Consider the following 230686-nt stretch of genomic DNA (forward strand, 5'->3'; position numbering starts at 1 on the left):
CCGAGCCCTGGAACCCCGTGGTGATCGCGTGCTTGGCACTGCCGCCGTGCACGTAGTCCTCGCGCATGCGGGACACGAGGAACACCTCGTAGTCCATGGCGAGGCCGAACAGGATCCCCATGAGCACGATCGGCATGAAGCTGATGACCGGCCCGGTGCGGGTCACGTTGAGGGCCTCGGCGAGGACTCCGTGCTCGAACACGAGCGAGACCACGCCGAACGCCGCGCCCACCGAGAACAGGTAGCCGATCGTCGCCTTGATCGGCACGGCGATCGACCGGAAGACCATCGTGAGCAGGATCAGCGACAGCCCCACGACGACGAGGGCGAAGGGCAGCAGCGCGTCGCCGAGCTTGTCCGACACGTCGATGCCGACCGCGGTGAAGCCCGTGACCGACAGGTCCACGCCGTACTCGTCGAGGAAGTGGTCGTGCAGCGAGCGGATCTCGCGCACCAGGTCCTCGGTCTCGGCGGACGTCGGGCCGCCCTCGGGGACCACCTGGATGATGCCGGTGTCCGCCGTCTCGTTGGGCGTCGACAGCGGCACGTCGGCCACGCCGGGCAGGTCCGCGATCTCGTCGCCGATCTGGTCCATGAGCGCCACCGGGTCGGTGCTGGTCACGATGGACCCGGTCACGATCAGCGGGCCGTTGAACCCGTCGCCGAAGTGCTCGGAGACCAGGTCGTACGTGACGCGCGCCGGGTCCTCCTTGGCCATGACGCCCGCGTCCGGGAGCGCGAGGCGCAGGTCCAGTGCGGGGTAGCTCAGCGCACCCATCGCGGCGATCACCAGCACCACGGTGAGCGCCGGGATCTTGGTCACCGCGCGCACCCAGCCGGTGAAGAACCGGTTCGGCTTCTGCTCGGGCAGCGTCACGACGGCCACGCGGGAGCGGGTCGCCTCGGGGTCGTCGTTCGCGGCCGCGGCCGCAGCCGCCTCGGCACGAGCCGCCGCACGCCGCTCCTTGCGCGACGGCCGGGGCCGCAGCCGCTCCCCGGCGAAGCCGAGCAGCGCGGGCAGCAGGGTGAGCGAGACCAGCACGGTGACACCCACGGTGACCGCGGCGGCGATGCCCATGATGGTGAGGAACGGGATGCCCGCGACGCCCAGGCCGACCAGCGCGATCATCACGGTGAGACCCGCGAACACGACGGCGGAGCCGGCCGTGGCGGTCGCCCGCGCGATCGACTCGTGCACGTCGAGGCCCTTGCCGAGCTGTTCCCGGTGCCGCGAGACGATGAACAGGGCGTAGTCGATACCGACCGCCAGACCCAGCATGACCGCCAGCATCGGGGTGGTCGAGTTGATCGGGCCGAGCACGGTGGCGGCGAACAGCAGGCCCATCGAGGCGCCCACGCCGAGCAGGGCGTTGAGCAGCGGGAGTCCTGCGGCCACGAGCGAGCCGAGGGTCAGCACGAGCACCACGAGCGCGACCAGCAGGCCGATGCCCTCGGTGAGCGTCATCTCGGGGAACTTGGACGAGAAGAGCTGCCCGCCGAGGTGCGCCTCGGCACCGGAGGGCAGGGCCTGCGCCAGCGCGTCGGCCTCGACGCCCAGCGCGTCCTTGGTCTCGTCGGTGATCGAGCCCTGGTCGCCGTCGAGCTGGATCGTCAGGAGGGTGGCGCGCTCGTCGTCGGACACCGAGGCGGGCATCAGGTCGTCGTACGGCGACGTGACCACCTCGACCTGCGAGACGTCCTCGAGGTCCGCGACGCCGTCCTCGATGGCCGTGCGCATCGCGTCGTCGTTGATGGTCCCGCCCTCGGGCGCGACCACGATCACCTGCGCGGAAGCGCCGCTGACCTGCGGAAAGGTTGCAGCGAGGCGGTCGAGCGCCTCCTGTGACTCGGTGCCGGGGATGGACACCTGGTTGTCGAGGCCCTGTTGCAGCAGGCCGGCCGCACCGCCCACGAGGACGAGTGCCACGACCCAGCCGGCTACGACGAGCCGACGGGCGCGGACGGCCCAGCGGCCGAGCGAGTAGAGAACGGAGGACACGCACACTCCTGGACGAGGCGGGGACCGATGTGGGGACGTTCGATGCACCACTGTATCCGATACACGAGTGCATCGGATACACGGATGTATTGATAGACTGGCCACTCGATACCCCGAGGAGCTGCTGTGACCACCGAGCCCGCCAGCGACGTCGGCTCAGGGTCGTCCGTCGAGCGCGCGTTCGCCACGGCCCTGACCCCCCGACGTGAACGAACCCGCGAGCGCCTGCTCGACGCCGCCTTCGTGGTCTTCGCCCAGCACGGCATCCGTGGCGCGTCGATCGAGGCCGTCTGCGAGGCGGCGGGTTTCAGCCGTGGTGCCTTCTACTCGAACTTCTCCAGCAAGGAGGAGCTGTTCCTCGCGCTCGCCGAACGGGCGATGCGCCGACAGCTCGTCTCGCTGGAGTCCATCGGCAAGGAGCTGGAGCCGAACCTGGTCCGCTGCGGCGCCGTGGACCACGACGCGATCGGCACCATCCTCTCGGTGGTGGTCACGAACGTCGGGGACGCGCAGCAGTGGGCGCTGATGCGCGCCGAGCTGGAGCTCCTCGCCATGCGCGACCCGGCGGTCGGCCGGCCGTTCCTCGCGCAGGAGGAGACCCTCCGCACCGAGCTGGGCGCCGCGATCGAGCGGATCCTCCAGGACTTCGGCCTGCGGTTCACGGTCGACCGGCGCACGGCGGTCGACCTGCTGCTCAGCGTGTACGAGTCGTCCGCGCGGGCCGCCGTCGTCGCCAACCCCACGCAGGAGGACGGCGATGCCGCACCCGGCACCGCCGTCCTGAGCCAGCTCGTCAACCTCCTGGTCACGGCCGCCGACTGAGCTGAGGAGCTACCAGCTCGCGTTGGCCGCCAGCTCCAGCGCGATCTCCTGCCACCACGCGCCGGCCGCCGGGCCGCCGTTGCACGCGCCGTCCGACTCGCCGGGGAGCTTGACCCACAGCAGCGCGTCGAGCGCCGTCGCGTCGTCCACGAACCGGGGCTGCTCACCCAGCGCCCGGCCGCGCGGGTTGCACCACTCGCCGTTGGACCCGTTGCCGTTGCGCGACGTGTCGATCACGTAGGGACGGCCGCCCACCTGGGACGACACCTGCTCCGCGTAGGCCTGGGTGGCCGCGGTGGTCTGGTAGTTCGACGTGTTGAGCGCGAACCCGACGGCGTCCGAGAAGCCGATCAGCTGGAGCCGTCGCGCGGCCTCCGCCGGGCTCAGCCAGCCCGATTGCCCGGCGTCGACGTAGACCCGTGCGCCGGCGTCGGCCAGCGAGGCCGCCGCGTACCGGAGGTATCCGACGCGGTCGCCCTGGCCGTCGCAGTCGCCGAGCTGGGCCAGGGCGTCCGGTTCGAGGACCACCACCGGGTTGCCCTCGATGCCGCTCGCCACCGTGTCGACCCAGCGCGCGTACTCGCTCTCGGGCACCCCGCCGCCGGAGTGGTTGCCGCAGTCGCGGCCCGGGATCGCGTACACGGTCAGCACGCCGGTCGCGCCGGCGGCCGCGGCCCGGCCCGTGTAGTCCACGACCTCGTCGCGGGAGTGGTCGGCGTCCGCCCAGCTGCCCACCCAGTACGACTGCGGGGTCAGGGCGATCTTCGCCAGCAGGTCCTTGTCGGTCCCGCTCGCCGCCTCCCACGCCGCGTACGCCTGGGTGTTCGTGTCGACATAGAGGTCGGACGCCGCGGGCGCCGCCTCAAGGCTCGTCACCCCGAGGCTCGTCACCCCAAGGCTCGTCACCCCGAGGCTCGTCACCCCGGCAGTGGCGCTCTGCGCCGTCAGGGTCGCGGAGGTCACGAGGGCGAGTGCTGCGGCCAGGGCCGCCGTTCGGGTACGGCGTCGTGCACGGGACATGGCGCTCTCCGTTCGTCCGGGTCCGCGCCCGGCCGACCGGCCGGGCGTGCCCGCGTGACGCTAGGAAATCGCCGCCCCCGGCAGAACCACCCATATCGTTTAAGTTCCGCTTCTGCCCGGAGCTGTCAGACGTACAGGTCACCGGGGTGACCTGCACGTCTGACCCGTCGGAGAAGGTCAGGCCAGCGCCTCGTCGACCAGCTTCCGGGCGGCGTCCTGCACCTGGGTGAGGTGCTCCGCGGACACGAACGACTCCGCGTAGATCTTGTACACGTCCTCGGTACCGCTGGGCCGCGCCGCGAACCACGCGTCCCGCGTCGTGACCTTGAGCCCACCGACCTTCGCGCCGTTGCCGGGCGCCTCGGTGAGCTTGGCCGTGATGGCCTGCCCCGCGAGCGTCGTCGACGAGACGTCGGACGGCGACAGCGCGCCGAGCCGGGCCTTCTGCTCCCGGGTGGCGGCGGCGTCGACGCGGGCGTACCAGCTCTCGCCGTACCGCCCGACGAGGTCGGCGTGGTGCTCCGAGGGCGACCTGCCGGTGGTCGCCAGGATCTCCGAGGCGAGCAGCGCGAGCAGCAGGCCGTCCTTGTCGGTGGACCAGACACGGCCGTCCTTGCGCAGGAACGACGCGCCCGCCGACTCCTCGCCGCCGAAGCCGACCTCACCCGACAGCAGCCCCGGGACGAACCACTTGAAGCCGACCGGCACCTCCACGAGGCGGCGGTCCAGCCCACCGGCCACCTTGTCGATGAGCGCCGACGACACGAGCGTCTTGCCGACCGCCGCGCCGGCGGGCCAGCCCGGGCGCGCGCCGCCGTACAGGTACTCGATCGCGACGGCGAGGAAGTGGTTGGGGTTCATGAGGCCGTCGGCCGTGACGATGCCGTGCCGGTCGGAGTCCGCGTCGTTGCCGGTGGCGACGTCGAAGGGCGCCGGGCCGCCGCCGCTGGTCATCCGCTGCACCAGCGACGCCATCGCGTACGGGGAGCTGCAGTCCATGCGGATCTTGCCGTCCCAGTCCAGCGTCATGAACGACCAGCGCGGGTCGACCTGCGGGTTGACGACGGTGAGGTCGAGGTCGTACCGCTCGGCGATCGCACCCCAGTACTCGACCGACGCCCCGCCCAGCGGGTCGGCCCCGATCCGCACCCCAGAGGTGCGGATGGCCTCCAGGTCGAGCACGTTGGCGAGGTCGTCCACGTACGTCGACAGGAAGTCGTGCCGGTGCGTGGTCTCGGCGGCGAGCGCCTGGTCGAGCTGCACCCGCTTCACCTGCCCGACGCCGGTGCGCAGGAGCTCGTTGGCCCGGTCGGCGATCCACCCGGTCGCGTCGGAGTCGGCGGGCCCGCCGTGCGGCGGGTTGTACTTGAAGCCGCCGTCGCGCGGCGGGTTGTGCGACGGCGTCACCACGATGCCGTCCGCGAGACCCAGGCCCGGCGCGGCCTGGCCCGGGGTCCCCTCGGCGAACCGCGTCTGGTTGTGCAGCAGGATCGACTGGCTGACGGCGGGCGTCGGGGTCCACGAGTCGCGCGCGTCGACCATGACGTCGACGTCGGCCGCGGCGAGCACCTCCAGCGCCGTCCGCCATGCCGGGTAGGACAGCGCGTGCGTGTCCCGCCCGATGAACAGGGGCCCGTCCGTGCCCTGACCACGCCGGTACTCGACGATCGCGGCGGTGATCGCCACGATGTGATCCTCGTTGAAGGCATGGTCGAGGCTCGACCCGCGGTGCCCGGAGGTGCCGAAGGCGACCTGCTGGCCAGGGTCGCCCGGGTCCGGGGAGAGGTCGTAGTAGGCCCCGACCACCCGGTCGACGTCGATCAGGTCGCTGGGCTGGGCGGGAGTTCCGGCACGCGCATCCATACGCCCGATACTGCCAGGTCCGGGCGGGTCCGTCGTCGCCCACGCCCGCGTTCGCCCCCTCGCCCCGCGTCTGTCCCGCGTCCGCCCCGCGTCCGTCCTCGGGGTGACGCCGGCCCGATGCCGCCCTGCCACCGTCGTAGGCTGGCGACATGTTCCCGTCGATGCAGCCCGAGATCCCCTCGCTCCACCCCAGCGAGCTCGACCCGTCCACCCCCGTCCCCGCCGGCACCGTCCTGCTGGACGTGCGCGAGCAGGACGAGTGGGACGTCGGGCACGCACCGGGCGCCGTGCACATCCCGCTGGGCGACCTGCCCGTGCGGTACGGCGAGCTCGACGCCGACGCGGCGATCCTGGTCATCTGTCACTCCGGCGGCCGCTCCGCGCGCGCCACCCAGTGGCTCAACGAGGCGGCCGGCCTCGAGGCGACCAACCTCGACGGCGGCATCGTCGCCTGGGCCGGCGCAGGCCTGCCGGTCGAGCGCTGACGACCGGACCGCGGGCTACTCGCCGACGCGCGGCTGGCTCGGGTCGGTCTCGTTCCAGACCCGGTCCAGCGCGGTGACGACGTAGGTGTACGTCCTGCCGCGCTCCACCGAGGTGTCGAGCCACGACTGGACGCGCCCGCTCACCGCGCGGAACGTGCCCACGAGGTTCGCCGGATCGTCGGTGTCGACCGACTCGGCGGCACCGTCCACCCGGTAGACGGCGAACGACGTCGCGCGGGCGTCCTTGTTACCGATGTCGGCCAGGTGGAGCCGGACGCCGTCGCGCACGCGGCGCGCCTTGGTGAGCACCGGGGTGACCACCGGGTCGGCGGGCAGGTGCGGCATCGGCGGCACGAGGGCCGGGTGCTGGTAGTGGTCGGCGACGACCTTGGTCATCGCGCCCTGCGGGTCGGCCGGCACGTGCACGGCCGAGTAGTAGACGTTGCCGTGGATCGGCCCGACGTCGCGGCTGACCTCCCGGCAGAGGTCGAGGTGGTTGGTGAGCTCGTCGGGGTCGGTGAAGACCCCGCTCGTCACCTTGTAGAGCGCCTCGCCCACGTAGAGCTGCGTGCCCGACTGCGCGGCGACCTCGGCCCACCACGGCACGAGCTTCGCGTAGTCGGCCACCGCGAGCCCGATCTGCCAGTAGATCTGCGGGTTGACGTAGTCCAGCCAGCCCTCGAGCACCCACTTGCGGGTGTCGGCGTAGAGGTCGTCGTACGACTCCTGCCCGCCGGTGTCCGAACCCAGCGGGTCGGTCGTGGAGTTGCGCCAGATCCCGAACGGGCTGATCCCGAACTTGACCCAGGGCTTGGTCTCCTTGATGCGGACGCTCATCGTCTCGACGAAGTGGTCGACGTTGTTCCGCCGCCAGTCCTCGATCGTGTCGAAGCCGGCGCCGTACTGCTCGTAGGTGCCGATGTCGGGCAGCACGTGGCCGTCCAGCGGGTACGGGTAGAAGTAGTCGTCGAAGTGCACGCCGTCGACGTCGTAGTGCTCCACCGCGTGCAGGATCGACTGCTGGATGTGCTCCTGCGCCGCGGGGATGCCCGGGTCGAAGTAGAGCCGGCCGTTGTACTCCCACACCCAGTCCGCGTGCTGCCGTGCCGGGTGCTCGGGCACGAGCTGCGACAGGTCGGCCTCGATCGAGACGCGGTACGGGTTGAACCAGGCGTGCAGCTCGATGTTGCGCCGGTGCGCCTCCTCGACCATGAACGCGAGCGGGTCGTAGCCCGGGTCCTGGCCCTGCGTGCCCGTCAGGTACTTGGACCAGGGCTCGTACGGGCTGTCGTAAAACGCGTCGGCCGTGGGGCGCACCTGTACGAACACGGCGTTCAGCCGGTGCTCCTCGGCCACGTCGAGCCAGTGCAGGAACTCCGCCTTCTGGGCGTCCGCGTCGAGGCCGCTCGTCGACGGCCAGTCGATGTTGGCCACGGTGGCGATCCACATGGCGCGCAGCTCGCGCTTGAGGCCGAGGGCGGACGACGGCTCCGGCGTCGCGTTGCCCGTCATAGCCGTCGCACCGAGTGCCGTGGCCGGGTCGAGCGCCGCGATCGAGACGCCGATCGCGGCGGCCGCCGTGCCCGTCGCCGCCATGGTGAGGAACTCCCGGCGTCCGATCCCCGACATCACCCCCGCCTGCCGTTCCTTCAGGAGCGACGTGGTGCGCGCATAGGCTGGCAGATCGGTCGCCTCACGGCGGGCGGGGTGCCTCACGTGCTTGACCTCCGGTGCTGGCTGCTGGGGGTTGGTGCCGTGGTGCTCGGTGATGTGATTTTGCTAAGTTGGCCGGCGTCGATCGGCCACACTGAGGTGACAAACAATGCCACCGGGCGACGCCGTGGGGAAACTCTCGCACATGTCGCGTCGGATGTGAAGTTTGCACAGTGAACGACATTGTGAAACTTACTTTCACACCTCCGGGACCGGCGCTCCCAGCAGGTCGTCGTACTCGGGCGCGTGCTTGCGCACGTAAGCCTTGATGTACGGGCACAGCGGGACGATCTTGTCGCCCGCCTCGCGCACCATGCCGAGCGCCGCCTGCGCGAGCCGGCCCGCCAGGCCCTGGCCCGCAAACTCCTCGAAGACCTCGGTGTGCACGAAGTACACGACGCCCGGATCCGTCTCGTAGGCCGCGAAGCCGGCCAGGGTGCCGTCGACGCGCACCTCGAACCGGGACTCGTCGGAGTTGTCGACCACTGTCACCTGGGGCTCGTCCGTCATGGGGCCCATCGTGCGGCACCGGCCCGCCGGTCGCCAGCCCCGGCCGGTCGCTCGTGCCGTGAGCCGGGTCACCAGGAATCACGGGGTCGGTGTCAGTGGCGGGTGCGAGACTCGACCCGTGCCCCAGACCGCCGCCTCACCCCGCTCCAACCCCTACGCGGCGGTGCTCCGCACCCCGGGTGCGCTCAAGTTCTCCGCGGCCGGCGCGCTGGCCCGGCTCCCGATGTCGATGGTCGGCATCGGCGCCGTGCTCATGGTCCAGGGCCTGTACGGCAGCTACGCCATGGCGGGCCGCGTCGCGGCGGTGCTCGGCCTGGCCCAGGCGTTCCTCGCGCCGCAGATCGCCCGCTGGGTGGACCGGCGCGGTCAGCGGAGGGTGCTGCTGCCCGCGCTGCTGATGTCGGTCACCGGGCTGGGCGGGCTCGTCACGGCCGCCGTGCTCGGCGCCCCGGAATGGGTGTTGTGGCCGCTCGCCGCGATCGCCGGCGGCAGCCAGGGCTCGTACGGGTCCATGGTCCGCGCCCGCTGGAACGCGGTGCTGGACGACCCGCGCGGCCTGCACACCGCCTACTCGCTGGAGTCGTCGATCGACGAGCTGGTCTACATCGTGGGTCCGGTGCTGGCGACGACTCTCGCGACGGCCGTGGCCGCGCCGTCCGCCCTGGTGGTCGCCGGGGTCGCGGCGCTCGTCGGCGGCCTGCTGTTCCTGGTGCAGCGGTCCACGGAACCGGCCGTCGTGGCCACCGACGCCGAGGTGCGGCACCGGCCGGTGGTGCTCGTGCCCGGCATGCCCGTGCTGGTGCTCGTCTTCGTGGCCATGGGCATGATCTTCGGCTCCATGGAGGTCGTCACCGTCGCGTTCGCCGAGGAGCAGGGCAGCAAGGGCGCCTCCGGGCTCGTCCTTGCCGTCTTCGCGCTGGGCTCCATGGTCGCGGGGCTCGTCTACGGCGCCCGGCACTTCACGAGCCCGGCGGTCCGCCGCTTCGTGATCGGCATGGCCACGCTCGGACCGGGTGTGTCCCTCTTTCTCCTCGCGCACACGCTCTGGGCGCTGGCGGCCGCGATGTTCGTGGCCGGCCTGGCCATCGCACCCACCGTCATCACCGGCAACGGCCTGGTGCAGGACATGGTCGGCAAGCACCAGCTCACCGAGGCCCTGACGTGGGTGGGCACGTCGATCGGCATCGGCGCCTCGCTGGGCGCGTCCGTCGCCGGGCTCCGGGTGGACGACGCCGGGGCGACCGCTGGCCTTCTCGTGCCCGTCGCGGCGGCCTGGTTCGCCACCCTGCTGACGCTGGCCGCGGCCCGCACGCTGTGGCGCCAGTCCGCGGCGCGAGAGTAGCGGCCGCGCCCCGCTGACGGCGCAAAAGTTCACCCCTTTTATCAGGAGATGACATTCCATTTCCTGATAACTTGCAGGCGACTCCCAGAATCTTCACGAACGGACGCGCATGCTCGTCTTCATCGTCATCGGTCTCCTCGGACTCGCCCTCGCGCTCGCCTCACTGCTGCTCGGCGACTTCTTCGACCTGGCCGACGGCGCCATCTCGGGCACGTCGCTCGGCGCGGGCGCCCTGCTCTTCGGCGCGACCGGCACGGTGATCCTCTCCAACGGCCTGCCCGTGTGGGTGGCCTACCCGGCGGGCCTCGTGGTCGCCGTGCTGGTGATCGTGCTGGTCAACGTGCTGATCAAGCGTCTCAAGGCCGGCGAGGACGGCGGCCCGGTCTCCCTGGTCGGCGCGCAGGGCAGCGTGACCTCCGACGTCGACCGCGGGCACGGGGAGGTCTCCCTGGACGCCGCCACGGAGCTCGAGACCCGGCTCGCGTTCTCGGACGAGCCGATCGAGCAGGGCACGCGCGTCGTCGTCGTCGAGCAGCACGGTGCCCGCGTCAAGGTCGAGCCCGTGCGCTGAGGCTCGGCCCGGCGTCATCTGTCCCCGCCCCTCCCCCCGAACGCACCCTCGGCCGGGACCGCTCGACGGCTCGGCCGGCACACCCCACCCCAGGAGCCGAAATGACCGGTCAACTCATCGGTGTCATCGCCGTCGCCGCGGGCGTCCTCGCGATCTTCCTCGTCCTCGCGTTCGTCGCGAGCCGGATCCGGCGGGTGCCGCCGAACGAGGCGCTGATCGTCGTGGGCCGCGGTGCGGGGAAGTCCGAGGCCCAGACGGCGAGCCAGCGGGTGGTCGTCGGGGGCCGGGCCTTCGTGTGGCCGGTGCTGCAGCAGGGCTTCTCGATCTCCCTGGAGCAGCGGCAGATCGGCATCACCGTCGAGGGCGTCGACAAGAACCGCATCAAGATCGCGATCAAGGCGTCGATCAACTTCAAGGTGCGGGGTGACGAGGAGGGGGTGCGGCGCGCCGCGCAGCGCTTCCTGTCCCAGCAGCACCTGCTCACCGAGATCATCAAGGAGTCCCTGGAGGGCTCGCTGCGGTCGATCGTCGGCGACATGACGATCGAGCAGATCATCTCGGACCGCAAGGGCCTGTCCGACCGCGTGGTGCAGTCGACCAAGACGGACCTCTCGGAGCAGGGCCTCCAGGTCGACCTGCTGAACATCTCCGACATCTCGACGCCGGGCTCGGACTACCTCGCGAACCTCGGCCGCGCCGAGGCCGCCAACGCCCGTCAGCTCGCCGAGGTGTCCGAGGCCGAGGCGAACCGCGCGTCCGAGTTCGCCGTGATCGAGGCCGCCGAGCAGATCGCCGAGCGGCAGAAGGCGCTCGACCTCAAGAAGGCCGCGATCAAGGCGGAGACCGACAGGGCGAACGCCGAGGCGGAGGCCGCCGGCCAGCTCGCCCGGGCCGAGCAGGACCGGCTCGTGGCCCAGCAGGAGCGCGAGGCCATGGCCGAGAAGGCGCGCGTGGAGCAGGAGCGGCTCGACATCGAGGTGCGCAAGCCCGCGGAGGCCAAGGCGTACGCCGAGGTCCAGGGCGCCAACGCCCGCCGCGACGCCAACAACGCGGCCACCGAGGCCGAGGCGTTCAAGCGCACCACGATCGCGCAGGCGAACAAGACGGCGGCGCTGCAGGACGCCGAGGCGTCCGCCGAGTCGGTCCGCCGTGCCGGCGAGGCCGAGCGCGACCGCCAGGTCGCCCTCGCCGCGGGTATCGAGGCCGAGGGCCGGGCGCGCGCCGCCGCCGTCGAGGCCGAGGGTCTCGCGGAGGCGACCGCGACCGACGCCAAGGCCGAGGCCCTGCGCAAGTACGGCGAGGCCGCGCTGGTGCAGGAGCTCATCGAGCGCCTGCCGGACATCGTCCGGGCCGCCGCCGAGCCCATCGCCTCGATCCAGGGCATGACCGTGGTCTCGACCGACGGGGCCTCCGCGCTCACCAAGAGCGTGGCCGCCGTGCTCGGCGAGGGCCAGGGCGTCATCAAGCAGCTCACCGGCGTGGACATCAACACGCTGATCTCGGGCCTGGCCGGCCCCACCCACGGCAACGGCGCGGGCACCGCGGGCGGGAACGTCGCCGACAAGAACTGACCCGCGCCGCACGAGCTGTCAGACCCCCAGGTCCCTCGAGTGACCTGGGGGTCTGACACGTCCGGGGTGCTGTGGCGTCAGGGCTCCGGGTACCGCGCGTCGTAGCGCCAGAACCGCGGCGTCAGGCGGACGATCAACCAGAGCAGCACCACGCAGGTGAGCCCGCCGGCCACGGCCGCCCAGCCCTCGCCGAACCAGGTCGCCTCGGCGCCGAGCACCATCTCCCCGAGACGCGGGCCGCCGGCCACCACCACGATGAACACGCCCTGGAGCCGCCCGCGCATGTGGTCCGGGGTGGCGGTCTGCAGGATGCTCTGGCGGAACACGGACGAGATGCTGTCCGAGCCCCCGGCGAACGCGAGCGCGATCCCCGCCGCCACGACGGCCCAGACGATCGTCCCGTCGGGTGATCCGCGGCCCACCAGTACCAGCACCAGCCCGAACGCGGCGATCGACAGGCCCCACGCCGTGATGGCCCAGACGATGATCTGCCCCTGCCTGCGCAGGCGCGTCAGCCCGCCGGAGAACACGCTCGCCAGGATGCCGCCGACGGCGAAGGCCGCGGCGAGCACACCCGTCGTCGTCTCGCCGCCGCCCAGGTAGATGACGCCGGCGGCGGGCCACAGCACGCGCGGGAACGACAGCACCATGGCGCAGATGTCGACGAGGAACGTGGTGCGCACGTTGGGCTGGGTGGCGAGGTAGCGCAGACCGTCCAGGACCGAGCGCAGCCCGACGGCGCCCACCCGGCTGCGTCCGTTCCCGCTCCCGCCCTCGCCCACGCCCTCCGGCAGCACCGGCGGCAGGCGGAACACGGCCCAGAGCGCGGCCAGGAACAGCACCATGTCCAGCGTGTACGCCCAGGCGTAGCCGAGCTGTGCCACGAGGAGCGCGCCGATGAGCGGCCCGCCGGTCAGCGCGACGTTCATCGAGAGCGACGACAGCGCGTTGGCCGCGGGCATGAGCTCCTTGGGCAGCAGCCGCGGGATGATCGCCGAGCGGGCGGGGTTGTTGATCGCGAACGCCGCGCTCTGCACCGCGACCAGGCCGTACAGCAGCTCCACGGACTCCAGGTCGAGCCAGGCCTGCGCGGCGATGCCGGCCACGACCAGCCACAGCACCGCCGAGGAGATGAGCGAGACCTTGCGCCGGTCGTAGTGGTCCACGAGCGCCCCGCCGTACAGGCCCAGCGCCACCAGCGGCACCAGCGAGAACAGCCCCAGGACACCCACGGCGAGGGTGGACCCGGTCAGGGCGTAGACCTGCAGGCCCACCGCGACGATGGTCACCTGCGTGCCGATGTTCGAGATCGACAGGCCGAACCACAGGCGCCGGTAGTCCGGCGACACCTTGAGGGGCGTGGTGTCGGCGAGCAGATGGCGCATGGTGGTCCGATCGTATGCCCGGGCAACGCCGGCGGGCGGCGGCGTCCGTATGACGTTCGCCGCACCCGCGCCCGGACGCCGGACATGACAGAGCGGGCGCCCAGGTCACCCCCCGATGCCCTGAGCTCCCGCTCTGTTCACCCTCGTCCGTGGGCCGGGCCGCCCCCCAGCGGCGCCCCGACCCCCGACTCGGGTCCGAGAGCCGGGACACCCCCCAGCGGTGTCCCGACCCCAGACTCCGGTCCGTGGGCCGGGACACCCCCCAGCGGCGTCCCGACCTCACGAACCTCCCCGACCCGGGCTGGGCCGGTCCCGCCTCACGAGCCCCTTGACAGGCTCATCGGCAGGACCGCGCCCGGGCCGTTGTCGCCCGTCGCTCCGTGGTTCAGACCACGTAACGACGGCGACGCATACGGAGCACCACGATGCCCAGCCCCAGAAGGAGCGAGACCAGCGCGAGCTGCCCCGTGATCATGGGGCCCGTCTGGGCAAGGGTTTCGCCGGGAACGTCCACCGGCACCACCTGCCCCCCGGGCCTGTTCGTCGTGCCGATGAGGTAGCCCTCGTGCGGTCCGCCCGCCAGGAGCGCCCCGTCGTAGGCCGTCGGCACGACGACCGCCTTGTCACCCCAGCTGAGGTCGACGCCGGCGTTCTCGGCGCCGGTATCCGGAACCGGGTCGGCGGACGACGGGTCGGCGTCGGCCGCGGTGTCTGCGGCGGTGTCTGCGGCGGTGTCTGCGGCGGTGTCGGCCACGGCCGTGCCGGGTGCAGGCACGGCGCCAGCGGCCGCGGTGCCGGACCAGTCCTCGGCGGGGTGGGCGCTCCCGGGGGCGTCCGCCCCGGGAAGTTCTGTCTCGTGCCCGGACCGTGAACCACCGGTCCCGAGCGCGTCGCGGCCGGGCCGGCCCTGTCCGGGCGCGCCCGGCTCGTGGGTGCCGGGACCACCGGTCGCGGGCTCGCCCGGTCCGGGCTCACCGATACCAGGCTCGACGACGTCGGGGTCACCCGCGTCGGGGTCGAGGACGCCGGGATCCAGGATGCCGGGGCCGTCGGTGCCGGGCTCGGTGCCCGGGCCGTCGGTGCCCGGCCCGCCAGCACCAGGCTCCTCCGTGTCAGGCTCCTCGCCAGGCTCTTCCGCGCCGGGCTCCTCCACGCCGGGCTCGCTGGCACCCGGCTCGACGCCGGGCACCTCGGACTCGACGGGCAGGAGACCCTCCAGGATCCCGTCGACCAGGCCGTCCTCGCCGAGCGTCCCGTCGAGGACCTCCTCGACGATGCCGGAGATGTCGGCGTGCGCGCCGGACTCGGCGCCGTCGTCCGCCGGCGAAACCTCCGCGGCGTCGCCGGCCGGAGCGGGCACCGCCGCGCCGTCGTCGGCCGCGACCTCCACGGCGATCTCAGCGGCGACCTCAGCGGGCTCCTCGGGCGCAGCAGCAGGCGAGGCAGCACCCTCGATCGTCTCGGGGGCTCCCTGAGCAGCGTCCGGCAGGGCGTCGCCCGCGGCGTAGGCCGAGGCGGCGCCGACGACCACGAGGCCGCCCGTCACGAGCGCCGTGTACAGCGCCCGTCGGAAGTTCTTGTGCATGGGTCTCTCCTTGCCTGGCGTGGAGCCGACGGCACATGCGCCGTCGGGTGGTGCCGCACACGTGTGCGCGGACCAGCCAGGTCAGGCAGGAGAGACGGGGATGTCCGTGTAGCTGCTCGCCAGCTTGGCGCGCGACTCGTCCGTCGACACGCGCCAGGAGCGCGCCCGGAAGACCAGCAGGGCGGAGAGGACCGCCAGGGCGTCGCCGCCCGGCACCTTGAGCTGCGGGGCGCCACCACCCAGGGCGCCGGCGCTCCCGGCGGACGCCGCGGTACCCACGCCGCCGGCGGCGAGCGGGAGGCCCGCGCCCAGCAGGCCGGGGCCGCCCGTCTCCACGACGCCCGCCATCACGACGTCCAGCCCGTCGACGGTGTCGACGGCGGCCGCCGGGGCGGGCGCACGCATCAGGTCGAGCATCGCGTGCTGGACCCCGGCTGAGGTCCAGACCACGACACCCGCGGCGTCACCGGGGGTCTGCAGCGCCCCCGGGTACGCCGGCTCTGTGGGGTCCTCGGCCCGCTGGGTCGGAACCACGGTCGTCGGGCCGTCCGCCACCGACCCGTCCGTGGCCGGCTCGGCCGGCAGCACGCCGGGCGCCGGGACGAGCGGCTCCACGATCGGGTTCACCGGCTCGACGACCGGGGCGAGCACCCCGCCGACGGGGGCGACCGCCTCGCCGACCGGCGTCAGCACGGGCGCCAGGGCGTCCGTGACCGGAGCGGTCACCGGCTCGAGCACCTGCGTGATCGGGGCGGTCACGCCGCCCACCACGCCGGTCACCGGGGCGAGCACGTCGGCCACGGGGCTCAGGAGGCCGCCCGTCACGGGCGCCAGCGGCTCGGTCACGGCGCCGAGCACCGGAGCGAGCGGCGAGACGACCTGCCCGACGACGCCCGTCACCGGGGCGAGCACCTCGCCGACCGGCTCGGTCACGGGGGTCAGGACGTTGCCGACCTGCTCCGTGACGGGCTTGAGGACCGGGTCGGAGACCTGCTCGACGACCTCGGCGACCTGCTCCACGGGCTTCTCGGTCACACCGGTGACGATCTGGCCCACGGGCTCCGTGACCGCGGTGCGGACCGGCGTCGTCACCGGCTCCAGCACGCTCTCGGAGACCGCCGCGACGACGTCGTCGACGGCCTGGGTGACAGACCCTGCCGGTTTCGGCGCCGACGACGGCGCGGCCGGCGTCGGCCTCCCCGCCGACGACGGCGCCGGCTCGGCGGGCGCCGGCTCGGGAGCGGCGGCCGGAGCAGGAGGGGCAGCAGGCGCAGCCGGCTTCGGCGCGGGCGCAGCGGCGGGACCGGACGTCTCCGGCGCGGGAGTCGCGGACCCCGGCACGGCCGGCTCCGGCGCCGGCGCGGTGCCGTCCGTCGTGGCCTGGTCGATCTTCGTGACCGACCCGAGCGCCTCCGTGGTCTGCACGACGGTCCGGACCGTCGCCTCCACGGTGTCACCGAGCACCGAGCCGAGCGACGGGCGCTCGGCGGCGCCGGCGGGGCCCGCGAGGCCGACACCGAGCGCGACGCCCGCGGCGCCGAGGGCGAGGCTGCCGACGGCGCGCACGACGACGCGACGGAGGTGGTCCCCCGTGCTCGTCAGCGCGTCCTTCGCCATCGGTCTCCCGCTCTCCGGCCCGGGATGGGCCGCTCAGCAGCCATGCATACACATTAAATCTGCGATGCGCCCCGAGGTTCGGCAACTACATACCTGCGGTTTGCGGATCGAGAATATTGTGCATGGGTACCGGCGTATGTCGGAAGAGGCGCGATATCCCGGTCATTCCAGGGCATCACGGGCGATGTGCGGGGTTCCCCAGCAGGGTGGGTGAACTCTCCGGGTTCACCCGACGGTGGCCCCGAACACCAGCCCGAGGAGGTACGTGGCGGCGGCCGCGCCGAGGCCGATCGCGATCTGCCGCAGCGCCCGCGTGAGCGGGGACGTGCCCGACAGCAGACCCACGACGGCGCCCGTCACCAGCAGCGCGATCCCGACCAGCGCCGTCGCGACGACCACCGCGGCGAGCCCCTCGAGCCCGAAGAGGTACGGCAGCACCGGGACGACGGCACCCGACGCGAAGAACAGGAAGGACGACACCGCCGCACCCCACGCCGTCCCGTGCGTCTCCAGGTCGTCGACGTCGGCGTCGGGGCCGCCCTCCGCGGCGGGCTCCAGGAGCAGCCCGCCCGTCGAGGGCGCCACGGCGAGCCGCGCGAGCACGGCGTCGGCACGCGCCGTCGCCTCCTCGCCGGCCATGCCCCGCGCCCGGTACACGAGCGCGAGCTCGTTCGCGTCGACGTCGAGGTGCGGCAGCGCGTCGTCGGCCGTGGGCGACGGCGACGACGCCTCGAGCAGCTCCCGCTGCGAGCGCACCGACACGAACTCGCCGGCGCCCATCGACAGCGCGCCCGCAAGGAGGCCCGCGAGGCCGGTGAGCAGCACGGTGCTCGTCGCGACTCCGGAGGCGCCGATGCCGAGCACGAGCGCGAGGTTCGACACGAGCCCGTCGTTCGCGCCGAAGACCGCGGCGCGGAACGTGCCCGACAGGCGGTTGCGGCCCCGGGTGGCCAGCGCCCGCACCACCTCCTCGTGGATCTGCTCGTCGGCCGCCATGGTCTCGGTGGCGTCGGCGTCGTGCGCGTACGAGGACCGGGCCTCGGCCCGCTGGGCGAGCGCCAGCACGAAGACGCCGCCGAACCGGCGGGCCAGGAAGCCGAGGCCCCGGGTCCGCAGGTCGCCACGCACGGGCGCGCCGACGTCGGGACCCAGGAGGTCGAGCCAGTGCGACTCGTGCCGCTTCTCCGCCCGCGCGAGCGCGAGCAGGATCTCCCGCTCCTCACCCGTGCGCCGGCCCGCCAGGTCGCGGTAGACGGCGGCCTCGGCCCGCTCGTCGGCGAGCAGCCGGCGCCACCGCCGGATGTCGGCGCGGGTCCGGGGGCGCGAGGGGTGCAGCCCCTGCGCACGCTGTACGGGCGTGGGTGTGCCGCCGGACGGGCGGCGGGCGGGGCCGGAAGGTACGTGAGGCACACAGCCATCATGCCCGTGGATCACCGGTCATGGGTTTCGTAGGCCCTTGGCCTCGGTTTCGCCGCGCCGAACTCTCGGACGGCGTCCACCCCCGGCCAGGCGTCCGGATTCTCGGGCAGAAGGATGCACAATGGACGCCGTGATCATCGTCAGCACGCACGGGTCGGCCGCGCCGGGCGGCGCGATCGGATGGGCGTGGATCAACCACGCGGGCGGGCAGTTCGATTCGGGCGGCGCGGCCCAGGGGAACGATCAGGTCGCCGCACTCTCAGCTCTGCTCCGCGCCATCGACGCGCACCCCGGCAGCGAGCCGCTGCTCGTGGAGTCCGGCTCGCAGTACGCCGTGCGGTCCGTGTCCGAGTGGTCCGAGGGATGGAAGCGCAACGGCTGGCGCTCTCCCGCCGGTGAGCCCGTGCCGAACGTCGGCCTGGTGCAGGAGATCGACCGCGCCGTCACCGAGCGCACCGGACCCGTGCGGTTCCACTGGGTGCGGGGTCACGTGGGCAACCCGTACAACGAGCGGGTCGACCAGCTCGCGGGGTTCGCCGCGGAGGAGTGGGCCGCGGGACGCGGAGGCGTCGGCGAGATGCTGGTGCCGGACGCCGGGATGATCCCCGACGCCGAGCTGCGGGACGGGGGCCTCACCGTCGAGGCCCGCGAGAGCGCGCCGCCGGTGACGCGGCCGACGCCGGTCGTGACCGGCGCCGGCCGTACCTGGGAGTCAGGCACCCTCTTCTAGGAGGGGGAGCAGGGGCCTACAGGCCGACGAGCAGGAGCTCCTCCGGGGTCCGCGCCGCCGCGGCGACCCGGGTGTCGTCGACCGGGCGGGCGACGTCGTCCCCGGCGCCCGCCTCGTCGGCGGGCTCGTCGGCCGCCGCACGGACGAACAGCGGGACCGGCTTGGCCGTCCGGGCGCTGAACTCGAGCCGGTCGGCCACCGCGCGGGCGTGCTGCGCCATGTCGTGCGCGATGGCGACGCTCTGGCCGAGGTACGCGCTCGGGTCGATCAGGCGGCAGATCTCGTCCCGGTCGAAGTAGGCGCTGACGGTCGCGTTCCGCACCAGCAGGTCGAGGAACTGCACGTCGCCCACGGCCGACTCCTGCGCCACCTCGTACACGACCTCGTGCGCCTTCTGCCGGCCGATGCGCTCGCCGAGCTCCATCATGAGCGACTCCGAGCCGATGAGGCCCTCGCTCAGCGCCAGGTTGGCGCGCATCCGCTGCTCGTCCAGCTCCAGGCCGTCGAGGATCACGTCCAGGCGGGTCAGGATGTCGCCGGCCAGGACCGCGGCGCGGGAGACCGTCGACTCCAGGAGGTCGGTCATGCCGCCGTTCGCCTCGTGGTCGTGCTGCATCGACTCGAGCGCGGGCGCCGCGAGAGCGCGGAGCTGGGCGCTCATCGACAGCAGGTCGAGGGCGAGCTGCGGGTTGCGCTTGTGGGGCATCGTCGAGCTGCCGACCGTGCCCTCCGGGATGGGCTCGAACGCCTCGCCGAACTCCGGCTGCATCATCGAGTAGATGTCCTTGCCGATCTTGCCGGCGGTGCCGGCGACCTGGCCGAGGACGAGCACCAGCTCGACGATGCCGTCGTTGATCGCGCGCGACGGTACGGGCATGGTGCCGAGCCCGAGGTGGTTGGCGACCCGGCGCTCGACCTCGCGCCCCGCAGGACCGAACGACGCGAACGTGCCGACGGCGCCGCCCATGAGCACCCGGAAGAGCCGGTCCTCCAGGCGCTCGAGCCGGTCGGTGTGCGCCGTGAGCTCGTCGATCCAGACGGCCACCTTGAAGCCGAACGTGACCGGCACCGCGTGCTGGCTGTGCGTGCGGCCGGCCATCGGCACCGCGGCTGAGGCGTCCGCCTGCTTGGACATGCCGCGCAGCACCTTGGCGAGCAGGTCCTTGACCGCGCGGTGCGCGTCGCGCAGCACGAGCACGTCCGCCGTCTGCGTGATGTTCTGCGTCGTGGCGCCCCAGTGCACCCAGCCGCCGTACTGGCGCCCGACCACGCGGGCGAACTCCTCGATGAGCGGCATCAGGGGGTGGCTGGCGGACGCCGTCTCCGCCGCCACGCGGTCGAGGTCCAGCTTCTCGATCTGCGCGGCCCGGGCGATCGTCTCACCGGCCGGCTCCGGGATCAGACCGATCTCGGCCTCCGCGAGCGCGAGTGCGGCCTCGACGTCGAGGCGCGCCTGGAATCGGTTCTCGACGCTGAAGAGGTGCGCGATCCCGGCATCGGGAACGCGTCCGTCCGTGAAGTGTCGAATCGATTCGCCATTCATCCCTGGTAACCCCACTCGGTTCTTGTGTCGTACGTGACTGGACGTGCTCTGCTGGGCCCGTACCCCGTCTCGGGGTCAGGCCGCCGGCGAGTTCCCTGTTCCACGTCGTACCGGTCGCCGCGGGACCTAGCCCGCCTGCTCACCGTGCCGAACTCGCTGTGCTTCATGCGCCTGCATCGACTCGCCGTACCGCCTTGCTCTACCGAATTGTGGGAGAGGATGCGCGCCCCAGGCTAGCGGAAGTGTTTCCAGAATGTAACGGGAGTGAGGTCCGTCACATGAATTTCCGGTGACATCCGGCCCCCGACCAGGCCTTCTGGCGGGTGTGGGTGAACTTTGGCGCGTCTCGCATCGCGGAACGACGCCGACCGGACCGCGGCCGCCCGGACGACGCAGAGGGCCCGGCCGCGTGCCACGTCGTGGCGTGCGGCCGGGCCCTCCGTCATGGGCACAGCTGTCGGCGCGAGCCGCTGCGCGGTCAGCCCGCGGCGGCGTCGTCGGCCGGCGTCTCGCGTTCCTCGTGTCGGGAGCCGTACGTGTCGGTCACGCTCCGGTGCATGAGCGTGGTCCGGCGAGGGTTGGCGATGGAGTGGTACTGGGCGTCGTCGGCGTCCGTCATGGGTCCTCCTCCGGTGCAGGCTTACGGCTACGCTGCACGTGGTTCACCCGCTGGTCTGCGGATCATCCATCCTCGTTGATACCGAGTCGCGCGTCGACTGAAGACGCTGTGATCTCGGACTCACCGGACCGTCAGATCGGCCGCGCAGCCAGGCACGTCACGCCGTCAGGCGGCACGCCGTCAGGCACGGACCCGGTACGTCGTGGGGAAGAGCTGGAACCGCCCCGCCACCAGGCCCCACAGCCCGCGCGGCGCGAGGAGCACCACGGCCACCGCCACCACGCCGAGCACCACGAGGTACCAGGTGCCAAGCGGCGCGAGGGCCTGCTGCAGCGCCCAGTAGAGGACGGCCCCCACGATCGGTCCCTCGATGGTGCCGATGCCACCGACCACGACGATGAAGATCATCGCCGCCGTCCAGCTCACGGAGTAGATCGACCCCGGGGTGACACCGAGCGTGCTCAGCGCGATCAGCGCGCCCGCGAGCGCGGCGCCCGCCGATCCCGCGACGTAGACGATGCGGCGGCCCCGGTCCACGGCCACCCCCAGGCTGCTCGCCGCGACGCGGTCGTCGCGGATCGCCGTGAGCCCGAGTCCCACGCGAGACCGCATGAGCACGTAGGTCCCGAGCACGACGGCGACCACGAGCGCCAGCGCGAACCAGTAGACGAAGGCCACGCGGTCCACCCGGTCGGTGCCCCGGAAGGCGCTCAGGGACAGTCCGCTGCCGCCGCCGAAGCCGTCGACCTGCATCGTGACCAGGCGGAACACCTCGGCCACCACCCACGTGCCGATCGCGAAGTACCCCCCGGCGAGGCGGAACACCAGGTAGCTCGTCGGCAGGGCGATCGCGGCGCCCACGAGGCCGGCCGCCAGGACGGCGGCCCACGGCGGGGCGCCGACGGCGTCGGCGAGCTGGATCAGGGCGTACCCGCCCACGCCGACGTACGCCTGTTGGCCCACGCTCACCATGCCGCCGTACCCGGCGAGCAGGTTCCAGGTGGTACCGAGTATCACGAGGGCGAAGAGCATGACCAGGCTGGACAGCGCGCCGAGGGTCACGACGTAGGGGACGACGGCGGCGAGGAGGACGACGACGAGCGCGAGCACCCCGCCCCCGACCAGGGAGCCGCGGCCGCCGCGCGTGATCGTCGGGGCGGTCGGAGACGCCGCCGGGGCGGCCGCGTCCGCGGCGGTGTTCGGCGCGCTCATGCCGGCACGCTCCTCGGCAGCAGGCCGCCGGGCCGCACCACCAGCACGGCGAGGAAGACCAGGTGCCCGGCGAGCACCCCGGACTGCGGGTCGATCTGGGCGCCGACGGTCTGTGCGACACCCAGCACGATGCCGCCCAGGAGCGTGCCCCACAGCGACCCGAGCCCGCCGATGATCACGGCCTCGAACGCGAACAGCAGCACGAGGTCGCCGTAGCCCGGCGAGAACTGCGTGCTCATGCCGAGGAACACGCCCGCGAGCGCCAGCGTGGCGAACGCGAGGGCCGTCGCCACGGCGTAGGTGTGCCGCGGGTCGACGCCGTACATCGCGGCGGCCCCGGCGTCGTCGGCCACGGCGCGCATGGCGCGGCCCGTGGCCGTGCGCGCCAGGAAGACCTGGACCCCCGCGATCACCGCGGCTGCCACGACCAGCGTGATGAGCGGCAGCAGGCCCACCGAGAGCGGGCCGAGCGGCACGCCTGCCGAGGCGAGGTCGCCCGTGGGGATCCTGCGGGTGTCCGCGCTGAACACCTCCTGGAGCAGGCTGGTCAGGGCCACGGCGACGCCGAACGACACCAGCAGCGGCGCGAGGTCGCCCGCGCCGCCCGCGCCCCGCGCGCGGCCGCCGTCCCCGCCCCGCACCTGGGCGAGGGCCGGGTTGAACAGGCCGCGCTGCACCGCGTACCCGAGGGCCGCGAACACCGGCACCACCACGACCACCGCGAGCCACAGGGGCAGGCCCTGCTGCACCAGCACCAGCGACAGGTAGGCGGCGAGCACCGCGAGCACGCCGTGCGCCAGGTTGACGACGCGCATCACGCCGAAGATCAGCGACAGGCCGCAGGCCAGCAGGGCGTACTGCCCGCCGAGCAGCACGCCCTGCACGGCGGCGTTGAGCCAGTCCATCAGGCCTCCGTGGGTCTCGGGGTGGGGGCGGGGGCGGGCGCGAGGGTCGGGGCGATGCCGAAGTAGGCGTCGGCCACGGCCTCGCGGTCCAGGCCCACGGCGGGGGCCTCCAGCACGGTGCGCCCGCCCAGGAGGCACTGGACGCGGTCGGCCACACGCAGCGCCTGGTCCAGGTCCTGCTCGACGACGAGTGCCGTGGTGCCCTCCGCCGTGATGCGGCGGACGGCGTCGTAGATCCGGGTGACGACGGACGGCGCGAGCCCGAGCGACACCTCGTCGAGCAGCAGCACGCGCGGGTTGGTCAGGAGGGCCCGGCCGATCGCGACGGCCTGCTGCTGCCCGCCGGAGAGCACGCCGGCGCGCCGGTCGCGCAGCTCGGCGACGTGCGGGAACACGTCGTACACGGCGCGCAGGTCCCACGGCCCCGGCCGCCCCGGGTAGCGGCCCATGAGCAGGTTCTCCTCGACGGTGAGCGACGGGAACAGGCGTCGTCCCTCCGGCACGAGCGCGATGCCGCGCCGCACCCGCCGGTGCGCGGGCACCCGGGTGACCGGGGCGCCGTCGAGCAGCACGGTGCCCGCCGCGGGCAGGTGGGTGCCCGCGAGCGCCGCGAGCAGCGTGGACTTGCCGGCGCCGTTGGCGCCGAGCACGGCGAGCGTCTCCCCCTCGGCGAGCCTCAGCCCGACGCCGTCGACCGCGAGCAGGTCGCCGTACCGGACCTCCAGGCCCGTGACCTCCAGGACGCTCATGCCGGCTCCCCCGGCAGCGGGTCGGGCGACGCGTCGGGCACCGAGTCGACGGTGGAGCCCAGGTACACCTCGACCACCTGCGGGCTGCGGATCACCTCGTGCGGGTCGCCCTGCGCGATCACCTCGCCGGCGGCGAGGCAGAGCAGGCGGTCCACGACGTCGAGCAGCGCGTGCAGCACGTGCTCGATCCAGACCACGGCGACGCCGTCGTCCCGCAGGCGGCGGACCAGGTCCACGACCTGCGGGAGCTCGCGGTCGGTGAGGCCGCCCGCGATCTCGTCGAGCAGGAGCAGGCGCGGCCCGGTCGCGAGCGCCCGCGCGACCTCCAGCCGCTTGCGGTCCAGCAGGCGCAGGCTGCCCGACGGCGTGTTCGCCGCCCCGGTCAGGTCCGTGACCTCGAGCGCGTGCCAGGCCCGGTCCCGGGCGTCCCGGGCCGCGCTGCGCGCGCCGGCGCCGCCGTGCCGCCGTCCGGCGAAGGACGCCCCGACCAGCACGTTCTCGTACACGGTGAGGCCGCTGAAAGGGCGCGGCACCTGGTACGAGCGCGCGACGCCCCGGTCGGCGCGGGCCGCGGCGCCGAGCCGGGTGACGTCCTGGCCGTCCAGCGTCACGGTCCCGGCGTCGGCCCGCAGGGTGCCCGCGACGACGTCGAGCAGGGTGGTCTTGCCCGCGCCGTTCGGGCCGACGAGGCCCAGGGCCTCGCCGGCGGACACCTCGAACGACACGTCGCGGGCCGTGACCACCCGGCCGAAGCGCTTGGCGACGCCGGTCAACCGCAGCAGGGGTTGGGTCACCGGAGCGGCTCGACCTCGCCGCCCGTCGGGATCTCCGGGGCCAGCGTGTTGGAGACCACCACGAGCTCGTAGGGGTTCTTGCCCTCGTCCGCGCCGTCGGCCAGGCGCCACTGGCCGCCGACCAGCGGGGTCTTGGCCACGTACGGCGGCACGCTGTCGTCGACACCCCAGGCGATGTCGCCCACCACGGTCGAGACCTCCAGCGTGGAGAGGGCCTCGGTGATCGCCTCCGGCTCGGTGGAGCCGGCCTCCTGGACGGCGGCGACCGTGATCTCGAACAGGGCCTCGGCGAAGCCGAGAGGCTGCGTCCACTGCTTGCCCGTGTCCGTCTCGTACTGGTCGGCCAGCTCCTGCGCGGTCTGCCCGGTCAGCGACGAGGTGAACGGCGCCGTCGGGTGCCACCAGACCTCGGAGGTGAGGCCGTCGCCCGCGTTGCCCAGCGCCTCGACCGACGACGGGAACAGCAGGGCCTTGCCGATCGTCGCGACCTTGGGCCGGTAGCCCTGCTGGCCGGCCTGCTGCCAGAACGTCGTGAAGTCCGGCGGGATCGGCACGCCGACCAGGATGTCGTGGCCCTCGAACGCGGAGAGCTGCGCCGAGAAGTCCTGGGTGCCGTTCGGGTAGAGGCCCGGGTCGTCGATCGTGACGCCGGTGTCCTGCGTGAGCGCCGGGAAGTTGGCGCTCCATGCCTGCCCGTCGGGGTCGTTGGGGAACAGTCCGGCCGCCTTCTGGTTGGTGTCGACCTGGCTCCAGATGTCCGCGTACACCGCGGACACGTCCTCCAGGCCCCAGAACGCGTGGTAGCTGTACTTCAGGTCGGCGGGCTCGTCACCCTCCCGGATCGCGAAGGGCTGCCAGGGCGCGACCGTCGAGATGCACGGGACGGAGTTGGCCTCGCACTGCTCCGAGACGGGGTTGGTGATGTCCGGGGTGGACGACGTCAGCACCAGGTCGACGCCGTCGGTGTTGATCAGCTCGGCCGCCACCTCGCCCGCGCGGGCGGAGTCCGACTGCGAGTCCTTCACGATGATCTCGACGGTCTGCTCGGTGCCGTCGACGGTGACCGGGTGGTCGGCGAACCACTTCTCCATGGACTCGATCACGTAGGTGTTGGCCTCGCCGAACGGCGCCGACGAGCCCGTCTCGGTCGAGACGAAGCCGATCTTCAGGACGTCGTCGTCCCCACCTCCGCCCACCGAGCCGCCGCCGACGTCGCCGCAGCCCGTCAGGGCGCCCGCCAGCGCTGCCGTCGACGCGCACACCACCAGCGCCCGCGTGTTCAGGGACCGTCCGTTGCCAACCATCGTCGTCACTCCAAGTCTGTCGTCGAGCCTCTGGTCGTCAGACCCACGGGTCACCGGGGTGACCTGTGGGTCTGACACGGGATTGCGGCTTGCCGGTGGTGCTTGGTGCTGGTGGTGCGGTGGTTCCGGTGGTGCGGGTGGGTCGGTCGGCCGGGGTCAGTCCGCCGGGGCGAGGACGACGTCGAAGCGCGTCCGGGCCCACGTGCCCTCGACCGCACGGCCGTCGGGCGTCGGCGTGCCCGCGGGCTGCTCCTCGAAGTCCATGACGAGCGAGTCCTTGACGCCGAACACCGAGTCCGAGGAGAGCAGCTCGTCGCCGCGCACGAAGATGTGCGTCACGAGCGTGCGCAGTCCGGGCGCCGTCACCATGAAGTGCAGGTGCGCGGCACGCAGGGGCGAGCGGCCCGACGCCGCCAGGAGCGCGCCGACCGGCCCGTCGTGCGGGATCGGGTACGGCGTGGGCGTGATGCCCCAGAAGCGGTACCCGCCGTCGTCGGCCGAGTAGAGGTGCGCGCGGCCCGCGGTGCGCTCGTCGCCGTACTGGACGTCGTAGAAGCCGTCCTCGTCCGCCTCCCACACCTCGATGCGCGCGCCGGGCACGGGGTTGCCGGCGGTATCCGTGACCGTGCCCTCGACCCAGCAGGGCTGCCCGGTCGCGGCGCCCGCGATGTCCCCGCCGTTCTCGATGCGCGGCGCGTCGTCCACGAAGAACGGGCCGAAGACCGTGGCCTCGGTCGCGTTCTCGTACGCCGCGTTGTTGATGGCGATGGTCTGCATGGAGGCGCCCAGCACGTCGGACAGCAGGATGAACTCCTGCCGCTTGTCGTCGGTGATGTGCCCCGCGGCGGTCAGGAACTCGATGCCGCGGTTCCACTCGTCCTCGGTGAGCCGCACCTCGCGCAGGAACGCGTGCAGGTGCCGGGTCAGGGACTGCATGACCGTCGCCAGCCGCGCGTCGTCGGCGCCCGCGAAGGACGCCGCCACGCGGTCGGTGAGCTCCTGCTCGCGGGCGGACTGCTCGGCGTCCGGCTCAGCCATCCTGACCGCTCCGTCCGAGGACCGACCGCAGGGCGTCGCCCAGCGCTCCCGCCGGGTCGTCGGCCAGGGTCTGGGCGCGCCAGGCCACGTGTGCGTCCGGGCGGACCAGGATCGCGCCCGACTCCTCGACGCCGCGCATCTTCGCCCAGTCGTAGTAGGTGTCGATGACCTCGCGGCCCGGCCCGATGACGACGGCCTCCAGCGGCACCCCGAGCTGGTCGGCGACCTTCGCGGCGGCGTCTGCCCAGGCCTCGCCCGCGATGCCGGTCACCAGCGTGAACTGCCCGTACGGGACGAGGTCGTGCGTCGAGCGCTTGTGCCCGTCGGCGTCGGCCACCCAGACGTGCGGGAACCGCGCGCCGGGCACCGTGGACTGCTTGTAGTAGAGCTCGGGGTCGCGCTCGTCCACAGGCTGGGGAGAACCGTCGGGGACGATCGCCGCCGACGTGTAGAACTGGCCCATGTCCACGCCGTGCGCGTTGAACTCGTAGTGCTTGAGGTCCATCGCCTCCACGAGCGCCGCACGCTTGGCCGCGCCGGCCGGGGTGTTCGCCTTGCGCTCGTCGATCGCGGCCTGCATCGCCTCCGGCGTCTCGGCGTCCAGGACCCCGAGCACCTCCATGAACCGGAACTCACCGCCCGACTTGTTGGCGCGCAGCACGATCTGCTCGGCGACCGGCGCGCGCTCGGCCGAGTAGGTCTCCAGCAGCGACGGCGCCGCCTGCCCGTTGAGCACGGCCGCGATCTTCCAGGCCAGGTTGTACGAGTCCTGGACCGACGTGTTGGAGCCGAGGCCGTTGCTCGGCGGGTGGCGGTGGATGGCGTCGCCCGCACAGAAGACGCGGCCCTGCTGGAGGTGCGTCGCGTACATCTGGTTGTTGCCCCACAGCGAGTAGCCCGTGATCTCGACGTCCAGGTCCTCGACACCCACGAGCTGGCGCACGATCTCGGTCGCCGCGGCGTCGTCGAGCTGCGGCGGCTCGCCGGCGATGTCGTAGCCCCACACGATGAGCCACTCGTTCCACGGCCGGACCATGCGGACCAGGCCCGCGCCGATGCCGCCGACGTCGGAGCCGGGCTGCAGCACCCAGTACAGGACGGACGGGCGGTGGCCCACGAGGTGCGTGAGATCGGCCTTGAACGTGATGTTCATGGAACCGGCGATGTCCATCGCGCCCTCCATCGGCAGGCCGATGTCGGCCGCCACCTGGGAGCGGGCCCCGTCGCCGCCGATCAGGTACTTGGACCGGATCGTGTACTCGGTGCCGGTGACGCGGTCGAGCACGCGGGTGCTCACACCGTCGGCGTCCTGCGTGTGGCCCAGGTACTCCGTGGAGAATCGCGACTGGGTGCCGCGCTGGGTCGCGTTCTTCACGAGGATCGGCTCGAGGTACGTCTGCGGGATGTCGACCGTGAGCGACGGCGAGGCCAGCCGCGCGTCCGCCTCGCGGGCGGGGTGGGTCTCCCAGGTGAGGATGCGGCCGATCTCCTCGCCGGCGATCGTCGTGCAGAACACGGTGTCGCCCACCAGCTCGTGCGGCGTCGCGTCCGCGAGCACCTGGTCCTCGATGCCCAGGTCGCGGAAGATCTCCATGGTCCGCTGGTTGGTGATGTGCGCGCGGGGCGTGTTCGCGGTCCAGCGGTACTTGGTGATCATGATGTTGTCGATCCCCAGGCTGGACAGGAAGAGCGCCGCGGACGCGCCGGCCGGGCCGGAGCCCACGACCAGCACGTCGGTCTCGACCACCGTGCCGTGTCCCTCCGAGGTCGTGCCGGCGGCGGTGCTGGGCAGTGCGGTCTCGGTCTGACCGTCGTCGAACTCAGGCATGCGCACAGGGTGCCGCGCGCCCCGGCCTGGGAAAAGGGCCGACCACGAAAGTCGGCGGAAATCATCAAGGTGGGGTGTGTGCTCAGCGGCGCGCGGCGAGCGCGTACCTCCGGGCCTCGGACGGCGACATGCCCGCCTGCTCGCGGAAGACGCGCGAGAACTGCGCGGCCGACGAGAACCCGCAGCGCCGGCCGATCGCCTCGACGGTCTGCTCCGCGTACGACGGCATGCGCAGCATCCGGCTCGCCATCTCCACGCGCCGCCGCGCGACCAGGCGCGGCACGCTCGTGCCGTGCTCGGCGAGCACGCGCGAGAGCTGCCGCTCGCTCAGGCCGATCGCGTCGGCGATGCGGCGGGCCGACATGGTCGGGTCGCGCAGCCACTGCCGCACGTACCGCTCGGCCGCGGCGAAGTGCGCGCCCGCGGCCTGCGCCCCGGCCACCTCCGGCCGGACCAGCACGGCCGTGACGAGGTCGAGCACGGCGGCCTCGTCGGCTGCGCCGTCGCCGTCGGGGCCCACGGCACGCGCGACCAGCTCGGCGAGGGCCGCGGCATGGGCGTTGACGCCCGCCGCCGGGGAAGGCGTGCCGAACTCGATCACCTGGGCGGTGCGCGGCATCGTGCCGCCCGCGGAACGGAACACGTCGTACGGCACCTTGACCGCCAGCTCCTCCAGCCCCTGGGAGAAGCCGCGCAGGAACGGCCGGTCGGCGTCGCACACCAGGAGCTGGCCGGGCCGCAGCCGGCGGACGCCGTCGTCGTGGAAGAAGAACGCCTCGCCCCGGAGCGTGAAGTAGAGGGCCACGGACTCGGTGGGGCGGGTGCGGACCGTGCGCGCGGTGCGCTCCACGGCGTGCGGGTTGGCCTCGACGTGCGCCAGGTGCAGCCGGTCGAGCTGGAGGTTCGCCTCGGAGGCCTCCAGCGCCGAGTCGTCCTCGAGCATGCGGCACTGCAACGCGACGAGGGCGTCGGCGTTGTGCTCCTCCCACAGCTCGATCCGCCGCGCCGCGGGCAGGCCTCGCGTGGAGAAGCGGTCGACGGCGCCGCGCGACGCCGGTGTGGCACGACTCACGAGCCCCACAGTAGGTGCAGCGCCCGGCGCGCACCAGGATTCCGCGGCCGCGGTCGGCGTGTTGTCCGTGGCGTGTTCGCCCTGGTCAGAGCCGCCGGCGGTGACCAGGGGTGCGCTCGGCCGCCGGAGGCAGGATGCTCGTTCCATGTCCGACGAGACGTTGCCGACCCAGCCCGCCGCGGCGCGGCCCCCCGCCCTGCGGCCCACACGCGACCCGCAGCTCGTGCTGCTCCGGCACGGCGAGACCGAGTGGAGCGCGAGCGGGCAGCACACCGGGCGCACCGACCTGCCGCTCACGGCGGCGGGCGAGGCGCAGGCCCGGTCCGCGGGAGCGACCCTGGCCGCCTACGACTTCGCGGCCGTCTTCACGTCGCCGCGGACCCGGGCGCGGCGGACGGCGGAGCTCGCGGGACACCCCGGCGCCGTCGTCGACGAGGATCTCGCCGAGTGGGACTACGGGCCGGTCGACGGCCGCACCTCGCGCGACGTCTCGGAGATCCTGGGGCGCGACTTCCAGATCTTCGACGACGGCGTGCGGGTGCTGCCGCCGTCCGCCGAGCACGGCGACGGTCGGCCGGGCGAGACGCTGGACCAGGTCGCCGTGCGCGCCGCCCGGGTCATCGCCCGGGCCGAGCTGGTGCTGGGTGGGTCGGGGCCCGGGTCGGGGGCGGAGGGCGGAGGTGACGTGCTGCTCGTGGCGCACGGGCACCTGCTGCGGGTGCTGGCCACGGTGTGGCTCGGCGTCGACCCGCGGCTCGGGGCCCGGTTCGAGCTCGGCACCGCCGCCGTCTGCCTGCTGGGGTACGGGCACAGCCTGCGCACCATCGAGGGATGGAACCTGGCGGCGCAGTAGATCCGACCGGCCGATCCAACCAGTAGATCCAAAAGGCGCAGTAAGGCAGTATTCGCGACATGAGGGAAGAGCACCTCGCCGAGGGCGAGACCATCGTGTTGCAGCTCCGCACTCACCCGAAGAAGGTCGTCAAGCCGATCCTGCTGCTCCTGCTGCTGATCGTCGTCGTGATCGCCGTCTGGGTGCTGCCGCTGCCGGTCGACCCGATCGTGCTGTGGTTCGCGACGGCGATCCTCGTGGTGCTCGGCCTGGTCGCCTCCGCGGGTCCGTTCCTGCGCTGGCGCACCACCCGCTACATCATCACCAACCAGCGGGTCGCGCTGCGCACCGGCATCCTGACGCAGACCGGCCGGGACATCCCGCTCTACCGGATCAACAACGTCACGTTCGAGAAGCAGCTCAGCGACCGGATCTTCGGCTGCGGCACCCTCGTGATCTCCGACGGCACGGACCAGCCGGGCATGGTGCTCGACGACGTGCCCGACGTCGAGCAGGTGCAGCGCACCCTCCAGGACCTGGTCCGCCAGGGCAAGCTCCTCAGCGACGACTGACGGCGCACCCCGCCCGCGCCGCCCCGCCCCCGCCCGCCCGTACCCGCCGGTTGAGTGCTGGCTATTTGTCGATCTCTGTGTGTCAGGAGCGCAAAAAGCCAGCACTCACGTGGTTGGGCTCACGGGGTCGGGGGGTCGAGGACGTCGGCCAGGTCCGCGCCCGCGCGGAGCAGCGCGACCGTCCGGGTCGCGATCTGGTCCAGACGGCGGTCCAGGATCCGCCGGACCTCGGCCGTGCCCCCGCCGGCGCCCGGGAGACGGCGCAGGCTCACGACGACGTCGCGCACGGCCGGGATCCCGTACCCGCTCGACCGCAGCGCGGCCACGATGCGCGCCTCCCGCACGGCGCCCGGCCCGTACTGCCGGGCGCGCAGCGACGTCACACGTTCCGGGACGAGCAGCCCCTCCTGCTCCCAGAACCGGAGCGTGGAGGTGCGTACCCCGAGCGCGACGGCGAGCTGGGTGATGGTCAGTACGTCGGAGTCGACATAACCGGCGTCGACATACCCGGCGTCGTCGTACCCGGCGTCCGGCTCTCGTTCCTCGCCCTCGATGGCCGCGAGCGCCGCGTGCGCCCGGAGGGCCTCGTCGCGGTCGGCGGCCAGCCGGACGTGCACCGCGCCGATCGCGGCGGCAGCGTCGGCGAGGCTGCCGGTCAGCGCCTGCGCGAGCAGGCTCCGCGCGACCACCGGCCCGGCGGCGCTCGCGAGCCCCCGGTACGCCCGCAGTGCCCGGACGTGTGCCGGCCCGTACGACCGGTAGCCGTTCGCCCCGCGTGTGGCCGGCGGGATGACGCCGAGCCGCTCCAGGTCGCGGACCTGCTGCACGGACCAGCCCGACTTCCGCGCGACGTCGGCGGTGCGGAGCGGCCGTGAGGCCTGAGGTGTCATGCGCTCAACCCCACAGAGGCACTTGAAGGTGATGCTTGAACCATGGACCTTCAGCACAGTACCGGCCCGACCGTCGAGCAGATCATCGCCGCCGTCCGTGAGCTCGACGGCGCCCTGGTCGTCACGCCCACCGTCGGCGACCCCGACGTTCCCGAGCTGGCCTGGGGCGACGCGTTCTTCTACTACGCCCCGGACGGCCAGATGCCCCGGAACGTCCAGCCGTACGGGACGATCGTCACCAAGAACTATCCGGACGACACCACCTCGGACCTCGACCCCGCCGGACGGTGGCGAGTCAACGTCCATGTCGGGCGGGCGCGCCTTGCACAGCTCACCGGGGCCGTCGAGCCCGAGGTGACGGAGCCTGGTCTCGCGGAGCCTGGGCACGCAGACCCTGGGCCGGGCAAGCACGGGGAGGCCGCGCCCGGACCCGCGACCGTCGACGTCGTGCGGCCGCACCCGGTGTACGGGTCGGCCGGTTGGATCGCCGTCGTGAACCCCGGGCCCGCGACCGGCCAGACCGTGCTCGCCCTGCTGCGCGACGCGCACGAGGCCGCGCGCGCCCGGTTCGAGCGCCGCCGCTGACGCCCGGGTCCAGAGGCCCCGAGGTCTCCGGGGGAACGCTTGCGCAGCCGGGTGCGTAACGGAGAGGTAGCACTGCTCCGTCTCCGTTACCCACTTGGCTGAGTACGTCTTTCCCCGGAGACCGTGGGCCGCGTGGGCCGCGTGGGTCTCGTGGGTCCCGAGATCTCCGGGGAAACGCTTGCGCAGCCGGAGATCGCCCGTCAGTCGACGACGGCGCGGGCCGCGGCCTGCTCGCTGCGGCGGTGCATGTCGACGCTGAGCCGGATCTCGCCCGCGGCGTGCGCGTTCAGCAGCCGCTGCGCCAGCTCCTCCAGCGTGTCGACTTCGGGCGCGTCCGCGCCGGCGGGACCACCGGCAACGGCAACGGGACCACCGGCGGCGGGACCGCTGGCCGCAGCAGCCCCCACCGACGCGCGGGCCAGGCCGTACTGGGCGCCGAACCAGTCCGCGACGGTCACCCCGTGCAAGGGGTGGTGCACGACATCGACGGTGTCGCCCGCGCCGAGATCGCCGTTCTCGATCACGCGCAGATAGGCACCCGTGCGGTTGGCCTGGGTGAACCGGCGCACCCAGCGCTGCTCGCCAAGCCGCCGCCCGAAGGTCTGGCAGGGCGTGCGCGGCTGCGTGACCTCCAGCAGCGCCGACCCGATCTGCCACCGCTCGCCGATCACCGCGCCGTTCACGTCGAGGCCGCTGACCCGCAGGTTCTCGCCGAACAGCCCGGGCGTGACCTCCCGGCCGAGCTCGGCGGACCAGTGGTCGGCGTCCTCCTGGGCGTAGGCGTACACCGCCTGGTCGAGGCCGCCGTGGTTGGCGCGGTCGGCCTGCACGTCCGCGTAGAGGCCGTAGGGCCGCACCTTGACACGGCCCTCCACGGGTCGCTTGTCGATCGCGGTGACCCCCACCGGGCCGGCGTCGGGATGCAGGACGTACACGCGACAGACCGCGAGGAGCTCAGCCATGCGCACATTTTCTCATCCGCGCGCCGCCCCCTCCGACGTGTCCGGCCGACGGTCAGGGCAGCGGGAGCGGCTCCATCCACTGGTCGTCGGCCGTCAGGTCGATGCCGTACTCACCGGCGAACCGCATGCGGGTCCCGGCCAGCACGCCGTCGACCGACTCGTCGAGGTCGTAGACCCGGGCGCCGCGCAGGCGGTTGCGCTCGGCGCCGCCCAGCCCATACGTGCCGAACCCGGTGTTCCCCGCGTACCCGAGCAGCACGCCGTAGTAGTCGCCCGAGTAGGTGTTCACGTGGTCGTGGCCGCAGAACACGCCGCGGACGTCGCCACGGTGCTGGATCGCCGAGAACATGCCCGAGTTGAAGGGGCCCGGGCACTCGTCCTCGTTGCGCTCCCCCTCGATCCGGTGCCGGGCCTTGCCGCGCTCGTGGTCGGCGTCGGTGCGTCCGTCCACCGAGCCGAACCACATGAACCGGTACTCCCACAGGGGGATGTGGATGAACATGAGGGCCGGCACCACGTGCCCCGCGCGACGCTCCACCTCCACCGACGTGTCGTGGTACCACTTCACCTGGTCCATGCGCAGCCAGTCCCAGTGGGGGTAGCCGTCGAAGTCCTGGCCCGCGAGGGTGTCGGGCGCGTACCGCCCGGAGTCGAGCAGCCAGACGTTGAACGCGGGACGCCCGCCCCGGCCCTCGATCAGCAGGTTCGAGTTGCCCTGCCCGGTGACGCCGCGCGCCGTCGGGCCGTTCACGTTGTGGCGGTAGGACCGGTAGAAGGCCAGCATGTCGGCCTCGTCCAGGCCGCTGTTCGGCGTCGAGTCCTCGTCGTGGTTGCCGAAGGTGATGGCCCACGGGACGGCGCGCTCCTCCATGGGCTGCACCACGTTGTTCATCGCCTGGTGCATCTCCAGCGGGGTGTCGCAGCCGCCGGCGATGTTGTCGCCGTTGAGGATCACGAGGTCCGGCCGCTCGTCGTCGAGCACCGCGCGCATGAGCTCCAGCGTGCGGCGGTCGATCTTCTCGTCGTCCTGCGTGTCGTTGAACTGGACGATCTTGAACTTCCCGTCCCGGCCGAACCGCAGCGACCGCTGCGGGTGCCGGCTCAGCTTCACGGCCTCCGCCGGGGCGGCGGCGCCCGCAGCCGCCGCGGTCGCGACGCCCGCCGCGCCGAGGCTGCTCAGGGACAGGAAGGTCCGGCGGTCGACGCCGTCGGCAGTGTGCTCAGTCATGCCGACGACGATCGAGGTCCCCGCTGGCGGGCGTCCGACCGCCGGGTGGACCCCCGATGACGGTCTGCTGAACGCCTACCGCACGCGGCGCAGCGCCCGCGCGACCACGTAGACCACCAGGATCAGCACGACCAGGCCGGCCGTCGCGGCGATCTGGGGTCGGGCGGCGGCGTCGGACAGCATGAGGCCCACCACCGCGACCAGCGCGACGAGCGTGACCCACGACAGCCACGGGTAGCCCCAGGCGCGCAGGCGCAGGGTCTCGCCGCGCTCGGCCGCCGCGGCCTCCAGCCGCGGGCGCAGCCGGAGCTGCGAGACGACGACCAGCAGCCACACCACGAGCAGCGCCGAGCCGACGGCGTTGAGCAGCACCCCGAGCAGCGACTCCGGCAGCAGGTAGTTGAGGAGCACCGCGACGACGCCGAAGAACACCGAGACCAGCACCGCGACCCACGGCACGTCACGCCGGGAGACCCGGGTCGCGGCCGCCGGGGCGTCGCCGCGCCCGCCGAGCGAGAAGAGCATGCGGGACGTCGCGTACACGTTGGCGTTGAACGCGCTCAGCAGCGCGAGCACGACGACGACCTCCATGAGCCGCGCGGCGCCGTCGAACCCGGCCATCTCCAGCACGGACACGAAGGGCGACTCCAGCCGGGCGGCGTCGGTCCACGGGATCAGGGCGACCATGATCGCCACCGAGCCCACGTAGAAGAACAGGATGCGCCACAGGATGGTGCGGGTGGCGCTCGCCACCGCCGACTGCGGGTCGCGGGCCTCGGCGGCCGCGATCGTGACGATCTCGATCCCCCCGAACGCGAAGACGACGGTGAGCAGGCCGGCCGCGATGCCGGGCAGCCCGGCCGGGGCGAACCCGCCGTAGGACGCCCACTCCCCCAGCACGCTGCCGCTCACGGGCACCACGCCGACCACGATCAGCACGCCGAGCACGAGGAAGCCGACGATCGCCAGGACCTTGACTGTGGCGAACCAGAACTCGGCCTCGCCGAACTGCCGCACGCCCACCAGGTTGATCGCCCCGAACACGGCGACGACAGCGGCCGCGACCGCCCACTGCGGCACCGCCGGCCACCAGCCGTGCACGATCCCGGCAACGCCCGTCACCTCGACGCCGAGCACCATGACGATCGTGAACCAGTACAGCCAGCCCAGCAGGAACCCGGCCCAGCGGCCGAGGGCGGCCTCCGCGTAGACGGAGAACGAGCCGCTCGACGGGAGCGCCGACGCCATCTCGGCGAGCATCCGCATGACGAGCACGACGATCGCGCCCGCTATGGCGTAGCTCACGAGCACCGCCGGGCCCGCGGCGGCGATGCCGAGGCCGGAACCGAGGAACAGCCCCGCGCCGATCGCGGAGCCCAGACCCATCATGGTCAGGTGGCGTGTGCGCAGGCCATGGGCCAGCTGCTCGGGGCGCGCGGCGGTTCCCGCGGGGTCGCTCTGGTGGTCGGTGGTGCTCACGACCGACCACGGTAACCCGGGCGGTGAGAGACTCGTGCCTGTGACCGAATCTGCACACACCCCCGTGCACACCCCCGAGGACGACGAGGACTACGGCCTCGAGAAGACGCTGAGCGAGGACCCCGAGCCGCTGCCGCACGTGGTCGTGGTGGGCGGCGGGTTCGCCGGCATGGCGGCGGTCCGGGCGCTGAAGGACGCGCCCGTACGGATCACGCTGATCGACCGCCGCGTCTACAACACCTTTCAGCCGCTGCTCTACCAGGTCGCGACCGGCGGCCTGAACCCGGGCGACGTCACCTACTTCCTCCGCGGCCTGCGCCTCAAGCAGAAGAACGTGCACGTGGTCCACGAGCACCTGGTGGAGGCCGACCACGCCGCGAAGAAGATCCGCCTGCTCAACGACCACTGGATCAGCTACGACTACCTCGTGGTCACGGCGGGCGTCACCACCAACTTCTTCGGCACGCCGGGCGCCAAGGAGTTCGCGTTCCCGATGTACTCGCGCTCGCAGGCGATGCGGATCCGCGACAACCTCTTCATCCGCCTGGAGAAGGCCGCGAAGTCGAAGCGCGCCGACGACGGGCTGCGCGTCGTGGTCGTGGGCGGCGGCGCCACCGGCGTCGAGGTGGCGGGCGCGCTCGCCGAGCTGCGCACCGCGGGCCTCGCACCCGCCTACCCGGAGATCCACGGCGACGCGTTCGAGGTCAAGGTGGTGCAGCGCGGCGGCGAGATCCTCAAGTCGTTCGCGCCCAAGCTGCGCACCTACGCGACCCAGGAGCTGCGACACCGCGGGGTCTCGCTGCACCTGGGCGCCGGGGTGGCGGCCGTGGAGCGCGAGGCCGTGGTGCTCACCGACGGCACCCGGATCCACGCCGACCTCACCGTCTGGTCCGCCGGCGTGCGCGTGCACGACGAGGTGGCCGACTGGGGCCTGCCGCAGGACGAGGGCGGCCGCATCCGGATCGGCGACGACATGCAGGTCGAGGGCCTGCCGGGCGTCTTCGCCGCGGGCGACATCGCGATCTCGCCGTCGGACCTGCCGCAGCTCGCCCAGCCCGCGATCCAGGGCGGCCTCATGGCGGGCCGGAACATCCGCGCCCTGCTCGACGGCGAGCCCCTGCAGGAGCTGCGCTACGTCGACAAGGGCACGATGGCGGTGATCGGCCGCCGCGCCGCGATCGCCGAGATCAACCTGCCCGGGGGCCGGTCGCTGCGCATCACCAAGGGTCTCGCGTGGATCGTGTGGCTGTTCGTGCACATCATGTCCCTCGTCGGGCCGCGCAACCGCGTCACGGTGCTCGCGGGCCTGGTCACGCGGTACGGGTTCCCGTTCCACCGGCGTCCCGTCCCGATCGTGGGCGACGTGCCGACCGTGCGCCCGCCCCGGTCCGGGAGCCGGCGGCCCTAGGCCCGGTCCCGAGCTGACGGCGCAGCCACGCCATCCGGGCGGCGACGGCGTCCTGCGAGATCACCGCATCAGGGACCACGACGTCGAACCCGTGGAACCCGCCCGGCCAGACGTGCAGCTCCGCGCGGCCGCCCGCCTGCCAGATGCTGCTCGCGTAGGCGACGTCCTCGTCCCGGAACGTCTCGGCCGACCCGACGTCGATGAACGTGGACGGCAGGCCGGAGAGGTCTGCCGCACGCGAAGGCGCAGCGTACGGGGACACCTCCGGGCCTCCGCGGACGCCGTCGCCGAGGAGCGCGTTCCACCCGGTCTCGTTCGAGGAGCTGTCCCAGATACCGACGCCGCGCATCTGCCGAGCGGAGGGCGAGTCGTTGCGGTCGTCGAGCATCGGTGACAGGAGCAGCTGGGCCAGGATCGCCGGGCCGTTGCGGTCGCGTGCCATCAGGGTGACACCCGCCGCGAGGCCGCCGCCGGCGCTCGCACCGCCGACGACGATGCGTTCGGGATCGATGTCGAGCTCGTGGGCGTGGTCCGACACCCACACCAGGCCCGCGTAGCAGTCCTCGACCGGACCTGGGTGGGGTGTCTCGGGCGCGAGCCGGTACTCGACCGACACCACGGCCATGCCCAGGGGCTCGGCCAGGTTCAGCATCTCGACGAGCCCGAACCGGTTGTCCCCGACGATCATGCCGCCGCCGTGGATGTGGAAGATGGTCGGGGTCGGCGTCGTCGCGTGCTTCGGGAGACAGATCAGCAGCGAGATGTCCGGTCCACCGTCCGGCCCGGGCACCGTCCGCTCCTCCACGGTGTAGGTGCCACCGCGCGCGAGGACTTCGTCGGTCGGGGCCTCCACCCCGGGGACGGGCGCGCGCATCTCGACGATGTTGTCCGGACGGTACGCGTCAGGAGAGCGCAGGCTGGTCAGGATCTCGATGACGGGTGCGAGCTCCGGGTCGAAGGGCGGGGGCGGTCCGACCGGTGGGGCGGACGACCGGTCGGTGAACTGCGTGGTCACGTGTGCTCCTGGAGGTGGTGGGCCGGGTGTCTGGCTCAGACGGTGGGGACGGTGCCGCCGTCGATCACGTACTCGGCGCCCACGATCGCCGACGCGCGGTCCGAGACCAGGAACCCCACCAGGTCCGCGATCTCCTCGGTGTTCGCGAACCGTCCCAGGGGTACTCCGCCCAGGGAGTCGAAGATCGTCTGCTTGGCTGCTTCACGGGTGAGCCCGTTGCCCTCGGCGATCCGGTCCACGAACTGTTCGTAGGCCTCGGTCTCGATGCCGCCGGGGCTGATCGCGTTGACCCGGACGCCGCGCGGCGCGAGCTCGTTGGCGAGCCCCTTGCTGTACGTGCGCAGCGCGGCCTTCGCCGCCGCGTACGGCAGGGACGCGTCGTGCAGGGGCAGCTCACGCTGGATCGAGGTGAAGTGCAGCACCACGCCCGACCCGGCCTGGATCATCGCCGGGAGGAGGGCCCGGTCCAGCCGTACCGCCCCCAGCAGGTTGAGGTTCAGCTCGGTGAGCCACTGGTCGTTGGTGATGACGGCGAATCCACCGGGCGGTGTCGACGACCCTCCGACGACGTGCACCAGGATGTCGAGCGTGCCGACGTCCTCGGCGATACGAGCGGCGACCGTGTCGGTGCCTTCTGCCGTCAGGATGTCCGCCTCGATGAACCGGTCAGGGTGCTCGTACCCGTCGGGCATGGTGCGCGCCGTCACGTACACGTCGGCGCCCAGCTCTCGCAGCCTCTCGACGACTGCCTTGCCCGAGCCCTTCGAGCCGCCCGTGACCAGTGCCCAGCGACCGTCGAGACGGTCGCGATCTGCGATAGACATTTTTCTCCTGTGAAGATCGAAGTGGTGTGGTGTGGTGTGGTGTGGTGTGGTCAGGCCGGGTGGTTGGCGATGACGAGCTCGGTGACGAGGCCGTCCCGCAGCGCGAACCGGTAGTCGAGCTCGGCGACACCGCCCGGGAAGGTGCCCTCGAGCCGCAGGGTGACCACCCAGTGCGTGTCGTCGACGCGGTGGGCGCCGATCTGCTCGGTCGTGTACTCGAACTCGGACCCGGCGTCCCGCAGGAACGGGTGGGTCTCCTCTCGGCCGCGGAAGGTCTGGTCCTGGTCGACGATCACGGCGTCCTCGGTGAGGAACGACGAGGCGGTGTCGGCGTCGTAGGCGATGTGCGCGGTGAGGAAGTCGCGCACGGTGGTCGGGAGCAGGTCGGACGGGATCTCGGTGTGGTGTGTCATGAGCCCACCGTGTGGCCTCCGGCCGCGGGAGGGTCAAGCAGTGGACTCTCCCCCCGGGGGAGGGTTCAGAATGAGGGCGTGCTGACCATCGGGGAGTTCTCGCGGCTGACCCACCTGAGCGTGCGGACCCTGCGGCGGTATCACGAGGCGGCCCTGCTGGAACCCGCCGTGGTGGACGAGACGACCGGTTACCGCTACTACGGCGTGGACCAGATCCCGACCGCGCAGGTCATCCACCGGCTCCGCGAGCTCGACGTCCCGCTGAGCGACGTGCAGCGGATCCTGCGGACCCCCGATCCCGGTGTCCGGGCGGCCCTGGTCGCGGACCACCTGCAACGTCTCGAGGACGTCCTTGACCGCACGCGGGCCGCGGTCGTGTCGCTGCGGCGCCTGCTCCGGCCCGACCCCGCGCCGATCGACGTCCAGCTGCGTGCCGAGCCCGCCCGGACGGTCGCCGCGGTGGAGGCCGTCGTCGGGCATCACGACGTCGAGTCCTGGTACGCGGGCGCGATGGCCGAGCTGGAGGCGGCCGTCGGCACCGCCGTGACCGGGCCGCCGGGCGGCACCTACGACAACGCCCTGTTCGAGCAGGAACGGGGTCACTCGATCGTCTACCTGCCGACCGCTGCGCCACCGCGCTCAGGGCGCGTGCACCCCGTGGTCCTGCCGGCCGCGGAGCTGGCCGTCACCACGCACGTCGGCGAGCACGACGGCATCGAGGTCACGTACGGGGAGCTCGGGACCTGGGTGGTGGAGAACGCGATGTCGGTGGCGGGGCCGGTCCGGGAGGTCTACGTCGTCGGCCCCCGTGACACGAGCGATCCCGCCGCGTGGCGCACCGAGATCGGCTGGCCGGTCTTCCGGGTCGCCTGACGCCCGGCGCCCACTGCTCGGACGTCACCCGCTCAGGTGACAGACTCGGCGCGCTGCTCGCCGAAACGGCGCGGTAGCCTCACTCCTGGCGCTCGGCCACAACGCCGTCGGCCAAGGAGAAACCCATGACCCCGGACGAGCTGCGCTCGGCACAAAAACTCACCATGGCGAACCCCGAGCGGTTGCGTCTGCTGGCCCGGCTGCTCACGCACCCCGCGGGCCGCTGCACCGCCGAGGACCTGGTGCTGCGCGCCGCGCCGGAGGACCCGCGCCCGGACGGGCCGGGGGCCGGCGACCTGCCGCGGGGTGTCGCCGCCGCGCGGGCCGTCGCGGAGGTGGAGGAGCACCTCCAGGCGCTGGTCGCGGTGGGACTGGTCGCCGTCGTCGGGCCCGTGCCCGCGGACGCGGCGCTGTACCGCGTCTCGTCCCGGGGGATCGCACGGTTCGGGTCCGCGGCCCTCGCGGCCCCGCGGTACCCCGGCGAGCCGACGCTCGACGAACGTGACCACGACGCGCTCCTCGGCCGGCTGGTCGACACGCTCGCGATCGCCTTTGCCGCCAACGCGGGTGCCGGGACCGTGGACCGGCTGGTCCGGGAGTGCTACTCCGCGCTGCACCGGCAGGTGGGGTCGTCCGAGCAGGTGCCGGCGCTCACCGCGTGGCTCGCGACGGACCGGCTCGCCGCGATGGCGGAGGTGACGCACGGCTCGCCGCGGGACGTGCTGTTCGTCTGCGTGCACAACACCGGCCGGTCCCAGATCGCGGCGGCGGTGACGCGGCGTCTCGCGGGCGACCGCATCCGCGTGCGCACCGCGGGCACCCGGCCGGTGGCCGAACCCGACACGATGACGGAGACCGTGCTCGCCCGCCGCGGTCTCGACGGGCTCATCGAGTTCCCGCGGGAGCTCACGGACGACATCGTGCGCACCTCCGGGGTGATCGTGACGATGGGCTGCGGCGACGCGTGCCCCGTCTTCCCCGGGCGGCGCTACCTCGACTGGCCCCTGGACGACCCGGCGGGGCGGCCCATCGAGGAGGTCGAGCGGATCGTCGACGACATCACCGCGCGGGTGCGTGCGCTCGTCGCGGAGATCGACGCGGTGGACGAGCCGGCGGACGACGTCGCGGCTGTGGAGGCGATGGCCGCCGACGGCACGTTCGGCGTCGAGCAGCAGCGCGGCTGGCTCCCCCGGCTGGCCCGGCGGCCGTGGACCGTCGTCACGACCGCGCTCGGCGCCCGGGCTCAGCGGAAGGCGCGGTAGCCGGTCGGCTCCACCTCGGGTCCCCACGTGTCCAGCGCCCAGGCTGCCGCGTCGCCGAAGGCGGCAGCCAGCGCCGGGAGGTCGTTGCGCAGGTTGAGCGCGCCCCAGCGCCAGCGGGACACCATGAGCTGCCGGTAGGACGGCGACCTGCCCGCCGGGCCGACCAGCTCGCGCCCCGCGACGGTGCTCTTCCACAGCCAGCCCGTGACGAGGACCAGGTAGATCGCGCATGCCTGCCGCACGGACATATCCCAGCCGGGGTCCGACACGACGTCGGGTGCGTGCTCGGCCAGGCCGGCCGTGAGCTCGGCGAGCAGCATGTCCGTGAGACCGGGTGGCGGGTCGAACACGCACCAGCAGGTGGCGAAGGGCAGCAGGCCGTACGCGGCGACGAACGCGGCGTGCTGGACGTCGGTGCCCTCCAGGTCGAGGAAGCGCCAGCCGTCCGGGCCGAGCACCGCGTTGTCGGGGCAGGTGTCGGTGGGCGAGACGATCGCGGCGGCACCCGGCGTGCGCAGGTGCTGGGCCGCCGCGAGCTCGGCCTCGATCGCGGCCCGGCGTGCCGCCGTGCCGGGCACGTCGAGCAGGCGGTCGAGCCCGGCCCGGAGGTCGGCGTCGGCGTCCCACGGCTCGGCGGCGGCCAGGCGGCGCCGCGCCTCGGCCACCCGGCCGCGGGAGCCGCCCGTCGTGCGGCCGAGCGCGCGCGCCCAGGTCCGGGCGCCGTCCCAGGCCGCGTCGCGGTCGTCGCCGACGAGCAGGTCGGCGAGTGTCGGCAGGTCGCCGAGGTCGGACATGACGACGAGATGGTGCTCCGGGTCCTGCGCGAGCAGGGTCGGCGTGCCCGGGCACAGGTCCAGGCCGACGGCCTCGCGGACGAACGCTCCGTCGTCGGACAGGAAGCGCTTGACGATCACCGTGGCCGGGGCGCCGTGGTCCGCCTGCTCGACCTGGCAGCGGAGCACCTGCGAGCGGGCGGAGCCGCCCAGGTCGACCGGGTCGGTCAGGCGGACCGTGCCCGACGGCGGGATGATCGCGGACCCGGCCGATGCTGCCCCGGCCGATGCTGCCCGGGCCGACGCTGCCTGAGCGAGTGCTGCCCGGGCGAGTGCTGCCTCGGCGAGGGCGACGGTGTCGTTCACCGGGACAGTGTGTCCGCTGCTCACCGGGCAGGACCACACAATTCACAGGACTGTGGACAACATCTGTGGATAACTCCGCACGGGTGCCGGTCGCCGGGAGTACGAGCTGTGGATAACCCGGTGGACAGCCCCGCGCAACTTTTCCGCTGGGGAGTGTCAGTGACCCGGTGCAAGGTAGTAGTCCGAAGCGTTCCTCGTGCGACGACCTCCCGAAGGGCTGGCCATGACCGAATCGACCTCCACCGGAGCAGAGACCGACCGCCCCGCGCCCGAGGGCGTGGGCGTCCTGAAGTCGGTGGTCCTCGACGTCCCCGACCTCGGCAGCGAGGCCGACTTCTGGACGGCCCTGACCGGCGGGACGGTGAAGTTCACGGACGACGACTGGATCACCGTCACCACCCCCGACCAGTGGGACGTCGCGTTCCAGCTCGCCCCCGACCACGTCCCGCCGCAGTGGCCGGGACAGGAGCACCCCCAGCAGGCGCACATCGACCTGTACGTACCCGACCTGGCCGCCGCCACGGCCCGCGCGGTGGAGCTCGGGGCCACCGTGCTGCGCGAGAACGAGCGGTGGATCACGCTGGCCGACCTCGCCGGCCACACCTTCGACCTGTGTCTCAAGGAGGAGTCCGACGGCGTGACCGTCATGGGTCCCACCTTCGACTGCCCGGACGCGTCGGCCCTCGCCCTCTTCTGGTCCCGGATCCTGGGCGCCCCCGTGGCGTACGACGCGGACGGTGTCGCGATGCTCGGCGGCCCCCGGCCGCTGCTGTTCCAGTCGGTGGACAACTACAACGCGCCGCAGTGGCCGGACCCGGCGCACCCGCAGCAGGTGCACCTGGACGTCGGCGTGCCCAACCTCGACGCGGGCGAGGCCGCGGTGCTGGCGCTCGGGGCGACCCGGCTGCCGGGCGAGGGGTCGGGCTTCCGCGTCTTCGCCGACCCGGCGAACCACCCGTTCTGCCTGGTGCTCTGACCGGGAGGGTTAAGTTGCGGCTCCGAGAAGCGCAGGGCCATCCGTCGTGCCACGGTGGATGGCGGTAGTCGCGCGAACGGAGTCGGGATGCTCACGGTGCGAGGGACGGGCACGCAGCTCGCCCGCCGCTGCGCCGCCGCGCTGGAGAAGCACGCGGGCCTTCGGGTCACGCGTGTGCCGCGCGCCCGCGACCGCGGGAGTGGCGTGGGCGGCGGGGTGACGGGCGGCGCAGGCTCGGGCAGCGCGGGGACGAGCGGAGCGGGCCGACCCGGGAAGGGCCGGATCCGGCCGCCGCGGGACCCGGCCGACCGCCTGCTGGTGGCCCCGGTGTTCGTGCTCTCCGCGCCCCGGTCCGGGTCGACGCTCCTGCGTGTGGTGCTGGACAGCCACTCCCGGGTGCACGCGCCCATCGAGACGCACGTCCGGCGGCTGGCCGTCGACCCCACGACGCCGCTGGTCCGCAAGGCGATGGAGGCCCTGGGGCACAACACCGCCGACGTCGAGCACATCCTGTGGGACCGGATCCTCCACCGGGAGCTGCTCCGCAGCGGCAAGGACGTCATCGTGGAGAAGACGCCCAGCAACGTGTTCGCCGCCGACCGGTTCGCGACCTGCTGGCCCGACGCGCGGTTCATCTTCCTGCTGCGCCACCCCGTGTCGATCGCCCGGTCGTGGCACGACGCCGACCCGGCGCGGCGGCCCATGAACCGCGCCGTCCTGCACACGCTGAAGTACATGCGGGCACTGGACGGCGTGCGGCAGCGGCTCCCCGGGCTCACCGTGCGCTACGAGGACGTCACCGAGGACCCGGCGGCCGAGTTCCACCGGATCTGCGACTTCCTCGACCTGCCGTGGGAGCCGGGCATGATCGCCTACGGCGAGCAGGACCATGGCGACTTCGACAAGGGCATCGGCGACTGGCGGGACAAGATCCGCAGCGGCACCGTCCAGCCCGGGCGCAGCATCCCGCGCCCCGATGCGATCCCGCGCGAGCTGCGCCCGATGTGCGAGAGCTGGGGCTACGTCGAGGCGAACGCCGCCAGCGGCGACTGACGTCGGGGGTGCGCCGGTGTCAGGCGCTCCCGAGCCTCAGGAGTGCACGAGCGCCGGGTGCTCGGGATGGTCGACCCGGACCAGCAGGTCGGGCACACCCGCGATCTCCCGGTCGTAGCGCTCGTAGGCAGGGACCGCCCACTCCTCGTCCGGCGGTGTCCGACGGCGGAGCGTCGCGGGCTTGATCGCGAGGTGCACGGCGACGTCCACGTCGAGCCCGCGGCCGATCGCGAGCGCGCCGTCGAGCACCATGACGGTGCCGGGACCAGCGGCGACGTACCCTGCTCGCGTGGCCCGGTCGGTGTCGGGGTCACGCAGGCTGGGCAGGTACTCGCCCCGCTCGACGACGCGGGTCAGCACCTCGCGGTTGAGCGCGGCGACGTCGATCCAGCCGTCGAGCAGGCTGTCCGGGTCCTCCCGCCCGTGCTCGAGCCGCAGGGACCGCGGGCGGAGGAAGCCGCCCACCCCGACGCGTGCGACGGGCCGGCCGAGGGCCTCCAGCGGCGCGACGAGCGCGTCGGCCAGCCGGTCCGGGCCCGTGGACGGGTGCCCGTCCACGAGCAGCCGCACCGGGGTGCCGGTCGCGGCACCCCGGTCCAGCACCAGCTCGACGAGCCGCTCGACGAGGAGCGGCTCGCTCACGGGTTCGACACGTGCGCTCATCGTGCGGCGGGCGGGAGCCCTAGCGCTCCGCCCGGCGGGAGCTGATCACGCCCGTGTCGAAGCCGGCCAGGTGCAGCCCGCCGTGGAACCGTGCGTGCTCGATCTTGACGCACCGGTCCATCACGACGTTCATCCCGGCGGCCTCGGCCTTGCGCGCCACGTCCTCGTGCCAGGAGCCGAGCTGCAGCCACAGGGTCTTCGCCCCGACCGCCAGCGTCTCGTCCAGCACGCTCGGCAGGTCGTCGTGCCGCCGGAAGACGTCGACGAGGTCGGGCACGACGGGCAGGTCGGCCAGGCTCGGGTACACGGGGTGCCCCAGGATCTCCGTGGCCCGCGGGTTCACGAAGTACACGTCGTACGGGGACGAGGAGAGCAGGTAGGTCGCGACGAAGTAGCTCGCGCGCGCCGGGTTGGCCGACGCCCCGACGATCGCGATCGACGTCGTCGAGCGCAGGATCCGCAGGCGTTCCGGAGCGCTCGGGCCCTGCCAGGTCCGGGTGGCCTCGCTCATCGGGTCGCTCCCGTCGCCTTGGTCAGCGCCTGGTCGAGGTCCCAGAGGATGTCCTCGACGTCCTCCAGGCCCACGGAGATGCGGACGAGGTCCTCGGGCACGCCCGCTGCCTCGAGCTGCTCGGCGCTCAGCTGCTGGTGGGTGGTCGACGCCGGGTGGATCACCAGCGTGCGCGCGTCGCCGACGTTCGCCAGGTGCGACGCGAGCTGGAGCGACTCGATGAACAGCCGGCCGGCCTCGCGCCCGTCCGGCACCGCGCCCGCCGAGGGGACCTGCAGGCCGAACGCGAAGACCGAGCCCGGCCCCAGCGGCAGGTACTTCTGTGCCCGCTCGTGGTGCGGGTGCGTGGGCAAGCCGGCCCAGAGCACGTACGAGACGCGCGGGTCGGTGTCGAGCCACTCGGCCACGGCGCGGGCGTTCGCCAGGTGCGCGTCCAGGCGGTGCGGGAGGGTCTCGACGCCCTGGAGAAGCTGGAAGGCCGACTGCGCGGACAGGGCCGGGCCGATGTCACGGAGCTGCTCGGAGCGCAGCTTGGTGAGGAAGCCGTACTCGCCGAAGTTGCCCCACCAGCGCACGTCCCCGTAGGACGGAACGGGCTCGGTCATCTGCGGGAACTTGCCGTTGCCCCAGTCGAACCGCCCGGACTCCACGACGATGCCGCCCAGCGTCGTGCCGTGCCCGCCCAGGAACTTGGTCACGGAGTGGATCACGATGTCCGCACCGTGCTCGATCGGCCGCACCAGGTACGGCGTCGCCAGCGTGGCGTCGACGACGAGCGGGATGCCCGCGGCGTGCGCCACCTCGGCGAGCCCCTCCAGGTCGGCGATCTCGCCGGACGGGTTGGCCACGACCTCGGTGTACAGCACCTTGGTCTCGGGCGTGATCGCGGCGGCGTAGTCAGCGGGATCGGTCCCGGGCACGAACGTGGTGTCGACGCCGAACCGGCGCAGCGTCACGTCGAGCTGCGTCACCGTGCCGCCGTAGAGCTGCGCGGACGCGACCACGTGGTCGCCCGCCCCGACGAGCGCGGCGAAGGTGATGAACTCGGCCGACATGCCGGACGCCGTGGCCACGGCGCCGATGCCGCCCTCCAGCGAGGCGATGCGCTCCTCCAGGGCCGCCACCGTCGGGTTGCCGATGCGCGAGTAGATGTTGCCGTACTTCTGCAGCGCGAAGAGGTTCGCGGCGTCGTCGGTGTCCTGGAACACGAACGACGTGGTCTGGTAGATCGGCACCGCCCGCGCCCCGGTCGCCGCGTCGGGGATGCCCCCGGCGTGGAGGGCCCGCGTGCGGAACCCGAAGGTGTGCTCGGTCATCGTCCTGCCTTCCGTCCTTGGTTCGTCGTGCGTGTCCTGGACGCCATCATGCCCACCTCCGCAGCAGACGCCGCTCGGCCAGCCCGATCAGGGCGTCGGTCAGCTTGCCCAGCACCGCGAGCAGCACGATCGCGAGCAGGATGCGGTCGACGCGGCCGTTCTGCTGCGAGTCGTTGAGCAGGAACCCGAGGCCCATCGACGACGCGATGAGCTCGGCGGCCACGAGGAACAGCCACGACTGTGCGAGCGCGAGCCGGAGACCGGCGACCAGCGAGGGCAGCACGGCGGGGAGCTGCACCACCGACAGGAGCCGCAGCCCGCGCAGGCCGAACGCCCGGCCGGCCTCGACCAGGTGCGGGTCGACGTGCCGCAGGGCGGCCGCGATGGTCGTGTAGACGGGGAAGAACGCGCCGATCGCGATGAGCGTGATCTTCGACTCCTCGCCGATCTTGAGCCACAGGATCAGCAGCGGCACCCAGGCGAGCGAGGGCACGGCGCGGATCGCACCGAGCGTCGGGGCGAGCAGCAGGTCGCCGAGCTTGGACAGGCCCACGAGGGAGCCGACGGCGAGGCCCGCCGCGGCGCCCAGCGCGAACCCGATGAGCACGCGCTGCGTGGAGATCGCCACGTGGTGCCAGAGCTGGCCGCGCTGGACCAGGTCGACGGCGGCGTCCCACACGGCCACCGGGCCCGGGAGCTGGTATGGCGGGACCAGCCCGGCGGCCGTGGCGCCCCACCAGACCGCGAGGAGCACCACCGGCACGAGCAGCCCCAGCGCGATCCGCCCGGCCCGGCCGGCGGCGCGCCCCGGGCGGCCGGACGCCGGGGCGGCGTCGACGGCATCCGCCCGCGCGACCCCGGCCTGCGGGTCAGCCATCCGAGGCCACCGCCTCCTGCGCGAACTCGGGGGCGAACAGCTCCTCCAGCGCGGTGTCGACGTTCTCCTGCGCGGGCACGTCACCCGACTCGACGAAGATCGGGCCCACGACCGCCAGCACGTCGCGCTGCTTGTCGCCCGGGACCGGGTCGAGGTCGAGCACCGTGCGCTCCTCGATCACCGTGGCCGCGACCTCGGGGTCGATCGAGGCGACCTCCGCCAGCAGCGCCGACAGCTCCTCCGGGTTCTCCAGCGCCCAGGCGCGGGCCTGCTCGTAGGCGTCGACGACGGCCTGCGTGACGTCCGGGTGCTCGTCCACGAACTCCTCGCGCGCGTTGAGGAACCCGTAGGTGTTGAAGTCGATGTTGCGGTAGATCAGCTTGTCGCCGGCCTCCGCCTCAGCCGCCGCCATGATCGGGTCCAGGCCCGACCACGCGTCGACGGAGCCGTTGTCGAGCGCGGCCCGGCCATCGGCGTGCTGCAGGTTCTGCACCTCGACCTCGTCGAGCGGGATGCCCGCCTCGTCCAGGGTCTGCAGCAGGAAGAAGTAGGGGTCGGTGCCCTTGGTCGCCGCGACCGAGGCGCCCTCCAGGTCCGCGACGTCCTTGATCTTCGAGTCGCCGGGAACCACGATCGCGGACCACTCCGGCTGGCTGTAGATGTCGACCGTGCGGATCGGGGACCCGTTCGCGCGGGCCAGGAGCGCCGCGGAACCGGCCGTCGAGCCGAAGTCGATCGCCTCGGCGCGCAGGTTCTCGTTCGCCGTGTTCGAGCCGTCCGACTGCACCCAGGTGACCTCGACGCCGTCGAGCTCCTCCTCCAGCCAGCCCTGCTCGCGGACCACGAGGCTGAGCGGGTTGTACGTCGCGAAGTCGATGTTCAGGGTGTCGGTGCTCCACTCGCCCGCGCCCTCGCCGCCGCCCGCGGCGGCCGACCCCTCGCCGGCCACGCAGCCGCTCATCGCCATCGCCGAGACGAGGGCCAGGCCGGACGCCAGGACGGTGTGCCTACGGTTACGCATGGGTTCTTCCTCTCGCTGCCCGACGGCGGTCGGCGGGCTGGGTGGTTCGGCGGTGGTGGTTCGGCGCTGGTGGTTCGGCGCTGGTGGTTCAGCGGTCGTGGTGGGTCGGCACGCCGAGCCCGTCGAGCAGCTCCGCGCGGAGCTCGGCCAGGTCGCGCGCGGCGCGGTCCCGGGGCCGGTCGCCCGGCACGTCGACGACCCGCGCGATGCTCGGCGCCCCGCCGTCGGACGCGGCGGCGCCAGCGGCCTCGCCGTCCGCCACCGTGCGCAGCAGCACCACGCGGTCGGCGAGGTAGAGCGCCTCCTCGACGTCGTGCGTGACCAGCAGGATCGTCGCGGGCTGCGCCGCGTGGACGTCGAGCAGCAGGTCCTGCATGCGCAGCCGCGTCAGGGCGTCGAGCGCGCCGAAGGGCTCGTCGAGCAGCAGCACGCCGGGGTTGCGGGCCAGCGCCCGGGCGAGCGAGGCGCGCTGCGCCATGCCGCCCGACACCTGGCGCGGCCGCAGCCCGGCCGACGCCGCCAGCCCGACCAGGTCGAGCAGGCGCGCCACGCGCGCCCGTCCGGCGTCCTTCGCGGTGCCGGGCGGGAGGCCCAGCGCGACGTTCTGCGTGAGCGTGCGCCACGGCAGCAGCCGGGGCTCCTGGAAGGCGACGGCGGTGCGCGGGTCCGCCCCGACCACGGGCGCGCCGTCGATCGTGACGCTGCCCGACGTCGGCGCGTCCAGGCCGCTGACCTGGCGCAGCAGGGTCGACTTGCCACAGCCGGACGGGCCGAGCACGGCGACGATCTCGCCCGGCGCGACCTGGAGGTCGACGCCGCTCAGCACGGTGCGGCCGGTGCGGCCGGCGTGCCCGGGCGCCGCGAACGTGCGCGAGACGCCGTCGAGGCGGACGGGCAGCGCCGGGGACGCGGCGGCGTCCGCCTGGCCGGCGGGCGCGGCCGTGGACAGGGCTGTGGACGGTGCGGTGGGAACCATGGGTGTCATCCCTTGCGATCGGTCCGTGCGGTAGGGCAGTCGCCGTGGCACCCACCTGGCCCGGTCGGGCTTTCCTCTCCCATGAGGTGTTCAGTCATCTTTTGTCAGGCAATGCCGATGAACCCCATAGAACCGGATGATGCAACGCGGACACCAGGCTGTTTCATGATGTGAGACCAGGATATGGACGAGGCTGAACCGCATGCATCCGCATGGGCCTCGCCCTGAGCGATTTCCAGTGACGGCGCCAGGTGCCGCGGGTACGTTGAGCCGGTGACCCAGCCCTATCTCCGGTATCCCCACATCCACGGTGACCAGGTCGCGTTCGTGGCCGACGACGACGTCTGGCTCGCCCCCGTCTCCGGCGGCCGCGCCTGGCGCCTGACCAGCGACCACGTGCCCGCGACGACGCCCCGCTTCTCCCCCGACGGCACGCGCCTCGCGTACGTGTCCCACAAGGACGGCCATCCCGAGGCCTACGTGGTCGAGCTCGCCGACGGCGCCACGCGCCGCCTCACCTGGTTCGGCGGCACGACCACGACGGTGCTCGGCTGGGACGACGCCGGCCGCGTGCTCGTCTCGTCCAACGCCGGCTCGTACGAGCGCTCCCTGACCGTGGTGCGCGCGGTCGGCCTCGACGGCACCGTCGAGACCCCGCGCTACGGGGCGGCATGGGGCGTCGCCGAGCACCGGGGCCCGGACGGCGGGCGCACCACCGCCCTCGTCTCGGCGGGCTACCGCACGCCCGCCTACTGGAAGCGGTACCGGGGCGGCACGGCCTCCGTGCTGTGGCTCGACCGGGGCACGGGCGAGTGGGAGCGCCCCCTGCCCGACGACGAGGCCGGCACCTACGACCCGATCTGGGTCGGGGACGCGCTGGTGTTCACGTCCGACCGCGCGGCGACGTTCCCCGACCACGCCGACGAGCAGGCGAACCTCTGGGTCTGGGACGGCCTGGCGACGGGCACGCCGTCGGCCGGGCCCCGGCTGCTCACCACCCAGACCGAGGCCGAGGGCTACGTCCGCGACGCGACGTCCGACGGCACGCGCATCGTGTGGCACAGCCGCGGCGACCTCTGGCTGCTCGACGCGCTGGACGGCACCCCGCACCGCCTGGACATCACCCTCACCGGCGCGCTGCCGGAGCCGTACTCGACCGACCCGGACTCGGCGGCGCGTGGCGTCGACGGGCTCGCCGTCGACACGAGCGGCGACGCGAGCGTCGTGGGCTGGCTCGGCACCGCGTTCTGGGTCACCCACCGCGCGGGGCCGGCCCGGGCGCTCGTGGCCGACCCGTCCGTCCGCGTGCGGGAACCCGTGCTGCTCGGCGACACCGGCCGCGCCGTCGTCGTCACGGACGCGCCGCACGCCACCGCGGACGGCGCGAGCCGGGAGGACGCGCTGGAGGTGCACACGCTGCCCGGCACCGACGGGGTGGACCCGGACGCGGCGCCGCAGCGCTTCGCGGCCGGCGAGCTCGGCCGGGTGCTGCACCTGGCCGCGAGCCCCGCCGGCGACAAGGTGGCGGCGATCTCCCACGACGGCCGGGTCAGCGTGGTCGCGCTGCCCGCCCCCGCGACGGACGGCGACGCCGCCGCGGACGAGGGCGCCCCGGAGCCGGGCACCGTCGTCCCGCTCGGGCGGTCGGCGAACGGCGAGGCGGAGTCCCCGGCGTTCTCGCCGGACGGGCGCTACCTCGCCTGGTCCAGCCCGACCGGCACCGAGGGCGACCACCACCAGGTGCTCGTCGCCGACCTGCACGCGGAGACGCCGACGGCGACGCCGCTGACGTCGGGCCGGTTCCACGACTTCTCGCCGGCGTTCAGCGACGACGGCAAGTACGTCGTGTTCCTCTCGAACCGCACGTTCGACCCGTCCTACGACTCCCACGAGTTCGCCCTGTCGTTCAGCGCGGCGACCCGGCCGTGGCTCATCCCGCTGGCCGCGACCGAGCCGGCGCCGTTCGGCCCGAGCGCCGACGGCTGGCGCCTGAGCACGCCGGACGACAAGAAGTCCGGCACGGACGACGCCGCGTCGGGCGACGAGAAGCAGGACGAGGACACCCGCGCGGCCTCGCCCGACATCGACTTCGAGGGCGCCGAGGAGCGCGTGGTGCCGTTCCCGGTGACGTCGGGTCGCTACCGCGACCTGCTCGCCGCCAAGGGCGGTGTGCTCTGGGTGCACGAGACCGACGACGCGGGCGTGCTCGGCACGCGGCACGCCGGCACCGACGGCGACCCGGCACCCGACGTCCTCCAGTTCTGGTCCTTCGAGGCGCGCAAGGCCACGGACGTCGCGGAGAAGGTGACCGCGTACGCCGTCTCGGGCGACGGCGAGCGGGTGGTGATCCGGTCCGGGTCGGGGCTCAGCGCGCAGTCGGCCACCAGCAAGCCCGGGGACGACGACCCGAGCGCCTTCGACATCGACCTGTCGCGTGTCCGCCACGAGGTGGACCCCCGGGCCCAGTGGCACCAGATGTTCGACGAGAACGCCCGGATCATGCGCGACCACTACTGGCGCGCGGACATGAACGGCGTCGACTGGGCCGGGGTGGTGGCGCGCTGGCGCCCGCTGATCGACCGGGTCGCGACGCACGACGACCTGGAGGACGTGCTCTGGGAGACCGTCGCCGAGCTCAACACCTCGCACGCGTACGTGCGGTCGCCCCACGAGCGTGGCGACTCGTCCCGCAAGCTCGGGCTGCTCGGTGCGGACCTCACGCGGACCGCCGAGGGCTGGCGGATCGACCGGGTGCTGCCGAGCGAGTCGTCCGACCCGGGAGCGCGGTCCCCGCTGCGCGCCGCGGGCGTCGACGCGCAGCCGGGCGACCTGATCGTCGCGGTGGACGGCCGGCCGGTGGACCCGGTGGCCGGCCCGGCGGCGAACCTGGTCGGCGCGGCCGAGATCCCGGTCGAGCTGACCCTGCGACGGACGGCTGCCCCGGCGGACGGCGGGACGGACGGCGCGGCCGGCGCGCCCGCGAGCAGGGACCGGCGCGTCGTCGTCGTGCCGCTCGCCAACGAGTCCGACCTGCGCTACCAGGACTGGGTGCGGTCACGCCGCGAGTACGTCGCCGAGAAGTCGGGCGGACGGCTCGGCTACGTGCACGTCCCGGACATGGTGAGCACCGGGTGGGCGCAGCTCCACCGCGACCTGCGGCTCGCCGCGGACCGTGAGGGCATCGTCGTGGACGTGCGCTTCAACGGCGGCGGGCACACGTCGCAGCTCGTGATCGCCCGCCTCGCCGCGCGCGTCGCGGGCTGGGGGCTGAACCGGCACTACGACCGGCCCAACTCCTACCCGGACCGCGCGCCGCGCGGCCCGGTCGTGCTCGTCACCAACGAGTACGCGGGGTCCGACGGCGACATCGTGAACGCTGCCGCGCAGGCGCTCGGTGTGGGCCCGGTCGTCGGTGTGCGCACCTGGGGCGGCGTGGTCGGGATCGACGGCCGCTTCGACCTCGTGGACGGCACCGGGATCACCCAGCCGCGGTACGGGCTCTGGCTCGCCGGCAAGGGCTTCGACGTCGAGAACTACGGCGTGGACCCCGACATCGAGGTGCGGCACACGCCGGCGGACTACTTCTCCGACGTCGACCCGCAGCTGGAGGCGGGCATGGCCGAGGCGTTCCGGCTGCTGGAGGAGACCCCGGCGGCCGCGCCCCCGGCCCTGCCGGAGCCGCGGGTGCGCCGGCGGTCGTAACGCGTCCGCGCGCAGTGGCGGCGCGTCGCTCAGCGGCGCGTCGCCTGCACGAACGTGACCGGGCCGTAGCGGTGCTCCACGTGCGCCACCTCGCGGGCGTCGGCGAACCCGGCGTCCGTGAGGAGGCGCAGCAGGCCGCCCTCCAGGTTCCGGGCGGTGTGCGGGTTCCCGGCGACGGCGGCGTGCCCGCGGCCGTGCCCCCGCACCCGGCCGTACGCGCCCGTGCTGCCCGGGCCGCGCCGGGATCCGCGGCCGTGACCGTGCTCACTCCCGTGCTCGTGCCCGTGCTCGCCGCCGGAGCCGTCCGCACTGCCGAAGTCGACGATCGTCACCCGCCCGCCCGGCCGGAGCGCGCGGAACGCCTCGTGCCCGAACCGCACCCGCGCATCGTCGGGCACGTGGTGCAGGGCGAGGGCGGAGACCACGTGGTCGAGAGAGCCGTCGTCGACGGGGAGGCGGTCGGCGAAGCCCTGGACGAGCGTGAGCGGGACGCGGCGGCGGGCGGCCTTGCGGGCCGCGATCCGCAGCGCGGCGGCGTCCGGGTCCAGGCCGGTGACCCGCGCGGCCGGCTGCACGCGGAGCACGGCGAACGAGAGGTTCGCCGTGCCACAGCCGAGGTCGAGCACGGACTCGCCGGGGGCGACGTCCGCGAGCGCCGCCGCGCGGTCGTGCAGGGGCCGCACGCGCGAGAAGCGGGTGAAGGCGTCGTAGAGCGGGAGCAGCCAGGGCCGGCCCATCCCGGGCAGGAACTCGCGCGCGCGCTCGTCCGGGGTGCGGTGGTCGAGGATCCGCACGGTGCTGTCGTTCATCCGGGTGCCTTCCGTCGTGGTGCCCGCGCCCGAGGCGCGCCGGGGCGGCCGTGCCGGCCGCTCGTCCAGCATCGGACATCCTGCGGGCCGAGGACAGGACGGAAGTCGGTGCCGATCGCACGATCCTCGGTCGGGCGGTGCGTGGAGCCCGGCGGGTGCGCGTCCGGCGCGGTGGGCGGAACGTCGGTAGCGTCGGGGGCGTCACGACGGAGGGGGACGCATGGCACGGGAGCGGAGCGGGTTGGCGCTGACGGTGGTGATCGCGTTCGGCGCGAACTTCGCGGTGGCGGCGGCCAAGTCGGTGGCGGCGGTGCTGACGGGTTCGGCCTCGATGGTGGCCGAGGCCGCCCACTCCTGGGCCGACACCGGCAACGAGGTGTTCCTGCTGGTCGCCGAGCGCAAGGCGGCGCGGCCGCCGGACCAGGACCGACCGCTCGGCTACGGCCGGGAGGCGTACGTGTGGTCGATGCTGGCCGCGCTCGGCCTCTTCGTCGCGGGCGGCGTCGTCTCCGTCTACCACGGCATCCACGCGTTCGGGGAGGGCGAAGAGGCCACCGACTACGGCGTCGGCTACGCGGTGCTGGCCGTCGCCTTCGTCCTGGAGGGTTTTTCCTTCGTCCAGGCTTACCGACGCACCCGAGCCGAGGCGCGGAAGCTCGGCCGGGACCTGCTCGACCACGCGCTGGCCACGTCCGACCCGACCCTGCGCGCGGTGCTCGCCGAGGACTCGGCCGCCCTGGTCGGCCTGGTGATCGCGGCGGGCGGCATGGCCCTGCACCAGGTCACCGGCGACGCGCGGTACGACGCGGCCGGCTCGATCCTGGTGGGGCTGCTGCTGTGCGTGGTGGCCTGGGTGCTCTTCGACCGCAACCGACGGTTCCTCACGGGTGAGGTGGCCGACGAGCAGATCCACCAGGCGGTGCGGGCTCGGGTCGAGGCGCTGCCCGGCGTGGACCACGTGGGTTACCTCCGGCTCGAGTTCGTCGGCCCCCGGCAGCTCCTGCTGGTCGCCAGCATCGACCTGCCGGGCGACGACTCCGAGTCCCACGTCGCGGTGCGCCTGCGCGCCCTGGAGGCTCAGCTCGAGCGCGCGCCGCAGATCGTCGACGCGGTGCTCACGCTCGCGGTGCCGAGCGACCGGTGAGGTGCGACCGATGAGGTGCGACCGGTGAGGTGCGACCGGTGATGGTTCCCCGACCCGCGGACGGCGTCCCGCCCCTGCTGCGCACCCCGTCCAGCGTCCGCACGGTGCGCCCGGACGGCACCCCGGTGTACCGGTACCAGCCGCGCCTCGGCATGCCGCCGGTGAACGTCAACCTGCACGACGGCGCGGACGAGCACCCGCACCTCCCGCCCGAGCACCGGCACGCCCACGACTTCTACGTGCTGGTCCTCATCGAGCGCGGCTCCGGGCCGGAGGACGGCGTCCCGCACGACGGCGACCTGTACGCCGTCCCGCCCGGCCGGACGATCGACTCCGGAACGGTCCGCGGCTTCGCGGACTGCCGGGCCTGGACGCTGGCGTTCACGCCCGACGCCGTCCCCTCGCTCGCTTCCGTCTCGCCGCTGGCCTGGGCGCACCACCCGCTCCTGGCCCTGTTCGAGGCCGAACCCGTGGGGCCGGGCCCGGCCGACCGTCCGCCGGCTCCGACCACGAACGTCCCGGCGGGCGAGCGACCGCGCTGGTCCGCGTGGCTGACGGAGCTGGCCGAGGAGCTGGCGGCGCCGGGCCGGCTCGGCGCGCGGGACGCGGCGTCCGCCCTGCTGACGCGGATCCTCATCGCGGCGGGACGCCTGGCGCCGTCGGCCCCCACGCCGCCCGACCCGCTCGTGACGCGCGTCTTCGACGAGATCGAGGCGACGTTCAGCGACCCGGTCTCCGCGGCCGACGTCGCCCGCGCGCTGGGCTACACGCCCGGCTACCTGACCACGGCGGTCCGCGAGCGCACGGGGCGCACCCTGCTGGAGTGGATCACCGAACGCCGGATGACCGAGGTGCGGCGGATGCTGCGGGACACCGACCTGCCGCTCGCCGTCGTCGCCGCGCGCACCGGCCTGCGCGACGCCACGTACCTGGTCCGCCGGTTCAAGGACCGGTACGGGATCACACCGGACCGGTGGCGGCGGAACGAACGGTCCTAGGACGGACCGTTGCGTGATGAACAGGCTGTGGACGCGTGCGTGAGTTCAGCCCTGCCATCGGCTAGTTTTGGGGCACGCATCGGCACGACTGATGTGTGCCACCCATCGAACGGAGCCCTCACCATGTCTCGCAACCGCGCCCTTCTCACGGTCACCGCGGCCTCGGCTGCCCTCCTGGCCCTGACCGCCTGCGGCAGCTCGGACGAGTCGGGTGGCGCGGGCGACGAGCTCGGGCTGTCCGGGGGCAAGCTGGTCGTCGCGACCGAGGGTACGTACCGGCCGTTCAGCTACCACGACGAGACGGACGAGCTGGTCGGGTACGACGTCGAGGTCGCCGAGGCGGTCGCCGAGAACCTGGGCGTGGAGATCGAGTTCCAGGAGACCCAGTGGGACGCGATCTTCGCGGGCCTGGACGCGGGCCGCTTCGACACCATCGCGAACCAGGTGACCATCACCCCGGAGCGCGAGGCCGACTACGTCTTCTCGACGCCGTACACCGTGTCGACCGGCGTGCTCGTGGTGGCCGCGGACAACAACGACATCACCAGCTTCGCCGACCTGGACGGCAAGACCAGCGCCCAGTCGCTCACGAGCAACTGGAACGACCTCGCCAAGGAGAACGGCGCCACGGTCGAGGCCGTCGAGGGCTGGGCGCAGGCCGTGGCACTGCTGGAGCAGGGCCGAGTGGACGCCACGATCAACGACAGCCTCACCTACCTCGACTACGCGAACACCGAGGACGCCTCCGGCATCAAGGTCGCCGCGGAGACGGACGAGGAGTCCCAGTCCGCGTTCGTCGTGACGCCGGAGAAGGAGGCGCTGGCCACGGCGATCAGCGGCGCCCTGGAGGACCTGCGCGCCGACGGCACGCTCGCGGAGCTCGGCGAGAAGTACTTCGGCGAGGACGTCTCGGAGTGACGTACCGCGCGACGCTCCCCGCCGGGCACCGCTGACGGCGCCGAGAGGGAGACATGGACTGGCAGCTCGTCGCCGACTCGTTCTGGCCGCTCCTGCAGGGCGGCCTCACCGGCACCATCCCGCTCGCCCTGGCGTCGTTCGCGATCGGGCTGGTGCTCGCCCTGCTCGTGGCGCTGCTGCGGCTCTCGCCGAACCCGGTGCTGTCGTGGATCGGCCGGGCGTACGTCTCGGTGATCCGCGGCACGCCGCTGCTCGTGCAGCTCTTCGTGATCTTCTACGGCATGCCGCAGATCGGCATCCGCCTGGACCCGTGGCCGAGCGCCATCATCGCGTTCTCCCTGAACGTGGGCGGCTACGCGGCCGAGGTGGTGCGTGCGGCGATCCTGTCCGTGCCCAAGGGCCAGTGGGAGGCGGCCTGGACCGTGGGCATGTCGCCGGTCCGGTCCCTGGGCCGGATCATCCTGCCGCAGGCCGCGCGGGTCTCGGTGCCGCCGCTGTCGAACACGTTCATCTCGCTGGTCAAGGACACGTCGCTCGCGTCGCTCATCCTGGTGACCGAGATGTTCCGCAAGGCGCAGGAGATCGCGGCGTTCTCGAGCGAGTTCCTCACCATCTACATCGAGGCGGCCTTCATCTACTGGTTGTTCTGCACGGTGCTGTCCACGGGGCAGAACGCGCTCGAGAAGAGGCTGGACCGGTATGTCGCACACTGAGGACCGCCCCGCCGGCAACCTGCTGACCGCCCGGGGCATCGAGAAGTCGTTCGGCGCCAACCACGTGCTGCGCGGCGTCGACCTGGACGTGCGGCGCGGCGAGGTGGTCGCGCTGATCGGCGCCTCCGGCAGCGGCAAGACGACGGTGCTGCGCTCGCTCAACGGCCTGGAGACCCCGGACGCCGGGGTGCTGGAGTTCGACGGCGGCCCCGCCGTCGACTTCGGCGCCCAGGCGGCGGCCCTCGGACACGGGACCGGGGCCGTGCACGCCCGGACCGAGGAGGCGCCGGCGGACGAGGCATCGCCGGCGGACGAGGCGGCCGGCGAAGCGTCAGTCGGGGACGTGTCAGTCGGCGGGGCCGCACCTGAGGACGCCGTGCCGGACGAGGCCCGCGGCGGCGACACGGCCGAGCAGGACTCCGGGTCGGGGTGGATCGGGCGCCGCGCCGCGCGCCGTCGGGCCAAGGCCGAGCGGGCCGCCCTGCGCGACCGGTCCGCGATGGTGTTCCAGCACCACAACCTCTTCCCCCACCGCACGGTGCTGGAGAACGTGATCGAGGGCCCCACCCAGGTGCAGCGGGTCCCGCGGGAGACAGCGGTCGCCCGGGCCGAGGAGCTGCTGGCCCGCGTCGGGCTGGCCGAGAAGCGCGACGCGTACCCGCACGAGCTGTCCGGCGGCCAGCAGCAGCGCGTCGGCATCGTGCGCGCGCTCGCGCTCCAGCCGGACCTGCTGCTGTTCGACGAACCGACGTCGGCCCTCGACCCCGAGCTGGTGGGCGAGGTGCTGACGGTGATGAAGGAGCTCGCCGAGGAGGGCTGGACCATGGTGGTGGTCACGCACGAGCTCCAGTTCGCGCGCCAGGTCGCGTCGCAGGTGCTGTTCCTCGACGGCGGCGTGGTGGTCGAGCGCGGCACGCCCGCACAGATCTTCACGAACCCGGCCGAGGAGCGCACCCGCCAGTTCCTCAACCGGATCCTGCACCCCCTGGACTGACCCCCTGGGCCGTCCCCTCGACCGTCCCCCGGGCTGCCCCCTCGACTGCCACTCCCCTTTGAGGCCCGGGTTTCTTCGCTTTGAGCCTTCTCAAAGCGAAGAAACCCGGGCCTCAAAGGGGAGGAGAGAGCGCGCGTTCTAGGCCAGAGCGACCCGGCGGGGCAGCGCGTAGCCCAGCGCGAACACACCCAGCGCCGCCGCGGCCGCCCCGGCGCCGAGCAGGTCCAGCCACGCCGCCCCGAACGGGAGCACCGACGCGCCGACGACGGGCGCGACCGCGATCCCGATGTACATCGCCGTCGAGTACCAGGACAGGGACACCCCGGCGACGGCGGGGTCGACGTCGACCAGACGGTGCTGGATGGGCACGAGAGCCGTGGCGGTGCCCAGGCCCCAGACCCCGAAGAGCACGGCGGTGCCCAGGTACGAGTCCTCCGCCGCGAACAGCGCGCCGAGGGAGACGACGACCACGGCGAGGGCGCCGACCGCCGTGGGCCGCGCCCCGATCCGGTCGGTGAGGGAGCCGCCCAACCAGTTGCCGACGAGCCCGGCGGCGCCGAAGACCAGCAGGAGCGTCGCGAGCGCCGTCCCGCTGCCGCCGGTCACGTCGCGCGTCACGGCCGAGCTGAAGATGTAGACCATGTTGAACGCGGCGGTGAAGAGCAGCGCCGTCATGAGGGCCAGGCCGATCCGGACGTCGCGCAGCACCGCGAACCGGGCCGCGAGGCCGGGCACCGACCCGGTGGGCACGGTGCGGGCGAGCACGGCGACGACGACGGCGAGCACCGCCGCCAGCGCCGCGAGGATGCCGAGGGCGAGTCGCCAGCTCCCGAGGGCCGCCAGGGCCGTGCCGAGCGGGGAGCCGACGGCGGTCGCGAGCATGAACCCGAGGCCGACGACGCCGAGCGCGCGCCCCCGCTGCTCCGGCGGTACGAGCGTGGGAGCGGCCGCCATCGCGGCGGGCATGAGCGCGGCCCCGCCGAACGCGGCGACGACGCGCCCGGCAGTGAAGATCGTGAGGTCGCCGGCGAGGGCCGACAGCGCGATGCCCGCGGCGATGAGGCCCATGCCCATGCCCATCAGCGCGGCGCGGGACGCACGGGCGAACACCACGGAGACGACCGGCGCGACGACCGCGACGATGATCGCGTACCAGGAGATGGAGTAGCTGACGGAGCTGGTGCTCGCACCGATCCCGTCGGCGATCTGCGGGAGCACGCCCGCGATGACGAAGGCGTTCGTGCCGACCACGAACAGCGCCGCCGCGATCGCCGAGATCCGGAGATAGGCGCCTCGCAGCGAGTATGATTGTTCGATGAACGTCATACCGTCGAGCGTACGTGACAGTTCGATGGTTGTCGAACTATTTGGCCGAACCGATGTCGAGGTGAGTCATGGGTGACTACCCGAGCCCGGACATGGCCGAGGTCGAGCTCGTCGACGTGCTCAAGGCCCTCGGCGACCCCGTGCGCCTGCAGATCGTGCACCAGCTGGCCGACGGCGAGCCTAAGCCAAAAACCGTCGACGCCTGGGGTCTGGACCTCACGAAGTCGACCATGTCGCACCACTTCCGCACGCTGCGCGAGGCCGGTCTCACGCGGACGATCGTGCACGGCCGCACGCACGCGATCCAGCTCCGCCGTGGCGAGCTCGACGACAAGTTCCCGGGCCTGATCGCCGCCGTGCTCGCCGAGGGCTGACCGGGGCGACGAGGGCCGCGGCCTGCTCGTCCGCTCCGGGCGGGTCACACGATCACCTTTGAGGCCCGGGTTTCTTCGCTCTCAGCAGCCTGAAAGCGAAGAAACCCGGGCCTCAAAGGAGAGAGACGGTCACTCCCCCGGGTACTTGAGCCCGATCTGCTCGCGGATCGTGTCCAGCGTGGCCATGATCGCCACCGACTCCTCGCGCGGGAGCAGCGGGCTGTCCAGCTCGCCGGCCGCCACCAGCCGCTCCGCCTCGGCCGCCTGGAAGTGCATGCCGCGGCCCGTCACCTCGGCGCGGAACGTCTCGGTCTCGGTGCCCGAGGCGTCGTAGACGTGCACGGTCGACGGGTTGTACCAGGTCGCGTCGATCTCGATGCGGCCCTCGGTGCCCAGGATCGAGGCCCGGTTGGGCCCGCGGGTGTCGGACGCCGAGACGGTCGTGGCGACCCGCGCGCCGTCGTACCCGAAGATCGTGGCGACGGTGGCGTCCGCGCCCGTCTCCTTGAACGTGGCGTGCGACTGCACGGTGAGCGGCTCGCCGAACAGGTCCCAGGCGAACGAGACCGGGTAGATGCCCAGGTCCAGCAGGGAGCCGCCGCCCAGGGCGAGGTCGTTGATGCGGTGGGCCGGGTCGTCGGGCAGGTCCTGGGTGTGGTCCACCATCAGGGTGCGCACCTCGCCCAGCACGCCCGACGCGATGATCTCGCGCACGCGCGCCATGTGCGGCAGGAACCGGGTCCACATGGCCTCCAGGACCACGAGCCCCTTCGACTCCGCCAGGTCCACGATCTCGCGCGCCTCGGCGGCGTTGAGCGTGAACGGCTTCTCGACCAGCACGTGCTTGCCGGCCTCCAGCACCAGCTTCGCGGCCTCCGCGTGCATCGGGTGCGGCGTGGCCACGTAGACGATGTCGACCTCGGGGTCGGCCACCAGGTTCTCGTAGGAGCCGTGCGCCGTCGGGATGCCGAACCGGTCGGCGAACTCGCGGGCCTTCTCCAGGGATCGTGACCCCACCGCCTGCACGGTGAAGCCGTTGTCGTTCAGGTCTGATGTGAAGCTCGCGGCGATCCCGCCGGCCGCCAGGATGCCCCATCGCAGGTGTGTCATGCGTTCGAGCGTAGTGCCCGCAGAACGAGTCAGACGCTCAGGTCACCCGAGGGACCTGAGCGTCTGACACGTCAGTGGCGGGAGGGGGTCAGTTGACCTGGATGGTCATGTGACCGTTCTTGCTGTCCTCCGTGAGCACCTTGATCGTGGTGCCGGTGCCGCCGACCTTGACCGACTGGCCGGGGTTGGCCGTGTCGTAGTAGGCGAGCGGGTCGGTGTCGTCGAACATCGAGACGGCCTTCTGCTTGCCCAGCCGCAGCGTGGTGAGCGACGTGGCCGACACCTCACGGTGCAGGGACAGCGCGTCCGTCTTCTGCAGGCCGAACGTGGCGTCGAAGGACTGGATGCGGTTGCGGGCGATCGTGCCGTCCGACCACTTGAGGGCCTTCGCGCGGGCGTCGACCGGCAGGGCCTGGCCGCCACCCGGGTGCTGCGACACGTTGTTGTCGCCGTACCGGCTGTTCACGTACCAGACCAGCAGGCCGTCCTGGTACGGGTAGTGCTCCACCTTGTTGCTGTTGGTGAAGTTCCAGCCGAAGTTGTACGGGCCGGTCTTCAGCGTGGCGTCGTACCCGCCGTACACGCGGTTCTCGGCCACGTAGTAGTGCTGGAAGGTGACCTCGTACGTGCCGTCGGCGCCCACCGTGGTGAACCCGTCGGCCGACCAGTCGGCCGCGTCCGAGAAGTCCTCGGTGAGGGCGTCGCCCACGGCGACGTCGTCGACGACGATGCCGGTCTCGTTGGTGCCGCCGTCGCTCGAGTAGCGGAAGCGGACCGACGCCGTCTGGCCGGCGTAGTCGGCCAGGTCGGCGGTCAGGTCGACCCAGGCGCCGTCCGAGCTACCGGTGATGCCGGCGCCGGGGTTGGTGCCGTTCGGGTCCTCGTCCGTCGAGAGGTTGTTCGCCAGCGCGGTCCAGGTCGCGCCGCCGTCCGTGGAGACCTCGGCGAACGCGTAGTCGTAGTCCGCCTCGATGGCGTACTGCACCTTGGCGGTCAGCGAGGCGCCGGCCGGCACGGTGAACGACGGCGACGTGATCGTGTTGTTCAGGTCGTTGCCGGTACCGGAGTAGACGAACTCGCCGTCGAACGGCTCGACGCCCACGTCCTCCCGCGCGACGCCGTCCGGCAGGTTCACGATCGCCGCCTGCGCACGCGTGGTGGCGTGGAACGACGGGCCGAGCTTGACGCGCTCGGTCTCGCCCGGCTCCACCGTCTCGTAGTCGAGCCAGCCCAGGAACAGCTTCTCGGTGGCGCCCATGTGGTTCGGCGTGGTGCCGATGGTGCCGTCGCCGTGGCCCATCCACGAGCCGGAGCTCATGAGGTTCCAGTAGCCGGTGCCGTTCTCGCCGCCCGCGGTGTCGTAGTAGTCCGGCAGGCCGAGGTCGTGGCCGAACTCGTGCGCGAAGACACCCAGGCCGCCGTTCTCCGGCTCCGTGGTGTAGTCGCGGATCCAGAGGTCGGAGTCACCGATCTTGATGCCGCCGAGCTTCTCGAAGTCGGCCGGGCCGTCCGAGCCTAAGCCGCCCTGGTTGACCGCCCAGCGGTGCGACCAGATGGCCGACTCGGGCGCGCCGGCCTCCTCGCCCTCACCGGCGTGGATCGCCTGGAAGTGGTCGATGTAGCCGTCCGGCTCGGCGGTGATGCCGTCGCCGTCCATGTCGTAGCGGTCCCAGACGTCGAACGACTTCAGGTACGCGTCGATCTCCTCGGCGGTCTTGCCCGAGGCGACCTGCTGGTCGTACCACGCGTCCGCGGTGTCCTGGATGAACCGCGTCATGTCCGTACCGGACTCCGTGGTGCCGTACGAGGCCGTGTTGTAGGGCACGGTGACCCAGTCGGACACGTCGCCCTGGAGGTCGAACCGGCCCGACGACATCTCGTCGTAGACGCCGGCGAACGACTCGCCGTCCTGGTCCTCCAGGCCGGTGAAGAACATCTCCTGGTAGTGCTCGCGCGAGAAGTCGGACTCCCAGTAGGTGGAGTTGTCGCTCCGCACGGGCTCCGGGATCTCGTTGTGCGCCGGACCTGCGGTCGCGTCCGGGAAGCGCTCGTCGGCCTGGTCGCCGAAATCGACCAGGATGCTGAAGAGCTGCGCGGTCTCCTCGACGCCGTACTCGACGTACTCGCGCGGAGAGATCTCCACGACCTTGGACTGGTGCTTGCCCGACCCGCGCGTCTCGACCTTCGCCTGACCGGTCGCGACCATGTCGACGGCGAGCTGCCGCTTCTCGGTCTGCTTCTCCGCGAGGGCGTCCGGGCGGTTGTCCTCCTTGGCGGGCGCTGCCTGCTGCGGCGGCTCCTCGACCGGCGGCGCCGCGGAAGCGGTGATCGGCACGACGGCGGCCGAGAGCAGCAGCGCTGCTCCCGCACCGACCGCACAGAGACGTGAGTTCATGTTTCCTCCGTGAAGAGAGCTGCGTCCGGGACGAGGAGGTGGTGCGTACGGGCCCCGGAACCTGCTGGACACCTTTGTCCACGGAGGAGGAAACCAGGGAAATATTACGACAATGTTGCCTGGGACACAGTTCTAGTTCACAACGTATGTCGGAAATGGCCTCGTAGAATCGGTTCGAGGCCGCGTATTTTGGTCGATGTCCGCCGGGCCGGTTCGTCGTCCGGGTGAGCCCACGCTCGTCGACCACCTGGAGAGTGCCCATGACCGCGAACAGCCCCGCCGCCGCGGCGGACTTCGCCGCGCCTCCGGTCGACCGGCGCCGCGCAGCCGCCGCGCTGATCGCGCTCTCGGTGAGCGCCTTCACCTTCGTCGCGGCCGAGAACCTGCCGGGCGGGCTGCTCACCCTCATCGCCCCGGACCTGGGCCGCAGCACGTCCGAGGTGGGGCTGCTGGTCACGGCATACGCCGTCGTCGTCGTGCTCGCGTCGCTGCCGCTCTCCCGCCTGACCCGCCGGTTCCCCCGCCGCTGGGTGCTGGCGGCGACCACGGCGGTGTGCGCCGTCGGGACGCTGTGGTCGGCGGTCGCCGCCGGCTACCTGGACCTCATGGCCGCGCGCATGGTCACCGCGCTGGGCCAGGCACTGTTCTGGTCGGTCGTCACCCCGGCCGCCGCGAGCCTGTTCGCCCCCGCCGTCCGGGGCAAGATGATCGCGCGGCTCGCCATCGGCATCTCGCTCGCCCCGCTGCTCGGCGTGCCGCTCGGCACCTGGGTGGGTCAGCAGGCGGGCTGGCGCACGGCGTTCTTGATGTTCTCCGTGGTGAGCCTGCTGGCGTGCCTCGCGATGGCCATCGCCATGCCAGACGTCGACGCCGAGCAGAGCGGCACCGCCACCGGCACGCACCCCAGCATGCGCCGCTTCGTGGTGCTCATGGTGGTCACGGTGCTGCTCGTGACGGGCGGCTTCATGATGATCACGTTCGTCACCCAGTTCCTGCTGGAGACGGCGGGCTTCCCCGACCGGTACCTGAGCGTGCTGCTGCTCGGCCAGGGTGCCGCGGGCCTGGCGGGGACCCTGCTGATCGGCCAGGTGCTCGACAGGCGGCCGTGGCAGACGGTGCTCGTGGCGCTCGGCCTGCTCACCGGCGCGCTGGTGCTGCTGTGGACGCTGGGCCACGTCCCGGCCGTCGCCCTGGCCGGCCTGGCCCTGTTCGGGCTCGCGTTCAGCGCGATCCCGCCGGCGCTGTCGTTCCTGTCCATGCAGGTCGCCCCGGGCGCCACCGAGTCGGCGACCGCGATCTCGAGCTCGGTGTTCAACATCGGGATCGGCGGCGGGGCAGCGCTCGGGGCGCTCGTGGTGGCCACCGTGGGCATCGACACGGTGCCCCTGGTCGGGTCGTTCTTCGTGCTCGCCGCGCTCGTGGTCGTCGCGGTCGACGTGCGGGTCGCGGCCCGCCGGACCGCGACACCGCACGCCGACGTGCCGGGAGTTACTCCGCGACGCCCTTGAGGCTGCCCGTGAACGGCTCCTCGGAGCTGATGATGCACTGCAGGGAACGGTCGTTCAGCTGGTCCCAGGTGGCCTGGGTCGGGTAGAAGCCGGTGTAGCCGTAGACGGACTCGTCGTAGGAGACGCCCACGAACTTCTCGAACTCGTCGTAGCACCACTCGTCGAACTTCTTCGACATGGCCTCGTCACCCGGGTACTCGGCGTCGTCCATGATGAGCTCGGCGTAGACCTCGCCGGTGTGCTCCTCGGCGCACGGCACCACGGGCACCGACTCGACCTCGAAGTCCTCGCCCTCCGCGGACTCGCCGTAGCCGTCGAGGGCCTCCAGGTCGATGCAGTCGCCCTTCAGGATCTCGAAGGCGTCCGCGTCGGCGGAGGCGGTGATCTCGCCGCCCGGCTCGTCACGCGGGGCCTCGCCGCTCGACAGGATCCCGTCGAGGACCGAGCAGCCGGAGAGCAGGGTCAGCGAGACGGTCGCTGCGGCCGCGGCGGCCAGCAGCCGGGCCGGACGGCGGACGGGACGGAGGGTGCGGATCATCAAGTTCTTCCTTTGGTTCGGTACGACGGCGGACGCCCTCGCCGCGGCCACCTCCGGCCGCCCCGGAAAACTACCGTCTCGAACGTCCGTACTGGTGGCGAGCGCACAACGATTCGATCACGGCCGCCGCTTGACCTGCGCCGCAGCACGCGGCGCCCCTCCGGCGGGGCTGTTCACGCGCCGTTCACCCGCACGAGCGGGCGCCGTCCTACGGTGTCTGACGCGGACCACCCGCGCACGACACCCCGACGAAGGAGCAGTCATGCGAGCCAGCACCCCCTCGCGCCTGACCGGCGCGGCCGCGGCGGCGGCCCTGCTGGCCGGGGCCTTCCTCGCCTCGGCGAGCACGGCCTCGGCAGGTACGACGCCGGACGGCGGCCCGGCGGCAGGACCGGCGGCAGCCGGGCACGGCCACACCACGCCCCGGACCCTGCGCGCCGCGACCTACAACCTGTCGCTCAACCGCGCGACGGAGGGCGAGCTCGTCGCCGACCTGTCCACGGGCGACGACGTCCACGCGGCGACGGTGGCCGAGGTGATCCAGCACGCGAACCCGGACGTCGTGCTGCTCAACGAGTTCGACTACTCGGGCGACGCCGACCCGTACGCCGCGGCCGACCTGTTCCGCGAGAACTACCTGGAGGTGCCGCAGGGCACCGGGCGACCCGTCGAGTACCCGTACGCGTTCGTCGCGCCGTCGAACACGGGCGTCCCGAGCGGGTTCGACCTGAACAACGACGGGACCGTCGGGGGCGGCGACGACGCGCTCGGCTTCGGCCTGTTCCCGGGGCAGTACGGCATGGTCGTGCTGTCCAGGTACCCGATCCAGCACCGCGGCGTCCGCACGTTCCAGGACTTCAGGTGGCAGGACATGCCGGGCGCGCTCCTGCCGGACGACCCCGCCACCGCCGCCCCGGCCGACTGGTACTCCGCCGAGGAGCTGGCGGTGCTGCCGCTCTCGTCCAAGTCGCACTGGGACGTGCCGGTCCGCGTGGGCCGCGAGACCGTGCACGTGCTGGCGGCGCACCCGACCCCGCCGTCGTTCGACGGCGCCGAGGACCGCAACGGCCTGCGCAACCACGACGAGATCCGGTTCTGGGCCGACTACGTGCGCGGCGGCCGCACTGGCCGGTACATCTACGACGACGAGGGCCGGCGCGGCGGGCTGCGGCCCGGCTCGTCGTTCGTGATCGTGGGCGACTACAACGCCGACCCGCTCGACGGCGACTCCGCCACGGGCGCCGACGGCGTCCCCGCGATCGACCAGCTCCTGCGCCACCCCCGCATCACCGACCCGCGGCCGACGTCGGCGGGCGCCCCGGAGGCCTCGGCGCTCCAGGCCGGCGCCAACCTGACCCACGAGGGCGACCCGGCCCTCGACACGGCCGACTTCGCCGACACGACGCCGGGCAACCTCCGCGTCGACTACGTGCTCCCGTCCCGCGACCTGCGCGTCCGCGGCGCGGGCGTCTTCTGGCCGGCCGCGGCCGACCCGCTGTCCCGGCTCACGGGCGTCTACCCGTTCCCGAGCAGCGACCACCGCCTCACCTGGACCGACGTGCGGTTCTGACCCGAGCAAACAAGAACCGCGTGGTCGGCGGAATGTCAGGTGATCGGCAGCTCGAGCTACCGATCACCTGACGTTCTACCGACCACGCGGTTGTGTGTGTGGGTGTGTCAGCTCGCCTTGTCGACGTCCTCCGCGAGCGTGCCCAGGTAGAGCGAGATCACCTTCGGGTCGGACTGGAGCTCCTTGCCCGTCCCCGTGTACGCGTCCTTGCCCTGGTCCAGCACGTACCCCCGGTCGCAGATCTGCAGGCAGCGTCGGGCGTTCTGCTCGACCATGACCACGGACACGCCGGCCTTGTTGATCATCCGGGTGCGCAGGAACGTCTCGTCCTGACGCACCGGCGACAGCCCGGCGGACGGCTCGTCGAGGAGCAGCACCGACGGGTTCATCATCAGGGCTCGGGCCATGGCGACCATCTGCCGCTCACCGCCCGACATGGCGCCCGCCCGCTGTGCGCGCCGCTCCCCCAGGGTGGGGAACAGGTCGGTGATGAACTCGAACCGCTCGGCGAACGCCTTGGGCCGCAGGTACACGCCCATCCGCATGTTCTCCTCGACGGTGAGCGAGGGGAACACGTTGTTGTTCTGCGGCACGAACCCGACGCCCTGCGACACGAGGGTGTTCGCCTTCTGGTTGGTGATGTCCTCGCCGCCCAGGGTCACGGCGCCGGAGCGCACGTGGACCAGGCCGAACAGGGACTTCAGCAGCGTCGACTTGCCGGCGCCGTTGGGGCCGATGATGCCCACGAGCTCACCCTTGGCGACCTCCAGGTTGCACCCGTTCAGGATGTTCACGCCCGGCAGGTACCCGGCCACGATGTCGGTCGCCTTGAGCAGGATCTCCCGCTTCTCGGTCTTGGCCGCGTCGTTCATCGCTTCTCCTCCTCGGCCTCGAGCCGGGCCAGCACTGCGGGGTCGAGCAGCGAGTCGTCCCCGAGGTCGGTGTCGTGGTGCGCACCCAGGTAGGCGTCGACGACGGCCTGGTCCTGCATGACGGACTTCGGCGGCCCCTCGGCGACGATCTTGCCCTCGGCCATGACCACCACCCAGTCGGAGATGTGCCGCACGGCGTGCATGTCGTGCTCCACGAACAGCACGGTCATGCCGTCGTCGCGCAGTGCCTGGATGTGGTGCAGCAGCGACTGGACCAGGGCCGGGTTCACGCCGGCCATGGGCTCGTCGAGCATGATCATGGTCGGGTCCGTCATCAGGGCCCGCGCCATCTCCAGGAGCTTGCGCTGGCCACCGGACAGCGAGCCCGCGAAGTCGTCCTTCTTGGCGTCGAGCTTGAACCGCGCCAGGATCTCGAGCGCCTTCTCGGTGTTGCGCTTCTCAGTGCCCGCCCACAGCGGCTTCACCAGCGAGCCGAACAGGTTCTCGCCCGGGTTGTCCATCGCGGCGAGCAGCATGTTCTGCAGCACCGTCAGGCGGGAGAGCGCCTTGGTGAGCTGGAACGTGCGGACCATGCCGTTGCGCGCCACCTTGGCGGCGCTGACCCCGCCCAGCGACTTGCCCTCGAAGGACCACGAGCCCTGGTTGGGCTTGTCGAAGCCCGTGAGCAGGTTGAAGAAGGTCGTCTTGCCGGCGCCGTTCGGGCCGATGAGGGCCGTGATGACCCCGCGCTGGACCTCCAGGTGGTCGACGTCGACGGCGGTCATGCCGCCGAACCGGCGCTGCACGTCGTCGACGAGCAGGATCGGGTCCGGCTTGCTCACGCCGACCGTCGGCTCGACCGCGGCCAGGACGTGCTCCGCTTCCTTGGCGGCCGCGGAGTCGCTGCGCTCGACGGTGTCGAGCGCCTCGACGGTGCTCGCCGGCACGTCGGTCGCCTCGGCTGCCTCGGTCGCCTCCGCTGCCTCGGGCACGTCGGTCACCTCGGCCACCTTGTTCTCTGTCGTCTCATCGGACATCGAAGGCGAGCTCCTTCTTGTTCCCCAGGATTCCTTGTGGGCGGAAGATGACGAGCAGCATGAGGGTCACGCCGACGAGCAGACCACCGATCTGCTCCACCATCGTGGCCGTCACCACGCCTTCCAGGCCCTCGCGCATACCCGCGCGGAGCAACATGTAGACCGCATAGAAGAGCATGGACCCCAGGACGGGACCGAACAAGGTGGCGGCGCCGCCGAGCAGCAGGACCGTCCACGCGAAGAACGTCAGCGAACGCCCCATGGCGTCGGGCGCGACCGACCTGGGCAGCACGTACAGCATGCCGGCGAGCGACCCGCACATGCCGCCGAGCACCAGCGCCTGCATCTTGTAGGAGAAGACGTTCTTGCCCAGTGCGCGGACGGCGTCCTCGTCCTCACGGATGCCCTTGAGCACGCGGCCCCAGGGGCTGCGCGTGAGGAGCCAGACGAAGAGGACGGCGATGAGCACCACGGCCCACGCGAACAGGCGCGTCCACCACGAGTCGGAGCCCGTGAACACGTACTCGAGCGGACCGAACGCGCCCCGCTCGGGCGCCGCGGGCAGGAACGACAGCTCCTGGAACGTCGCCTTGAACGAGCCACCCGTGAGCCCCGCCGCGCCGCCGGTCCATTCCTGGAAGACGGTGGCACGGCCGAGCATTCGGATGATCTCCGCGGCCGAGATGGTCACGATCGCGAGGTAGTCGCCACGCAGCTGCAGCGTGGGTGCGCCGAGGACGAGCGCGAACAGCGCGCCCGCCGCGAGCGAGATGAGCAGGGCCAGCCAGAACGGCGCGCCCGAGATCGTGGCGATGCCGAAGCCGTAGGCGCCCAGCAGCATGAAGCCTGCCTGCCCCATGTTGAGGAGGCCGGTGAACCCGAAGTGCAGGTTGAGGCCGATGGCGGCCAGCGCGATGGCGGCCGTGGTCGGAGCGATGAGCTCGGCGAGCGCCTGGGTGAGGATGCGGCTCAGTTCCATGATGGTTCTCCTTTCAGCCGATCCGCTCGGCGCGGCCGAGCAGGCCCTGCGGCCTGAACAGCAGCACGAGGATGAGGATCACGAGTGCCGAGGCGTAGCGCAGGTCGCTCGGCATTCCGGGGATGAGGGTGGACATCTCGACGACGAGGCCGATCACGAGGGAGCCGAGCAGGGCGCCGTAGGCCGTGCCCAGGCCACCGAGGGTGACGGCGGCGAACATCAGGAGCAGCAGCAGCATGCCGAGCGACCAGTTGAACGAGCCGAACGAGATGGCCAGCAGCATGCCCGCCAGGCCGGCGAAGCCGGTGGACATGGTCCAGACGATGCGGATGATGCGGTCCGGGTTGATGCCGGTGGCCGCCGCGAGCGCCGTGTTGTCCGAGACGGCGCGGGTGGCCCGGCCGGTCCGGGTGCGGGTGAGGAACCAGGCGATGAAGAAGATCACGACGACCGCGACGAGCATCGAGATCCACGACGCGGTGCTGAGCGTGATGCCCGCGATCTCCAGGGGCCGGGGGTTCTGCGGCAGGACGCGGTGCGACCGGCCGCCGATGACCATCTGGATGGCGTACTGCAGCGCGAGCGACAGGCCGATGGTCACGATCATCATCTGCGTGACCGGGGTGCCGCGTCGGCGCAACGGGCCCCAGATCGCGGCGTCCTGCAGCCAGCCGGTGGCGGCGCAGACCACGATCACGCCGATCACGGTGAGCCAGACCGGCATGTGCAGCCAGTTGATGCCGATGAAGCCGAACATGGCGCCCAGCGTCACCTGCTCGCCGTGGGAGAAGCTCGACAGGCCGGTCGTGCCGTAGATGAGGCTGATGCCCACGGAGGCCAGGGCGAGCAGCAGGCCGAACCGGATCCCGGAGCCGAACTGCTGCCAGACCTGCTGCAGGGAGGGGCCGCTGCCCTCGGTGGTGGTGGTACCGGCTCCGCCGAGGCCCTCGTCCCCGGCGGCGGGTCCGGACGCCGCGTCCGTGGGCTCGCCCTCGGTCGGGGCGGTGGTGGCGCCCCCGCTCGGTTCGGCGCTCTCGGGGGGCGTGGTGCCCAACCGGAACGCCGCACGCGCGGAGCTACCGGTCTGTGCGACGACCTGCAGCTCGGTGGCCTCCGGGAAGAGCCCGTCGGGGACGGTCTCCTCGTCGAGGGTCAGCGTGTAGGTACCGACCTGCGGTACCTCCACGGACGCCGGCCCCTCCTGGGTGCTGGTCACATCTGTCTCGAACCCCGCGCCGGAGATGGTCACGCCCACGTCGGGGACGGGGTTGTTCTCCGCGTCCAGGACGATCGCCACGACGCAGGCGGTCGTGTCGTCGGGTGTGCAGTCGGCGGGCGCAGCGGCAGCCATCGCAGGTGCCGCGGCGATCACGGCCGGGATGGCCGCGGCCGCGAGCGTGGCCAGCAGCCTGCGCGCGGCCGTCGCGAGGTTCGGTCGGTCGGCTGTCATCTGCCGGGTCCTCCGTCGGTTCTGGTGTGTGGTGCTCCGAGGTCTCGGTGCCTACGACACCAGCATGATTCAGTCCTGCTTAACCAGGCCTGCATCAAACTGATGCCATCGGCGTGCGGCGAGTGTAGCCGTGCCATGTGTCACTCGTTACACCCGTGGGTCACACCCTGGTCACGGAGTGCCATCGCCGAGGCCAGGAGGAGGGTGCGGAACGCCCCCTCGCCCGGGCGTGGTCACGGTTAGGCTGACGCGGTGTCCGACGACGCCCTGACTCCCCCAGCGGCCGCCCCCGCGGTCGATCGACCGACCGGTTCCGTGCGGGTCCTCCCGTCCACCGAACCACCCTTCACCGTGCGCCGCCCGCGGGAGCGCACGTTCCACGGCGACACCTTCACCGACGACTACGAGTGGCTCCGTGACAAGGAGGACCCCGAGGTCGTCGCGCACCTGGAGGCGCAGAACGCCTGGACCCTCGACCAGCAGGAGCACCTGGCGCCGCTGCGGCAGACCCTGTTCGAGGAGATCAAGGGCCGCACGCTCGAGACCGACCTGTCGGTCCCCGCGCGCGACGGCGACTGGTGGTACTACGCCCGCACGGTCGAGGGTCAGCAGTACCCGATCCACGCGCGGTACCCCGTCGCCGGCCCGGACGACTGGACGCCCCGCGTGCTCGAACCGGGTCAGCCCGTGCCGGGCGAGCAGATCATGCTGGACCAGAACGCCGAGGCCGAGGGGCACGAGTTCTTCGCCCTGGGCTCGCTCGACGTCTCCGACGACGGCACCCGCCTGCTGTACGCGACCGACACCGCGGGCGACGAGCGCTACACGCTGCGTGTCCGCGACCTGGCCACGGGTGAGGACCTCCGCGACGAGGTGCGCGACACCGCGCCCGGCGCCATGTTCACCCCCGACGGCGAGCACATCTTCTACCTGACCGTGGACGACGCCTGGCGGCCCTGGCGCGTCTGGCGGCACCGGCTCGGTGCCGCCGGGTCGGACGACGTGCTGGTCTTCGAGGAGCCCGACGAGCGGTTCTGGGTGGGCGTGGGCCTGTCCCGGTCCAAGAAGTACCTGCAGATCGAGCTCGGCTCCAAGGTGACGAGCGAGTCGTGGCTGCTGGAGGCCGACGACCCGACCGGCGAGTTCCGCGTCGTCTGGCCGCGCCGCGAGGGCGTCGAGTACTCGGTGGAGCACGCCGTGCTGCCGGGTTCGACGGGCGAGCCCGAGGACACCCTGCTGATCCTGCACAACCGGGACGCGCTGAACTTCGAGCTGGTCGCCTCCCCCGTCCCGGCACGCGGCGAGACGGTCACCCCGGAGTCGGCGGCCGTCGTCGTGCCGCACGACCCGGAGGTTCGGCTGGAGGGAGTCAGCGCGAGCGAGCGCTACGCGGTGCTCTACTACCGCCGCGGGGCGATCTCCCGCTCGGCCGTGCTCCAGCTCCCCGCGAGCGGCCCGGTGACCTGGGACTTCCAGGAGATCTCGTTCGGTCAGCCGCTGGAGTCCGTCGGCGCGGGCGTGGGCGTCTGGGAGCAGCCCAACCTCAAGGTGGGCTACACGTCGTTCGTCACGCCGTCGTCGCTCTACCTGTACGACGTCGCCTCCGGCGAGCGCACGCTGCTCAAGCAGCAGCCCGTGCTCGGCGGCTACGACGCCGGCGACTACGACCAGCGCCGGGAGTGGGCCGTCGCCGAGGACGGCACGCGCGTGCCGATCTCGCTCGTCTGGCGCAAGGACAAGGTGCGGTTCGACGGCGCGGCCGGCTCGGACGACCCGGCGCCCGCCGAGCCCGCTCCCCTGCTCCTGTACGGGTACGGCGCGTACGAGTACTCGATCGACCCGTACTTCTCGATCGCCCGCCTGAGCCTGCTCGACCGCGGCGTCGTCTTCGCCGTCGCGCATGTCCGGGGCGGCGGCGAGATGGGCCGTTCCTGGTACGACGACGGCAAGCTGGCCGCCAAGCGCAACACGTTCACCGACTTCGTGGCGTGCGGCCGCCACCTCGTCGCCACCGGCTGGACGGCGTCCGACCGCATGGTGGCCGACGGCGGCAGCGCCGGCGGGCTGCTCGTCGGCGCTGCCACCAACCTGGCGCCCGAGCTGTTCGCCGGGGTGCTGGCCGGGGTGCCGTTCGTCGACGCGCTGACGTCGATGCTCGACCCGACGCTACCGCTGACCGTCACCGAGCGGGACGAGTGGGGCGACCCGCTGAACGACCCCGAGGTGTACGCGTACATGCGCTCGTACACGCCGTACGAGAACGTGCCCGACGACGCCGCGCACTACCCGCGCGTGCTCGCCACCACCAGCTTCAACGACACCCGCGTGCTGTACGTGGAGCCGGCCAAGTGGGTGGCCCGGCTGCAGGCCGCGGGGGCGCCGGCGATGCTCAAGATCGAGATGTCGGCCGGGCACGGCGGCGTCTCGGGCCGCTACTCCGCCTGGGAGCAGGTGGCGTTCGAGCACGCCTGGACCCTGGACGTGCTGGGCCTGGCCGGCCTCTGAGAGCTCAGAGGCCGGCCTTGGCCGCGACCACCCGGGCCGCGGCCACGTCGATCTTGGCGGCGAAGGCCGGGTCGCCCTTCGCCGCCTGGACCAGCGCGTCCACCATCGCCGGGGCCACGGACGGCTTCGCGGACGCGAGCACCACGTCCACCCCGGCGTCGACGGCGCGGACGGCCCGCTCCCCCGGCGGCACGCTCTCGACCTGCACCGCCGCCGACAGGTCGTCGGTGATGATCACGCCGTCGAACCCGTGCGCGCGGACCAGGTCCACCACGGTGGGGCTGAACACGGCCGGCGCGTCCGGGTCGATCCGGGCGTAGATCGCGGACGACATCATCACCAGGCCCGAGCCGTCCTTGATGCCCGCGTCGAAGATCGCCACCGACGGGTCGTCGGGACCGGTCACCGTGTCGGTCACGCCGGCGGTGGTGTCCGTGTTGCCGGTGACGCGGCCCAGCCCCGGGAAGTGCTTGATCGACGTCTGCACGCCGGCGTCCCGCTGGCCCTCCGCGAACGCGTTGCCGTGCGTGATCACGGATTCCTGCGTGTACCCGTAGTTGCGCCCGAAGACGCCGATCGGCGCGTTCGACGCCGCGTTCTGCTGCGGCACCAGGTCCAGCACCGGCGCGAGGTTGAGGTTCACGCCCGCGGCGGCCAGCTCCTGGCCCCAGGTCAGCGACCGAGCACGCAGGTCGGACGGGGAGAGCTGCGCCTGGTCGAGGGCGCTGGGCATGTCGCTGAAGCCCTTCCCGCGCAGCACCTGCACCTCGCCGCCCTCCTGGTCGGTCGCGACGAAGAGGGGCACCGGGGAGGTGGACGCCGCGACGGCGGCGTCTACCAGGTTCTTCACCGGCTGCCGGCCGGCGTGGGTGCGGCCGTGCAGGAAGACGCCGCCGATCTCGCGGCTCGCGAGCATGTCGAACGTGGGCTGGAACGGGCCTTTGACGGGCAGGCCGACCATCACGACCTGGCCCACCTTCTGCTCCAGGCTCCAGCCGGCCACGAGCGACAGGTCGGGCTCGCCCGGCGTCGGCTCCGGCGTGGGCGGCGCGGACGGCGTCGTGCTGGGCGCCGGAGGCGCCGCGCCGTCCGACGGCGTTCCCCCGCCGGACGGCGAGCCGCTCGGCGTCGGACTCGTCGGCGGCGTGCTCGGCCGCGCGCTCGACTGGGACGGTCCGGGCAGGGAGGTCGGTCCGGGTTCGCCGGCCGGCGCGGAGCAACCCGCGGCCAGCGCGGCGACCGTGAGCACGGTCGCGGCGAGCAGGCCGGCGGGGCGAAAACGGGTCATGACCATCAGTGTCACCCCATCGCGGCTCCGACGTGCAATCGGCTCCCCGGCGAGCTCAGAGCGCCGCGCCGACCACCCGCACGAACTCGTCGACGTCCGCCTCCGTGGTGTCCCACGCGCACATCCAGCGCACCTCGACACGGTCGGCGGTCTCCCCCGGCGCCCAGTCGTAGAACCGGGCGTGCTCGCGCACCCGGTCCGCCGCCGCGCGGGGCAACGTGACGAACACGACGTTCGCCTCGGTCGGGTACCGCAGGACGATCCCGGAGCCGGGCTGGAGCAGCCCGGCCGCCTCGATACCCGCGCGCAGGCGCGCGGCCATCGCGTTCGAGTGCGCCGCGTTACGGAGCCACAGCGGCCCACCATCGCGGCCGGACGCCGTCGTGCCCGACGTCGGCGTGCCCGGCTCGCCGAGCAGCGCCAGGAGCTGGGCCGACACGAACCGGGTCTTGGACGCGAGCTGCATCGTCGCCTTGCGCAGGTACGGCACCGCCTCGGACAGCGCCGCCGCGCCCGCCGGACCTGCCGCACCGCCGCCGCCTGGCAGGACCACCACGGCCTCGCCCAGCATGCCGCCGTTCTTCGCCGCGCCGAGCGACACGATGTCCACGCCGACGTCGGTGGTGAGCTCCCGCAGCCCGACGCCGAGGGTCGCCGCCGCGTTCGCGAGGCGGGAGCCGTCGACGTGCACGCGCAGGCCGGCCGCGTGGGCGGCGTCCGCGAGCAGCTTGAGGTCGGCCACGGAGTAGACCGTGCCGAGCTCCGTCACCTGGGTGAGGCTCAGCACCGCGGGCTGCGCGCGGTGCACGTCACCGAGGTCGCCGGCGTAGCGGTCCACGGCATCGGGCCCGATGCGGCCGTGCCGGCTCGGCACGGCGAGGATCTTGAGGCCGCCCACCCGCTCGGGCGCCCCGTTCTCGTCGGTGTGGACGTGCGCGACGTCACTGGTGATCACCGCGCCCCAGCGCGGGGCGGCGGCCATGAGGCTGATGACGTTCGCCCCCGTGCCGTTCAGGACGGGGAAGATGCGGGCCTGCTCGCCGAACACCTCCTCGGCGCGGTGCTGCAGGCGGGCCGTGACGGGGTCGTCGCCGTACGCGACGGCCGCGCCGTCGTTCGCCGCGGCGACCGCGGCCATGACCTCGGGGTGGACGGGAGCGTAGTTGTCGGAGGCGAAGTGCTGCACCCGCCCATTCTCCCGCCCCGGCGCCGAGCAACCCGACCGGCTCCGGGCAGGGCGAAGGCCCGGCCACCTCGAAAGGTGACCGGGCCTCCGGGGTACAACCGGGCGAACTCAGGAGCCCGCCATGCCGGCTGTCAGAGATCAGATCGGGCGGATGTTCTCCGCCTGAAGGCCCTTCGGGCCCTGCTTCACGTCGAACTCGACGCGCTGGTTCTCCTCGAGCGAGCGGTAGCCGCTCGACTGGATCGCGCTGAAGTGGGCGAACACGTCCTGCCCACCGTCCTCGGGTGCGATGAACCCGAAGCCCTTCTCGGCGTTGAACCACTTGACGGTTCCGAAAGCCATGTACTGCTCCTTGCAAGATGCGACGACCCCGGCCTTCGGGATCGCTGTAATCACGGTGTCGTCGTCATCTCTTGGAAGAACGATCGAGGCACTGCAACACGGCAAGCGTACCTGCCTGTGCCCAGGATAGCCCGATCAATCTCCGAGAAGTGCGTCGGGCAGGCGACCGGATGAACTTTCCTTGGGTCTAGGGTGATGTGGGTCACGTCCTCGTAACAATCTCGGTCGGTGTGGGGGATTCGTGACACAGGCGTCACACAAGGTGACTACTTTCAGCGACCACGACGGAGCAAAGTGCGCCGTCAGATCCACTCCCGCTTGAAGGGGAACAGCAGACATGATTCGACGTTCCACGGCTGCGCGCGGGCTCGCGCTAGCGGCAGTCCTCAGCGTGGGCTTGGCAGCCTGCTCCACCTCGGGTTCTGGCGATGGAGAGGGCGGTGGCTCGGCCGAGCCGCTCGTCGTCGGCACCATCCTCCCGATCACCGGCTCTCTTGCCTACCTCGGTCCGCCCGAGGTCGCGGGCGTCGGACTTGCGATCGACGACATCAACGCGGCCGGGGGTGTCCTCGGTGAGGACGTGACCCTCGAGTCCGGTGACTCCGGTGACTCCACCGACATGAGCGTGTCGACGAACACGGCCACCGACCTCATCGGCAAGGGCGTCCAGGTCGCCATCGGCGCCGCGTCCTCGTCCGTGTCCCAGAACGTGGTGGACCAGTTCACCGAGGCCGGGGTTCTCCAGATCTCGCCCGCGAACACCGCCACCGAGCTCTCCGGCGTGAGCGACCTGTTCACCCGTACGGCTCCGCCGGACACCGTCCAGGGCGCCGCGCTCGGCTCGCTCGTGCTCGACGACAACCACCAGAAGGTGGCGTTCCTCGTGCAGAACGAGACCTACGGCACCGGTCTGCGCGACAACGTGCAGAAGTCGATCGAGGCCGGCGGTGCCGAGGCCGTCTACGGTGCCACGGGCTCCGGCGAGGAGTTCGCCCCGGGCGAGACCAACTTCTCGTCGATCGTCACCGACGCCCTGGCCGCCAAGCCGGACGCCATCGTCATCCTCGCGTTCGAGGAGACCAAGGCCGCCATCGCCGAGCTCGTCTCGCAGGGCTGGGACTTCGACGGCACCACGTACCTCTGCGACGGCAACACCGCCGACTACTCCAAGGACTTCGACCCGGGGACGCTCAAGGGCGTCGTCGGCACCATCCCCGGCGCCGACCCCGCGCAGGAGTTCAAGGACGAGGCGAGCGCCTGGTACGAGGAGAACGAGGGCGAGCCGCTGACCGACTACGCCTACGCCGCCGAGTCGTACGACGCCGTGATCCTCGCCGCGCTCGCCGCGGTGAAGGCCGAGTCGACCACCGGTACCGACATCGCCGCCCAGATCCGGTCCGTGTCCGGTGCGGACGGCGGCACCGAGGTGTCCACCTTCGAGGAGGGCGTCGCCGCGCTCGAGGCCGGCGACGACATCCACTACACGGGTGTCTCCGGCATCGGCCCGATCAACGAGGACAACGACCCGTCGTCCGCGTTCATCGGTGTCTACAACTACGCCGACGACAACACGCTCGAGTTCGACCGTGCGATCGAGGGCTCCGTCGAGGGCTGACGCTCTCGGCTGACACAGCACGAAGGCCCGGTCACCTCGGTGGCCGGGCCTTCGTCCTGTCCTGCTTCATGTGGTGTTCGTGTCGGGGAGGGACGATGGCCGGGAACCCTGGACCACGGCACGCCGTTGACCGGGGTGGACCGTCAGGACCGAACCTCACGAAGGACTGAGATCAATGGGCTTCCTCGACCGACTGCTCGGCCGCGAGCCGCGCGAGCAGACACCCGGCATGTACCAGGGCGGCGGCACGCCGCGGCCGCAGTACCAGCAGGCCCCGGGTCAGACCCCGGCCTACGGCACCGCCCCGGTCTACGGGTCCGCCGCGAGCACGGGACGCAGCGAGGACGAGGTGGCCATCGAGCGCTACCGCTACCTGCTGCGCACCGCACCGCCGGACCGGGTCGAGGAGGCGCACGCCGAGGCGTTCGCCCAGCTCACGCCCGAGCAGCGCAACCAGGTGCTGGCCCAGCTCAGCGAGACCGTGCCGGCCAACGAGCGCGCGACGTCGGACGACCCGCGCGACCTGGCCCGCATGGCCACCCGCGCCGAGATGCGCAACCCCGGCACCCTGGAGCGAAACTTCGGCGCGAGCCGCGGCCCGGGCTTCGGCTCGATGCTCGGCGCGAGCATGCTCGGCACCATCGGCGGCATGGTCATCGGCTCGGCCGTCGCGGACATGATGTTCGGCAGCTCCTTCGGCGACCCGGCGCAGGACTTCGCCGGCGAGGAAGGTGGCGGCGAGGGCGGCGGTGAGGAGGCCGGCGGTGAGCCGGTCGAGGCGGCCGGCGCTGAGGGCGGCGACCCGGGAGCCGACGCCGGGGCGGACGCCGGCGGCGACGGCGGCGGCGGGTTCTTCGGCGACATGTTCGGCGGCGGGGACGGCGGCGGCGACTTCGGAGGCGACTTCGGCGGTGGCGAGTTCTGACCCGTCCCGCCCGGGCCGGGCGGCTCAGGCGCCGATGAGGCGCAGGAAGCCGCCCAGCTCCATGAGGTGGCGCACGCCGTCGGCCTCCAGGTCGCCGGGCAGGTAGTCGGTGAGGCGGGGCGACGAGATGACGACGGCCCGCCACTGCGCGCGCGACACCGCCACGTTGATCCGGTTGCGCGAGAGCAGGAAGCCCATCCCGCGGGAGACGTTCTCGGGGGCCGAGGCAGCGAGCGTCAGGATCGCGACCGGCGCCTCCCGGCCCTGGAACATGTCGACGGTCCCGACGGGCACCCCGCCGAGGCCCGCGGCGCGCAGGGCCTGGCGCACCGTGTGCACCTGCGCGTTGTACGCCGCGACCACCACGACGTCGTCGGGACCCAGGGGCCGGGCCGGGCGCCCGGCCCCCGGGTGCCACGTGCGGCCGACGACGCCCCGCACCTGACGGACCACCTCGTCGGCCTCCTGCCGGGACGACGTCGAGCGCCCCTCGTGGACCACCGGCACGTGCGCCACGCCGGGAGCCACGCCGTCGAGCGAGCGCTCCGTCGTGACGGGGTGTGCCGAGAGCCGGCCGGCGTAGGAGAGCTGGGACACGGCCGCGCAGACCTCGGGGTGCATGCGCCACGACTCGGGCAGCAGGTAGCCGAGGCCGTCAGGCAGCACGGAGCTGCCGGCCGCGAGCCAGGCGAGCGCCGACGCGTCCACCGGCTCGGGGTGCCTGCCCTGGCTCACCTGCGGAAGCTGCTGCGGGTCGCCGAGCAGCAGGAGCCGCTCGGCGGCCCGGCCGACGGCGACGGTGTCGGCGAGCGAGAACTGCCCCGCCTCGTCGATCACGAGCAGGTCCAGCCCCTCGTCGGGCCAGCGCTCGTGCGCGAAGTCCCAGGCGGTGCCGCCCACGACGCAGCCGCCGGGGCTGCCGGCGGCGAACTCCGCGAGCTGGCTGCCCGTCAGCTCCTGCCATGGGCCGGCCGGCTCCCGCTCGACGCCCTTCGCGCGCTGCTTCTTGGCGACCACGTCGACGGGTACCCCCGCCTTGTCGACGAGGCAGCTCAACAGGTTCTCGACCGCCGAGTGCGACTGCGCGACCACGCCCACCCGCCAGCCGGCGTCGACGAGCCGGGCGACCACGTGCGAGCCGACGTGCGTCTTGCCCGTCCCGGGCGGGCCCTGCACCGCGAGGTACGAGTGGTCGAGCCGCTCGACGGCGGCGAGCACGGCGGCCTCGAGGTGGAGCCCGCCGATGTCTCCCCCGCCGCTCGCGCCGGTGAGCTCCGGCAGGTCCCCGCCGCGCTGCCCCGTGGCGGGGTCGACCAGCCGGGGCGGACGGCGGCACAGCAGGTCCACGGCGGCGCCGTCGGGCAGGGTGCGGTTCGCGTCCCACGCGGCGAGCGCCGCGCGGGCGGCATCCTCGGTCGCGCGCTCCTGCGCGTCGTGCGCCGGCCCGCGCTGCGGGGCGAGCGCGACGGGCGCCTGGTCGTGCGGGTCCGCTCCCCCGGAGAGCCGCTCGCGCAGGACCACGACGTCGCGGCCCCGGGGCGCGTCGTCGCTCGCGGGCTCCTCGCGGAGCTCCAGGAGTACGCCGCCGGAGTGCTCGCCGCGGACGGCCCGCGCCTCCAGCTCGCCGACCACCGGGGGTACGGGCTGGTCGTACAGCACGTGCACGGGGTCGCCGACACCCAGGTCGGACCCGTCGATGCGGGACCCGTCGAGCATCCGGCCCACCAGCTCGATCTCGCGCGAGGGAAGCCGGTCCCGCCCGACGACGCTCCAGTCCCGCAGCACGCGCGAACGTTCCACGTGGAACGTCGACCGCCGGCCGGGCCACTCGTCCAGGGGCAGCTCGAGCCGCGCGAAGTGCTCCTGCCAGAACGGCTTCTCCTCCCGCTGGTAGTACCCGACGGCCGCGCCCAGCAGCGCGAGCGCCTGCACCTCCAGGGACCGTTCCCCCCGGTTCTCCCCGACCCGCTCGGCGATCTCGCCCGCCAGAGCCAACCGCCGCTCCCGCCCCTCCCGCCGAGCAACCCCCCGCCCGGCACCCCCTTCCCCGTTCCTCCCACCAGATCCCCCGGCGACCGAGCCGGAACTGAGCCCCCCACGCTCAACAGCACTCCCCCCGTACCCCCCACCCGGGGGCTCGGGCTCTCCCACCCCACCCCCGGCAGTGGCCCCACCCTCCTCGGCAGGCGACCCGACAGCAAAGGCCGTGGGAAGCGAGACCCCGCGCGCGGATGTATCCCTTCCCGAAGTGGAGGGCCCCCTGGGGCCCGTGAACGCATCCGCGCGCGGGGTCTCGCTTCCCACGGCCGCCCCGGCCGCGCCCGACGAAACAGACTCCCGCGCAAACCTCAACCAGTCCAACAACCGCAACGTCGACCGGCAGTCGTACTCGTTGTAGTCCAGGATCCGCTGCCGCAGCTCCGCAGCCCGCGCGTCTCCCTCACCAGCCAACTTCGCGTACTCCGCGTACTCCGTGACCGACGCCGTGGCGCTCGTGACGCCCTCCCGCGCCGGGTCGTCCTGCATGTAGAGCGGTTCCAGCTTCTTGATCGACTTGGACCGGTTGGAGATACGCAGGCACGACCGGACCACGGCGTAGAGGTCGACGAGCACGCCGTCGCGCAGGAGCTGGTCCACCTCGTCCTCGTAGACACCGTGGCGTGCCGCGATCGAGAGCAGGTGCGTCCGCTCGTACGCGGCGTAGTGGTAGACGTGCAGGTCGGGATGCTCCGCGAGCCGTGCGTGGAGATGGTCCACGAACCGCACGAGCGCGTCGCGCTCACCCGCCAGGTCGTCGGCCCACAGCCCGTGGAACGGCGGGTCGCCGCCGTCCGGCCCGGGGCGTTCGACCCAGCCGAAGAGGTAGTCGAGGCCCATGGCCGGCGCCTGGTCGTCACCGGGCAGCCGCGCCTCCTCCCACAGGGGGTCGCCCTCGAAGTCGAAGAACATGTCGCCCGGGCTCGGCGGCGGGAGGCGGTCGATCGCCTCGGTCGCCACGAGCTGCCAGCGGAGCCGCGCGTCGGGGCCGTCCGGGTCGACGCCGTCGGGCAGGTGGTCGAGCGCGACCGAGCCGTCGCCCTCGTCCAGCCCGAGCTGGAGACGCGCCTGGGCGCGCAGGCCCTCGAAGCGGCCGGCCGCCATGCCGTCCGGCGGGGCGTCGGCGGACGCGAGCGCGTCGATCGTGGTGATTCCCGCCGCGGACAGCCGGGCCCGCTGCGCCCCGTACACCCCGCCGACGAGCAGGACGTCCCGGCTCTCCTGCGCGGCCTCGGCGCAGTCCGGGCAGTCGCGCAGCCGGCCGCACGCCAGGTAGCGCTCGTCGTGCCAGCGCACGGGTCCCTCGTCGGCGACGTGCTCGTCCAGGACCTCGACCAGCCGGGCCCGCCGCTTGCGGAAGACCGGCAGCAGGTCGGCCAGCCGGTGCGACGTGGTCTCGCCGGTGCCGAGCACCAGGTGCACCTCGTCGGTCGGGTCGATCCGCGCCGCCATGAGCTGGTCCGCGTACGCGGCGAGCTGCAGCAGGGCCCGCACCTTGGTGCGGCGGGCGAGCTTGGAGTCGTGCACGGCGTACCGCGGCCGGGCGACGTGCACCTCGGCGTGCCGGGGCCACCGCTCGGGCGGCACGACGCCCTCGGCGCCGCCCAGGCGGACCGTCTCCCCCAGCAGGTCGCGCACCAGGAAGTCGGCCCGGCCGTGGAACCGCCCGTCGAAGAACGAGGCCTGGTAGACGACGTCCGCACCCTGCTCCAGGGCGGCCAGGGTGCGGTCGTGCGCGTCCACCAGCTCGTCCCGCGCCATGCGACGGGCGGGCGCGACCTCGAGCACCCCGCCGGGCCGGTCGCCGTCGGCCGGGCCGAAGGCGCGCAGGTGCCCGGCGAGGACGCGGCGTTCGTGATCCTCACCGAGGGCCGCCGTGCGTGCGAGCATCTCGTCCTCCTCCCGCACCCGGCGCGGGCTGCGGCCCAGGAGCTCGTCGAGGCGGCGCAGCAGGCGGAACTCGCACTCGCCCGCGACCACGAGGTCGCTGGCCGAGTGCACGAGCGTGCTGGCGTCGTCGCGCTCCAGGAGGAACATGCCCCCAGGTCTACCAGTGACCTCTGACACGAGCGCGCTACTGTCGCCCTCACACGCGGGGGAAATGTCCGGCATGGCCAATGCTTCTGGCGCCGACCCGCCCGCATGGCCGATAGTGGGGCCGACCGTATCGAAGGAGCAACCATGCCCGTGCGCTTCAACCCGCCTCCGGGTTGGCAGGTGCCCCCGGGATTCCGACCCGACTCCACCTGGGCTCCCGACCCGTCGTGGCCCCCGGCCCCGCCCGGTTGGGACTACTGGGTCGACCGCCCCGACGCCCCCCAGCCCGATTCCGGACCCACGGGTGCCGCACCGCCGGCACCCCCCGCACCACCAGCTCCCCCGGCACCGCCGGCTCCCGTCGGCGGCCCGGACGGAGGTGCCGACACGAGGACCGTCGCGATCCAGGTGATCGACGCTCCTGGCCGCCGTCCGGCGCCCGCGCCTTCCGCGCCCCCCGCCATGATCCCCGCGGACGCGATGGGCTCGACCATGACGATGGCGCCCATCGGCGCCCCACCCGCGGCGGGACCGCCCCGGCCGGGCTCCGGGCCACAGGCCGTCTACCCGCCGCAGCCCGGGATGGCGCCACCACCCCCGCCGCCCGAGGCCAAGGGCCCGGCGTCGGGCATGCTCGCCGCCCTCAAGGGGCTCGGCGGCCGGAAGGCGACGACGCCTGCCGCAGGCCCCGAGCCCCACCAGGGCGCCGGCGGCCCCGGCCCGCTCAGCATCGACGACGTGAACCGGCGGCCGGGCGCCCCTGTCCCCGTCGGCACCCTGGCACCCGGACCCCAGGGGGCCCAGCGCCCCGGCGGCCCGTCCCGCCCGAGCGGCTCGCGCCCCCCGGGCGCCGGGCTCATGGTCGCCATCGGCATCGCCGGGCTCGCGCTCGGCGTGATCATCGGTGTGGTGGTCACGGCCGGCCAGCAGGCCGACGCGAACCAGGCCATCTCCGACGCCCAGAACATCCGGTCGGAGATGGACGAGGCCCGCGCCGAGATCGAGGCCGCCCAGGCGCAGGTCGACAAGCGACGCGACGAGGTGGCCGAGCGCGAGAAGGCGCTGGGCGACCGCGAGGCGCAGGTCAAGGAGCAGGAGGCCGCGCTCAAGCAGCAGCAGGAACAGCAGCAGCAACAACAGGAGCAGCAACAGCAGGAGCAGCAGGAGGAGGAGAACGGCAACGGAAACGGCAACGGGACCGTCTTCTACTGGAACTGTGACGCCGTCCGCGCCGCGGGCGCCGCGCCCCTGCCCAACACGGCGCCGGGCTACCTGCCGCACCTGGACCGGAACGGCAACGGCGTCGCCTGCGAGGACGGCGAGTAGGCCGCATCGCCCAACCGGGTCAGGACAGAAGTGAACGGGCCGAGGCAGATCCCCAGATTCTGCCTCGGCCCGCTCGGTTGTTCCCGGCCCACGCCATCTCCCCAGACGAGACGCGGACCGGGAAGTCTTAACCCCCGAAGAGTCCCTCCAGGAGTTCACCGAGACCGAGGGGATCCTCGTTCTCGGGAGCTTGGGTCGGCTCCTCGCTCGGAGCCGGGGTGGGCGACACACCGCCGTCGGGCAGGACCTCGCCCGTCGCGGCGAGCTGCGACGCCTCGCTGATGTCGATCAGGCACAGCCGCCAGACGTCGGCGTCCACGCCCTTCGGCGCCTGCCAGAACGCCTTGCCGGTGAGGCCCGGCGGGGCGGTCCAGGCCGTGCCCGTGCGCTGCGCCACGCAGGCCTCCATCGCGGGCACCTCGTTCGCCTGCGGGTCCTCGACCAGCAGCGGGGCGAGGTCCGCGACGATCGGCGTGGGTTCCGCGGCCTGCGGCGTGGCGACGTCCTCGCCCGCGACGTCGTGGATGACCGCACACTCGGGCGACGTGCTGCGGCACCAGGACGCGCTCCAGGTGTCCTGGCTCGCGTAGACGAAGCCGCGCGGCTCCGCCGTCGAGCGGTCCACCTGCAGCACGCGCATCCACACGCTGCCGTCGCCGAGCACGTCGAACGGCGTGACCGGGAGCGATGCGCCCGCCTGCGGCGCACCCTTCTCGGCCCCGGACCCCGGTGACGCGGACGCCCCCTGCGCGTCCGCGGCACCATCGGTCTGCGGGTCGTCGAAGACCAGGAACTGGTCCCCCTCCTCCGCGCCGGAGGAGAAGCCGAACACGAGGGCCGGGCCGCCGTCGGACGGCAGGACCATCGCATCGGACGTGACGCCGCGCCAGAGCAGGGTTCCACCGAGGTTCCCCGCGCGGAGGTTCTGCAGGGCGGTGTCGCCGCCCGCGAGGACCTCCAGGTCTGTGGCGCTGTGCCGGCCGTCGATCTTCGCCAGGGTCACGACCGCCAGGTAGCGGTCGCCCCCTCCGGCGGGCAGGCCGAGGTCGAGCACAGCGGTGTCCCCGTCGACGCGGTACGCGGCGGGCCGCGCCACGGAGGTCACACCGGGCGCGAGCTCCGCGAGCTTCGTCACCGGGTCGGGCGTCGGCAGCGCGGTGGCCGACGGCGGCGCGGGGTCGACCTCGACCGTCGCCATCGGCTCCGCGGACTCGACGGGTGCGACCTCTACCGGGGCGCTGCTCCAGAGCCCCGGAATGCCCGGGAGCGCGCCCGCCACGCCGGCTCCGGCCGTGGCCAGCACCAGCGTCGAGGCCAGCGAGACACCGGCCCGGCGCACGGCGTGCTTGCGCCGGCTCGACCGCAGGACGCCGTCCAGGTCGAGCGTCGACGCGGGCACCGACGCGTGCGCCGACTCGCGGAGCCGGACGACGAAGTCGTCGTCGGGAGCGCCGTGGGAGAGGTTCATGTTCATCGCGTTCCGCCCAGCGAGTCGAGATCGAGGATCGCGCGCAGGTGGGCGAGGCCGCGCGAGGCCGTGGACTTCACGGTGCCGAGGGGGATGCCGAGCTCGGTCGACACCTCGGACTCCGAGAGGTCCAGGAGATGGCGCAGCACCACGACGCGGCGCTGCTTGAGCGGGAGGCGCAGGAGGGCGCGCACGACGGTGTCGCGGTCGTCCACGGTGCGCGTGGGCATCCGGCTCGACGCGCGGGCCACGCGGACGTCGTCCTGCGGCAGCTCGTCGGGTCCGGTCAGCACCTCGCGCCGCGTACGGCGCCAGGCGTCGATGCGCAGGTTCGCCAGGACCCGGCGCGCGTACACCAGCGGGTCGCCCTGGCGGGCCTTGTGCCAGTGCCGGTAGCAGCGCTCGAAGGTCTGCTGCGTGAGCTCCTCCGCGCGGTGGGCGTCACCGCTGAGGAGGAAGGCCATCCGGTGCAGGGGATCCTTGGCCTCTCGCATGAACGCGGTGAACTCTTCGTTCTTCGAGATCTGTGCGTTCCTGCGCGCGTGAGTGGCCCTCGGCCGGTCTGTACGCACGGGGAGCGAGGGTACGTCATCCGGCTCCCCCGACCCACCTCGAACCACCGTGAGCGGTCGGGTGGCCGGGACCGGTTCGGCCGAGCCCCTGCGAGGTCTGTCCTTGGCCCTGCCGAGGGTGCCGTTCGACGTGGCGGCGGGCCCGGGCTCCGGGTCGCGCTCGGTCGTGGCTGCCGGGCCGGCGTCTCCGTCGTCCGCGACCGGCACGATCGCGAGCTCCGCCGCCGACCTCGGCGTCGAGGTGGATGAGGAATCTGGGGTGTTCTGCTGGGTTGTCACGGTCTCCAGGTCGTCCGCAGAGCTGGAGTCGGCGCGCACGACACGCAGGACCACGGGCTTGGGGGCCCGGGACTCTGGCGCTCGAACACGCGGACTCGTGACTGTCACGAACGGAACACGGCCTCACCGGGACGAAGGTTCCATTTTGGTTCAGAGAAATTTTCCGGGCCGCACGTGGCCCGGGCCGCCGCGCCGTCCCCCACCCGACGAAGCACGTGTCGGACACCCAGGTCACGGGGGTGACCTGCACGTCCGACACGTGCTCGTCCGGGCGGGTCAGCGGCGGAAGTCCAGCGTTCCCAGGAAGGTGTGGAGATCCGCCAGGCCCTGCTCGTCACCGTCGAACTCGACCACGAGGAACAGGTTCTCGCCCTGGTCCTCCTGGTGGATGTAGATGTCGACCCAGTAGTAGTCGGTCTCCCCGTCCACGTTGTGCGCGGTCGGGATCACCTCGGCGTAGTCGGCGCCGGGGACGTCGATCATCTGCGACCCCGGGCTGCCGGACGGCGTCCACCAGTTGCCGCCGGGCTTGCCGCCCTGGACGTAGACCCGTTCGGCGACGTCCTTCGCCTCCGCGGCACGTGCCTTCTCCTCGGCGGTGGCGTCGGTCCACATCCCCAGCGTCTCCTGGTCGATGCCGGGTTCCACGTACATGACCCGGGGCCCGGTCCACTCCACGCCCGGCGAGAACTCGCCCTCCGTCTTCTTCGAGGTCCAGCCCTCCGGCACCGCGAACGTCAGGCCGTTGTGCTCGGTCCTGACCCAGCCGGCCGGGATCCCGCGCTCGATGGCGCCGAGCACCGGGGCCGAGAACTCCGGCAGGTACCAGTCGGGCTCGCCCGCCTCCTTGAGCCAGAGGTTCCCGACGAAGTTCCGCAGCATCTCGTCGCCCTCCGCGTTCGCCGTGAACCGGGTGTCGATGATCCAGCCCTCGTCGCCGCTGCGGATCGTGATGGTCGCGGGCCGCACCTTCCCCTCGCGGGCGTGCTGCTCGATGACCACGAGGTCGGCGCCCTCGATGTCGAGCGTCGTCGCGCCGGAGTCCTTCGCCGGCGCGGTCCAGCCCGCGACGTCGAACACGTTGCGCAGCTCGATCGTGGCGTCCATGTCGTCGATGGTGCCGTTCTCGCCCATGGCCCAGGCCTCCGGGTGGTCCGGGGCCAGCCAGCCGGCCACGCCGCCCGCGTTGACGTCGCCGACGGCGATCCAGCCGCCCGGCGGGACCTCGTACCAGAGCCCGCCGAGGATGTACGGGGCGGCACCCGGGCCCTCGACCACGCCGCGCTCGACACCGGGGAGCACGGGCAGCGTCCCGCCGCCGGTCTCCAGGTAGGTGGTGGGCACGTCGCTCGGCTCCGGCGTCGGCTCGGCGGTCGGCTCCGGCGACGGCGAGTCCGTGGACGGGGCCGACTCGCTGGTCGTCTTCACCGTGCCGGGCAGGGGCTCCTGCCGGTCGGCGTAGATCGTGCCGGCCACGCCGATGCCGGCGCCCGTCAGCACCACAGCGGCGACCCCGGCCGTCACCGTGGCCACGACCCGGCGCCGGCGCACGGTCCGCACGGCCCGGGTCGCCATCGCCACCGGGTCGAGTCCCTCGGGCGGCTCGACGGCCGTGCTGGCGGCCCGGAGGTCGGCGAGCACCGCCGCGTCCTTCTTGGCGTGGATGTCGTGCACGTTCACGATCGGCTCCCTTCGCGACCGGGCACCACGAGGGTGCGGAGGCGCTCCAGGGCGCGTGAGGCGGTGGACTTGACCGTCCCGGTGGAGATGCCGAGCTCAGCGGCCGTCTCGGCCTCGGACCGGTCGAGCAGGTAGCGCAGCACCACCACCCGGCGCTGCTTGACGGAGAGCGCCAGGAGGGCGCGGACCAGGCGGTCGCGGTCGGCCAGCCCGGCGTCCGACGCCGGGGCGCTCCTCTCGCGCAGGCCGAGCGCCGGTTCGTCGGTGAGCACCTCGCGGCGGGTGCGGCGCCACGTGTCGATGCGCGCCGTCGCCAGGACGCGGCGCGCGTAGGCGAACGGGTCGCCGTCGCCCACCTTCTTCCACGCCTTGAACGTGCGCTCCAGGGCGAGCTGCACCAGGTCCTTCGCCCGGTGCTCGTCGCCGCTCAGCAGGTACGCGATGCGGTACAGCGCGGGGGTGCTCTCCTGCGCGAACGCCGTGAAGTCGGCGACCGGGTCGAGGCTGCTCCGGACGACGGGGATCTCGCCGGTGCCCTGCTCGGGTTCCAGGGTCACCGCCACCTCGCTCATCCGGTACACCACCGGGTGGTGCGGCCGGAGTGCCCCGGCGTTCGTTCACGGCGCCCAGCGCGCCGCATCGTGTGCGTCATGCACCTTAGACGCAGCCGGGGCCCACCGAGGTTCCGTCCTTTCCGAACGGATCCGCGCCCGAACGGATCCGTGTCGGACGTACAGGTCACGCGAGGGACCTGTACGTCCGACACGGGTCAGAGCACGTGCGCCAGGAAGTCCTTGGTGCGCTGCTCCTGCGGGTCGTCCAGCACCTTGCCCGGCGGCCCCGACTCGACGATGACGCCGTCGTCCATGAACACGACGTGGTCGGCGACCTCCCGGGCGAACCCGATCTCGTGCGTCACCACGATCATCGTCATGCCGGACCGCGCCAGGTCCTGCATCACCGCCAGCACCTCGCCCACGAGCTCGGGGTCGAGGGCCGACGTCGGCTCGTCGAACAGCATGAGCTCGGGGTCCATGGCGAGCGCCCGGGCGATGGCCACGCGCTGCTGCTGGCCGCCGGAGAGCTGCGCCGGGTAGTGGTTCATCCGGTCGGACAGCCCCACGCGGTCGATCAGCTCGACCGCGCGTTGCCGCGCCGCCTTCCTGGAGAGCCCCCGCACCTGGACGGGTGCCTCCATGATGTTCTCGATCGCCGTCATGTGCGGGAACAGGTGGAACCGCTGGAACACCATGCCGATCCGCGAGCGCTGCTTCGCGACCACCTTGGGGTGGAGCCGGTGCAGCACGCCCTTGGCGTCCTCGCGGTAGCCCATGAGGTCGCCGCCCACGACGACGGAACCGCCGGTGATCTCCTCCAGCTCGTTGATGCAGCGCAGGAGGGTGGACTTGCCGGAGCCGGACGGCCCGAGGATGACGGTGACCTCGCCGCGCGCGACGTCGAGGTCCACGCCCTTCAGCACGTGCACGGCGTCGTGCCCGTGGCCGAAGACCTTGTGCACGGCGCGGACGGACACCATGTCCGTGGAGCCCGCCGGGACGGCCGTGGCGTCGGTGGGGGCGCTCATGGTGTCACGTCCTTGTTCACGTCTTCCTGCACGGTCCCGGCGGCCGCGATGGCCGCCTGCTTGCCGCCCGCCGGCCCCTTGCCCCGACCGCGACGGCGGGTGGTCGTCCCGAACCCGCGCCCGTAGTACTGCTCCAGGTAGTGCTGGCCCACCATCAGGATCGAGGTGATGAGCAGGTACCAGAGCGCCGCGATGACCAGCAGCGGGATCGGCAGGAAGGTGCGGTTGCCGATCGCGCTGGTGGCGTAGGTCAGCTCGAACGTGAGCGGCACGGCGACGACCAGCGAGGTGGTCTTGAGCATCGAGATGGTCTCGTTGCCCGTCGGCGGGACGATCACGCGCATGGCCTGCGGCAGGACCACGCGGCGCATGATCTTGCCGTCCTTCATGCCGAGGGCCTTGGCGGCCTCGGTCTGCCCCGGGTCCACGGAGGTCAGGCCCGCGCGCACGATCTCCGCGAGGTAGGCCGACTCGTTGAACGCCAGGCCGAACAGCGCCAGCCAGAACGCGGTGAGCACCTCGTCGGTCCGGAAGGAGAAGAACTCCGGCCCGAAGGGGATGCCCAGCGACAGGCGCGGATACAGCACGGCCAGCAGGCCCCAGAAGATGAGCTGCGTGTAGATCGGCGTGCCGCGGAAGAACCAGATCCAGGCCCAGCTCACCGAGCGCATGACCGGGTTGTCCGACCGGCGCATCATCGCGAGCGCGACGGCGAGCACCACGGCGATCGCCATGGAGCCGAACGTGAGCACCAGGGTCCACAGCACGCCGCGGATCACCACGATGTCCCGCAGGTAGAGCCAGACCACGTCCCAGCGGAAGTTCTCGTTCGTGATCAGGGCGTTGGCCGCCATGGCGGCCAGGATCAGCACGGCCACCGCTGCGACGAGGCGGCCGGGACGCGGCACGGGCCGCGCGTGGATGCGGTTGGGCACAGGGTCGCTGCCCGACGCGGAGGTCTGCGTCGTCACGTCACCCTTCCTTCCCTCGAAAAGTTGAGTGCACGGTACCCGTGGTCCACGCCGGGCGCGGACCACGGGTGCCGTGCACCGGCGGACGGGTCACTCGGCGGGGTTGAGCTCCGCCTCGTCCACCACGGCGTCCGCGCTGCCCCAGGAGGCGAAGATCTCGCCGAGAGTGCCGTCGTCGATGAGCTTCTGCACCGCGGCCTGCACGGCCTCGGTCAGGTCCTCGTCGTCCTGGGAGACGACGATGCCGTAGGGCGCCGCGTCGAGGACGTCGCCGATGGTCTCGATCTCGCCGGAGGTCTGCTCGACCGCGTACGCGGTGATCGGCGAGTCGGCGTACATGGCCTGGAGCTTGCCGCCCACGAGGTTGGTCGTGACGTCGGCCTGCGACTCGTAGCGCACGACGTCGATCGGGTCCTCGCCGTCCTTCTCGCACTGCTCGGTGGCGGCGGTGAGCTCGTCGTCCTGGATGGTCGAGGTCTGCACACCGATGGTGGTGCCGCACAGGGCCTCGGGGTCGAACTCCTCGGGGTTGCCCGCGGCGACGCCGTACTGCGAGCCCGCCGTGGCGTAGCTGATCATGTTCGCCTCGGCGGTGCGCTCGTCCGTGATGGTGAACGCCGAGATGCCCGCGTCGTACTTGGAGCCGATGGCGGGGATGATGCCGTCGAACGCGGCCGACTGGACCTTGACGTCCAGGCCGAGCACGGCCCCGACGGCGGTGATGGTGTCGATGTCGAAGCCGACCGGCGTCTTGCCGTCGGCGTCGATGAACTCCGCGGGCGCGTACGCGGTGTCGGAACCCACGGTCAGGGTGCCCTTGTCCGCGATCTCCTTCGGGAGAAGTGCGGCGATCTCCTCGTCGACCTCGACGGACGACGGGTCGAACGACGCCTCGGCGCTGGCCTCGTCGGAGGCTCCGTCGGAGCCGGCGGGCTGCTGCGACGCGTCGGTGCATGCAGTCAGCACGAGGGTGGCGGCGGCAAGTGCGGCCGCGGCGGTCAGGGCGGGAAGCCTGCGCATCAGGGGTCTCCTGGTCGGGTTTTTGATCGTCTCGCGAGGCCCCCGGCGACCCGACAGATCTCTGTCATCAGGGGAGCAGAGAACCCGACGGCGCACGTGGCGCCTCGACTCGAGTCTCACCCAACCGTGACTGGTCCCTGGCGTAAACCCGCAACTTAGAGACCATTGTCACACTGTGATGAAGGGCATGTTTCTGCTACATTTCGCCCAGCTCACAGGGCCTGACCTGCAAAGACGCTCGTCCGACACGGTTCGCCATCTTGACTGCCGTCCGCCCGTGCGGGATGCGTCCGGTCAGGTGTCGTGCTCCACGGGCTTGTCCGGCCGGTCCTCGGGGCCGTTCTCGTCCGCCCAGCCCTCCGGCCAGTCCGTCCGGTCAGGCCGCCGCACGATCGCGACGATGCTGGCCGCGAGCCCGCCCCAGAGCACGACGATCGAGATGACCATCAGGGTGATCGCCGCGCCGCTCATGACCGACCTCCGTAGCTCGGCCAGACGTCGTACACGTCCGGCTCCACCCGCCAGCGCATCCGGGTCAGCACGAAGGCCGCCACGAACAGCAGGACGACGGTGCCCCAGCCCACGACCAGCAGGTACCACCCGGCGTACCCCTCGTAGCCGTCCTGGACCAGGCTGGCGATCCGGGAGACCAGCATCGCCGCGAGCACCACGGGACCGAGCACCACCACGCAGAAGGACCACCAGCGGCCCACCGGAATGGTGGAGACCGCGTTCAGGTGGAACCGCATCTCCTCCGTGCGGCGCAGCACCCAGCCCAGCAGCACGCACATCGCGATGGCGGAGACCACGATGCCGATGTTGTTCGCCCACTGGTCGACCGTGTCGAGCGCGATCAGGCCGGTGGTGGTCGAGAAGGCCAGCACCGACAGCACGCCCGACACCAGACCGATGCGCACCGCGGCCTGCCCGCGGGTCCAGCCGAACTTCTCCTGGAACGACGCCAGGACGACCTGGACGATGGAGAGCAGCGACATGAACCCCGCCATGACCAACGAGCCGAAGAACAGCGCCCCGAAGAGCGGGCCCGCAGGCATCTGGGAGACCAGGGCGGGGAACGTCATGAACGCGAGGGTCGGCCCGCTGATCCCCTCGAGCTCCGCCAGGCCCACCCCCTCCTGGTGCGCGAGGAAGCCCAGGCCGGCGAACACGCCGATCCCGGCGAAGATCTCGAACGCCGAGTTGGAGAAGGCCACGACCAGGCCGGGGGACGTCAGGTTGGCGCGACGCCGGCGGTAGGACGCGTAGGTGATCATGATGCCGAACCCGACCGACAGCGTGAAGAACGTCTGGCTGTAGGCCGCGATCCACACGTTCGGGTCGGCCATCACCGCCCAGTCCGGCGTGAACAGCGCGTTCAGCCCGTCGGTCGCGCCGGGCAGGAACAGCGCGCGCACCACGAGCGTCCCGAACGCCAGGATCAGCAGGGGCATGAAGACGAGGTTGATCTTCTCCAGCCCCTTGGCCACCCCCGCGGCCAGGACCACGACGGTCGCCGCCCAGACGATGGCGAGCGGGATCAGCACCGCGGGCACGAAGTCGAGCGTGACCCACGGGTCCGCACCCCCGACGTCGGCCAGGCGGAGGTAGTCACCCGTGAAGAAGGCGACCGTGTCGTCGCCCCAGCGCAGGTCGAAGGAGTACACGAAGAAGCTGAGCGCCCACGCGATGATCACCGCGTAGTAGACGGCGATCACGAAGCAGATGGCCACCTGGAACCAGCCGAGCCCCTCCAGCCAGTGCTTCACCCGCCGGAAGGCGAGCGGCGCCCCGCCGCGGAACCGGTGCCCGATCGCGTAGTCCAGGAACAGGATCGGGATACCCGCCGTGAGCAGCGCCACGAGGTAGGGCACGATGAACGCGCCCCCGCCGTTCTCGTAGGCCACCCCCGGGAACCGCCAGATGTTCCCCAGTCCGACGGCGGACCCGACGGCGGACAGGATGAAGCCCAGCTGCCCGCTGAACTCCTCGCGCTTCTCGGGCGCCGCGGTCGTGCTCTGCGCGTCGCTCATACCCCGATCCTGCGAGACAAACGCCGGGAGCGCGAAACCAGGCGCCCGGGGCAACATTTCACCCGGCCCCCGGACCCGCGCCGGACACCGGCCGGGCTCACCGGCCGAGCAGCGCCTCCACGTAGCCGCCGCGGAACTTCCCGGCCGGGTCGAGACGCGCGGCCAACGCGGCGAAGTCGTCGAACCGCGGGTACAGGCCCGGCAGGTCCGTCACCGGGACGGTGAACAGCTTGCCCCAGTGCGGCCGGGCGCCGAGCGGCAGCAGGGCCGCCTCCAGCTCGGGCAGCGCGGCGCGCACGGCGGGCCAGTCCTGCTTCCACGTGAAGTGGAGCGCGAGGCTGTCCCCGGGCGCGGTGCTCAGCCACAGGTCGTCGCCCGCGACGGTGCGGATCTCGGACGTGAGCAGCAGCGGGCCGAGCCGGTCCCCGAGCGCCCGCACGGCGCGGACGGCGTCGGGCCCCGCCGCGCGCGGCAGCAGGTACTCCGACTGGAGCTCCTCGCCCAGGGACGGCGTGAAGTCCAGGCGGAAGTGCGGCAGCCGCTCGAACCACGGCCCGGGCACGCCGCCCTGCTCGGTGCAGGCGACGGCGGCGACGTCGGGCAGGGGGTGCATCGGCCCGGTCGCCGGGACGGCCCCGAGACCGGTCAGCAGGTCGGCCGCGGGGGCGGGCCCGGACGCGCCGGCGTCGTCCACCCGGGACTTGCACCAGACCAGGCGGACGTCGGGCTCGAACCAGCTCGTGAAGACGCTGACGGAGTACGCGCTGCCCATGACGGCGTCAAGGTTCTCGGTCAGCGCGTCCCAGGGCAGGCCGGTGAAGACGTCCTGGCGCACGTCGAAGGTGGGCACGGTCGCGAGCTCGACCCTCGTGACGACACCGAGGGCGCCGAGCGCCACCACGGACCCGGGGAAGTCGGCGTCGCCGCGGCGCAGGGTCAGCGCCTCGCCGGAGGCGGTCACGAGCTCCAGCCCGACGACGTCGCCGGCGAGCGAGCGCGTCCCGTCACCGGAGCCGTGGGTGCCCGTGGCGACCGCACCGGCGACCGAGATGTGCGGGAGGGAGGCCATGGCGGTGAGCGCACGACCGTTCGCGTGCAGGTCGGCGACGACGTCGCCGTAGCGCAGGCCGGCGCGGACCGACGCCACGCCCGTGGCGGGGTCGACCTCGAGGGCCGGCCGACCGTCGTCGAGCTGGTCGAGCTGGACGTGCACGCCCGTGGTGTCGGCGACGTCCGAGAACGAGTGGCGCGAGCCGAGGGCCCGGACGCGGGGCTCGCCGGCGACGATGCCGGCAAGCTCCGCGAGGGTCCGGGGGCGCTCGGTGCGCGCGGAGGAGTACGTGAGGTTCGCTGCCCAGTTCTTCACCGGACCAGGGTGCCACCCCCGCGTCCGATCGGACGCGGCCGTTCACAGAGCGTGCGGTGCGGGACTCAGGCGCTGGCGCCGGCGTTGCGGACCACCGGGATCCGCTGACTGATACCGACCATGTCCAGGACCTCCATCACGACCGACGACGGCTCGCGGAGCTGGACGGGCGAACCCGTCTCCTCGCCGAGCACGAACACCTGGAGGATGAAGGCGACCCCGGAGGAGTCGATGAACGTGACGTCCCGGGCGTCGACGATGACGGGATCGGGATCGGGTCGTGCGGCGAGCATGGCCATGGCCTCGCTCGCGTTCTCGCGCAGCAGCGCGTCGATGTCACCCCAGAGGGTCAGCACCGTGCCCTCGTAGGTGTTCCGGCAGGCGATACCGGATCCCAGGCGTCCGGGAACCACGTCCTGCGCTGAGTCTGACGGGAGAGGGTCCATGGGGTCATTCGCTCCGTCCTGCATTGGTCGGGCCTCGACTTCGTTGACACTTGCTTCGGTACTACTGACGCGGACGTCAACTTGGACACTTCTTGGTGCTGTCTGACCGGTCCTTGCCCCAGCAGGGCAAGAATTACCTAGGGCGAGTGTTCACCCGACACCCGGCTTACGTCCACCCCCCAGGCGTTACGGTCACGTTGCACGGAGGAGAATTGCCGTGCTTCCCGTGGTGCGGGCCCGTTCGGCACCGCCCGAGACGCGCCTCAGGCGGGGTCGGTCACGTCCGCGACCGTGGCGTCGAGCGCCGACGTGAGGTCGACGGCATCGACCGTGGCACCCACACCGTGGGCACCTCCGCCGATCGACACGGGTCCCGGCTCTGCGAGCCGTGAGTCCGCGACGACGGGCCACCTGTGGAACGACCCGAACGGGGTGATGGTTCCCCGCTCATAGCCCGTGACCTCGAAAGCCACGTCCTTGCTCGGCATCGAGAGCCGCGAGACGCCGAGCAGCGCGCGCAGCTTGGGCCAGGAGATCTGCCGGTCGCCCGGGACGAGCACGAACAGGAAGTCGTCGTCGGCGCGGCGCACGACGATCGTCTTGATCAGCTTCGCGGGATCCACCCCGCGCGCGGCCGCGGCCTCGGCGAGGCTCGCCACCTGGCCGTGCCGGGTGATCTCGAACGGGATGCCCGCCGCCTCGAGCGCGGTGACAGCACGTTCTTCACTCATGAAATTTCCTATCCTGAAAACGCGAGTCTGCGTTGTCTCGCACTATGGTCAAGGTTCTCCTGCGAGGCGCCTGTTCAGGCGTCGTACTCGGTGCGCTCCGTACGCCAGTACTCGGCCCCGTCCCGCGTGCGCTGCACCAGCCCGTGGTCAACCATCGCACGACGGACGCCCGCGGGGTCGTGGGAGAGCTCCCGCAGCCGGTCCGTCAGCTCACGTTCCGTCACCGGCTCCAGGAGCGTGGGCAGCGCCTGGACCGCCAGGTACCGGGTCACGGCGACCTTGTCCCGCCAGCGCCGCGGCATGGCCTCCAGCCGCCCCGAGCGGAGGAAGCGCCGCGGATCGCCGGCCGTCTCCGCGCCCGGTGTCGCCCCCCGCTCCGTCGGCTCCGCCGCCATCCGTCAGCTCAGCTCCGGCCGACGGGGGCGGCGGCCCGATCGGACCACGGTCGACTTCGAGAGCGTCCCGAGCAGGCTGGACGACGTCGTGGTCGACCCCGTGCCGTCCGGGTTCTCGTCCGGTGTGGCGCAGGGGTCCTCCTCGGTGCCCTCGTCGGCGGCGGTGCTCTCCTCCGTCGTCGTCTCCCCGGGGCTCGGCGCCGTCGACTCACCCGTGCCGGGCTCGGTCTCCGGGCACTCGGACGGGTCCGGGGTCGGCTCCTCCGACGGGTCCGGGTCCGGCGTCGGATCGTCGGACGGGTCGGGGGTCGGCTCGTCGGTCGGGTCGTCCGACGGGTCAGGGCTCGGGTCCGTCGTCGGGTCCGGCTTCGGCGTGGGCTTCGTCGTCGGGCTCGTCGGCCTGGGCGTCGGCTCGTCCGGCGACGGCTTCGGGGTCGCCTTGGGCGGCTTCTGCGACGGCGGGTTGTCGCTCGGGTCGTCCGACGGCTTCGTCGACGGCTTGTCCTTGCCGTCGCTCGGCTTCGGGTCGAGCGACGGCTTGTAGCGCGGGCTCGTGGAGTCGGTGGGGGTCCAGGTGCCGACGTCGGACGCGTCGATCGCGCGGTTCGGGATGGAACCCGCCGCGAAGAACTCGAAGTGCCACGGCTCGGGCTTGGCGCCGCCGAGCTGCGCCCAGGACGGGTTGTCCCAGCCGTAGTCGGGGCCGTGCAGGCGGAGCCAGACGTACTCGGGGGAGCCGCCGCCGGCGATCGGGTTGCCCAGGTCCACGGCGAGACCCCAGCCGTGGTTCGACGTGCCCGGGATCGCCGCGAGGTGCGGCTTGGTGTGGGCCACCGCGACCTGCAGCTCGTAGGACCGGTAGGAGTCCGTGATCGGGATCGGGTAGCCGAACTCCTGCTCGAACTCGGCGTTCAGCGCCGTGAACCGCTCGGCGGCGTCGCAGCGCAGCATGTGGCCGGGCGCGAACTCCAGCGGGCACAGCACGTCGGCGGGGATGCGCCCGTTGGCGTAGCCCAGGGTCGACCCGCCGAACATGGTCACGACGTCGAGCAGGCTCTCCCGGAGCGAGACCCCGCCGGCGCGCTCGCCGATCCCCTCGACCTCCACCAGCGCGTTCGGCACCGAGGGGTCCAGCATGTTCGCCAGGCGGACCGCGGCGATGACCACCTGGTCGTAGGTGACATAACCGACCTGCGGGTCGACGGCGTCCGGCTCGATCACCGAGGTGCGGTCGTTCGACACCTGGACGGCGGGCGGGGTGTCCTCGTCGGCCGGTGTCCGGGTGTCGTCCTGGCCGGACTCGTCGCTCCGGTCGCCGTCCTGGTCGGCGGTGCCGTCCTGGCCGGCGTCGTCCTTGTCAGCGCCGTCGTCCGCGCCGTCCTGGCCGGAACCCGACGGCGGGACGCCGGCGTCCTGCGCGCCGCGGGCGGCCGGGGCGTCCTCGACACGGAGGCCCTCGTTGTTCTCGCCGAAGGCGAGCTGCTGCATCTGGTAGGTCGTGTAGAGCATGCCGAGCTCGGCCGCGGCCTGGGCGACCGTCGGGCTGAAGTCCGGGCCCTGGTCACGCGCCTCCTGCTCGGCGCGCTCGAGGACCGCGACGATCTGGCTGAGCGTCACGCCCTCGGGGGCGGTCTCGGTCTGGCCGACGGTCGCGCTCTGGATGAGCCCGTAGAGCCGGATCGGCAGGTCGCCGCCGTCGCGCGCCTCCTGCGCACCAGGAACGCTCGCCGCCGCCGTGACCAGCACGCCCGCGGCGAGCACGGTCGCGACCGCGGCGGTCCACGCGGTGCGGAGGTACTTGCGCAGCGCCGCACGGGGTATGTGCGGAACGAGCGTCTTCGCTGGGTTCACGCGTCTCCCCCTCGGTCGGTGCACTGCCTCGTCGTGCGCGGTGCATGCCGTTCGGATCCTTACACAGCAGTATCACGATCTGGTGAACTCAGGCGGGGTAATTATCGGCGCGCAGGTGAACCACCCTCTCGGAGGGAAGACGCTCTACGCGGACGCCGATGACGACCCACGATCGACAAGAGTAACGATTCGGGCGTACAACGCAATGAAGTCTTCCTGGTACATCTCCGGATGCTTCACACTGACCCGGGTCCGTACGGGCGCGCTCGCGCCCGCAACCGAGCGGCCGGAAGTGTGGCCGTGAAAGGAAGTCCCCCATGACCGAGACTCCCAACGCACCCGCAGTCGAGGGCACCGTCCAGGACCCGCAGGCGAACGTCCTCGCGATCGTCGGCTTCATCCTCGCGTTCGTCGCGCCCCCGATCGGGATCATCCTCTCGGCGATCGCCGTGTCGAAGGCCGGCAAGACGGGTATCGACAGCAAGCTCGCGAAGTGGGGTCTGGCCCTCTCGATCATCTTCACCGTGCTGTACCTGATCTTCGTCACCCTCGGCGTCGTCGCGGCCCTGTCGCTCCCGGCCGGCGCGTCCATGTGACCTGAGGTCGCCTCGGGCGCCCGCGTGCGCGCCCGGCAGCACCGTCCACAGCACAGAGGCTGTCGCTCCCGCGGGGCGGCGGCCTCTGTCGCTTCTGAGGCCTGATATCGGTCTATCCAAGACCATTGGGATACTCCACAATATGGCCTGACATTTCCGAATACCTGCAACCAGGGGAGCACTTCCACCATGACCACGCCCGACACCACGACCCCCGAGGCCACGACCGAAGAGAGCGCGGCCGCGGCTGCCCCGGAGGTCGTGGAGACCGAGCCTGCCGAGCCGGCGGCGACGTCCGAGGCGAAGGCAGAGACCGCGGCCCCCGTCGCCGAGCCGGCCACCGAGGCGCCCGCCACCGAGGCCGTCGTGGCCGAGGCCCTCGTCGCCGAGGCCGCTCCCGCAGCTCCCGCCGCCGAGGCTCCGGTCGCCACCGCGACCGAGGTCGCCGCCCCGGCCGCCGCGACCGCCGTCGTCGCGCCCGCACCCGCCGTCGTCGAAGAGGAGGACCCGCAGACCACGGTCTTCAGCCTCGTCACCTTCTTCCTCGCGGCCCTGCCGATCATCGGCGTCATCCTGAACGCCATCGCGGTCGCGCGGGCGGGCAAGGAGGGCTTCGACCTGTGGCTCGCCAAGTGGGGCCTCGCGCTCGCCATCGTCGAGACCGTCGGAGCCCTGATCCTCGTCGGCATCGGCTACTACTTCGGCCTGCTCACCGCCGGCGCCGTCTGAGCCGCTCGCGGCCCCTCCGAGGTCCGCTCCCTCCGAGCCCTTCCCCCGCACGGCCTCTCCCCGGACGCCGCGCCGGGCCGGCCGGCGGGCGCGGGCCTCGTGCCGTTCGCCGAACCGATCAGCCGCGCAACCGACCAGACCGGGTGAAATTTCGCTAACCTACACATGATGGTCATTTGGGTGTCATCGGACGCCTCGACCATGAACGGGCCCAGGTCGGTCTCGAGGAAGGTCTGTCCCATGCCGCAGCTCGTCGTCCACCCGGACCCCCGCCGCGGGTCTCGCGTCCGGCACCTCATCGCGTCGGTCACGGCCCTGGCGCTCGTCGTGCTCCTCGTGACGGTGCAGCCCCAGGCCGCGAGCGCCTACCCGCCCGGCCTCCCGTCCAAGGCGGTGGCGCAGTCGGAGCTCGACGCGCTGCCGGTGCGTGCTGAGAGCGCGTCCGCCCCGTACGACCGGGACCTCTTTCCGCACTGGATCACCGTGAACGGGTGCACCACCCGCGAGACCGTCCTGAAGCGGGACGGCGACGGCGTCGTGGTGGGCAGCGACTGCTACCCGACGTCGGGCAGCTGGTACAGCGAGTACGACGGCGTGACCCGCACCGCTCCGGCCGACATCTCGATCGACCACGTCGTGGCGCTGGCCGAGGCCTGGTACTCGGGGGCGAGCACGTGGACGACGGCCCGGCGGCAGGACTTCGCGAACGACCTCACCGGGCCGCAGCTCATCGCGGTCACGGCCGAGGTGAACAGCTCGAAGAGCGACAAGGACCCCGCCGAGTGGGTCCCGCCGCTCGCGAGCAAGCGCTGCGCCTACTCGAAGATGTGGATCCACACGAAGTCGCGGTGGGGCCTGAGCGTGGACGCGGCCGAGAAGGCCGCGCTCCAGCCGCTGCTGGACTCCTGCTCGTACTGACCGCGCCGCGGGGCGCCCCCGTCACCGCGTGACCTGGGCGCCCGGCAGGTGGGCGAGGGCGCGGCGCAGCTCCTCCTCGGCGTCGAGCACGGCCTGGTAGGCGTCCCGGCAGGCGGCGTACCCGGCGCAGGCGGCGTCGACGACGGCGAGGGCCGACCGGGACAGCGCGTCGACCTCGCCGGGCTCGGCGCTCCCGCTCACCGAGGAGAGCCCGGCGGCCAGGTGCCGGGCGACACGCAGCCGCGCGACGCCGGTGGTGTGCAGCGTCCGGCCGGACTCCAGGGCCGCCGCGTACCCGTCGAACGTGTCGGCCACGGCGTCGAGGCCGTGCGTCCCGCGGGCCGCGGCCGAGCGCCCGCGCAGGGCCGTGCCCATGGTCCGCAGGCTCGTCGCGGCGTCCCGGACGGCGCGCGCCCGGCCGCGGACCTCCGCGGGGCTCCCACCCGGCAGGTGGCCGGCGGTCACCTCCCAGTCCGACGCCGCGGCCCGGAGGTCGCCCACCAGGATCTCGACGTACTCCGGGACGTCGAGGTGCTCGAAGCCCTGGCGCCGGCGGCTCAGCTCGTCGATCCGGCTCTCGCACAGGTCGACGAGGTCGCTGAGGCTCACGCCGGCCCTTCGACGGAGGACGGCGCCTGGTCGGTCGTGCGCACCGGGCGGACCGGCAGGCCACCCGGCCCCGTGGGCCGGTCGAGCGCGGGAGCCGACTCGGCCGACTCCTCGGGCCCGGCTCCGGCCACGGGTCGCGCCGGTGCGGGCGCGGGCTCCGGCGTGCGCTCCGCGACACCGGCCGGCGCGAGCGGCCGCATCACCGACAGGACACGCTGGATCTTGGCGATCTCGCGGAGCGCGGCGGCCGGGTCGGCCTCCAGACCCACCGTGCGCAGCACGTCCCCGACGGCGGCCCGCACCGCCGTCGGCCCGTGCACCACCGCCTCGCCGAGCGCGATGACGTCGGCGAGCCCCGCCAGCCGCACGGTGATGGCGACGCGCCGCGTCGTGGGCCAGCCGACGCCCGCGGCGTTCAGCCGCTGGACCGAGCGGGCGATGGTCTCCGGGCTCATCGGGTGCCCACCGCCGTGCCGACGTCGGCCCTGCGCTGCTCTGCCATCCAGCTCCCTCTCCGGCGTCCCCGCACGTCACAGGGATTTTCGGCAGCCTAGGCGGCGGGCGGCCGGGGCAACATGGGGAGCGATCCCCATCGCGAGGCCGGAGACCGCGCGGCGCCGGGCCGCCGCCGTCGGGCGTCCGAGGACTGTTGACGGATCACCGCATTGCCGTGAGTCTGGTCGGGCCGCCGGCCCGCGGGCCGCGTGCGCACTGCTCCACTCTCCATCGACGGACGAAGTACGAGCACAGGGAGAACCGATGACAACGCTGTCAGAGACGCCCTCGCACCGCACGCACCGACGCATCAGGAGACGCCCCGGCGCACGCCCCGGGCGGCAGGGCCGCGGCCTCGCGGCGGCACTCGCCGCCGCCGGACTGTTGGCGGTGCCGTTCGCCGCCGCTCCCCCGGCCCACGCCGACGCCGCGGCGGCGTCCGCGGCCGTGCCCGTGGCGCGGGCCGCGGCCACCGAGGCGACGCCGTCAGCCCTGCTGGCCGAGATCTGCGACCTCTACTGCGACGCCAGGGACCCGGCGTCCGCGGCCGGCGACCGCGTACCCGTCACCGCCACGATCCACGGCCGGACCCTCCGCCTCCACGTCTCGGACCCCGACGTGATGGGCTGGGGCTCGATCGACGGCGGCCAGCCGGGCGACGAGGTCTGGCTGGACCGGTCGTTCGACGGCGGCAGGACCTGGGCGTCCGGCAGCCGGCTCGGCGCCACGACCGTCCCGGGCGGCTCCACGGGCTGGCGCACGCAGATGTACAACGTCGACGACTGGAGCAACGTCGGCGTCGGCGCGCTGCGGGCCTGCGGCAAGGCGGGCGACCGCGCCGAGATCGCCTGCACGGCGTGGGCCCGCAACGACCGCAACGCGTGGAGCCGGTCCACTCAGGCCGCGACTGCGCTCATGATGCTCTGGGACCGGGACACGGGCCTCTTCGAGACGAACGGCTGGTGGACGGGCGCCAACGCGCTGACCGCCGTCATCGACAACGCCCGGATCAGTGGGATGAGCAGCTACCGGTACGCGATCGCGCAGACCTACGACAAGAACGTGAACGCGCGCGACGGCCAGTTCCGCAACGAGTACCTGGACGACACGGGCTGGTGGGGCCTGGCCTGGGTCGCCGCCTACGACCTGACCGGCGACAGCCGCTACCTGAGCACGGCCCGCGCCGACGCCGACCACATGCGCGCCTACTGGACCGCGAAGTGCGGCGGCGGCGTGCAGTGGAACACCGGCATCGCCTACAAGAACGCCATCACCAACGAGCTGTACGTGCAGCTCAACGCGGCGCTGCACAACCGCATCCCCGGCGACACCACCTACCGCCAGCGAGCGGTCGAGGGCTGGGAGTGGTTCCGGGACAGCGGCATGATCAACTCCGGCAACCTGGTCAACGACGGGCTGAACGACACGTGCGCCAACAACGGCCAGCCCACCTGGACGTACAACCAGGGCGTGATCCTCGGTGCCCTGGCCGAGCTGCACCGGGCCACCGGCGACGCGGCGCTGCTGGAGACCGCCCGCGACCTGGCCGACGCCTCGACCGGTTCGTCCGCCCTCAACCCCGGCGGGATCCTCCGCGAGGTGAACGAGGGCGACGACTGCAACAGCGACGGCGCCTCCTTCAAGGGCGCCTACGTGCGCGGCCTGGGCAAGCTCAACGCCTACCTGGCCGATCGCCCGTACGGCGCCTACCTCGACCGGCAGGCCGAAGCGGCGTACGGCAACGACCGCGACGCGCTCGGCATGTACGGCCCGCACTGGGCAGGGCCGCTCGTGCGGCCCGCGACGGGGCACGGCTGCCAGCAGGGCGCGCTGGACCTGCTGAACGCGGCGGAGGCCGGCTAGGTCCCACCGGTCCGACGCACAGGTCACCCCCGTGACCTGTGCGTCCGACACTGGGCGGGGTGGTTCCGGGCCGCCGCGGCAAATCATCTTGCCGTTCCTGGGAGAATGAGGGGTTGTGAGTACCGAGCCTTCTTCCTCCCCCGTGTCCGACGGCGACCGTGGCCGCGCGGGCGGGGGCCGGAACCGACGTCGTGGCTCGGGCAGGCAGACGAGCAACCCGACCCGCCGGCCGCGCCGCTCCGGGCCCCAGCGCGTCACCGCCGCGCAGCTCGAGGCGGCGGCCGCCAAGCGCGCCGCCGTCGAGATGCCGCCCATCACCTACCCGCCGCAGCTGCCCGTCTCGGCCCGGCGCGAGGACATCGCCGCGGCGATCCGGGACAACCAGGTCGTGATCGTCGCGGGCGAGACCGGCTCGGGCAAGACGACGCAGATCCCGAAGATCGCGCTGGAGCTGGGGCGCGGCCGGACCGGCCAGATCGGCCACACCCAGCCCCGCCGCCTGGCCGCGCGCACCGTCGCGGAGCGCATCGCCGAGGAGCTCGGAACACAGCTCGGCGGCGTGGTCGGCTACCAGGTGCGGTTCACCGACCAGTCCAGCGACGAGACGCTGGTCAAGGTCATGACCGACGGCATCCTGCTCGCCCAGATCCAGCGCGACCCGCAGCTGCTCGCCTACGACACCATCATCATCGACGAGGCGCACGAGCGGTCCCTCAACATCGACTTCCTGCTCGGCTACCTGTCGCGACTGCTGCCCCAGCGCCCCGACCTCAAGCTGATCATCACGTCGGCCACCATCGACTCCGAGCGGTTCGCCGGCCACTTCTCCCCCGCGGCCCTGGCCGCGCGGGGCGGCGCGCCCGAGTACGTCACCGACGTGCTGCCAGACCTCGCCCCCATCGTCGAGGTGTCCGGCCGCACGTTCCCCGTCGAGATCCGGTACCGGCCGCTCTCGCCGGACGAGGGGCCGGAGGACGGGTCCTCGCAGGTCGAGCCTGCCGAGAGCACCGGTGGGTCTCGACAGGCTCGGCCGGCGAAGGCGAAGAAGGGCAGGGCGCGCGGCAACGAGGAGAAGGACCTCGTCACGGGCATCATCGAGGCCTGTGACGAGCTGATGCGGGAGGGCAGCGGCGACATCCTCGTCTTCCTCTCCGGCGAGCGCGAGATCCACGACGCCGCCGACGGCCTCGCCGGCCACCTCAAGGAACGCGCCCGCGACCCGAAGCACCCGCAGCACGTCGAGATCCTGCCGCTGTACGCGCGGCTGTCGAGCGCGGAGCAGCACCGCGTCTTCCAGCAGCACGCCTCGCGGCGCATCGTGCTGGCGACCAACGTCGCCGAGACGTCGCTGACCGTCCCGGGCATCCACTACGTCGTGGACCCCGGCACGGCGCGCATCAGCCGCTACTCCAAGCAGACCAAGGTACAGCGGCTGCCCATCGAGCCGGTGTCGCAGGCCTCCGCCAACCAGCGCAGCGGCCGCTCCGGCCGTGTCGCCGACGGCATCGCGATCCGCCTCTACTCGCAGGAGGACTTCGACGGGCGGCCCGAGTTCACCGAGCCCGAGATCCTGCGCACCTCCCTGGCGTCGGTGCTGCTGCAGATGATCTCGGTCGGCGTCGTCAGCACGCCCGACGACGTCGCCCGGTTCCCCTTCGTGGAGCCGCCGGACACGCGCGCGATCCGCGACGGCGTGCAGCTCCTCACCGAGCTCGGCGCGCTGGAGGAGGTCGACGGCGTCACCCGGCTCACCGAGGTGGGCCGCACGCTCGCGCAGCTCCCGATGGACCCGCGCCTGGCGCGCATGGTCATCGAGGGCTCGAAGCACGGCGTCGCCCGCGAGGTCGCCATCGTGGCGGCCGCGCTGTCGATCCAGGACCCCCGCGAGCGCCCCGCCGAGCAGCGGGCGCAGGCCGACCAGCTGCACGCCCGGTTCGCCGACCCGCGCTCCGACTTCCTCACCTACCTCAACCTCTGGGAGTACGTGCGGGAGCAGCAGCACCTGCTGTCCAGCTCCGCGTTCCGGCGGCAGTGCAAGGCCGAGTACCTGAACTTCCTGCGCATCCGCGAGTGGCAGGACGTCGTGGCGCAGCTCCGCGAGATGGCCAAGCCCCTGGGCATCGAGATGTCGTTCCAGCCCCGGCACCGGCGTCCCGCCGACGCCGAGCGGCCGGCCCCGGCGCAGGACGGCGCCGAGCCCGAGCCGACGTCGTACCGGCAGACCTGGGACGACGACACGATCCACCGGTCCCTGCTGGCCGGGCTCCTGTCGCAGCTCGGCATGCAGGACACCGGGGAGGTCAAGGCCTCCGCCGTCGCGCACCTGCGGGGGGCGCAGCGCGAGATCGCGCTGAAGCGGGCGAAGAAGCAGGCCCGCAACGAGTACATCGGCGCCCGTGGGGCGCGGTTCGCGATCTTCCCCGGGTCGCCGCTGTCCAAGAAGCCGCCGGTGTGGATCATGGCGGGCGAGCTCGTGGAGACCAGCCGCCTGTGGGCGCGCGACGTCGCCCGCGTCCAGCCGGAGTGGGCCGAGGAGCTCGCCGGGCCGCTGGCGAAGCGCACCTACTCCGAACCGCACTGGTCCAGCAAGCAGGGCGCCGCGATGTGCACCGAGAAGGTACTGCTGTACGGGGTGCCCATCGTGTCCGACCGCCGCGTGCTCTACGCGAAGGTGGACCCGGAGGCGGCGCGCGAGATGTTCGTGCGGCACGCGCTCGTGCAGGGTGAGTGGACCACGCACCACCGGTTCTTCCACGACAACCGCGCCCTCCTCGAGGAGGCCGGCGAGCTGGAGGCTCGCTCCCGGCAGCGTGGCCTGGTCGCGGACGAGGACGACCTCTTCGCCTTCTACGACGAGCGCGTCCCCGACTCCGTCGTGTCCGCGGCACACTTCGACCGCTGGTGGTCGCGGGCGCGCAAGGAGACACCGGACCTGCTCACCTTCACCATGGAGCAGCTCGTCGGCGACGCCTCCGTGGACACCGCCGAGTTCCCGGAGACCTGGCCGCAGGGTGAGCTCTCCCTGCCGCTCACCTACCAGTTCCAGCCCGGGTCCGACGCCGACGGCGTCACCGTGCACATCCCCGTGGCCGTGCTCGCCCGCGTGGTGCCCGACGGCTTCGACTGGATGGTGCCGGGGCTCCTCGAGGAGCTGACGGTCGCCACCATCAAGTCGCTGCCCAAGACCGTGCGGCGCGAGCTGGTGCCGGCGCCCGACGTGGCGCGCGACATCGTCGCCTGGCTGCGTGCCGAGGCCCCCGCCTGGGAGGACATCGCGCGGGCCGGCGACATGGCCGAGCCGTACACGGCGGCGTTCACCCGGGCGGTACGCGCGCTGCGCGACGTCGTGGTGCCGCCCGAGGTGTGGGACGACGAGCGGGTCTCGCGGCTGCCGCGGCACCTCCGGGTCACGTTCCGGGTCGTCGAGGAGCGCGGGCGGGGGCGGTCGGCTTCTGCCGTGGTGCTGGACGAGTCGAAGGACCTGGTGCTGCTGCAGCGGAAGTTGGCGGCTCGGGCGGAGGCGGCTGTGCGGTCGGCGGTGCGGGGTGCTGTGGGGGCTGCTCTTGCTGAGGCTCGGGCTGCTGCCGTTGCTGGCGGGGCTGGGGCTGCTTCGGCTGGGGCGGGCGCGGAAGGCGAAGACCCCCGCGCGGACGCGTTCACGGACCCCAGGGGGCCCTCAATTTCGGGAAGAGGTACGTCCGCGCGGGGGTCTTCGCCGTCCGCGCCCTCCGTAGGGGCGTCGCCTGCTGTGGTGGGCCGCCGCTCCGGTGCTGGGGTGGGTGGCGGGGGTGTTGGTGTTGACGGGCTTGCTGGTGGGACTGTTGTCGGGGAGCAGAGTGGGCTGACTACCTGGCCCGGTGGGCTGCCCGACGGCGGGGTGTTGCCCGGGTCGGTGTCCACCGATGTGGGGGCCGGGGTCGTGGTGCGGGGGTTCCCGGCGCTCGTCGAGGAGGTCGCGCCCAAGGTGAAGGGGCAGGCGCGCAGCGTCGGCGTGGCCCTGCGGATCCTGGCCGACGAGAACGCGCAGGCCGCGGCGCACGCCGCCGGCGTACGGCGGCTGCTGGTGTCGGAGGCCGCGCTCGGGACCGGACGGATCACGTCGCGGTGGACCGGGACGCAGTCGCTCACGCTCGCGGCGTCGCCGTACCCGAGCACCGAGGCGCTCGTGGCAGACCTGCAGCTCGCGGCCGTCGTCTCGCTGACGTCAGGCGCGGACGCGGCGCGGTACGACACGCCTGCGGGCGGGCCGGACGCCGCCTCGGTGCGGTCGGCGGCGGAGTACGCGGACGCGCTCGCGTTCGTGCGCAAGCACCTGGAGGACGAGGTGCACCGCGTCGTCGGGCACGTGGTCGCCGCGCTGTCGGCGAGCCGGGCGCTCGAGGCAGAGATCCGCGCGTCGGGCAGCCTCGCACTGCTCAACACGCTGCAGGACCTCCGCGAGCACCGCGCGAGCCTGATCCACGACGGGTTCGTGTCGGCGACGCCGCCGCGGCGACTGCCGCACCTGGCGCGCTACCTGCGGGCGGACTCCCACCGGCTGACCAAGGCGACGGAGAACCCGGCGCGCGACTCGGACCTCGCCTGGCGGATCGGCGACGTGACCGCCGCCTACGAGAAGGCACAGGCCACGTACGCCGCGGGCGCCCCCGACGCCGCGCGTGCCGCCGAGCTCGCCGAGGTGCGCTGGATGCTGGAGGAGCTGCGCGTCTCACTGTTCGCGCAGCAGCTCGGCACGGACGGCCCGGTCAGCGAGAAGCGGATCCGGAAGGTGCTGGCGCCGGGTGGTTGGTGACGTCGGCGCGACGACGAAGGGGCGGGGTGCGGCTGTCCGCACCCCGCCCCTCCGTCGTCCGGCACTCAGCGCCTGTAGGCCGCCCGGCCGTAGCCGCTCATCAGCGGACGCTCGCCCTTCTTGACGAGCACCACCTGGACGGCGGTGACCCGCTTGGTGTAGCTCTCGGTGCCCGCGCCGCCACCGTTCCTGGCCCACCCCAGCCAGCCGGTCCCGGCAAGGTAGGTCCGGTAGTAGATGTCGTACTGCTTGGCCATCTCGCCGGTGAGCCGCATCCGGTACGCGGACGTGCGGTCGGTACGGTGATAGGTGCCCGCCACCTTGGTGTCGCCCACCCAGGACCGCCAGCCGTCGCCCTCGACCTTCGCCGACACCTGGACACCGCCCGAGTACCGCTGGCCGTTGACGTCGACGCGCACGGCGTTCAGGCGCTGCGAGGTACTGGTAAGCCCGGCGGTCGAGCCGCCGTGGACAGCCGTCTTCCAGCCCGTCGGCCGCAGGTAGGGCTGGACGGTCACTTGGTTCTGGGTCGCCTTGTCGTAGAAGGGCGCGTTCCCGGTGCCGGACGCCGAACGCCGCGTGCCCTTGGGCAGCACCCGCATCTCGACCGCCTCGATGCGATAACCGAAGCCGGTCGTTCCCGAGTTCTCGCCGTTCTTCGCCCAGCCGAGCCAGCCGTACTTCGGCACGTAGGCGCGGTACCAGACGTCGTAGTAGGGAGCGATCGGGCCACCCAGCTTGGTGTGGAACGCCTCCAGGCGGCGGTTCTGGCCGATGCTGCCGACGTAGTAGGTGTAGTCCTTCCTCTGGATGCCCACCCATCCGCGACCCTGGACGTACCCCTCCGTCTCAAGCCAGATGTCGGAGTCGGTCGAAGGAAAGACCGATCCCGTGTAACCGACGCCTCCCACACTGGAAAAGAGCGCCTCGACCGACGCGCCACGACCGATGGAGCCAGCGGTCTGCCCGTCCGAGTTCGGCATGTACGTGTAGTCAGGCACCCAGCGGCTCTCGGTCATCTTGACGCCGTAGTACACACGCAGCGATCGCCGATCGCCGATCAGCACCGCAGGGGAAGTCACCGAACGCGGCGTCATCCGGGGTCCGTGAGCGGTCACCCGCACACCGATGCGGTGCCCCTCGTCCGTCGGTGGGCTCACGTACTGTGCGCCCGTGGCGCGAGCGATCGCCTTCCCATCCCGGAACCACTGGTAGGTGTACGACTGCGGCGCCGGGAAGAAGCCCGACGCCTCAGCGTCGAGATGCGGTTCCGTGGTGGGGTTCCCGTGCCACGTCGTGATCTTCCCGGCGCCCCCGGTGAACGAGCACGAGCCGCCGCAGATCCGCGCGGTGTCCGTGGCGACGTCGGCGCCGGGGAATTGTTCGTACTCGACGCGGAGGTCGCGGAAACCGGTCCCGACCTGGCTCTCGGAGATCAGGACATCCTTGACCCGACGGTCGAACGTCGCCCGTGCGAGATCGGTCGTTCCGTTGCGGAGCGTGACCGCGCCCCGTGCCGCCATGATGCCGTCCCGCGTGCGCAGGTCGGGCGTCAGGGTGAGCCGGAGCGGGATCATCCCGTCGCCGGGCAACGTGTCCTCGAGCTCGGCGACCGAGACCACGGGCGGCGCATCCTGAGCTGCGCCTGGTTCTGCCACTTTGGCGCTGCGCATGGTCGCCACACCGAGCAGTCCCGTCCTGTCGACCTCGGCCACCCACAACGTGTGCACTCCTGGAGTGGTGGGGACGAACGGGATGACGACGTTTTCGGCGACAGGGACGGTCGTCCACTCGGTCGGCTCGTCCGTGTATGAGGTGGAGGTGCCATAGGCGAACGAGACGGCATCGGCGGTCAGCGGGGACGCGACGACGAAGGCGCCTGGCACGCCAGCACCACCACGTCCGAACTTGCCATCGGGATAGATGGCATCGGCGGCCAGGAAGGGAAGAACCGAGAGCGCACGTCCCGGGGCACGGTGCAGAAGGAACGAGCACTCGGCCGCGGGGCCGGATTGTGTGCCGTCCTCGGTCTGCGCGCGGATCACCAGGGTGTTGACGCCGTTGTCCGTCAGCCGGTCCGACATGACGACGTAGCTCACCACGCCGTCCACGACTGGACGTACCTGCTGGCTAGTCAGCTGACCTGTCGCATCAAGGGTCTCGATCCGGGCATGCGTGACCCCAGGGCCGTCGAACGTCGCGTCGAAGAACGCCCTTCCGGGGTCGGGCCGCTCGAGCACGACCGTGATCTGATCTGCGCCGCACGCCTGATCCTCGAGCACGATGCTCGACGGTGCCGGCAGGTCGGTCACGTCAGCACTCGCCGGGGCCGCCGGCACCAGCACCGACGATGCGACGAGCGCTCCGCCCGCGAGCGCCGCGCCGGCACGGATCGCTCTGTCCCGAAGCGCACTGCTCGGGACCGCAATGGGTCGAAGGGGATTCAAGTGGTCGTCCTCCCAAGGACCCCTCAGGGGTCGCCAAGGCCCCGCACAGATGGATGGGGGGCCTCGCCGAGACTAGGACCTGCGCGAACGGCGCAACAACGAAGTTTCGGGAAGTTCACCCGGAGCGGCGTCCAGGGATCTCGTCCCGCACTCAGGGGCAATCTCCGGGGCAGCCCGGATGCCGCCCTGCACACGGCGCACGTACCGTCGAGAACATGAGCACACAGACCATCTACCGTCCCCGCGAGGGCCGCATGATCGGCGGCGTCTGCGCCGGCATCGCCCGCCGATTCGACTGGAACCCCACCGTGGTGCGGGTCGTCGCCGTCGCCTCGATCCTCATCCCGGGCCCGCAGTTCCTCGCCTACCTCATCTGCTGGGCCGTCATCCCGAACGAGCGACCGGCGGCCTGACACCGGACGACCCGCCCGGCGACGGCCCCTCGGCCCACCCCGACGCTTCCCAGGGCCGGTTCAGGGACGGTCCGGGGGATCACCGGATACCCGGCAGGGCCGGCCGCACGTACCGTCGAAGACATGACCACACAGACACTCTCCCGTCCGCGCCAGGGGCGCATGATCGCCGGTGTCTGCGCCGGCATCGCCCGCCGTTTCGGCTGGGACCCGACGCTCGTCCGGGTTCTCGCCGTCGCCTCGATCTTCATCCCGGGGCCACAGTTCCTCGCGTACATCGCGTTCTGGATCCTCATGCCCAACGAGGACTGACCCCCGCTCCCACCCCGACACGCCAGGCCCGGGTTTTTCACCCGGGCCTCTGGCGTGTCGTCGTACGTTTCTGCAAGGCTTTGCAGCAAGATCCGGAAACGGCCGTGCAACGCCGCACGCGCCTCAGCCGGGACGACGCCGCAAGGAGCCGCCATGACGCGTCATCCGAACGTGCCCCGCCGCCTGCTAGCCACCCTGACGACGTTCGCCACCGCCCTCACGCTGGGCCTGGTCGCCACCGCCGCCACACCCGCCGCCGAGCCGGCTCGGGCCGCGACCCCGGAGCACGGCGACGGGGACGTCATCCTGAACCTGTTCCAGTGGACCTGGGACTCCGTCGCCGCGGAGTGCACCAACGTGATCGGGCCCGCCGGGTTCGGCTACGTGCAGGTCTCCCCGCCGATGGAGCACATCCGCGGCTCGCAGTGGTGGACGTCGTACCAGCCCGTGAGCTACCGGATCGAGTCCAAGCTGGGCACCCGCGCCGAGTTCGCGAACATGGTCGCCGCGTGCGACGCCGCCGGGGTGGGCGTGATCGCGGACGCCGTCGTGAACCACATGGCGGGCGCCGGCCAGTCCGGCACCGGGGTGGCGGGCACGCAGTTCTCGGACGACAGCTTCGCGGGGACGTACAGCGCGGCCGACTTCAACGACTGCCGCAGCAACATCTCGGACTACACCGACCGCTACCAGGTGCAGAACTGCCGTCTGGTCTCGCTCCAGGACCTGCGCACCGGCTCCGACTACGTCCGCGGCCGGCTGGCCGCGTACTTCGACGACCTGGTGTCCCTGGGCGTCGACGGGTTCCGGATCGACGCCGCGAAGCACATCCCGGCGTCCGACCTCGCGGCGATCAAGGCCCGGATGGGCAACCCGAACGTGTTCTGGGTGCACGAGGTGATCGGCGGCGCCGGCGAGCCGATCCAGCCGTCCGAGTACCTGGGCAGCGGCGACTCGCACGAGTTCAACTACGCCCGCCAGCTCAAGTCGGACTTCGACGGGCAGATCAAGAACCTGCGGTTCATCGGCGACGGCAAGCTGCCCTACGACCGCGCGGGCGTGTTCGTGGACAACCACGACACGGAGCGCAACGGCGAGTCGATGAACTACAAGTGGGGCGCCAAGTACGTCCTGGCCAACACGTTCCTGCTGTCGTGGCCGTACGGCTCGCCCTCGGTCTACTCGGGCTACGAGTTCTCGAACAACGACGCCGGGGCGCCGGGCGCCACCGAGACCACGGTCCCGGACGCGACCTGCGGCACCGGCCGGTGGACCTGCACGCAGCGCTGGACGGAGATCCGCGGCATGGTCGGCTTCCACAACGAGGTGGCCGGCACCGAGGTCACCAACTGGTGGGACGACGGCGGCAACCTCGTCACCTACGGCCGCGGCGCCAAGGGCTACGTGGTACTGAACAACACGGCGTCGGCCGTGCAGCGCTCGTTCCAGACGTCGCTGCCCGCCGGCACCTACTGCGACGTCGTCGCGTCGGCGAACTGTTCGGTCAAGCGCACCGTGGACGGCAACGGCTGGTTCACCGCCTCGGTCCCGGCCTACGGCGCGCTGGCGATCCACGTGGGTGCCCGCGGCTGACCCGGCGGTCCCGGTGGTCGAGCTTGTCGAGACCTGATGGGGTCTCGACCCGCCCGACCACCGGGGGCAGCACTCAGCGGAAGATCGTGCGGGCGCTGCCCAGGTCGAGGAACACCGTCTCGCCGGTCGCGTCCTGTACACCGTCGTTGTCGGTGATCGCGTACACGCGGCCGTCCCCGCCGATCGTGAGACCCTCGAGCTTCTCCTGCGTCCAGCCGTTCGTGGCGCGGAGCGCGGGCAGGACGTCGATCGCGAGCTTCTTGCGCAGCACCGGGACCGTCCCCGGACGCGGGTCACGCTTCGGCAGGTCCACCGTGTACACGGCCTTGAGCTTCGCGGCAGGCCCGTTGAGCTTGTCCCGCTCGATCACGGCGAGGGTGTCGCCGTCGACGACGGTGATCTCGGACAGGCCCACCCAGTCACCGTCGGCGGACGGCCCGGACAGCTCGTAGCCGAACCAGGTCCACTCCCCCGTCCCGACGTCGTAGCGGCCGATGCGGGCATAACCGCCCACGCCGTCGTCGGTGGTCAGGCCTCGCTGGAGCGCGACGAACAAGTGCTCGCCGTCGCGGTCCACGGTGCCGGTCACGCCCTCGATGCCCCACTTGCCGAGGCCCGCGGCGACGCCGTCGGGCAGGCTGACGCGCTCCTGCAGGCGGCCCGACGACGAGACGCGCACCAGCGCGTTCTCCGGACCGGTCGCGCCCTCGACGCCGAGCCAGAACCCGCCCGCCCTGCCGCGGACCGACGGCCGCGCCCAGATGCCCTCGGCGTCCAGGCCGACGGGCTCGCCGTTCTCCGTGACGACGATCTCGCGGTCGATGACGGCGGGGCCGTTCTTCGAGCCGCGCGACCCGGCGGTCGAGACGGAGAGGATCGACGTCGGCGACTTCGCGGCGTCCGTCACGGTCCACAGGCGGTCACGCTCGGCCGGGTCGGCCGAGAGCGCGCCGAGCGCGGTCCAACCGATCGGCTTCCTCGTGCCCGCCGAGGTCTTGGCATCGGCGGACACGACCGTGGGGAAGGCCGGCTCGGCCCCGAGGCGGGCGTACCGCTGCCCCTTGCCGAACAGCGAGACGGACGCCCGGACGCCGTCCTCGGCCGCGTCCTCCTCGGAGGAGACGACGAGCAGGTTCCGTGACGGGACCGGCAGGATCCCCTCCGGACCGTTCGTCGTGGCCAGCACCTGCACGAACCGCGGCCTCGCCGGGCGCGACACGTCGTAGACGGCCACGAAGTTGGAGCGCTCGGAGCCGACGAACGCGTAGCGGACGCCGTCGAGCGTCGCGATCGCGAGGCCCTCCATCTCCACGCCCTTCTTGCCGGCGCGGTCCTCGTTGTGCAGCCCGACGCGGACGGCGAGCTCCTCCACGGAGGATCCCGCGTCCCAGACGACGTCGCCGGTCGCGGCCTCGAAGACCGTCCAGCCGCGCGTCCCGCCCTTCCAGTCGCCCTCGTTCGCGGTGGCGACGTGCTCGTCGTCGATCCAGCCGATGGCGTCGGGCTCGCGCGGGGCCGCCTCGACGGAGCCGGTCTGGTCGATCGCGCCGTCGTCCTCGGCGTCCACGCCCTCCAGCGCGACGGACCCCGCCGAGAAGACGTTCTCCAGCTCGCCGGTCTCGACGTCCAGCACCGCGACGCCGTTGTTCTCCTGCAGCGTCACCGCGACCTTCGTGTCGGACGGGTCGATCGAGACGTACTCGGGCTCCGCGTCCTGCGGGGTGTCCAGGCCGGCGGCCGCGAGCGCCGCCTCGTCGAGGGCGACGGGGCGCACCCGCCAGGCGGCGGGGTCGGTGCCGGGGAGGTCGACGAACTGCAGGAACCCGGCAGGCGCCTGCGGGAGGTCGCCCTCCTCGCCCTCGCCCGTGTCGGGCAGGGCGTCCTCGTCGCGCTGGTTCTCCATCGCGACGACGGCGTGGGCGCCGTCGTGCGTGACGGCGATCGAGTCGGGCTGGCCGCCCAGGTCGATCGAGCGCACGAGGGTGCGCGTCGCGAGGTCGACGACGTCGAGGCGCCCGGACGGCGCGGTGAACGACGTCGAGCTGTCGACGACGACGAGCACGTGGTCCCCGACGATCGCGACCGACGTCGGCTCGTCGTGCTCCGAGCCGAGTTCCGCGAGCGACAGGGTGCCCAGCCCCCGCGGCCTCGCGGGGTCGCTGAGGTCGACGAAGCCGATGCGGCGCGCGGCGGCGTCGGTGTGGACGAGGGTCCGGCCGTCCTCGCTGACCGCGGAGATCTCGGCGACGGTCGCGTCGGCCGGGTCGGTGCCCGCGGGGACGTTCTCGAAGACGGGGTAGGTGGCGAGGCGGTGGAAGGTCTCGCGTGCGCTGGTCGCGCCGAACGATCCGGTCGACCCGGTCGGGACGTGGTGGCCGGCGGCGACCGCCGGGAACGTGCTCAGGCCGAGCGCGAGAACCGCGCCGGAAGCGATGAAGGCCGCATGGCGGCGGTGAGGAGACACGCTCGGCACCGTCGCGCGATCCGGTGTCGGTGGGAGGACCGCGGGCTGGCCCGGGGGTGTCGCGTAGGTGAACTTCCGGGCTCTGGTGCCGGGTGGTACCCGACCCGCGCGGATAGGCTCGACGGCGTGACCGTCCTTGCCGAGCTACGTGCGCTCCTGCGCCTTCCCGGGTTCCGCAAGCTGTTCGCGGTCCGCCTCGTGTCCCAGGCCGGCGACGGCATGTTCCAGGTGGGGCTCGCGAACCTCCTGTTCTTCAGCCCGGAGTCGCAGGGTTCGGCCTCCGCGATCGCGGGCGCGTTCGCGGTGATGCTGGCGCCGTTCACGATCGTGGGCCCGTTCGCCGGCGTGTTCCTGGACCGCTGGCAGCGGCGTCAGGTCCTGGTGTTCGGCAACGCCGTGCGGGTGCTGATCACCGGGACGATGGCGGTGCTCATGCTCACCCAGGGCGTCACGCCGGCGATCTACGTGCTGGGCCTCGCCGCCCTGAGCGTCAACCGGTTCCTGCTCGCCGGCCTCTCGGCGGGCCTGCCACGCGTGGTCCAGGGCGATCTGCTGCTCACGGCCAACGCCCTCACCCCGACGCTCGGCGCGGGCGCGGCCTTCCTCGGGGGCGGCCTGAGCTTCGTGCTGAGTCTCGCGATACCGGCTGGCCGGGTGCACGACGCCACCGCGCTGGCCTGCGCGTGCGTCGTCATGGGGTGCGCCTCGCTGCTGGGGCTGCGCATGTCGCGCACGCTGCTGGGTCCGCTGGAACCCGCCGCCGGCTCGATCCGCAACGAGCTGGCGGTGGTGGTCCGCGGCCTGGTGGACGGCGCCCGTTACCTCGCCGCCCGCCGCACCCCCGGGCAGGCGCTGCTCGTCATGGCGCTGCACCGCTTCCTGTACGGGGTGGTGTTCATCGCGTCGATCCTGATGTCCCGCAACCTGCTGGCCGACCCCGCCGACCCGACCGCCGGGCTCGCGACCTTCGCGACCGTGATCGCAGCGACCGGCATCGGGGGCGGGCTCGCGATCCTGCTCACCGCCGTGCTGGCCCGGCGCATGGCCCCGCAGTCCTGGATCGCGGTGATGCTCCTGGTCGCCGGCGTCTCGCAACTCATCCTGGTGCCGGAACCGGGCTTCGCCACGGTGGTCACGGCCGCCGGGCTGCTGGGCCTCGCGGCGCAGGGCGCCAAGATCGCCGTCGACACCATCGTGCAGCGCGACTCCGAGGACGCCTATCGCGGCCGCGCGTTCGCCTTCTACGACGTGCTCTACAACGCCGCCTTCGTGGGAGCGGCAGCCCTCGCCGCCTTCCTCGTGCCCGACGCCGGCTGGTCACCCGGGCTCTTCGTCGCTCTCTCCGTGGGGTACGTCGCGGCAGCGCTCCTGTTCGGGTTGCGGGGCACTCGCACGGCAGCGCTGGTGCGGCAACCGCTAAGCGGGTGAATTTATGGATGAGGTCCGGTCTTTTGAGGCGAACATGCCTGTTTTGCCGGTCGAACGGTGCAAGGATTGAGACTAGTTACCTACAGGGACTGGAGGCTCCCGTTCATGTCCGACGCACCCGCCGTCACACCGACGCCAACTTGGGGAGAGGTCTTTCCCTGGTTTCGTGAGGTCATGGCCGAAGACGACGCCTGGTACGTCGGCAAGGTCGACAACAAGACCGATGTCGGCGTCGCGCGCCTTGCCGACGCCGCGGTGACCCGGCTCAAGCCGCTTCCCGTCGGCCGCCTCTACCCCGCAGTGCGGCGGGTCGAGCGGCTCGACGACCTCACCTGGCCCAAGCACCGACTGCTCAACGCCCTGCACCGGGGCGGCTGCTTCACCGGGGACGACCTGTCGTACATGGTCATCGCCGAGATGCTCTCCTGGGAGTCGGTCGGCCCGATCATCGTGAAGCAGATCCTCGAGGTCGTGGCGCTGGAAGAGATCCGAGCCAGCTCCGCGAAGTAGTACACGTTCTCTGCCTTGACGGTGGCCGGATCAGGGGTAACGGCCACCGCCAGGCGCCGGGCCGCGACGACGGCGCACGGCACGGCGACCAGCATCAGCCCCCCGCAGGACCTGCACCGCGGCATACCCGGTGCCCAGTACCCGCACCGCGCTCGGGCAGCACGCTCGTCCACAAGGTGTGGACCGACACTCCGTGATGTGCGGCACGCTGTGGACAACTCGGCCTGACGGTCCGGCCCGCCGTGGAACCATGGACGGGTGCCCACGCCGATCCCCGCCCCGCGCCTCCACCCCGCGGCCATCAGGCTGCTGGTGGGCAGCGGCGCGTTCCAGCGCGGCGAGGAGTACCAGCAGCAGGGCCGGGTCATCTCGTGGGAGTGGCTGCCGGACGACCTGCTCCTCATCTCGTGGGTGCGCGGCAGCGGCCGCAGCACGTACTCGTGCTCCATCGAGTTCAAGGCGGACCCGCCCGGCCCGCCGGTCGTCGTCGGCTCGGACTGCACCTGCCCGGTCCGGTCCGCCTGCAAGCACGTGGCGGCGACGCTCCTCGAGTCCGGCACGGACGGTCTGGCCTCGCTGGTCCGACCCGCCTCGTCGCTGAACCGGGCCCCGCAGGTTCCGGAGTGGAAGGCGGTCGTCCAGCAGCTCGTGCCCGCGGCGCCCGCGACCGCGCCGGCCGGTCCGGCGACCGACCCGGGGACGACGCTGGCGCTGCAGCTCCGGATCGACGGCTCCGCCGCCGCGCACACCCTGTCCCTGTCGATGCGGCCCGTCCAGCGCAACGACCGGGGAGCCTGGGTCGGCGGCAACGCCTCGTGGAGCTACATCCGCAACGGCTTCCTCCGCGGCGTCGACCCTGCCGTCCGGGAGTGGTTCACCACGCTCGACGCCCTCCGCGCCACGAGCCCGCGCGGCTACGGGTATCTCAGCACGGGCGACTGGATCAGCCTGGACGACGTGCTGCCCCGCCCGTTCTGGCACCACCTCGCCGACGCCGCCGAGCTCGGGATCGAGCTCGTCGGCAAGTCGAGGCGCGAGTCGGTGCGCCTGGCCCAGGAGGCGTCCGTCGCGCTGGACCTCTCGCTGCCCGACGGCGGCGCGCGCCTCGAGCGCACCGTCGCCTTCGACGGCGTGGTCACGGGTACGGCGTCGGTCGGTCCGCTGGGTCACCACGGCCTGTTCGCGGTGGAGGAGTCCTCCTCGGGCCGCACCATCACCCTGGGCCCGACGACGGCGCCGCTCACCGACCAGGAGCGCGCCGCGGTGCACCTCGCCGTCGTCGCGATCCCGGCCGACGCGGTCGACGAGTTCCTGGCCGACTACCTGCCGCTCCTGCGCCGGGAGGTGCGGGTCCGGGCCGACGCCGGCGTCGAGCTGCCGGAGCTCCCCCGCCCTGAGCTCGTCGTGTCCGTCGAGGCCGTCTCGGCGGCGGAGGTCCGGGTGACGTGGCGGTGGGCCTATCCGCCGTCGGACAAGGAGTACCCGCTGACCACAGCGCTGGAACCGGGCTCCGACCTGCGCGATCTCGCGGCGGAGGCCGCGACCCTCGGCCGGGCCGTCGCCGCGGTGCGCGAGGTGCCCGGCTTCGGCCACTTCCGGGTGGCGCCCGAGGTGTTCCGCGGGCTGCAGGCGATGGACTTCGCCACCACGGCGCTGCCCGCGCTCCGGGCCCTGCCGGACGTCCGGGTGGAGAGCGACGAGCTGCCCGAGTACCGCGGCCTGGAGGCCACCCCCGTCGTCAGCATGCGCGCCACCGACAGCGGCGACATGGACTGGTTCGAGCTGGGGGTCACCGTCACGGTCAACGGGCGCGAGATCCCGTTCGGGTCGCTGTTCGACGCACTGGCCCGCAACCAGAAGCGGTTCATGCTGACCGACGGCACCTGGCTGCGTACCGACCTGCCCGTGTTCGCGCAGCTCCGCGCCCTGATCGAGGAGGCGCAGCGGCTCTCCGACCAGCCGGGCAAGCTGCGGATCAGCCGGTTCAACGCCGGCCTGTGGGCCGAGCTGGAGGACGTCGCCGACGTCGTCGAGCAGTCCGACCGCTGGCGGCGCTCGGTGAGCGACCTGGTCGCGCTGACCGCCGACGGCGTGGACGGGCCCGAGCCGCTCCCGCCGCCCGTCGGCCTGAAGGCCGAGCTGCGGCCCTACCAGCAGCACGGTTTCGAGTGGCTCACCTTCCTGTGGCGCCACGGGCTGGGCGGGATCCTCGCCGACGACATGGGCCTGGGCAAGACGATCCAGACCCTCGCCTTCGTCGCCCAGGCCCGCCAGGAGGGCGCCCGGCCGCCGTTCCTCGTGGTCGCGCCGGCCTCGGTGGTGAGCAACTGGGCCACCGAGGCCGCGCGGTTCACGCCCGACCTCAAGGTGGTGACACTCCCGACGACCGCGCGAAAGGCCGGTACCTCGGTGGCGGACGTCGCCGCGGGAGCGGACGTCGTGGTGACGTCGTACGCCATCTTCCGGCTGGACTTCGACGCGTTCGCCGACGTCGGGTGGAGCGGCCTGATCCTCGACGAGGCGCAGTTCGCGAAGAACCACCAGACGCGCGCCAACGAGTCGGCGCGCCGCCTGCGGACGCCGTTCAAGCTCGCCATCACCGGCACGCCCATGGAGAACAACCTCATGGAGCTGTGGGCGATGCTCGCGATCGTCGCGCCGGGGCTGTACGGGTCGGCGATGAAGTTCCGGGAGGACTACGTCAAGCCGGTCGCGGGCGAGGGCGACTCGGGGCCGCTCCTGAACCGGCTCCGCCGTCGGATCAAGCCGCTCATGCTGCGCCGGACCAAGGGCCAGGTGGCGCCCGAGCTGCCCGAACGGCAGGAGCAGGTGCTCCGCGTCACCCTCGACCCCCGGCACCGCCGGATCTACGACACGCACCTGCAGCGCGAGCGGTCGCGCCTGCTGGGTCTGCTGGACAGCTTCGACGAGAACCGGGTGGCGGTGTTCCGCGCGCTGACGACCCTGCGGCGCCTGGCGCTGGACGCCTCGCTGGTGGACCCGGAGTACGAGGGCGTCGGGTCGGCCAAGCTGGACCTGCTCGCGGAGCAGCTCGCGGAGGTCGCGGCGGAGGGGCACCGCGCGCTGGTGTTCTCCCAGTTCACGTCGTTCCTGACGAAGGCGGCCGAAGTGTGCCAGGAGCTGGGGATCCCGTACGAGTACCTGGACGGGTCCACGCGGCGGAGGCCGGAGGTGATCGGCCGGTTCAAGGACGGGGCAGCGCCGGTGTTCCTCATCAGCCTCAAGGCCGGTGGGTTCGGGCTCAACCTGACGGAGGCCGACTACGTCTACCTCCTCGACCCGTGGTGGAACCCGGCGACGGAGGCGCAGGCGATCGACCGGACGCACCGCATCGGGCAGACGCGCAACGTGATGGTGTTCCGGCTGGTGTCCGAGAACACGATCGAGGACAAGGTGATGGCGCTCAAGGAGCGCAAGGCCCGGCTGTTCGACGCGGTGCTGAGCGACGACGCGGGCGCGTTCGCGGGGGCGCTGGGGGCGGACGACATCCGAGGGCTGCTGGAGGGCTGAGCCCTGCTGGCCTGTCCCGATCCACGGCCCCGACCGGTACGTTTACCCCGTGACTCCCGTTGCCGACCTGATCGGGGCTGTCGCCAGCCTCCTGTGGCCCCTGCTCGTCATCGTCGTGCTGCTGGTGTTCGGCCGGCAGCTCCTGTCGAAGCTGCGCAACTCCGACGACGTCACGCTGGAGATCGGCGGGCAACGACTCAACCTCAAGCAGGCGACGGACCAGCAGTCCGACATGATCACCGACCTGCAGCGTGAGGTGGCGCTGCTCAAGCGTCAGCTGGACGGCGTCCTGCCGACCCCTGGGACCGGGGTCCCCGGGCAGTCCCAGGGCGTGACCCCGCCCCCGGACGAGACCGGCTGGGCGTCGTCGGAGCGGGAGCGACGGGTCTCGGTCCCCGCGAACCTGCCGATCCTCTGGGTCGACGACCACCCGGAGAACAACGCGATGGTCACGGAATCGTGGCGGCGTGAGGGCGCCCAGGTCGACACCGCGCGCTCGACGGCCGAGGCGATGCGCCTCCTCGGGAGCCGCCGGTACGGACTGGTGATCTCGGACATGGGCCGGCACGAGTCCGGCGTCGACGTGCCGGACGCCGGACTCCGCCTTCTCGCCGAGGTCCGTGCGGCGGACGCTCACCTGCCGTTCGTTCTCTACGGGAACGTCGAGCCCGTCTCCGACGTGGCACGAGCTGCGGGCGCGACCCTGGTGACGGGCTCGACGTTCGAGCTGGTCGACTTCGCGAGCAAGCTGGGAGTGCTCCAGGGCGTCTGACGCCCGGCCGCCCGGCGTCAGCTCCCGGACCGTGCCGACCGGTTCCGCGTCGAGGCGAGCGCCCACGCGACCAGGACCGGCTGGCCGAGGAGCCGCAGAGCGCGCTTGCGGTCGGTGTCCAGGCCGAACGCGTTCCGGCGTCCCGCGTACTGCGCGACGTTCCCCGGGAAGACCGCGACGAAGAACGCGGCGGCCAGCGCCCCCAGACGGCGTCGGGCCGGCTGCTTCCAGGTGGCCACCAAGGCCGTACCGAGGCCGATCTCGAGGATCCCGGACCCGACCACGACGGTGTCGGGGTCGGCCGGGAACCAGCTGGGTACCTGGGCCTGGAACTCCTTGCGGGCCGTGGTCAGGTGGCTGATGCCGGCCGTGAGCAGGGCGGCGCCAAGAGCTACCTGGCCGATGCCGCGGAGGACGGAGGAGGTGGATGCCATGGGGTCCATCCTGGACTCCACGCTGCGACCGAGCATCCCGCGGGGAGAATGCGTCGCCTGGCAGTTCGTGCTGCTCACCGCGGTGTCGCCCGACTGTGCCCACCATGCTCATGGCTTCCCCCGGCCGATGAGATCTGGTGAGGTGTGCACATGGAATCTGCGTTCGAGAAGGCATTGCGCGCACGCATCATCTCCTGGGTTCAGGAGCGCGCCGAGGCGAACGGTGGGTTTCTCAATCGCGCCGAGCTGCTCGACTTCCACATCGACGGCCAGAAGTTGCCGATCATCGACTACTCGCGGGGAATCCGAAATCCCGCGTCCTTCGGGTCCACCCTGTCGATCGTCAGCGCCACCGACGGGCCCTACGACGACACCGAGTCCGAGGACGGTCTTCTCCACTACGCGTACCGCGAGGGAGACCCCTGGTCCGGCGACAATCGAAAGCTCCGCAATGCGATGGCCACGGGTGCTCCGCTGATCCTGTTCCGGAAGGAGGTGCCCAACATCTACACGCCCGTGGCCCCGGTCTACGTCGTCGAGGACTATCCCGAGGATCGCACCTTCATCATCGCTCTCGATGAGTCCTTCAACTATGTGCCCGACGTGCGACACATGCCTGAGCCCGATCGGATCTGGGCACTACGGCTCGCGAAGGAACGACTGCATCAGCCGGCCTTTCGCACCCGCGTCATCGTCGCTTACGACACCCAGTGCGCGGTATGTGAGTTGAAGTTCGGCTCGCTGCTCGACGCAGCGCACATCATCCCGGACTCACATGAGCGCGGAGTTCCGACGGTGAACAACGGCCTTGCTCTGTGCAAGATCCACCACGCTGCGTACGACCAGAACATGCTCGGCGTGACGCCGGATTACAAAGTTCAGGTCTCCCGCGACCTCCTCGAAAAGGTCGACGGACCGATGCTGAGGCACGGACTGCAGGAGATGCACGGCCGGACCATTCAACTTCCCCGGCGCCGTGCCGATCGTCCGAGCGCCGAGTTCCTAGCCTGGCGGTACGAGCGGTTCGGGGTCAGGACCTGATGAGTAGGCTGACCGGCTGCGGGAATGCGCAGTATCAGTTCCGGAGGAGCGCCTGAAGCTCACCGATCCGGATCTGCGTTGTGATCGGCTGCGTCGTGAAAGGAATCTGGCCGCCCTGCCCACCGCTGCTCTGCCATTCGACCGCCCAGTACGCCGTACCCGTGAGGGTCAGGGTGCCCGGGCTGCTGTTGAGGTCCGCACCGAACCCGCAGGTCGGCGACGGTTCCGCGCTGTTACGCCCGTCGTACGGTGTGCCGGGAGCGTTGGCCCCGTCGCAGGAGATGGCGCCAATCGTGGTGCCGTTCGCCGACGTCAGGGTCCACTCGACACGATCGAGAGTGCCGGCGGCCGTGACGGTCAAGCCACCGCCACCTGCGGAACGCGTGATCGGGCCGATCGTGTTCTCAGCACGGTTCGCGATCCACAACCAGATAGGCAGGCCGATGGTCCCGACCGCACTTGGATTACTGCCGGACGCCGGCGGAGTGGAACCGATCTGGCCCATGGAGAGATTCATGGCGGCTACGGCGCGCTGGGCGAGCTCCTCGGCCGATGGGCCTGTCGCTGCTGGGGCGCTCGGACGCCAATAGACGGCGTAGCCATCACAGGCTTCCGGAGGCGTATCGTTCTGCGCACATTCCGGCGGCGTGCATTCCACGAGAAAACCATCATCGTGGCCCTCCCAGTCGTTGCCGTCCTGGGGGTTGTCGGAGAACACGCGCTCATAGCATCGGCCGTTCCACGCACCGTACGGCGACGAACACGGGACTTCTTCCCCTTTGAAGCGGCAAACCTGCGGCCCTTCAACACCGCCACCGGGGTTGTCACCGCCACCGTCTTCTCCGCCTCCTCCGTGATCTTCACACGGGATGACGACGCCGTCAGGCATTGTCACCGGAATGCATACATCCGCCATCGCTGTGGGAGCTGGCGTGAGGAGGGACAGCAAAGCCGCAAGCGCTATCCCGAATGAGACAAGGCCGCCGCGAAACCTAGGCGCAACTCGTGATCTCAGCATGCCTTCTCCGGATGCGGCGTCTCCGTGTTGACCGTCCAGGCAGTATCCGGACCTTGGTGGCGAATCAGATACGAAAACATGTATCGGCTCGGCGCGCCCGCTTGGCGTGCAATTACGTTCCCACCTTTGTCGAAGTTCTTGACATCACTAAAATCGACGCAAGCCTCCAATGACACTGACTCAAAGCCATTATCATTCGGCTTATAGTCAGTAACTTCTGACTTGACAACCTCGGCGGAGCCGGTGGTGTACCGACCCTCAGTCGCCAGTTGCTCGAAAGCATCGCCCGTAGGACCCCAGATATCAGGGTTGCCCCAGAACGGGAGAAGCTTGTCCGCCCAATCCGTATAGCCGTTATTCGCCACCTGCGCCGTAGTCTCGTAGTACTTCACGAGCCGCGCCTTCGCGTCCGCGATGTTCTTGGCCTTGATCTGCTCCGGCGTCGTCGGCGATGCGGACGGTTCCGGAGCCGGGCTCGCCGAAGGACTCGCGGAAGCCGACGCCGAAGGGGACGATGATCCCGGTCCGGGGATCGCACCCTGGACCGTCTCCGGCTCGAACACACCCGACCGCACGACCGCGAACGCCGCCACCGCTATGACTGCGACCCCGATGAGGACGGCGATGGTGCGCTTGGGCGTGATGGCGGACGAGACCATCGGCGACTCCCTCAACTTCGGGCACAACTCAGTGAACACGGCCGGAACAAGGGTGCGCTACATCCGTCTTCCCGGCAAGGCGCGTCCGTGATAATTCACAACATCTCGCCAACACAGGGCAAGCGCTGGCCACAAACGTGCCATGCTCCTCCCTTGGCGACCGTCGCCGTCATGTCGATTCGTTGCGTATACGCAACTCGGGTGGCGAATGTTGCAATGCCTCTACAGGCTTGAGCCATGAACCTTCTGACTGTCCGAACCGAGCCCCTCCACCGGACCGGTGAGCGATGAACATGTTCCGGCGCACCGAGTCCGGCCCCGAGGGGTTCGAGGACATCATCGACGAGATCACCGAGTCGATCCGCCGCACCTTCACCGGCATCGTGGTCGACCACCTTGAGGATCTCCTCGCTCTGCCGGACCGCCACATGTGCGTGGTCGACCGGCACATGGAGCTGATGGAGGACGAGCGCGACTACTCCGTCGACCTGCTCCTCTTTCACGTGACCCAGCTGCGGTACATCGCGATCCAGGTCCACGTCGGTCGCTTCAATCCGGTCCTGATCGGCCGCACGCGATACACGGTGTCGCTGGTGGACGACCTCGTACGCATCCCCGAGACCCACCGTCCGACGGTCGGGATCCTGCTCTGCACCGACGCGCCGGCCGACCAGATGGCGGGGCCTGTCGCCGTCGCCCTCTACGACGACCTGTCCCCCGCAGAACAGAGCGGTCTGCCGCTACCGCTCGAGCTCACGGCACTGGTCGACCGTTGCCTCGACACCACGACCGCCAAGCACGCGGTGTCGTGAGCGCCGAGAACACGGCCCGCCTCAGCCGCCGTACAGGTCCTCGACCAGCCGAGCCCGGGCCTCCAGGATCTCCAGGCTGCCCGACGACGACGACGTGGTCGCCTCTCCCGGCACGTCACGCCAGGTGGGCTCACCGGCCAGGCGAAACTGACCGCTCCAGGTGGTGGTGAGCGAGATGGTCGCCGTGCCCTGCTTCGCATAGGCGTGCGCGATGGTGTGTGCGGGGTACGGAGCGCCCGGGTCGGTGGTGCTCAACGGAGCTGTGCCATCGCCGAAGTCCCAGGAGTAGTTGCTCGGGACCGCACGGATATCCACAGGGATGCCGAACAGTTCGGTGCTGACCGTTCGAGGTTCTCGATCGGTAAAGGCGATGGTGTCGGCGTTGACGAGGGTCCAGCCGTCCGGCGGTTGTACGTTCACCTCCGACGGCGCGATCTGCATCTCCTGGAACGCCCGCGCCGCGGCGGCGGGGATGTCGACCTGGCGACGGCGCTCGGCCAGGCAGGACTCATCCTCGACCAGTGCGGCATCCGACCACTCGCCCGACACCTGACGCTGCTCGAACAGAGCCCCGACCGCTTGCTCGTCGTCCTCGCACTCGATGCCTTCGTAGGCGAGCTGGTGGCCCTCGTCGCACGACTCGGCGAGCACCGTGGCCCCACCGAGGTCACGGAGGAAGCACAACGCGGGAGTGACACGCCATTGGCGAACGGGCGGAGCGTACGACTGCCCCGACGATCGTTGACGCGCGCCAGCAGGTGTCCGCACGGACGCCGTTGGCAACTCAGCTGACACCCGTACAGCGTCCCGGCTGCTCTGCCCTTCGATGTCACCGAGCCCGCTGGGCGGGAACCCGAGCACAACCGTAAGCGCGAGAGCCGCTATAGCCCTCATCGACCAACCGCCGGGACAGGAGCAACGGTCACAACTACCCACTGGCCATCCCGACGCCCCAACTCAACACGGCGATCGAACGTCTTGGCTTCCACTGAGTAGAGCTCTTCCCCAGACACGCTCGTGATTCGGGATGACTCTTGCGAGATCTCTACGTCGAGAGGAAAGATCCCAGTTAGTTCGTCCCGCGCATAAACCTGCGTCACAAGAAGGTCCGAGCCGCCGCCGGTATACGTCCAATCGTCTGCGGCGATCCGCTCTGCCTGCGCAAGCGCATCGCTGCAGAACCCGCACGCCCGGTGCGACATCGCCTCGAACTCCTCCGTGTCCCCCGTGGCCATCACGTACGGGTAGAGCTCGATGAAATATTCCGCCGCAGCCGCGGCCCCCGCCGCGTCCTTGCGCTTCATCGCCTCGGGACGCTCCGGCTTGGCCGGTGCCGATGGGGACGGGCTCGCACTGGCCGCGGGCGTCGGGTCGCCGGTGGGCGCAGGAGAGACGTCCGGATCCGGCGGCGAGCCCGTGCACGCCATCAGCGCCAAGCCGGCCGTCACCATCAGCCCGATCGCGCGCATCACCATGCCGCTCATCCCGCACCCCGCCCCTCGGCCACGCCGTTGCGTATCCGCAACGGCCGGGAATGACGCTAGCCGCGCCCCCGGGATCCGGAAAGTGGGCCCTGTGGAAAACCTTGGGGACAGGGCAGGACACGGCCGCCAGGAAAGACGCCCCGCACCCGACATACCCCTTGAAATCCCCCCTGATAGGTGGCCAATACGAGTTTCAAGTAGCGGATCGCGATGTTCCTCTACAGGCTTGCCACCATGACCTCTCATCACGTCTGCACCACTGCGCCAGGGCCGGCGAGCCCGGAATGAACAGGTACACCGTGGTCGCGTACCGCGACGACCAGCGCTGGACGCTGCGCGCGGTGGGCGTCCCCGGCGCCGTCAGCCAGGCGGTCTTCCTGGACGACGCCGAGGCCGCCCTCCGCATCCTGCTCGCCCGGCTCACCGGTCAGGACGCCGAGAGCTTCGCCATTGACCTCGCACCGATCCCGGGCCCGGGCGGGTTCGACTGAGCGCAACGAGTCACGGACAGCAGACCTTGTCTGCTGTCCGTGACACCGCCTCGGCGGTAACGGCCTCGGGCGGGCCCGATCTCAGCCCCCGGCGCGCTCCCGCCGCCGCTCCTGCTCGTCCACCTGCGCCAGCAGCTCCTCGGTGTCCGGCTCGGGCTCCATGGCGAGCTGCTCCAGGTGGTCGCGCAGCCGATCCACGAGCCGGCCCACCGCGTCGCGCCGGCCGGAGGCGATCTCCGCGCGGATCCCGTTGCGCCACGACCGCTCGTCCACCGGGTCGGCGAGCCGCCCCACCTGGGACGCGTGCCGCGCGGTCGCCACGTCGCCCTCCAGGAGCGCGCGACGGGCCACCTCGTGGGACACGTCGACCACGCCCGACGAGATCGTGTGCATCAGCTGCTCGGCCCACACGTACTTGCGCAGCGGCACGCCCTCGAACGGCTTGCCGCGCACCATGTCCAGCGCGGCGAGCAGGTCCGACGTCGGCGTCTGCGTGAGGTCCGGGCCGACCAGGTCGCAGAACTTGTGCCAGTCCGCGGCGACCCCGCGCAGGCGGTAGCCGGCGGACTCGACGTCGGCCTGGCCGCCGTCGTCCGCGGACCAGTAGCGCGGCAGGTACTCGAAGCCGTTCGGGTCGGTGCCCAGCCAGCGCCGGGCGCGCGAGACGGCGGAGCGCCGGGTCGCCAGGTTGGGCTCGCGCGAGGGCCACAGCGCCTTCGAGATGTCCGAACCACGCGAACCCGGGTTGAACGCCAGGAAGGCGATCAGCTCGGTCGCCTGCCGCTGGTGCGTGGAGGGCAGCTCCACACCCGTCGTCCCGCCAAGCTCGACGTTGCCCAGCACCCGCACGATCGGCGGCTCGACCACGACCGGCTCGGGCTTCGCCTCGGCCGGACCCGACGTCTCGGCCGGCCCACCCGTCCCGACGACGGGTGTCCCCAGCGGCGGGGTCGCCACGCTGACCGCGGCCCGCGCCCACGGCGAGAAGCTCTCGGGCAGCCTGCCGTGGGTCGCCGGGGCCGCCGGACCAGCCGTCGTCCCCGTCCCGGCGCCGTAGGCCGACGGCGCGAGCGCCGTCGCCTCACCGACCGCGACGTCCGAATCCGCGGCACCAGCGCGGACAGCTTCCACAGGGATCTCCTCGAGCGTCGGTTCGGTGCGGTCGATCGAGCGGCTCCACTCGGGGCCGGGCGCGGTCTCGGGCTCGGCCAGCAGGGCCAGGGCCTGTGCGTAGGTCTCGGCGTCGAGCTGTTGCGGGCGCACCGCGATATAGGCCGGCATGAGGATGCCGCGGGTGGTGTCGCCGTTGGTCAGGTCGCCGGTCAGGTCGAGCACCCAGTCCCCCACCTCCGCGCTGGACGTCACGGCCGCGATCCCGACGCTCGGCACGCGCTCGACAAGGCTCTCCAACCTGGCGCGATCGGTCAGTCCGAGCCGCTCGCCGACGAGCAGGATCTCCGGCGTCCAGGCGTCGGTCGCCAGTCCCCGGCCGCGTGCCTCGGCCACGGAGGTGGCTCCGACCTGCGCCAGCGTACGGTCGACGTCGGCGGCGCGCGCCTCGAGCTCGCGCACGACCTCCGCGAGGCCCGCGACGTGCCGCACCCGGCCCGTGTCGACCACGCCCGGCAGCTCGCCGAGCATGCCCACGACGGTGACCTGCAGGTCGTCCGCCCACAGGCTCGTGGCCAGCTCGACGGCGAGCGCCGCGAGGGTGGCCTGCGCGGCTGCGTCCGTGCCGCGGATGTCGAGGCACGCGAGATTCTCGAGGTCGAGCATGAGGTGCGCGTTCTCGTCGTCGTGGCCGACGGTGACGAGGGCCGGGTAGGGCGCCTCTCCGTCCTCGGTCGCGCCGGGCCCGGCAGGGCCGACCTGTGCGGCGGCTTCGGCGTCGCCCGCCGCGAGCTGCCAGATGAACCGGTCGGTCGTGCTGGCCCAGGGTTCGGGCAGGTCGGAGGCGCGGTCGAGGTAGAGCTCGACGAACTCGCCGCTCTTGAGCCGCGCGATGCGCACCCCTGGCAGCGGCAGGCCCCGCTCGCGGTGCCACAGCGCGAGGCTGCGCAGCGCGCGGTCCACCTGGTCCCGCCCGAAGGGGTCCTCGACGCCGTGCAGGTCGCGCTCCAGCGCCCCCGCCGGCGTCTCCGGCCCGGGTACGACGACGGTCTCACCGGGTTCGCGACCCTTGCGTACTCGCCGCCGCTTCACGGCGACCAGGGCGAGCAGCCCTGCGGCGAGCAGGCCGCCGACGCCGGCCGCGGTGCGTATACCCACCGTCTCGTCGATGTCTTCCACGAGGTCGGAGGCAACGTCGCTCGCCGAGTCCAGGAGCGACGGGTCGCTCGCGGCGGCGGTGGTCGTGGCTGCGGCGGAGGCCGCCGTCGTCCCGGCCGCCACGGCGCCGGGCTGCGTGTCCGAGGTGTCCGGCTCGGCGGGGCCTTCGGTCTCCACCGGTGCCGTGGCCTCCACGGGCGGCGACGACTCGACGGCGACCTCGGGAACGGACTCCCCCGCGACGGGGTCGTCGCTCGCGAGGCCCCCGGGCAGCACGTCGTCCGCGCCCTGGGACGGGGCGATGCCCGCGCCCCCGATCGAGGTCGGCTCCACCTCGTCCTCCGGGACGAGCTGGGCGGGCTCCTCGATCACGCCCTCCAGCGCGTTGCCCGTCGCCGACTCGTCCTCGGACGCCCGGTCCCCGCCCCAGGTCGTACCGCTCCCGGACGACGTCTCCTTCGCGGCCGGCTCGTCGCCCTCGTCCTGCGGGAGGAGCTCGTCGGCGATCAGCCCGCTCCCGGGAATCGACTCGTCGAGCGAGCGGCCCTGCGGCGCCGACTCGTCCGGCTCGAGGTTCGGGTCGTTCTCGAGGTCCTCGGGCGTGACCTCGTCGTACTGGGGCCCCTCCGTCTCCTGCGGTGCCGGCGGGGCCTTCGGGACGAGGTTGCCCTCGGCGGTCCGCTCCGGCTTCGGTTCGGACGTGTCGCCCCCGGCGCCGGTGTTGTCCTTGCCGGTGTTGTCCTTGCCGGCGTCGTCCGCACCCGTGTCGTCCTCGGCGCCGTCCGGGCCGCCGATACCCGCCGTACCGGTCGCGACGTCGGCGGGGTCGGGCTGGTCGGCACCGGCACGGCCCGCGTCGTCCCGCCGCTCGTCGGCTGCGCCGTCGGCCGGCGACCGCGGGGCGGCGTTCTGCCCGGCGCGGTTCGGCTCGTCGGCGGCCGGGGCCTCCCCGGCCGGCTCGCCGGCGGGCCGCTCGTCCGACGGCGTCTGCTCGTCCTGCACGACGTCGTTCCCCGCGCCGCCCGGCTCCTCGATGTCCTCGGGCTCGACCTCGACCGTGCCCTCGGGCGTCACCTCGGCGGACGGCGCGGCCGGCTCGGGTCCGGGCTCCTTGGCGGGTGCACGCTGGCCGATCCTCGTGGCGCCCACCGCGTCCGACACGCCGCCGTCGGCCTCGGCCTCGTCGCCCGAGCCTTCGGCCCCCGGTGCGGACCCGGCCTCGCCCGGCGTCGCGGCGTCCGACCCCGCGGCGTCCGAACCGGCGTCCGACCCGGCCGGCTGCTCCGCACCCGCGTCCGCGGACTCCCCCTCGGACGCCGACTCGTCGGTGTCGTCCGGCGCCGGCTGCGCGGCATCGTCGCCCCGTGTGCCCTCGGCCGCCTCGTCCCGCGGGGCCTCCCCCGCGCCCGGAACGGTCACGGTCCAGCCCGGGTAGATGAGGTCAGGGTCGGTGAGCCGCTCCCCGCCCGGCTGGTCCGTGGCCCGTGACGCCTCGAAGACCTCCGGGTACTTCGTGCCGTCGCCGAGCTCCTCCTCGGCGATCCCCCACAGGGTGTCGCCCGGCTCCACGACCACCTCGGCCGCGGCCTTCCCGGAGTTGGTCACGTCGACGGCCTCCCGGTCGTCCGGGCCGGCCTTCGACGGACCGATCCCGACGGGATCGTCGCCGTCCCCGCCGGTGAGGACGACGTCGGCGCCCTCGGCAGCCTCCGCGGGCAGCCGCAGCACCCAGCCCGGCTCGATCCAGTTGCCGGCGTCGAGCGCACTGCCGTCGGCCTGCGGCACGCCGTAGTTCAGGTCGGCGATCTGCTTGAACCGCGCGCCGTCGCCCAGGGTCTGCTCGGCGATCCGCCACAGCGAGTCGCCGGGCTGCACGGTGTACGTGGGCAACGGTGCCTCGTCGGTGCCGGCCTTCGACTCCGTCGCTCCGGTGGAGACGTCTGCCGGGAGGGCGGCCTCCGACGTGACGGGCGCCGTCACGACCGTCCCGGTCTCGGCGACCTCCACCGGCGTCGTCGCCGCCATGGCGGGCGACACGGACGGTGCCGCGACCAGCATCGTGATCACCGCACCCACGAGCACCGCCGCGGCGCGCTGCTGGGCGCCGAGCCCGCGCACGTGCGGCGACCGGCGTCCGCGCAGCGCCGCGACCACCTCGATGACGACCGCAATCGCGAAGGTCAGCCACGCGACCCAGCCCACGATCTTGATCAGCCCGATCAGCACCGAACCGGTCACGTCGGGGCTGCTCAGGATCGAGATGATCTGGCCCACGCTGACGGGTCCGGTCCAGATCGGCCCGCCGAGCACCCACAGGCCCACCGGGATCCCGACGACGAGCGCGCACAGGAGCAGCGCCGCGCCGAGCCCTCTCAGCACGCGCGCGCCGGTACCCCGCCGCGGTCCGCCGGGTTCACCGGTCACCGCACGACCCTGGACTGTCGAGGTGCTCATCAGGATTCCTCCTGTCCTATGCCGCGGACCGCCCGCGCCTCGGCATCGGCCGTGACACGGAGCGAGCTGATGCCGATCAACGTCAGGAACGTCGTCTTGTAGGTGACCTGGGTGCCCACGGTGACGGTGGCGCCGTTCACGCCGGTCACCCCGCCCTGCACTCCCAGCGCGCCGAGCGTGTCGGCGGCAGCCTGTGTCGCGCGCCCGGGATCCACCTCGGGGGGCAGGCCCAGCTGTGCGCGGTCGATCCGGATCTGCTGTGCGGCGGCCCGAGCCGCCTGGTCCGCGGCGTACTCGGCCTCGTCCTCGGCGTGCAGTCGCCCGCCGCCGTCGACCACGAGGCCGATCGCGATGATGAGCGCCGGCACCATGCCGGCCGCGAGGATGTTGATCTCGCCCCGCTCCCGCACCCTGCGTGCTCCCGCCGGCGTCGCCGCCGTCCGCCCACGCCGTACCCACATGCGCCCAGCCCCCCTGGTCATGACCGCCCCCGATAGGCGTCGAGCACCGACGTCCCCGTCGCACTGATCGTCCGCGAACCGGGCGCGCCCGGCAGCCCGAGGTCACGGAGCGGCACCACGCACTCCACCCGCACCGTGATGGTCCCGACCGTCCCCAGCGGCAGGTCGAACGCGTCCGTCGCCGGCCGGACCGACGTCGAGGAGCACCTCACCCCGGAGTTCACGAGGGTCGACGTCGCCGTCGACGTCGCCTGCATCCCGGCCACGGCCGCCGTCCGGCTGATCGACGCCGCGCGCGCGGCCTCGTTCGCGGCCGACTGCACCACGCCCTCGGCCAGCACGATCCGGCCCGCCATGATGAGCAGCAGCCCGATCAGCAGCAGCACGGGAAAGATCACGGCGGTGTTGATCGCCACGTTCCCGCGCTCGTCCGCGCCCCCGTCGGACCCGCACATCAGCCGTTCACCGCCGACGTGAACCGCTCCACGGGACCCGTCGCCGACTGCTCCACCCGCAGCCCGCGGAAACCCGGCACGATCGAGGGCGCCAGCCCGGTCACCGTCGCGGTCGCCATCTCCTCGCCGCGCGTCACCGAGACCCGGACCGAGGCGAACGCGTCGCCCCCGCGCGCGAGCCGCGAGGCGGCCTCCGCGTATCCCGAGTCGACGCTGCCGCCCTCCACGCGCGCGGCCTGCACGGCCCCGTTGGCCACGGACTGCGCCGTGTTCTGCGCGTGGAAGTAGAGCACCCCCTGCACCATCCCGAAGATGAGCATCAGCACGATCGGGTAGGTCAGGACGGTCTGCAGGGAGGCGGCACCGCGCTCGTTCATCCGCTACATCCCTAGAGCTGAGACATGTACTCGTCGACGAGACCCTTGATCGCCGCACCGAGCGCGATGGCGATGCCGAGACCCACGACGGACAGCACGACCACCTCGATGGACTCCAGGCCGGCGTCGTCGGGCTCCCCCGCACGACCGGCGGACAGCCGGCGGCGGAGCTCGGCCGAGCGCTCGGCGAAGCGGGCGTTGAGGGCGTCGACGCGACCGCGCGCCGCGGCCGCGCGCAACGACGCCCGCGCGGCGACACGCGACGCCGCCGTCCGGCCCTGGCTCAGGTGCTGGTTCATGGTGACTCCTGGGGTGATGTCGACTTCAACAAATGGGTAACAAGCGGCTCGTGTGACACCGCGACGACGCCCGAGGGCGAGCCGGCTCAGGGTGCAGTCTGAAACATAGTGACCCCGATTGGAAAGATCAGCATCAAAAAGTACACAAATACGGTAAGTGTCCCCGGGACGGTCATCCGGACCGTCGCGTCGTGCGCGAGCTGCTGCTCGACGTCGAGCTGCGCGTCCCGCATCGCGGCCGCCTTGGACTGCAGCTGGTCGTGGATAGCCGAGCCCTGGGTACCCGCGAGCTCCACGATCGAGGCGACCTCGCCCAGCGCGTCCACCTCGACCTCCTCGCCCAGCTCGCGCAGCGCCACCCACGGCGCCTGGCCCTCCCAGCGGCTGCGTTCGAGCGCCGCGGAGATCCGGCGGAACGGCCACGACTCCGCGACCTGCGCGGCGGCGAACGTCGCCTGCGTGGCGCCGGCCCCGGAGACGCGCTCGATCGCGAGCAGCTCGAGGTAGGTCGACACGGCCCGCGCGAACTCCTGCCGGGCCCGCCTGGCCTTCGACCGGGCGTCGAGGTCGGGCAGGAACCAGGCGCCGAGCGCGAGCACGACCGCCGCCCCGAACGGCACCGACACCGGCATCCCGAGGTTGAGCAGCCCGACGCAGAGCCCGAGGAAGGGCACCGCAACCAGCACGATCACCGTGCCGAGCGCCTTCTCGCCGTAGTGGTCGGTGGCTGTCTTGCCGATCAGGTCCAGGTCGGCGCGGGTCGGTCCGCCACGCCCGAGCAGGGAGAGCGGGAGCCGGCGCTGCGCCCACGCCCCGAACACCTGCGTGTACCGCTGGGTCGCGGTGAGCTCGGTGCCGTCGGACACCGTGATGGGCTCGACCTTGTCGTCGCCGCTCATCCGGTCCAGCGCGGACTGGAGCCGCGGCGTCGACGGGAGGAGCTCCCGCACCACGAGGAACAGGCCGAGTCCCGCGACCAGGCCGCTGCCGATTGCCCAGGGCCACATGTCAGACCTCCTGCTCGTGCGGCAGGAACCGCGGGATCGGCTGGCCGAGGCTGATCTTGCGCATCCACAGCAGGCAGACCACGTACGCGCAGAACAGCACCACGGCCACGACCTGGCCCAGCGGCGAGTCGTACCCGCTCAGGTACCCGGACATCGCCGTCGCGGCCAGCACCACGAGGGTCACGATGGTCACCCAGCGCACCGTCGCCCGGCCGGTCGCGCGCTCGGTCTCGATCTCGCGCCGCGCCTTGGCCTGCGCCGACAGGGACTCGGCGAGCTGCCGGAGCGCGGGCGCCACGGCGCCGGTCCGGTTGTCCGACTCCAGGATCATGGCCGACGCGATCATGTCGGCCGAGTAGTCGTCCATCTCCTCCGCCCAGCGGTACAGGGCGGGCTTGATGGGCTGGCGCGCCTCCAGCCGGGCCACGAGTCGGGCGAGCGACGGCCGCACGGACGGCGCGGCGCTGTGCAGCGTCGCGGCGATCCCCTGCTCCAGCCCGACGGCGCCGCCCGACAGCACGCCGATCAGCGACCGCACCCAGGCGGTCAGGTCGGTCAGCTTCTCCACCTCGTTGGACTGGGTGGTGGTGCGGAACAGCGACGGCAGGCCCACGATGAGCACCGGCACGATGAGCACGAGCGACCACCAGCCGGTCACGAGCCCGACCACCAGGCCCACGGCCGCGCCGATGCCCAGGATCTTGCGCTGCGGGTAGAGCGGCCCGCCCTTGGTCAGGCCCAGCAGGCGAAGCAGCCCGTGGAACGGCGGGGTGGTGCGCTTCGGCTTCGGCGTGGGTTCGTACCGTTGCGCGCCGACGACGACGAACCACACCCCGAGGCCCAGGCCGAGGCCGGTCAGCACCGCGATCAGGGTGGTCATGAGGTCTCCCAGAGCCCTTCGCGGTAGTTGAGCAGGCTCGCGTCGAAGCCCTCGGCCTCCAGGTCCGCGAGGAACGACGGCGTCACCTTGGGCACCGCGCGACCGCCCGGACCCGGTTCGAACACGTCGGTGATCGCCACCGGGTTGCCTGCCTCGCCGCGCGTCACCTCGATCACCTCGGAGACGTAACGGACCCGCCGCCCGTCGCCCCCGGAGTCGACCCGGAGGAAGACGATGAGGTCGATCGACTGCGCGACCTGCCGGTACGCGTATGTCTCCGACAGCGTCGAGTCCTGCACGGCCATACCGACCAGGCGTTCGACGACGTCGCGCGCGCCGTCGGCGTGCACCGTGGACAGCGAGCCGTTACCCATCTGCATGGCCTGGAACATGGACACGATCTCGGGCCCGCGCACCTCGCCGACGATGACGCGGGAGATGTTGTGCCGCAGCGACTCGTACACGTTGACGTTCGTGTTGATCTCGCCCACACGACGGCCCGACGTGTTCATCTCGCCCGAGCCCTCGCGCGTGCGCAGCGCGACGACACGCTTGTGCTTGTCGGGCTCGAGGTGGAGGTAGAGCTCGTAGTCGGTCTCGATCGTCGCGATGGACTCCCATGGGTCGAGGCCGGCGCACAACGCACGCAAGAGCGTCGTCTTGCCGCTGCCCTGGCCCTGGCCGGACACCACGATCGACTTGCGCGCGCGCACCGCCGCCGTCAGGAACTCGACCAGCACGGCGTCGATGGTGTGGTTCTCGCGCAGCAGCTCGAGGTCGACCGACTGCAGGCGCTGCAGGCGGATGGTGACGCGCGGCCACGGGACCACCCAGCCGACGGCGGCCAGCCGCACGCGCCCGGGCAGGTCCAGGTTGAGGAACGGGTTGGCCCGGGTGAACGACCGCTCGTTCGCCGGGTCGCGCGCCGCGAGGAACTGGAGGAAGTCGATGAGCTCCGCGTCGGAGTCCGCGATGGGCTCCGCGTACATGCGGCGGCCGTCGCCCATCAGCAGGAGCACCGGCGCGGTACCGGTGATCTCGATGTTCTCCACGTCGGGCGTGTCGATGAGGGGCTGCAGCCGGCCCAGGCGGAACAGCGCGTCGAACAGCGCACGCGTCACCTCGACCTGGTACTCGGTGGTCCAGTTGCGCTGACCGCCCGACAGCAGGGCGTCGTTGTGGTCGCGCACCACCTGCTGGATCAGCTCCTGGCCCAGGGCCTCGCGCTGCTCCTCGTCCAGCTCGCGCGCCGCGAGCGCCGTCGTCAGCCGCGAGGACACCTCGCCGCGCAGGCTGTTGACCTGGCGCCAGAACTCGGAGTCGCGCAGCCGCGGGTTGCCGGGCTGGCCGTGGTAGTCCCGCTCGGCCCGGGCCAGCGCCCCGACCCAGGGTGAGGTCCCGCCGCCGGACGACGGCGGCGCGCCACCCGACCTCGCGGGCCCGGCGCCTCCGGGGTCGACGGTGCGGGTGCCGCCGTTGCCGGGCTCCGGGGCCGGCGGGGTCCAGGTGTTCTGCACGGCGGCAGGGCGTCGGCCCGGCATGGTCTCCGCATCGGTGGCAGGGGCACGACGCGGGAGGGCCGGGGCTCGGTCGTCCGCGTCGTGGAAGATCGGCAGGGAGGAGAGGTCGGGGAACTCGGGTGTGCTCACGCGTCACCCCTTCCGTCGCCCTGCCACGGTCCGGCACCCTGCACGCTCCAGGACGCGGAGCGCGCGCTCGCGCCGGACTGCTCGGGCGGACGCCGTGGGCCGGTCCCCCGGCCGACCTCGCGCGGGCCGGTGGAGAACCGGGCGCGCCGCTTCTCCGTGCGGTCCTGGAGGCGGGAGATCACCGGGGCGGCGGACCGGACGAGCGGGGAGGTGGAGTACCGCCGTCCGGCGGGCGAGCCCACCGACAGCACCTCGGCGTTGACCGGGTCCCAGGCGAGCGAGCCGACGGTGCCCAGGCCGAGCGTCCGCGCGATCTCGTTCGCGTCGTAGGGCCGGCCGGGCCCGATGGTCAGGGCCGTGAGGTTGGTGAGGTCGCGCGCCGCGGCGTCGACGACGGACGTGCGGGACTTGACGAGCTCGCGCGTCACCGCGATGTCGGGCAGTCGGGACCCGGTGGTGATCAGCACCTGGTCCGCGAGGCGCACGATCGGCTCGCGGTCCTCGCGCACGGCGCCGCCGGTGCCGAGCCGGCCGAGGTCGACCAGCACGTCGATACCCCCGCGCTCCAGCGCCACGAGCTGGTTGGCCAGCGGCCCCCAGAGGTTCGCGACGGCGGGTGCGGTGTGCGGGCTGACGATGCCGGGGAGCAGCTTCTTGTCCGGATCGTTTCGAACGAGGGGAATCGTCTGCTCCCAGAAGGCTGCCTCGAGATCGCCGTGGGAGTGCGCGATCGCGAGGGGTTGCAGGCCCCGCTCGTGCGGGAGCTGGCCGCGGAAGTACCCGGCCAGGATCGACGATCCGGCGAGGTCGGCCTCCACGAGCAGCACGGGGCGGGGCCACTGGAGCGCCAGCACGAGCGCCGCCGTCGTCGTGCCCGGCGAACCCTTCGCGTTGGCCAGGGCGATGAGAGCCACCGGATCACCCGGCCCCGACGGCGTCGATGATGACGGCGACCCGGCCCGTGGCGGCACGGGCCGCGAGGCCCGCCGCGTTGCCCGACGCGACCTGCACGTCGACGACAGTCTGGTCGCCGAGGGCAGCGTCGTTCGAGACCCGGACCACCGTGGCGGCGATGGCGAACGGCGCCTCCACCGGCGGCTCGCCGCCGGTCGCGGGCGTCTCGACGACGCGCACGGAGTCGCCGGCCTGCAGCGGGCTGGTCGGCATCTGGCTGGGCGTCAGCGCGACACCCACGATGGACTGGCCCGCCGGGGGCGCGAGCTCGTCCGCGAAGCTCGTGGACGTCAGGAGCTGCCCCGGCTTGAGGTCGGCGGTCGCGATCTTGTCCACGACCTGGTCGAACTTGTCGGCCGAGACCGCGTCGAGCGAGGTCGGGCCCGTGGGCAGTTCGGCGGTCACGATGTCGCCCGCCGTGATCGCACTGCCGCGCGGGATGTCCGTGTTCACGGCCAGGACCTGGTACGTCTTGCCGAGCGTGGTGGCCAGATAGAGGCTCGCCAGCACGCTCAGTGCCACGAGCGCGAGACCCAGGGCGATGAGGGCGGGCCGACGTCGGGCGCGCGTGGGTTTGAGCGGCCCGGGGGGTGCGGGTCGCTGGGGTCTTGTCGCGGACCGGGCGTGTTGTTCCTGGTTCGCGACCTTCGTGCCACTGCTCACCGTGCCGTCTCCTCCGAGCCCATCGACAGAGTCCGCCAGGGGTCTTCCCGGAGCGGAACCCGTCGAGGATCCCATGCCTGCACCTGTCTCCACCGTGCTCCCGCCCGTGCTGTCGAGGGCCTCCCGCGGTGTCACACGCGTGTCACCGCAGGTAATCCTCATCCAGACGGGCGGACCCGGCAGGTTGAACGCTAATCAGCGTTCTGGATGCTCGCTAGGTCAAGGAGACTTCAAAAGTGTGGAGATGGCTTGAATATTGAGTGACCCTCAGACAATCTTTCGATGGCACGTCAGAACCACGGTTGTGGCATTGACTCTGCAGGTCAGGCATGAGATAGCGAGTCTCCTGCCGGTGCCAGGGACAGAACGAGAGGGCCCCGCTGGCGGTGGGACCCTCTCGCGATGAGGCGAACTTCGGACGACTTCAGGGCATCACGCACCCCCCAGTGCTCAGCCCGTCGGCCGTCGTCGTCCCTCACCGTCCCGTTCGCCCGGTTGTCCCCCAGACAGACCACCGGACTGAACGGCTTCCGCCAGCCGTCGCACTGCGCGACTCGCCCGCTGGCGCAAGGCTGCGTGCGAGATGCCCAGCTCGTGGGCCACCCGCCGCTGATAGTTCCCGCGACCCGAGCCGAGCTCGGCGTACTCCGGGAGATCGGGGTCCGGCGCGTAGAGCCGCGCCAGAAGTGCTGACTCGTCCCGCGTGAGGACGTCCTTGTCCAGGCCCCACGCGATGACGTCCAGGACCTCGCCCGTGGGGCCCAGGGACAGGCTCGCCAGCGAGTAGACCGCGTCGGGTCCGGGCTCGGGCGCGGTCGGCCGCTCGAGGACGGTCAGCATGTCCGTGTCGGTGGGGATCTCCGCCACCTGGGGTCCGCGGCTCGCCCGGCCGCCCCGGGCGTGCGGGGCCCGGTCGCCGGCGACGCGCGTCAGGGTGTGCCCCTGCAGACGCATCGCGACCCGGCTGCTGCGTTCGAGGTCGTAGTGGGTGATCGCGTCCCACATCGCGGCGGCAGCCTCCTGCTCGAGGTCCTGCACGTCCGGGTAGTGCCGGCGCGACCGGCGCACGATGGTGCGGACCGCGGGCAGCATGCACTGCAGCACCGCGCGCCCGGCGGCGAAGCTGCCGCTCGCGTGCTCGACGATGAGCGCGTACAGCACCTCGTCCGCCTCGTCGGGCGCGAGCCTGACGGGCTCGCCCCGGCGTAGTCCCGCCAGTCGGGGGAACCGTGCGACGAAGCGGTCGATCTCGGTGGCGAACGATCGCGTACGGACCAGGTCTGCCCAGTCGTGGTCAAGCTCTCGCATCAGCGTTCCTGATGCCGGCGCCGGTGTGCGTGCAGGCATGGCGGTTCCCCCCTCCGTCTGCCCCGAGTCCATCGGGAGGGTGTTGCCCGCCACTGTTGCCCGCTCGTTCCAGACCCATGTGACCTGCATCACACTCGGCCAAAACCCCTGCTCGACCGATGTCACACGAACACATCACCAGCCATTTGTGCTGAGCAGACGCAACTGACGGATCAACGGGAGAGGCGAGATGAGCAAGGACGAGCTCGACCAGGCGCCCGGCGCCGGACTCGGCAGCACCGACCTCGGCAGGACGGATACGGACCTGCAGGCCGCGGACCCCGGTCCGACGGCCTTCGACCACACGTGGTCGCTGCTCCGGGACACCGCCGAGGTGCATGCCGCACGCGGTGAGGTGGCGCCCGTGGTGCGCGACCTCATCGCATCGCTCGCCGAGGACCCCCTCGGTGAGAACGACACGACGACCCGCCTGACCGAGGCGCTCGACAGCCCCCGCGTGCGCAGTGCGCGCGAGGCCCGCGCGCGCATCCGGGCGGACCTGCAGAACGAGGTGCACACGCGATGAGCTCGCTCCTCGTGCGCCGTCGGGGCAAGAAGGCCGCCAAGCCGGCCGAGCTGCCCGGCCCCGCCGACGGCGCCACCGGCACCGCCTCCCCCTGGGCGGGCGGTCCCGACCGGCCCGCGCCGCCCGCGTCGTCGGGCGGCGGAGGCGGCGACGACGACGCGCCGCCCGCCGTCGTCGAGTGGTCCAACGGCCCCGCCCTGGCCACCAAGGCCTGGGGGGCGCTGCTCGCGCTGGCGCTGCTCGCCGGCCCCGCGGCACTGGTGTGGACCGCGCTGCGGCCCGCACCGGCCCCCGTCACCGCGGCCGCCGGCACGGCGAGCACCGCGGAGTCCGCCGCCGCGACCGAGCGCGCGGTCGAGCTCGTGGAGACCTGGCTGCGGGCCGACAGCAACGACCAGCAGCTCATCGCCTCCCTGACGAACGCCCCGGTCGGTACTCTCCCCCAGGAGGGCCAGACCATCCGCGACTCGTCGGTGGCACAGGTCGAGGAGGCGGAGAACGACGTCTGGTCGGTGACCGTCGGTGTCGACGTCGCCGAGCCCGCCCCGGGCTCGACACCCCCGCCCGCTGACGCACAGCCGAAGGGCGAGCAGGCCGAGGTCCCGCTCGTGTGGGTGCGCCGCTACTTCCAGGTGCCGGTCCTCGTGCAGCGCACGGACACCCGGTACTCCGGCCCGGACCTCGCGGTCACGGCGCTCGCGCTGCCGTCGCCCGTCCCCGGGCCCGCGGCCGCCGCCGATCCGCCGGACCTCGACTACTCCGAGACCATCTCGCCGACGTCGCCGGCCGGCCAGTCCGTGGCCGGGTTCCTCGCGGCCATGGTCGCGGGCGACGGCGAGATCACGCGCTACCTGCGCCCCGGCACCTCCGTCTCGGCCGTGACCCCGGCCCCGTACACGGCCGTGGCAGTGACGGGCATCAAGGGATCGCACGAGGTCACGGAGGACCCGGCCGACGGCGAAGGCACGCACGCCCTGACCACCGTCGAGCTCACGCGGCTCGACGGCAACAAGACGACCGCCCAGTACGTCCTCACGCTCGTCGCGCGGGACGGCCGCTGGGAGGTTGCCGGCGTTGAGCCGGCTGTCCGTATCGACACGACGCCAACCGGCACGACCGACCCCGGCACGGCCGGGGAGTAACGAAGGAGAGAACCATGATCAGCGAGATCGTTATGGCCGACGGCTTCCTCGACCTCATCACCGTGAAGTCCGAGGAGGTCAAGAGCGCGATCGAGTCCGTGACCTTCGTGGTCGTCATCCTCATGGTCGTCATCACCGCGGTGAAGACCAAGATGTCGATCGCGGCCATCCTGATGTCCGCGATCGTGGGCGGGATCGTCCTGTGGCTCGTGAACGGTGGCATCAACGTCACCTCCGAGCTCGCCCGGGACGAGTTCGACTCCGCTCCGGCGATCGTGAACACGCAGACCGTCCTCTGACGGTCGCGGGAGCAGGGCAGCAGGTCAGGAACATGGGCATGGCGCTGGGGGCAAGACACAGGGTTGGTCGGACGGGCGCGTTCGCGCGCCCGGCGTGTGGTGAGGAGGGTGTCCGGTGACCGAGACCGCGAAGTTCTACACGAAGGCCCGACGCATCCCCATGCTCGTGGGGAAGCTGCCCAGCGGCGGGCGCATCTGGGGTGGTCCGTACACCATCACCCAGGTGGGAGCGGGCGCCGTGGTGGCGTTCGCCCTGTGGAAGACCGCTCCCTTGTGGGCGCAGCTCGGCGGTTTCATGAACATCGTGGTCGCCGTCGGGGTGGTCGTCGGGGTGGTCTGGGCCACCGGCAAGCTGCCGAGCTCCGGGCGCAACCCGGTCGCGTTCGTCATGGACGCGATGAACCTGACGTCGAGCCCGGGCCGTCTCGTGGGCGGGCAGGTGTCCCTGCCCAAACCCCGGCTGATGACGCACCGCGTCCTGGTCGTGGTGCCGGGCTCCGCGGTCCGGAGCGAGCGGCTCGCCGAGCCGACGCCGCGATCCGCCGTACCCGCCGGCACAGCCAGCACTGCCGGGGTGACACACCCCGTCGTCGTGCAGCCGGTGCCGACCGAGCTGCTGCCGGAGCTGACCGGCCGCGGCCCCGCGGACGCCACGTTCGAGGGCCGCCGGCTCGACCCGGGGCCCGGTCCGCAGACCGGCCGCCAACCAGGCCGGCAACCCGACCCGCAGCCCGCCGCACCACCCGCTGCACCACCCGGAAGACGCTCGCCGGCGGACTGGGCGGCAGCCGCCGCGACCGCCGCGGCGGACCGCAGGAACGCCGACCTCACCGGCGTCGGCCAGCTGCTGGCCGGGAAGCAGAAGAACACCGACCGCCCCGCACCGACCACCCCGCGAGAGGACTGAGCCCCCATGCTGAGCCACATCTCGGCCCTGACGGACGGCCTCATGTGGACCCGCACCGGGACCGTGTGGGCGGTCTGGCGCGTGTCCCCCGTTCCCTACGCCTTCCAGCCGGACGACAAGAAGCACGCCGCGCGGCGGCACCACACCGCGCTGTACCGCGCACTGCGGGGCGAGTCCCTGCACCTCGGCCTGACGGCGGCCACCGACCCCGCGTCGGTGGTGCTCTCGATGATCGAGGGCGTCGACCTGTCGGAGCGCGAGGCCTGGGCCGCCGAGTGCGAGGCCACGCTCGACTTCCTGGAGCAGATCCCGATCGGGCGCCGCGTCCACTGGATCGCCGCACCGCTCGCGAACCCGGGCGCCAAGGCGTTCATGGAGCCGCTGCACGCGAGCTGGACCACGCTCCAGGACACGCTGATGATGCCGCGGTCCGTGCCGGGCCGGCACGCGATCGGCGAGCGGGCCGCCCAGGCGGAGGCCCTGCGCAAGGAGATGCCCTCGGCGTTCGACCCCCAGCCGGCGTCGGTGGCGGAGATGGCCTGGATGTTCGGCCACGCGATGCAGCGCGGCCTCGGGCTGGACACGGCGGTCCCGGTCGACGGGTCGCTGGACGCCGAGATGCACCTGTCCGGTCCCTCCGTCCTGCCGTCCGCGCTCGTGGACCCGGCCGGGCAGACGGACTCGGAGAAGAAGCTGGGGCCGCTGCAGATCCTGAAGCGGCCGTACGTGAAGGTGCTCGACCCGACCAACCCCGAGCTCGCGTCGTACCAGACGACGCTCGTGGTGAGCGACACGCCGTCCGGCGGGATCGTCTACCCGGGGTGCGAGTGGATCGGGCGCGTCGACGAGTCGGGTGTGCCCTGCGACTGGGCCATCCGCATGACGGTGCGCTCGCGTGACGAGGTGACCAACCGCAACCGGCGCGCGGTGCGGACCCTCAACGACCAGTTCGACCAGCGCTCCGAGGAGGAGCGGGCCGGGTCGTCGCTGGACACGACGGCGCGCGCCCTGGGCGAGTACCAGGCGGTCATGGACGCCGACGAGCTCGAGGTCGAGGTCGACGCCACCACGATGTTCACGGTCTCGGGCCACACCCCGGAGCAGGCCCTGGACGACGCCCGCGACCTGACCAAGTACTTCGCCGCCATGCAGTTCTCGCTGCGGACGGACCCCACGATCCAGCCGACGCTCTTCGAGGCCACCCTGCCGGGCATGCCCACGCCGCGCGCGGTGCGGGAGTACTCGCAGATCACGACGGCGCGGGCCTTCTCCGCCGCCGTGCCCTTCGCGACGACCGAGCTCGGCGACACCTCCGGCGCGCTGTTCGCCCTGGAGATCTCCAACGGCGCCGCCCGGCCCAACCCGGTGTTCGTGAACCTGGCGGGCGCCACCGACAAGCTGGACGTCGCGCTCGCGATGGGCTTCGTGGGCGAGCTGGGCTCGGGCAAGTCGGTGAGCATGAAGACCGTGGCCATGGACAACGTGGACATGGGCGCCACGCTCATGGCGGTGGACCACACCGAGATGGGCGAGTGGGGCATCGCCGTCTCGGAGATCCCCGGCTCGCAGGTCGTGGAGATCTCCGAGGACGCGACAGTGTCGATGGACCCGCTGCGGATCCTGCCGCCCGCGCAGGCACCGCGGGTCGCGCGCGCCTTCCTCACGGTGCTGCTGTCGGTGCAGACCAAGTCCGAGCAGAACGTGCTGCTGTCCAAGGTGCTGCAGACCGAGTACATGTGGCGGCACAAGATCACGTCGCTCGGCTCGCTCGCCCGGCACCTCGAGGAGGACTGCGAGTACCCGGGCGCGCGGATGCTGGCCGACGAGATGCGCATCTTCTCCGAGCTCGACTTCGGACGCGCCCTCTTCGACGACTCGCTGCCGCCGCTCGACCTGAGCTCGCCCGCGATCGTTCTGCACACGCACAAGATGCAGCTGCCCTCGCGCGCCGACATGGAGCACGGGCACCTGTTCGCCGAGCTCAAGGCGGAGAAGGTGTTCGGCCGCGCCACGTTCGCGCTCATCGCGGCCCTCGCCCGCTACCGCTGCTTCGCGGACCGCTCCCGGCTCGACATCTTCGCCGCCGACGAGGCGTCCAAGACCATGTCGTCCCCCGAGGCGGCCGAGGAGATCGGCACGTTCATCCGCGACGGCCGTAAGCACAAGGCCGCGCTGCTGCTCGGCAGCCACGACGCCGAGGAGGACTTCGGCAACGAGGTGGTGCGCGGGCTGATCCCGTTCCGCGTGCTGCTGCGCCACCGCGACTCCAACCTGGCCCGCAGAGGCTTGCGCTGGCTGCACGGCCTGCCCACCGACGCCCCCGTGGACGAGGGCCTGGTCAAGCTGGTCACCGAGGGCACCGCCCCGGTGACGGACGCCGCCGTCGGCGTGGTCGAGGAGCGCCGCGGGGAGTGCCTCATCCGCGACTTCCAGGCCCGGTACGGCCGGGCGAAGGTCATGGCGCCGCTCGTGGAGAAGCGCGCCCAGACGGTCAAGACGACGCCGACCAGCTCGACCGGTGCGGTGATCGGGGCATGATCGGGCTCGCGCCCCTCCCGTTCGCCGACCCGCAGGGTGGGCTGAACCTGGAGGACACCCAGGGCGTGGCCGTCGACCGGTTCATGCTCCAGTGGGACACGGGCTCGCCGTGGAACCCGCTGAACGTCGACTCCGAGATCTTCTCCACCCTCGCCGGCATGTTCTGGGTCTGGTATCGCGACATGGTCGCGGTGCAGATCTGGGTGCTCGACTGGGTGCTCGGCATGGACTGGCTCGGCTACATCCTGGCGCCGCTGGCTGGGCTGAGCATCATCGTGCAGGGCATGGTCGCGCAGATCGGCCTGCTCAACCTGATGCTCATCATCCTGGCGTTCGTCGTGGGGTTCTGGTTGCTCAAGGGCCGGTACGCGGGCGGCTTCATGGAGCTGCTCATCGGCTGCGTCATCGCCGCCCTGGCCACGGGGTTCCTCGCCAACCCCATGGCGACGATCGGCGGTGAGCAGGGCGTCATCATGCAGTCCCGCGACGCCGGGATGGACATCGCCACGGGCTTCGCCACGGAGGGTGCGTCGTTCGAGCGGGACTCCACGGTGATCCGGGACGGCCTCAAGGGCCAGCTCGTGGACACGCTGCTGCGCGCACCGCACCAGATCATCAACTACGGCTCGGTCATCGACGGCACGGGCTGCGAGGACACCTACACGGAGAACGTGGGCCGGGAGAACGCCGTCGACGAGATCGGCGGGTGCGACGCGGCCTACCAGGAGGCGGCGTCCACGGTCGACGCCGGCACCGTGGTCTCGACGCTCAGCCTGCTCACCACCGGGTTCGTGTTCCTGCTGCTCTCCGTGGTGATCGTGGGCGGCACCATCTTCGCGGTGCTGCTGCTGGGCTGGTCGGCCATCAAGCTGCTCTGGCAGCTCCCGGTCGGCGTGATCTCCAGCGGCACGCGGGCGCAGCTCTTCCGTACGTTCGCGAGCGTGGGCTTCGGCTGCATCCTCGTCGCGATGGCCACGATGTTCCTCGTCGCCTGGATGAAGATGCTGCTCGGCTTCTACGACGCGACGAGCGGGCTGCCGTTCCTCGTGCGCCTGTACCTCTTCAACACCCTGGTCGTCGCGGGCGCCGTCTTCTACGTGCTGATGGGGGCGAGCGTGCGGCAGGGCCTGCGGACGCTGGCCGACAAGCTCGCGGCCGCCGGCGTGCCCTCCCAGATCGGCGAGCCGGCCGCGATGCCGTGGGACGGCACCGCGAAGTGGCGCGACCGGTACAACAAGGCCAAGTCCTGGGCGGGTGTCGGGCTCGGCCCGGCCCCGGTGCAGCCGAACGACAACGCGGTGCAGATCGACGGCGACGACGCCCCGTCCGCGGGTCCGTCCGCCATGGACGGCACCCCCGGCGGTGGCACGGTCGGCGCGGCAGCGGCAGGAGCCGCCGCTGGAGCGGTCGCCGGGCGAGCGGCGGGCGACGACAACCGCACGATGCCCATCCCGGTCGACGGTTCCGGCTACGACGGCGGGCCGGACGGCGGACCGGGCGGCGGGACCGGCGGCGGCAACGCCTGGAGCGCTGCCGCCCGGACCGTCCAGGACGGTTCGCCCGACGGCGCACGCGGAGGCGGCGACCAGGTACCCGACGCGACGAACGCCGGCGAGAAGGCGGGGAACGAGCCGTCCCCCCACCTGCCGCCGACGGCCGGCGAACGGCTCAGCGACCGGCTGGGCAGCGCGGGCCGCGCGGGGACGTCGATCGCGCTGCAGGCGGGTGCGATGGTCGCGAGCGGCGGCACGTCCGCCGCGGCGGCCGGGGCCTCCAAGGCGCTCACGGTCGTTCGCAAGGCCGGGCAGGCCAAGCAGGTGCTGGGCGCGGTGCGCGGCCTCGGCCGGCGGGGCGAGCGGTCGCAGAGCGCGGCGCGGCTCGCCCAGTCCCTCAACGCCGCACGCCAGGGCGGCGCGGCGCCGGGCGCGGGGCCGCAGCCGTCCGCCATCGTGCACAACCCGGGACGGCGTCAGATGCGAGAGCTGGGCCGCTGATGAAACGTACGGTGATCGTGGTGCTCACGGTGGTCGCCCTCGCGATCGGGACCTGGATCGGCTGGCCCCGCGAGGGCGGCCCCGCGGCCGACCCGACGGCCGAGGTGAACCCGGGCGCCGTCGCCCCGGGGAGCCAGGACGACTTCGACAACCCCGTGGGCACGTCCGACGACGCCGACGACGCGGCCACCGAGGAGGTCGACGGCGACCCGGCTGCCGGCGACCCCGCGGTCGAGGTGACGGCCGAGCCGGAGTTCGACGAGACAGCCCCCACCGAGCCCGTCGAGGCGACGTGGGACGAGACGGTCCGGCAGGCGGCACGGGACGCCGCCGTCGCGACCGTCAGCGCGTTCGCCGCCACCGACCAGGCCGAGGACGCGTGGTGGGACGGCCTGAAGCCGCTGCTGACGCCGCAGGCGCAGCCCGTCTACCAGGACGTCGACCCGCGCCTCGTGCCGGTCACCGACGTGACCGGTGACCCGGAGGTCACCGACGAGACGTCCACACTGCTCGCGGAGGTCGCGGTACCCACCGACGTCGGCCCGTACACGGTGCTCCTGACCCGGGCCGACGGCGGGGCGCCCTGGCTGGCCGAGCAGATCAGGCCGCCGGAGGGGTCGTGAGCGGGCGGGACACCGTCGGGCTCGCGACGCGGGTCGTGTCGCAGGCGGCCCGGTCCTCGCGGTCCGGTAACGGCAGGAAGAAGGACGACGGGACCCGGCGGGCGGTGCTCGTGCTGGCCGTCCTGGTGGCGGCCGTCCTGGCGGTACCCGCAGCGGTGGTCGCGATGGTCGTGCTGGTGGGCGGCGCCGTGAGCGAGAACCAGTCGCAGAACGGCTGCAGCATGTCGGCGTCGGTGGTGCCCGCGGGCGGCCAGCTGCCGGCGGCCGGCGGCTTCACGGGTGAGCAGCTGCAGAACGCCGCGGTGATCCTGCAGGTGGGCCAGGAGCGCGGGGTCCCCGCCCGTGCGCAGGCCGTCGCGGTGATGACGGCGCTCGGCGAGTCCGGCATGCGCAACCTGAGCTACGGCGACGACCGCTTCGGGGTGCGGAACCCGGACGGCTCGCTGACCTCCTCGATCGGCATGTTCCAGGAGCAGAAGTGGTACGGCACGGTCGAGGAGCGTCTCGACCCCGTGCAGTCGTCCGGCAGGTTCTACGACCGGCTGCTCGCCGTCACGGGCTGGGAGACCCTGGAGCCGACGATCGCCGCCCACAAGGCGCAGCGCAACGCCGACCCGTACCACTACCAGAAGTACTGGGACCAGGCGCTCCAGGTGATCCAGCTGGTCAGCGGCGCCGACGACGCGGACCTCGACGCGCTGTCGCAGTCCATCCAAGGCTCCGCGGCCGCCGCGCCGTGCATGTCCGGCTCCATCGGGCAGGCCGCCGTCAGCGCCGGCGGCTGGGCCAACCCGGCGGTCGGCACCAAGGCGTCCGGGTTCGGGCCCCGTAGCACGGGCATCGCCGGGGCGTCGACCTACCACCTGGGCCAGGACATCGCGGCGTCCTGCGGCACCCAGGTGTACGCGGCCGCGGCCGGGCGCGTGGTGATCTCCGGCGCTACCGGCTGGGGCACCGGCAACACGATCCGCATCGAGCACGGCATGGGCCTCGACTCGACCTACGGCCACCTGCTCACCGGCACCAACCTGGTGCGCGTGGGCCAGACGGTGCAGGCGGGCCAGCAGATCGCCTCGATGGGCGGTGACTCGCGCATCGACCCGGCGGGCGCCGGCACGTCGTCGGGCTGCCACCTGCACTACGAGGTGCGGATGAACGGCCAGGCCGTGGACCCGGAGCCGTTCATGGCGGGCCAGGGCGTGACGCTCGGCGTCGCGACGCCGGTCACCGAGCCCGTCTCCCCGGACGGGTCGGACCGGTCGGACGGCGCGGATGCCTCGGCGAACTGACCGATGATTTCTGCTCACCGCAGACGTCGACAAAAACAGGTCGCGATCATCATCGGGAATACCGCACGATGATCCGGCGTCGTTAGACGTAGGTCGTGTGCAATGTCGCTCTCGATCTCGGCCCGCGTTCCGTACCGAGAGGGCATACCCCATGACGACCGAAATCCTTGACACCGCTGATCCGCTGGACGACCGTCCGGCCACCCGACCGCCGTCGGGCAGTGTCGACGCGCCCGCACCCGCGCGCGCCGACAAGCTCGCCCCCGGCCACTTCCGTGCCATCGCGCTGCTGATGGCGAGCGCCTTCACCGTGATCCTCAACGAGACCACCATGTCGGTGGCGCTCCCGCCGATCATGGACGAGCTGGGCGTGACCCCGACGGTCGGCCAGTGGCTCACCACGGCCTTCCTGCTGACGATGGCGGTCGTCATCCCGGCGACCGGGTTCCTCATCAACCGGCTCGGCACGCGTGGCGCGTACCTGCTGGCGATGTCCCTGTTCACCGTCGGCACCGCCCTGGCGATGATCGCGCCCGGGTTCGGGGTCCTGGTGGCGGGCCGCGTGGTGCAGGCGACCGGCACGGCCATCATGATGCCGCTGCTCATGACCACGATCATGACCATCGTGCCCCCGCACATGCGCGGCCGGGTCATGGGCAACGTCGGTCTGGTCATCGCGGCGGCACCGGCGCTCGGCCCGACGCTTTCCGGCGCGATCCTGGAGCCGCTCGGCTGGCGCGGCGTGTTCGGCGTGGTCCTGCCGATCTCGGTACTGGCCCTGGTGGCCGGTGTGCTCTGGATCCGCGACGTCAACGAGAAGGAGCACCACACGCTCGACCCGCTGTCCCTCCTGCTCACGCTCGTCGCGTTCGGCGGCCTGGTGTGGGGCCTGTCCGGGCTGGGTGAGGGCGCGCACGCGAGCGCCGGCACGCTGAACCCGTGGATCCCGCTGGGTGCGGGCCTGGTGTTCCTCGGCCTGTTCGTGTGGCGGCAGATCGTGCGGCAGCGCACCGACTCCGCGCTGCTGGACCTGCGCACCTTCCTCGAGCCCAACTTCCGGGTGGCGATCGGCATCATGGCGGTCGCGATGCTCGCGATGCTCGGCACCCTGATCGTCCTGCCGCTGGTGCTGCAGGAGGCGATGGGCCTGACGCCGCTCCAGTCCGGGCTGATCGTCCTGCCGGGCGCGCTCGCGATGGGTCTTCTGGGCCCGGTCGTGGGCCGGTGGTACGACCGCGTGGGACCGCGTCCGATCCTCGTGCCCGGCACGGTGCTCGTGACGCTCGGCATCGGGATGCTCGCGTTCCTGCACCCGGGCATCTCGCCGTTCTACGTGCTCGCCGCGCACATCCTGCTGAGCCTGGGCCTGGCAGCGGTGTTCACGCCGCTGTTCAGCGCGGCGCTCGGGGTGCTCAAGCCGCACCAGTACTCGCACGGCTCGGCCACGATCAACACGGTGCAGCAGGTCGCGGGTGCCGCGGGCATCGCACTGTTCATCGCGATCATGACGCTCCGCTCCGACACGCTGACCGCCGCCGGGGAGTCCGCCGCCGACGCGCTCACGGCCGGTGCGAGCCTGGCGTTCGGGATCGGCGCCGGCGTGATGGCGCTGACCATCGCTCTGGCCGCGCTGATCAAGCGGCCCGAGACCGACGGTGAGGTCCACGGCGGGCACTGACACCTGAGCGGCCGGTCGCCGTGTGCGCCTGACGAGGGCGGGAATCCATCCGGGTTCCTGCCCTCGTCGCGTCCGGCGGCCGGGCGTCCGAGGCGCATCGGCGCAGAGGCGCGGGATGCAGCCGATCAGCTCCTGCCGGCCCTGCTGTACTTCGTCCGGGCCTGACCCGACATCTCCGGCTGTGCCGGACTTTTCGGCGCAGGTGAATCAACCGGTCCCCTGCCGAACGAAGTTCAGCAGGGCCGGCACCCTCCGGCGCAGTACGACGCCTGCCGAAGGACGGAACCCGTCAGCGGTCGAAGAGGCGCCCGAGCAGACCCTTGCGACGCGGGCGCTCCGGACGGTCCGCCCCCTCCGGGCGGGTCAACCGGGTGACCTCGATCAGCGCCTGACCGTGCAGCTCCAGCAGCCGGTTCGCCACCTCGATCGCCTCGGGCAGGGCCGGAGGAGCCGTTCGGTCGGGCACCAACCCGGCGGCCTTGAGACCCGCCGGCACGGTCCCCGCGTCGAGCCGCTCGACCCAGGCGTCCGGTTCGAGGTTCAGGAATTCCGTGTCCGACGGCGAGCCGGGGCCGGCCTCGCCGCCGTCTGGCCCGTCCGGCCCGTCCGCCGTCCGGCCGGAGCCGTCCGGGACGGCGCCGCCGCTCCCGGACACCTGACCCACGAGCAGGGCCGCGAGGCTCTCCGCCCGGTAGGCCGCCCCGGCGTGCTGCTCGTGATCGAGCAGCACGATCTGGCCCACGTGCCCGTTCGGGCCGGGCGCAAGGTCGGCGGCGTAGACGTTCCCGGCGCCGTCGGTCCCCACGGGGAACCAGAGCGGCGACCCGATCGCGGTCTGCACCCTGCCGGCCGGGTCCGTCGGGGCGAACGTGTCGGCGTCCGCGCTCCAGGTGTCGAAGCGGGCCGCGGGCAGGAACGCCTCGCGGAGAAAGCTCCCGCGCAGCGGCACGATCTCGAACGCGGCGAACCGGCCCTTCTCCCCCTCGAGCTCGAGGTTGCCCGACGCCGCCGCGCCGTAGAGCGCCCGCACCTCGTCGGGCAGCCGCGCGCCGGCGGGAAGCGTGGCCTCGGCCTGGTCGATCTCCGCGGGCGGCGCCCCGACGGCATCGGGCATCCGTTCCGCGACCAGCCGGGCCACGGCGTCGGGATCGGCCGACGCCGCCGGAGCGCCGTCCGGCGAGGGCGTGATCGTCGCCGCGTACTGCGCCGGGAGCGCGCCCGGCTCCAGCACGACCTCGAGCACCGGCGTGACCGGCCCCGACACGACAGCCGGCGGGAGCGTGACCAGCTCGACCACGTCGTCGCCGGGGCGGGCGCCGGCGACGACGCGCACCACCTGCGCGGTGTCGGGCAGGAGGGCGGCGATCGTGCGCAGCGCGTCGTCGAGCTCGGCCTTGGGCCCGCGTCCGCCGGTCCGGGCGGCCTCCCGGGCGGCCTCGCGGTAGTGCGCGCGACGGGCGTCGGCGTCGCCGTCGTCCAGGTAGGAACCGTCCCACGCGCCGCGACCGACCGTGCCGGCGAACTCGCTGACGCCCGTCCCGGGCGGTGCCGACCTGCGCAACGCGTCGACGAACGGTTCCCAGGTCTGCCACTCGGTGAGGGTCACGACCCACATGATGCCTGCTCCTGCTGGGCGTGTCGGCTCGACGTTCCGTAGACTCCAGCCATGGCCGAGGTGAGGGTCTTTGCCGGTACCGGTGGTCAGCGTTTCGCTCGGGAGATGTGCGCCGATCTCGACGTCCCGCTGAGCCCCATCAACATCCAGCGCTTCGCGAACGACTGCCTGCAGGTCCAGCTCCTGGAGAACTGCCGCGAGCGCGACGTCTACCTCGTGCAGCCCGTGGTGCGTCCCGCCCAGGAGAGCCTGATGGAGCTCCTGCTGATGATCGACGCCGCCAAGGGCGCGTCGGCCGCCCGGATCACCGCCGTCATGCCGCACTTCGCGTACGCCCGCTCGGACAAGAAGGACGCACCGCGCATCTCGGTCGGCGGCCGCCTCGTCGCGGACCTGCTGGAGACGGCGGGCGTGAACCGCATCCTCACGATGACGCTGCACGCGCCGCAGGTGCACGCGTTCTTCCGGGTACCGACCGACCAGCTCAACGCGCTGCGCGAGCTCGCGGCGCACTTCCTGCCGAGCGACCTGTCCAAGGCCACGGTGGTCTCCCCCGACCTGGGCAACGCGAAGAGCGCGTCAGCGTTCGCGAAGATGCTCGGGGTCCCGGTCGCGGCGGCCGCGAAGGAGCGGTTCGACGGCGACCGGGTCGAGATCACGTCCCTGATCGGCGACGTCACCGGCCGCGACATCATCGTGCTCGACGACGAGATCGCGAACGGGTCCACGATCCTGGCGATCCTCGACCTGCTCCGCGAGCACGGCGCGCGCAGCGTCCGGATCGCGTGCACGCACGGCATCTTCGCCAACGACGCCGCACACCGCATCGCGGCCGACCCCGACGTCGTCGAGATCGTCACCACCAACACCGTGCCCTCGACCGGGCTGCTGGCGCACGACAAGCTGTCCGTGATCAGCGTGGCGCCGGCCTTCGCCGAGGCGGTCCGCCGGATCCACAGCGGCGAGTCGGTCAGCGCCCTCTTCGACCCGACCCACGTCTAGGCCCGCTCGGCCCACCACTTCTTGAGCTCCTCGGCCGCGACGTCCTCGCCCAGCGGACCGCGCTCCATGCGCAGGCCCAGCAGGTACTTGTACGCCTCGCCGACGGCGCGCGACGGCGAGATGCCGAGGATCTCCATGATCTGGGTCCCGTCGAGGTCCGGCCGAATCGCGTCGATCTCCTCCTGCTCGCGCAGCGCCGCGATGCGGTTCTCCAGGTCGGTGTACGCGTCGGACAGTCGCTTGGCCTTGCGCTTGTTGCGCGTGGTCGAGTCGGCGCGGGTGAGGCGGTGCAGCCGCTCCAGGAGCGGCCCGGCGTCGGTCACGTAGCGCCGGACGGCGGAGTCGGTCCATGCGCCGTCGCCGTACCCGTGGAACCGCAGGTGCAGCTCGACGAGCCGCGACACGTCCTTGACCACCTGCTTCTCGTACTTGAGCGCCCGGAGCCGCTTGGTGGTGAGCTTGGCGCCGACCACCTCGTGGTGGTGGAAGCTCACGCCGCCGCCGGACTCGAAGCGGCGTGTGGCCGGCTTACCGATGTCGTGCAGCAGGGCGGCGAGGCGGAGCACCAGGTCCGGCGCGGGCACCGCACCGTCGGCCCCGGTCTCCTGCGCGATCGCCTGGTCGAGCACGGTGAGCGAGTGCTGGTAGACGTCCTTGTGCCGGTGGTGCTCGTCGATCTCGAGCTGCAGGGCCGGCAGCTCGGGCAGCACCTGCTCGGCGAGCCCGGTGTCGACCAGCACCACGAGGCCGGCGCGCGGGTTGTCGCTCAGGATCAGCTTGGTGATCTCCGCCTGGACCCGCTCGGCCGAGACGATCTCGATCCGATCGGCCATCGCGACCAGCGCGGCGAGCGTCCCTGGTTCCACGTGAAACGACAGCTGGGCCGCGAACCGCGCGGCGCGCATCATGCGCAGCGGGTCGTCGTCGAACGAACGCTCGGGCGCGATCGGGGTACGGAGCACCCCGGCGGCGAGGTCGCCCAGCCCGTTGTACGGGTCGACGAAGGTCAGGTCGGGCACGCGGACCGCCATCGCGTTCACGGTGAAGTCGCGCCGGGACAGGTCGCCGTCGAGATTGTCGCCGAACTCCACGAGCGGCTTGCGGGACGCCGGGTCGTACTTGTCGGTGCGGTACGTCGTCACCTCGACCACCACGTCGCCCCGGCGCGCCCCGATCGTGCCGAACTCCTTGCCGATGTCCCAGTGCGCGTCACCCCATTTGGCGAGGATCCGCTGCGTCTGGTCGGGTGAGGCCGACGTCGCGAAGTCGAGGTCGTTGCTCGTCCTGCCGAGGAAGGCGTCGCGGACCGGACCGCCGACGAGCGACAGCTCGTGTCCGGCGGCGCGGAACTGCTCGCCCAGCTCGAGCGCGGCGGGCGCCATCTCGGTCAGCACGCCGAGCGCACGGCGCAACAGATCCTGTTCAGGGGTAGACACAGCCCAATATTCTCCCAGACCCGGCACGGCCTCACTCACCGAGGTTTCGCGCGCCGGGCCCGCCGGGCACCCGCAGGGCACCCGTCAGGCCACCGCGAAGCGCGCCGCAGCCACTCGCCCGGCTCTCACGAGGCCCGCGCCGAGCCCCGCGCGGGCCCGCCGCACCCTCATGCGGACATGGTGCGGACGTGCCGGGGCGACCCGGTGCCCGAAACCGCCCGCACCCCGCGCCTGACCAGATCAACGGTGGTCAGTCGGTAGTGTTGGGGCATGTCCACCCCTGTTCCGGCGAGCGACCGTCCAGACGGTCGCCCGGAGGTGCCCACGCCGCCCGGCGGGGCGCCGCTGCGGGTGAATCCTGCCCGGCGTGCCGCCGCGACGAGCGCCCCGGTACATCTGCCGATCGTGGACGAGACGTCGGCCGGCGGGCTCGTCCTGCGCGCCGAGTCCGACCGGCCCGAGGAGTTCAGCGCGGCGGTGCTGCTGCGCCGCAACCGCACGGGCCGCCTGGAGTGGTGCCTCCCCAAGGGGCACCTCGAGGGCCGCGAGACGCCGCAGGAGGCCGCGATCCGCGAGATCCGCGAGGAGACCGGGATCCGCGGCTCGATCCAGGCCGAGCTCGGCGTGATCGACTACTGGTTCACCGGTGAGGACCGGCGGGTGCACAAGGTGGTGCACCATTACCTCTTGCGCGCGGAAGGCGGTCACCTGACCGTGGAGAACGATCCGGACGGCGAAGCCGAGGACGCTCTCTGGGTCAGGGTCGACGAGCTCGCCGAGCGTTTGTCGTACCCGAACGAGCAGCGACTGGCCGTGGCCGCCCTGGATCTCCTCGTCTCGTCGAGGAACCTCCGGGACGCACTGCGCGCCGACGCCTTCCCCACGGAGCGCCCAGACCTGCCATGACGCAGCACGCCGACTTCTCCCGCAGTCCCGCCCGCAACCGGGCGGCCCGCCGTACCGGCGCGCTCGGCGCCGTGCTCCTGGCGGGCGCGCTGCTCGTCGGGTCCGCGCTGCCCACGGCCTCGGCCACCGGTCCGACCGCGGCGCGCACCACCGCGGACGCCGCCGCCACCCGGCCGCTCGCCACGACCGAGGCCGCCGCCGGGTCGCTCGACGTCGCGATCACCGACATCTCGCACCCCGTCTCGCACCCGGGGGACGAGGTGACCATCCGTGCGAAGGTCACCAACACGAGCAGCGCCACGGTGTCCGACGCGGTGGCCCAGCTCACCATCGACTACGTGGCGATCACCTCGCGCACCGAGATCGAGGAGTGGGTCACGGCCGACCTGTACGAGCAGGCCCGGGGCAGGCCCATCCCGAAGACGATCGGCGACCTCGCGGCGGGCGCGTCCAAGAACGTCTCGTTCACCTACGACCCAGGGGCCGAGACCTTCAAGGGCTTCGGCGCGCGGAAGCTCGCCGTCTCCGCCGGCGACGCCACCGGTCGCCTGGGCATCGCGCGCTCGTTCCTCGTGTACGACGCCGACGGCCTGGAGCGCGAGCCCATGCAGGTCAGCGTCCTGGCCGCGGTCACGAGCCCGGCCATCGACCCGGCCGACCCGAGCACCGCCGAGCTGGAGCTGGCCCAGCAGGCCGCCTCCGGCCAGCGGCTCGACGGCGTGCTGCAGGTCGCGGAGAACACCAAGCTGTCGCTGGCGATCGACCCCGACACCATCGCCGTGGCCGCGACCTCGGACGACCCGGCGCTCATCGAGTGGTCCGAGCGCATGACGGCGGCCGCCGCGAGCACCACCACGTACTCCCTCCCCAGCCACGACCCCGACCTCGCCGCGCTCGCCCACGCGAACGTGCGCACCACCGGCGCGCGCAGCTTCCTCCAGGCACCCCGCAAGGGGAACTGGGAGGTCCCGGAGTCGTGGCAGAAGAACATCTCCTGGCCCGCGGACGGCGTCGTTCCTGACGTCGAGACCGTCGGCCTCGGGGTCGCGGCGAAGCGCGGGCACCTCGTGGTCGGCAGCGGCGGGCTCGCCTACGAGGGTGCCGGCACCGTGACGGGGCGGGCGGACGTCCGCACGCCGTCCGGCACCGCGCGCGCGGTCGTGGCCGACACCAACCTCACGCGGACCTTCCTCGCCGCCACCGACCTGTCGGACGCGGACGAGGTGACGTCCACGGAGAGCTCCGCCTCGACGAATGCCGCGACCACCGCGTCCACCCCGACCGAGGGCGCGCAGCGGCTCCTCGCGGAGACGGCCGCCGTCGTGACCCAGACGCCGGTCGACCCGCCGTCGCTGACCATCGTCGCGCCGCGGACCTGGACGCCCGACGCCGAGGGCGCGAGCAAGATCCTGAACGAGCTCGACGACGCAGGCTGGGTCGACGTCACGACCGTCGACACGCTGTTCGCGCAGGACGCCCCGGACGTGGCCCGTACCGCCCTGTCGAAGCGCACGGTGGCCAAGGGCGAGCTCGGCGCGACGAACGTCGCAGCCCTGGAGCGGGCGCGCGACGCCGTCGTGACGTTCTCGTCGGTCGCCGTCGACCACTCCTCCCAGATCTGGCGGCCGGGTGTGACCCGCCTGATCGCCCCGCTCGCCGTCGCGCACCGGGCCGACACCGGGCTCCGGGAGGCGCTCGTCAAGCAGACCCTGGAGGCGTCGAACGCGCTCACGCAGCAGTCCGTGACCGTGGTGCCGCGCCAGGACGTCAACTTCATCACGGACAAGGGCAACATCCCGGTGCGCGTGCGCAACACGCTCGGCGTGGACGCGACGGTGACGGTGGTGCTGCGCCCCGACCACCCGCGCCTGACCGTCGACGCGCGCAGCACCGAGGTCATCCCGGCGGGCCAGGAGATGGACGTGCAGGTACCGGTGCGGGCCATCGGCTCGGGCGACGTCGCCGTGACCGCGCAGGTGCTCACCCCGACCGGCGCCAAGATCAGCGACGACTCGTCGTTCCAGGTCCGCGTCCGCGCGGGCTGGGAGGAGCTCGGCACCTGGATCGCCGCCGGCCTCGTCGCGCTGCTGTTCCTGTCGGGGATCTGGCGCACCGTGCGTCGCGGCCGTTCCCCGTACCGTGCCACCAGCAAGGACGTCGAGGAGGCGACCGGTGCGGCCGCCGAGACGCCGGAACCTGCCCAGGCGGCGAAAGCGGACTCCGTGGCCGCCCGGGCAGAGTAGTGTTTCGGCCGCCGCACACGTCTGCCGAACAGCGCCGGGCAGGGGCCCAGACCACGGGAGTAGTCGCTTGACCCAGGAGAACGCCGTGACCGCACCGACCGACCCCGCGTCGGATCCCAGCGCCGAGGCCGCGGGCGGGCCGGGTACGCCCGAGACGCCGACCGCGGCGGCGTCGTCGACCAGCAGCCTGGGGCGCAACTCGATCGTGATGGCGGCCGGCACGGCCGCGTCCCGCCTCGGTGGCCTGGTCCGTAACCTGATGCTGGTGGCCGCCATCGGTGCCACGGGTACCGTCGCCGACGCGTTCGACGTCGCGAACAAGCTGCCCAACGTCCTGTTCGCGATCCTCGCGGGCGGCATGCTGAACGCCGTCCTCGTGCCGCAGATCGTCAAGGCGTTCCGCGCGCACAACGCGCAGGAGCGTGTCGACAAGCTGCTCACGATCTCCGCCGTCGGCATCCTCGCGATCACCGCGGTGCTGACCGGCGGCGCCGCGTGGGTCGTCATGCTCTACACCGACGGCTGGTCGGCCGAACAGCTCGCGCTGGGCACCGTCTTCGCGTACTGGTGCATCCCCCAGCTCTTCTTCTACGGCCTCTACACGCTGCTGGGCCAGGTGCTCAACGCCCGCGAGCAGTTCGGGCCGTTCATGTGGGCGCCGGTGGCCAACAACGTGGTCTCCGTGCTCGGGTTCGGGATCTTCCTGGTCGTGTTCGGCGGCACCGACGCCGGGATCAACGACCTCACCGAGTGGAACACCCCGCGCACCGTCCTGCTGGCCGGCACGGCCACGCTCGGCATCGTGGCGCAGGCGCTGGTGCTGCTCGTCCCGCTGCTGCGCTCCGGCTTCCGCTGGAACCTCCGCCTCGGCCTGCGGGGCATCGGCCTGCGCTCGGCGGGCGCCGTCGCGATGTGGACGTTCGCCGCCGTGGTCCTGGAGCAGGCGGGTGTCCTGTACCTGACCCGGGTCGCGTCCGAGGCGGGTGCCGCGAGCACCGCCACGGAGTCGTTCGCCGGCAACGCGTCCTACACGCAGGCACTCCTGATCTACCTGCTGCCCCACTCCCTGGTCACGGTATCCATCGCCACCGCGCTCTTCACGGGAATCAGCAAGGCCGCGCAGGAGGGCGACACCGATCGCGTCCGAGACGACCTCTCCCTGGGACTGCGCACCATCGGCGTCTTCACCGTGTTCGCCACCGCCGCGCTCGGGGTGCTGGCCGGGCCCGCGACGGCGTTCATCGTCCCGACCGCGGGAGCCGAGGACACCGCGCTCATCGCGCCCGTCCTGGTCGCGCTGTCGTTCGGGCTGGTGCCACTCGGCGGCATGGCGCTCATGAAGTGGGTCTTCTACGCCTACGAGGACGGCCGCTCCGTCTTCTGGATCACCGTGCCGTCGACGGTCGCCCTCGTGGCCGGCCTGGTCGCGGCGCAGATCTGGCTGCCGATCGAGTACTGGGTCGTCGCCGCGGGTGGCGCCTACGCCCTGTCGAACTGGATCACGGTGCTGCTGCGCACCGGCGGCCTCAAGCGCAAGCTCGGCGGGCGCCTCGACGGCGGGCGCATCTTCGTGCTGCACGCCAAGGCGGTGCTCGCCGCGGCGGTCGCCGGAGGTGCCGGGTGGGGCGTCTACCAGCTGGTCGGCGGGTTCGACGTCCTCTCGTTCGACAAGGGCTGGTTGTTCACGATGCTCAGCGGCCTCTGGGTGACGGCGCTGTGCGGCGTGGTCATGCTCGCCGTCTACGTGCTGCTCCTCCGCCTGCTGCGCGTCAAGGAGCTCAACGGGCTGCTCGGCCCGGTCCTCGCCCGCCTGCGGCGCTGACCCGCCCCCGTCGTACCGGAAGCGCAGCCCGCGCGCGTGGGCTGCGCTTTCGTACATACGGACGATGCCTCGGCGGGTGGGCAGCGGTTCCGCGTAGCATGGCGACGGTGCGTGACGGTCGCGGTCACGTACCTGCTAATGTCCCCCGACCGAGCGAGGAGGTCCGCGTGAGCACCGTCGAACCTGGCACCGTGCTGGTCGAGAGATACCGGCTGCGCCAGCAGGCGACCACCGACCTTGCCGCGGCGACCGCCTGGGAGGCGCACGACCTGATCCTGGACCGCGAGGTCCGCGTCACGCTCGTGACCGGGCCTTATACCGGTGACGCCCTGGACTCCGCCCGGCGTGCGGCACTCGTGACGGACCCCCGCCTGGTCCGCGTGCTCGACGCCGGGTCCGACGCCGACGGCCGCAAGTACGTGGTCACCGAGCCCTACACCGGCACCACGCTGACCGAGATCATCTCGAGCGGCCTCGTGGACGAGCAGCAGGCCCGCGCGATCGTCGGCGAGGCAGCCGGCGCCCTCGCCGTCGCGCACGCCCGCGGCGTGCACCACGCCGCCCTCCGCCCGGAGGCGGTGCGGGTCGACGGCCACCAGGTCCGCGTCACGGGCCTCGGGCTCGACGGTGGGCTCGCCTCCGGCGACACGCTCAACGTCAAGCCGGCGGAGCTCGACGCCCGGGGCCTCGTGGCTCTCCTCTACTACGCGATGACGGCGCGCTGGCCCGGCCAGGACCTCGAGGCCGACTGGATCGCGAAGGACACCCTGATCCCGCTGCCGGCGCAGCTCGACGACTCCGGCGCCGTGGCGCCTCTTTCCAGCTTGGTCCCGCACGTGGACACCGAGATCGACGGCCTGGTGGCCCGGACGTTCGACACGTCCGGAGGCACCGACGGGCCGAAGAACCCCGACGACGTCACCGCGGCTCTCCAGCCGTGGGGAGAGGTTTCCGTAGTGGCATCGCTGCCTGGATTCGTGCAGCCCGAGCCGGAGGAGCCGCGGCGGCAGTCCATCGCCGACGCCTTCGGAGGCGAAGGAGCTCCGCCCGCGCGGCGCCCCGTCACCGGCCGGATCGCACGTACCGACGAGACAATGGCCATGGGAGCCGGCGGCAACGTACCCGCCGGCTATCCCGAGCCCCAGAACGACTACACCTACGAGCCGCAGGCCTACGGGCAGCACGCGCCCGTGCCTCCCCCACCGCCCGAGGCGGCGCCGGCCGGCTACCCGCCGGTGGGCTACGACCAGTACGGCCAGCCCGTCGCACCGGCCCAGCCCGGCTACGACCAGTACGCGCAGCAGCAGCCGCAGCAGCAGCCGCAGCAGTACCCTCCGCAGTCCTACGCGCCGGGCGGCTACGACCCGAGCACCGGCGGCTACTACGAGCAGGACGGCGGTTTCGCCACCCAGCCCGCGCCCAAGCGCGGCGGCGTCAACCCGACGCCGATTGTGCTCGGGCTCGTCGGCGTGGCCGTCGTGGCGGGCCTCATCTGGGCCATCAACGCCGTCCTCTCGCCGACCCCGGACATGATCGCCGACGCGACCCCGTCACCCACGGTCTCCACCTCCGCGGGTGCGGACGGGGGCAGCAGCGAGCCGTCGGCGCCCACCGAGACCGAGGCGCGTCCGGTGATCGACTCCGGGACGCTCCTGGGCGAGCTCGACTGGGAGGGCAACACCCTCGATCACCCCGAGGCGGTCGAGCGGGCCTTCGACACCGACCCGGCCACGTTCTACTTCACGACCACCTACCAGCGGGCGGCGTTCGGCGGGTTCAAGGACTTCCTGGGCATGGAGCTGCGGCTCCGTGAGCCGGCGTCGGTCTCCAAGATCGAGCTGCTCACCAACACTCCCGGCGGCAAGGTGCAGATCCTCAAGGGTGGCGAGGGCGGCGAGGTGCTCGCCGAGGGCACCTTCGCGGAGACCACCACCTTCGAGCTGCCGGAGCCCGTCGTGAGCGACTCGTTCACGATCTGGGTCACCGAGCTGCCGCAGGTCTCGGACGGCTTCCGGCTCGAGCTGAGCGAGGTCGTGCTGAGCTGACCGACGGTCGTCGCGACCAGAACGAAGTGACGGCCGCGAGCTGACGGCCACGAGCAATACGGAACGCCGGCGGGTCCGAACCACATCATGTCGATGGGTTCGTTCCCGCCGGTGTTCTTTCGTGACAGGATCGGCTCGGAGACCCAACATATCGACGGATGTCGATGTTGTGTGGCGAGATTCACGTCCACGACCGAGCCCCGGGGGACCTGGGCTGGAACACTGGGACCCGCTCGCGTGTTGTTGCGTGTGCCCATGGAACTCGAGGAGAACACCTTGACCGATCAGACCACCGCTCCGGCCGCCGGCACCACCGACGTCCCCGTGCTCGACGTCGTAGTCGTCGGGTCCGGTCCCGCGGGATACACCGCGGCCATCTACGCGGCTCGTGCCGGCTTCGCGCCCGTGGTCATCGCGGGTTCGGTCACCGCGGGCGGCGCTCTCATGAACACCACCGAGGTCGAGAACTTCCCCGGCTTCCCCGCCGGCATCCAGGGCCCTGACCTGATGGACGCCATGCGGGAGCAGGCGGAGAAGTTCGGCGCCAAGGTCATCTGGGACGACGCGGAGCAGGTCGAGCTGACCGGCGACGTCAAGACGATCGTGACGGGCGGCGGCGACACCTACCGCGCCCGCTCCGTGATCCTGGCGACCGGCTCGGCCTACCGTGAGCTGGGGCTGCCCGACGAGAAGCGGCTCTCCGGCCGCGGTGTCTCGTGGTGTGCCACCTGTGACGGCTTCTTCTTCCGCGACCAGGACATCGCCGTCGTCGGCGGCGGCGACTCCGCGATGGAGGAGGCGACGTTCCTGACCCGGTTCGCCTCGAAGGTCACCGTGGTGCACCGCCGCGACGACCTGCGCGCCTCGAAGATCATGGCGGAGCGCGCCACCGCGGACCCGAAGATCGAGTTCGCATGGAACAGCGAGATCGCCGGCATCACGGGCGACGACAAGGTCGCCGGGCTCAGCCTGCGCGACACCGTCACCGGCGAGGTCCGCGACCTGGACGCGACCGGCCTGTTCGTCGCGATCGGTCACGAGCCCCGCACCGACCTGGTCAAGGGCCAGGTCGACCTCGACGAGAACGGCTACATCCTCGTGGAGGGCCGGAGCACCCGCACCAACCTTCCCGGCGTCTTCGCCTGCGGCGACGCCGTCGACCACACCTACCGCCAGGCGATCACGGCCGCCGGCTCGGGCTGCTCCGCGGCGCTCGACGCCCAGGCGTTCCTCGACTCGCTGAACGACTGATCTCCGGCCGGCTGCCACCGACCGCGCCCCACCGGGCCCCCGCGGGGCCATGAACAAGGAGATGCTGGATGAGCACCATCAAGGTCACCGACGACACCTTCAAGAGCGAGGTCCTCGACTCTGACATTCCCGTCTTCGTGGACTTCTGGGCTACCTGGTGCGGCCCGTGTCGCATGGTGGCGCCCATCCTCGAGGAGCTGTCCGACGAGTACGAGGGCAAGATCAAGATCGTCAAGATCGACACCGACGAGAACCGGCAGACCGCCATGGACTACGGCATCGTCTCGATCCCGACGCTCAACGTATACAAGGGCGGCGAGGTCGTGAAGTCGATCATCGGCGCCCGTCCGAAGCGCGCGCTGACCGAGGAGATCGACGAGGTCCTCGCGGGCTGACCTGCCTGCCCCTGCGTGATCGAGCGCGTGTCCGGCCCACCCCCCACCGGGGTGCGGCACCGGGCACGCGCTCTTCGTTCGCCCTGGTCCGGGAGCAGGTCTCGGCACCCGAACCGCGTAGTCTCACCGTTTCGCTACGAACGGGTACTCGGTCGAGCACACGGTGCGTGCGAGACTGGCGGGCGTGAACGAGCTTCCCGAGACTGCCGGTAACCGCCTCGACCCGTGGTTCGGTTCGTACGCGGCGCGAGCGCACGGTATGCGCGCCTCGGAGATCCGAGCGCTCTTCTCGGTGGCCAACCGTCCCGAGGTCGTGTCCCTGGCCGGCGGGATGCCGTACCTGGAAGGGCTGCCGCTCGACGTCATCGCCGACACGATGCAGCGCCTCATCGTCACCAAGGGCACGACGGCGCTCCAGTACGGCTCGGGCCAGGGCGAGGAGGTGCTCCGCGAGCACATCACCCAGGTCGTCGCGCTCGAGGGTGTCTCCGCCCATCCCGACGACGTCGTGGTGACCACCGGCTCGCAGTCCGCGCTCGACCTCGTGACCCGCATCTTCGTGGACCCGGGCGACGTGGTCCTCGCGGAGGCGCCGTCGTACGTGGGTGCGCTGGGCGTCTTCCGGTCCTACCAGGCCGACGTCGTCCAGGTGCCGCTCGACGCCGACGGCCTGGTCCCCTCGGAGCTCGACGCCGCGCTGACCCGCCTGGCGGCCGACGGCCGGCGCGTGAAGTTCCTCTACACCGTGCCGACCTTCCAGAACCCGGCCGGCGTCTCGCTGTCCGTCGAGCGCCGCCCCCAGATCCTGGAGATCTGTCGCCGGCACGGCGTGCTCGTGCTGGAGGACAACCCGTACGGGCTGCTCGGGTTCGACACCGAGCCGATGCCCGCGCTGCGCTCCTACGACACCGACGGCGTGCTGTACCTGGGCTCGTTCTCCAAGACGTTCGCCCCGGGCTACCGCGTCGGCTTCGTCATCGCGCCGCACGCGGTCCGTGACAAGCTCGTGCTCGCCAGCGAGTCCGCCGTTCTGTCGCCGTCGAACGCCTCCCAGCTCGCCGTGGCGACGTACCTGGAGACGTGCGACTGGAAGGCCCAGATCAAGGCCTACCGCGAGACCTATCGCGAGCGGCGCGACGCCCTCGTGGGGGCGCTCGGCGAGTACCTCCCCCGCGCGTCGTGGAACGTGCCGAAGGGCGGTTTCTTCGTGTGGGTTCGCCTGCCGGAGGGCCTCGACGCGCGGGCGATGCTGCCCCGTGCCGTCACCGCCCGCGTCGCGTACGTGCCGGGCACGGCGTTCTACTACGACGGCAGCGGCTCCGACCACATGCGCCTGTCGTTCTGCTTCCCCACCCCGGAACGGATCCGGGAGGGTGTGCGGCGGCTGGCCGGCGTCGTCAACGGCGAGTCCGAGCTGGTCGAGATCTTCGGCACCTCCGCCCAGCCCGGCGCCGACCCGGACGACGTCGAGGGCCCTGCACCCGACCTGGCGTGAGCCCCCGCCCCTCGACGGACCCGCAGGTCACACCGCTGACCTGCGGGTCTGACACGATGGCAGCTGACCGTTCTCCATCCCGACCGAGTGAGTCCTCGATGACCAGTCCCGCCCCCGTCCCGACCGAGCCGGCCGCGCCAGACACACCCCTCGCCCCCGAGCCGCACGACGCCGCGTGTCGCTCGCCCCTGGTGGCCGTCCTCGCCGGTGGCCTGTCGCACGAGCGGGACGTCTCCCTGCGCTCCGGACGCCGGGTCGCCGAGGCGCTGCGCGCCACCGGCCTGGAGGTCCTGCTGCACGACGTCGACGCCGACCTCCTGTCGTTCCTGCGCACGACCCGCCCCGACGTCGTCTGGCCGCTGCTGCACGGCGCCTCCGGTGAGGACGGCTCCGTGCGCGACGTCCTCGACATGGTCGGCCTGCCGTACGTGGGCACCGGGCCGCGCGCGAGCCGCGTCGTCTGGAACAAGCCGATCTCGAAGGCCGCGCTGCTCGACGCCGGGCTTGCGACGCCGGACTACGTGACGCTCCCCCAGAGCCTGTTCCGCGACCTCGGCGCGCAGCCGGTGCTGGACACGATCCTGCGGCGCATCGGCCTTCCCCTCGTGGTCAAGCCCACCGAGGGCGGCTCCGCGCTCGGCGTCACCGTCGTGACCCGCACCGAGGACCTGCCGCGGGCGATGGTGGAGTGCTTCGCGTACGGGGAGACGGCGCTGGTCGAGCGCGCGATCGACGGTGTGGAGCTCGCGGTGAGCGTGATCGAGGGCGCCGACGGTCCCGAGGCCCTCCCCGCGGTGGAGATCGTGGCCGACGGCGGCTACGACTACGCCGCGCGCTACGTGGCCGGCGAGACCGAGTTCTTCGCGCCGGCCCGGCTCAGCTCGGAGCAGGCCGACCTGGTGTCGGAGGTCGCGGTACGCGCACATCACGCCCTGCACCTGCGACACCTCTCGCGCACCGACATGATTCTCGACCGGTCCGGCACCGCGCACGTGCTGGAGGTCAACGTCGCGCCGGGTATGACAGAGATGTCGCTTCTACCTCAGGCGGTGGCCGCGAGCGGGCACGACCTGTCGGCGCTCTACCGGGCGATCATCGACACGGCGCTGGTGTCCGCGCGGTAGCAGGTCGTTCTCGGACGCCCTGGGCTGCCGGCGCGTGTCGACAGCTCCCGCGCAAGGCTCAGGGCCGGCATCCCTCGTGGGTGCCGGCCCTGAGCCTTGTGCCTGTCCGCTGGGCGGGTGCGTCAGTCCTCGGACGCTGGCCGCAGCAGGCCGCGCTCCTCCGGTGCCATGACGTTGAGGATGCGGTTGAGGTCCTCGACCGAGGCGAACTCGACGGTCATGCGGCCCTTGTTCTTGCCGAGCGCCACCTTGACCCGGGTCTCGAAGCGGTCGGAGAGCCGGGTCGCCAGCTCGTCGACCGCCTCGCTGCGGGTGCCGGCCCGCGGCGCCTTGCGTGCCTTGGTGCCGTTGCCGTCGGACTCCGTGAGCATCACGATCTCCTCGGTCGCCCGGACCGAGAGACCTTCGGACACGATGCGCTGCGCGAGACGCTCGATCTCCGCGCCGTCGCTCAGGCCGAGCAGGGCACGCGCGTGGCCGGCCGAGAGCACGCCCGCGGCGACGCGACGCTGCACCAGTGGGGGCAGGCGCAGCAGGCGGAGGGTGTTGGAGATCTGCGGACGGCTGCGCGCGATCCGGTTCGCCAGCTCCTCGTGCGTGCAGTCGAAGTCGTCGAGCAGCTGACGGTACGCGGCAGCCTCTTCGAGCGGGTTCAGGTTCGAGCGGTGCAGGTTCTCCAGGAGCGCGTCCCGGAGCATGTCGCCGTCGTCGGTGTCGCGAACGATCGCCGGGATGGTCTCCAGCTCGGCCGCCTGCGTCGCGCGCCAGCGCCGCTCGCCCATGATGAGCTCGTACTCGCCCGGGTGATCCTTGTCCGGGCGGACGACGATCGGCTGGAGAACACCGATCTCCTTGATCGAGTCGACCAGCTCGTCGAGGTCTCCCTCGTCGAAGACCGTGCGCGGCTGCCAGGTGTTCGGCCGGATGGCGGTGACGGGCAGCTCCGCAAACCGCGCGCCCGGCACGGGGACAAGATCCGGTGTTTCACGTGAAACAGCTTCGGGTGCACTCTCCTCCCGGCTGAAGAACGCATCGTCCAGTGCCGACGCCCCGGTGCCTTCACTCGCCTCGTTGGCGACCGACAGCCGGCCGCTGGCGATCGCTGAGTCCCACTTCACCGTGCTAGGGCGCGGTCCCGTGTTCTTGGGAGCGGCTTTCTTCTCCGTGACCTGCTCAGGAGCCTGCTCCGCGATCGTGTCCACGGAGCCGGCGCCGACGAGCGCCTGGTCCGCCGGGGTCTCGGCAGGCGCCGGACGCTCCTCGACGACGGTAGCGACCGAGCCGCCCAGCACGCTGTCCGCGCCGTCCGACTCCCCGGCTCCGGGAGCCCGTTCGTCCAGCTCCGGACCCGTCGGGATCAGGGCGCCCAGGCCCCGCCCGAGCCCGCGTCGCTTCGCAGTCATCGTGTCTCCTCGTAGGTTCCGGTCCAGCGCGGAGCGCGGACGGGCTTCATCTCAAAGACGAGATGCAACGCATCTCGTTCGTCACTGCCGAGCATCAGTCCTGCGCTCCGACCGGCTCCGCCTTCAGCGCGCGGCGCGGGCTCGACCCGCCCTGGCCCCGCTCGGCCAGCTCTCGGGACGCCTGAAGATACGCGAGTGCCCCTGTGGATGTCGCGTCGTAGGTCATCACCGTCTGGCCGTAGCTCGGCGCCTCGGAGATCCGGACCGACCGTGGGATCGTCGTCTTGAACGTCTCGGCCGGGAAGTGCGACCGCACCTCCCCTGCGACCTGCTGCGCCAGGTTGGTCCGCCCGTCGTACATCGTCAAAAGGATGGACGAGACCCGGAGCTCCGGGTTGAGGTGGGAGCGGATCAGGTCGATGGTCTTGAGCAGCTGGCTCAGGCCCTCGAGCGCGTAGTACTCGCACTGGACAGGAATGAAGACCTCGCGACCCGCGACGAACGCGTTCACCGTCAGGAGGCCGAGGCTCGGCGGGCAGTCGATGAGCACGTAGTCGATGCGCTCCTCCCCTGCGGCGACCCGGTCAGCGAGGTACTTGTCGAGCGCCTTGCGGAGTCGCGTTTCACGTGAAACAAGGGAGATCAGCTCGATCTCGGAGCCCGACAGGTCGATCGTGGCGGGGACGCCCCAGAGGTTGGGGATGTCAGGGCACTGCTGAATCGTGCTCGCCAGGGGCTCGCCCTCGACGAGGATCTCGTAGACCGAGGGCGTTCCCGCCCGGTGCTCGATCCCGAGCGCCGTCGAGGCGTTGCCCTGGGGGTCGTTGTCGATCACCAGGACGTTCAGGCCGGACTGCGCGAGCCCGGCCGCGATGTTGACCGTGGTGGTCGTCTTGCCGACGCCACCCTTCTGGTTGGCGACCGTGATGATGCGGGTCTTCGGCGGGCGCGGGAACTTCCGCCCCTGAAGTTCGATGCGTCGGCGAGCGTCCATTGCGAGCTCGGCGGCGACAGGAGTCGTCTCGTCAACGGCCGGGACGGTCGCGATGAGGGCCGAACGCCGCTCGTCATCGCCACCGTGCGGGCCGCCCGTGGGCTGCTGAGTGCCATGGGGCGTCTGCACGGACCCGGTCGTTTCACGTGAAACACCGGGAGCGGAGAGGCTCTGCACAGGAATCGGATCCGTCACGCGGACACTGTAATCGCTGGCCCCCGCTTCTGGCTTGGCCTCCGGTGCGGTTTCTCCGTCGAAATGTGTGAATTCGGCATCGACGAAGTCCACCATTTCGTCGTCGGCCGTCATGGTCGCCGAGCCGATCACCGCGGGGGCAGCGTTCACAGCCGCGTCGAGAGCCTCGCTTGCCCGCTTGATCGCATCTGCCGGGATGGGGCGGCGCGAGGGCAGCTCCTCCATCAGATCCGGGTCGTCCGCCACTGCCTCTGACGGGGACGGCACCTCGACCCGCTCCGGGGCCGGCTCCAGCACTTCCGTCATCTCGTCGATCTCCAGTACCTCTGCCACCTGCGTGGCGTTGTCGTCGTCGTCCGCGGCCGACCTCGTCACGGACTCGATCAGCTGGCTGAGCTCAGCCACGTTCTTTCCCTCGGGGTCCGGCTTGTCCTGACCCCACACCTCGTCACGCGGTCGACCCGTCACGATCTCGGCCGGCGGCGGAGCCATGTCCTGGGACGACGGCACGCTCGTGTCCTCCGCCCCCTCCCCCGGGCTTTCCACGAGGGACGCAGCGGAGCCAGAAGTACCGCCTGCCTCCTGGTTCGCCCCGGTGCCCGCCTCGCCGTGCCGCTCCCTGTCGGCCGACATGGTGGAGGAGTCGGACGCAGCTTCGTCGAACGCCTCCGGGGTGGGCGAGACGAGGGGCGCGTTTTGTGGCGGTGCCGCTGCTTCCGCCTGTGTCTCGGCACTGGTGGGACGGAGGCTTCCTACGCCGTGCGGGGTGTCGCCCTCCGGCCGGAGCGGGGCCTCGCCCTCGGCGCCGTCCGGTACGCTGCCGTCCGGTGTGGCGCTCTCCGGGACGTCATCCGCGGTGTCGCGCGCAGTCCCGTTCAGGACGGCGACGGCGAACGGGCCCTCCGACGGCTCGTCCACGGCACGGTCCGGCTCTTCTCTGTCGACGGCCCCTCCGACCGCTGCCCGTCCCCCGGCAGGAGATTCAGCCGCCACAGCGCCGGCCGCTGCCAGCCCCGCCGGTTCAACCTCTGCCAGCTGCCCGTCGGTCAGCCCTGCCGCAGAGTCCGCCGCTGTCGGCGCCGCTCGTGATGCGGAGTCCACAGGAGTGGCGTCGGGGACGGCCGCCGCTGACTCCGAAGCGGACGAGTCGGACGTATCTGCCTTCGCGGCGGATGCCGCAAGAGCTGCAGCCGCCGCCGCTCGCTTGGACTTTCGTCTGAAGAAGCACACCCGTGTAACGCTACGGTCGCGTGCCTTGTCGAGCGTGCCGAAACGCCGTCCCGAAGGCGATCAGATCCTCCTCGACCGTCCGAGCTGCACCAGAGGCGTGCCCTCGGGATCGGAACGGGGAAACCGAGCTCGTGAGGCCGCCGCCACTCGCACCGTCCGGCGTCCGATCCCACATCCACGGTTTCCCCGAACGCCACCGCTCGGTTTCACGTGAAACGCCTCCGACGCACCGCGAGGATCCCCGGCGGCCGCCGCGGTCGTTCCCCGGCTTGGCTCCCCTTGTTTCACGTGAAACGGACCCGGCGCGCATGGTTCGCCCTCCTGGGCACGGCGCGCCAGCCGCCGCTCCCGCCCGACCTCCGGTTCCGACTCACGGACTCACGGACAGCAAGCGCGGACCTGTGATGCCTCGATCGAGCGCCGGTCGAGTTCGGGCCGACCTGAGTCAGCCTCGCCTCCAGTGAGCCCATCAGGGTCCAGGCCTACCCAGCGCGGCCGAGCCTGGCTCCGTCCAGATCAGACACTGTTGCGGCTTGACTCCGTCGCGGTTCGCGCAGTGCTGGCCCGGCTCCGTCGGGCCCTGCGCGACCCCGCCTGCCGCCGGCCAGGTCCCCGGAGTTCAACAGACCCGTCCCGCCCACGCAGACCCGGCGTCAACGGCGCCACTGCAGATCAGGACCCCTACCAGTCCGTCCCCGCCATCTCAGAACTGGTATGCCCGGACCGGTCCCGTCTCCCCCTATCCTCGAATCGCCCAGGTACGTCTGACTCCACGCAGGGAGGCGTCTTGTCCGGACCCATCACCCGAGCCACCGCACTCGTCACCGCGTTCACGGCAGCGCTCGTGCTCGCCTTCGCAGCCCCCGCCAGCGCCGCGACGTTCCTCACTCACGCGCAGGCGACCGCCCAGCTCAGCGCCGCCGGCATCTCCTGGACGTCGAGCGGCGGATGCAGCAACCGCAACGTCGCCACCTGCACGTCCTTCGACCAGGTGCGGCAGACCACGATCGACGGGATCAAGACGTTCCGCTCGGCCAGCGGATGCGCCATCACCATCACCGGCGGCACGGAGACCGGACACTCCAGCGGCACCTACAGCCACTGGAACGGCTACAAGCTCGACACCCGGCAGAGCACCTGCATCGACAGCTACATCAGCAACAACTTCACGTACGTCGGATACATCTCCGGCTGGGGCTACCAGTATCGCTCCGCCGCCGGGAACCTCTACACCGACGAGGGCAACCACTGGGACATCCTCTACTACAACTGCGGCGGCTGCTGAGGCCGACAGGCCTGACCCGGCCCGCAGCCCGGGGTTGCCGAGAACCAGGAACGGGAGCGGTCGCCTCTGGCGACCGCTCCCGTTCCACGTGAAACATGACTGCCCGGAAACCTACTTCCCGCGGCGCACCCGAACGATCGTCGTCGTCTCGACGCCCTCCACCGTCGACCCCTCGAGGATCTCCGGATCTCCCGTGGCGTACTTCCGCAGGATCTTGCGTGCGGGCTCGACCTCCTGCGCCACGTTGCGTCCCTTGAGGATCACCAGCTCGCCGCCAACCCGCACCAGCGGCATGCTCATGCGCACCAGCTTCGACAACGCGGCGACGGCCCGTGAGGTGACGGCGTCAGCCTCGAAGGCCCCGTGATACTCCTCGGCGCGCCCTCGCTTGATCTCGACGTTCGCCAGCCCGAGCTCGGCCACGACCTCGGCCAACCACGTCGTCCGGCGCTCCATCGGCTCGACCAGGATCACCTGCAGCTCGGGCCGCATCACCGCGATCACGATGCCAGGCAGTCCGGCACCCGATCCGATGTCGGCGACCGATCCGTTCGCGGGGAGGTACGGGACGACCGCCGCGGAGTTGAGGATGTGCCGCTCCCAGATGCGCGGTACCTCACGCGGACCGATCAGCCCACGGAGCTCCCCCTGGTCACGGAGCAGCTCGGCGAAGCGCACCACACCGTCGTACGCGTCGCCCAGGTAGGCCTTGACCGCATCACTGGCACCCAGCGTCTCGCCGTCGAACACCTCGACGTCGGTCGAGCCGGCATCCCCTGCCACGTCCGAACCGTCCACGTCCCGTCCCTCCACTCGCTGTCGTAAGAAGCCAAACACACCGAGGGCCGGCACACGTCCTCGGGACGCGCACCGGCCCTCGGCCGAAACCATCGGGTCAGTCGGCGACCGCGGCCGTCCCGGCCGGCTGGACCACGACGTACCGCTCCGGCTCGACGCCGCGCGAGTCGCTAACCAGGCCGGCAGCGGCAACGGCGTCGTGCACGACCTTGCGCTCGAACGCGTTGAGCGGCTCGAGCTCGACCTCGGCGCCGGACTCCTGCACCTGCTCGACGGCCCGCTCGGCGATCCGCGTGAGCTCGACACGACGTGCCGCCCGGTAGCCGCCGATGTCGAGCATCAGCCGGCTCCGGTCGCCGGTCCGGGTCTGCACCGCCAGGCGGGTGAGCTCCTGCATCGCGTCGAGCACCTCGCCCTCACGACCGATGAGGTGCGCGAGCGACTCGGGGTCGTCCGCCACCACCTCGACCGCCGCGCGGTCGTGCTTGATGTCCAGGTCGATGTCGCCGTCGAGGTCGGCGATGTCGAGGAACTCCTCGAGGTAGTCGGCGGCGATCTCGCCCTCCTCCTCGAGGCGCTTGGTGCGGTCCTCCGGATCCGCGACCGTGGCCGCGGGATCGGGGGCGGCCGTACCTGTGCTCGCGTTCATCGCGTCTCCTCCTACTTCTTCTGCTTGCGCTTGCCCGACGACGCCGGGGTCGCCCCGGGCGCGGTGCCGGACGGCTTGGGCTTCGAACCGGGCTGCGTGCTGGACTGCTTGGGTGAGCCGGACTGCTTCGGCGTACCGGACTGCTTGGACCCGCTCGACTGCTTGGACGTGCCGACCTGCTGCTTGCCGGTCGATCCGTCGGTGGGCGCATCGGCCGGTGCGTCGGTGACGTCCTTGGGGGCGGACTGTGCGATCGCCGGGCGCGTGGGCTCCGGACGGGTGCCGCCCTTCTGCCGGTTCTTCCGCTTGGGCTGGACACGCTGGCCGCTCTTCGGCTCCTCGACCACCGGGACGTCCTCCTCGATGACCCCGCCGTTCTTGGCAGCCTTCTTCGCGGCCTTCGCGGCCTGCCGCTCCTTCATCTGCTTCTCGGCGACGGAACCAGGCGTCGGCATGCGCTTGATCGTGTAGTACTGCTGGCCCATGGACCACAGGTTGGTGACGGTCCAGTAGATCAGCACACCGACCGGGAAGTTCACGCCGGAGATCGCGAAGACGATCGGCAGCATGTAGAGCATCAGCTTCTGCGTCTGCGCCATCGGGCCCTCGAGAGCCGACGGCGGCATGTTCTTCATCGTCAGCTGGCGCTGCGTGGTGAAGGTCGTGACGCTCATCGCGACGATCAGCACGATCACCACGATGCGCGAGGTCATCGAGTCGGTCTGCAGGAAGACGTCGCTCAGCTGCGCGCCGAACAGCGTCGACGACTCGATGTCGCTCGCGACCTCACGAGTGATCGGGCCGATCGGATCCTGCGCGCCGGTCGAGATCGGCTCCAGGCCGTTGAGCACCCGGAAGAGAGCGAAGAAGATCGGCGACTGCAGCAGGATCGGCATGCACGACGCGAACGGGTTGGTCCCGTGCTTCCGGTACAGCTCCATGGTCTCGCGGGTCATGTTCTCGCGGGACGCCGGGTCCGTCTTGCCCTTGTACTTCTTCTGCACGGCCTGCAGCTCGGGCTGGATCATCTGCATCCCGCGCGAAGCCTTGATCTGCTTGAAGAACAGCGGGATGAGCAGCACGCGGATCACGATCACCAGCGCGACGATCGACAGCACCCACGCGGTCCCTGGGCCGCTGGACATCCCCAGCGTCGTGAACAGCCAGTGTGACCCGTACATGATCCAGGCCACGACCCACTCGATGGGGTAGAGGAAGGCGAAGAAGTCCATCGGTCAAGAAGCTCCAGAGTTGGTGACGCGAAGTCTGCGGTAGGTGCGAGGGGGTCGTGTACGGCGGCACGAGCCGAGGCAGGTCAGCTCTCGGCGTGGGTGTGCGTGCCGCGCGCGGGCGGCACGTCGTCAACGCCGCCGAGACTCCACGGGTTGCACCGCAGCAGGCGCCACAGCGCGAGACCGAGCCCGCGCAGCGCACCGTGGCGACGCAGCGCGATCAGGGCGTACTGCGAGCAGGACGGGTAGTACTTGCAGCTCGGGGGGCTCATCGGGCTGATGAACGCCTGGTAGAACCGGACCATCCCCACGAGGAGGGTCACCGGTAGCCGTCCGATCAGCGAAGGCTCACGCGCCGGTGCCTCATCCTCAGGGGCAGGGATGGTGGTCATCTCTTCCCGTTTTCGGAGACGCGCGCGACGGCGCGCCGCAAGCACGAGTCGAGGTCGCGGTCGAGGTCCGCGTAGCTCGCGTCTGCCGACGGCGGCAGCGCGCGCACCACGGCACGAGCGGAGCTGGGCAGCGCGGAGAGCTGGCCGAAGGCGGCGGCACGGAGCCGGCGCTTCACCAGGTTGCGCTGCACGGAGTTACCCACAGCCTTGGAAACGACAAAACCGACCTGTGGAGTTCCCGATCCTGGGTCCGGGACATTTTCGTCCGGGACCAGGAGGTGAACCACCAAGGTCGATCGACCTGCGCGCGTGCCGCGGCGCACCGTCCGCTCGAAGTCGACGGAACGGCGCAAACGGTGCGCCGCGGGCAACATGGCTCAGGCTGAGAGCTCGGCGCGACCCTTACGCCGGCGAGCTGCCAGGATGGCGCGGCCGGCACGGGTGCGCATGCGCAGCCGGAAGCCGTGGGTCTTCGCACGACGGCGGTTGTTCGGCTGGAAGGTCCGCTTGCTCACGAGGTACTCCAAGAACGTCGGGGTAGGCACACCGTCTGTCCTCGACGATGCAGTGAATGGTGGTCGCTCAGTGGTTCGATCGACCGAGCCGACCCGGGGCCCGGCCCATCGGTCCTGGCCGACGTCGGAGGACGTGGCTCGAATCCGTGTATGGGCGCGCAGAAGTACCTGGAACGGCTGTCTGACGTTACGCCGCGCGGGGCCCCCGGGTCAAACCAGAACGGCAGGATCATGCGTGTCGGACGCGCCACACCGCGCGCCTCGCCGACCTTCCCCACCGGGCCGTCCTGCCTGGCTACACACCACTTACCCAGGCGTGATCCGCGCCATCCACAACCTGTGGACAACTGTGTGGACGGTGCCTCATCATGGCAGACTCCAACACACCCCCAGCGTCGCGCACCACCCCACGCACGAGACTAAGGAAAGCCAGTGGCCAACCCGGACGAGAACATCGGCGATGTCTGGGCGCAGACCCTGACAGCGCTCGAGGCCCGGCCCGACATGAGCCCCCGGCAGCTCGCCTTCATCCGTCTCGCCAAGCCCATGGCTGTGCTGGACGACATGGTCTTCATCGCCGTCCCCCACGAGCAGACGCGGACCTACCTGGAGACGGCCGTCCGCGACGACCTGGTCTCCGCGATGTCATCGGTGCTGGGACGCGACGTCCGCTTCGGTATCACCGTGGACCCCGAGCTGAGCAGCAGCACGCTCGCCGGGCCGTCCCAGATCTCCGGCCCGGCGGCGCTCTCCCTCGAGCACGAGCCCCCGGAGCCCGAGCAGGCGCAGATGCCGATCGCGCCGCAGCCCGCGCCCAAACCGTCCGCCGAGCCCACCCGGCTGAACCCGAAGTACATCTTCGAGACGTTCGTCATCGGCTCGTCCAACCGGTTCGCGCACGCGGCGGCCGTCGCCGTGGCAGAGGCTCCGGCCAAGGCGTACAACCCGCTCTTCATCTACGGCGACTCGGGACTGGGCAAGACCCACCTGCTGCACGCCATCGGGCACTACGTCCACAACCTCTATCCACACATCCGCGTGCGGTACGTGAACTCCGAGGAGTTCACCAACGACTTCATCAACAGCATCGGCGAGGGCAAGGCCGGCGCGTTCCAGCGCCGGTACCGCGACGTCGACGTGCTCCTCATCGACGACATCCAGTTCCTGCAGGGCAAGGAACAGACGATGGAGGAGTTCTTCCACACCTTCAACGCGCTGCACAACGCGAACAAGCAGGTCGTGATCACGTCCGACGTCCCGCCGAAGCAGCTCAACGGCTTCGAGGACCGCCTGCGGTCCCGCTTCGAGTGGGGCCTCATCACGGACGTCCAGCCCCCGGACCTCGAGACGCGCATCGCGATCATGCGCAAGAAGGCCGCGAGCGAGCACCTCGACGTGCCGGCCGACGTCCTCTCCTACATCGGCTCGCGGATCTCGACGAACATCCGTGAGCTCGAGGGCGCGCTCATCCGGGTCACCGCGTTCGCCAACCTCAACCGGCAGCAGGTCGACCTGGCACTCGCCGAGATCGTCCTGAAGGACCTCATCACCGACGACGACGACACCGCGGAGATCACACCCGCTGTCGTGATCGCGCAGACGGCCGCCTACTTCGGCCTCACCATCGACGACCTGTGCGGCTCGTCACGGTCCCGCGTGCTCGTCACCGCCCGGCAGATCGCCATGTACCTGTGCCGTGAGCTCACCGACCTGTCGCTCCCCAAGATCGGGCAGCAGTTCGGCGGCCGCGACCACACGACGGTCATGCACGCGAACAAGAAGATCGCCGGCCAGATGGCCGAGCGCCGCTCGACCTACAACCAGGTCACCGAGCTCACGAGCCGGATCAAGCAGCAGCAGCGCGGCTGACGCGGCGCACCTCACACGGGCTGCCTCCCCCGGCCTCGCTCTGCCCGAAAATCGGGGCATAGAGCCCACTTCCACATCTTTCAACACCCCTGTGCACAGCGAGACCGGTGCACAGGGGTGTTGCGTATACGCACCTCCACAGGGCTGTCCACACGCGGAACGGCGGATTACCTGGACTCGGCCTCGCTTGTCCCCAGCGCTGTGGACACAACCTGTGCAGAACTTGGTGCGGAGCGCTGACCAGCCGATACACACCTGGGGACAAGCCTGTGGACGGGTGTGGACGAAGGCCTGTTTTCTGTGGGCGACGGGGCCTCGATCGGTGGACAGCCTGTGTGTAAAAACTGGCCGTCCACAGCGGTCCCCAGTTCATGCACAGATGGCCCCACAGCTCCTCCACAGGAGGAAATGCCCTCTGACCTGCGGAAAGACACGATTTCCCCAGTTTCCACAACACCGACTACTACTACGACAGTTATCTATCAGGGGGAATCCACACGCCTTCATAAGCCGGTCGAGCGCTTCGGCTACCTCTTCGAACACTAGTACGAGACGCTCCGTGAAGTCCATCCACAGCCCTGGCCTGTCGAGTGCCGCGAGGTCCCCAACTCGCGTAGGGTTTCCCTCGACAGCCCAGGAACAAGAGGAGATGTAACGGCATGAAGTTCAGGGTCGAGCGCGACGTTCTCGCCGATGCCGTGACATGGACCGCTCGCACGCTCCCCACGCGCCCGCCGGCACCGGTGCTTGCCGGGGTCCGGATCGAGGCCGACGCGCAGGGCGTGATCAACCTCGCGAGCTTCGACTACGAGACGTCCGCGCGCTCCGAGATCCCCGCCGAGGTGGCGGAGCCGGGCACCGTGCTGGTCTCCGGCCGACTGCTCGCCGAGATCTCCCGTGCGCTGCCGAACAAGCCGGTGGATGTCGCGCTCGAGGGCAACAAGGTCGTCGTCACCTGCGGCGCCAGCCGATTCACACTTCTCACCATGCCTGTGGACGAGTACCCGGCGCTGCCGGGGCTGCCCGAGGTCAGCGGCACCGTGTCGGGTGACGCGTTCACCCACGCCGTCGCGCAGGTGACGGTCGCCGCCAGCCGCGACGACACGCTCCCCCTGCTGACCGGCGTGCGTGTCGAGATCGAGGGCGAGCGCATCACCCTCCTGTCCACCGACCGCTACCGCCTTGCGCTCCGCGAGCTGACGTGGACCCCGGCCACGCCGGGCTTCTCGGCCGTCGCGCTCGTGCGGGCACGTACGCTCAACGACGTCGCCAAGTCGCTCGGCTCGGGCGGCGGTCTCGTCAACGTCGGTCTGTCCACAGGCCAGGGCCTCGACCTCGTCGGGTTCGAGGCCGGCGGCCGGCAGACCACCTCCCAGCTGGTCGACGGCGACTACCCCGCCGTCCGCCGCCTGTTCCCGGACAGCACGCCCATCCACGCCGTGGTCGCCACCGCCCCGCTGATCGAGGCGGCGAAGCGGGTCAGCCTGGTCGCGGAGCGCAACACGCCGATCCGGCTCTCGTTCAGCGAGGGCCAGGTCGTGCTGGACGCCGGCCAGGGGGACGACGCGCAGGCCTCCGAGGCGCTGGAGGCAGTCCTGGTCGGTGAGGACATCGCGGTCGCGTTCAACCCGCAGTTCCTCCTCGACGGCCTGGGCGCCCTGGGCACGGACTTCGTCCGGCTGTCCTTCACGCACCCGAACAAGCCGGTCGAGTTCACCGGTCAGGGCAGCCTGGACGGCGAGGACGACTCCGCCTACCGGTACCTGCTGGTGCCGATCCGCTTCACCGGCTGACGAGTTCGACACGCCGTCCCGCAGGACGGCGCGCGCCCGCAACCCGACGTCAGCCAGCACCAAGGACGGCCGCCACGAGCGACCCCGTCGAACGACCCAGGAGGATTTCACGCACATGGTTACCCACATCGGTCTGGTCGGCCTGGGGAAGATGGGCAACAACATGCGGGCCCGTCTGCGCAAGGGCGGCATCGAGGTCACCGGGTTCGACCCGCGGCCCGAGGTGTCCGACGTCGCGACGCTCGCGGACCTCGCCGCCGCGCTCCCCGAGGACAAGCGGGTCGTCTGGGTGATGGTCCCGGCGGGCGAGCCCACCCGCGGCGTGCTCGACCAGCTCGGGGAGATCCTCTCCGAGGGCGACATCGTCATCGAGGGCGGCAACTCGCACTACGTCGAGGACCAGGAGCGGGCCGCCGAGCTCGCGAAGAACGGGATCGGCTACCTCGACGTCGGCGTGAGCGGCGGCGTCTGGGGCCTCGAGAACGGGTACGGCCTGATGGTTGGCGGCTCGGCCGCGGACGTCGAGACCGTGCTGCCGGTCTTCGACGCGCTGCGCCCCGAGGGGCCCCGTGAGGAGGGCTTTGTGCACGCCGGCGGCGTCGGTGCCGGGCACTACGCCAAGATGGTCCACAACGGCATCGAGTACGGCCTCATGCAGGCCTACGCCGAGGGCTACGAGCTCCTGGCCGCCAAGTCCGACCTGATCACCGACGTGCACGGCACGGTGCGGGCCTGGAGCCGCGGCACCGTCGTGCGCTCGTGGCTCCTCGACCTGATGGTCAAGGCGCTGGAGGAGGACCCGAAGCTCGCCCTGCTCGACGACTGGGTCGACGACTCCGGCGAGGGCCGGTGGACCGTGGACGAGGGCATCGACCTCGCCGTGCCGCTCCCCGTGATCTCCGCCGCCCTGTTCGCGCGGTTCGCCTCGCGCCAGGAGCAGTCGCCGGCCATGAAGGCCGTCGCCGCGCTCCGCCAGCAGTTCGGCGGGCACGCGGTGAAGTCGGCGGAGTAGCGGCCGGGACGTACGATCTCCTACCGATGTACGTCTCCCACCTCTCCCTGCTGGACTTCCGGTCGTATGCCTCGGCCGACCTGGAGCTCGAACCCGGGGTCAACGCGTTCGTAGGGCGCAACGGCCGCGGCAAGACCAACCTGGTCGAGGCCATCGGCTACGTCGCGACGCTGGGTTCGCACCGGGTCGCCACGGATGCGCCGCTGGTGCGGTCGGGGGCCGAGCGAGCCGTGGTCCGCACGCGGATCGTCCGGGGCGACCGAGCCAGCACGATCGAGCTGGAGATCACTCAGGGCAAGGCGAACCGCGCCCGGATCAACCGGGGCCAGCCGGTCCGGGCTCGGGACGTGCTGGGGGTCCTGCGTACCGTGCTCTTCGCACCTGAGGACCTCGCCCTGGTGAAGGGCGACCCGGACGGCCGGCGGCGGTTCATGGACCAGCTCCTGGTGCTGATGATGCCGCGGGTGTCCGCGGTGCTCTCCGACTACGAGCGGGTCCTGCGGCAGCGTTCGGCGCTGCTCAAGTCGGCTCGGTCGACCCGGCGCTCCGGTGGGTCGTCGCGGTCCGAGAGCTCGGCGGCCGCCGAGCTGGCGACGCTCGACGTCTGGGACGCACGACTGGCCGAGCTCGGCGCGGAGATCCTCTCGCTGCGGGTGCAGCTGGTGAATGCGCTGCGGCCCGCCGTCGCCGCCGCGTACGAGCAGGTGAGTGATGCGGACGGCGACGCGGAGATCGCCTACCGGTCGTCGCTACCGGCCCTCTCGGCGGACAATCCACCGGAGTTGTCCACAGCCTCTGGGGATAACTTTTCGGACGTCGGCCGCCTCCGTGACCTGCTGCTCGAGGCCCTCGTCGAGGCCCGGCCGCAGGAGCTGGAGCGTGGCGTGAGCCTCGTCGGTCCGCACCGGGACGACCTCGTGCTGACGCTCGGCGGACTGCCCGCCAAGGGGTACGCGAGCCATGGTGAATCGTGGTCGTTCGCGCTCGCGCTACGGCTCGCATCGTTCCGGCTGCTGGGCGGGGATCCGCAGAATTCGGCGGATTCACCCACTTTCTGGGACCCCGAACTGGGTACCGACGCCGACCCGGTGCTCATCCTCGACGACGTGTTCGCCGAGCTCGACGTACGACGACGGGAACGGCTCGCGGACCTGGTCCTCCCGGCTCGTCAGGTGCTCGTCACGGCGGCCGTGCCGGAGGACATCCCGACGGCCCTGGACGGCGTACGGTTTCACGTGGAACCCGGGACGGTGACCCGTGACTGACGAATCTCCACAGGGGCCTGTGGATAACTCTGAGCCCCCTCTGACGCCGCCGTCGGAGGTCGCCCGCGCTGCCCTCAACCGGGCGAAGGCGGCGGCCCGGGCCCGTGGCCTGCGGCCCGGATCCCCCTCGCGCCGGTCTCCCCTGGCCGAACCCCGGTCGAGCGGTTCGGGGCCAGGCGCCCGGGATCCACAGCTCCTCGGGGCGGTCGTCGGCCGGCTGCTGCGCGAGAAGGGCTGGACCGAGGAGGTGTCGGTGGGCGGCGTCGTGGGCCGCTGGCGCGAGGTGGTGGGTTCGGAGATCGCCGACCACTGCACACCCGAGACCTTCGAGGAGAAGGTGCTCGTGGTGCGCGCCGACTCGACGGCCTGGGCCACCCAGCTCCGGCTGCTGGTGCCGAACCTGATCCGGCGCATGGCCGAGGAGATCGGGGAGGGCGTGGTCGAGGAGGTCACGGTGCTCGGCCCGGCCGGCCCCGGGTTCCGGCGCGGTCCCCGGTCCGTGCGTGGCCCCGGCCCCCGGGACACCTGGGGCTGACCGGCCACCAGGCCCCGGACCACGATCCACGGGCCGCCCGGCTGCGGCCACCGTACGCACGCGCTCGGAGGAGGTCCGGAACGGGCCGCAGACGCACGAAGGGCTCCCCGGCCGAAGCCGGGGAGCCCTTCGTCGCTCGGCTACGCGGTAGCGTCAGCCAGGCGCTGTTGATCAGGCGTTCTGCTGCATCCGCTTGCGGGCCCAGACCAGGGCGACGCCACCGAGCGCGAGCAGAGCGGCGAACGCGATGGCGCCACCGACGGTCGCACCGGTCGCGGCGAGCTCCGCCGGCTCCTCAGCCGCGGGGCTGGGCGACGCGGACGGCTCGGCGGCGGGCGGCACGGAGGCCTCCTCGCTGGGCTCGACGGACGGCGACGGCTCCGGCTCGGGCTCGGCGCACTCTTCCTCGATCACGATGGCCTCGGTCGGCAGCAGCGCCGAACCGTCCTCCTGGAGCTGGTAGGCACCGAGCTCCTCGGGGAACGTGTACTCCTCCGAGTTGAGCGTGGCGACGATGCCGGCCTCGGTCTTGGTGTAGGTGATGGCCTCGGTGCTCTCCGGGATGACGACGTCGTCCAGGCTGGCGGCGCAACCGGCCACGGCCTCCGGGATCACCGGGGTGACGACCTCGGCGGGCGGGGGCGTCTGGCAGACACCGATCGAGCCGGACTCCGACCAGTCGTACTGCGTGCCGCCCTGGCCGTCGTAGGCGTCGACGGTGACGGTCCACTCGTGCGCCTTGTCGAGCGCGAGGTCCGGGTAGAGCTTCTGGAAGCCGTTGGAGAACTCGGTGTCCTCGACCGTCTGGCCGTCGATGACGACGGTGACCTTGGCCCCGTTGTAGTACTTGAGATCAACGTTCACGAAACCGCAGTCCGCGGAGACGCTCGGCGTGTGTGCGGAGGCGGGTGCGGCGCTGGCAATCATGCCGCCGAATGCCAGGATGGCGAGAGTTCCGCCGGCGAGAAGCTTCTTCACTCTGTAGCCCTTCGAAGTGAGAGTGCGCGTGCGCGCGCATGTGACCGGTCGGCGCTATTAGAGCAGAAAACGACAAATCAACGAAATGTCACCTTCTGCGTGCAAATTTTCTGACCTTCAACAGACGGCGACATGACGATCCGAAGGGCAGTGGCATGCCGGTACGTGCTCTCGACCAGTCGTCCCGGGCGGGCGTCGTCGAGGCCGTCGACCGCGACCGTCCGAGGACGGGACCGGACTCCCGGACGAGACCTCCGGCGAGGCCCGGATCGAGGCTCCGGAGGCCGTTCGGGAACCGCTTCCGGGTCCCAGAAATCACCCTGTGGAGAAAGGTTGTGGAGGAGTGGCTACAAACACCCCAGGATCCCGGGTTTTCGCCGCTCAGAAGGTAGTATGAGGGGGTCAACCGCGCCGGGTTCCCAGGAACGTCCTGAGGACCCGGAACGCTGAGCACCGACGAGCCGTCGGACTGTACGTGGCACCCGAGCACGGCATGGACCTCACCTGGTCCGAGCCGCTCGCGCAGCAGCTGGTACGTCCGTCGTCGTGCACATCGTGTGCCTGAAAGACGAGGAGCAACCCCGCCCGTGACAGAGCGAATCGACGGCGGCTACGACGCCGGGAACATCACAGTCCTGGAAGGTCTCGAGGCCGTTCGTAAGCGACCGGGCATGTATATCGGATCGACCGGTGAGCGTGGGCTCCACCACCTTGTGTACGAGATTGTGGATAACGCTGTGGACGAGGCCCTCGCGGGCCACGCCACCGAGATCGACGTGCGCCTTCTGGCCGACGGCGGAGTGCGAGTCTCCGACGACGGCCGAGGCATTCCGGTCGCCATGCACCCGACCGAGGGCAAGCCAACGCTTGAGGTCGTGATGACGATCCTGCATGCCGGTGGCAAGTTCGGCGGCGGCGGGTACGCCGTCTCCGGCGGCCTCCACGGCGTCGGCATGTCCGTGGTGAACGCGCTGAGCACCCGGTTCGTCTCCGAGGTGCGCCGTGACGGGTACAACTGGCGCCAGGAGTACACCGACGGCGGTAACCCGATCACCGGCGTCGAGAGGCTCGAGCCGCTCGGCCCCGACGAGCACACCGGAACCACGCAGACGTTCTGGGCCGACGGGTCGATCTTCGAGACCACCGAGTACGACTTCGAGACGCTGCGGGCCCGGTTCCAGCAGTACGCCTTCCTCAACAAGGGCCTGAAGATCACGCTCACCGACGAGCGCGCCGGCCACTCGTCCGCGACGGACGAGGTCACGGGCGCCGAGCCTGAGGCGACGGCCGACGGCGTCGAGGAGGTTGCGGGAGCCGACGGCCAGCCGGACGCCGAGGGCACGTCCCAGGACGCGGGTGCCTGGCGCACCGTCACGTTCAAGTACGACGACGGCCTCATGGACTACGTGCACCACCTCAACTCGGCGAAGCGGGTGGAGCTCATCCACCCCGACGTCATCTCGTTCGAGAGCGAGGACACCGAGCGCAAGATCTCGGTCGAGGTCGCGCTCCAGTGGACCAGCGCGTACAGCGAGTCGGTCCACACGTTCGCCAACACGATCTCCACCACCGAGGGCGGCACGCACGAGGAGGGCTTCCGCGCGGCGATGACCACGCTGGTCAACAGCTACGCGCGGGACAAGGGGATCATCAAGGAGAAGGACGAGAACCTCACGGGTGACGACATCCGCGAGGGTCTGACCGCCGTCATCTCCGTGAAGCTCGGCGAGCCGCAGTTCGAGGGCCAGACCAAGACCAAGCTCGGCAACACGGAGGCCAAGACCTTCGTGCAGCGTGTGGTCCGCGAGCAGCTCGTCGACTGGTTCGACGCCCACCCGAACGAGGCCCGCGACGTCATCCGCAAGGCGATCCAGGCCTCGCAGGCCCGGATCGCGGCGCGCAAGGCGCGCGAGGCGACCCGCCGCAAGGGCATCCTCAACGGCGGCGGCATGCCGGGCAAGCTCAAGGACTGCCAGTCCCGCTTCCCCGACGAGTGCGAGATCTACATCGTCGAGGGTGACTCGGCCGGCGGCTCCGCGGTGCGTGGCCGCAACCCGCACAACCAGGCGATCCTGCCGCTGCGCGGCAAGATCCTGAACGTCGAGCGCGCCCGCCTGGACAAGGCGCTGTCCAACGCCGAGGTCCAGGCGCTGATCACGTCCTTCGGCACGGGCATCGGCGAGGACTTCGACATCTCGAAGCTGAAGTACCACAAGATCGTGCTCATGGCCGACGCCGACGTCGACGGCCAGCACATCTGCACCCTGCTCCTGACGCTGCTGTTCCGGTACATGCGACCCCTGATCGAGCACGGCCACGTGTATCTCGCGCAGCCGCCGCTGTACCGGATCAAGTGGAGCAACGCCCCGCACGACTACGTGTACTCGGACCGGGAGCGCGACGCGTTCCTGGAGGCCGGCGCCGCGCAGGGCAAGCGGATCCCGAAGGACAACGGCATCCAGCGCTACAAGGGTCTCGGCGAGATGGACTACTCCGAGCTCTGGGACACCACGATGGACCCGGACCACCGGACGCTGCTGCAGGTCACCATGGACGACGCGGCCGCGGCCGACGAGATCTTCTCGGTGCTCATGGGCGAGGACGTCGAGTCCCGCCGCACCTTCATCCAGCGCAACGCCAAGGACGTGCGGTTCCTCGATATCTGATGTGGCGCGTCGCCGCTGGGTCCTGTCGGACCCAGCGGCGACCCCCGTCGAGCTGGTGACCCACGCGACGAAGTGACACGCCCAGCGGCGTGGAAAGGAAGTAAAGACGGTGACGGACGAGACCCCCGGCGTGGAGAACTCCGACGACGGCATTCCCCTGGAGGACGCGCGAGTAGCGGTCCACCACGGTCGTGTCGAGCAGGTCGACCTGCAGCTCGAGATGCAGCGGTCGTACCTCGACTACGCGATGAGCGTGATCGTCGGGCGCGCGCTGCCCGACGTGCGGGACGGCCTCAAGCCGGTGCACCGCCGCGTCATCTACGCGATGTACGACGGCGGGTACCGGCCCGACCGCGCGTTCTCGAAGTGCTCGCGCGTCGTGGGCGACGTCATGGGCAAGTACCACCCGCACGGTGACACCGCGATCTACGACACCCTCGTGCGCCTGGTGCAGGACTGGGTGCTGCGGTACCCGCTGGTCGCGGGCCAGGGCAACTTCGGCTCGCCGGGCAACGACCCCGCTGCCGCCCCGCGGTACACCGAGTGCAAGATGGCGCCGCTCGCGCTCGAGATGGTGCGCGACATCGAGAAGGGCACCGTCGACTTCCGGCCCAACTACGACGGGCGCACCCAGGAGCCCGTCGTGCTCCCGGCGCGCATCCCGAACCTGCTGGTCAACGGGTCGGCGGGCATCGCCGTCGGCATGGCCACCAACATCCCGCCGCACAACCTGCGCGAGGTCGCCGAGGGCGTGCGCTGGCACCTCGCCCACCCCGACGCGTCCCGCGAGGAGCTGCTCGAGGCGCTCCTGCAGCGCATCAAGGGCCCGGACTTCCCCTCGGGCGCGCAGATCCTGGGCCACAAGGGCATCGAGGACGCGTACCGCACGGGCCGCGGTTCCATCACGATGCGCGCGGTGGTGAGCGTCGAGGAGATCCAGAACCGGATCTGCCTGGTCGTCACCGAGCTGCCGTACATGGTGAACCCGGACAACCTGGCCTCCAAGATCGCGGACCTCGTCAACGACGGCCGCATCCAGGGCATCGCCGACATCCGCGACGAGACGTCGGGCCGCACCGGCCAGCGCCTGGTCATCGTGCTCAAGCGCGACGCCGTGGCGAAGGTCGTGCTGAACAACCTCTACAAGCACACGCCGCTGCAGGAGAACTTCAGCGCCAACATGCTCGCGCTGGTCGACGAGGTGCCCCGCACCCTCAGCATCGACGCGTTCGTGCGCCACTGGACCACGCACCAGATCGAGGTCGTGCGCCGGCGCACGGAGTACCTCCTCAAGGAGGCCCAGGACCAGATCCACATCTACGAGGGCTACCTCAAGGCCCTCGACGCGCTCGACGAGGTCATCGCCCTCATCCGGCGCTCCCCCGACGTCGACGAGGCACGCACGGGCCTGATGGACCTGCTCACGATCGACGAGCAGCAGGCCAACGCGATCCTCTCGATGCAGCTCCGCCGTCTGGCGGCCCTCGAGCGGCAGAAGATCCTCGACGAGCACGCCAAGCTGCGTGCCGAGATCGAGGACTACCTGGACATCCTGGCCAAGCCGGAGCGTCAGCGGATCATCGTGGGCGAGGAGCTCGACGAGGTCACCGACCGCTGGGGCGACGAGCGTCGCACCACGATCCTTCCGTACGACGGCGACATGTCCATGGAGGACCTGATCCCCGAGGAGGACGTGGTCGTCACGATCACGCGCGGTGGCTACGCCAAGCGGACGCGGACGGACAACTACCGCTCGCAGAAGCGGGGCGGCAAGGGCGTGCGCGGCGCGCAGCTCCGCGAGGACGACATCGTGGACCACTTCTTCACGACGACGACCCACCACTGGATGCTGTTCTTCACCAACCTGGGCCGCGTCTACCGGGCCAAGGGTTATGAGCTGCCCGAGGGCGGCCGGGACGCGAAGGGTCAGCACGTCGCGAACCTCCTGGCCTTCCAGCCGGGCGAGAAGATCGCCCAGGTGCTCGACATCCCCGACTACGAGGCCGCCGAGTACCTGGTGCTGGCCACGCGGCGCGGGCTGGTGAAGAAGACCCGCCTGAGCGAGTACAACTCGCCGCGGTCGGGCGGCCTCATCGCGATCAACCTCCGGGAGGACGCCGACGGCGACGCCGACGAGCTGGTCTCGGCCCGTCTCGTGAACGCGGACGACGACCTCATCCTCGTGTCGCGCAAGGGCCAGTCGATCCGCTTCCACGCGGACGACGAGTCGATCCGCCCGCTGGGCCGCGCGACGTCCGGCGTCACCGGCATGAAGTTCCGCGAGGAGGACGAGCTGCTGTCCGCCGACGTGGTGATCGACGGTGCCGACCTGTTCGTCGTCACCGAGGGCGGGTTCGCCAAGCGCACCCGGATCTCGGAGTACCGGATCCAGGGCCGCGGTGGCCTCGGCATCAAGGTCGCCAACCTGGTGGAGGCGCGCGGCGATCTCGTGGGCGCGCTCGTGACCCACGCGGATGACGAGGTGCTGGTCATCATGGAGCGCGGCAAGATCGTGCGTTCGGCCGTCGCGGAAGTTAACCTCACCGGCCGGAACACCCAGGGGGTAACCTTCGCAAAGCCGGACAAGGGGGACAGGATCATCGCCGTCGCGCGCAACGCGGAGCGTGAGGACGCGGGCGATGCGGTGGCTGTCACCGACGAGAACTCCGACGGTGAACCCGCCGAGCGGGTTACCGTGGAAGAGAATCCGACCCCCGACGAAGTTCCGAGCACCCCTGAGCAGGACAGCACCGGACGCGAGGACAGCTGATGACGAGTGACAAGAACGGGCACGTGCGCATCGCGACGCCTTCGCTCGAAGAAGACCTGGAGATCACCCGGGATCGCAAGGCCGTGACGCAGGACAAGGACGCGGCGGAGACCACGGGTGCGGAGTCGGCAGGGGCCGGCTCGGAGAACACCTCCACGTCGAACGGTTCGGCCACGGACAAGCCCGCCGACGGCGGCAGCGCGTCGAACGGCGCCGCTGCCGGCGCCGGCCAGGCCACGGGCGGCGAGAAGCTGTCCGAGCCCGTCGTGGTGGCCTCCCCCGCCGCGAAGGCGGACCAGCCCACGGAGACCAAGGCCTCGAAGCCGGCCGCCGCGGGCGACTCGGCCGTCCCCACCACGGGCGGGGTCTGGCGGTCCGCCTACGAGGCGGGCAAGCAGGGCAAGGAGCAGAAGCCCGCCGCGGAGTCGAACGGCGGGTCCAAGGACTCCGCGGGTCTGGTCTCGGCGATCGGGCGGGCCTCGACCAAGACCGATACCGCGGCGTCGCAGAGCGCACCCGAGGCAGAGTCGGACGCGAAGTCGTGGAACCGGGTCCCGGCGCCCGGCACACCGGGCGGCGCCCCGGCATCCGCTCCGACGGGAGCCGCGGACGGCGTGAAGGCCGGCGCGATGAAGGCCGCCCAGGCCGCTCTCGACGCGGCCCGCAGCGCGGCGAAGAAGGTGTCCTCGATCATGCCTGACGATGATGGGCAGACGGCGGCTCAGAACGAGCCCAGGCCGCGGCCCGAGATGCACTACACCGCGGGTGGCGTGCGCGGCACCGCCGCTCCGGTCGGTACGCCCGCCGACGGCACGCAGGGCCAGCCGACGCACCCGGCGTCGACTCCCACGCCCGAGGTGCCGCGTCCGGCCCCCGCCGGCCCGCGCCGCGTGCGGCTCGCGATCTCCCGGGTCGACCCGTGGTCCGTCATGAAGCTGGCGTTCCTGCTGGCCGTCGCGGTCGCGATCATGACCGTCGTGGCCACGGCGGTGTTCTGGTCGGTGCTCAACAGCCTCGGCGTCTTCACCACGGTGCAGAGCTTCGTGGAGGACGCCGTGGGCCCGCAGAGCAACGTGAACCTCACCCAGTTCGTGGAGTTCCCCCGCGTCATCTCCCTCGCGACCCTGATCAGCATCTGCAACATCGTGCTGCTGACGGCGATCGCGACGATCATGGCGTTCCTGTACAACATCACGGCAGCACTCGTCGGCGGCGTGCACATGACGCTGACCGACGACTGACCAGCGCTGCCAGAGCGTTCTCGTGCGTTCTCGCGCACGGCTCGGCGCACGTCACACCGCGGACCATCATTTCGGTTTGGGACATCGTCCCGACCTGGGGTAATCTCCAGTGTCGCAAGAGCGTGCGTAACGCTCGTCCGGGGCTATAGCTCAGACGGTTAGAGCGCTTCCCTGATAAGGAAGAGGTCGGAGGTTCAAGTCCTCCTAGCCCCACTCCCGGACCTGCAGAGGCTCCTCAGGAGGAACTCGTGAAGAAGCTGCTGATAGTGCTGCTGGCGGCCGGCGCCGGCTACGTCCTCTGGCGCAAGCTGAGTGAGGACGCGGCTGGCCGCGATCTCTGGTCCGAGGTCACCGACTCTATCGACTGAGCGGCCCTCGTCGGGGCCATGGCGCAATTGGTAGCGCACCTGCTTTGCAAGCAGGGGGTTGGGGGTTCGAGTCCCCCTGGCTCCACCCTGACCGAAGCCCGGATTCGTCCGGGCTTTTGTCGTTCCCGGGGTCGGTCGGCCCGCTCTTCCATGGTCGGACACCGCAGGTCCGAGGGATCACGCAGGCCCGTGTAGGGGGATACCCGTACGTTCGGCCGGTTCGGCGAATTTTTCACCCTCGATCGGCCCTGGGCTACTGACAAGGCAGGACCCCTTCCATATCGTCGAGCGCGAGGGGCAGCACCACCCAACTGTTCGGCCCCTCGTGATCCGAGGAGGACAGCGTGTCCCTGACCAGGAAGCTCATCGGCACCGCCGCCGCAGTGACAGCAGCCCTGTCGGCTGCCGTGGTCGCCACGCCGACAGCCACCGCCGTGCCCGACACCATCCCGCTCACCATCACCAACGACTCAGGTCGGGGCGACCAGGTGTTCGTCTACGTCCTGGGCGAGACGGGCGGCCAACTGGGCTACGCCGACGCGCAGGGGATCTTCCACCCCTGGCCGGACGCCGGGAGCGTCCCCGAGCCGGCGCCGGACGCGTCGATCGCCGGTCCGACGGACGGGCAGGACGTCACCATCCAGATGCCCAAGCTGTCGGGCCGGGTGTACTTCTCCTACGGCAGCAAGCTCGACCTCAAGATCGTCAACGACGGGCAGCTCGTGCAGCCGGCCGTGCAGAACCCGAGCGACCCGAACCGCGACATCCTGTTCAACTGGACGGAGTACACGCTCAACGACTCCGGGCTGTGGATCAACAGCACGCAGGTCGACTTCTTCTCCGCGCCGTACCAGACGGGCCTGCGCTCCTCGAGCGGCGAGCTGCTGCGCACCGGGATGCTCAAGCCCGACGGCTGGGACAACGTCGTCACGTCCCTCTCGCAGCAGGACGGCTGGGACGGCCTCGCGCAGACCGGACCCGACGGATCCGTGCTGCGGGTCCTCTCCCCCGGCCACGGCGTCGGCACGGGCCAGGTCGACGCGAACGTCCTGTCCGACTACGTCGACCGCGTCTGGACCAAGTACGCGAGCGAGACCCTCACCGTCGTCCCGTACGGCGACCAGCCGGACAAGAAGTTCCTCGGGACCGTGTCCGGCGACACGATGACGTTCACCGACACGTCGGGCGCCGTCGTCACCACGTTCCCGAAGCCGTCGGGCGAGTCGATCTTCGGCTGCGCGGGCGACCTCGCCGCGCCGAACAACGACATCGGTGCCATCGCACGCACGCTGTGCGCCGGGTTCAACCGGTCCTCGCTGCTCGACAGCAGCACCCAGCCGACCCAGGATCCGGCCGGCTTCTACCAGGACTCGGTGACGAACTACTACGCCAAGTACATCCACGAGCAGATGGCGGACGGCAAGGCCTACGCGTTCGCGTTCGACGACGTCGTGGCGCAGGAGTCGCTGGTGCACGACGGTGACCCGACCGAGGCTTTCATCCAGCTCGACCCGTTCGCGGGGGCGGCCACGCCGATCGGCGGCTGATCGCGACTCGTACAGGACAGGAGGGCCCGGCCGTGTCGGCCGGGCCCTCCTGGTGTGCATGAGACGTGCTGGGGGTCAGCCGCTCTGCTTGCTCTCCCCCGGCGGGACCTGGTCCACGACCGGCTCGTCCTTGGCGGGCGGAGCCGGCTTGGCGTCCTTCGGCTCCGTCGCCTTGACCGGAGTCTCGGGACTGTCGGAGCTGGCCTTCTGCGCGGCGTCGGACACCGCGCTGCTCGCCTTCTGCGCCGTGGACCTCGCGGCGTCGATGACGGGAGCGGCCTTCTCCTTGGCGGCGTCGATCACCGGGGCCGCCTTCTCGAGCACCGGACCGGCCTTCTCCTTCGCCGCCTCGAACGCGGGGCTCGCGGCGGAGTAGGCGCGGGCGCCGAGGTCCTTGGCCGTCTGCGCGGCCTTGGCCCCCGCCTCCTTGCCCTTGGCGATGGCGGAGCCTGCTGCCGAGCCGACGCCGGAGGAGTGCTTGGCGGCGCCGTCGGAGTAGTCGGCTCCCGAGCTCTGTTCCCAGGGCTCGGCCCACGGGTCGGTCTGGGGCTGCGCACGCTTCCAGAACACGTAGCCCGCGACGGCCGCACCGCTCGCGGCCAGCGCGATGAGCCAGCCCTTCTTGGAGCTCTTCCTGCTGGCCTTGTCCGCCGCGTCCGTGACGGTCTCGGCGAGCGAGGCCTTGCCCTGTGCCGCCGCGGCGTTGGCCGCCGCGACGTTGAACGCGGAGACCATCTTCGGGAGCAGGTCGTCCACGAGCTTGTCGTGCGCGGAGTCGATCAGGGGCGCTGCCTTGCCCGCCACCTTCTCGACCTGGGGTGCGGCCGCCTGCAGACTGTCCTGCCAGGCCTTCTCGGCGCGCGGTGTGAGCCATGCGATGAAGTCGTTCACGCGGGGCTGGGCCCAGTCCTTCGCGTTCGAGGCCCGGTCCTTGGCCTGGGCCGCGATGGACCCGGCCTGCGTCGCGGCCTTGGAGCTGACGTCGGAAAGCAGAGCCGTGGCCTCCGCGGCCCTCTCCTTGACCTTCTCGGTGTCGATCTTGCTCGTGTCCACGTAGTCGGTCACCTTCTTGCGGGTCATGTAACTCCCCCCGAACTGTTCAATACTCCTCAAGGTGCCACTCTGCCATCGCCTGCCGTTACTGGCGAGGGCGGGCTGCGCCGCTGCAGCAACTGCGGGCCGCTCCGTGGGAGGATTGATACATGTTCGCAATCCTGCACACCACCTCCGGTGACATCCGCATCGAGCTCTTCCCGAACCACGCGCCCAAGACTGTCGAGAACTTCGTCGGCCTCGCGACGGGTGAGAAGGCCTGGACGGACCCGCGCACGGGCGAGGAGCGCAAGGACCCGTTCTACGACGGCCTGATCTTCCACCGCGTCATCGACGACTTCATGATCCAGGGCGGCTGCCCGCTCGGCACGGGAACCGGCGGCCCGGGGTACACGTTCAACGACGAGATCCACCCTGAGCTCCAGTTCAACGAGAAGTACATCCTCGCGATGGCCAACGCCGGCAAGCGCCGGAACCCGGTCACCGGCGAGATCGAGGGCACCAACGGCTCCCAGTTCTTCCTCACCACCGCGGAGACGCCGTGGCTCAACGGCAAGCACACGATCTTCGGCAAGGTCGCGGACGACGCGTCGCGCGAGGTCGTCGACAAGGTCGGCAAGACGCGTACGCGTCCCGGCGACCGTCCCGTCGAGGACATCGTCATCGAGTCGGTGACCATCGAGCCCTGAGCCGCCGCGGCGCTCGCGCCGCCGGACAGTACCCGCACGACCCGAGCACCGATGACCGAGGGGACTGAGGACGTATCGCGATGAACGACCCGGCCGCCGAGGAGCCGACCGAGGCCGAGGCTCCCGTCTGCCCGCGACACCCCGACCGGGTGGCCTACGTGCGCTGCCAGCGCTGCGGTCGTCCGACGTGCCCGGAGTGCCAGCGACCGGCCGCGGTCGGCGTGCAGTGCGTCGACTGCGTCCGGGAGACGAAGCGTGCCGCCCCGCGGATCCGGACGGTGTTCGGCGGCTCCGCCACCAGCACCGCCGCCAACGGCCGGCCGGTCGTCACGCTGACGATCATCGGCATCTGCGTCGTGAGCTGGCTGCTGCAGCTGGTGACGAGGGGCGCGTGGACGGAAGCCCTGTGGTTCTGGCCCTGGGGCGGCGCGATGGAGCCGTACCGGTTCCTCACGGCGTCGTTCCTGCACTCCACGTCGCCGCTGCACATCCTGTTCAACATGTACGCGCTGTGGATCACGGGTCAGTTCCTCGAACCGCTCCTCGGCCGAGCCCGGTTCACGGTCCTGTGCCTGCTGTCCGCCGTGGGCGGGTCGGTCGGCGTGCTGCTCCTGGCCGGCGACCCGTTCACGTCGAGCGCCTGGGTGACACCGGTCGTCGGCGCGTCCGGCATGGTGTTCGGGCTGTTCGGGGCGATGCTCCCCGTGATGCGCCGCCTGGGCCGCAGCATGGCTCAGGTGCTCGTCCTGATCGCGATCAACGGCGTCATCGGGTTCTTCGTGCCGAACATCTCGTGGCAGGCGCACCTCGGCGGTCTCGTCACCGGTGCGCTGGTGGCGACCGCCTACGCGTACGCGCCCAAGGAGCGGCGCGCGCTCGTCGCATGGGTGGTTCCGGTGGTCGGTATCGCCGTCCTGACCGCGCTGGCGGTGTGGCGCTACAGCTCGGTCGGCGTCCTGTGAACGGGCCGCGGGACGAGCGAGCGGACTGTCACCGATCTCTTTTCCCCAGCTTTACCCACAGCTGTGGATAAATGGGTACACAGCTCCGCGGCCGCCTCGGTGCGGCCGCGGAGCCGCCGTTCTCAGCGCCAGCGGGTGGTGAGCCCGAAGCCCACGATGATCAGCCCGAAGCCGACCGCGAGGTTCCACTGGCCGATCTGCGGGATCGGCAGCGCCAGGTCTGCGCTGGTCAGGTAGTACGTCACGATCCAGGCGAGGCCGAGGACCATGAGGCCGACCATGACGGGGGCCAGCCAACGCGGGTTGACCGCCTCACCGGGCAGCGCGACCTTGGCCTCGGCCTTGTCAGCCTTGGGCGTGGCCTTCTTCTTGTTGCGGGACTTCGACTCGGGCACGAGGCGGGCTCCTGTCCTGGGGGGTCTGCCCGACGGGTGTGCCGAGCCGACGTCTGCTTGCTCGTGGACTAGCGTAGTGGTCGACAGCCCGAGTCGTGACCAGACGCGTCCGCGGGTTTGTCGAATGTTGCAGGAGGGACGCGTGTGACCGGACCGGAGCCGACGCCCGCGCCGTCGTCCAAGGGCGGTGCCGGAGGCTTTCTTGGTGCCCTGACTCACGGGCGATGGCGTTCGTGGCTCAGCGTGGGGGCGGTCGCCGTGCTGGCCGGCCTCATGTTCAGCGCCAGCGCCCGGCTGGCCGACGGCGGCGGCGCCGGCAACCGCGACCCCCAGGACCTCGCGCAGCTCGTGGACACCGAGACCGACCGCGTCACCGACCTCACCGAGCGCAGCACCGAGCTGGACCGCGAGATCGAGGGGCTGAGCGCGCGTGCCGGCACGACCGTGCCGACCCTGGACGACGACCTGGTGCGGCGCGAGGGCGTGGTGTCGGGATCCGAACCAGTGCGGGGCGCCGGGCTGACCGTGACGCTCGACGACGCGCCGTCGACGTCGGTCGGGGCGGGGCCCGGCGGTGTCGAGCCACAGCCGGACGACCTCGTGGTGCACCAGCAGGACCTGCAGCACGTCATCAACGCGCTCTGGGCCGGCGGGGCCGAGGCGATGACCCTGCAGGGTGAGCGGGTGACGTCGACGTCGGCGTTCCGGTGCTCCGGAAACATCCTGCTGCTGCACGGCAAGGTCTTCTCACCACCGTACAAGGTGACGGCAGTGGGAGACCCGGCGAAGATGGAGGCGTCGCTCGACGAGTCCGAGGGTGTGCAGACGTACCTCGAGTACGTGGACTGGGTACACCTGGGCTGGGACGTGCGACGTAGCGACCACCTGGACCTCCCCGCGTACGACGGCGGCGGTCTGCAGTACGCGACGGTTCCCGATGGTACGGAGGTCTTTGGATGACCCACGCGCAGGCCGGCCACAACGTGCCGCTGCCCCAGGAGGTGTTTCCCATCGCCTATCAGCGCGGTCCGTCCGGGATGGGGCCGCGCAACGCGCGGCGCCCCCAGTCGTCGGGATCCCCCATGCGGCCCGTCGCCTGGCTGATCGGCGTGATGGGCGAGCTCCTCGTGACGGCAGGCCTGGTGCTCGGGCTGTTCGTGGTGTGGCAGCTCTGGTGGACGGACGTCGAGGGCGCCCGCGCCCAGAACGAGATCATCGCCGAGATGGACTGGGAGGCGCCTCCGACCGGCCCGCAGACCGCCAAGGAGAACCACGGTCCGCCGCCGGTCATGGCGGAGCCGCCGGACGCCGGCACGCTTTTCGCGCAGATGTACATCCCGCGGTTCGGCGACGACTACGTCAAGCCGATCGCCGAGGGCACGGACAAGGCGACGGTGCTCGACACCATCGGCATCGGGCACTACGTGGGCACCGCGATGCCGGGCGACCTCGGCAACTTCGCGGTCGCCGCGCACCGCACGACCTACGGCAAGCCGTTCAACCAGATCGCCGAGCTGAAGCCGGGCGACCCCCTGGTGGTTCGCACCGAGGACACCTGGTACGTGTACAAGGTGACCGAGTCGCAGATCGTCTACCCGCAGAACGTCGAGGTCATCGCGCCGGTGCCGGGCGTGACCGCCGACGAGGAGATGCCCGAGCTGACGAAGCGGTTCATCACGCTGACCTCCTGCCACCCGATGTTCTCCGCGACCGAGCGGTACATCGTGCACGGTGAGCTCGAGTACTGGTCGCCCGTGGGCGAGGGCAAGCCGAAGGAGCTGGTGAGCTGATGTACGCGCTGCTGTGGCGGGCCATCCCGGGCCCCGGCTGGTTCAAGTTCCTGGTATGCCTCGTGCTGGCGTTCGGCGTGATCGCGGTGTGCTTCACACAGTTCTTCCCGTGGCTCAGCGACTACATGCCGTTCAACGACACCACCGTCGGCGCGTAGCATGCCTGCATGACGCGCATCCTCGTCGTCGACAACTACGACTCGTTCGTCTACACGATCGTCGGTTACCTCGACCAGATCGGCGCCCGGACCGTGGTGGTCCGGAACGACGCCGTGCCCGCTCCCGACGCCGACGGCCGCTTCTGGTACGACGGCGGCGACGGGACGCCCGTGCCCTACGACGGCGTGCTCGTCTCCCCCGGCCCCGGCACTCCCGCGGAGGCCGGCGCCTCCGAGGACGTCATCCGGGCCTGCGCCCGGTCCCGCACCCCGATGCTCGGCGTCTGCCTCGGGCACCAGGCGCTGGCCGAGGTGTTCGGCGGCAAGGTGACGCACGCGCCGGAGCTCATGCACGGCAAGACGAGCCTCGTGGAGCACTCGGGCCAGGGCGTCCTCGCCGGCCTGCCCACGCCGTTCACCGCGACGCGCTACCACTCGCTGGCGGTGACGCCGGACAGCGTGCCGGCCGAGCTCATGGTGACCTGCTCGACGGCGTCGGGCATCGTGATGGGGCTGCAGCACCGCGAGCTGCCGCTGCACGGGGTGCAGTTCCACCCCGAGTCGGTGCTCACCGAGGGTGGGCACCGGCTGCTGGCGAACTGGCTGGAGACCTGCGGGCTCGAGGGCGCCGTGGAGCGGGCACAAGGAATGGCGCCGCTGGTCATCTCCTGACCTGCGACGCCATCGTGCGGTGCGGCCCCTGACCCGTTTCCCGGTCAGGGGCCACACGCGTTACGGGATGATGTCCTCGCCGTCGCCCCCGCCGTCGCCGCCGCCCTCAGGGCCGGTGGAGATCACCAGGTTGATGTACGAGCCCACGTCGACCGTGGAGCCCGGAGCCGGGTCGGACCGGATCACCTGGCCGGCGGCGAAGATGTCCGAGGACTCCTCGGACGCCTGCTGGCACGTGATCTGCACGCCGGTGCACGCGACCTGGGCCTCGTCGAGCGTCTTGCCGACGAGGTCCGCGGGGACGGTCGTCTCCTTGGGTGCCGGGGCCTCCGCGATGAAGACCGTCACGGAGGTGCCCTGCTTCACGTCGCCGGCCTCGGGGTCGGTGCGCGACACCGTGCCCGGCGTCACCTCGTCGCTCTCCTCGGTGTCCCACTGGATCGTGCCGAGACCGAGGTTCGCGAGCTGGGCCTCGGCGCCCTCCTTGGACTGCCCGATCACGTTCGGGAGGGTGGTGTTGCCGGTCGACAGGTACAGGACGACGTCCGAGCCCTCCTGGACGGGCTGGCCCGCACCCGGCTCGCTCTTGGTGACCTGGCCCTGGCTCACGTCCGGGCTGTTCTCGGACTCGGTGCCGCTGACGTTGAGGTTCAGCTCCTCGAGCTTGGCCCGGGCGTCCGCCTCCGACAGGTTCTTCAGCTCGGGCAGGGTGACCTGGCCCGGCGCGCCCGCCACGAAGACGGTGACGGTCGAGTCCGGCTCGACCTCCTCGCCCGCGCCCGGATCGGTCCTGCCGGTCGTCTGGCCCTCGTCGAGGTCGGACTCCTTGTCGATGGCCGACTGGAACGTCAGCCCGGCGGCCTCGATCCGTGCCTTCGCCTCGTCGGCGGTGAGGCCCTCCGCGATCGTGGGCACGGCGACCGTCGTCGGCTCCTCCTCGCCACCGCCGTTGATGACCATGGCGATGATGATGGCCGCGACCGCCGCGAGGGCGATGCCGAGCAGCCACCACATGAGGGCCTTGCTCTTCTTCTCGGGCTCGCGCTGACCGTTGCGGGTCTGCGGGCCGGGGTAGCCGTTGCCCGGCGTGATCGGGCTCTGCTGCGCCGTGGCCGGACCCCAGTTGCCCTGGCCCGGCGTCATGACCTGCGTGGCGCCGTACGCGGGCTGGCCGGCGACCTGGGTCGCGCCCATCATCGCGGCACCGACCATGGGCGCGGTGACCTGGCCGCCGCGCATCGCGGCCTCCAGGTCGCGGCGGAACTCCGCCGCGGTGCTGTACCGGTGGTCGCGGTCCTTGGTGAGGGCCTTGAGGGTGATGCGGTCGAGCACCTCGGGGACGTCGGTGGCGACCTCCGACGGGCGCTGCGGCTCCTGGCCCACGTGCTGGTAGGCCACGGCGACTGGGGAGTCGCCCTGGAACGGCGGCCGGCCCGTGAGCAGCTCGAACAGCATGCAGCCGGTGGAGTACAGGTCGGAGCGGGTGTCCACCTGCTCGCCGCGCGCCTGCTCCGGGGAGAGGTACTGCGCCGTGCCGATCACGGCGTGGGTCTGCGTCATCGTCGCGGCGGAGTCGGCCATGGCGCGGGCGATGCCGAAGTCCATCACCTTGACCGCGCCCGTGGGCGTGATCATCACGTTCGCAGGCTTGATGTCGCGGTGCACGATGCCTGCGTGGTGCGAGTACTCCAGCGCGCTCAGCACGCCGACCGTGATCTCGACGGCCTCCTCGATCGGCACCGCCGCGCCGTCGGTCAGGATGTCGCGGACCGTGTGGCCCTCGACGTACTCCATGACGATGAACGGGACGTGCACGTCCTCGCCGGCGGCGTTCTGGTGGATGTCCTCGCCGGTGTCGTACACGGCGACGACCGCGGGGTGGTTCAGCGCGGCAGCCGACTGCGCCTCACGCCGGAAACGGGTGAGGAACGACGGGTCGCGGGCGAGGTCGGAACGGAGCACCTTGATCGCGACGGTACGACCGAGACGGGTGTCGTGGCCGATGTGTACCTCGGCCATGCCGCCACGGCCGACGAGCTCGCCGACCTCATAACGGCCGGCGAGTACGCGGGGCGTGTTCTCCACCACTCATAGGTCCTTTGATGTCGTGGCCGTCTGCCTCTGGGCATACGACTCGTTGAGGAGCATCATCCCAGAAGCGGCCAGTCCGGCCGCTGCCGGGGGATTCAGCGTTTCGGCGTACATTTCGGTGGAACCCCACGGTTCCCGCAGAGCGCCGTCGTCGCCGCCCCCCGTGACCAGCATGATGAGGATGACCACGAGCAACAGCCCGACCAGGGCGACGAGCGGCCAGGACACGCGGATCCCCAGGCGATCCTCGATCCCGTTCACCCAGCCCTGGATGTCGGACGACAGGCTGCGCCGTCCCTTCCCAGGGTGCCCTCCCGAGCGCCCCTGCTGGGGGACCCGCCGCCCGTCCTGGCGTGTCGAGTGCAGGTCGCGGCGCGACGGATACGCCCGCGCGGCCCCGTTCCCCGTGCCCGACGGCGGCGGGACGTACCCGGGTGCGGCAGCCTGGCCGTAGGAGTCGGAGCCGTACGCGCCCGAGGTCGTGCCGTACCCGGCCGAGTCGGATCCGTACCCCGCCGAGTCCGAGCCGTACGCGGCGGAGTCCGTGCCGTACCCGGCCGAGCTCGCGCCGTATCCCCCGGAGGTGGGCCCGCCAGCCGGGGTGCCCGGAGCCGGGGAGTAGGGGCGTCCGTAGGCGTCCGTGCCGTAGGTGCCCGACGTCGTGCCGTACCCGGCCGAGTCGGAACCGTAGGACCCGGAGCCGAACGGACCGGAACCGTAGCCGCCTGCCGGAGTGCCAGGGTCGTAGCCGCCCGCGGGGTTCGCGGAACCGAAGCCACCCGCCGCGGAGCCCGAGCCGTAACCGCCGGCGGGCGCGCCCGGACCGGCGGACGGCTGGGGCGGCGCGGACTGGGCGTTGGCCACGGTCGTGTGTCGTCCACCGCTGGTCGGGCCGAACGGGGACTGCCTGCGGGCGTGCGAGGGTCCGGGCTGCGGCGCGCTCGACCGGCCGTTGCCGGAGCGCTGCGTGGAGGAGGCCTGACCGTCGCGGCGCGAGCGGCGCGCGTAGCGCGAGCTGCCGAACGGGTCCTCGGCGATCTCCGCGGCCAGCATGTCCAGGTGCCGCGCGAGCTGGTCCGCCGAGGAGATGCGCTGCGCCGGGTCCTTCTCCAGCATCTGCGTGATGGTCTCGGCCAGTCCCGGGTGCACCGAGGTCGGCAGCAGCGGCATCGGCGCGTTGACGTGCGCGATCGCGATGTCGACCGGCGTCCTGCCGGTGAAGGGACGGCGGCCCGCCGTCGCCTCGTAGGCGACCACGCCGAGCGCGTAGATGTCCGAGGCGCCCGTGGCCGACTGGCCGACGGCCTGCTCGGGAGACAGGTACTGCGCGGTGCCCATGACCATGCCCGTGGCGGTCATGGGCACCTGGTTCTGGGCGACCGAGACGCCGAAGTCGGTGATCTTCACGGTGCCGGAGTGCTCCAGCAGGATGTTGCCCGGCTTGACGTCGCGGTGCACCACACCGGCGAGGTGCGCGGCGTGCAGGCCGCGGGCGGTCTGCGCCAGGATCGGCAGCAGCCGGGCCGGCTGCAGCACCGGCTCCCGTTCGAGCAGGTCGGCGAGGGGCTCGCCCAGGACCAGCTCCATGACGAGGTAGCCGGCGCCGTTCTCCTCGCCGTAGTCGAACATCTGCGCGATGTTGGGGTGGACGAGGGTCGACGAGTTCCGGGCTTCGGTGCGCAGGCGGCGGAGGAAGTCCTCGTTGCCCGTGTACTCCTCGCGGAGCACCTTCACGGCGATCTCGCGCGCGAGCTTCTCGTCGCGCGCGACCCACACCTCGCCCATGCCGCCCATGGCGATACGCCGCACCAGCTTGTAGCGATCACCCAGCGACAGACCCTCGACCGGTCTCATTTCGAGATCGCCGCCTGCATGATCTGTGCGGCGATCGGGCTGGCGAGGGCGCCACCCGTGGTCTCGTTGGTGGACTGGCCCTCGTTCTCCAGCACCACGGCCACGGCGACCTGTGGGTCGTCGGCCGGTGCGAAGGAGGTGAACCACAGCGTGGGCGACCGGGGGTCGTCCTCGGCGGTACCGGTCTTGCCGGCCACCTGGACACCCGGGATCTGCGCGCCCGTGCCGGAGCCGTCCTCCACCACCGCGACCATCATCTCGGTCAGCGCGTCGGCCGTGGACGAGGAGAACGGGCTCTTGTAACGGTTCGGCTTGGTCTGGCTGACGAGCTCGAGGTCGCTGTCCCGCACGCTCTGGATGAGGTAGGGCTCCATGAGGTCGCCGTCGTTCGCGATGGCGGCCGAGATCATGGCCACCTGGAGCGGCGTCAGGCGCAGGTCGCCCTGGCCCATGCCGGACAGTGCGATGCGCGCGTCGGAGTCGTCCGTCGCGGTGTCGGAGAGGCCCGGGTAGACGCCGGCCGAGGTGGTCATCGGGACCTCGAGCGAGTCGGTGAAGCCGAAGTCCTGGAACATCTGCTGCATGCCGTCCTTGCCGACCGTGTTGGCCAGCTCCAGGAACGCGGTGTTGCAGGAGATCCGCAGGGCGTCCTTGAGCGTCATCTGGCCTGTCGGCGAGCAGGTCTCACCACCGAAGTTCTGCACCCTGCCGCCGTCGCCGGTCGTGCCGGGAAGCTGGTAGACGTCCTTCGCCGGGATCTGGGTGGCGGGCGACATGCCGTTGTACTCGATGGCAGCGGCCGACGTCAGCAGCTTGAACGTGGAGCCGGGCGGGTAGATCGCGTTGATCGTGCGGTTGATCGTGGGGCCGTAGGGGCTGAGCCGCTCCTCGCCGCCGATCGAGTTGACCCGCGGCTTGGCGTTGAGGACCTCCTCGGCGGCCGCGTTGGCCGCCTCGCTGTCGTGCGAGGACAGCGCGTTCGGGTCGAACGAGGGCTTGGAGACCATCGCGAGGATGGCTCCCGTCTTCGGGTTGATGGCCACGGCCGCGCCGACGTTGTCGCCCAGGGCGTCCCAGGCAGCCTTCTGCACCTTGGGGTCGATCGTGAGCTCGACCGAGGAGCCCTGCGCCTCCTCGCCCGTGATGAGGTTCTGGAGGCGGTCCAGCCACAGCGAGTCGTCCTCGCCCGCCAGGTAGCTGTTCGCGTACCGCTCCATGCCCGTGACCGTGCCGTTGATGCTGAAGTAACCCGTGACCGGCGCGAACACAGCGGCCGCACCGGCGTCACCGTCGGAGTAGGTGCGCTGGTACTTGAAGTTGTCGTCCACCGGGACGGACGTGACGATCGGGTCGCCGTTGCTCACGACGATCGGGCCGCGGTCCCGGCCGAGCGCGCTGTAGATGCCCCGCACGTTCCTGGGATCGTCGTTCAGGCTCTGCGCCTGGACGAACTGGATCCAGGTGGTCGAGACCATGAGGGCCAGGAACATCACCATGACGACGGTCGACAGGCGGCGCAGGGTCGCGTTCACAGGTCCACCCCCCGCACGATCTGGGTCGCCTCGTTGGGCGTCGGGCCGCGGCCCGCGCCGGCGTCCGTCCCCGCCTGGACCGGGGCCGCACCAGGCCCCCCTACCTCGATCGCGCCGCCGCCCACCACGGCGGGCGCGGGGTCGGCCAGGGTGCCGCGGGTCGGCAGGGCCGACGGTCGCCGGGCGGCGTCGGAGATGCGCAGCATGAGGGCGATGACTATCCAGTTCGCGAGCAGGGACGATCCACCCTGCGCCATGAACGGCAGGGTCAGACCGGTGAGCGGGATGATGCGGGTGATGCCGCCCACGACGACGAAGAGCTGCAGCGCCATGACGAACGCGAGGCCGCCCGCGAGCAGCTTGCCGAAGCCGTCACGCACGCCGATCGCGTGGCGCAGGCCGCGCTGCACGATCACCAGGTAGATCAGCAGGATCGCCAGCAGGCCGGTCAGGCCGAGCTCCTCGCCGAGGGCGGCGTACACGAAGTCGGAGAAGGCGAACGGCACCCGGTCCGGGAATCCCTCGCCCCAGCCGGCGCCGAACATGCCGCCGTACGCCATGCCGAACATGCCCTGGACGATCTGGTAGGACCCGCCGAACACGCGCTCGTAGAGCTCGTTGTTGAGCGGGTCGAGCCAGACGTCGACACGAGCCTGCACGTGGCTGAAGATCGACCAGGCGACGACGGCGCCCGCGGCGAACATCGTGAGGCCGATGACGATCCAGCCGACCCGGTCGGTGGCCAGGTAGAGCATGCCGACGAAGAGGCCGAAGAACAGGAGCGAGGTGCCGAGGTCCTTCTCGCCGACGAGGACCGCCAGAGAGACGGCCCAGACGATGAGGATGGGACCGAGGTCGCGCAGGCGCGGGAGCTGGAGGCCCAGGAACTTCTTGCCGGCCAGTGCCAGCGTGTCGCGGTTCGCGACGAGGTAGCCAGCGAAGAACACGGCGAACGCGATCTTGGCGAACTCGGCCGGCTGCAGCGAGAACGGGCCGATGAAGATCCAGATCTGCGCGCCGTTGATCTCCTTGCCCAGGCCGGGCACCAGGGGCAGGACGACCAGCACGATGCCGACGATCATCGCCGTGTAGGTCAGGCGGCGCAGGCTGCGGTGGTCGCGGATCACGAAGATGACGATGCAGCCGAGGATGATGCCGATCGCGGACCACATGATGTGCCGCGGCGCGTTGGCACCCGCCATGGCGACGTTCTGCGACAGGTCGAGCCGCAGCACCATCGCCATGCTGACGCTGTTCAGCAGCACGACGGCGGGCAGGATCACCTGGTCGGCGTACGGCGCCCGCAGCCGCAGCACGATGTGCGCCGTGAAGGCGAGTGCGGCCAGGACGAGCGAGTAGGTCCAGAACCCCTCGGGCAGGCCGTCCTCCATGGAGTAGCCCACCATCCACATGCCGCCCATGCCGAGCGCCAGCGCGACGACGAGCAGGATCGCCTCGGCGACGCGGGCCGGTGCCTTCTCCTCGGGCTGGAGGACACTCATTCGTTCCCTCCCGTCGCGGTCTCCTTCGAGGCGGTGGGCGTGGACTTGGGCGACGAGGTGCTCGACGGCTCGCTCGTGGTCGGCGTCGGGGTGGACGAGGGCGACGGCGACGCCGACGGCTCGGTCTCCACGGTCGCCTCGGCGATCAGCCGCTCGGCGCGCCCGCGGGCGTCCTCGAGCGAGGTGGCCCGGATGGTCTCGTTCACCCGGTCCGCGACGAAGGTGGGCAGCTCGTCGACCCGGGTGCCCGTGAGCTCGACCGCCGTCGAGAAGGTCAGGGGTCCGGCCGTCGCCGGGATGCCGCGGAACACCGCGACCTGGCCGTCGGACTCACCCACGTAGTACTGGGTCTGGGTCCAGCGGTACCCGCCCCAGCCCGCCAGGACGAGGCCCACGACCAGCAGGAGCACGCCGACCACGGTCAGCCAGACGCGCTTCTTGCGTGTCGGCGCCTCGTCGTCGGTCTCCTCGTCCAGGTCGTCGTCGGGCTGGATGTCCGGCCGGTACTGCTCCTCGTCCGTGCCGCCCGCGATCATGGCCTGCTCGAGCGTGTCGGCCAGGTTGTCCTGGGCCGCCGGGTCGGACAGGACGCCCACCGCCACGGGGGCCTGCGCCTGCTGTCCGCCGTTCGCCGCGCCGCCGCGGCTGAAGCCGGTCACGGTGTCGCCGTCGATCTCGGAGTGCGGGGCCGCGCTCGCGGAGGGCGTGCCCCCACCGGCCGCGGTCACGCCCGCGAGGGCGGCCGAGCCGACGATCTCCGGGGTGACGGTGGCCGTGGTGCCCGCCGCGGCGGCGTCGTCCAGGACGTCGGCCACGACGACGGTGATGTTGTCGGTGCTGCCGGCGCGCATGGACATCGAGACGAGTCGCTCGACGGCGTCATACGGGTCGGGGACGGTGCCGAGGACCTCGGCGATCTCGTCGTCCGGCACGAATCCGGACAGGCCGTCGGAGCAGAGCATCCAGCGGTCGCCGGGCACCGCCTCGCGGATCGACAGGTCGGGGGTGAGGTCCAGGTCGAAGTCGCCGAGGACCCGCATGACGACGTTGCGCTGCGGGTGGCTCTCGGCCTCGTCCGGGGTGATCCGGCCGGTGTCGACGAGGTGCTGCACGAAGGTGTGGTCCACCGTGACCTGCGCGAGCGTGCCGTCCCGCAGCAGGTACGCGCGCGAGTCGCCCAGGTGGGCCATGGCAAGCGTGTTGCCGGACTTCAGCAGCGCGGTGACGGTGGTGCCCATGCCGGCCAGGTCCGGGTCGGCCGTGGTGGCGTCGACGAGGTCCTGCCGGGCGCGGTCGATCGAGCGTTCCAGCTCGGACATCGACTGGTCGGAGCTGTGGTCGGGCCGGTCGAGGCCCACCAGGGCCGCGATGGTCAGCGCGGACGCGACGTCGCCGCCTGCGTGTCCGCCCATCCCGTCGGCCACGACGAGGAGGTTGGGCCCCGCGTACGCGGAGTCCTGGTTGTTGGAGCGGACGAGGCCGACGTCGGAGCGCGCGGCATACCGCAAGGTCACGGTCACGTGGTGGTCATCCCTGGAGCTCGACGACGGACTGTCCGATCTGCACGCCTACACCGGGAGCGAGCGGGATGACGCCCTGCACCCGCTCCTCACCGATGTAGGTGCCGTTCGTGGAACCGAGGTCCTCCACGAACCACTGGCCGCCCTGGGGAAAGATCCGCGCGTGGCGCGAGGACGAGTAGTCGTCGTCGAGCACGAGGGTGCAGCTCGGCGCGCGCCCGATCAGCACTCCGGACGAGGTGAGGGGAATGGTGGTCCCGGTGAGCGGGCCGGCCACCACGACGAGCCGCGACGGGCCACCGCGCTGGGGCGCGCGGGGCGCACCGCCGCCCGGGGTCGGCGTCGGGGCGGGCCCCGCCAGCTCGGGCCGGCGCCGCCGGCCGCTGGAGGTGCGTGGCCCCGCGAGGTCGCGCCGGAGCACTGCGACGGCGGAGAGCACGAACACCCACAGCAGCACGAGATAGCCCAGCCGGAGCAGGGTGAACGTGAGCTCACTCATTTCGGTTTATTCACCAGTCCTCGTTGTCCGCACCGGACGCGCTGCCGGTCCAGAACATGATGCGGGTACGGCCGATGGTCATCGTGTTGCCATCGAGCAGGGTCGCGGCAGGAACCTGGTGGCCCTCGACGTACAGGCCGTTGGTGGAGCCCATGTCGGTCGCCACTACGCCGTCCGGCGTCACGCGGATCTCGAGGTGACGCCGGGAGACGCCCGGGTCGTCCACCACGATGTCCGCCTCGGCGTCGCGCCCGATGACGGTCACCGGTCCGGTGAGCAGGTAGCGCTGACCATCGATGTCGATGAGCGGGTGCCGTCCCGTCGGCGCGCCGGAGGTCGCCGGGGCGACACTTCCCTGCACGCTGCGCGACCGTACGGTGAAGCGGCCGGGCACCAGCTCGTACTGCTCGTCGAACGTCACGCTCACGGGGCCCACGAACGCGTAGTGCTGCGTCGCGGCGTACGCCGTGATGTTGGACGCGAGCTCGTCGGCGAGGGTCTGTGCACCCCACGCCTCGATCTGGGCGAAGTCGTCGGGAGCAAGCTCGATCGTGAACTCGTTCGGTGCGACGGTACGGTCACGTCCGACGACCGCGGCACGGTCGTCCAGTTCACGCCGCAGCCTGCTCGCCAGCTCGACGGGCTTCACTTCGCCACGTCCCACCTTGGCGAACGCGTTGTTCATCATGCGCTCCACGCTCTTCTCGAAGCGGTCCAGGGCGCCCATGCCACCTCCTTCCAGGGTCTGCGCCGGGCAGACTACCTAGATCGTATAGACCGGTAGGTCCCCGCAGACTCCAATACTGTGGATGTCCTGCGGATCTTCTCCGATCTTCCCTCAGGTGGCGCGGCGAGGAGAGGCGTGGGCGGATCCGCACGCTACTAGACCTGCGGCGGGACGTGAACCACTTCACGGTTATTGGATTCGGAACTGCCGTCCGAGTCGTGCTAGCGTCATCCTCGCAGCGCGCGAGTGGCGGAATAGGCAGACGCGCACGGTTCAGGTCCGTGTGCCCGAAAGGGCGTGGGGGTTCAACTCCCCCCTCGCGCACGTTGTACGCAAGGCCCCGGCTCAGATGAGTCGGGGCCTTCGTCTTGCCCGGCGTCGGGGCTCGTCCGGGCGCCCGAGATGGGTACTTCTCCCCCGATATTCCTGGGGCCACGCGTGGAACAGCCGGGGTGGCGACGTCGGAGGACGTCACCACCCCGGCTGATGCGGGCGCGCGGGTCTGCCGCGGGGGTCAGCGGATGGTCACCGTCCGGGTGCTGGTCACCGACTTGGCCGTGTACCCGGCGCGCGAACCGGTCACCGTGACCGTCAGGTGCTTGCCCCGGGCCCGCGCTGGGACGACGAACCGGTTGCTCGTTCGTGTCGAGATGGTCGCCCCGTCCGCCTTCCACACGTACTTCACCGACGACGGCGCGGGCGACCACGTCCCGCGGCTCACCGTGAGCGTCGACCCGACCCGCTTGGTCCCCGTGACCGTGGGCCGCGGCGCCGTGAAGGTGCCCGCGGCCACCGTCGACGTCGCGGAGCTCGCGACCGACCTCGTCGTGTACCCGGAGCGCGAGCCGATCACCGTGACGGTCAGCCGCTTCCCCTTCGCCGACGCCGGCACCACGAACGTGCTCGACGTCCGCGTGGAGATGGTCGTCCCGTTCGCCTTCCACACGTACTTCACGGACGACGGCGTCGGCGACCACGTCCCGCGGGACGCCGTCAGGGTCGCGCCGACCTTCGCCGTGCCCTTGATGGTCGGCTTCGGGGCGGTGAACGTCCCGGGCGCGACGGCGGCCGTGGGGGCGCTGGTCGCCGACGACTCGTAGTACTGCTTGGTGCCGGTGACCGTGACGGTGACCTTCTTGCCCGCCGCCGAGGCGGGGACGGTGAACGTGCTCGACGTCGCGCCCGCGACGGCGACGCCGTCGACCTTCCACGCGTAGCGGAAGCTGGTGGGTGTCGGCGACCAGATGCCGGCGGCGGCGGTCAGCGTCGAGCCGACTTGCGGGGCACCGATGACCGTCGGAGTGGCCGCCGCGAACGAAGCCGGCTCGACGGTGACCGTCCGCTGAAGGTGGGAGTCGAGAAAGCCGCCGTCCGCCTGGAACTTCAGGATCGTGGGATAAGTGCCAGGAACCAGTTCGTCCTCGTCGCCCGTCCTGATCAAGCCATGACCGGTCCCGTCGAGCCGCGCGCTGTATCCGAACGCGAATATCGCCCGGTCGTTGAGGAAGAGCCTGGCGACTCCGGCCGGAACGAGCGAGTCGGAACGCACGTCGACCGCGATGGAGTCGGGCATCTCTCCATAGCGCCACGATGACGGTAGGTCGCTCTCGACACGCGTCGCAGGCGCGCCAAGGACGACCACTGTTCCGCTCCACGATGCCGAGTCACCTGCGCCCCAACCTTCATAGGTGAACTGGGCAGTGTATGTCCCTGGCTCAAGAGAGAGATCGCGCAGGCATGACGTGATCCGCGTGCCTTCTTGATTGGGTTGGTACCAGTCATAGGACTGCCCTGGATCGCCGTCCACGCTGATGGTGGTCTGGTCCTCCGTCTGCCACCAGAGGCGTGATCCGTCCTCCGTGACGAGCGTGAAGCAGAGCGTGTCCTCGGAGCCCTGGCGCCAGGTCGGCGGACCCGAGGTGGTCAGCGCGACCGGGCTGGGTCCGACAAAGTCGAAGGTGTTCTCGATGGTGGTCGTGGCGTAGGGCGACCCGGAAAACGTCACGGCCACGTCGTGGCTTCCGACCTGCGCGTGGTCGCGGGGCATGAGGTAGATGTCCGTAGAGGAGGGCCACAGGCTTTGTGCCTCGAGCGCGCGCTCTTGTCCGTCGGGAGTCCGCACGGTGGTCTCTGCCAGACCGGTGATCGGGGTCCCGTCTCCGAGTGTTGCGGCGACATTGACTCGGACATGATCCGTGACGCGCAACGGACGGTCGGCAGGCAGCATCGGCAGGACTGACACCTCCACCGGGATGGGGTCGCCCACCATGATCGCCCAGTGCTGACCGTAGGGCCCTTCGCCGGTGACTGCTGAGAAGACAGCACGCTCGGTGGGAACCACGGGTGGGGTCGCGTCTTCGCCGCTGAGTCCCCAGCTGAGAATCGTTCCGTCGTCCAGGGCCGCGGCTCCCTTACCAAATTGGATTGCGGCGAGCGAGACGATCGATCGTCCGGTCGGCACGACCGCGACGAGCCCGTTCTCCGACGAGATGACCCGGCCATCCGCTGTGGCGGCGACAGCCTCGACCTGACCCATGTCGACGCCGATGAAGCGCGTGTCCGCGGGTGGTTCGAACACGGTCGCTCCGGGTTCATCGTTCCCGACCTGGCAGTACACGAACGCCCCATCGTCGCGCAGCGCGACCCAGCGGCTGCCCGAGTCGCGCGCGGAGATAGCCGTGTAGCGCAGTCCGGGGCCTGGATCGCTGGCGTCGGGGCACATCACTTCCGGCGTCCCTGAGGGCTCAAGCACACCGTCCGACCGCAGCGCGAGTCCAGGGGCGATCGCCGTATACGCCAAGCCTTCCGGAGGCGTCGTGACAACTCGGCCGTTCAGGTCCAACACCACGCCGTCGGACCTGAGCACATGCTCTCCCGCGATCCCACCCGTCGATACCGCCGTGTATCTCGTGTTCGGCGGGGCCTGTAGATGTTGCGTGACGCTGTCTGTGTCGTGGTAACGGCGCCAATCGACATTTCCGTCACTCCGGAGCACCAGAACGGTGAACGAGTCGGAGGTGACTGCCGTCGCGAACACCCCGGGCGGAAGTGCTGGCGGCGCGTTGGTGCCACCGAGGTCACCCCAGCGGACCACCTGCCCGCCGTTCGTACTGGGCGTTCCCTCCTGCACGAAGGTGGGGTCCAGGGAGTCGGTGGCCGTCTCGGCCACCGCGCCTGCACTGCCCACCTGTGCTCCCTGGGCTGGCGTCGCACCGGCCGCCGTCACGGTCAGCCCGAGCACCACGCAAGAGGCCACCAGCGACGCAGAGGCCCGCCGTGCTAAGGAAATAATTCGCCGAGAGTCTGAGGTCGGCATCGAGCGCTCCAGGAAAGTGGCGCATGGTCCATGCGCGGAACGATAAGTCGCGTGACTGTATCCGCCGCGGAGCCGCGTTTGTCCCGAAACAAGCGCGTCTCGCTCATCTTCACCCGCTGACGTTCCGGGCACCTCAGACCGGCGGCAAGATCTCCAACCGCACCGGCCGCCCCGCGCCCGCACTCCGCCCCGGCGGGTACCGCCCGTCCGCCCCCGGCGTCACCGACCCCAGCACGCTCGGGTGTCGTGCCCCGGTCGCTCCCGGCAGCACGCCGGGCAGGCCGTGCCACGTGTGCCAGCCGAGCACCGCGAACGCCAGTGCCTCCTTGGCCTGGCTCGGCACGCCCAGCTCGTCCGAGGTGCGGACGGCGACCCCGGGCAGCTCCGACCGGAGCGCCGCCATGAGCACCGGGTTGCGGGTGCCGCCGCCCGAGGCGACGACCTCGGTGGCGGTGTGTCGCACGGCGTCGGCCACGGTGCGGGCCGTGAGCGCCACGAGCGTGGCGAGCAGGTCCTCCGCCGTCGGCTCCGTCGGGCCGAGTCGGTCCAACAGGTAGGAGAGGTGGAACAGCTCCTTGCCCGTCGACTTGGGCGCCGGCCGCGCGTAGTACGGCTCGTCGAGCAGCCGCTCCAGAAGAAGGGGGAGCACCTGGCCGCGGGCGGCGAGCGCGCCGTCGGCGTCGTAGGTGAGGCGTCCGCCCGTGACGTGTCGGGTCGCGGCGTCGAGCAGCGCGCACGCCGGGCCCGTGTCGAAGGCGACCGACGTCGCCGTGGACGGCGACACCGGGGACGGCGTTTCCCCGGACAACAGGGTCACGTTCGCGATCCCGCCCAGGTTGAGCGCGACGGCGCCCGGGCGGCCGGCGAGCCACAGCGTGTCGAACAGGCCGACCAGCGGCGCGCCCTGCCCGCCCGCGGCGACGTCGCGGGTGCGCAGGCCCGAGACGACGGGGAGCCCGGTCGCCTCGGCGATCCACGCGGGCTCGCCGATCTGCAGGGTGCCCCGCACGACCCCGCCCGCCGGCGCCCAGTGGAAGAGCGTCTGGCCGTGCGAGACCACGAGGTCGGCGCGCCCACCGCAGAGCTCGGCGACGGCACGGGTCGCGACGTCGGCGAAGGCCTGTCCGACGCCGGTGTCGAGCCGGCACACGGCCTCCGCGGTGGTGCCGGCCGGCGGCAGGGCCGCCACCAGCTCCGACCGGAGGACAGCCGGGTACGGGGCCGAGAGGTGCCCGAGGGGGATGAGGGTCAGCGTGTCGCCGACGAGCCGGAGGTCGCACGCCGCGGCGTCGACCCCGTCATGGGACGTGCCGGACATCAGGCCGACCACCCGCAGCGAGAACTGCGGATCTGCCGGTGAAATGTGCGACGCGGGTATGGGATTCACCATCACGGCGACGCCTCCGGTCGTGTTTGCACCAGTGTTAGCCCTTACTCCCCGTTTGCGTCACAATCTCCCACATGCTTGACGTCTCGATCGCCCCTGCTCCGGCGCCGGACGCGCCGTTCGAGGACCACGTCGAATGGGCGCGAAACGCCCCTGCGACTCCTGCTACACCCGCGGCGCTGTTCACGGGTGGTCTCGACGACGCTCCCGTCGACGACCGTCTCACGATCGACGCGCCGGAGTGGGACTACCCCACGCTGGCCCGCGAGATCGTGCTCAAGTCACGGGGTGCCGTGCTCGACATCGGCACCGGTGACGGTGACTTCTTCGCGGGCCTGGGCCCGCTCCCCAAGGGTTCGGCCGCCACGGAGCTCGGCCCGGCCTTCCTCTCTGCCCGACGGCGCCTGGAGCCGCTCGGCATCGACGTGCGCCGCGTGGAGCCGTCGTGGACGGGCGACGTGCTGCTGCCGTTCTTCGACGGTCAGTTCAGCGCGGTGCTCAGCCGGTTCAGCAGCATCGACCCCGACGAGGTGGGCCGCGTGCTGGAGCCGGGCGGCACGTTCCTCACCGAGCAGGTGGACACGCGCGACGGCTTCGTCCTCAACCAGGTGCTGCGGGTGCCGCTGGGCTGGGACCCGGACGGCGTGACGATCGACGTCATCTCCGACGGCCTCGTCGCCTCCGGTCTCGAGATCGTCGAGGCCACGGAGTACGCGGGGACGCGCACGTTCAAGGACCTCTCCTCCGTGCTCTGGTACCTGCGGGTCGCGGCCTGGCAGGTGCCCGACCTGGCCGACCTCACCCCGGCCGCCGTCGCCCGCCACGAGGCGGCGCTGCGCGGGCTGCACATGCACTTCGCGACGGGCAACGTGCTCGTGGACGAGGCGCCGCGGATCCTGGTCACGGCCCGCCGCCCGTTCTGAGGCCGCTCGTTCTGGGACCACCAGCTCTGAGACCGCCAGAGCCCGTCGGGACACACGTCTCGACGGGCTCTGCTGGGCCCGATGGGTTGACGCCGGGTGAATCCAGGGGTGAACTTCGACGGTTTTAAGCCGATTCCCGCGAAATGTTGCTTCCGGCAGCATTCGCGGCACGTTACGTTCGCGACGCCCGGGACCGACGGCGGTCCCCGGTGCCCCGTCCTGTCACGGATCGCGAAGGACCCCCATGAAGCAGAAGCTGTTCGGCGACGCTCACCCCGCGCTCGCCGCCCCCACCCCGAGAACGGCCCGGCGCTGGCGCGCCGGCGCATCGCTCGCCACGCTCGCCCTGGTCGCCGGGCCGTTCGCCGCTGTGCCGGCGTCCGCCGCGGAGGCCGACGCGCCCGTCTTCACCGGAACCCTTGCGGTGAGCGGTACGGCGGCGGTCGGCTCCACGGTCGCCCTCGACCAGACCGGCGGCACCTGGACACCCGAGCCCGAGTCCGTCGCCTACGCGTGGTACCTCAGCTCGGACGCGGTCCTGGACACGACGGCGGACACGCTCGTCGAGGGGGCCGGCGACCCGACGCTCGACGTCCTGCCCGCCTACCTCGACCAGTACCTGATCGGCACCGTCGCGGCGACCGCGGGCGGCCTGACGAGCGCCCCCGTCGCGGCAGCCTCCGGCGTCGTGTCCCTCGGCGACCTCGCTCCCGGCACCCCGACCGTCTCCGGCACGGTCAAGGTCGCCTCGAAGCTCACCGCCAAGCCGGGCACCTGGCCTGAGGGCACCTCCCTCGCCTACCAGTGGAAGATCAGCGGCACGACGGTCGCCACCACGACGACGTTCACCCCGCAGGCCGCGCACGCGGGCAAGACCCTGCGTCTCGTCGTGACCGGCACGAAGGACGGCTACGCCCCGAAGACCGCGTACAGCGCGTTCTCGACCGTGGCGAAGGCCAGCTTCGTCACGACGACGCCGAAGATCAACGGCACGGTCAAGGTCGGCGGCCTGGTCGGCGCCACCACCGGCCACTTCTCCCCGACGGCCACGCTGAAGTACCAGTGGAAGGCGAACGGCAGCTCGATCTCCGGCGCCACCGGTCGCACCTACACGATCCCCAACCGCCTGCACGGTGACAAGCTCACCGTCACGGTGACCGGCTCCAAGGCCGGCTACACGACGAAGAGCCTGACGTCGGCCGCCGCCGTCGTCTCCAAGCCCTTCGCCCGCACGTCCGCGCCGACGATCAGCGGCACCGTCCGCGTGGGCCAGACCCTCACCGCGAACCGCGGCACCTGGTCGCCCACCCCGTCGGTGGTCACCTACCAGTGGCGCGCCAACGGCGCGCCGATCGCCGGCGCGACCAGCCGCACCTACCGGCTCACCACCAAGGAGCACGGCAAGCTGATCTCGGTGCAGGTCACCGGGCGCAAGTACGCCTACCTGCCGGCGTCGCGCCTCAGCGGGGCGACGGCCAAGGTGAAGTGGCCCGTCGGCATCAGCACGCCCGACGTGAAGACGCAGCCCACGCGCTACGTGGACACGACGGTGGGCAAGACCGTCACGCTCAAGGTGTCGGCCACGGGTGGCGGTCTCAAGTACCAGTGGCAGCGCTGGACCCCGGCGAGCGGCACCTGGACCAACATCGGCTCGAACAGCTCGACGTACCGGTTCACCGCCGCGCCCGCGCACGAGCTCAACCAGTTCCGCGTGGTCGTGTCGAACATGGCCGGCAAGGACACCAGCAACCGGACCTACCTGTGGGTCCGCTCCTCGCTGTCGTCGCCGTTCGCGGCCTACCAGTGGTTCAGCCTGTGGAACTACAACGCCGCGGTCAGCGAGTCCTACGAGTACGCCGGCTACCTGGCGGCTGACGTCGGCGTCTGCGCCGCGCCGGGCTACTACCCGACCGGTGACATCTCCGTGCAGTTCATCGGCAGCAACGGGCACGTCTACCCCGGCGCCGGCCAGGAGCAGCCCAACCACATCTCCCACGGCGTCGTCCTCGACGACGACGGGTGCGGATTCTTCGGTGCGTACACCGAGGCCCCGCGGTCCGTCTGGGTGGGTGGCCGCTGGCGCGTCACCGACCGGTCCGACGGCCAGGTGTACCACCAGTACGTGAAGTACGACAGCTACGAGGGGACGATGTCCGCTCGTACGCTCGGCTCCGGTGCCGGTGTGTCCCGGCTCGGCGGCCTGCAGGGCACGTCTCCCGTCGTTGGCTCCCGCGCCTCGCTCACGGACTGACGACACCCAGGAGGCCGGCGACGGCCTCCGCCATCGCTTCCGGCGGCACGTCCGCCCCGTGACCGGGAACGGTCACACGGCGTGCCGCCGGGAGCACGGCCACCAGCGAGCCCGCCGCCGCAGCGACGACGGCGGCGCTCGCGGTGCCGTGGACCACGAGCACCGGCTGGGTGATCTGGTCCCAGCGGCACATCAGGGCCCGTCGCCCCAGGGCGACGGCCGCGAGGACGCGACCGTCGTAGGCGATGGTCGGCGCCATCGCCTCCAGGTCTGCCCACGACGCCGACGCCCGCATCCGCGGCACCAGCCGGCACGGCATGCCCACCACGTCGAGGAACAGCTCGACGGCGCTCCCCGGGTCACCCGCCGCCACGCAGGCCTCCACCCCCGCGATCATCCGGGGATCTGTGGGCGACTCCCCGCTCGCCACGTCGTAGCCGGGCTCGAAGCAGAGCACGCCGGTGACCACGGCGCCCAGGTCGGCGGCCGCGCGCAGCGCCAGGAACGCCCCCGTGGAGATGCCCAGCAGCACAGCCGGGCCCGTGACCTGCAACAACGCGGCGATGTCGTCGACCTCCCGGTCCACGCTGTACGGCGGGGTGTCGCCGCTCCCACCGCGTCCGCGCCGGTCGTACCGCAGCGTGGTCACGCGGTCGCCCAGCTCCGCCGCCACGGCGAGCGTGACAGGGATCCGGTGGGCGAGGACGCCGTCGATCACGACGACCGCCGGCGCCAGGCCGCGGCCCGGCCCGGTGAGGTCGAAGGCGATCCGCGTGCCGTCGGCCGACGTCGTGAACGCGTCGACGGTGGTGATGGTCATGCAGGGCAGACGGGCCGGTTCCCCGAAAGTCGTCGCTCGGCCCCGTGCCCGGGGCTCCGAATTTCGCCGCGAGGAAAAAGCCTGGGCGTACGTCGCCGGGCGGCGTAGGTTCTGTGGCACATGAGAAGGGAGGTGATCCGAGAAGTGATTTCACATCGGACCCATGAGGTGGTCGCGCGCTAGTCGCGTGACGCTGTAAGCGTTTCGCGCCGACGGCGGTCGGGTGGCTCAGCACGGGGCCTTTTGATCGCTCAGGCGCAACGGGACAATGGTGGCGATTTCCTCGCGACCACCGGAGCCCGCGGGTGCCGTGCCCTCGTCCAGCACGGCTGACATCTGTCGCCCCGCGGGCTTTCCCGTGCCCGGCCGCATCCGGGAGAGAGCCGCGAGCGCGCAAGGGAGAATGTGCGCGTGACTGCCTACCGCGTGATGACCGTCTGCACCGGAAACATCTGCAGGTCCCCGATGGCCGAGATCGTGCTGCGCGACCGCTTCGAGGCCGCCGGCCTGGGCGATGCCGTGGTGGTCGACTCGACCGGCGTGAGCGACGAGGAGCACGGCAACCCGGTGGACCGGCGCGCTCGCGCCGTCCTCGCCGAGCACGGCTACCCCACCGGCGACGGGCACCGGGCCCGCCAGGTGACCAGTGACGACGTCGGCTCCCGGGACCTGGTCCTCGCGATGACCGCCCGCCACGCACAGGCCCTGCGGAACCTCGCGGGCCGCGCGCAGGCCGACACGACGATCCGGTTGTACCGGTCGTTCGACCCCGCCGTGGAGGGTGCGCCCGAGCAGCAGCTCGACATCGCCGACCCCTGGTACGGGGGTCCCGAGGACTTCGAGGAGTGCCTCGCCGAGATCGAGGCGGCGGCGGACGGCGTCGTCGACTTCGTCCGCGCGGAGCTGGGCGTGCCCTCGGGCGCCTGATCGGCATTTCACCCCGTCCCGACCGGCCCGTCGGCGGTCCGCCGTCTACGGTGTGGGAATGACGCCCGCGTCGCCGGACCGGCTGATCGTCCTCACCGGGGCCGACGGCCGGCTGGGTTCCAGGCTCGCCTTCCGTGTCGCCGCGGCGGGCGGTCACCAGCGCCTGCTGGTCGCCGGCAGGGGCACCGCACCCCGGCTGCCCGACGGCGCCCCGCTGCCCGAGTCGGAGGTCGTCACGATCCCGACGGAGGCGGACACCAGGGCGCTGACCAGCGGGTTCGCCGATGCGCACGCCGTGTTTCTGGTGCCCGGCAGGGAGCGTCCCGGACGGCTCGCCCGGCACCGCGCGGCGATCGATGCCGCGGTGCTCGCGGGCGTGCGGCACGTGGTCTACGTCTCGTCGATCGGTGCCGCGCCGGACGCGATCGCGTCCGGCGCGCGTGACGACTGGCTCACCGAGGAGTACCTGCGGGGTACAGACCTCACGTGGACGATGCTGCGCACCAGCATGTTCCACCGCACCCCCACGTTCGCCGTGCACGACGAGTCGTCCGGCTCCGGGCGGCAGACGGTGCTCCGCGCACCCGCCGGCCACGGCCGGGTCGCCACCGTGTCGCACGACGACGTGGCCGACGTCGCCACCGCCGTCCTCCTCGACGAGGACCCGAGCCGGCACGCCGGCCGGGCCTACCACCTGACAGGCCCCGAGGCGCTGACCTTCGACGAGATCGCGGCGACGCTGTCGGCGGCCGTCGGCCGCACCATCCGGTACGTGCCCCAGACCGTGGAGCAGGCGCGCGCCCAGTTCTACCGGTCGACCGCCACCGAGGTGGAGGACTGGATCACCCGGTGCCAGGCGATCGAGGCGGGAGTGCTCGCGACCGTGAGCCCCGACGTCGGGCATCTGGCGGGCCGCGCGGCGCGCTCGTTCGAGGTCTGGCTCGACGACTACCCGGCGGAGTGGGCGCACCTCCGGTTACCGTCGGTCAGATGACGAGCCTCTCCCCCGGTCTGGACGACGGGCCGGTGCCGGAGCCGGTCTGGGAGCCCGACGTGCTGCCGGGCTTCGAACGCCTGACCCTGCCGCTGGAGCCCGACGAGGACGAGCCCGAGGTGGTGGCGACCCTGGTACGTCGCACCCGGCCGGACGACACCGACCACCACCACGGGATCCGGCTGATCGGGGCCGACAACCCGCAGGTGGCGCGGCTCTGGGACGAGCTGTCGGAGCTCGGCCGACGGCTGCGGCTGCCCGGCGCCGGACGGCAGCACACCGACGGGGAGCCGGCCGCCTCACCCGCCGCACCGCCCGACGCCGGCGTCGACGTGCTCTACGTGCACGGCTGGCTCGACTACTTCTTCCAGACCCACCTCGCGGACTTCTGGGAGTCGCTCGGCGTCCGCTTTCACGCGCTCGACCTGCGGCGCTACGGGCGCAGCCTGCGCGAGGGCCAGACCCCCGGGTTCGTCCGCAGCCTCACCACCTACGACGAGGAGATCGAGGCGGCGCTCGCCGTCATGGGACACGGCCTCGGCGACCGCCCCGACCGCAAGCTGGTGCTCATGGGGCACTCCACGGGCGGGCTCACCCTCAGCCTGTGGACGGCGCGCCACCAGGAACGCGTCGCGGGGCTCGTGCTCAACGGGCCGTGGCTGGAGTTCCAGACCCGCGAGGCGGGCCGCAAGCTCATGGAGCCCGGCATCCGGGTGCAGTCCGTGCTGGTTCCCCGCAGCCAGCTCGTCAACCTCGACCGTGGCCTCTACGCGCGCTCGATCTCGTCGCGGTTCGACGGCGAGTGGGACTACGACGTCACGTGGCGGCCCGACGCCGGGTGGCGCGCCACCCCTGCCTGGCTCGCCGCGATCTTCCGGGGGCAGGACCAGGTCGCGCGCGGCCTGGGCATCGACGTGCCGGTCCTCGTGCTGCTCAGCGCCCGCAGCAGCATCCCGACGCGGTGGAGCGAGGACATGAGGAGCACGGACTCGGTGCTGGACGTGGTCGGGATCGCCCGCCGCGTGCCCGACGTCGGCTCCCTCACCACCCTGGTGCGCATCGAGGGCGGACTGCACGACGCGACCCTCTCGGCGGCGCCCGCACGCGAGCAGGTCTGGCGCGAGACGGCGCGGTGGTTCCGCGGTTACGTGCTCGCGCCGGCCGACGCAGCGGCGTCCGGCGCCTGATATCTGCGGGCCCTGGCAAAGAACGGGTCCTGGTGCGATCCTGGAAAAGAGGTGCCCACACCGACGTCGGGCACGAGGGGCGATGTGCCATGACAACGCACCAGGAGACGCATCCGCGGGCTCGTCGAAGCGGGCCCTTCCTCGCGCGCGGCGAAGCCGTCGTCGGGGTGGTCGCGCTCATCCTCGGGATGCTGATCTCGCAGGGCGCCGCCGAGGGCGTGACGATCGTGGGCTGTCTCACGATGGCAGTGGGAGCCGTGTCCAGCCGGTTCGGCGCGCACCGGGGCCGCATGGCCATCGCGGCGGGCCTGGGCTTCGCGCTCGGATCGGTGCCCTACTGGCTGATGACCGCCGTGGTCATCGTGACGGCCTACGGTTTCTGAGCCGCCGTCACCAGAACTTCCACCACGGCCGGTCGTCCGGCGTCCTCCGCCCGCGCGCCGGGTCCGGAGAGGGCGTCGACGCCGCGGCCCGCCGCGCCGCCCGGCGCTCCCGCCACCTGCGCACCTGCTCGTCCACGTCGCGGGTGGGCGTGACGACGGGCGGGCCGCCCTGGAGCTGACGCCGGGCGTCCACGACGCGCGCGTTGAACTCCGTGACGATCTCGCGGACGCGTTCCTCCATGGCTTCGAGGTCGAGCCGGGCGTCGAGCTCGGCGTCGTCCTTGCGGAGCTGGGCCGAGGGCAGCAAACCGGTGATGTTCTCGCGCTCGATCAGGCCCTTGACCCACCAGTCGGGGTCGTGCGTGCCGCCGATGCCCGGGATCGGCTTGCCGTGCAGGGGCAGGTTGTCGAACTCGCCGCGCCGCATCGCCTGGTCGATCACCACGTCGACGTAGCGCGAGCGCTCCTCGACGGACATGCTGCCGGGCCGCTTGTCCTCGTTGGCGTCGTCCTCGACGGGCTCCGACTCGTCGGGGGAGGCGGGCTGCTCCGCGCGTTCGGCCGCTGCCTCCCGGTCCACGCGGTACTGCGCGGCTCGGCGGAGGGGGTCGTTGTCTGCGTCCTCGCGCGATCCCGGCGCCATGGTCAGCATGTTACAACTTTCACAAGCGGCTCGAAAGGCAATATGGGCCGACATCGCTCAGTTCAGATGGGCGTCGAGTGCGTCGACCAGTGCGCGGGAGCTTCTGATCATGCTCAGGGTCTCCGCTCCGCTCAGGTAGGTGGTCCCGTAGTGAGCGTTCGATTTCTCCGCCAGCACACGTGAGAGCTTTTTCGCAAGTTCCCGTCCATCCGGATTGACGGTGGCGAGCAGGTTTTCGGCCTGCCCGTGATCCTGCCCGATGGCACACCGCCCGAGCCGAGCACCGCAGATCGCGTCAGAGGCTGCGATGGCAGCAAGTGCCGCGAGCCCACCCGCTACCTGGCGTTCGTCCGGCGCCTCACCGAGGACCATCTCGCCGACCTCCTGATACTTGCGCGCCGTCGCCGCGCGCACCCGGACGTCGGCCCTGGTCATCACTCGGGTCCGAGGCTGCTGGCGTGGCGTCATCGATGCTCCTGAAGGTGCGTACGGATGTCCGGTCCGGAGACGGCGCGAGCATCCGAGCGGAAGGAATCGACGATGGGGTCCCCCTGGCGTACGGCGTCGCGAAGTCGCGCCGGCGTGGTCAGGTAGACCTGTACGGCCTGGCCTGTGGCCGCACCGAGCTCCTGACGGAGCTCGTCGGCGAGGTTCTGGGCGCCCTCATCCACTTCGGCGACGACGACGGCGAGGTCCACGTCCGAGTCCAGCCGGGCCTCGTCACGCGCGACCGAGCCGAAGACTGCCACCGTGACAGATAGAGGATCGTCCGGACCATGTTCCGCCACGACCTCGGTGACGCGCGACCGGAACTGCGTCCACGGGTCAAGGACGGAGAACGCCGCGTCGATCGCAGGAAAACCGAGGTGATTCCGGTTCAGGGAGTGTGTCGCCGCCGTGCCGACGCGGGAAGTCAGGACGATCCCCTGCAAGGCGAGTCGCGAGAGAGCAAGCCGGATGCCTCCGACGGAGCCCTTTCCTGCGACGCGATGCACCTCGGCACCCGTCATCGGAGCACCTGCGCGCCACAGGGCGCGGAGGATGACGGGCTCCAGCCCCGATCCGAAGACGTGTTCAGGGTAGTTCCAGTCCATGGCGGCCCTTCCGGTCGCGGCGAGCTGTCCAGCGACTCACAATTGTGGAGCTAGGGACACAATTATGAGTCTAGCTCCACATTTGTGAGTGGGGTTTGAGCATGGTGAACGCTGATTCGCCATGATTCGCTCGTGCACCACTGCCTGTCATGCCGATTCCGGCGGCATGATGACCCGATGCTCCGCGTGGTCGTCTCCGAGGACCAGGCAACCTCTGTGCCCGCTCGCCCGTGGAGGGCGGTATGAGAGCGGAGACCACCGAGCAGACCGTCGTCGACCCGGCGCGTGCCAACGTCCTGGTCGCGCCCGACCTCGACGCGGAGTTCGTGGACTTCGTGACGTCGGCGGGCGCGTATCTCCACCGGACGGCCTACCTCCTGTCCGGCGACGCCGACCAGGCCGAGGAGCTGGTCCAGGCCACGTTCGAGCGGACGTACCGCGCCTGGCCCAAGGCCCGGGTGGGGGAGCCGCGGGCCTATGCACGGCGCATCCTGATGAACCTCCGGATCGACGGCTGGCGCAAGGACCGGCGCACAGTGGTGGCGGACGACGGCGTCATCCCGCTCTCGCCCGTTCCTGACCACGCACACGACGTTGCCGTCCGGGACGAGCTCGGCAGGGCGCTGCGCGCGCTGCCCCTCGGGCAGCGGCGGGTCGTGGTGCTGCGGCACCTGCTCGACCTGTCCGAGGCGCAGGTCGCCGAGGAGCTCGGCATCTCGCTCGGCTCGGTCAAGTCTGCCAACGCGCGCGGTCTCGCGCGGCTGCGTTCCCTGCTCAGCGCCTCGGCGATCGAGGCCGTCCCGGAGTTCCGGGCGGACGGCGACCGGGTGCTGCTTCATGCCCGGGCGGCGGTCCGACGCCGGCGGGCGGTCCAGGCCGTGGTGACCGTCGCGGGGGTGTTCGTGCTGGTCGTAGGCCTCCTTCTGGCGGGTCCGGTCCGGGTGCCCGGCCTGGGGCCCGTTGCGCTGCCGGGCAGCGAGTGGCTGCGCGAGGTGCTCGGGCTCGAGGGCCGGGGGATCTCCGGCCTGCCCTCGGATCACACGGACACCGCGACGTGCACCCGGCCCGACGACGAGGCGCCCACGACCCCGGTCGACACCGGGTCCGACGGCTGGGGTGAGCTCACCGTCGTCGGGACGATCGACACTGCGGACGCACACGACGTCGAGCGGTGCGTCGACGTCATCGTCGACCACCGGTGGACCACCGCCGCCCGGGTCGAGGCGGACGCCACGACCCTGGGCGCGGGGGAGAGCGTGCTCAACTGGGACGACCCATACGAGGCGTTCGACGGCGACCTCATTCCCGGGCCGTTCACCCTGAGGGCTCTGGCGCCGGACGGCAAGGGACGGAGCAACGTGGTCGAGGTGGCCGAGACCGAGCAGGTCGACGGACGCTGGCCGCAGGCCCTGGGCCTCGCCCGGCAGGGCGACCGGGCCGCCTGGTTCGAGACGCCGAACACCCAGATCGCCGGGACGTTGCCGTGGACCCTGCGGGTCCTGGACAAGGACGGGGGCGTGACGACCGTCAGCGACTCGTCGGCGCTGGAGGACGCGGAAGCCAGCACGGTGGCGCTCGCGGACTCGCTGCTCGGGTGGACCACCGTGGCGAACGTCGCGCGGACCAGCTGCACCCAGATCCTGCACACGACGGCGCTCGACGGATCGGCGCCGGTCCCCATCAGCGTCCGGGAGCGGGTGTGTGCCCTGGGATCGGCGCCGGACGGCCTGTTGGTCACGTACGTCGAGGGGTCCGGAGGGCAGGGCATCGGGGCCGGACCTGGCACGACGACCGAGTTCGCGCTGATCTCCGGTCCGGACGACACGCAGTCGGAGCTGCTCCTCTCGGTCAGGAACGAGGACCTCGGGCACGAGCCGGTGTCCGCGCTCGGCTACGACGCCGGTCAGCTCGTCTTCGCCGCCGGTGACCTGCTCTACCTCGTGGACCTCCCCACGCGGACGGCCTACCAGGTACGCGGCACCTCGCCCGTCACCGCCCTGGACGTGTCCGCCGGGACCGTTGCCTGGTCGACGGAGGACGGCTCGGCCTACGCGATGGTGGACCGGGACGGCGCGCCGGGCGTCATCCGGCTGTCTCGCGAGCAGGCCGCGGTCGGGGTCGACGGCGACCACGTCGCCTGGACCACCCTCGGAGAGAACGGCGTCGCGTCGCTGACGTTCGCCCGGGTGCGCTGGTGAACCTCGCCGGCTAGTACCGACGTTGGGCACCCCGGTGGGCCATGATGGCCGCATGAAGGTCTCTCGCCGGTCCCACGTGCCCCCGTTCGCCGTCATGGAGGTGCTCGCCGCCGCGAACGCGCGCCGGGCCACCGGGGCGGACGTGCTCAACCTCTGTGCGGGGGAGCCGTCGACCGGCGCGTCCGACGTGGTGCGGGAGCGCGCCATCGCGCTGCTCCGCGACGGGAACCTCGGCTACACCGAGGCGATGGGCGTCCCGGCGCTGCGCGCCGAGATCGCGGGCCACTACCGGCGCTGGTACGACGTCGAGGTCGACCCCGCGCGGATCGCCGTCACCACGGGGTCGAGCGGCGGGTTCGTGCTCGCGTTCCTCGCGTCGTTCGACGTCGGCGACCGGGTGGCGCTCGCTCGCCCCGGCTACCCCGCCTACAAGAACATCCTGTCGGCGCTCGGCTGCGAGGTCGTGGAGCTCGACTGCGGCCCCGAGACGCGCTACCAGCCCACGGTGTCCCAGCTCAACGAGGCCTACTACGGCGGAGGGCTCGACGGCGTCATGGTCGCCTCGCCCGCGAACCCGACCGGCACGATGATCACGCCGGCCGAGCTGGCCGCGATCGCCGAGTGGTGCGCCGACCACGACGTGCGCCTGATCAGCGACGAGATCTACCACGGCATCGCCTACTCGGACGAGGTAGCACAGGCGACGGCGGCCACGTTCGTCGACCAGGGCGCCGTCGTCGTGAACTCGTTCTCCAAGTACTGGGCCATGACCGGCTGGCGGCTCGGCTGGCTCGTGCTGCCGGACGAGCTGGTCGCGCCCGTCGACGCCCTCGCGAGCAACGTGGCGCTCTCCCCGCCGGCGCTCGCACAGCACGCCGGCATCGCCGCGTTCTCACCTGACGGGTACGAGGCGGCCGCGCAGAACGTGGCGCGCTACGCGGCGTCCCGCAGGCTGCTCCTGGAGCGGCTCGGCGAGCTCGGCTGGCGCCCCGTCGCCCCGGCCGACGGCGCGTTCTACCTCTACGGGAACATCGCCTCGTTCGGGCTTGACTCGGTGACCTACTGCGCCCGCCTCCTCGCCGAGGCCGACGTAGCCATCACGCCCGGCACCGACTTCGACGGCGTGCACGGCGGGGAGTGGGTGCGGCTGTCGTTCGCGTCGTCGCTCGACACGGTGTCGCGCGCGGTGGACCGGATCGTGGCCTGGCACAAGACGCTCTGACGCCGGGGGAAGATCACCCTGTGGATAACCGCCCGGTGGCGGTGCCCCGACGTTGCGCTCTGGAAGGATTCCGGTGCCCGGAGTCTCCGGTGAACACTTCCTTCTTGCTGCGAGGTCACGACGGTGATGTCAAGGGTACGACGGGCGCTCGGTGCGACCGTCGGAGCGGCACTGCTTATCAGCGGTGCGGGTGCGGTGTCGGCTGCGGCAGAGACCCGCGAGGGTACGGTCACCGTCTCGTCGGGTGGGTACGAGATCACGGCGCGTGTCGTCGTGAGTGACCGCACGGTCGGGACGAGCTATGACACGCCTGTCGACATCTACGTGGAGCACGACGGTACGTCCGTCTCACTCGACCACGGTTCGGTGGTGGTGACCGACCCCGCCGGACAGGATCTGTGGGCGGGGGATTCCGGCCTCACCGAGATCGCCGAAGGCCACTACAGGGCGACGCCCCGGATCCAGACCGGCGCACCGATCGGCGACTACGCCGTCTCCTTCGTGGCGTTCGTAGACGTCGACGGAGCCGGCGGGCCGGCCCTCGTGCGTATCGGTGCGACCGATCTGGTGACCTTCAAGGTGCGCTACGTGTCGGAGCTGAGGCTTGTCTCGCGGTCGTCGAGCCTTCCGACGGGGGCGACCACCACCCTCGCCGGCACTCTCATGCTGAGAAGCCGCGATACCGCCGGAAACTACCCGCGTGTACCCGCGACGGGGACCGTGGTCGAGATCGCCTTCGATCCCGAGGGATCGGCGGCCCGGAGAACGGTCGGTACCGCGAAGGTGACCAGTACGGGCTACTTCCGGCTGGACGCCCCGGTCACGGCGACGGGCACCTGGTACGCCTCGTACGCCGGAAGCGAGACACAGCATCCGGTGACCGCGAAGGCCGCCCAGACTGCGCGCCCGCACACCCGCGCGATCCATCAGGGGTCCTCCGGACGTACGACGAACGGCGCCAGCGCGGGGATCCGTGTCACGACCACGGATGTCGTCACCACCTTGACCCCCCAGGTCGTCCGGGTCGACTTCGGACTGACGACCCAGAGCAGCCTCCTGAGCACCAGCGGGCTGCATCTCCAGGGCCGACGAGGTGAGGGCAAGTACCCGAACGGCCGCTACTTCGGGGGCACACACAAGACCAATGCCGACAGCAGCGCCGGCTACATCAGCGTCACCATGGATGGCATGACGCCGCCCGGTGTGTACGACGCCGGTGGTCTCTTCGTCATCTCGTCCTGCACCCGGCCCGAGTCCTCGTCGGGAGACTGCGGACGTAGACACGTGGAGATCAACGACGACACGATCACGACGCTCACTGTGAAGCGAGCCACCAAGACGTCTATCTCCGCCTCCTCGACGTCGTTCACCGGAGCCAGGACGATCACGCTCAAGGGTTCGGTGCAGAAACTGCAGCCGGTCACCGCTACGAAGGCCGGGTATCGCGCCTCCGCCAGCACCCCCGTCAAGCTCTACTGGGACCCCTCGGGAACTACCGGTCCCCAGTACAAGAAGACCGTCTACACCACCTCGAGAGGTGCCTGGTCCGCGAAGTACCGCACGAGCCTGTCCGGCCGATGGATCGCGGAGTACCCAGGGGCCGCGCTGAGCGCACCCTCGCAGGGCGCCGTCACCATCACGGTCAGGTAATGCCCAGCACACCGTCGGGAAGATCGTGACGGCGTTCGGCAGCCATGAATTTCATCCGGGAGCTTCTCGCGCGAGGCGCTCCTGCTCTCACGGGCAGGACGCGTGTCTGCCCCGTGGTTCTCGGACCCAACTCTTCTCGCGAGGTACGCCGATGACCGTCAGTGTTCGAAAGTCTGTTACCTCGATACTCGGGTTGAGCATGGCTGCCGGGCTGTTGAGCGGGCCAGCTGCGACCGCAGCGGAGCCAGGTTCTGAGGCCCCGGCGCCGGCCGCGTACGCCCGCACCTGGTACGACGTCGCGATTGCTCCGGCGTCGGCCCCTGCGGGTACACCGGTCCAGGTCCACGGCTACATCGCGATCCAGCCCGACACCATCTGGGAGCAGCGCCAGCCTGGGCGTGGACTGCAGGTCGAGATCTACTTCGATCCGTCCGGCACGGCTCCTCGTGCCCGCGTGGCGACGGCCGTCACCGATGACGATGCATGGTTCGCCACGACGTTCCGGCCAACCACCTCCGGTACGTACGACGTTGTCGTGGCGAACCAGGGCACGGACGTCGTGGGCACAAGGGCGGTTAGGTTCACGAGACGTCCGGCAAGTCAAGCCGTCCGGTCGGTGGTGCTATCGGGTTCCAAGGACGGTCATACCGCAAGAGTTCGAGTGACGGTGCAGGACGTCGTCACACGGATCGAACCGCAGACCGTCTATCTCGACGCGGGGATCCTGACGCCGGGGTATTCAGCCAACGCCTTCGCCGGGCCTTCCATGACCAACCGCCGCGCGGAGGGCCGCTATGGGAGCGGCGACGTCACCACCAGCGATCAGGATCTGTGGGACACGGACTACAGCGGCGTGCGCACCTATCGGTTGTCGGCCCTGCAACCTGCCGGGCTCTACGACGTCTACTACGAGGGACCGATCCGCGTGAATACGGACCACTGGGACAGTGACGGGGACGGCTCACTGCAAACCGTAGCTGTCCCGATCCCCTGGAAGTCGGTCACGATCGTGCGTGTCCGCCGCGCCAGCAGCACCACCGTGTCGGCTTCGGCGACGTCTTTCACCGGGCCGAAGACGATCACGCTCCGCGGCGCGGTGCGCAAGGTGCAGCTCGTGAGCAACACGAAGGCGGCGATCCGGTTGTCGCCGAACACGCCCGTGAAGCTGTACTTCGACCCGGCCGGTGCGACGGGCCCGCAGTACAAGAAGACGGTGCGGACCAACTCCCAGGGTGTCTACACCACGACGTACCGCACGTCGATGTCGGGCCGATGGATCGCCAAGTACCCGGGCACGGACCTCCAGGCACCCTCGCAGGGCGCCGTCACCATCACCGTGAAGTAGTTCGAGCGACTGCGCCGGTTCAGGACCGTCGGCGCAGGATCTCGGGGAGCAGCACCCACAGGACCGCCATCACTACGAGTGCGGCGGCGCCCGCGACGATCCCCGCGGTCCGCCCGACCACGACGTCGAACACGAGCAGCGAGGCCCCCGTGATCACCAGGGCGAGGGCCCCGAGGGCGGCGCGGGTGATGCGGTCGGCGAGGGTGACGATGCTGCGCTTCATCTGCTTGCGGAACAGCGCCCGGTGCACGCTGACGGGCGCCACGATGAGGGCCGTCGCGATCACCGCCGCCACGACGAGGGCCAGGTAGACGACGACCTGGTACCGGTCGAGGTCGGCGAACCGCGACTGGAAGGGCAGGGTCAGCAGAAAACCGGTGAGGATCTGCACGCCGGTCTGCATGACGCGCAGTTCCTGGAGCAGCTCGTTCCAGTTCCGGTCCGCGCGTTCGTTCTGTGATTCCTGCCTACCGTCGGTCTGCATAATCACTATTCTCACCCGACGTCCGATTTAGCGGAGGGGGTGAGAGAAATTCACCCTCTCGCATCACCGCCTCCCGTGGCCCGCCCCTGTCGGCCGGGAGAACATGCGGCTGGGCGGGACGCGTCCGCGTCCCTCTGACGAGGGGGCTGCTTTGAACAGATCGAGGATGCGGGCGTCGCTGGGCATGGCGCTCGGGGCCGCACTGCTGATGACCGGCGTCGCCGCGACTCCGAGCCTCGCGGCCGAGGTGAGCACCGCACCGCCGCCGGGCGTCACCGCGGATCGTGTGACCAACAGGGTGGACGACGTCGTCGTCTCCGCCAAGATCTCCCTGCCGCCCGGCGGGGACGTGGTCGGGTCCATCACCGGCACCATGTCCATCACGCACAACGGGTCCTCCGCGGCCATGCGCTCCGGGCGCATGACGATGGTGGACCCGGAGGGCCGCAGCCTGACCGGCGCG

At 71.6% G+C, this 230686-nt stretch carries 194 protein-coding genes, 3 tRNA genes and 1 pseudogene (2 of these 198 only partly in view); 91 read left to right on the forward strand and 107 right to left on the reverse strand.

The window, feature by feature from the left end:
- Positions 1–1999, reverse strand: partial view of an MMPL family transporter gene (locus ACH45N_RS00295; RefSeq protein WP_397390051.1) — the 5' portion only. Its footprint begins 836 nt before the window's first position; only the first 1999 of its 2835 coding nucleotides appear in the window; the start codon lies at positions 1997–1999; its stop codon lies beyond the left edge, outside the window.
- A gap of 126 nt (positions 2000–2125) precedes the next feature.
- Here ACH45N_RS00295 and ACH45N_RS00300 point away from each other — a divergent pair, with 126 nt between their 5' ends.
- Positions 2126–2821 (forward strand): TetR/AcrR family transcriptional regulator, encoded by a 696-nt coding sequence (locus ACH45N_RS00300; protein WP_397390053.1) that lies wholly within the window; start codon positions 2126–2128, stop codon positions 2819–2821.
- A gap of 9 nt (positions 2822–2830) precedes the next feature.
- Here the strand turns inward: ACH45N_RS00300 and ACH45N_RS00305 are convergent, their stop codons facing one another.
- Both ACH45N_RS00305 and pgm read right to left on the reverse strand, forming a co-directional pair.
- Positions 2831–3841, reverse strand: a complete 1011-nt coding sequence (locus ACH45N_RS00305; RefSeq protein WP_397390055.1) for a glycoside hydrolase family 6 protein — start codon at positions 3839–3841, stop codon at positions 2831–2833.
- A 177-nt stretch (positions 3842–4018) separates the two neighbouring features.
- On the reverse strand, positions 4019–5704 hold the full coding sequence (pgm, locus tag ACH45N_RS00310) for a phosphoglucomutase (alpha-D-glucose-1,6-bisphosphate-dependent) (RefSeq protein WP_397390057.1): 1686 nt from the start codon (positions 5702–5704) through the stop codon (positions 4019–4021).
- 149 nt (positions 5705–5853) lie between these two features.
- On the opposite strand from pgm, the gene ACH45N_RS00315 reads away from it, so the two are divergent.
- Positions 5854–6189: a rhodanese-like domain-containing protein gene (locus tag ACH45N_RS00315; protein ID WP_397390059.1), complete on the forward strand. Its 336-nt coding sequence runs from the start codon at positions 5854–5856 to the stop codon at positions 6187–6189.
- Positions 6190–6204: 15 nt separating this feature from the next.
- Here the strand turns inward: ACH45N_RS00315 and ACH45N_RS00320 are convergent, their stop codons facing one another.
- Entirely contained in the window at positions 6205–7818 is a 1614-nt protein-coding gene (locus ACH45N_RS00320; protein WP_397390061.1) for a glycoside hydrolase family 10 protein, read from the reverse strand.
- Between the two features lie 282 nt (positions 7819–8100).
- Positions 8101–8412 carry a GNAT family N-acetyltransferase gene (locus ACH45N_RS00325; protein ID WP_397390063.1) on the reverse strand — a complete coding sequence of 104 codons (312 nt, stop codon included), beginning with the start codon at positions 8410–8412 and terminating at the stop codon, positions 8101–8103.
- A 118-nt stretch (positions 8413–8530) separates the two neighbouring features.
- Here ACH45N_RS00325 and ACH45N_RS00330 point away from each other — a divergent pair, with 118 nt between their 5' ends.
- The 3 genes from ACH45N_RS00330 to ACH45N_RS00340 all read left to right on the forward strand — a co-directional run bounded on the left by ACH45N_RS00330 (position 8531) and on the right by ACH45N_RS00340 (position 11896).
- Complete coding sequence (locus ACH45N_RS00330) at positions 8531–9754, forward strand: MFS transporter (RefSeq protein ID WP_397390065.1); 1224 nt, start codon at positions 8531–8533, stop codon at positions 9752–9754.
- A gap of 109 nt (positions 9755–9863) precedes the next feature.
- Positions 9864–10325 (forward strand): NfeD family protein, encoded by a 462-nt coding sequence (locus ACH45N_RS00335; RefSeq protein ID WP_397390067.1) that lies wholly within the window; start codon positions 9864–9866, stop codon positions 10323–10325.
- Positions 10326–10426: 101 nt separating this feature from the next.
- Positions 10427–11896 (forward strand): flotillin family protein, encoded by a 1470-nt coding sequence (locus tag ACH45N_RS00340; RefSeq protein ID WP_397390069.1) that lies wholly within the window; start codon positions 10427–10429, stop codon positions 11894–11896.
- A gap of 77 nt (positions 11897–11973) precedes the next feature.
- On the opposite strand, the gene ACH45N_RS00345 is transcribed toward ACH45N_RS00340, so the two are convergent.
- The 4 genes from ACH45N_RS00345 to ACH45N_RS00360 form a co-directional block, all read right to left on the reverse strand.
- Entirely contained in the window at positions 11974–13281 is a 1308-nt protein-coding gene (locus tag ACH45N_RS00345) for an MFS transporter (RefSeq protein WP_397390071.1), read from the reverse strand.
- Between the two features lie 385 nt (positions 13282–13666).
- Entirely contained in the window at positions 13667–14866 is a 1200-nt protein-coding gene (locus ACH45N_RS00350) for a hypothetical protein (protein ID WP_397390073.1), read from the reverse strand.
- Positions 14867–14947: 81 nt separating this feature from the next.
- On the reverse strand, positions 14948–16483 hold the full coding sequence (locus ACH45N_RS00355) for a hypothetical protein (protein WP_397390075.1): 1536 nt from the start codon (positions 16481–16483) through the stop codon (positions 14948–14950).
- 225 nt (positions 16484–16708) lie between these two features.
- A complete protein-coding gene (locus tag ACH45N_RS00360; protein WP_397390077.1) occupies positions 16709–17893 on the reverse strand; it encodes a VIT1/CCC1 family protein in 1185 nt (394 codons plus the stop codon).
- 130 nt (positions 17894–18023) lie between these two features.
- Between ACH45N_RS00360 and ACH45N_RS00365 the strand changes: the two genes are divergently transcribed.
- Entirely contained in the window at positions 18024–18632 is a 609-nt protein-coding gene (locus ACH45N_RS00365; protein WP_397390079.1) for a ribonuclease H, read from the forward strand.
- 16 nt (positions 18633–18648) lie between these two features.
- Here the strand turns inward: ACH45N_RS00365 and ACH45N_RS00370 are convergent, their stop codons facing one another.
- From ACH45N_RS00370 to ACH45N_RS00415, 10 genes are all read right to left on the reverse strand, one after another.
- Complete coding sequence (locus tag ACH45N_RS00370) at positions 18649–20175, reverse strand: adenylosuccinate lyase family protein (protein ID WP_397390081.1); 1527 nt, start codon at positions 20173–20175, stop codon at positions 18649–18651.
- A 478-nt stretch (positions 20176–20653) separates the two neighbouring features.
- Positions 20654–20794 (reverse strand): hypothetical protein, encoded by a 141-nt coding sequence (locus ACH45N_RS00375; protein WP_397390083.1) that lies wholly within the window; start codon positions 20792–20794, stop codon positions 20654–20656.
- A gap of 180 nt (positions 20795–20974) precedes the next feature.
- Positions 20975–22006 (reverse strand): branched-chain amino acid ABC transporter permease, encoded by a 1032-nt coding sequence (locus ACH45N_RS00380; RefSeq protein ID WP_397390085.1) that lies wholly within the window; start codon positions 22004–22006, stop codon positions 20975–20977.
- Entirely contained in the window at positions 22003–22911 is a 909-nt protein-coding gene (locus ACH45N_RS00385; protein ID WP_397390087.1) for a branched-chain amino acid ABC transporter permease, read from the reverse strand. The genes ACH45N_RS00380 and ACH45N_RS00385 overlap by 4 nt, the downstream gene beginning before the upstream one ends.
- Entirely contained in the window at positions 22911–23660 is a 750-nt protein-coding gene (locus ACH45N_RS00390; protein WP_397390089.1) for an ABC transporter ATP-binding protein, read from the reverse strand. The genes ACH45N_RS00385 and ACH45N_RS00390 overlap by 1 nt, the downstream gene beginning before the upstream one ends.
- Positions 23657–24454, reverse strand: coding sequence for an ABC transporter ATP-binding protein (locus ACH45N_RS00395; protein ID WP_397390091.1), 798 nt, complete (start codon positions 24452–24454; stop codon positions 23657–23659). The genes ACH45N_RS00390 and ACH45N_RS00395 overlap by 4 nt, the downstream gene beginning before the upstream one ends.
- Positions 24451–25758 (reverse strand): ABC transporter substrate-binding protein, encoded by a 1308-nt coding sequence (locus ACH45N_RS00400; protein ID WP_397390093.1) that lies wholly within the window; start codon positions 25756–25758, stop codon positions 24451–24453. The genes ACH45N_RS00395 and ACH45N_RS00400 overlap by 4 nt, the downstream gene beginning before the upstream one ends.
- A gap of 156 nt (positions 25759–25914) precedes the next feature.
- Positions 25915–26796: an intradiol ring-cleavage dioxygenase gene (locus ACH45N_RS00405; protein WP_397390095.1), complete on the reverse strand. Its 882-nt coding sequence runs from the start codon at positions 26794–26796 to the stop codon at positions 25915–25917.
- Positions 26789–28624 carry an FAD-dependent oxidoreductase gene (locus ACH45N_RS00410; RefSeq protein WP_397390097.1) on the reverse strand — a complete coding sequence of 612 codons (1836 nt, stop codon included), beginning with the start codon at positions 28622–28624 and terminating at the stop codon, positions 26789–26791. Before ACH45N_RS00410 ends, ACH45N_RS00405 begins: the two co-directional genes overlap by 8 nt.
- An 82-nt stretch (positions 28625–28706) precedes the next feature.
- Positions 28707–29696 carry a helix-turn-helix domain-containing protein gene (locus ACH45N_RS00415; RefSeq protein WP_397390099.1) on the reverse strand — a complete coding sequence of 330 codons (990 nt, stop codon included), beginning with the start codon at positions 29694–29696 and terminating at the stop codon, positions 28707–28709.
- A 145-nt stretch (positions 29697–29841) separates the two neighbouring features.
- Here ACH45N_RS00415 and ACH45N_RS00420 point away from each other — a divergent pair, with 145 nt between their 5' ends.
- Both ACH45N_RS00420 and ACH45N_RS00425 read left to right on the forward strand, forming a co-directional pair.
- Entirely contained in the window at positions 29842–30549 is a 708-nt protein-coding gene (locus ACH45N_RS00420) for a histidine phosphatase family protein (protein WP_397390101.1), read from the forward strand.
- Positions 30550–30608: 59 nt separating this feature from the next.
- Positions 30609–31100: a PH domain-containing protein gene (locus tag ACH45N_RS00425; RefSeq protein WP_397390103.1), complete on the forward strand. Its 492-nt coding sequence runs from the start codon at positions 30609–30611 to the stop codon at positions 31098–31100.
- Between the two features lie 119 nt (positions 31101–31219).
- Here ACH45N_RS00425 and ACH45N_RS00430 read toward each other — a convergent pair whose 3' ends face one another.
- Complete coding sequence (locus ACH45N_RS00430) at positions 31220–31990, reverse strand: MerR family transcriptional regulator (RefSeq protein ID WP_397390105.1); 771 nt, start codon at positions 31988–31990, stop codon at positions 31220–31222.
- 42 nt (positions 31991–32032) lie between these two features.
- Here ACH45N_RS00430 and ACH45N_RS00435 point away from each other — a divergent pair, with 42 nt between their 5' ends.
- Positions 32033–32575: a DUF6194 family protein gene (locus ACH45N_RS00435; RefSeq protein ID WP_397390107.1), complete on the forward strand. Its 543-nt coding sequence runs from the start codon at positions 32033–32035 to the stop codon at positions 32573–32575.
- 200 nt (positions 32576–32775) lie between these two features.
- Here the strand turns inward: ACH45N_RS00435 and ACH45N_RS00440 are convergent, their stop codons facing one another.
- From ACH45N_RS00440 to ACH45N_RS00450, 3 genes are all read right to left on the reverse strand, one after another.
- Positions 32776–33537, reverse strand: a complete 762-nt coding sequence (locus tag ACH45N_RS00440; RefSeq protein WP_397390109.1) for an MOSC domain-containing protein — start codon at positions 33535–33537, stop codon at positions 32776–32778.
- A 52-nt stretch (positions 33538–33589) separates the two neighbouring features.
- Entirely contained in the window at positions 33590–34765 is a 1176-nt protein-coding gene (locus tag ACH45N_RS00445; protein ID WP_397390111.1) for a metallophosphoesterase family protein, read from the reverse strand.
- Positions 34766–34840: 75 nt separating this feature from the next.
- Complete coding sequence (locus tag ACH45N_RS00450) at positions 34841–36244, reverse strand: amino acid permease (protein WP_397390113.1); 1404 nt, start codon at positions 36242–36244, stop codon at positions 34841–34843.
- A gap of 40 nt (positions 36245–36284) precedes the next feature.
- On the opposite strand from ACH45N_RS00450, the gene ACH45N_RS00455 reads away from it, so the two are divergent.
- Positions 36285–37652, forward strand: coding sequence for an NAD(P)/FAD-dependent oxidoreductase (locus tag ACH45N_RS00455; RefSeq protein WP_397390115.1), 1368 nt, complete (start codon positions 36285–36287; stop codon positions 37650–37652).
- Here ACH45N_RS00455 and ACH45N_RS00460 read toward each other — a convergent pair.
- The 3 genes from ACH45N_RS00460 to ACH45N_RS00470 are packed head-to-tail and all read right to left on the reverse strand — an operon-like array spanning position 37555 to position 39904.
- Positions 37555–38667, reverse strand: coding sequence for an alpha/beta hydrolase (locus ACH45N_RS00460; protein WP_397390117.1), 1113 nt, complete (start codon positions 38665–38667; stop codon positions 37555–37557). The two genes, ACH45N_RS00455 and ACH45N_RS00460, sit on opposite strands and share 98 nt — an antisense overlap.
- A gap of 35 nt (positions 38668–38702) precedes the next feature.
- Positions 38703–39491 carry an SDR family oxidoreductase gene (locus tag ACH45N_RS00465; protein ID WP_397390119.1) on the reverse strand — a complete coding sequence of 263 codons (789 nt, stop codon included), beginning with the start codon at positions 39489–39491 and terminating at the stop codon, positions 38703–38705.
- A gap of 50 nt (positions 39492–39541) precedes the next feature.
- Entirely contained in the window at positions 39542–39904 is a 363-nt protein-coding gene (locus tag ACH45N_RS00470; protein ID WP_397390121.1) for a nuclear transport factor 2 family protein, read from the reverse strand.
- A gap of 78 nt (positions 39905–39982) precedes the next feature.
- Between ACH45N_RS00470 and ACH45N_RS00475 the strand changes: the two genes are divergently transcribed.
- Positions 39983–40777: a MerR family transcriptional regulator gene (locus tag ACH45N_RS00475; protein ID WP_397390123.1), complete on the forward strand. Its 795-nt coding sequence runs from the start codon at positions 39983–39985 to the stop codon at positions 40775–40777.
- 125 nt (positions 40778–40902) lie between these two features.
- Positions 40903–42039, forward strand: a complete 1137-nt coding sequence (locus ACH45N_RS00480; RefSeq protein ID WP_397390125.1) for a low molecular weight phosphatase family protein — start codon at positions 40903–40905, stop codon at positions 42037–42039.
- Here the strand turns inward: ACH45N_RS00480 and ACH45N_RS00485 are convergent.
- The gene (locus ACH45N_RS00485; protein WP_397390127.1) at positions 42021–43178 is read right to left on the reverse strand and encodes a hypothetical protein; all 1158 of its coding nucleotides are present in this window, start codon (positions 43176–43178) and stop codon (positions 42021–42023) included. The two genes, ACH45N_RS00480 and ACH45N_RS00485, sit on opposite strands and share 19 nt — an antisense overlap.
- Before the next feature lie 223 nt (positions 43179–43401).
- Here ACH45N_RS00485 and ACH45N_RS00490 point away from each other — a divergent pair, with 223 nt between their 5' ends.
- The gene (locus ACH45N_RS00490) at positions 43402–44154 is read left to right on the forward strand and encodes a VOC family protein (protein WP_397390129.1); all 753 of its coding nucleotides are present in this window, start codon (positions 43402–43404) and stop codon (positions 44152–44154) included.
- A gap of 87 nt (positions 44155–44241) precedes the next feature.
- Positions 44242–45207: a sulfotransferase family protein gene (locus tag ACH45N_RS00495; RefSeq protein ID WP_397390131.1), complete on the forward strand. Its 966-nt coding sequence runs from the start codon at positions 44242–44244 to the stop codon at positions 45205–45207.
- Between the two features lie 36 nt (positions 45208–45243).
- Here the strand turns inward: ACH45N_RS00495 and ACH45N_RS00500 are convergent, their stop codons facing one another.
- From ACH45N_RS00500 to ACH45N_RS00525, 6 genes are all read right to left on the reverse strand, one after another.
- Complete coding sequence (locus ACH45N_RS00500; RefSeq protein ID WP_397390133.1) at positions 45244–45849, reverse strand: uridine kinase; 606 nt, start codon at positions 45847–45849, stop codon at positions 45244–45246.
- Between the two features lie 40 nt (positions 45850–45889).
- Positions 45890–46381 (reverse strand): CoA-binding protein, encoded by a 492-nt coding sequence (locus ACH45N_RS00505; protein WP_397390135.1) that lies wholly within the window; start codon positions 46379–46381, stop codon positions 45890–45892.
- A complete protein-coding gene (locus tag ACH45N_RS00510; protein WP_397390137.1) occupies positions 46378–47697 on the reverse strand; it encodes an O-acetylhomoserine aminocarboxypropyltransferase/cysteine synthase family protein in 1320 nt (439 codons plus the stop codon). Before ACH45N_RS00510 ends, ACH45N_RS00505 begins: the two co-directional genes overlap by 4 nt.
- 46 nt (positions 47698–47743) lie before the next feature.
- Positions 47744–48574 (reverse strand): ABC transporter permease, encoded by an 831-nt coding sequence (locus tag ACH45N_RS00515; RefSeq protein ID WP_397390139.1) that lies wholly within the window; start codon positions 48572–48574, stop codon positions 47744–47746.
- The gene (locus ACH45N_RS00520) at positions 48567–49595 is read right to left on the reverse strand and encodes an aliphatic sulfonate ABC transporter substrate-binding protein (RefSeq protein ID WP_397390141.1); all 1029 of its coding nucleotides are present in this window, start codon (positions 49593–49595) and stop codon (positions 48567–48569) included. The genes ACH45N_RS00515 and ACH45N_RS00520 overlap by 8 nt, the downstream gene beginning before the upstream one ends.
- Positions 49596–49683: 88 nt before the next feature.
- Complete coding sequence (locus ACH45N_RS00525) at positions 49684–50571, reverse strand: ABC transporter ATP-binding protein (protein WP_397390143.1); 888 nt, start codon at positions 50569–50571, stop codon at positions 49684–49686.
- Between the two features lie 273 nt (positions 50572–50844).
- Between ACH45N_RS00525 and ACH45N_RS00530 the strand changes: the two genes are divergently transcribed.
- Positions 50845–54273 (forward strand): S41 family peptidase, encoded by a 3429-nt coding sequence (locus tag ACH45N_RS00530; RefSeq protein WP_397390145.1) that lies wholly within the window; start codon positions 50845–50847, stop codon positions 54271–54273.
- Between the two features lie 29 nt (positions 54274–54302).
- Here the strand turns inward: ACH45N_RS00530 and ACH45N_RS00535 are convergent, their stop codons facing one another.
- Entirely contained in the window at positions 54303–55154 is an 852-nt protein-coding gene (locus ACH45N_RS00535; RefSeq protein ID WP_397390147.1) for a class I SAM-dependent methyltransferase, read from the reverse strand.
- A gap of 148 nt (positions 55155–55302) precedes the next feature.
- On the opposite strand from ACH45N_RS00535, the gene ACH45N_RS00540 reads away from it, so the two are divergent.
- From ACH45N_RS00540 to ACH45N_RS00560, 5 genes are all read left to right on the forward strand, one after another.
- A complete protein-coding gene (locus ACH45N_RS00540; protein WP_397390149.1) occupies positions 55303–56226 on the forward strand; it encodes a cation diffusion facilitator family transporter in 924 nt (307 codons plus the stop codon).
- A gap of 41 nt (positions 56227–56267) precedes the next feature.
- On the forward strand, positions 56268–57224 hold the full coding sequence (locus ACH45N_RS00545) for an AraC family transcriptional regulator (protein ID WP_397393757.1): 957 nt from the start codon (positions 56268–56270) through the stop codon (positions 57222–57224).
- Positions 57225–57347: 123 nt separating this feature from the next.
- Positions 57348–58142: an amino acid ABC transporter substrate-binding protein gene (locus tag ACH45N_RS00550; RefSeq protein ID WP_397390151.1), complete on the forward strand. Its 795-nt coding sequence runs from the start codon at positions 57348–57350 to the stop codon at positions 58140–58142.
- 53 nt (positions 58143–58195) lie between these two features.
- Positions 58196–58855 carry an amino acid ABC transporter permease gene (locus ACH45N_RS00555; protein WP_397390152.1) on the forward strand — a complete coding sequence of 220 codons (660 nt, stop codon included), beginning with the start codon at positions 58196–58198 and terminating at the stop codon, positions 58853–58855.
- The gene (locus tag ACH45N_RS00560) at positions 58842–59849 is read left to right on the forward strand and encodes an amino acid ABC transporter ATP-binding protein (protein WP_397390154.1); all 1008 of its coding nucleotides are present in this window, start codon (positions 58842–58844) and stop codon (positions 59847–59849) included. The genes ACH45N_RS00555 and ACH45N_RS00560 overlap by 14 nt, the downstream gene beginning before the upstream one ends.
- 138 nt (positions 59850–59987) lie before the next feature.
- Here the strand turns inward: ACH45N_RS00560 and ACH45N_RS00565 are convergent, their stop codons facing one another.
- On the reverse strand, positions 59988–61175 hold the full coding sequence (locus ACH45N_RS00565; protein ID WP_397390156.1) for an MFS transporter: 1188 nt from the start codon (positions 61173–61175) through the stop codon (positions 59988–59990).
- A 68-nt stretch (positions 61176–61243) separates the two neighbouring features.
- On the opposite strand from ACH45N_RS00565, the gene ACH45N_RS00570 reads away from it, so the two are divergent.
- The gene (locus tag ACH45N_RS00570) at positions 61244–61549 is read left to right on the forward strand and encodes an ArsR/SmtB family transcription factor (RefSeq protein WP_397390158.1); all 306 of its coding nucleotides are present in this window, start codon (positions 61244–61246) and stop codon (positions 61547–61549) included.
- Between the two features lie 129 nt (positions 61550–61678).
- Here ACH45N_RS00570 and ACH45N_RS00575 read toward each other — a convergent pair whose 3' ends face one another.
- Both ACH45N_RS00575 and ACH45N_RS00580 read right to left on the reverse strand, forming a co-directional pair.
- Positions 61679–62659, reverse strand: a complete 981-nt coding sequence (locus tag ACH45N_RS00575; protein WP_397390160.1) for a Gfo/Idh/MocA family protein — start codon at positions 62657–62659, stop codon at positions 61679–61681.
- A gap of 88 nt (positions 62660–62747) precedes the next feature.
- Positions 62748–65054 carry an immune inhibitor A domain-containing protein gene (locus tag ACH45N_RS00580; RefSeq protein WP_397390162.1) on the reverse strand — a complete coding sequence of 769 codons (2307 nt, stop codon included), beginning with the start codon at positions 65052–65054 and terminating at the stop codon, positions 62748–62750.
- Between the two features lie 260 nt (positions 65055–65314).
- Here ACH45N_RS00580 and ACH45N_RS00585 point away from each other — a divergent pair, with 260 nt between their 5' ends.
- Positions 65315–66562, forward strand: a complete 1248-nt coding sequence (locus ACH45N_RS00585; RefSeq protein WP_397390164.1) for an MFS transporter — start codon at positions 65315–65317, stop codon at positions 66560–66562.
- On the opposite strand, the gene ACH45N_RS00590 is transcribed toward ACH45N_RS00585, so the two are convergent.
- Positions 66543–67100 (reverse strand): septum formation family protein, encoded by a 558-nt coding sequence (locus tag ACH45N_RS00590; protein ID WP_397390166.1) that lies wholly within the window; start codon positions 67098–67100, stop codon positions 66543–66545. The two genes, ACH45N_RS00585 and ACH45N_RS00590, sit on opposite strands and share 20 nt — an antisense overlap.
- Before the next feature lie 262 nt (positions 67101–67362).
- Between ACH45N_RS00590 and ACH45N_RS00595 the strand changes: the two genes are divergently transcribed.
- A complete protein-coding gene (locus tag ACH45N_RS00595) occupies positions 67363–68670 on the forward strand; it encodes an endonuclease/exonuclease/phosphatase family protein (protein WP_397390168.1) in 1308 nt (435 codons plus the stop codon).
- A 107-nt stretch (positions 68671–68777) separates the two neighbouring features.
- On the opposite strand, the gene ACH45N_RS00600 is transcribed toward ACH45N_RS00595, so the two are convergent.
- The 4 genes from ACH45N_RS00600 to ACH45N_RS00615 are packed head-to-tail and all read right to left on the reverse strand — an operon-like array spanning position 68778 to position 73008.
- Complete coding sequence (locus ACH45N_RS00600; protein WP_397390170.1) at positions 68778–69542, reverse strand: ABC transporter ATP-binding protein; 765 nt, start codon at positions 69540–69542, stop codon at positions 68778–68780.
- Positions 69539–70579, reverse strand: a complete 1041-nt coding sequence (locus tag ACH45N_RS00605; protein WP_397390172.1) for an ABC transporter ATP-binding protein — start codon at positions 70577–70579, stop codon at positions 69539–69541. The genes ACH45N_RS00600 and ACH45N_RS00605 overlap by 4 nt, the downstream gene beginning before the upstream one ends.
- The gene (locus tag ACH45N_RS00610; RefSeq protein WP_397390174.1) at positions 70569–71558 is read right to left on the reverse strand and encodes a branched-chain amino acid ABC transporter permease; all 990 of its coding nucleotides are present in this window, start codon (positions 71556–71558) and stop codon (positions 70569–70571) included. The genes ACH45N_RS00605 and ACH45N_RS00610 overlap by 11 nt, the downstream gene beginning before the upstream one ends.
- A gap of 13 nt (positions 71559–71571) precedes the next feature.
- Positions 71572–73008: a branched-chain amino acid ABC transporter permease gene (locus ACH45N_RS00615; protein WP_397390176.1), complete on the reverse strand. Its 1437-nt coding sequence runs from the start codon at positions 73006–73008 to the stop codon at positions 71572–71574.
- A gap of 315 nt (positions 73009–73323) precedes the next feature.
- Between ACH45N_RS00615 and ACH45N_RS00620 the strand changes: the two genes are divergently transcribed.
- On the forward strand, positions 73324–75513 hold the full coding sequence (locus ACH45N_RS00620) for a S9 family peptidase (protein WP_397393759.1): 2190 nt from the start codon (positions 73324–73326) through the stop codon (positions 75511–75513).
- A gap of 4 nt (positions 75514–75517) precedes the next feature.
- Here ACH45N_RS00620 and ACH45N_RS00625 read toward each other — a convergent pair whose 3' ends face one another.
- The 3 genes from ACH45N_RS00625 to ACH45N_RS00635 form a co-directional block, all read right to left on the reverse strand.
- Positions 75518–76801, reverse strand: coding sequence for a glycoside hydrolase family 3 N-terminal domain-containing protein (locus tag ACH45N_RS00625; protein ID WP_397390178.1), 1284 nt, complete (start codon positions 76799–76801; stop codon positions 75518–75520).
- A 55-nt stretch (positions 76802–76856) separates the two neighbouring features.
- The gene (locus ACH45N_RS00630) at positions 76857–77987 is read right to left on the reverse strand and encodes a threonine aldolase family protein (protein WP_397390180.1); all 1131 of its coding nucleotides are present in this window, start codon (positions 77985–77987) and stop codon (positions 76857–76859) included.
- Between the two features lie 138 nt (positions 77988–78125).
- A complete protein-coding gene (locus ACH45N_RS00635) occupies positions 78126–78329 on the reverse strand; it encodes a cold-shock protein (protein ID WP_036971009.1) in 204 nt (67 codons plus the stop codon).
- Positions 78330–78666: 337 nt separating this feature from the next.
- Between ACH45N_RS00635 and ACH45N_RS00640 the strand changes: the two genes are divergently transcribed.
- Complete coding sequence (locus tag ACH45N_RS00640; RefSeq protein ID WP_397390182.1) at positions 78667–79944, forward strand: ABC transporter substrate-binding protein; 1278 nt, start codon at positions 78667–78669, stop codon at positions 79942–79944.
- A 175-nt stretch (positions 79945–80119) separates the two neighbouring features.
- A complete protein-coding gene (locus tag ACH45N_RS00645) occupies positions 80120–80869 on the forward strand; it encodes a hypothetical protein (protein WP_397390184.1) in 750 nt (249 codons plus the stop codon).
- A gap of 24 nt (positions 80870–80893) precedes the next feature.
- Here the strand turns inward: ACH45N_RS00645 and ACH45N_RS00650 are convergent, their stop codons facing one another.
- Positions 80894–84943 (reverse strand): TM0106 family RecB-like putative nuclease, encoded by a 4050-nt coding sequence (locus tag ACH45N_RS00650; RefSeq protein ID WP_397390186.1) that lies wholly within the window; start codon positions 84941–84943, stop codon positions 80894–80896.
- 408 nt (positions 84944–85351) lie between these two features.
- Here ACH45N_RS00650 and ACH45N_RS00655 point away from each other — a divergent pair, with 408 nt between their 5' ends.
- Positions 85352–86269 carry an excalibur calcium-binding domain-containing protein gene (locus ACH45N_RS00655; RefSeq protein WP_397390188.1) on the forward strand — a complete coding sequence of 306 codons (918 nt, stop codon included), beginning with the start codon at positions 85352–85354 and terminating at the stop codon, positions 86267–86269.
- A 127-nt stretch (positions 86270–86396) separates the two neighbouring features.
- Here ACH45N_RS00655 and ACH45N_RS00660 read toward each other — a convergent pair whose 3' ends face one another.
- The 14 genes from ACH45N_RS00660 to ACH45N_RS00725 all read right to left on the reverse strand — a co-directional run bounded on the left by ACH45N_RS00660 (position 86397) and on the right by ACH45N_RS00725 (position 100663).
- A complete protein-coding gene (locus ACH45N_RS00660) occupies positions 86397–87737 on the reverse strand; it encodes a hypothetical protein (protein ID WP_397390190.1) in 1341 nt (446 codons plus the stop codon).
- A gap of 2 nt (positions 87738–87739) precedes the next feature.
- Complete coding sequence (locus ACH45N_RS00665; RefSeq protein WP_397393761.1) at positions 87740–88357, reverse strand: SigE family RNA polymerase sigma factor; 618 nt, start codon at positions 88355–88357, stop codon at positions 87740–87742.
- A gap of 507 nt (positions 88358–88864) precedes the next feature.
- On the reverse strand, positions 88865–90268 hold the full coding sequence (locus ACH45N_RS00670; RefSeq protein ID WP_397390192.1) for a hypothetical protein: 1404 nt from the start codon (positions 90266–90268) through the stop codon (positions 88865–88867).
- Positions 90265–90840: a SigE family RNA polymerase sigma factor gene (locus ACH45N_RS00675; protein WP_397390194.1), complete on the reverse strand. Its 576-nt coding sequence runs from the start codon at positions 90838–90840 to the stop codon at positions 90265–90267. The genes ACH45N_RS00670 and ACH45N_RS00675 overlap by 4 nt, the downstream gene beginning before the upstream one ends.
- A 197-nt stretch (positions 90841–91037) precedes the next feature.
- Positions 91038–91853, reverse strand: a complete 816-nt coding sequence (locus tag ACH45N_RS00680; RefSeq protein ID WP_397390196.1) for an amino acid ABC transporter ATP-binding protein — start codon at positions 91851–91853, stop codon at positions 91038–91040.
- Positions 91850–92824: an amino acid ABC transporter permease gene (locus ACH45N_RS00685; RefSeq protein ID WP_397390198.1), complete on the reverse strand. Its 975-nt coding sequence runs from the start codon at positions 92822–92824 to the stop codon at positions 91850–91852. Before ACH45N_RS00685 ends, ACH45N_RS00680 begins: the two co-directional genes overlap by 4 nt.
- A gap of 90 nt (positions 92825–92914) precedes the next feature.
- The gene (locus ACH45N_RS00690) at positions 92915–93844 is read right to left on the reverse strand and encodes an ABC transporter substrate-binding protein (protein WP_397390200.1); all 930 of its coding nucleotides are present in this window, start codon (positions 93842–93844) and stop codon (positions 92915–92917) included.
- Between the two features lie 294 nt (positions 93845–94138).
- Entirely contained in the window at positions 94139–94315 is a 177-nt protein-coding gene (locus ACH45N_RS00695; protein ID WP_397390202.1) for a methionine/alanine import family NSS transporter small subunit, read from the reverse strand.
- The gene (locus ACH45N_RS00700) at positions 94312–95874 is read right to left on the reverse strand and encodes a sodium-dependent transporter (protein WP_397390204.1); all 1563 of its coding nucleotides are present in this window, start codon (positions 95872–95874) and stop codon (positions 94312–94314) included. Before ACH45N_RS00700 ends, ACH45N_RS00695 begins: the two co-directional genes overlap by 4 nt.
- 97 nt (positions 95875–95971) lie before the next feature.
- Positions 95972–97240, reverse strand: a complete 1269-nt coding sequence (locus ACH45N_RS00705) for an FAD-binding protein (protein ID WP_397390206.1) — start codon at positions 97238–97240, stop codon at positions 95972–95974.
- Positions 97241–97305: 65 nt separating this feature from the next.
- Positions 97306–97596, reverse strand: coding sequence for an STAS domain-containing protein (locus ACH45N_RS00710; protein WP_377230302.1), 291 nt, complete (start codon positions 97594–97596; stop codon positions 97306–97308).
- A gap of 353 nt (positions 97597–97949) precedes the next feature.
- Positions 97950–98417, reverse strand: a complete 468-nt coding sequence (locus ACH45N_RS00715) for an aminoacyl-tRNA deacylase (RefSeq protein WP_377230301.1) — start codon at positions 98415–98417, stop codon at positions 97950–97952.
- A gap of 74 nt (positions 98418–98491) precedes the next feature.
- Positions 98492–98812 (reverse strand): DUF2087 domain-containing protein, encoded by a 321-nt coding sequence (locus ACH45N_RS00720; RefSeq protein ID WP_397390209.1) that lies wholly within the window; start codon positions 98810–98812, stop codon positions 98492–98494.
- Between the two features lie 3 nt (positions 98813–98815).
- Positions 98816–100663 (reverse strand): M15 family metallopeptidase, encoded by a 1848-nt coding sequence (locus ACH45N_RS00725; protein ID WP_397390211.1) that lies wholly within the window; start codon positions 100661–100663, stop codon positions 98816–98818.
- Between the two features lie 317 nt (positions 100664–100980).
- On the opposite strand from ACH45N_RS00725, the gene ACH45N_RS00730 reads away from it, so the two are divergent.
- From ACH45N_RS00730 to ACH45N_RS00740, 3 genes are all read left to right on the forward strand, one after another.
- Entirely contained in the window at positions 100981–101259 is a 279-nt protein-coding gene (locus ACH45N_RS00730) for a hypothetical protein (RefSeq protein WP_397390213.1), read from the forward strand.
- Between the two features lie 189 nt (positions 101260–101448).
- Positions 101449–101988: a hypothetical protein gene (locus tag ACH45N_RS00735; protein ID WP_397390215.1), complete on the forward strand. Its 540-nt coding sequence runs from the start codon at positions 101449–101451 to the stop codon at positions 101986–101988.
- A gap of 240 nt (positions 101989–102228) precedes the next feature.
- Positions 102229–102906: an HNH endonuclease family protein gene (locus ACH45N_RS00740; protein WP_397390217.1), complete on the forward strand. Its 678-nt coding sequence runs from the start codon at positions 102229–102231 to the stop codon at positions 102904–102906.
- 21 nt (positions 102907–102927) lie between these two features.
- Here ACH45N_RS00740 and ACH45N_RS00745 read toward each other — a convergent pair whose 3' ends face one another.
- Together ACH45N_RS00745 and ACH45N_RS00750 are read right to left on the reverse strand one after the other, a co-directional pair.
- Positions 102928–103515, reverse strand: coding sequence for a hypothetical protein (locus ACH45N_RS00745; protein WP_397390219.1), 588 nt, complete (start codon positions 103513–103515; stop codon positions 102928–102930).
- Positions 103512–103970 (reverse strand): hypothetical protein, encoded by a 459-nt coding sequence (locus tag ACH45N_RS00750; protein ID WP_397390221.1) that lies wholly within the window; start codon positions 103968–103970, stop codon positions 103512–103514. The genes ACH45N_RS00745 and ACH45N_RS00750 overlap by 4 nt, the downstream gene beginning before the upstream one ends.
- A gap of 304 nt (positions 103971–104274) precedes the next feature.
- Here ACH45N_RS00750 and ACH45N_RS00755 point away from each other — a divergent pair, with 304 nt between their 5' ends.
- A complete protein-coding gene (locus ACH45N_RS00755; protein WP_397390223.1) occupies positions 104275–105873 on the forward strand; it encodes a glycoside hydrolase family 76 protein in 1599 nt (532 codons plus the stop codon).
- A 115-nt stretch (positions 105874–105988) separates the two neighbouring features.
- The gene (gene hrpA / locus ACH45N_RS00760) at positions 105989–110665 is read left to right on the forward strand and encodes an ATP-dependent RNA helicase HrpA (RefSeq protein ID WP_397390225.1); all 4677 of its coding nucleotides are present in this window, start codon (positions 105989–105991) and stop codon (positions 110663–110665) included.
- A 65-nt stretch (positions 110666–110730) separates the two neighbouring features.
- Here the strand turns inward: hrpA and ACH45N_RS00765 are convergent, their stop codons facing one another.
- Positions 110731–112977 carry a hypothetical protein gene (locus ACH45N_RS00765; protein WP_397390227.1) on the reverse strand — a complete coding sequence of 749 codons (2247 nt, stop codon included), beginning with the start codon at positions 112975–112977 and terminating at the stop codon, positions 110731–110733.
- A 350-nt stretch (positions 112978–113327) separates the two neighbouring features.
- Here ACH45N_RS00765 and ACH45N_RS00770 point away from each other — a divergent pair, with 350 nt between their 5' ends.
- From ACH45N_RS00770 to ACH45N_RS00780, 3 genes are all read left to right on the forward strand, one after another.
- On the forward strand, positions 113328–113525 hold the full coding sequence (locus ACH45N_RS00770) for a PspC domain-containing protein (protein WP_397390229.1): 198 nt from the start codon (positions 113328–113330) through the stop codon (positions 113523–113525).
- 123 nt (positions 113526–113648) lie between these two features.
- Positions 113649–113837, forward strand: coding sequence for a PspC domain-containing protein (locus ACH45N_RS00775; protein WP_285100509.1), 189 nt, complete (start codon positions 113649–113651; stop codon positions 113835–113837).
- A gap of 153 nt (positions 113838–113990) precedes the next feature.
- Complete coding sequence (locus tag ACH45N_RS00780) at positions 113991–115430, forward strand: alpha-amylase family protein (RefSeq protein WP_397390231.1); 1440 nt, start codon at positions 113991–113993, stop codon at positions 115428–115430.
- A gap of 73 nt (positions 115431–115503) precedes the next feature.
- On the opposite strand, the gene ACH45N_RS00785 is transcribed toward ACH45N_RS00780, so the two are convergent.
- On the reverse strand, positions 115504–117894 hold the full coding sequence (locus ACH45N_RS00785; RefSeq protein ID WP_397390233.1) for an esterase-like activity of phytase family protein: 2391 nt from the start codon (positions 117892–117894) through the stop codon (positions 115504–115506).
- 126 nt (positions 117895–118020) lie between these two features.
- Between ACH45N_RS00785 and ACH45N_RS00790 the strand changes: the two genes are divergently transcribed.
- The 4 genes from ACH45N_RS00790 (at position 118021) to ACH45N_RS00805 (ending at position 124135) form a co-directional block, all read left to right on the forward strand.
- Positions 118021–119322 (forward strand): MFS transporter, encoded by a 1302-nt coding sequence (locus tag ACH45N_RS00790; protein ID WP_397390235.1) that lies wholly within the window; start codon positions 118021–118023, stop codon positions 119320–119322.
- A gap of 105 nt (positions 119323–119427) precedes the next feature.
- On the forward strand, positions 119428–119832 hold the full coding sequence (locus tag ACH45N_RS00795) for a hypothetical protein (RefSeq protein WP_397390237.1): 405 nt from the start codon (positions 119428–119430) through the stop codon (positions 119830–119832).
- A 258-nt stretch (positions 119833–120090) separates the two neighbouring features.
- Positions 120091–123363 carry an SNF2-related protein gene (locus ACH45N_RS00800; protein WP_397390239.1) on the forward strand — a complete coding sequence of 1091 codons (3273 nt, stop codon included), beginning with the start codon at positions 120091–120093 and terminating at the stop codon, positions 123361–123363.
- 49 nt (positions 123364–123412) lie between these two features.
- Positions 123413–124135 carry a response regulator gene (locus tag ACH45N_RS00805; RefSeq protein ID WP_397390241.1) on the forward strand — a complete coding sequence of 241 codons (723 nt, stop codon included), beginning with the start codon at positions 123413–123415 and terminating at the stop codon, positions 124133–124135.
- A gap of 17 nt (positions 124136–124152) precedes the next feature.
- On the opposite strand, the gene ACH45N_RS00810 is transcribed toward ACH45N_RS00805, so the two are convergent.
- Complete coding sequence (locus ACH45N_RS00810) at positions 124153–124569, reverse strand: hypothetical protein (protein ID WP_397390243.1); 417 nt, start codon at positions 124567–124569, stop codon at positions 124153–124155.
- Between the two features lie 150 nt (positions 124570–124719).
- On the opposite strand from ACH45N_RS00810, the gene ACH45N_RS00815 reads away from it, so the two are divergent.
- Entirely contained in the window at positions 124720–125610 is an 891-nt protein-coding gene (locus tag ACH45N_RS00815) for an HNH endonuclease (protein WP_397390245.1), read from the forward strand.
- A gap of 34 nt (positions 125611–125644) precedes the next feature.
- Here the strand turns inward: ACH45N_RS00815 and ACH45N_RS00820 are convergent, their stop codons facing one another.
- Both ACH45N_RS00820 and ACH45N_RS00825 read right to left on the reverse strand, forming a co-directional pair.
- A complete protein-coding gene (locus ACH45N_RS00820; protein WP_397390247.1) occupies positions 125645–126328 on the reverse strand; it encodes a hypothetical protein in 684 nt (227 codons plus the stop codon).
- A gap of 293 nt (positions 126329–126621) precedes the next feature.
- Positions 126622–127287, reverse strand: coding sequence for a hypothetical protein (locus ACH45N_RS00825; RefSeq protein WP_397390248.1), 666 nt, complete (start codon positions 127285–127287; stop codon positions 126622–126624).
- A gap of 287 nt (positions 127288–127574) precedes the next feature.
- Between ACH45N_RS00825 and ACH45N_RS00830 the strand changes: the two genes are divergently transcribed.
- Positions 127575–128099 carry a PDDEXK nuclease domain-containing protein gene (locus ACH45N_RS00830; protein ID WP_397390250.1) on the forward strand — a complete coding sequence of 175 codons (525 nt, stop codon included), beginning with the start codon at positions 127575–127577 and terminating at the stop codon, positions 128097–128099.
- 21 nt (positions 128100–128120) lie between these two features.
- Here ACH45N_RS00830 and ACH45N_RS00835 read toward each other — a convergent pair whose 3' ends face one another.
- Together ACH45N_RS00835 and ACH45N_RS00840 are read right to left on the reverse strand one after the other, a co-directional pair.
- Entirely contained in the window at positions 128121–128750 is a 630-nt protein-coding gene (locus tag ACH45N_RS00835; protein ID WP_397390252.1) for a PKD domain-containing protein, read from the reverse strand.
- Positions 128751–128989: 239 nt separating this feature from the next.
- A complete protein-coding gene (locus ACH45N_RS00840) occupies positions 128990–129583 on the reverse strand; it encodes a DUF6318 family protein (protein WP_397390254.1) in 594 nt (197 codons plus the stop codon).
- Between the two features lie 284 nt (positions 129584–129867).
- Here ACH45N_RS00840 and ACH45N_RS00845 point away from each other — a divergent pair, with 284 nt between their 5' ends.
- A complete protein-coding gene (locus ACH45N_RS00845) occupies positions 129868–130074 on the forward strand; it encodes a hypothetical protein (protein ID WP_397390256.1) in 207 nt (68 codons plus the stop codon).
- An 81-nt stretch (positions 130075–130155) separates the two neighbouring features.
- Here the strand turns inward: ACH45N_RS00845 and ACH45N_RS00850 are convergent, their stop codons facing one another.
- The 11 genes from ACH45N_RS00850 to ACH45N_RS00900 all read right to left on the reverse strand — a co-directional run bounded on the left by ACH45N_RS00850 (position 130156) and on the right by ACH45N_RS00900 (position 142849).
- Positions 130156–134796 (reverse strand): LysM peptidoglycan-binding domain-containing protein, encoded by a 4641-nt coding sequence (locus ACH45N_RS00850; RefSeq protein WP_397390258.1) that lies wholly within the window; start codon positions 134794–134796, stop codon positions 130156–130158.
- Positions 134796–135278: a pilus assembly protein TadG-related protein gene (locus tag ACH45N_RS00855; RefSeq protein ID WP_397390260.1), complete on the reverse strand. Its 483-nt coding sequence runs from the start codon at positions 135276–135278 to the stop codon at positions 134796–134798. Before ACH45N_RS00855 ends, ACH45N_RS00850 begins: the two co-directional genes overlap by 1 nt.
- Positions 135275–135673, reverse strand: a complete 399-nt coding sequence (locus ACH45N_RS00860; protein ID WP_397390262.1) for a TadE/TadG family type IV pilus assembly protein — start codon at positions 135671–135673, stop codon at positions 135275–135277. Before ACH45N_RS00860 ends, ACH45N_RS00855 begins: the two co-directional genes overlap by 4 nt.
- A 38-nt stretch (positions 135674–135711) precedes the next feature.
- Positions 135712–136089, reverse strand: a complete 378-nt coding sequence (locus tag ACH45N_RS00865) for a TadE family protein (RefSeq protein ID WP_377227347.1) — start codon at positions 136087–136089, stop codon at positions 135712–135714.
- Between the two features lie 11 nt (positions 136090–136100).
- Positions 136101–136388 (reverse strand): hypothetical protein, encoded by a 288-nt coding sequence (locus tag ACH45N_RS00870; protein WP_377227348.1) that lies wholly within the window; start codon positions 136386–136388, stop codon positions 136101–136103.
- 86 nt (positions 136389–136474) lie between these two features.
- The gene (locus tag ACH45N_RS00875) at positions 136475–137395 is read right to left on the reverse strand and encodes a hypothetical protein (protein WP_377227349.1); all 921 of its coding nucleotides are present in this window, start codon (positions 137393–137395) and stop codon (positions 136475–136477) included.
- A gap of 1 nt (position 137396) precedes the next feature.
- Positions 137397–138275 carry a type II secretion system F family protein gene (locus ACH45N_RS00880; protein WP_397390265.1) on the reverse strand — a complete coding sequence of 293 codons (879 nt, stop codon included), beginning with the start codon at positions 138273–138275 and terminating at the stop codon, positions 137397–137399.
- The gene (locus tag ACH45N_RS00885) at positions 138272–139924 is read right to left on the reverse strand and encodes a CpaF family protein (protein WP_397390267.1); all 1653 of its coding nucleotides are present in this window, start codon (positions 139922–139924) and stop codon (positions 138272–138274) included. Before ACH45N_RS00885 ends, ACH45N_RS00880 begins: the two co-directional genes overlap by 4 nt.
- Positions 139921–140838, reverse strand: a complete 918-nt coding sequence (locus ACH45N_RS00890) for a hypothetical protein (RefSeq protein ID WP_397390269.1) — start codon at positions 140836–140838, stop codon at positions 139921–139923. Before ACH45N_RS00890 ends, ACH45N_RS00885 begins: the two co-directional genes overlap by 4 nt.
- A 4-nt stretch (positions 140839–140842) precedes the next feature.
- The gene (locus ACH45N_RS00895; protein WP_397390271.1) at positions 140843–141541 is read right to left on the reverse strand and encodes an SAF domain-containing protein; all 699 of its coding nucleotides are present in this window, start codon (positions 141539–141541) and stop codon (positions 140843–140845) included.
- Positions 141542–141991: 450 nt separating this feature from the next.
- Positions 141992–142849 carry a hypothetical protein gene (locus tag ACH45N_RS00900; RefSeq protein WP_397390273.1) on the reverse strand — a complete coding sequence of 286 codons (858 nt, stop codon included), beginning with the start codon at positions 142847–142849 and terminating at the stop codon, positions 141992–141994.
- Positions 142850–143078: 229 nt separating this feature from the next.
- Here ACH45N_RS00900 and ACH45N_RS00905 point away from each other — a divergent pair, with 229 nt between their 5' ends.
- The 9 genes from ACH45N_RS00905 to ACH45N_RS00945 all read left to right on the forward strand — a co-directional run bounded on the left by ACH45N_RS00905 (position 143079) and on the right by ACH45N_RS00945 (position 153884).
- Entirely contained in the window at positions 143079–143414 is a 336-nt protein-coding gene (locus tag ACH45N_RS00905; protein WP_397390275.1) for a hypothetical protein, read from the forward strand.
- Positions 143411–144556, forward strand: a complete 1146-nt coding sequence (locus tag ACH45N_RS00910) for a hypothetical protein (RefSeq protein WP_397390277.1) — start codon at positions 143411–143413, stop codon at positions 144554–144556. Before ACH45N_RS00905 ends, ACH45N_RS00910 begins: the two co-directional genes overlap by 4 nt.
- A 14-nt stretch (positions 144557–144570) precedes the next feature.
- Positions 144571–144855, forward strand: a complete 285-nt coding sequence (locus ACH45N_RS00915; protein WP_285100538.1) for a hypothetical protein — start codon at positions 144571–144573, stop codon at positions 144853–144855.
- Between the two features lie 115 nt (positions 144856–144970).
- Positions 144971–145762, forward strand: coding sequence for a hypothetical protein (locus tag ACH45N_RS00920; protein WP_397390279.1), 792 nt, complete (start codon positions 144971–144973; stop codon positions 145760–145762).
- Between the two features lie 6 nt (positions 145763–145768).
- Complete coding sequence (locus ACH45N_RS00925) at positions 145769–148300, forward strand: ATP-binding protein (RefSeq protein ID WP_397390281.1); 2532 nt, start codon at positions 145769–145771, stop codon at positions 148298–148300.
- On the forward strand, positions 148297–150294 hold the full coding sequence (locus tag ACH45N_RS00930) for a hypothetical protein (RefSeq protein ID WP_397390283.1): 1998 nt from the start codon (positions 148297–148299) through the stop codon (positions 150292–150294). The genes ACH45N_RS00925 and ACH45N_RS00930 overlap by 4 nt, the downstream gene beginning before the upstream one ends.
- Positions 150294–150917, forward strand: a complete 624-nt coding sequence (locus ACH45N_RS00935) for a hypothetical protein (protein WP_397390285.1) — start codon at positions 150294–150296, stop codon at positions 150915–150917. The genes ACH45N_RS00930 and ACH45N_RS00935 overlap by 1 nt, the downstream gene beginning before the upstream one ends.
- Entirely contained in the window at positions 150914–152206 is a 1293-nt protein-coding gene (locus tag ACH45N_RS00940) for a M23 family metallopeptidase (RefSeq protein WP_397390287.1), read from the forward strand. The genes ACH45N_RS00935 and ACH45N_RS00940 overlap by 4 nt, the downstream gene beginning before the upstream one ends.
- 151 nt (positions 152207–152357) lie before the next feature.
- A complete protein-coding gene (locus ACH45N_RS00945) occupies positions 152358–153884 on the forward strand; it encodes an MDR family MFS transporter (RefSeq protein WP_397390289.1) in 1527 nt (508 codons plus the stop codon).
- Positions 153885–154173: 289 nt separating this feature from the next.
- Here the strand turns inward: ACH45N_RS00945 and ACH45N_RS00950 are convergent, their stop codons facing one another.
- Positions 154174–155490, reverse strand: coding sequence for an SMI1/KNR4 family protein (locus ACH45N_RS00950; RefSeq protein ID WP_397390291.1), 1317 nt, complete (start codon positions 155488–155490; stop codon positions 154174–154176).
- A gap of 60 nt (positions 155491–155550) precedes the next feature.
- Between ACH45N_RS00950 and ACH45N_RS00955 the strand changes: the two genes are divergently transcribed.
- Positions 155551–156501, forward strand: a complete 951-nt coding sequence (locus ACH45N_RS00955; RefSeq protein ID WP_377227364.1) for a ribose-phosphate diphosphokinase — start codon at positions 155551–155553, stop codon at positions 156499–156501.
- Here the strand turns inward: ACH45N_RS00955 and ACH45N_RS00960 are convergent.
- Positions 156498–157937 (reverse strand): CCA tRNA nucleotidyltransferase, encoded by a 1440-nt coding sequence (locus ACH45N_RS00960; protein WP_397390293.1) that lies wholly within the window; start codon positions 157935–157937, stop codon positions 156498–156500. The two genes, ACH45N_RS00955 and ACH45N_RS00960, sit on opposite strands and share 4 nt — an antisense overlap.
- Positions 157938–158207: 270 nt before the next feature.
- Between ACH45N_RS00960 and ACH45N_RS00965 the strand changes: the two genes are divergently transcribed.
- The 8 genes from ACH45N_RS00965 (at position 158208) to ACH45N_RS01000 (ending at position 169218) form a co-directional block, all read left to right on the forward strand.
- Positions 158208–158843: an NUDIX hydrolase gene (locus tag ACH45N_RS00965; RefSeq protein ID WP_397390295.1), complete on the forward strand. Its 636-nt coding sequence runs from the start codon at positions 158208–158210 to the stop codon at positions 158841–158843.
- The gene (locus ACH45N_RS00970) at positions 158840–161086 is read left to right on the forward strand and encodes a DUF6049 family protein (protein ID WP_397390297.1); all 2247 of its coding nucleotides are present in this window, start codon (positions 158840–158842) and stop codon (positions 161084–161086) included. The genes ACH45N_RS00965 and ACH45N_RS00970 overlap by 4 nt, the downstream gene beginning before the upstream one ends.
- Before the next feature lie 85 nt (positions 161087–161171).
- Positions 161172–162908 carry a murein biosynthesis integral membrane protein MurJ gene (murJ, locus tag ACH45N_RS00975; protein WP_397390300.1) on the forward strand — a complete coding sequence of 579 codons (1737 nt, stop codon included), beginning with the start codon at positions 161172–161174 and terminating at the stop codon, positions 162906–162908.
- A gap of 167 nt (positions 162909–163075) precedes the next feature.
- Positions 163076–164953 carry a hypothetical protein gene (locus ACH45N_RS00980; protein ID WP_397390302.1) on the forward strand — a complete coding sequence of 626 codons (1878 nt, stop codon included), beginning with the start codon at positions 163076–163078 and terminating at the stop codon, positions 164951–164953.
- A 276-nt stretch (positions 164954–165229) separates the two neighbouring features.
- Entirely contained in the window at positions 165230–166204 is a 975-nt protein-coding gene (trxB, locus tag ACH45N_RS00985; RefSeq protein WP_397390304.1) for a thioredoxin-disulfide reductase, read from the forward strand.
- 68 nt (positions 166205–166272) lie between these two features.
- A complete protein-coding gene (gene trxA, locus ACH45N_RS00990; RefSeq protein WP_377227371.1) occupies positions 166273–166599 on the forward strand; it encodes a thioredoxin in 327 nt (108 codons plus the stop codon).
- A gap of 184 nt (positions 166600–166783) precedes the next feature.
- Entirely contained in the window at positions 166784–168094 is a 1311-nt protein-coding gene (locus ACH45N_RS00995; RefSeq protein ID WP_397390306.1) for a PLP-dependent aminotransferase family protein, read from the forward strand.
- Positions 168095–168192: 98 nt separating this feature from the next.
- On the forward strand, positions 168193–169218 hold the full coding sequence (locus ACH45N_RS01000) for a D-alanine--D-alanine ligase (RefSeq protein WP_397390308.1): 1026 nt from the start codon (positions 168193–168195) through the stop codon (positions 169216–169218).
- 122 nt (positions 169219–169340) lie between these two features.
- On the opposite strand, the gene ACH45N_RS01005 is transcribed toward ACH45N_RS01000, so the two are convergent.
- Both ACH45N_RS01005 and ACH45N_RS01010 read right to left on the reverse strand, forming a co-directional pair.
- A complete protein-coding gene (locus tag ACH45N_RS01005) occupies positions 169341–170621 on the reverse strand; it encodes a ParB/RepB/Spo0J family partition protein (protein WP_397390310.1) in 1281 nt (426 codons plus the stop codon).
- A gap of 94 nt (positions 170622–170715) precedes the next feature.
- Entirely contained in the window at positions 170716–172728 is a 2013-nt protein-coding gene (locus ACH45N_RS01010; RefSeq protein WP_397390312.1) for an AAA family ATPase, read from the reverse strand.
- A gap of 1099 nt (positions 172729–173827) precedes the next feature.
- Between ACH45N_RS01010 and ACH45N_RS01015 the strand changes: the two genes are divergently transcribed.
- Positions 173828–174325: a hypothetical protein gene (locus ACH45N_RS01015; RefSeq protein WP_397390314.1), complete on the forward strand. Its 498-nt coding sequence runs from the start codon at positions 173828–173830 to the stop codon at positions 174323–174325.
- Between the two features lie 111 nt (positions 174326–174436).
- Here ACH45N_RS01015 and rsmG read toward each other — a convergent pair whose 3' ends face one another.
- The 6 genes from rsmG to rpmH all read right to left on the reverse strand — a co-directional run bounded on the left by rsmG (position 174437) and on the right by rpmH (position 177911).
- Complete coding sequence (gene rsmG / locus ACH45N_RS01020) at positions 174437–175108, reverse strand: 16S rRNA (guanine(527)-N(7))-methyltransferase RsmG (RefSeq protein ID WP_397390316.1); 672 nt, start codon at positions 175106–175108, stop codon at positions 174437–174439.
- A gap of 112 nt (positions 175109–175220) precedes the next feature.
- Entirely contained in the window at positions 175221–175772 is a 552-nt protein-coding gene (locus ACH45N_RS01025) for a protein jag (protein WP_397390318.1), read from the reverse strand.
- An 11-nt stretch (positions 175773–175783) separates the two neighbouring features.
- Positions 175784–177004 (reverse strand): membrane protein insertase YidC, encoded by a 1221-nt coding sequence (yidC, locus tag ACH45N_RS01030; RefSeq protein ID WP_397390320.1) that lies wholly within the window; start codon positions 177002–177004, stop codon positions 175784–175786.
- Positions 177005–177087: 83 nt separating this feature from the next.
- Positions 177088–177396, reverse strand: a complete 309-nt coding sequence (yidD, locus tag ACH45N_RS01035; protein WP_397390322.1) for a membrane protein insertion efficiency factor YidD — start codon at positions 177394–177396, stop codon at positions 177088–177090.
- A complete protein-coding gene (rnpA, locus tag ACH45N_RS01040; RefSeq protein ID WP_397390324.1) occupies positions 177393–177770 on the reverse strand; it encodes a ribonuclease P protein component in 378 nt (125 codons plus the stop codon). The genes yidD and rnpA overlap by 4 nt, the downstream gene beginning before the upstream one ends.
- A 3-nt stretch (positions 177771–177773) precedes the next feature.
- A complete protein-coding gene (rpmH, locus tag ACH45N_RS01045; protein ID WP_010849920.1) occupies positions 177774–177911 on the reverse strand; it encodes a 50S ribosomal protein L34 in 138 nt (45 codons plus the stop codon).
- A 432-nt stretch (positions 177912–178343) separates the two neighbouring features.
- Between rpmH and dnaA the strand changes: the two genes are divergently transcribed.
- The 5 genes and pseudogenes from dnaA (at position 178344) to ACH45N_RS01070 (ending at position 184385) form a co-directional block, all read left to right on the forward strand.
- Positions 178344–179780, forward strand: coding sequence for a chromosomal replication initiator protein DnaA (gene dnaA / locus ACH45N_RS01050; RefSeq protein WP_108492793.1), 1437 nt, complete (start codon positions 178344–178346; stop codon positions 179778–179780).
- Positions 179781–180439: 659 nt separating this feature from the next.
- On the forward strand, positions 180440–181573 hold the full coding sequence (gene dnaN, locus ACH45N_RS01055; RefSeq protein WP_397390327.1) for a DNA polymerase III subunit beta: 1134 nt from the start codon (positions 180440–180442) through the stop codon (positions 181571–181573).
- A gap of 43 nt (positions 181574–181616) precedes the next feature.
- Positions 181617–182585: pseudogene (gnd, locus tag ACH45N_RS01060) on the forward strand (phosphogluconate dehydrogenase (NAD(+)-dependent, decarboxylating)); the annotation flags it as partial.
- Between the two features lie 26 nt (positions 182586–182611).
- Positions 182612–183850: a DNA replication/repair protein RecF gene (gene recF, locus ACH45N_RS01065; protein WP_397390329.1), complete on the forward strand. Its 1239-nt coding sequence runs from the start codon at positions 182612–182614 to the stop codon at positions 183848–183850.
- A 19-nt stretch (positions 183851–183869) separates the two neighbouring features.
- Complete coding sequence (locus ACH45N_RS01070; RefSeq protein ID WP_397390331.1) at positions 183870–184385, forward strand: DUF721 domain-containing protein; 516 nt, start codon at positions 183870–183872, stop codon at positions 184383–184385.
- Positions 184386–184556: 171 nt separating this feature from the next.
- Here the strand turns inward: ACH45N_RS01070 and ACH45N_RS01075 are convergent, their stop codons facing one another.
- Positions 184557–185363, reverse strand: coding sequence for a hypothetical protein (locus ACH45N_RS01075; protein WP_397390333.1), 807 nt, complete (start codon positions 185361–185363; stop codon positions 184557–184559).
- A gap of 587 nt (positions 185364–185950) precedes the next feature.
- Between ACH45N_RS01075 and gyrB the strand changes: the two genes are divergently transcribed.
- From gyrB to ACH45N_RS01110, 7 genes are all read left to right on the forward strand, one after another.
- Positions 185951–188029, forward strand: a complete 2079-nt coding sequence (gyrB, locus tag ACH45N_RS01080; protein WP_397390335.1) for a DNA topoisomerase (ATP-hydrolyzing) subunit B — start codon at positions 185951–185953, stop codon at positions 188027–188029.
- 109 nt (positions 188030–188138) lie between these two features.
- A complete protein-coding gene (gene gyrA, locus ACH45N_RS01085; protein ID WP_397390337.1) occupies positions 188139–190799 on the forward strand; it encodes a DNA gyrase subunit A in 2661 nt (886 codons plus the stop codon).
- Positions 190799–192040: a DUF3566 domain-containing protein gene (locus ACH45N_RS01090; protein WP_397390339.1), complete on the forward strand. Its 1242-nt coding sequence runs from the start codon at positions 190799–190801 to the stop codon at positions 192038–192040. Before gyrA ends, ACH45N_RS01090 begins: the two co-directional genes overlap by 1 nt.
- Positions 192041–192179: 139 nt before the next feature.
- Positions 192180–192253: transfer RNA gene (locus ACH45N_RS01095), tRNA-Ile, on the forward strand.
- Positions 192254–192288: 35 nt separating this feature from the next.
- A complete protein-coding gene (locus ACH45N_RS01100) occupies positions 192289–192408 on the forward strand; it encodes a DLW-39 family protein (RefSeq protein WP_253874143.1) in 120 nt (39 codons plus the stop codon).
- 12 nt (positions 192409–192420) lie between these two features.
- Positions 192421–192493: transfer RNA gene (locus tag ACH45N_RS01105), tRNA-Ala, on the forward strand.
- 259 nt (positions 192494–192752) lie between these two features.
- Positions 192753–193955 carry a beta-1,3-glucanase family protein gene (locus ACH45N_RS01110; protein WP_397390341.1) on the forward strand — a complete coding sequence of 401 codons (1203 nt, stop codon included), beginning with the start codon at positions 192753–192755 and terminating at the stop codon, positions 193953–193955.
- A gap of 75 nt (positions 193956–194030) precedes the next feature.
- Here ACH45N_RS01110 and ACH45N_RS01115 read toward each other — a convergent pair whose 3' ends face one another.
- Positions 194031–195035 (reverse strand): hypothetical protein, encoded by a 1005-nt coding sequence (locus ACH45N_RS01115; RefSeq protein WP_397390343.1) that lies wholly within the window; start codon positions 195033–195035, stop codon positions 194031–194033.
- A gap of 122 nt (positions 195036–195157) precedes the next feature.
- Between ACH45N_RS01115 and ACH45N_RS01120 the strand changes: the two genes are divergently transcribed.
- Complete coding sequence (locus ACH45N_RS01120) at positions 195158–195697, forward strand: peptidylprolyl isomerase (RefSeq protein WP_285100572.1); 540 nt, start codon at positions 195158–195160, stop codon at positions 195695–195697.
- Between the two features lie 80 nt (positions 195698–195777).
- Positions 195778–196659 carry a rhomboid family intramembrane serine protease gene (locus tag ACH45N_RS01125; protein ID WP_397390345.1) on the forward strand — a complete coding sequence of 294 codons (882 nt, stop codon included), beginning with the start codon at positions 195778–195780 and terminating at the stop codon, positions 196657–196659.
- 122 nt (positions 196660–196781) lie between these two features.
- Here the strand turns inward: ACH45N_RS01125 and ACH45N_RS01130 are convergent, their stop codons facing one another.
- Positions 196782–197054, reverse strand: coding sequence for a cell division protein CrgA (locus ACH45N_RS01130; RefSeq protein WP_285100574.1), 273 nt, complete (start codon positions 197052–197054; stop codon positions 196782–196784).
- A 144-nt stretch (positions 197055–197198) separates the two neighbouring features.
- Between ACH45N_RS01130 and ACH45N_RS01135 the strand changes: the two genes are divergently transcribed.
- From ACH45N_RS01135 to ACH45N_RS01150, 4 genes are read left to right on the forward strand one after another with little or no spacing between them, the layout of a single operon-like run.
- On the forward strand, positions 197199–198014 hold the full coding sequence (locus ACH45N_RS01135; protein ID WP_397390347.1) for a DUF881 domain-containing protein: 816 nt from the start codon (positions 197199–197201) through the stop codon (positions 198012–198014).
- Positions 198011–198844 carry a class E sortase gene (locus tag ACH45N_RS01140; RefSeq protein ID WP_397390349.1) on the forward strand — a complete coding sequence of 278 codons (834 nt, stop codon included), beginning with the start codon at positions 198011–198013 and terminating at the stop codon, positions 198842–198844. Before ACH45N_RS01135 ends, ACH45N_RS01140 begins: the two co-directional genes overlap by 4 nt.
- Positions 198844–199002, forward strand: a complete 159-nt coding sequence (locus ACH45N_RS01145) for a hypothetical protein (protein WP_285100577.1) — start codon at positions 198844–198846, stop codon at positions 199000–199002. Before ACH45N_RS01140 ends, ACH45N_RS01145 begins: the two co-directional genes overlap by 1 nt.
- A gap of 9 nt (positions 199003–199011) precedes the next feature.
- Positions 199012–199674 carry an aminodeoxychorismate/anthranilate synthase component II gene (locus tag ACH45N_RS01150; protein ID WP_397390351.1) on the forward strand — a complete coding sequence of 221 codons (663 nt, stop codon included), beginning with the start codon at positions 199012–199014 and terminating at the stop codon, positions 199672–199674.
- Between the two features lie 60 nt (positions 199675–199734).
- On the opposite strand, the gene pknB is transcribed toward ACH45N_RS01150, so the two are convergent.
- The 7 genes from pknB to ACH45N_RS01185 are packed head-to-tail and all read right to left on the reverse strand — an operon-like array spanning position 199735 to position 209399.
- Positions 199735–201762 carry a Stk1 family PASTA domain-containing Ser/Thr kinase gene (pknB, locus tag ACH45N_RS01155; RefSeq protein ID WP_397390353.1) on the reverse strand — a complete coding sequence of 676 codons (2028 nt, stop codon included), beginning with the start codon at positions 201760–201762 and terminating at the stop codon, positions 199735–199737.
- Positions 201763–203619, reverse strand: coding sequence for a protein kinase (locus ACH45N_RS01160; protein ID WP_397390355.1), 1857 nt, complete (start codon positions 203617–203619; stop codon positions 201763–201765).
- A complete protein-coding gene (locus tag ACH45N_RS01165) occupies positions 203616–205151 on the reverse strand; it encodes a peptidoglycan D,D-transpeptidase FtsI family protein (RefSeq protein WP_397390357.1) in 1536 nt (511 codons plus the stop codon). The genes ACH45N_RS01160 and ACH45N_RS01165 overlap by 4 nt, the downstream gene beginning before the upstream one ends.
- Complete coding sequence (locus ACH45N_RS01170; protein WP_397390359.1) at positions 205148–206653, reverse strand: FtsW/RodA/SpoVE family cell cycle protein; 1506 nt, start codon at positions 206651–206653, stop codon at positions 205148–205150. Before ACH45N_RS01170 ends, ACH45N_RS01165 begins: the two co-directional genes overlap by 4 nt.
- The gene (locus ACH45N_RS01175; RefSeq protein WP_397390361.1) at positions 206650–208173 is read right to left on the reverse strand and encodes a PP2C family protein-serine/threonine phosphatase; all 1524 of its coding nucleotides are present in this window, start codon (positions 208171–208173) and stop codon (positions 206650–206652) included. Before ACH45N_RS01175 ends, ACH45N_RS01170 begins: the two co-directional genes overlap by 4 nt.
- A gap of 7 nt (positions 208174–208180) precedes the next feature.
- Complete coding sequence (locus tag ACH45N_RS01180) at positions 208181–208672, reverse strand: FHA domain-containing protein (protein ID WP_397390363.1); 492 nt, start codon at positions 208670–208672, stop codon at positions 208181–208183.
- 10 nt (positions 208673–208682) lie between these two features.
- Positions 208683–209399: a DUF3662 and FHA domain-containing protein gene (locus ACH45N_RS01185; RefSeq protein ID WP_020017306.1), complete on the reverse strand. Its 717-nt coding sequence runs from the start codon at positions 209397–209399 to the stop codon at positions 208683–208685.
- A 240-nt stretch (positions 209400–209639) separates the two neighbouring features.
- On the opposite strand from ACH45N_RS01185, the gene ACH45N_RS01190 reads away from it, so the two are divergent.
- A tRNA-Leu gene (locus ACH45N_RS01190) sits at positions 209640–209723 on the forward strand.
- Between the two features lie 190 nt (positions 209724–209913).
- On the opposite strand, the gene ACH45N_RS01195 is transcribed toward ACH45N_RS01190, so the two are convergent.
- Together ACH45N_RS01195 and ACH45N_RS01200 are read right to left on the reverse strand one after the other, a co-directional pair.
- A complete protein-coding gene (locus ACH45N_RS01195) occupies positions 209914–212643 on the reverse strand; it encodes a hypothetical protein (RefSeq protein ID WP_397390365.1) in 2730 nt (909 codons plus the stop codon).
- A gap of 205 nt (positions 212644–212848) precedes the next feature.
- On the reverse strand, positions 212849–214105 hold the full coding sequence (locus ACH45N_RS01200) for an anhydro-N-acetylmuramic acid kinase (RefSeq protein ID WP_397390367.1): 1257 nt from the start codon (positions 214103–214105) through the stop codon (positions 212849–212851).
- Between the two features lie 71 nt (positions 214106–214176).
- Between ACH45N_RS01200 and ACH45N_RS01205 the strand changes: the two genes are divergently transcribed.
- Complete coding sequence (locus ACH45N_RS01205) at positions 214177–215025, forward strand: class I SAM-dependent methyltransferase (protein WP_397390369.1); 849 nt, start codon at positions 214177–214179, stop codon at positions 215023–215025.
- A 244-nt stretch (positions 215026–215269) separates the two neighbouring features.
- On the forward strand, positions 215270–217276 hold the full coding sequence (locus ACH45N_RS01210) for a hypothetical protein (protein ID WP_397390371.1): 2007 nt from the start codon (positions 215270–215272) through the stop codon (positions 217274–217276).
- Here ACH45N_RS01210 and ACH45N_RS01215 read toward each other — a convergent pair.
- Positions 217266–218096, reverse strand: coding sequence for an alpha/beta fold hydrolase (locus ACH45N_RS01215; protein ID WP_397390373.1), 831 nt, complete (start codon positions 218094–218096; stop codon positions 217266–217268). The two genes, ACH45N_RS01210 and ACH45N_RS01215, sit on opposite strands and share 11 nt — an antisense overlap.
- 429 nt (positions 218097–218525) lie before the next feature.
- On the opposite strand from ACH45N_RS01215, the gene ACH45N_RS01220 reads away from it, so the two are divergent.
- From ACH45N_RS01220 to ACH45N_RS01235, 4 genes are all read left to right on the forward strand, one after another.
- A complete protein-coding gene (locus ACH45N_RS01220; protein ID WP_397393763.1) occupies positions 218526–219023 on the forward strand; it encodes a low molecular weight protein-tyrosine-phosphatase in 498 nt (165 codons plus the stop codon).
- Positions 219024–219081: 58 nt separating this feature from the next.
- Positions 219082–220017: an NAD(P)H-binding protein gene (locus tag ACH45N_RS01225; protein ID WP_397390375.1), complete on the forward strand. Its 936-nt coding sequence runs from the start codon at positions 219082–219084 to the stop codon at positions 220015–220017.
- A complete protein-coding gene (locus ACH45N_RS01230) occupies positions 220014–221204 on the forward strand; it encodes an alpha/beta hydrolase (RefSeq protein WP_397390377.1) in 1191 nt (396 codons plus the stop codon). Before ACH45N_RS01225 ends, ACH45N_RS01230 begins: the two co-directional genes overlap by 4 nt.
- 89 nt (positions 221205–221293) lie before the next feature.
- Positions 221294–221587 (forward strand): hypothetical protein, encoded by a 294-nt coding sequence (locus tag ACH45N_RS01235; RefSeq protein WP_397390379.1) that lies wholly within the window; start codon positions 221294–221296, stop codon positions 221585–221587.
- A gap of 7 nt (positions 221588–221594) precedes the next feature.
- Here the strand turns inward: ACH45N_RS01235 and ACH45N_RS01240 are convergent, their stop codons facing one another.
- From ACH45N_RS01240 to ACH45N_RS01250, 3 genes are read right to left on the reverse strand one after another with little or no spacing between them, the layout of a single operon-like run.
- Positions 221595–222230: a DUF1992 domain-containing protein gene (locus ACH45N_RS01240; RefSeq protein WP_397390381.1), complete on the reverse strand. Its 636-nt coding sequence runs from the start codon at positions 222228–222230 to the stop codon at positions 221595–221597.
- A gap of 57 nt (positions 222231–222287) precedes the next feature.
- Positions 222288–222665, reverse strand: coding sequence for a hypothetical protein (locus ACH45N_RS01245; protein WP_397390383.1), 378 nt, complete (start codon positions 222663–222665; stop codon positions 222288–222290).
- A gap of 29 nt (positions 222666–222694) precedes the next feature.
- Entirely contained in the window at positions 222695–223324 is a 630-nt protein-coding gene (locus tag ACH45N_RS01250; protein ID WP_397390385.1) for a nucleotidyltransferase family protein, read from the reverse strand.
- 242 nt (positions 223325–223566) lie between these two features.
- Between ACH45N_RS01250 and ACH45N_RS01255 the strand changes: the two genes are divergently transcribed.
- The 4 genes from ACH45N_RS01255 to ACH45N_RS01270 all read left to right on the forward strand — a co-directional run bounded on the left by ACH45N_RS01255 (position 223567) and on the right by ACH45N_RS01270 (position 229739).
- Positions 223567–225522, forward strand: coding sequence for a SigE family RNA polymerase sigma factor (locus ACH45N_RS01255; RefSeq protein WP_397390387.1), 1956 nt, complete (start codon positions 223567–223569; stop codon positions 225520–225522).
- A 52-nt stretch (positions 225523–225574) separates the two neighbouring features.
- Positions 225575–226744 (forward strand): aminotransferase class I/II-fold pyridoxal phosphate-dependent enzyme, encoded by a 1170-nt coding sequence (locus tag ACH45N_RS01260; RefSeq protein ID WP_397390389.1) that lies wholly within the window; start codon positions 225575–225577, stop codon positions 226742–226744.
- Positions 226745–226867: 123 nt separating this feature from the next.
- Positions 226868–228394, forward strand: coding sequence for a hypothetical protein (locus ACH45N_RS01265; protein WP_397390391.1), 1527 nt, complete (start codon positions 226868–226870; stop codon positions 228392–228394).
- Between the two features lie 151 nt (positions 228395–228545).
- Complete coding sequence (locus ACH45N_RS01270) at positions 228546–229739, forward strand: hypothetical protein (protein WP_397390393.1); 1194 nt, start codon at positions 228546–228548, stop codon at positions 229737–229739.
- A gap of 19 nt (positions 229740–229758) precedes the next feature.
- On the opposite strand, the gene ACH45N_RS01275 is transcribed toward ACH45N_RS01270, so the two are convergent.
- Positions 229759–230223: a DUF6328 family protein gene (locus ACH45N_RS01275; RefSeq protein WP_397390395.1), complete on the reverse strand. Its 465-nt coding sequence runs from the start codon at positions 230221–230223 to the stop codon at positions 229759–229761.
- A 151-nt stretch (positions 230224–230374) separates the two neighbouring features.
- Between ACH45N_RS01275 and ACH45N_RS01280 the strand changes: the two genes are divergently transcribed.
- Positions 230375–230686, forward strand: the beginning of a protein-coding gene (locus ACH45N_RS01280; RefSeq protein WP_397390397.1) for a hypothetical protein. Its footprint extends 1242 nt past the window's final position; the window shows 312 of its 1554 coding nt (coding positions 1–312); the start codon lies at positions 230375–230377; its stop codon lies off the right edge, out of view.

The sequence above is a fragment of the Promicromonospora sp. NPDC019610 genome (genome assembly GCF_044389365.1).
In the GTDB taxonomy this organism is placed as follows: domain Bacteria; phylum Actinomycetota; class Actinomycetes; order Actinomycetales; family Cellulomonadaceae; genus Promicromonospora.

Bases quoted from the DNA above. Each gene is read 5' to 3' on its own strand.
- ACH45N_RS00390 (WP_397390089.1), bottom strand. From the start codon at position 23,660: ATGAGCGTCCTGGAGGTCACGGGCCTGGAGGTCCGGTACGGCGACCTG.
- ACH45N_RS00840 (WP_397390254.1), bottom strand. From the start codon at position 129,583: ATGAGCGGCATGGTGATGCGCGCGATCGGGCTGATGGTGACGGCCGGC.
- ACH45N_RS01245 (WP_397390383.1), bottom strand. From the start codon at position 222,665: ATGACCAGGGCCGACGTCCGGGTGCGCGCGGCGACGGCGCGCAAGTAT.
- ACH45N_RS00900 (WP_397390273.1), bottom strand. From the start codon at position 142,849: ATGCGAGAGCTTGACCACGACTGGGCAGACCTGGTCCGTACGCGATCG.
- ACH45N_RS00915 (WP_285100538.1), top strand. From the start codon at position 144,571: ATGATCAGCGAGATCGTTATGGCCGACGGCTTCCTCGACCTCATCACC.
- ACH45N_RS00380 (WP_397390085.1), bottom strand. From the start codon at position 22,006: ATGAGCGCGCCGAACACCGCCGCGGACGCGGCCGCCCCGGCGGCGTCT.
- ACH45N_RS00650 (WP_397390186.1), bottom strand. From the start codon at position 84,943: ATGTTCCTCCTGGAGCGCGACGACGCCAGCACGCTCGTGCACTCGGCC.
- ACH45N_RS00845 (WP_397390256.1), top strand. From the start codon at position 129,868: ATGAACAGGTACACCGTGGTCGCGTACCGCGACGACCAGCGCTGGACG.
- ACH45N_RS00540 (WP_397390149.1), top strand. From the start codon at position 55,303: ATGGCACGGGAGCGGAGCGGGTTGGCGCTGACGGTGGTGATCGCGTTC.
- yidC (WP_397390320.1), bottom strand. From the start codon at position 177,004: ATGGACTTCTTCGCCTTCCTCTACCCCATCGAGTGGGTCGTGGCCTGG.
- ACH45N_RS01170 (WP_397390359.1), bottom strand. From the start codon at position 206,653: ATGAGTGTCCTCCAGCCCGAGGAGAAGGCACCGGCCCGCGTCGCCGAG.
- ACH45N_RS00465 (WP_397390119.1), bottom strand. From the start codon at position 39,491: ATGTCTATCGCAGATCGCGACCGTCTCGACGGTCGCTGGGCACTGGTC.
- ACH45N_RS00480 (WP_397390125.1), top strand. From the start codon at position 40,903: ATGACCCCGGACGAGCTGCGCTCGGCACAAAAACTCACCATGGCGAAC.
- dnaN (WP_397390327.1), top strand. From the start codon at position 180,440: ATGAAGTTCAGGGTCGAGCGCGACGTTCTCGCCGATGCCGTGACATGG.
- ACH45N_RS00490 (WP_397390129.1), top strand. From the start codon at position 43,402: ATGACCGAATCGACCTCCACCGGAGCAGAGACCGACCGCCCCGCGCCC.
- ACH45N_RS01125 (WP_397390345.1), top strand. From the start codon at position 195,778: ATGAACGACCCGGCCGCCGAGGAGCCGACCGAGGCCGAGGCTCCCGTC.
- ACH45N_RS00810 (WP_397390243.1), bottom strand. From the start codon at position 124,569: ATGGCATCCACCTCCTCCGTCCTCCGCGGCATCGGCCAGGTAGCTCTT.
- ACH45N_RS00400 (WP_397390093.1), bottom strand. From the start codon at position 25,758: ATGGTTGGCAACGGACGGTCCCTGAACACGCGGGCGCTGGTGGTGTGC.
- ACH45N_RS00690 (WP_397390200.1), bottom strand. From the start codon at position 93,844: ATGCGCAGGCTTCCCGCCCTGACCGCCGCGGCCGCACTTGCCGCCGCC.
- ACH45N_RS00780 (WP_397390231.1), top strand. From the start codon at position 113,991: ATGACGCGTCATCCGAACGTGCCCCGCCGCCTGCTAGCCACCCTGACG.
- rnpA (WP_397390324.1), bottom strand. From the start codon at position 177,770: ATGTTGCCCGCGGCGCACCGTTTGCGCCGTTCCGTCGACTTCGAGCGG.
- ACH45N_RS00740 (WP_397390217.1), top strand. From the start codon at position 102,229: ATGCCGCAGCTCGTCGTCCACCCGGACCCCCGCCGCGGGTCTCGCGTC.
- ACH45N_RS00470 (WP_397390121.1), bottom strand. From the start codon at position 39,904: ATGACACACCACACCGAGATCCCGTCCGACCTGCTCCCGACCACCGTG.
- ACH45N_RS00770 (WP_397390229.1), top strand. From the start codon at position 113,328: ATGAGCACACAGACCATCTACCGTCCCCGCGAGGGCCGCATGATCGGC.
- ACH45N_RS01260 (WP_397390389.1), top strand. From the start codon at position 225,575: ATGAAGGTCTCTCGCCGGTCCCACGTGCCCCCGTTCGCCGTCATGGAG.
- ACH45N_RS01240 (WP_397390381.1), bottom strand. From the start codon at position 222,230: ATGGCGCCGGGATCGCGCGAGGACGCAGACAACGACCCCCTCCGCCGA.
- ACH45N_RS00635 (WP_036971009.1), bottom strand. From the start codon at position 78,329: ATGGCTTTCGGAACCGTCAAGTGGTTCAACGCCGAGAAGGGCTTCGGG.
- ACH45N_RS00870 (WP_377227348.1), bottom strand. From the start codon at position 136,388: ATGAACCAGCACCTGAGCCAGGGCCGGACGGCGGCGTCGCGTGTCGCC.
- ACH45N_RS01210 (WP_397390371.1), top strand. From the start codon at position 215,270: ATGAAGCAGAAGCTGTTCGGCGACGCTCACCCCGCGCTCGCCGCCCCC.
- ACH45N_RS00585 (WP_397390164.1), top strand. From the start codon at position 65,315: ATGACCGCGAACAGCCCCGCCGCCGCGGCGGACTTCGCCGCGCCTCCG.
- ACH45N_RS00510 (WP_397390137.1), bottom strand. From the start codon at position 47,697: ATGACCGAGCACACCTTCGGGTTCCGCACGCGGGCCCTCCACGCCGGG.
- ACH45N_RS01000 (WP_397390308.1), top strand. From the start codon at position 168,193: ATGACCAGTCCCGCCCCCGTCCCGACCGAGCCGGCCGCGCCAGACACA.
- ACH45N_RS00535 (WP_397390147.1), bottom strand. From the start codon at position 55,154: ATGCTGGACGAGCGGCCGGCACGGCCGCCCCGGCGCGCCTCGGGCGCG.
- ACH45N_RS00420 (WP_397390101.1), top strand. From the start codon at position 29,842: ATGTCCGACGAGACGTTGCCGACCCAGCCCGCCGCGGCGCGGCCCCCC.
- ACH45N_RS00355 (WP_397390075.1), bottom strand. From the start codon at position 16,483: ATGGCGAAGGACGCGCTGACGAGCACGGGGGACCACCTCCGTCGCGTC.
- ACH45N_RS00675 (WP_397390194.1), bottom strand. From the start codon at position 90,840: ATGAGCGAGGTGGCGGTGACCCTGGAACCCGAGCAGGGCACCGGCGAG.
- ACH45N_RS01235 (WP_397390379.1), top strand. From the start codon at position 221,294: ATGACAACGCACCAGGAGACGCATCCGCGGGCTCGTCGAAGCGGGCCC.
- ACH45N_RS01005 (WP_397390310.1), bottom strand. From the start codon at position 170,621: ATGACTGCGAAGCGACGCGGGCTCGGGCGGGGCCTGGGCGCCCTGATC.
- ACH45N_RS01275 (WP_397390395.1), bottom strand. From the start codon at position 230,223: ATGCAGACCGACGGTAGGCAGGAATCACAGAACGAACGCGCGGACCGG.
- ACH45N_RS00660 (WP_397390190.1), bottom strand. From the start codon at position 87,737: ATGAACCTCTCCCACGGCGCTCCCGACGACGACTTCGTCGTCCGGCTC.
- ACH45N_RS00340 (WP_397390069.1), top strand. From the start codon at position 10,427: ATGACCGGTCAACTCATCGGTGTCATCGCCGTCGCCGCGGGCGTCCTC.
- ACH45N_RS00720 (WP_397390209.1), bottom strand. From the start codon at position 98,812: ATGGCGGCGGAGCCGACGGAGCGGGGGGCGACACCGGGCGCGGAGACG.
- ACH45N_RS00600 (WP_397390170.1), bottom strand. From the start codon at position 69,542: ATGAACGACGCGGCCAAGACCGAGAAGCGGGAGATCCTGCTCAAGGCG.
- ACH45N_RS00505 (WP_397390135.1), bottom strand. From the start codon at position 46,381: ATGAGCGAGGCCACCCGGACCTGGCAGGGCCCGAGCGCTCCGGAACGC.
- ACH45N_RS00565 (WP_397390156.1), bottom strand. From the start codon at position 61,175: ATGACGTTCATCGAACAATCATACTCGCTGCGAGGCGCCTATCTCCGG.
- ACH45N_RS00345 (WP_397390071.1), bottom strand. From the start codon at position 13,281: ATGCGCCATCTGCTCGCCGACACCACGCCCCTCAAGGTGTCGCCGGAC.
- ACH45N_RS00880 (WP_397390265.1), bottom strand. From the start codon at position 138,275: ATGACCACCCTGATCGCGGTGCTGACCGGCCTCGGCCTGGGCCTCGGG.
- ACH45N_RS01090 (WP_397390339.1), top strand. From the start codon at position 190,799: ATGACGAGTGACAAGAACGGGCACGTGCGCATCGCGACGCCTTCGCTC.
- ACH45N_RS00515 (WP_397390139.1), bottom strand. From the start codon at position 48,574: ATGGCTGACCCGCAGGCCGGGGTCGCGCGGGCGGATGCCGTCGACGCC.
- ACH45N_RS00570 (WP_397390158.1), top strand. From the start codon at position 61,244: ATGGGTGACTACCCGAGCCCGGACATGGCCGAGGTCGAGCTCGTCGAC.
- ACH45N_RS00525 (WP_397390143.1), bottom strand. From the start codon at position 50,571: ATGGTTCCCACCGCACCGTCCACAGCCCTGTCCACGGCCGCGCCCGCC.
- ACH45N_RS00935 (WP_397390285.1), top strand. From the start codon at position 150,294: ATGAAACGTACGGTGATCGTGGTGCTCACGGTGGTCGCCCTCGCGATC.
- ACH45N_RS00645 (WP_397390184.1), top strand. From the start codon at position 80,120: ATGGGCTTCCTCGACCGACTGCTCGGCCGCGAGCCGCGCGAGCAGACA.
- ACH45N_RS00875 (WP_377227349.1), bottom strand. From the start codon at position 137,395: ATGTGGCCCTGGGCAATCGGCAGCGGCCTGGTCGCGGGACTCGGCCTG.
- ACH45N_RS00925 (WP_397390281.1), top strand. From the start codon at position 145,769: ATGCTGAGCCACATCTCGGCCCTGACGGACGGCCTCATGTGGACCCGC.
- ACH45N_RS00625 (WP_397390178.1), bottom strand. From the start codon at position 76,801: ATGACCCGTTTTCGCCCCGCCGGCCTGCTCGCCGCGACCGTGCTCACG.
- ACH45N_RS00545 (WP_397393757.1), top strand. From the start codon at position 56,268: ATGGTTCCCCGACCCGCGGACGGCGTCCCGCCCCTGCTGCGCACCCCG.
- ACH45N_RS01230 (WP_397390377.1), top strand. From the start codon at position 220,014: ATGACGAGCCTCTCCCCCGGTCTGGACGACGGGCCGGTGCCGGAGCCG.
- ACH45N_RS00640 (WP_397390182.1), top strand. From the start codon at position 78,667: ATGATTCGACGTTCCACGGCTGCGCGCGGGCTCGCGCTAGCGGCAGTC.
- ACH45N_RS01250 (WP_397390385.1), bottom strand. From the start codon at position 223,324: ATGGACTGGAACTACCCTGAACACGTCTTCGGATCGGGGCTGGAGCCC.
- ACH45N_RS00615 (WP_397390176.1), bottom strand. From the start codon at position 73,008: ATGACAGCCGACCGACCGAACCTCGCGACGGCCGCGCGCAGGCTGCTG.
- ACH45N_RS00365 (WP_397390079.1), top strand. From the start codon at position 18,024: ATGGACGCCGTGATCATCGTCAGCACGCACGGGTCGGCCGCGCCGGGC.
- ACH45N_RS01205 (WP_397390369.1), top strand. From the start codon at position 214,177: ATGCTTGACGTCTCGATCGCCCCTGCTCCGGCGCCGGACGCGCCGTTC.
- ACH45N_RS00325 (WP_397390063.1), bottom strand. From the start codon at position 8,412: ATGACGGACGAGCCCCAGGTGACAGTGGTCGACAACTCCGACGAGTCC.
- ACH45N_RS01255 (WP_397390387.1), top strand. From the start codon at position 223,567: ATGAGAGCGGAGACCACCGAGCAGACCGTCGTCGACCCGGCGCGTGCC.
- ACH45N_RS00405 (WP_397390095.1), bottom strand. From the start codon at position 26,796: ATGGCTGAGCCGGACGCCGAGCAGTCCGCCCGCGAGCAGGAGCTCACC.
- ACH45N_RS00425 (WP_397390103.1), top strand. From the start codon at position 30,609: ATGAGGGAAGAGCACCTCGCCGAGGGCGAGACCATCGTGTTGCAGCTC.
- ACH45N_RS00350 (WP_397390073.1), bottom strand. From the start codon at position 14,866: ATGCACAAGAACTTCCGACGGGCGCTGTACACGGCGCTCGTGACGGGC.
- ACH45N_RS00315 (WP_397390059.1), top strand. From the start codon at position 5,854: ATGTTCCCGTCGATGCAGCCCGAGATCCCCTCGCTCCACCCCAGCGAG.
- ACH45N_RS00755 (WP_397390223.1), top strand. From the start codon at position 104,275: ATGACAACGCTGTCAGAGACGCCCTCGCACCGCACGCACCGACGCATC.
- ACH45N_RS00735 (WP_397390215.1), top strand. From the start codon at position 101,449: ATGACCACGCCCGACACCACGACCCCCGAGGCCACGACCGAAGAGAGC.
- ACH45N_RS01220 (WP_397393763.1), top strand. From the start codon at position 218,526: ATGACCGTCTGCACCGGAAACATCTGCAGGTCCCCGATGGCCGAGATC.
- ACH45N_RS00560 (WP_397390154.1), top strand. From the start codon at position 58,842: ATGTCGCACACTGAGGACCGCCCCGCCGGCAACCTGCTGACCGCCCGG.
- ACH45N_RS00440 (WP_397390109.1), bottom strand. From the start codon at position 33,537: ATGGCTGAGCTCCTCGCGGTCTGTCGCGTGTACGTCCTGCATCCCGAC.
- ACH45N_RS00910 (WP_397390277.1), top strand. From the start codon at position 143,411: ATGAGCTCGCTCCTCGTGCGCCGTCGGGGCAAGAAGGCCGCCAAGCCG.
- ACH45N_RS00930 (WP_397390283.1), top strand. From the start codon at position 148,297: ATGATCGGGCTCGCGCCCCTCCCGTTCGCCGACCCGCAGGGTGGGCTG.
- ACH45N_RS01215 (WP_397390373.1), bottom strand. From the start codon at position 218,096: ATGACCATCACCACCGTCGACGCGTTCACGACGTCGGCCGACGGCACG.
- ACH45N_RS00320 (WP_397390061.1), bottom strand. From the start codon at position 7,818: ATGTCGGGGATCGGACGCCGGGAGTTCCTCACCATGGCGGCGACGGGC.
- ACH45N_RS00305 (WP_397390055.1), bottom strand. From the start codon at position 3,841: ATGTCCCGTGCACGACGCCGTACCCGAACGGCGGCCCTGGCCGCAGCA.
- ACH45N_RS00495 (WP_397390131.1), top strand. From the start codon at position 44,242: ATGCTCACGGTGCGAGGGACGGGCACGCAGCTCGCCCGCCGCTGCGCC.
- ACH45N_RS00865 (WP_377227347.1), bottom strand. From the start codon at position 136,089: ATGAACGAGCGCGGTGCCGCCTCCCTGCAGACCGTCCTGACCTACCCG.
- ACH45N_RS00695 (WP_397390202.1), bottom strand. From the start codon at position 94,315: ATGAGCGGCGCGGCGATCACCCTGATGGTCATCTCGATCGTCGTGCTC.
- ACH45N_RS00680 (WP_397390196.1), bottom strand. From the start codon at position 91,853: ATGAGCGCCCCCACCGACGCCACGGCCGTCCCGGCGGGCTCCACGGAC.
- ACH45N_RS00955 (WP_377227364.1), top strand. From the start codon at position 155,551: ATGGCCGAGGTGAGGGTCTTTGCCGGTACCGGTGGTCAGCGTTTCGCT.
- ACH45N_RS00370 (WP_397390081.1), bottom strand. From the start codon at position 20,175: ATGAATGGCGAATCGATTCGACACTTCACGGACGGACGCGTTCCCGAT.
- ACH45N_RS00410 (WP_397390097.1), bottom strand. From the start codon at position 28,624: ATGCCTGAGTTCGACGACGGTCAGACCGAGACCGCACTGCCCAGCACC.
- ACH45N_RS00550 (WP_397390151.1), top strand. From the start codon at position 57,348: ATGTCTCGCAACCGCGCCCTTCTCACGGTCACCGCGGCCTCGGCTGCC.
- ACH45N_RS00605 (WP_397390172.1), bottom strand. From the start codon at position 70,579: ATGTCCGATGAGACGACAGAGAACAAGGTGGCCGAGGTGACCGACGTG.
- ACH45N_RS01145 (WP_285100577.1), top strand. From the start codon at position 198,844: ATGTACGCGCTGCTGTGGCGGGCCATCCCGGGCCCCGGCTGGTTCAAG.
- ACH45N_RS00435 (WP_397390107.1), top strand. From the start codon at position 32,033: ATGGACCTTCAGCACAGTACCGGCCCGACCGTCGAGCAGATCATCGCC.
- ACH45N_RS00905 (WP_397390275.1), top strand. From the start codon at position 143,079: ATGAGCAAGGACGAGCTCGACCAGGCGCCCGGCGCCGGACTCGGCAGC.
- ACH45N_RS00830 (WP_397390250.1), top strand. From the start codon at position 127,575: ATGAACATGTTCCGGCGCACCGAGTCCGGCCCCGAGGGGTTCGAGGAC.
- ACH45N_RS00965 (WP_397390295.1), top strand. From the start codon at position 158,208: ATGTCCACCCCTGTTCCGGCGAGCGACCGTCCAGACGGTCGCCCGGAG.
- yidD (WP_397390322.1), bottom strand. From the start codon at position 177,396: ATGACCACCATCCCTGCCCCTGAGGATGAGGCACCGGCGCGTGAGCCT.
- ACH45N_RS00375 (WP_397390083.1), bottom strand. From the start codon at position 20,794: ATGACGGACGCCGACGACGCCCAGTACCACTCCATCGCCAACCCTCGC.
- ACH45N_RS01140 (WP_397390349.1), top strand. From the start codon at position 198,011: ATGACCCACGCGCAGGCCGGCCACAACGTGCCGCTGCCCCAGGAGGTG.
- ACH45N_RS00430 (WP_397390105.1), bottom strand. From the start codon at position 31,990: ATGACACCTCAGGCCTCACGGCCGCTCCGCACCGCCGACGTCGCGCGG.
- ACH45N_RS00445 (WP_397390111.1), bottom strand. From the start codon at position 34,765: ATGACTGAGCACACTGCCGACGGCGTCGACCGCCGGACCTTCCTGTCC.
- ACH45N_RS00590 (WP_397390166.1), bottom strand. From the start codon at position 67,100: ATGATCCGCACCCTCCGTCCCGTCCGCCGTCCGGCCCGGCTGCTGGCC.
- ACH45N_RS01200 (WP_397390367.1), bottom strand. From the start codon at position 214,105: ATGGTGAATCCCATACCCGCGTCGCACATTTCACCGGCAGATCCGCAG.
- ACH45N_RS00715 (WP_377230301.1), bottom strand. From the start codon at position 98,417: ATGAGTGAAGAACGTGCTGTCACCGCGCTCGAGGCGGCGGGCATCCCG.
- ACH45N_RS01270 (WP_397390393.1), top strand. From the start codon at position 228,546: ATGACCGTCAGTGTTCGAAAGTCTGTTACCTCGATACTCGGGTTGAGC.
- ACH45N_RS00795 (WP_397390237.1), top strand. From the start codon at position 119,428: ATGTCCGACGCACCCGCCGTCACACCGACGCCAACTTGGGGAGAGGTC.
- ACH45N_RS00335 (WP_397390067.1), top strand. From the start codon at position 9,864: ATGCTCGTCTTCATCGTCATCGGTCTCCTCGGACTCGCCCTCGCGCTC.
- recF (WP_397390329.1), top strand. From the start codon at position 182,612: ATGTACGTCTCCCACCTCTCCCTGCTGGACTTCCGGTCGTATGCCTCG.
- ACH45N_RS01180 (WP_397390363.1), bottom strand. From the start codon at position 208,672: ATGAGTGAGCTCACGTTCACCCTGCTCCGGCTGGGCTATCTCGTGCTG.
- ACH45N_RS00945 (WP_397390289.1), top strand. From the start codon at position 152,358: ATGACGACCGAAATCCTTGACACCGCTGATCCGCTGGACGACCGTCCG.
- ACH45N_RS01160 (WP_397390355.1), bottom strand. From the start codon at position 203,619: ATGAGACCGGTCGAGGGTCTGTCGCTGGGTGATCGCTACAAGCTGGTG.
- ACH45N_RS00855 (WP_397390260.1), bottom strand. From the start codon at position 135,278: ATGACCAGGGGGGCTGGGCGCATGTGGGTACGGCGTGGGCGGACGGCG.
- ACH45N_RS00520 (WP_397390141.1), bottom strand. From the start codon at position 49,595: ATGCGTAACCGTAGGCACACCGTCCTGGCGTCCGGCCTGGCCCTCGTC.
- ACH45N_RS00775 (WP_285100509.1), top strand. From the start codon at position 113,649: ATGACCACACAGACACTCTCCCGTCCGCGCCAGGGGCGCATGATCGCC.
- ACH45N_RS00700 (WP_397390204.1), bottom strand. From the start codon at position 95,874: ATGAGCGACGCGCAGAGCACGACCGCGGCGCCCGAGAAGCGCGAGGAG.
- ACH45N_RS00750 (WP_397390221.1), bottom strand. From the start codon at position 103,970: ATGAGCCCGGAGACCATCGCCCGCTCGGTCCAGCGGCTGAACGCCGCG.
- ACH45N_RS01185 (WP_020017306.1), bottom strand. From the start codon at position 209,399: ATGGGCGCCCTGGACCGCTTCGAGAAGAGCGTGGAGCGCATGATGAAC.
- ACH45N_RS00850 (WP_397390258.1), bottom strand. From the start codon at position 134,796: ATGAGCACCTCGACAGTCCAGGGTCGTGCGGTGACCGGTGAACCCGGC.
- ACH45N_RS01115 (WP_397390343.1), bottom strand. From the start codon at position 195,035: ATGACCCGCAAGAAGGTGACCGACTACGTGGACACGAGCAAGATCGAC.
- ACH45N_RS00610 (WP_397390174.1), bottom strand. From the start codon at position 71,558: ATGGAACTGAGCCGCATCCTCACCCAGGCGCTCGCCGAGCTCATCGCT.
- ACH45N_RS00970 (WP_397390297.1), top strand. From the start codon at position 158,840: ATGACGCAGCACGCCGACTTCTCCCGCAGTCCCGCCCGCAACCGGGCG.
- ACH45N_RS01225 (WP_397390375.1), top strand. From the start codon at position 219,082: ATGACGCCCGCGTCGCCGGACCGGCTGATCGTCCTCACCGGGGCCGAC.
- ACH45N_RS00555 (WP_397390152.1), top strand. From the start codon at position 58,196: ATGGACTGGCAGCTCGTCGCCGACTCGTTCTGGCCGCTCCTGCAGGGC.
- ACH45N_RS00595 (WP_397390168.1), top strand. From the start codon at position 67,363: ATGCGAGCCAGCACCCCCTCGCGCCTGACCGGCGCGGCCGCGGCGGCG.
- ACH45N_RS01025 (WP_397390318.1), bottom strand. From the start codon at position 175,772: ATGAACGCGAGCACAGGTACGGCCGCCCCCGATCCCGCGGCCACGGTC.
- ACH45N_RS00815 (WP_397390245.1), top strand. From the start codon at position 124,720: ATGGAATCTGCGTTCGAGAAGGCATTGCGCGCACGCATCATCTCCTGG.
- ACH45N_RS00730 (WP_397390213.1), top strand. From the start codon at position 100,981: ATGACCGAGACTCCCAACGCACCCGCAGTCGAGGGCACCGTCCAGGAC.
- ACH45N_RS00575 (WP_397390160.1), bottom strand. From the start codon at position 62,659: ATGACACACCTGCGATGGGGCATCCTGGCGGCCGGCGGGATCGCCGCG.
- ACH45N_RS01120 (WP_285100572.1), top strand. From the start codon at position 195,158: ATGTTCGCAATCCTGCACACCACCTCCGGTGACATCCGCATCGAGCTC.
- ACH45N_RS00385 (WP_397390087.1), bottom strand. From the start codon at position 22,911: ATGGACTGGCTCAACGCCGCCGTGCAGGGCGTGCTGCTCGGCGGGCAG.
- ACH45N_RS00825 (WP_397390248.1), bottom strand. From the start codon at position 127,287: ATGGTCTCGTCCGCCATCACGCCCAAGCGCACCATCGCCGTCCTCATC.
- ACH45N_RS00580 (WP_397390162.1), bottom strand. From the start codon at position 65,054: ATGAACTCACGTCTCTGTGCGGTCGGTGCGGGAGCAGCGCTGCTGCTC.
- pgm (WP_397390057.1), bottom strand. From the start codon at position 5,704: ATGGATGCGCGTGCCGGAACTCCCGCCCAGCCCAGCGACCTGATCGAC.
- trxA (WP_377227371.1), top strand. From the start codon at position 166,273: ATGAGCACCATCAAGGTCACCGACGACACCTTCAAGAGCGAGGTCCTC.
- ACH45N_RS01150 (WP_397390351.1), top strand. From the start codon at position 199,012: ATGACGCGCATCCTCGTCGTCGACAACTACGACTCGTTCGTCTACACG.